At 70.7% G+C, this 230686-nt stretch carries 198 protein-coding genes and 3 pseudogenes (2 of these 201 running past the window's edge); 75 read left to right on the top strand and 126 right to left on the bottom strand.

The window, feature by feature from the left end; genetic code table 11:
* Positions 1–1760: the 3' portion of an acyltransferase family protein gene (locus tag ABT254_RS07320; RefSeq protein WP_351464847.1), read on the top strand. 340 nt of this gene lie to the left of the window's left edge; 1760 of the gene's 2100 nt are visible here — the last part of the coding sequence; the start codon falls outside the window, past its left edge; it ends in the stop codon at positions 1758–1760.
* A gap of 51 nt (positions 1761–1811) precedes the next feature.
* On the opposite strand, the gene ABT254_RS07325 is transcribed toward ABT254_RS07320, so the two are convergent.
* Positions 1812–2987: an alanine--tRNA ligase-related protein gene (locus ABT254_RS07325; RefSeq protein WP_351465581.1), complete on the bottom strand. Its 1176-nt coding sequence runs from the start codon at positions 2985–2987 to the stop codon at positions 1812–1814.
* 354 nt (positions 2988–3341) lie between these two features.
* On the opposite strand from ABT254_RS07325, the gene ABT254_RS07330 reads away from it, so the two are divergent.
* Entirely contained in the window at positions 3342–3869 is a 528-nt protein-coding gene (locus ABT254_RS07330; protein WP_351464850.1) for an STM3941 family protein, read from the top strand.
* A 19-nt stretch (positions 3870–3888) separates the two neighbouring features.
* Here the strand turns inward: ABT254_RS07330 and ABT254_RS07335 are convergent, their stop codons facing one another.
* From ABT254_RS07335 to ABT254_RS07355, 5 genes are all read right to left on the bottom strand, one after another.
* Positions 3889–4698, bottom strand: a complete 810-nt coding sequence (locus ABT254_RS07335) for a lysophospholipid acyltransferase family protein (RefSeq protein WP_351464853.1) — start codon at positions 4696–4698, stop codon at positions 3889–3891.
* On the bottom strand, positions 4698–5471 hold the full coding sequence (locus ABT254_RS07340) for a GNAT family N-acetyltransferase (RefSeq protein WP_351464856.1): 774 nt from the start codon (positions 5469–5471) through the stop codon (positions 4698–4700). Before ABT254_RS07340 ends, ABT254_RS07335 begins: the two co-directional genes overlap by 1 nt.
* Before the next feature lie 326 nt (positions 5472–5797).
* Positions 5798–6544 carry a succinate dehydrogenase/fumarate reductase iron-sulfur subunit gene (locus ABT254_RS07345; protein WP_351464859.1) on the bottom strand — a complete coding sequence of 249 codons (747 nt, stop codon included), beginning with the start codon at positions 6542–6544 and terminating at the stop codon, positions 5798–5800.
* Positions 6541–8493 (bottom strand): fumarate reductase/succinate dehydrogenase flavoprotein subunit, encoded by a 1953-nt coding sequence (locus tag ABT254_RS07350; protein WP_351464862.1) that lies wholly within the window; start codon positions 8491–8493, stop codon positions 6541–6543. Before ABT254_RS07350 ends, ABT254_RS07345 begins: the two co-directional genes overlap by 4 nt.
* Before the next feature lie 2 nt (positions 8494–8495).
* The gene (locus tag ABT254_RS07355) at positions 8496–9167 is read right to left on the bottom strand and encodes a succinate dehydrogenase (RefSeq protein WP_351465584.1); all 672 of its coding nucleotides are present in this window, start codon (positions 9165–9167) and stop codon (positions 8496–8498) included.
* 120 nt (positions 9168–9287) lie between these two features.
* Here ABT254_RS07355 and ABT254_RS07360 point away from each other — a divergent pair, with 120 nt between their 5' ends.
* Positions 9288–10175, top strand: a complete 888-nt coding sequence (locus ABT254_RS07360) for a LysR family transcriptional regulator (protein ID WP_351464865.1) — start codon at positions 9288–9290, stop codon at positions 10173–10175.
* Between the two features lie 580 nt (positions 10176–10755).
* On the opposite strand, the gene ABT254_RS07365 is transcribed toward ABT254_RS07360, so the two are convergent.
* The gene (locus ABT254_RS07365; RefSeq protein WP_351464868.1) at positions 10756–11418 is read right to left on the bottom strand and encodes an O-methyltransferase; all 663 of its coding nucleotides are present in this window, start codon (positions 11416–11418) and stop codon (positions 10756–10758) included.
* Between the two features lie 66 nt (positions 11419–11484).
* Here ABT254_RS07365 and ABT254_RS07370 point away from each other — a divergent pair, with 66 nt between their 5' ends.
* The gene (locus tag ABT254_RS07370; protein ID WP_351464871.1) at positions 11485–12135 is read left to right on the top strand and encodes a TetR/AcrR family transcriptional regulator; all 651 of its coding nucleotides are present in this window, start codon (positions 11485–11487) and stop codon (positions 12133–12135) included.
* A 426-nt stretch (positions 12136–12561) separates the two neighbouring features.
* Here the strand turns inward: ABT254_RS07370 and ABT254_RS07375 are convergent, their stop codons facing one another.
* Complete coding sequence (locus tag ABT254_RS07375) at positions 12562–12954, bottom strand: nuclear transport factor 2 family protein (RefSeq protein ID WP_351464874.1); 393 nt, start codon at positions 12952–12954, stop codon at positions 12562–12564.
* A gap of 182 nt (positions 12955–13136) precedes the next feature.
* Here ABT254_RS07375 and ABT254_RS07380 point away from each other — a divergent pair, with 182 nt between their 5' ends.
* Complete coding sequence (locus tag ABT254_RS07380; RefSeq protein ID WP_351464876.1) at positions 13137–14369, top strand: outer membrane protein assembly factor BamB family protein; 1233 nt, start codon at positions 13137–13139, stop codon at positions 14367–14369.
* Between the two features lie 346 nt (positions 14370–14715).
* Here ABT254_RS07380 and ABT254_RS07385 read toward each other — a convergent pair whose 3' ends face one another.
* From ABT254_RS07385 to ABT254_RS07400, 4 genes are all read right to left on the bottom strand, one after another.
* Complete coding sequence (locus ABT254_RS07385; RefSeq protein WP_351464878.1) at positions 14716–16851, bottom strand: putative bifunctional diguanylate cyclase/phosphodiesterase; 2136 nt, start codon at positions 16849–16851, stop codon at positions 14716–14718.
* The gene (locus ABT254_RS07390; RefSeq protein WP_351464881.1) at positions 16848–17660 is read right to left on the bottom strand and encodes an SAM-dependent methyltransferase; all 813 of its coding nucleotides are present in this window, start codon (positions 17658–17660) and stop codon (positions 16848–16850) included. Before ABT254_RS07390 ends, ABT254_RS07385 begins: the two co-directional genes overlap by 4 nt.
* A 238-nt stretch (positions 17661–17898) precedes the next feature.
* Complete coding sequence (locus ABT254_RS07395; protein ID WP_351464884.1) at positions 17899–18861, bottom strand: SCO0930 family lipoprotein; 963 nt, start codon at positions 18859–18861, stop codon at positions 17899–17901.
* Between the two features lie 405 nt (positions 18862–19266).
* On the bottom strand, positions 19267–19680 hold the full coding sequence (locus ABT254_RS07400; RefSeq protein ID WP_351464887.1) for a hypothetical protein: 414 nt from the start codon (positions 19678–19680) through the stop codon (positions 19267–19269).
* Between the two features lie 13 nt (positions 19681–19693).
* On the opposite strand from ABT254_RS07400, the gene ABT254_RS07405 reads away from it, so the two are divergent.
* The 3 genes from ABT254_RS07405 (at position 19694) to ABT254_RS07415 (ending at position 21370) form a co-directional block, all read left to right on the top strand.
* The gene (locus tag ABT254_RS07405) at positions 19694–19831 is read left to right on the top strand and encodes a hypothetical protein (RefSeq protein ID WP_351464890.1); all 138 of its coding nucleotides are present in this window, start codon (positions 19694–19696) and stop codon (positions 19829–19831) included.
* A 16-nt stretch (positions 19832–19847) separates the two neighbouring features.
* Positions 19848–20612: a bestrophin-like domain gene (locus tag ABT254_RS07410; protein ID WP_351464893.1), complete on the top strand. Its 765-nt coding sequence runs from the start codon at positions 19848–19850 to the stop codon at positions 20610–20612.
* Positions 20613–20815: 203 nt separating this feature from the next.
* Positions 20816–21370, top strand: coding sequence for a hypothetical protein (locus ABT254_RS07415; protein WP_351464896.1), 555 nt, complete (start codon positions 20816–20818; stop codon positions 21368–21370).
* Positions 21371–21503: 133 nt separating this feature from the next.
* Here ABT254_RS07415 and ABT254_RS07420 read toward each other — a convergent pair whose 3' ends face one another.
* Positions 21504–21998, bottom strand: coding sequence for an LPXTG cell wall anchor domain-containing protein (locus ABT254_RS07420; RefSeq protein WP_351464899.1), 495 nt, complete (start codon positions 21996–21998; stop codon positions 21504–21506).
* 331 nt (positions 21999–22329) lie between these two features.
* Here ABT254_RS07420 and ABT254_RS07425 point away from each other — a divergent pair, with 331 nt between their 5' ends.
* Positions 22330–23004, top strand: a complete 675-nt coding sequence (locus ABT254_RS07425; RefSeq protein WP_351464902.1) for a class F sortase — start codon at positions 22330–22332, stop codon at positions 23002–23004.
* Between the two features lie 30 nt (positions 23005–23034).
* Here the strand turns inward: ABT254_RS07425 and ABT254_RS07430 are convergent, their stop codons facing one another.
* Positions 23035–23883 (bottom strand): polysaccharide deacetylase family protein, encoded by an 849-nt coding sequence (locus ABT254_RS07430; protein WP_351464905.1) that lies wholly within the window; start codon positions 23881–23883, stop codon positions 23035–23037.
* Positions 23884–24171: 288 nt separating this feature from the next.
* Between ABT254_RS07430 and ABT254_RS07435 the strand changes: the two genes are divergently transcribed.
* Entirely contained in the window at positions 24172–24954 is a 783-nt protein-coding gene (locus tag ABT254_RS07435; RefSeq protein ID WP_351464908.1) for a hypothetical protein, read from the top strand.
* A 4-nt stretch (positions 24955–24958) separates the two neighbouring features.
* Here the strand turns inward: ABT254_RS07435 and lysX are convergent, their stop codons facing one another.
* On the bottom strand, positions 24959–28237 hold the full coding sequence (lysX, locus tag ABT254_RS07440) for a bifunctional lysylphosphatidylglycerol synthetase/lysine--tRNA ligase LysX (RefSeq protein WP_351464911.1): 3279 nt from the start codon (positions 28235–28237) through the stop codon (positions 24959–24961).
* A 90-nt stretch (positions 28238–28327) separates the two neighbouring features.
* On the opposite strand from lysX, the gene ABT254_RS07445 reads away from it, so the two are divergent.
* Positions 28328–28789, top strand: a complete 462-nt coding sequence (locus ABT254_RS07445) for a universal stress protein (RefSeq protein ID WP_351464914.1) — start codon at positions 28328–28330, stop codon at positions 28787–28789.
* Positions 28790–28792: 3 nt separating this feature from the next.
* On the opposite strand, the gene ABT254_RS07450 is transcribed toward ABT254_RS07445, so the two are convergent.
* From ABT254_RS07450 to ABT254_RS07460, 3 genes are all read right to left on the bottom strand, one after another.
* On the bottom strand, positions 28793–29440 hold the full coding sequence (locus ABT254_RS07450) for a class I SAM-dependent methyltransferase (RefSeq protein WP_351464917.1): 648 nt from the start codon (positions 29438–29440) through the stop codon (positions 28793–28795).
* Positions 29437–29856, bottom strand: a complete 420-nt coding sequence (locus ABT254_RS07455; protein ID WP_351464920.1) for a cytidine/deoxycytidylate deaminase family protein — start codon at positions 29854–29856, stop codon at positions 29437–29439. The genes ABT254_RS07450 and ABT254_RS07455 overlap by 4 nt, the downstream gene beginning before the upstream one ends.
* A 119-nt stretch (positions 29857–29975) precedes the next feature.
* Complete coding sequence (locus ABT254_RS07460) at positions 29976–31043, bottom strand: isopenicillin N synthase family dioxygenase (protein ID WP_351464921.1); 1068 nt, start codon at positions 31041–31043, stop codon at positions 29976–29978.
* 181 nt (positions 31044–31224) lie between these two features.
* On the opposite strand from ABT254_RS07460, the pseudogene ABT254_RS46510 reads away from it, so the two are divergent.
* Positions 31225–31500 (top strand): annotated as a pseudogene (locus ABT254_RS46510) (hypothetical protein); the annotation flags it as partial.
* A 68-nt stretch (positions 31501–31568) separates the two neighbouring features.
* On the opposite strand, the pseudogene ABT254_RS07470 reads toward ABT254_RS46510, so the two are convergent.
* A pseudogene (locus ABT254_RS07470) lies at positions 31569–31832 on the bottom strand (WYL domain-containing protein); the annotation flags it as partial.
* 161 nt (positions 31833–31993) lie between these two features.
* Here ABT254_RS07470 and ABT254_RS07475 point away from each other — a divergent pair.
* The gene (locus ABT254_RS07475; protein ID WP_351464924.1) at positions 31994–32836 is read left to right on the top strand and encodes a hypothetical protein; all 843 of its coding nucleotides are present in this window, start codon (positions 31994–31996) and stop codon (positions 32834–32836) included.
* On the opposite strand, the gene ABT254_RS07480 is transcribed toward ABT254_RS07475, so the two are convergent.
* A complete protein-coding gene (locus ABT254_RS07480) occupies positions 32833–33648 on the bottom strand; it encodes an alpha/beta fold hydrolase (protein ID WP_351464927.1) in 816 nt (271 codons plus the stop codon). The two genes, ABT254_RS07475 and ABT254_RS07480, sit on opposite strands and share 4 nt — an antisense overlap.
* Before the next feature lie 57 nt (positions 33649–33705).
* Between ABT254_RS07480 and ABT254_RS07485 the strand changes: the two genes are divergently transcribed.
* Positions 33706–34179 (top strand): MarR family winged helix-turn-helix transcriptional regulator, encoded by a 474-nt coding sequence (locus ABT254_RS07485; protein ID WP_351464930.1) that lies wholly within the window; start codon positions 33706–33708, stop codon positions 34177–34179.
* A gap of 1 nt (position 34180) precedes the next feature.
* On the opposite strand, the gene ABT254_RS07490 is transcribed toward ABT254_RS07485, so the two are convergent.
* Entirely contained in the window at positions 34181–35341 is a 1161-nt protein-coding gene (locus tag ABT254_RS07490; protein ID WP_351464932.1) for a CapA family protein, read from the bottom strand.
* Positions 35342–35575: 234 nt separating this feature from the next.
* Here ABT254_RS07490 and ABT254_RS07495 point away from each other — a divergent pair, with 234 nt between their 5' ends.
* The 4 genes from ABT254_RS07495 (at position 35576) to ABT254_RS07510 (ending at position 38970) form a co-directional block, all read left to right on the top strand.
* Positions 35576–36121 carry a sigma-70 family RNA polymerase sigma factor gene (locus ABT254_RS07495; RefSeq protein ID WP_123969136.1) on the top strand — a complete coding sequence of 182 codons (546 nt, stop codon included), beginning with the start codon at positions 35576–35578 and terminating at the stop codon, positions 36119–36121.
* Between the two features lie 157 nt (positions 36122–36278).
* Complete coding sequence (locus tag ABT254_RS07500; protein ID WP_351464936.1) at positions 36279–36794, top strand: hypothetical protein; 516 nt, start codon at positions 36279–36281, stop codon at positions 36792–36794.
* Positions 36795–36945: 151 nt separating this feature from the next.
* On the top strand, positions 36946–37602 hold the full coding sequence (locus ABT254_RS07505; RefSeq protein WP_351464939.1) for a zf-HC2 domain-containing protein: 657 nt from the start codon (positions 36946–36948) through the stop codon (positions 37600–37602).
* A 69-nt stretch (positions 37603–37671) separates the two neighbouring features.
* A complete protein-coding gene (locus tag ABT254_RS07510) occupies positions 37672–38970 on the top strand; it encodes a serine/threonine-protein kinase (RefSeq protein ID WP_351464942.1) in 1299 nt (432 codons plus the stop codon).
* A gap of 17 nt (positions 38971–38987) precedes the next feature.
* Here the strand turns inward: ABT254_RS07510 and ABT254_RS07515 are convergent, their stop codons facing one another.
* The 3 genes from ABT254_RS07515 to ABT254_RS07525 form a co-directional block, all read right to left on the bottom strand.
* Positions 38988–39851 (bottom strand): Fpg/Nei family DNA glycosylase, encoded by an 864-nt coding sequence (locus ABT254_RS07515; RefSeq protein WP_351464945.1) that lies wholly within the window; start codon positions 39849–39851, stop codon positions 38988–38990.
* A gap of 71 nt (positions 39852–39922) precedes the next feature.
* Positions 39923–42010 (bottom strand): SpoIIE family protein phosphatase, encoded by a 2088-nt coding sequence (locus ABT254_RS07520; protein WP_351464948.1) that lies wholly within the window; start codon positions 42008–42010, stop codon positions 39923–39925.
* 81 nt (positions 42011–42091) lie between these two features.
* A complete protein-coding gene (locus ABT254_RS07525; protein WP_351464951.1) occupies positions 42092–42265 on the bottom strand; it encodes a hypothetical protein in 174 nt (57 codons plus the stop codon).
* Positions 42266–42399: 134 nt separating this feature from the next.
* Between ABT254_RS07525 and ABT254_RS07530 the strand changes: the two genes are divergently transcribed.
* Positions 42400–43824 (top strand): lipase maturation factor family protein, encoded by a 1425-nt coding sequence (locus tag ABT254_RS07530; protein WP_351464954.1) that lies wholly within the window; start codon positions 42400–42402, stop codon positions 43822–43824.
* Positions 43825–43836: 12 nt separating this feature from the next.
* On the opposite strand, the gene ABT254_RS07535 is transcribed toward ABT254_RS07530, so the two are convergent.
* Genes ABT254_RS07535 through ABT254_RS07570 form a run of 8 tightly spaced genes read right to left on the bottom strand, consistent with a single transcriptional unit; the run spans position 43837 to position 51696 of the window.
* The gene (locus ABT254_RS07535; RefSeq protein ID WP_351464957.1) at positions 43837–44670 is read right to left on the bottom strand and encodes an amidohydrolase family protein; all 834 of its coding nucleotides are present in this window, start codon (positions 44668–44670) and stop codon (positions 43837–43839) included.
* Positions 44667–44981: an L-rhamnose mutarotase gene (locus ABT254_RS07540; protein WP_344400698.1), complete on the bottom strand. Its 315-nt coding sequence runs from the start codon at positions 44979–44981 to the stop codon at positions 44667–44669. The genes ABT254_RS07535 and ABT254_RS07540 overlap by 4 nt, the downstream gene beginning before the upstream one ends.
* Positions 44978–45964 carry an aldo/keto reductase gene (locus ABT254_RS07545; protein ID WP_351464960.1) on the bottom strand — a complete coding sequence of 329 codons (987 nt, stop codon included), beginning with the start codon at positions 45962–45964 and terminating at the stop codon, positions 44978–44980. The genes ABT254_RS07540 and ABT254_RS07545 overlap by 4 nt, the downstream gene beginning before the upstream one ends.
* Complete coding sequence (locus ABT254_RS07550) at positions 45961–46716, bottom strand: SDR family NAD(P)-dependent oxidoreductase (RefSeq protein ID WP_351464963.1); 756 nt, start codon at positions 46714–46716, stop codon at positions 45961–45963. The genes ABT254_RS07545 and ABT254_RS07550 overlap by 4 nt, the downstream gene beginning before the upstream one ends.
* A complete protein-coding gene (locus ABT254_RS07555; protein ID WP_351464966.1) occupies positions 46713–48065 on the bottom strand; it encodes an L-fuconate dehydratase in 1353 nt (450 codons plus the stop codon). Before ABT254_RS07555 ends, ABT254_RS07550 begins: the two co-directional genes overlap by 4 nt.
* 34 nt (positions 48066–48099) lie before the next feature.
* Positions 48100–49125, bottom strand: coding sequence for an ABC transporter permease (locus tag ABT254_RS07560; RefSeq protein WP_351464969.1), 1026 nt, complete (start codon positions 49123–49125; stop codon positions 48100–48102).
* Positions 49118–50626 carry a sugar ABC transporter ATP-binding protein gene (locus ABT254_RS07565; protein ID WP_351464972.1) on the bottom strand — a complete coding sequence of 503 codons (1509 nt, stop codon included), beginning with the start codon at positions 50624–50626 and terminating at the stop codon, positions 49118–49120. Before ABT254_RS07565 ends, ABT254_RS07560 begins: the two co-directional genes overlap by 8 nt.
* Positions 50623–51696: a sugar ABC transporter substrate-binding protein gene (locus tag ABT254_RS07570; protein ID WP_351464975.1), complete on the bottom strand. Its 1074-nt coding sequence runs from the start codon at positions 51694–51696 to the stop codon at positions 50623–50625. Before ABT254_RS07570 ends, ABT254_RS07565 begins: the two co-directional genes overlap by 4 nt.
* A gap of 164 nt (positions 51697–51860) precedes the next feature.
* Here ABT254_RS07570 and ABT254_RS07575 point away from each other — a divergent pair, with 164 nt between their 5' ends.
* The gene (locus ABT254_RS07575; protein WP_351464978.1) at positions 51861–52562 is read left to right on the top strand and encodes a FadR/GntR family transcriptional regulator; all 702 of its coding nucleotides are present in this window, start codon (positions 51861–51863) and stop codon (positions 52560–52562) included.
* Between the two features lie 33 nt (positions 52563–52595).
* Here the strand turns inward: ABT254_RS07575 and ABT254_RS07580 are convergent, their stop codons facing one another.
* The 7 genes from ABT254_RS07580 to ABT254_RS07610 are packed head-to-tail and all read right to left on the bottom strand — an operon-like array spanning position 52596 to position 62591.
* Complete coding sequence (locus tag ABT254_RS07580; protein ID WP_351464981.1) at positions 52596–53075, bottom strand: DUF4231 domain-containing protein; 480 nt, start codon at positions 53073–53075, stop codon at positions 52596–52598.
* A gap of 28 nt (positions 53076–53103) precedes the next feature.
* The gene (locus ABT254_RS07585; RefSeq protein WP_351464984.1) at positions 53104–56124 is read right to left on the bottom strand and encodes an alpha-mannosidase; all 3021 of its coding nucleotides are present in this window, start codon (positions 56122–56124) and stop codon (positions 53104–53106) included.
* Positions 56125–56168: 44 nt separating this feature from the next.
* The gene (locus ABT254_RS07590; protein ID WP_351464987.1) at positions 56169–58199 is read right to left on the bottom strand and encodes an endo-beta-N-acetylglucosaminidase; all 2031 of its coding nucleotides are present in this window, start codon (positions 58197–58199) and stop codon (positions 56169–56171) included.
* Positions 58196–59452: a glycoside hydrolase 5 family protein gene (locus ABT254_RS07595; RefSeq protein ID WP_351464990.1), complete on the bottom strand. Its 1257-nt coding sequence runs from the start codon at positions 59450–59452 to the stop codon at positions 58196–58198. Before ABT254_RS07595 ends, ABT254_RS07590 begins: the two co-directional genes overlap by 4 nt.
* Before the next feature lie 29 nt (positions 59453–59481).
* A complete protein-coding gene (locus ABT254_RS07600; RefSeq protein WP_450753166.1) occupies positions 59482–60393 on the bottom strand; it encodes a carbohydrate ABC transporter permease in 912 nt (303 codons plus the stop codon).
* Entirely contained in the window at positions 60390–61292 is a 903-nt protein-coding gene (locus tag ABT254_RS07605; protein WP_351464993.1) for a carbohydrate ABC transporter permease, read from the bottom strand. The genes ABT254_RS07600 and ABT254_RS07605 overlap by 4 nt, the downstream gene beginning before the upstream one ends.
* 6 nt (positions 61293–61298) lie before the next feature.
* The gene (locus ABT254_RS07610; RefSeq protein WP_351464996.1) at positions 61299–62591 is read right to left on the bottom strand and encodes an ABC transporter substrate-binding protein; all 1293 of its coding nucleotides are present in this window, start codon (positions 62589–62591) and stop codon (positions 61299–61301) included.
* A 221-nt stretch (positions 62592–62812) separates the two neighbouring features.
* Between ABT254_RS07610 and ABT254_RS07615 the strand changes: the two genes are divergently transcribed.
* The 3 genes from ABT254_RS07615 to ABT254_RS07625 all read left to right on the top strand — a co-directional run bounded on the left by ABT254_RS07615 (position 62813) and on the right by ABT254_RS07625 (position 65943).
* Positions 62813–63883, top strand: coding sequence for a LacI family DNA-binding transcriptional regulator (locus ABT254_RS07615; RefSeq protein WP_351464999.1), 1071 nt, complete (start codon positions 62813–62815; stop codon positions 63881–63883).
* A gap of 403 nt (positions 63884–64286) precedes the next feature.
* On the top strand, positions 64287–65396 hold the full coding sequence (locus ABT254_RS07620) for a C1 family peptidase (RefSeq protein ID WP_351465002.1): 1110 nt from the start codon (positions 64287–64289) through the stop codon (positions 65394–65396).
* 31 nt (positions 65397–65427) lie between these two features.
* The gene (locus tag ABT254_RS07625; protein WP_351465005.1) at positions 65428–65943 is read left to right on the top strand and encodes a hypothetical protein; all 516 of its coding nucleotides are present in this window, start codon (positions 65428–65430) and stop codon (positions 65941–65943) included.
* A gap of 52 nt (positions 65944–65995) precedes the next feature.
* On the opposite strand, the gene ABT254_RS07630 is transcribed toward ABT254_RS07625, so the two are convergent.
* Both ABT254_RS07630 and ABT254_RS07635 read right to left on the bottom strand, forming a co-directional pair.
* Entirely contained in the window at positions 65996–66304 is a 309-nt protein-coding gene (locus tag ABT254_RS07630; protein WP_351465008.1) for a protease inhibitor I42 family protein, read from the bottom strand.
* 90 nt (positions 66305–66394) lie between these two features.
* The gene (locus ABT254_RS07635; RefSeq protein ID WP_351465011.1) at positions 66395–66943 is read right to left on the bottom strand and encodes an ATP-binding protein; all 549 of its coding nucleotides are present in this window, start codon (positions 66941–66943) and stop codon (positions 66395–66397) included.
* Positions 66944–67186: 243 nt separating this feature from the next.
* Here ABT254_RS07635 and ABT254_RS07640 point away from each other — a divergent pair, with 243 nt between their 5' ends.
* The 6 genes from ABT254_RS07640 (at position 67187) to ABT254_RS07665 (ending at position 72510) form a co-directional block, all read left to right on the top strand.
* The gene (locus ABT254_RS07640) at positions 67187–67429 is read left to right on the top strand and encodes a DUF397 domain-containing protein (RefSeq protein WP_351465013.1); all 243 of its coding nucleotides are present in this window, start codon (positions 67187–67189) and stop codon (positions 67427–67429) included.
* Positions 67430–67584: 155 nt separating this feature from the next.
* Positions 67585–68490 (top strand): Sco1979 family transcriptional regulator, encoded by a 906-nt coding sequence (locus ABT254_RS07645; RefSeq protein WP_351465016.1) that lies wholly within the window; start codon positions 67585–67587, stop codon positions 68488–68490.
* A gap of 202 nt (positions 68491–68692) precedes the next feature.
* Positions 68693–69301, top strand: a complete 609-nt coding sequence (locus ABT254_RS07650) for a DedA family protein (RefSeq protein ID WP_351465019.1) — start codon at positions 68693–68695, stop codon at positions 69299–69301.
* Between the two features lie 92 nt (positions 69302–69393).
* Positions 69394–70044, top strand: coding sequence for a hypothetical protein (locus tag ABT254_RS07655; protein WP_351465022.1), 651 nt, complete (start codon positions 69394–69396; stop codon positions 70042–70044).
* Positions 70045–70437: 393 nt separating this feature from the next.
* Positions 70438–71784: an amidase gene (locus ABT254_RS07660; RefSeq protein ID WP_351465025.1), complete on the top strand. Its 1347-nt coding sequence runs from the start codon at positions 70438–70440 to the stop codon at positions 71782–71784.
* A gap of 84 nt (positions 71785–71868) precedes the next feature.
* Positions 71869–72510, top strand: a complete 642-nt coding sequence (locus ABT254_RS07665) for a LysE family translocator (RefSeq protein WP_351465028.1) — start codon at positions 71869–71871, stop codon at positions 72508–72510.
* Between the two features lie 24 nt (positions 72511–72534).
* Here the strand turns inward: ABT254_RS07665 and ABT254_RS07670 are convergent, their stop codons facing one another.
* Positions 72535–72933 (bottom strand): VOC family protein, encoded by a 399-nt coding sequence (locus ABT254_RS07670; protein WP_351465031.1) that lies wholly within the window; start codon positions 72931–72933, stop codon positions 72535–72537.
* Positions 72934–73026: 93 nt separating this feature from the next.
* Between ABT254_RS07670 and ABT254_RS07675 the strand changes: the two genes are divergently transcribed.
* Positions 73027–74016 (top strand): helix-turn-helix transcriptional regulator, encoded by a 990-nt coding sequence (locus ABT254_RS07675; protein ID WP_351465034.1) that lies wholly within the window; start codon positions 73027–73029, stop codon positions 74014–74016.
* A gap of 43 nt (positions 74017–74059) precedes the next feature.
* On the opposite strand, the gene ABT254_RS07680 is transcribed toward ABT254_RS07675, so the two are convergent.
* Together ABT254_RS07680 and ABT254_RS07685 are read right to left on the bottom strand one after the other, a co-directional pair.
* Complete coding sequence (locus ABT254_RS07680) at positions 74060–74542, bottom strand: GNAT family N-acetyltransferase (protein WP_351465037.1); 483 nt, start codon at positions 74540–74542, stop codon at positions 74060–74062.
* A gap of 52 nt (positions 74543–74594) precedes the next feature.
* Positions 74595–74768, bottom strand: a complete 174-nt coding sequence (locus ABT254_RS07685) for a hypothetical protein (RefSeq protein WP_180292383.1) — start codon at positions 74766–74768, stop codon at positions 74595–74597.
* A 374-nt stretch (positions 74769–75142) separates the two neighbouring features.
* Between ABT254_RS07685 and ABT254_RS07690 the strand changes: the two genes are divergently transcribed.
* From ABT254_RS07690 to ABT254_RS07700, 3 genes are all read left to right on the top strand, one after another.
* Positions 75143–76258 carry an ABC transporter ATP-binding protein gene (locus ABT254_RS07690; protein WP_351465040.1) on the top strand — a complete coding sequence of 372 codons (1116 nt, stop codon included), beginning with the start codon at positions 75143–75145 and terminating at the stop codon, positions 76256–76258.
* A gap of 126 nt (positions 76259–76384) precedes the next feature.
* Positions 76385–76834, top strand: a complete 450-nt coding sequence (locus ABT254_RS07695) for an HD domain-containing protein (protein WP_351465043.1) — start codon at positions 76385–76387, stop codon at positions 76832–76834.
* A gap of 25 nt (positions 76835–76859) precedes the next feature.
* Positions 76860–77696 carry an SDR family oxidoreductase gene (locus tag ABT254_RS07700; protein ID WP_351465046.1) on the top strand — a complete coding sequence of 279 codons (837 nt, stop codon included), beginning with the start codon at positions 76860–76862 and terminating at the stop codon, positions 77694–77696.
* Between the two features lie 17 nt (positions 77697–77713).
* On the opposite strand, the gene ABT254_RS07705 is transcribed toward ABT254_RS07700, so the two are convergent.
* The 9 genes from ABT254_RS07705 to ABT254_RS07745 form a co-directional block, all read right to left on the bottom strand.
* Positions 77714–77947: a hypothetical protein gene (locus ABT254_RS07705; RefSeq protein ID WP_351465049.1), complete on the bottom strand. Its 234-nt coding sequence runs from the start codon at positions 77945–77947 to the stop codon at positions 77714–77716.
* 75 nt (positions 77948–78022) lie between these two features.
* Complete coding sequence (locus tag ABT254_RS07710; RefSeq protein ID WP_351465052.1) at positions 78023–79516, bottom strand: SDR family NAD(P)-dependent oxidoreductase; 1494 nt, start codon at positions 79514–79516, stop codon at positions 78023–78025.
* Positions 79517–79633: 117 nt separating this feature from the next.
* Positions 79634–80968 carry a wax ester/triacylglycerol synthase family O-acyltransferase gene (locus ABT254_RS07715; RefSeq protein WP_351465589.1) on the bottom strand — a complete coding sequence of 445 codons (1335 nt, stop codon included), beginning with the start codon at positions 80966–80968 and terminating at the stop codon, positions 79634–79636.
* A gap of 400 nt (positions 80969–81368) precedes the next feature.
* Positions 81369–81902: a dihydrofolate reductase family protein gene (locus tag ABT254_RS07720; RefSeq protein WP_351465055.1), complete on the bottom strand. Its 534-nt coding sequence runs from the start codon at positions 81900–81902 to the stop codon at positions 81369–81371.
* On the bottom strand, positions 81865–83457 hold the full coding sequence (locus tag ABT254_RS07725; protein ID WP_351465058.1) for an MFS transporter: 1593 nt from the start codon (positions 83455–83457) through the stop codon (positions 81865–81867). Before ABT254_RS07725 ends, ABT254_RS07720 begins: the two co-directional genes overlap by 38 nt.
* Before the next feature lie 71 nt (positions 83458–83528).
* The gene (locus tag ABT254_RS07730; RefSeq protein ID WP_351465060.1) at positions 83529–84797 is read right to left on the bottom strand and encodes an RNA polymerase sigma factor; all 1269 of its coding nucleotides are present in this window, start codon (positions 84795–84797) and stop codon (positions 83529–83531) included.
* 5 nt (positions 84798–84802) lie between these two features.
* Complete coding sequence (locus tag ABT254_RS07735; protein WP_351465062.1) at positions 84803–85192, bottom strand: YciI family protein; 390 nt, start codon at positions 85190–85192, stop codon at positions 84803–84805.
* A gap of 152 nt (positions 85193–85344) precedes the next feature.
* Positions 85345–87675, bottom strand: a complete 2331-nt coding sequence (locus ABT254_RS07740; RefSeq protein WP_351465064.1) for a GH92 family glycosyl hydrolase — start codon at positions 87673–87675, stop codon at positions 85345–85347.
* 19 nt (positions 87676–87694) lie between these two features.
* Positions 87695–90310, bottom strand: coding sequence for a PA14 domain-containing protein (locus ABT254_RS07745; protein WP_351465066.1), 2616 nt, complete (start codon positions 90308–90310; stop codon positions 87695–87697).
* 161 nt (positions 90311–90471) lie between these two features.
* Between ABT254_RS07745 and ABT254_RS07750 the strand changes: the two genes are divergently transcribed.
* Entirely contained in the window at positions 90472–90858 is a 387-nt protein-coding gene (locus ABT254_RS07750) for a cupin domain-containing protein (RefSeq protein ID WP_351465068.1), read from the top strand.
* A gap of 12 nt (positions 90859–90870) precedes the next feature.
* Here ABT254_RS07750 and glgC read toward each other — a convergent pair whose 3' ends face one another.
* From glgC to ABT254_RS07765, 3 genes are all read right to left on the bottom strand, one after another.
* The gene (gene glgC / locus ABT254_RS07755) at positions 90871–92091 is read right to left on the bottom strand and encodes a glucose-1-phosphate adenylyltransferase (RefSeq protein WP_351465071.1); all 1221 of its coding nucleotides are present in this window, start codon (positions 92089–92091) and stop codon (positions 90871–90873) included.
* Between the two features lie 79 nt (positions 92092–92170).
* The gene (gene glgA / locus ABT254_RS07760; RefSeq protein WP_351465591.1) at positions 92171–93322 is read right to left on the bottom strand and encodes a glycogen synthase; all 1152 of its coding nucleotides are present in this window, start codon (positions 93320–93322) and stop codon (positions 92171–92173) included.
* A gap of 38 nt (positions 93323–93360) precedes the next feature.
* Positions 93361–94098: a (2Fe-2S)-binding protein gene (locus tag ABT254_RS07765; RefSeq protein ID WP_351465074.1), complete on the bottom strand. Its 738-nt coding sequence runs from the start codon at positions 94096–94098 to the stop codon at positions 93361–93363.
* 228 nt (positions 94099–94326) lie between these two features.
* Between ABT254_RS07765 and ABT254_RS07770 the strand changes: the two genes are divergently transcribed.
* Positions 94327–95475: a DMT family transporter gene (locus tag ABT254_RS07770; RefSeq protein ID WP_351465077.1), complete on the top strand. Its 1149-nt coding sequence runs from the start codon at positions 94327–94329 to the stop codon at positions 95473–95475.
* On the opposite strand, the gene ABT254_RS07775 is transcribed toward ABT254_RS07770, so the two are convergent.
* The gene (locus ABT254_RS07775; protein ID WP_351465080.1) at positions 95465–96610 is read right to left on the bottom strand and encodes a transglycosylase family protein; all 1146 of its coding nucleotides are present in this window, start codon (positions 96608–96610) and stop codon (positions 95465–95467) included. The two genes, ABT254_RS07770 and ABT254_RS07775, sit on opposite strands and share 11 nt — an antisense overlap.
* A 278-nt stretch (positions 96611–96888) precedes the next feature.
* On the opposite strand from ABT254_RS07775, the gene gnd reads away from it, so the two are divergent.
* Positions 96889–98328, top strand: a complete 1440-nt coding sequence (gene gnd, locus ABT254_RS07780) for an NADP-dependent phosphogluconate dehydrogenase (RefSeq protein ID WP_351465083.1) — start codon at positions 96889–96891, stop codon at positions 98326–98328.
* A gap of 749 nt (positions 98329–99077) precedes the next feature.
* Here the strand turns inward: gnd and ABT254_RS07785 are convergent.
* The 13 genes from ABT254_RS07785 to ABT254_RS07840 all read right to left on the bottom strand — a co-directional run bounded on the left by ABT254_RS07785 (position 99078) and on the right by ABT254_RS07840 (position 113175).
* Positions 99078–99716, bottom strand: a complete 639-nt coding sequence (locus ABT254_RS07785; protein ID WP_351465084.1) for an aspartate/glutamate racemase family protein — start codon at positions 99714–99716, stop codon at positions 99078–99080.
* A gap of 36 nt (positions 99717–99752) precedes the next feature.
* Positions 99753–100106, bottom strand: coding sequence for a GNAT family N-acetyltransferase (locus ABT254_RS07790; protein WP_351465087.1), 354 nt, complete (start codon positions 100104–100106; stop codon positions 99753–99755).
* Between the two features lie 35 nt (positions 100107–100141).
* The gene (gene panD / locus ABT254_RS07795) at positions 100142–100561 is read right to left on the bottom strand and encodes an aspartate 1-decarboxylase (protein ID WP_351465090.1); all 420 of its coding nucleotides are present in this window, start codon (positions 100559–100561) and stop codon (positions 100142–100144) included.
* A 177-nt stretch (positions 100562–100738) separates the two neighbouring features.
* The gene (locus ABT254_RS07800) at positions 100739–101101 is read right to left on the bottom strand and encodes a hypothetical protein (RefSeq protein WP_351465093.1); all 363 of its coding nucleotides are present in this window, start codon (positions 101099–101101) and stop codon (positions 100739–100741) included.
* Between the two features lie 47 nt (positions 101102–101148).
* The gene (locus tag ABT254_RS07805; protein WP_351465096.1) at positions 101149–101559 is read right to left on the bottom strand and encodes a DUF7919 family protein; all 411 of its coding nucleotides are present in this window, start codon (positions 101557–101559) and stop codon (positions 101149–101151) included.
* 607 nt (positions 101560–102166) lie between these two features.
* Positions 102167–102841: a DUF7919 family protein gene (locus ABT254_RS07810; protein ID WP_351465098.1), complete on the bottom strand. Its 675-nt coding sequence runs from the start codon at positions 102839–102841 to the stop codon at positions 102167–102169.
* Between the two features lie 166 nt (positions 102842–103007).
* The gene (locus tag ABT254_RS07815) at positions 103008–103277 is read right to left on the bottom strand and encodes an ankyrin repeat domain-containing protein (protein ID WP_351465101.1); all 270 of its coding nucleotides are present in this window, start codon (positions 103275–103277) and stop codon (positions 103008–103010) included.
* A 203-nt stretch (positions 103278–103480) separates the two neighbouring features.
* On the bottom strand, positions 103481–103795 hold the full coding sequence (locus ABT254_RS46515) for a DUF7919 family protein (RefSeq protein ID WP_450753199.1): 315 nt from the start codon (positions 103793–103795) through the stop codon (positions 103481–103483).
* Positions 103796–103810: 15 nt separating this feature from the next.
* Positions 103811–104194 carry a hypothetical protein gene (locus ABT254_RS07820; protein WP_351465104.1) on the bottom strand — a complete coding sequence of 128 codons (384 nt, stop codon included), beginning with the start codon at positions 104192–104194 and terminating at the stop codon, positions 103811–103813.
* A 26-nt stretch (positions 104195–104220) separates the two neighbouring features.
* Positions 104221–104679 (bottom strand): DUF7919 family protein, encoded by a 459-nt coding sequence (locus tag ABT254_RS07825; protein ID WP_351465107.1) that lies wholly within the window; start codon positions 104677–104679, stop codon positions 104221–104223.
* Between the two features lie 225 nt (positions 104680–104904).
* Complete coding sequence (locus ABT254_RS07830; RefSeq protein WP_351465110.1) at positions 104905–105276, bottom strand: hypothetical protein; 372 nt, start codon at positions 105274–105276, stop codon at positions 104905–104907.
* Between the two features lie 397 nt (positions 105277–105673).
* A complete protein-coding gene (locus ABT254_RS07835; protein WP_351465113.1) occupies positions 105674–105946 on the bottom strand; it encodes a hypothetical protein in 273 nt (90 codons plus the stop codon).
* Positions 105946–113175 (bottom strand): RHS repeat-associated core domain-containing protein, encoded by a 7230-nt coding sequence (locus tag ABT254_RS07840; RefSeq protein WP_351465116.1) that lies wholly within the window; start codon positions 113173–113175, stop codon positions 105946–105948. The genes ABT254_RS07835 and ABT254_RS07840 overlap by 1 nt, the downstream gene beginning before the upstream one ends.
* Before the next feature lie 354 nt (positions 113176–113529).
* Here ABT254_RS07840 and ABT254_RS07845 point away from each other — a divergent pair, with 354 nt between their 5' ends.
* Both ABT254_RS07845 and ABT254_RS07850 read left to right on the top strand, forming a co-directional pair.
* Positions 113530–117792: a ricin-type beta-trefoil lectin domain protein gene (locus tag ABT254_RS07845; RefSeq protein ID WP_351465119.1), complete on the top strand. Its 4263-nt coding sequence runs from the start codon at positions 113530–113532 to the stop codon at positions 117790–117792.
* 289 nt (positions 117793–118081) lie between these two features.
* On the top strand, positions 118082–118549 hold the full coding sequence (locus ABT254_RS07850; protein WP_351465122.1) for a hypothetical protein: 468 nt from the start codon (positions 118082–118084) through the stop codon (positions 118547–118549).
* Between the two features lie 22 nt (positions 118550–118571).
* Here ABT254_RS07850 and ABT254_RS07855 read toward each other — a convergent pair whose 3' ends face one another.
* The 4 genes from ABT254_RS07855 to ABT254_RS07870 form a co-directional block, all read right to left on the bottom strand.
* Positions 118572–120020 carry an aldehyde dehydrogenase family protein gene (locus ABT254_RS07855; RefSeq protein ID WP_351465125.1) on the bottom strand — a complete coding sequence of 483 codons (1449 nt, stop codon included), beginning with the start codon at positions 120018–120020 and terminating at the stop codon, positions 118572–118574.
* Entirely contained in the window at positions 120017–120895 is an 879-nt protein-coding gene (locus ABT254_RS07860; protein WP_351465128.1) for an SDR family NAD(P)-dependent oxidoreductase, read from the bottom strand. The genes ABT254_RS07855 and ABT254_RS07860 overlap by 4 nt, the downstream gene beginning before the upstream one ends.
* Positions 120892–122238, bottom strand: coding sequence for a flavin-containing monooxygenase (locus ABT254_RS07865; RefSeq protein WP_351465131.1), 1347 nt, complete (start codon positions 122236–122238; stop codon positions 120892–120894). Before ABT254_RS07865 ends, ABT254_RS07860 begins: the two co-directional genes overlap by 4 nt.
* 151 nt (positions 122239–122389) lie before the next feature.
* Positions 122390–123610, bottom strand: coding sequence for an MFS transporter (locus ABT254_RS07870; protein WP_351465134.1), 1221 nt, complete (start codon positions 123608–123610; stop codon positions 122390–122392).
* Positions 123611–123818: 208 nt separating this feature from the next.
* Between ABT254_RS07870 and ABT254_RS07875 the strand changes: the two genes are divergently transcribed.
* From ABT254_RS07875 to ABT254_RS07885, 3 genes are all read left to right on the top strand, one after another.
* On the top strand, positions 123819–124919 hold the full coding sequence (locus tag ABT254_RS07875) for an AraC family transcriptional regulator (RefSeq protein ID WP_351465137.1): 1101 nt from the start codon (positions 123819–123821) through the stop codon (positions 124917–124919).
* 385 nt (positions 124920–125304) lie between these two features.
* Positions 125305–125679: a roadblock/LC7 domain-containing protein gene (locus ABT254_RS07880; protein WP_351465140.1), complete on the top strand. Its 375-nt coding sequence runs from the start codon at positions 125305–125307 to the stop codon at positions 125677–125679.
* 207 nt (positions 125680–125886) lie between these two features.
* Positions 125887–126243, top strand: coding sequence for an ArsR/SmtB family transcription factor (locus tag ABT254_RS07885; RefSeq protein WP_351465143.1), 357 nt, complete (start codon positions 125887–125889; stop codon positions 126241–126243).
* Positions 126244–126264: 21 nt separating this feature from the next.
* On the opposite strand, the gene ABT254_RS07890 is transcribed toward ABT254_RS07885, so the two are convergent.
* Together ABT254_RS07890 and ABT254_RS07895 are read right to left on the bottom strand one after the other, a co-directional pair.
* Positions 126265–127737 carry an APC family permease gene (locus ABT254_RS07890; RefSeq protein WP_351465146.1) on the bottom strand — a complete coding sequence of 491 codons (1473 nt, stop codon included), beginning with the start codon at positions 127735–127737 and terminating at the stop codon, positions 126265–126267.
* 53 nt (positions 127738–127790) lie between these two features.
* Positions 127791–128516, bottom strand: coding sequence for a FadR/GntR family transcriptional regulator (locus tag ABT254_RS07895; RefSeq protein WP_351465149.1), 726 nt, complete (start codon positions 128514–128516; stop codon positions 127791–127793).
* Positions 128517–128695: 179 nt separating this feature from the next.
* Between ABT254_RS07895 and ABT254_RS07900 the strand changes: the two genes are divergently transcribed.
* Entirely contained in the window at positions 128696–130111 is a 1416-nt protein-coding gene (locus tag ABT254_RS07900; protein WP_351465152.1) for an amino acid permease, read from the top strand.
* A gap of 78 nt (positions 130112–130189) precedes the next feature.
* Here the strand turns inward: ABT254_RS07900 and ABT254_RS07905 are convergent, their stop codons facing one another.
* A complete protein-coding gene (locus ABT254_RS07905) occupies positions 130190–132088 on the bottom strand; it encodes an ABC transporter ATP-binding protein (protein ID WP_351465593.1) in 1899 nt (632 codons plus the stop codon).
* 165 nt (positions 132089–132253) lie between these two features.
* Here ABT254_RS07905 and ABT254_RS07910 point away from each other — a divergent pair, with 165 nt between their 5' ends.
* Positions 132254–133240, top strand: coding sequence for a lysylphosphatidylglycerol synthase transmembrane domain-containing protein (locus tag ABT254_RS07910; RefSeq protein ID WP_351465155.1), 987 nt, complete (start codon positions 132254–132256; stop codon positions 133238–133240).
* Between the two features lie 15 nt (positions 133241–133255).
* Here the strand turns inward: ABT254_RS07910 and ABT254_RS07915 are convergent, their stop codons facing one another.
* Complete coding sequence (locus tag ABT254_RS07915) at positions 133256–133972, bottom strand: SDR family oxidoreductase (RefSeq protein WP_351465158.1); 717 nt, start codon at positions 133970–133972, stop codon at positions 133256–133258.
* 103 nt (positions 133973–134075) lie between these two features.
* Here ABT254_RS07915 and ABT254_RS07920 point away from each other — a divergent pair, with 103 nt between their 5' ends.
* Positions 134076–134840, top strand: coding sequence for a crotonase/enoyl-CoA hydratase family protein (locus ABT254_RS07920; protein WP_351465161.1), 765 nt, complete (start codon positions 134076–134078; stop codon positions 134838–134840).
* Positions 134841–134974: 134 nt separating this feature from the next.
* A complete protein-coding gene (locus tag ABT254_RS07925; RefSeq protein WP_351465164.1) occupies positions 134975–136081 on the top strand; it encodes a mechanosensitive ion channel family protein in 1107 nt (368 codons plus the stop codon).
* Between the two features lie 21 nt (positions 136082–136102).
* On the opposite strand, the gene ABT254_RS07930 is transcribed toward ABT254_RS07925, so the two are convergent.
* Positions 136103–137662, bottom strand: a complete 1560-nt coding sequence (locus ABT254_RS07930) for a M1 family metallopeptidase (protein ID WP_351465167.1) — start codon at positions 137660–137662, stop codon at positions 136103–136105.
* Between the two features lie 220 nt (positions 137663–137882).
* Between ABT254_RS07930 and ABT254_RS07935 the strand changes: the two genes are divergently transcribed.
* On the top strand, positions 137883–140102 hold the full coding sequence (locus ABT254_RS07935) for an NADP-dependent isocitrate dehydrogenase (RefSeq protein ID WP_351465170.1): 2220 nt from the start codon (positions 137883–137885) through the stop codon (positions 140100–140102).
* Between the two features lie 156 nt (positions 140103–140258).
* Positions 140259–140558 (top strand): hypothetical protein, encoded by a 300-nt coding sequence (locus tag ABT254_RS07940; RefSeq protein ID WP_351465173.1) that lies wholly within the window; start codon positions 140259–140261, stop codon positions 140556–140558.
* 6 nt (positions 140559–140564) lie between these two features.
* On the opposite strand, the gene ABT254_RS07945 is transcribed toward ABT254_RS07940, so the two are convergent.
* Positions 140565–141668 carry a DNA glycosylase AlkZ-like family protein gene (locus ABT254_RS07945; protein WP_351465176.1) on the bottom strand — a complete coding sequence of 368 codons (1104 nt, stop codon included), beginning with the start codon at positions 141666–141668 and terminating at the stop codon, positions 140565–140567.
* 212 nt (positions 141669–141880) lie between these two features.
* Here ABT254_RS07945 and ABT254_RS07950 point away from each other — a divergent pair, with 212 nt between their 5' ends.
* Together ABT254_RS07950 and ABT254_RS07955 are read left to right on the top strand one after the other, a co-directional pair.
* On the top strand, positions 141881–142678 hold the full coding sequence (locus tag ABT254_RS07950; protein WP_351465179.1) for an N-formylglutamate amidohydrolase: 798 nt from the start codon (positions 141881–141883) through the stop codon (positions 142676–142678).
* 73 nt (positions 142679–142751) lie between these two features.
* Positions 142752–143972, top strand: coding sequence for a cytochrome P450 (locus tag ABT254_RS07955; RefSeq protein WP_351465182.1), 1221 nt, complete (start codon positions 142752–142754; stop codon positions 143970–143972).
* Between the two features lie 15 nt (positions 143973–143987).
* On the opposite strand, the gene ABT254_RS07960 is transcribed toward ABT254_RS07955, so the two are convergent.
* Genes ABT254_RS07960 through ABT254_RS07970 form a run of 3 tightly spaced genes read right to left on the bottom strand, consistent with a single transcriptional unit; the run spans position 143988 to position 146571 of the window.
* Positions 143988–144494: a hypothetical protein gene (locus ABT254_RS07960; protein WP_351465596.1), complete on the bottom strand. Its 507-nt coding sequence runs from the start codon at positions 144492–144494 to the stop codon at positions 143988–143990.
* Between the two features lie 5 nt (positions 144495–144499).
* The gene (locus ABT254_RS07965) at positions 144500–145075 is read right to left on the bottom strand and encodes an RNA polymerase sigma factor (protein ID WP_351465185.1); all 576 of its coding nucleotides are present in this window, start codon (positions 145073–145075) and stop codon (positions 144500–144502) included.
* A gap of 59 nt (positions 145076–145134) precedes the next feature.
* Positions 145135–146571 carry a S8/S53 family peptidase gene (locus ABT254_RS07970; RefSeq protein WP_351465188.1) on the bottom strand — a complete coding sequence of 479 codons (1437 nt, stop codon included), beginning with the start codon at positions 146569–146571 and terminating at the stop codon, positions 145135–145137.
* 150 nt (positions 146572–146721) lie between these two features.
* Between ABT254_RS07970 and ABT254_RS07975 the strand changes: the two genes are divergently transcribed.
* Together ABT254_RS07975 and ABT254_RS07980 are read left to right on the top strand one after the other, a co-directional pair.
* A complete protein-coding gene (locus tag ABT254_RS07975) occupies positions 146722–149286 on the top strand; it encodes a CHAT domain-containing protein (RefSeq protein WP_351465599.1) in 2565 nt (854 codons plus the stop codon).
* 141 nt (positions 149287–149427) lie between these two features.
* Positions 149428–149928: a hypothetical protein gene (locus ABT254_RS07980; RefSeq protein WP_351465191.1), complete on the top strand. Its 501-nt coding sequence runs from the start codon at positions 149428–149430 to the stop codon at positions 149926–149928.
* Between the two features lie 89 nt (positions 149929–150017).
* Here the strand turns inward: ABT254_RS07980 and ABT254_RS07985 are convergent, their stop codons facing one another.
* Positions 150018–151931 carry a LuxR family transcriptional regulator AbsR2 gene (locus tag ABT254_RS07985; RefSeq protein WP_351465194.1) on the bottom strand — a complete coding sequence of 638 codons (1914 nt, stop codon included), beginning with the start codon at positions 151929–151931 and terminating at the stop codon, positions 150018–150020.
* A gap of 95 nt (positions 151932–152026) precedes the next feature.
* Here ABT254_RS07985 and absR1 point away from each other — a divergent pair, with 95 nt between their 5' ends.
* The gene (gene absR1 / locus ABT254_RS07990) at positions 152027–153112 is read left to right on the top strand and encodes a beta-glucuronidase AbsR1 (RefSeq protein ID WP_351465197.1); all 1086 of its coding nucleotides are present in this window, start codon (positions 152027–152029) and stop codon (positions 153110–153112) included.
* 233 nt (positions 153113–153345) lie between these two features.
* Positions 153346–154080, top strand: coding sequence for a hypothetical protein (locus ABT254_RS07995; RefSeq protein ID WP_351465200.1), 735 nt, complete (start codon positions 153346–153348; stop codon positions 154078–154080).
* Here ABT254_RS07995 and ABT254_RS08000 read toward each other — a convergent pair.
* Together ABT254_RS08000 and ABT254_RS08005 are read right to left on the bottom strand one after the other, a co-directional pair.
* Entirely contained in the window at positions 154008–156062 is a 2055-nt protein-coding gene (locus ABT254_RS08000) for an NACHT domain-containing protein (protein ID WP_351465203.1), read from the bottom strand. The two genes, ABT254_RS07995 and ABT254_RS08000, sit on opposite strands and share 73 nt — an antisense overlap.
* Complete coding sequence (locus ABT254_RS08005) at positions 156059–157042, bottom strand: hypothetical protein (RefSeq protein ID WP_351465206.1); 984 nt, start codon at positions 157040–157042, stop codon at positions 156059–156061. The genes ABT254_RS08000 and ABT254_RS08005 overlap by 4 nt, the downstream gene beginning before the upstream one ends.
* 401 nt (positions 157043–157443) lie before the next feature.
* Here ABT254_RS08005 and ABT254_RS08010 point away from each other — a divergent pair, with 401 nt between their 5' ends.
* Positions 157444–157677, top strand: coding sequence for a hypothetical protein (locus ABT254_RS08010; RefSeq protein WP_351465209.1), 234 nt, complete (start codon positions 157444–157446; stop codon positions 157675–157677).
* On the opposite strand, the gene ABT254_RS08015 is transcribed toward ABT254_RS08010, so the two are convergent.
* Positions 157656–158288: a TetR/AcrR family transcriptional regulator gene (locus ABT254_RS08015; RefSeq protein WP_351465212.1), complete on the bottom strand. Its 633-nt coding sequence runs from the start codon at positions 158286–158288 to the stop codon at positions 157656–157658. The two genes, ABT254_RS08010 and ABT254_RS08015, sit on opposite strands and share 22 nt — an antisense overlap.
* Positions 158289–158443: 155 nt before the next feature.
* Between ABT254_RS08015 and ABT254_RS08020 the strand changes: the two genes are divergently transcribed.
* On the top strand, positions 158444–159346 hold the full coding sequence (locus ABT254_RS08020; protein ID WP_351465215.1) for an NAD(P)-dependent oxidoreductase: 903 nt from the start codon (positions 158444–158446) through the stop codon (positions 159344–159346).
* Between the two features lie 238 nt (positions 159347–159584).
* Here ABT254_RS08020 and ABT254_RS08025 read toward each other — a convergent pair whose 3' ends face one another.
* The 4 genes and pseudogenes from ABT254_RS08025 to ABT254_RS08040 all read right to left on the bottom strand — a co-directional run.
* Positions 159585–160319, bottom strand: coding sequence for an NAD(P)-dependent oxidoreductase (locus ABT254_RS08025; protein ID WP_351465218.1), 735 nt, complete (start codon positions 160317–160319; stop codon positions 159585–159587).
* A 114-nt stretch (positions 160320–160433) separates the two neighbouring features.
* Positions 160434–160637, bottom strand: coding sequence for a hypothetical protein (locus ABT254_RS08030; RefSeq protein WP_351465221.1), 204 nt, complete (start codon positions 160635–160637; stop codon positions 160434–160436).
* A gap of 249 nt (positions 160638–160886) precedes the next feature.
* A complete protein-coding gene (locus ABT254_RS08035; protein ID WP_351465224.1) occupies positions 160887–162284 on the bottom strand; it encodes an MFS transporter in 1398 nt (465 codons plus the stop codon).
* 266 nt (positions 162285–162550) lie between these two features.
* Positions 162551–162698 (bottom strand): annotated as a pseudogene (locus ABT254_RS08040) (DUF4291 family protein); the annotation flags it as partial.
* 115 nt (positions 162699–162813) lie between these two features.
* On the opposite strand from ABT254_RS08040, the gene ABT254_RS08045 reads away from it, so the two are divergent.
* The 4 genes from ABT254_RS08045 (at position 162814) to ABT254_RS08060 (ending at position 167690) form a co-directional block, all read left to right on the top strand.
* A complete protein-coding gene (locus tag ABT254_RS08045) occupies positions 162814–163506 on the top strand; it encodes a hypothetical protein (protein ID WP_351465227.1) in 693 nt (230 codons plus the stop codon).
* Positions 163507–163799: 293 nt separating this feature from the next.
* On the top strand, positions 163800–165317 hold the full coding sequence (locus ABT254_RS08050; protein WP_351465230.1) for an APC family permease: 1518 nt from the start codon (positions 163800–163802) through the stop codon (positions 165315–165317).
* Positions 165318–165426: 109 nt separating this feature from the next.
* On the top strand, positions 165427–166956 hold the full coding sequence (locus tag ABT254_RS08055) for an FAD-binding protein (protein ID WP_351465233.1): 1530 nt from the start codon (positions 165427–165429) through the stop codon (positions 166954–166956).
* 227 nt (positions 166957–167183) lie between these two features.
* Complete coding sequence (locus ABT254_RS08060) at positions 167184–167690, top strand: P-loop nucleotide/nucleoside kinase family protein (RefSeq protein ID WP_351465236.1); 507 nt, start codon at positions 167184–167186, stop codon at positions 167688–167690.
* Here ABT254_RS08060 and ABT254_RS08065 read toward each other — a convergent pair.
* Together ABT254_RS08065 and ABT254_RS08070 are read right to left on the bottom strand one after the other, a co-directional pair.
* On the bottom strand, positions 167649–168956 hold the full coding sequence (locus tag ABT254_RS08065; RefSeq protein ID WP_351465239.1) for an MFS transporter: 1308 nt from the start codon (positions 168954–168956) through the stop codon (positions 167649–167651). The two genes, ABT254_RS08060 and ABT254_RS08065, sit on opposite strands and share 42 nt — an antisense overlap.
* Positions 168957–169027: 71 nt before the next feature.
* Complete coding sequence (locus tag ABT254_RS08070) at positions 169028–169996, bottom strand: cytochrome c oxidase assembly protein (RefSeq protein WP_351465242.1); 969 nt, start codon at positions 169994–169996, stop codon at positions 169028–169030.
* 208 nt (positions 169997–170204) lie between these two features.
* Here ABT254_RS08070 and ABT254_RS08075 point away from each other — a divergent pair, with 208 nt between their 5' ends.
* Positions 170205–170759 (top strand): hypothetical protein, encoded by a 555-nt coding sequence (locus ABT254_RS08075; RefSeq protein WP_351465245.1) that lies wholly within the window; start codon positions 170205–170207, stop codon positions 170757–170759.
* Positions 170760–170762: 3 nt separating this feature from the next.
* Here the strand turns inward: ABT254_RS08075 and ABT254_RS08080 are convergent, their stop codons facing one another.
* The 11 genes from ABT254_RS08080 to ABT254_RS08130 form a co-directional block, all read right to left on the bottom strand.
* Entirely contained in the window at positions 170763–171887 is a 1125-nt protein-coding gene (locus ABT254_RS08080) for an LLM class flavin-dependent oxidoreductase (RefSeq protein ID WP_351465248.1), read from the bottom strand.
* The gene (locus tag ABT254_RS08085) at positions 171880–172971 is read right to left on the bottom strand and encodes an LLM class flavin-dependent oxidoreductase (RefSeq protein ID WP_351465251.1); all 1092 of its coding nucleotides are present in this window, start codon (positions 172969–172971) and stop codon (positions 171880–171882) included. Before ABT254_RS08085 ends, ABT254_RS08080 begins: the two co-directional genes overlap by 8 nt.
* A complete protein-coding gene (locus ABT254_RS08090) occupies positions 172968–174341 on the bottom strand; it encodes an NtaA/DmoA family FMN-dependent monooxygenase (RefSeq protein ID WP_351465253.1) in 1374 nt (457 codons plus the stop codon). The genes ABT254_RS08085 and ABT254_RS08090 overlap by 4 nt, the downstream gene beginning before the upstream one ends.
* Positions 174342–174361: 20 nt before the next feature.
* Positions 174362–175576 (bottom strand): LLM class flavin-dependent oxidoreductase, encoded by a 1215-nt coding sequence (locus ABT254_RS08095; RefSeq protein WP_351465256.1) that lies wholly within the window; start codon positions 175574–175576, stop codon positions 174362–174364.
* Between the two features lie 113 nt (positions 175577–175689).
* Entirely contained in the window at positions 175690–175800 is a 111-nt protein-coding gene (locus ABT254_RS08100) for a putative leader peptide (protein ID WP_351465259.1), read from the bottom strand.
* Positions 175801–175859: 59 nt separating this feature from the next.
* Positions 175860–176585 (bottom strand): GNAT family N-acetyltransferase, encoded by a 726-nt coding sequence (locus ABT254_RS08105; RefSeq protein WP_351465262.1) that lies wholly within the window; start codon positions 176583–176585, stop codon positions 175860–175862.
* A 75-nt stretch (positions 176586–176660) separates the two neighbouring features.
* Positions 176661–177683: an ABC transporter substrate-binding protein gene (locus ABT254_RS08110; RefSeq protein ID WP_351465265.1), complete on the bottom strand. Its 1023-nt coding sequence runs from the start codon at positions 177681–177683 to the stop codon at positions 176661–176663.
* Positions 177684–177762: 79 nt separating this feature from the next.
* Positions 177763–178560 carry an amino acid ABC transporter ATP-binding protein gene (locus ABT254_RS08115; RefSeq protein ID WP_351465268.1) on the bottom strand — a complete coding sequence of 266 codons (798 nt, stop codon included), beginning with the start codon at positions 178558–178560 and terminating at the stop codon, positions 177763–177765.
* A complete protein-coding gene (locus tag ABT254_RS08120; protein ID WP_351465271.1) occupies positions 178557–179537 on the bottom strand; it encodes an amino acid ABC transporter permease in 981 nt (326 codons plus the stop codon). Before ABT254_RS08120 ends, ABT254_RS08115 begins: the two co-directional genes overlap by 4 nt.
* Positions 179538–179967: 430 nt before the next feature.
* Complete coding sequence (locus tag ABT254_RS08125) at positions 179968–180831, bottom strand: glutathione S-transferase C-terminal domain-containing protein (RefSeq protein WP_351465274.1); 864 nt, start codon at positions 180829–180831, stop codon at positions 179968–179970.
* A gap of 56 nt (positions 180832–180887) precedes the next feature.
* A complete protein-coding gene (locus ABT254_RS08130; protein WP_351465277.1) occupies positions 180888–180998 on the bottom strand; it encodes a putative leader peptide in 111 nt (36 codons plus the stop codon).
* Between the two features lie 241 nt (positions 180999–181239).
* Between ABT254_RS08130 and ABT254_RS08135 the strand changes: the two genes are divergently transcribed.
* A complete protein-coding gene (locus tag ABT254_RS08135) occupies positions 181240–182526 on the top strand; it encodes a hypothetical protein (protein WP_351465280.1) in 1287 nt (428 codons plus the stop codon).
* Positions 182527–182530: 4 nt separating this feature from the next.
* On the opposite strand, the gene ABT254_RS08140 is transcribed toward ABT254_RS08135, so the two are convergent.
* A complete protein-coding gene (locus ABT254_RS08140; RefSeq protein ID WP_351465283.1) occupies positions 182531–184087 on the bottom strand; it encodes an oxidoreductase in 1557 nt (518 codons plus the stop codon).
* Positions 184088–184158: 71 nt separating this feature from the next.
* Entirely contained in the window at positions 184159–185130 is a 972-nt protein-coding gene (locus tag ABT254_RS08145; protein WP_351465286.1) for a TauD/TfdA dioxygenase family protein, read from the bottom strand.
* A gap of 289 nt (positions 185131–185419) precedes the next feature.
* Between ABT254_RS08145 and ABT254_RS08150 the strand changes: the two genes are divergently transcribed.
* Together ABT254_RS08150 and ABT254_RS08155 are read left to right on the top strand one after the other, a co-directional pair.
* Positions 185420–186652 (top strand): ROK family transcriptional regulator, encoded by a 1233-nt coding sequence (locus tag ABT254_RS08150; RefSeq protein WP_351465289.1) that lies wholly within the window; start codon positions 185420–185422, stop codon positions 186650–186652.
* Positions 186653–186755: 103 nt separating this feature from the next.
* The gene (locus tag ABT254_RS08155; protein ID WP_351465292.1) at positions 186756–186953 is read left to right on the top strand and encodes a hypothetical protein; all 198 of its coding nucleotides are present in this window, start codon (positions 186756–186758) and stop codon (positions 186951–186953) included.
* 8 nt (positions 186954–186961) lie between these two features.
* Here ABT254_RS08155 and ABT254_RS08160 read toward each other — a convergent pair whose 3' ends face one another.
* The 15 genes from ABT254_RS08160 to ABT254_RS08230 all read right to left on the bottom strand — a co-directional run bounded on the left by ABT254_RS08160 (position 186962) and on the right by ABT254_RS08230 (position 211563).
* Positions 186962–188824: an ABC transporter ATP-binding protein gene (locus ABT254_RS08160; protein ID WP_351465295.1), complete on the bottom strand. Its 1863-nt coding sequence runs from the start codon at positions 188822–188824 to the stop codon at positions 186962–186964.
* Positions 188825–189033: 209 nt separating this feature from the next.
* The gene (locus tag ABT254_RS08165; protein WP_351465298.1) at positions 189034–190356 is read right to left on the bottom strand and encodes an RICIN domain-containing protein; all 1323 of its coding nucleotides are present in this window, start codon (positions 190354–190356) and stop codon (positions 189034–189036) included.
* Between the two features lie 45 nt (positions 190357–190401).
* Entirely contained in the window at positions 190402–192384 is a 1983-nt protein-coding gene (locus ABT254_RS08170; protein WP_351465301.1) for an alpha-L-fucosidase, read from the bottom strand.
* Positions 192385–192452: 68 nt separating this feature from the next.
* Positions 192453–194861, bottom strand: a complete 2409-nt coding sequence (locus ABT254_RS08175) for a ricin-type beta-trefoil lectin domain protein (RefSeq protein WP_351465304.1) — start codon at positions 194859–194861, stop codon at positions 192453–192455.
* Positions 194862–194950: 89 nt separating this feature from the next.
* Entirely contained in the window at positions 194951–196369 is a 1419-nt protein-coding gene (locus ABT254_RS08180) for an arabinofuranosidase catalytic domain-containing protein (protein ID WP_502971943.1), read from the bottom strand.
* Between the two features lie 136 nt (positions 196370–196505).
* Positions 196506–198155, bottom strand: a complete 1650-nt coding sequence (locus ABT254_RS08185; RefSeq protein ID WP_351465310.1) for a glycoside hydrolase family 27 protein — start codon at positions 198153–198155, stop codon at positions 196506–196508.
* Between the two features lie 42 nt (positions 198156–198197).
* Positions 198198–199625 (bottom strand): arabinofuranosidase catalytic domain-containing protein, encoded by a 1428-nt coding sequence (locus tag ABT254_RS08190; RefSeq protein WP_351465313.1) that lies wholly within the window; start codon positions 199623–199625, stop codon positions 198198–198200.
* 264 nt (positions 199626–199889) lie between these two features.
* Positions 199890–201365, bottom strand: a complete 1476-nt coding sequence (locus ABT254_RS08195; RefSeq protein ID WP_351465316.1) for a glycoside hydrolase family 10 protein — start codon at positions 201363–201365, stop codon at positions 199890–199892.
* A gap of 80 nt (positions 201366–201445) precedes the next feature.
* Positions 201446–202570, bottom strand: a complete 1125-nt coding sequence (locus ABT254_RS08200; RefSeq protein ID WP_351465319.1) for a ricin-type beta-trefoil lectin domain protein — start codon at positions 202568–202570, stop codon at positions 201446–201448.
* Between the two features lie 66 nt (positions 202571–202636).
* On the bottom strand, positions 202637–205087 hold the full coding sequence (locus ABT254_RS08205) for an RICIN domain-containing protein (RefSeq protein ID WP_351465322.1): 2451 nt from the start codon (positions 205085–205087) through the stop codon (positions 202637–202639).
* Positions 205088–205156: 69 nt separating this feature from the next.
* On the bottom strand, positions 205157–206692 hold the full coding sequence (locus tag ABT254_RS08210) for an arabinofuranosidase catalytic domain-containing protein (protein ID WP_450752752.1): 1536 nt from the start codon (positions 206690–206692) through the stop codon (positions 205157–205159).
* Between the two features lie 805 nt (positions 206693–207497).
* Positions 207498–208826, bottom strand: a complete 1329-nt coding sequence (locus ABT254_RS08215; RefSeq protein ID WP_450752754.1) for an LLM class flavin-dependent oxidoreductase — start codon at positions 208824–208826, stop codon at positions 207498–207500.
* Positions 208823–209878, bottom strand: a complete 1056-nt coding sequence (locus tag ABT254_RS08220) for an aliphatic sulfonate ABC transporter substrate-binding protein (RefSeq protein WP_351465325.1) — start codon at positions 209876–209878, stop codon at positions 208823–208825. The genes ABT254_RS08215 and ABT254_RS08220 overlap by 4 nt, the downstream gene beginning before the upstream one ends.
* Before the next feature lie 57 nt (positions 209879–209935).
* The gene (locus tag ABT254_RS08225; protein WP_351465328.1) at positions 209936–210667 is read right to left on the bottom strand and encodes an ABC transporter ATP-binding protein; all 732 of its coding nucleotides are present in this window, start codon (positions 210665–210667) and stop codon (positions 209936–209938) included.
* On the bottom strand, positions 210664–211563 hold the full coding sequence (locus ABT254_RS08230; protein ID WP_351465331.1) for an ABC transporter permease: 900 nt from the start codon (positions 211561–211563) through the stop codon (positions 210664–210666). Before ABT254_RS08230 ends, ABT254_RS08225 begins: the two co-directional genes overlap by 4 nt.
* A 575-nt stretch (positions 211564–212138) precedes the next feature.
* Here ABT254_RS08230 and ABT254_RS08235 point away from each other — a divergent pair.
* Positions 212139–212540, top strand: coding sequence for a hypothetical protein (locus ABT254_RS08235; protein WP_351465334.1), 402 nt, complete (start codon positions 212139–212141; stop codon positions 212538–212540).
* A 36-nt stretch (positions 212541–212576) separates the two neighbouring features.
* On the opposite strand, the gene ABT254_RS08240 is transcribed toward ABT254_RS08235, so the two are convergent.
* Positions 212577–213818 (bottom strand): vanadium-dependent haloperoxidase, encoded by a 1242-nt coding sequence (locus ABT254_RS08240; protein ID WP_351465337.1) that lies wholly within the window; start codon positions 213816–213818, stop codon positions 212577–212579.
* Between the two features lie 563 nt (positions 213819–214381).
* On the opposite strand from ABT254_RS08240, the gene ABT254_RS08245 reads away from it, so the two are divergent.
* From ABT254_RS08245 to ABT254_RS08275, 7 genes are all read left to right on the top strand, one after another.
* Positions 214382–215482 (top strand): LLM class flavin-dependent oxidoreductase, encoded by a 1101-nt coding sequence (locus ABT254_RS08245; RefSeq protein WP_351465340.1) that lies wholly within the window; start codon positions 214382–214384, stop codon positions 215480–215482.
* On the top strand, positions 215479–216879 hold the full coding sequence (locus ABT254_RS08250) for an NtaA/DmoA family FMN-dependent monooxygenase (RefSeq protein WP_351465343.1): 1401 nt from the start codon (positions 215479–215481) through the stop codon (positions 216877–216879). Before ABT254_RS08245 ends, ABT254_RS08250 begins: the two co-directional genes overlap by 4 nt.
* A 76-nt stretch (positions 216880–216955) precedes the next feature.
* Positions 216956–217879, top strand: coding sequence for an LLM class F420-dependent oxidoreductase (locus ABT254_RS08255; protein WP_351465346.1), 924 nt, complete (start codon positions 216956–216958; stop codon positions 217877–217879).
* Between the two features lie 76 nt (positions 217880–217955).
* Positions 217956–218780: a DUF1684 domain-containing protein gene (locus ABT254_RS08260; protein ID WP_351465349.1), complete on the top strand. Its 825-nt coding sequence runs from the start codon at positions 217956–217958 to the stop codon at positions 218778–218780.
* 462 nt (positions 218781–219242) lie between these two features.
* Complete coding sequence (locus tag ABT254_RS08265; RefSeq protein WP_351465352.1) at positions 219243–220472, top strand: SpoIIE family protein phosphatase; 1230 nt, start codon at positions 219243–219245, stop codon at positions 220470–220472.
* A 150-nt stretch (positions 220473–220622) separates the two neighbouring features.
* Complete coding sequence (locus ABT254_RS08270; protein ID WP_351465355.1) at positions 220623–222614, top strand: ArnT family glycosyltransferase; 1992 nt, start codon at positions 220623–220625, stop codon at positions 222612–222614.
* A gap of 69 nt (positions 222615–222683) precedes the next feature.
* Complete coding sequence (locus tag ABT254_RS08275) at positions 222684–223529, top strand: trypsin-like serine peptidase (RefSeq protein ID WP_351465358.1); 846 nt, start codon at positions 222684–222686, stop codon at positions 223527–223529.
* Positions 223530–223714: 185 nt separating this feature from the next.
* Here ABT254_RS08275 and ABT254_RS08280 read toward each other — a convergent pair whose 3' ends face one another.
* Both ABT254_RS08280 and ABT254_RS08285 read right to left on the bottom strand, forming a co-directional pair.
* A complete protein-coding gene (locus tag ABT254_RS08280) occupies positions 223715–224971 on the bottom strand; it encodes a serine hydrolase domain-containing protein (RefSeq protein ID WP_351465361.1) in 1257 nt (418 codons plus the stop codon).
* 49 nt (positions 224972–225020) lie between these two features.
* Positions 225021–225434 (bottom strand): hypothetical protein, encoded by a 414-nt coding sequence (locus tag ABT254_RS08285; protein ID WP_351465364.1) that lies wholly within the window; start codon positions 225432–225434, stop codon positions 225021–225023.
* 230 nt (positions 225435–225664) lie between these two features.
* Here ABT254_RS08285 and ABT254_RS08290 point away from each other — a divergent pair, with 230 nt between their 5' ends.
* From ABT254_RS08290 to ABT254_RS08305, 4 genes are all read left to right on the top strand, one after another.
* Positions 225665–226648, top strand: a complete 984-nt coding sequence (locus ABT254_RS08290; protein ID WP_351465367.1) for an ArsR/SmtB family transcription factor — start codon at positions 225665–225667, stop codon at positions 226646–226648.
* Positions 226649–226784: 136 nt separating this feature from the next.
* Positions 226785–227273, top strand: a complete 489-nt coding sequence (locus tag ABT254_RS08295; RefSeq protein ID WP_351465370.1) for a hypothetical protein — start codon at positions 226785–226787, stop codon at positions 227271–227273.
* A 43-nt stretch (positions 227274–227316) separates the two neighbouring features.
* Positions 227317–227694, top strand: a complete 378-nt coding sequence (locus tag ABT254_RS08300; protein ID WP_450749307.1) for a hypothetical protein — start codon at positions 227317–227319, stop codon at positions 227692–227694.
* On the top strand, positions 227691–228836 hold the full coding sequence (locus ABT254_RS08305) for an SH3 domain-containing protein (protein ID WP_351465373.1): 1146 nt from the start codon (positions 227691–227693) through the stop codon (positions 228834–228836). The genes ABT254_RS08300 and ABT254_RS08305 overlap by 4 nt, the downstream gene beginning before the upstream one ends.
* A gap of 28 nt (positions 228837–228864) precedes the next feature.
* Here the strand turns inward: ABT254_RS08305 and ABT254_RS08310 are convergent, their stop codons facing one another.
* Both ABT254_RS08310 and ABT254_RS08315 read right to left on the bottom strand, forming a co-directional pair.
* A complete protein-coding gene (locus ABT254_RS08310; RefSeq protein ID WP_351465376.1) occupies positions 228865–230412 on the bottom strand; it encodes a serine/threonine-protein kinase in 1548 nt (515 codons plus the stop codon).
* On the bottom strand, positions 230409–230686 hold the final stretch of the coding sequence (locus tag ABT254_RS08315; RefSeq protein ID WP_351465379.1) for a serine/threonine protein kinase. It continues 517 nt past the right edge of the window; the window shows 278 of its 795 coding nt (coding positions 518–795); the start codon falls outside the window, past its right edge; its stop codon occupies positions 230409–230411. Before ABT254_RS08315 ends, ABT254_RS08310 begins: the two co-directional genes overlap by 4 nt.

Below are 230686 nucleotides of genomic sequence, written 5' to 3' on the forward strand. Positions count from 1 at the left end.
CGCGGCTCGCCGAGTACGCGGGCGACGCCCTCGCCAGCGCGCTGTACACGGTCAACTTCCGGCTGGCAGCTGCCGGTACGGACTATCTCGCCCAGAACAGCCCGCCGTCGCCGTTCCAGCACTTCTGGTCGCTCGCCGTGGAGGAGCAGTTCTACCTGGTGTGGCCGCTGCTCCTGCCGCTCGCCTGGCGGTTCGCCCGCGGTCGGCGCCGGCTGGTCGCGGTGCCGCTCGCAGTGCTGTGCCTGGGGTCGTTCTCGGCGGGCGTCCTGGTGACGAACTCCTCGGCGCCTTGGGCGTACTTCGGCTCCCTCACCCGGGCCTGGGAACTGGGCGTCGGCGCGCTCCTCGCACTGGGCGCCGGCCGGCTGAAGCGGCTGCCCGCCGCCCTCGCCACCCCGCTGACCTGGTTCGGCCTCGCCTGCGTCACGCTGGCCGCGGTCTGGTACGACGACGGGACACCCTTCCCCGGCCACCACGCCCTCCTGCCGGTCGCCGGTACCGCGCTCGTCCTGGCCGGCGGTTGCGCGCCCGCCCCGCGCGGCGCCGGGTGGCTGCTGGGGCGGCGACCGCTGGTGTGGCTCGGCGGACTCTCGTACGGCTGGTATCTGTGGCACTGGCCGCTGCTGGTCATAGCCCCGGTGGCGCTGGGCCGCGCCGACGGCACGGCCGACGTGCCGCTCGCGCTCGGGCTGTCCGCGGCGGCGCTGGGACTGGCGTGGCTGACCCTGCGTCTCGTCGAGAACCCGGTCCGCTTCCACCAGGCCTTCCGCGGGCGTCCCCGTCGTGCGCTGGTTCTCGGGGCCGCGCTGTCGGCCGCCGCCTCGGCGCTGTCTCTCACGGCGACGGCCGTTCCGCCGACGATCGAGGTGGGCGGCCCCGCGCCCGCGCTGGCGCAGGCTCTCTCCGACGCACCGGTGCCACAGGCGCGTCTCACCGAACTCCTGACGTCGTCCCCGACCGCCCTGCCGAGCAATCTCGCCCCGCCCCTGTGGGAGGTGAAGTCCTCCCGCTCCGCGGTCTACCGGGACGGCTGCCACGCCGACTACTCCGCCACCGCCACCCGGCCCTGCGTCTACGGCGACCGGGCATCCTCCCGTACCGTCGTCCTCTTCGGTGACTCCCATGCGGCCCAGTGGTTCCCGGCCCTGCAACGGATCGCGTTCGCCCGTGGCTGGCGGCTCGTCTCACTGACGAAGGCCTCGTGCAAGGTCGCCGACGTGACCATCGTCAGCGACCACAGGCCGTACACCGCCTGCGACACCTGGCGCTCCAACGCCCTGATACGGATCACGACGCTCCGCCCCGACCTGGTCGTCGTCTCCTCCTCGGACGCCGCAGACCCGGCCCGCCCCGCCGCCGACCCCCTCCGCCAGTGGACCACCGGCTTCGAGAGCACCTTCCGCAGCCTGGGCGCCTCCGGCGTCCCGGTCGCCGCACTGCTCGACACCCCGTGGCCCAAGGGCGACCCGATCGACTGCGCCGCCAGGAACTCCCTGCAACTCCATGTCTGCGCACACCACTTGCCGGACGCGATCCGAGACGCGACCCGCGGTACCGCCATCCGCGCCGCCGCATCCACAACGGCCACCACGGTCATCGACCCCACCCCCTGGGTCTGCGACCCCCGCACCGGCATCTGCCCCGTGGTCGTCGGCGACACCGCCGTCTACCGCGACGACAGCCACCTCTCGGAGGCGTACGCCGAGGCGCTCGCCCCGGTTCTGGCGCCGTCGTTGGATCGCCTCGTGGATGTGCCCTGAACACACCGGATGAGCAGCCGGCGCAGCCGACGGTTCAGGGCAGAACGCGCGTCAGCCGGTCGTGAGCAGGCCGGCGACCAGGTCGCGGGGCAGGCCGTGGGTGTCGTGGAGGTAGTGGTAGTCGTCCTCGCTCAGTGGGCCTTTGAACTCCGGGCGGGAGAGCACCCGTTGACCTCGTTCGAGGAGCTTGGTGAAGCGCAGTTCCTCGTCCAGGAGCAGCTCGCGGACCGTGCCGGGGTCGTAGGACTGACGGAAGTGGTCCAGCGTGTGGCCGATGAGTTCCAGGGGGAGGTCGGTCAGGGTGCGGGAGAGGTCGTCGCGCCGGAGTGTGGTGAGGAGGCGGCGGATCAGGCGGCGCAGTACATAGCCGCGGCCGGTGTTGGAGGGGCGTACGCCGTCGCCGATGACGACGATGCTCGAACGCAGGTGGTCGCAGACGAGGCGCATCGGCCGTTCGTCCAGGTCCCACAGCGGCAAAAGGAGTCGCAGCCACGGTTCGAACACGTCGGTGTCGTAGACGGAACGCTGTCCCTGCAGGACGGTCACCAGCCGTTCCAGTCCCATGCCCGTGTCGATGCCGGGCCGCGGCAGGAGTTCGAGGCTGCCGTCCTCGTGGCGGTGGTAGCGCATGTTCACGTGGTTCCAGATCTCCACCCAGCGGGGGTCGGTGGTGGGGGTGCCCTGGGGTGGGGTGCCGGGGTCGCCGGTCCAGAAGAAGATCTCCGAGTCGGGGCCGCAGGGGCCCACGGGCCCGTTGGACCACCAGTTCTCGTCCTCGGTCAGCTCCACGGGCAGCCCCAACTCCTGCCAGGTGCGCAGCGATTCGGTGTCGGGGCCGACCTGGCCGTCGCCGCCGAACACCGTGACGTGCAGCCACTCCGGCGGGATGCCGAATCCGTCGCGCAGCAGCTCGTACCCCCAGCGCAGGCTCTGTGAGTGGCCGTAGTCGCCGAGCGACCACGAGCCGAGCATCTCGAAGACCGTCAGATGGGTGGAGTCGCCGACCTCGTCGAGATCGGTGGTGCGCAGGCAGCGCTGGACGTTGGTCAGGCGCCGCCCCTGGGGATGCGGGCGGCCCAGGAGGTGGGGCGTGAGGGGGTGCATGCCGGAGGTGGTGAACAGCACCGGGTCCGGGGGCGGCGGCAGGAGGGAGCTTCCGGTGATCAGGCGGTGGCCGCGGTCACGGTAGAAGTCGGTGAACGTCCGCACGGTCTCGTCGGTGTTCATCTGGGTGTTCATGTGCCTGCTCATGGCGGTGTTCCTTAGGGTCGTGCGACCGGAACGAACCGCGGGAGCAACACCTGCGAGACCGTAGGCCTGCGAGGGCGGGTGAGCCACATCCCGGCGATCCGTTTCCGGCCGCCGGGGAGAGGTTGGAGAGGTCAGGCGTCGGCAGCCGGGGAGCTGGTCGCTCGCGCGGCTGCGGTGTGGGTACAGCGGGTCCTGACCTTCATGGAACGGACGGTAACAGGAGGCGGCGCGGCCCGTCTTCCGGGTTTCCGGGCCTCGCGGTGGGGTCTCGTGCCGTGCGGCACGAAAAAGCTTCCGCCGACGAGGGCTGCGGTCCTATCGTCTGAGCCCGTGATCAGTAACAACGTTCCGCTGCCCCCGACGGTCTACCCGCTCGCCAAGGGCCGCGTATGGGCCATGCTGGCCGGGTCTGTCGTCTTCGTCGCTGTGGGCATTGTCTTCCTGGTCGCCCACAGCACCCTGAAGATGACCGTGGCGGGGGCCCTGGCCGTGCCCTTCTTCGGGTTGTGCTCGGTGCTCATCCTCCAGCGCCTGCTCCGCGACCGGCCTGAGCTGGTGCTGGACGACGCGGGAGTGGACCATGTGCGGCTGGGCCGGTTCGGGTGGGAGGAGATAGCCGGCGTGCGGATACGCGAGCAGCGGGTGCGCAACACCTCGCAGTCGTTCATCGAACTGGTGCTGCACGACCCGGACGCCTATCTGGCCCGAGCACCCAAGCTGGTCCGCAGCACCGCGTCCATGAACGCACGACTCGGCTTCGGTCCGGCCACCCTGGCCACCAACACCTTGCCGGTGCCGCCAGGGGCGGTCCTGGACGCGATGCGGCGCCACCGCCCCGGACTCGCGGTACAGCACTGAACGCCCGTAGAGACTGGCGCTAGGCCACCAGCGCCGCGTGGATCCAGTCCGCCTGAGCCGTCGCCCCCGGCTGCGCCGCACGGGCCAGTGAGCGGCGGTCCGGGTGGCTGCCGGGCGCGATGGCGTCCCGTACGTCGACCTCGGCCACCAGGCCCCGCGCCGACACCACCCGCCAGACCGACGCGAGCAGCGAGTCGTCGCCGATGAAGGCGGGCGCCGTGCTGGCCGTACCCCCGGCGATCCGGTAGTGCAGGCGTACCGGCTGTACGGGGACGTCCGCGTCGAGGGCGGCCTGGAAGACGGCGCGGCGGAAGGTGCCCTGGGCGCGTCCGCACCAGGTGCTGCCCTCGGGAAAGACGCCGACGGCCTGCCCGTCGCGCAGCGCGTCGGCGATGCGGGCGACGGTTTCCGGCAGGGCGCGCAGCCGGTTGCGGTCGATGAACAGGGCGCCGCTCCGCGCCGTCAGCCGACCGGCCACGGGCCAGCCCCGGATGTCGGACTTGGCGAGCATGCGGGCCGGGCGGACGGCGGCGAGCAGCGGGATGTCCAGCCAGGAGATGTGGTTGGCGACCAGAAGCAGGCCGCCGGTGGGCGCGGCGGCGCCGGTGACACGGACCTGGACCCCTGCGGCCCGCACGATCCACCGGCACCACCGCTTCACCAGCTCGGCGGGGATCCTCCCGCCGAGCGGCGACAGCACGACCCCGGCGAGCACCAGGGCCACCACTGCCGCCATCCGCAGCACGGCACGCGGTACGGCCGTGACGGACCCCGTCGCCTCGATGCACGCCCCGGGGGTGCAGGGCGCGCTGGGCTGCCAGACGCTCATCAGGCGGGCACGAGGGAGAGGAAGTGCCGCAGATAGCGCGGGTTGACCCGGCGCATCGACAGCAGCACATACAGGTCGGCGACCCCGAAGTCCGGGTCGTGGGCGGGCTGAGCGCACACCCAGGCACCGAGGCGGAGATAGCCGCGCAGCAGGGCGGGCAGTTCGGCGGAGGCGGCGGCCGGGGCCGCGGCGTCCGGGACCCAGGGCAGCAGCGGCCGTACCCGGTACTCCTCCGGGGCCAGGTACTTGCCCCGCACCTTCTCCCAGGTGGCGGAGGCGAGCGCGCCACCGTCCGCGAGCGGGACGGAGCAGCAGCCGGCCAGCCACTCGTGGCCGCCGTCGACCATGTAGCGGGCTATGCCGGCCCAGATGAGGCTGATGACGGCGCCGTCGCGGTGGTCGGGGTGGACGCAGGAGCGGCCGACCTCGACCAGGCCGGGGCGGATCGCGTCGAGCGCGGTCAGGTCGAACTCGCCCTCGGAGTAGAGCCGTCCGGCGACCGCTGCGCGCTCCGGCGGCAGCAGCCGGTAGGTGCCGACGACCTGGCCGGTCGTCTCCTCGCGTACCAGCAGGTGGTCGCAGTACGCGTCGAAGGCGTCGATGTCGTGGCCGGGCTGCGGGGTGGACAGCAAAGCCCCCAGCTCGCCGGCGAAGACCTCGTACCGCAGCCGCTGCGCGGCCCGCACGTCGGCCTCGTCGCGGGCGAGGGACACGGTGTAGCGGGCGGGTGCGGCGGGCTGCGGGGGACGGTCCAGAGTGGTGACGCCGGTCATGGCTCTCTCCAGGTCTGCTGGCGGGGACGGTGGAGCGGGAGCAGACCGTTGGCGCGTGATCTGCCGCCCCTGTTCTTCCGACGCCGGCTGACCTTCGCGTGACAGGCGCAGAGAGAGCGGGTGTGGGCTTGTTGAACGGCTCGCCGCACATGAGCGAGACGGGGCCGGGGAGCACCTCCCGACCCCGCCCGTCCGCACAATTTCGGCGAACGTTCACTGCGGCGCCCCGAAAGGGGCGCGGGGCTGCATCGACATGCGGCTCCGCCGCGGGGCGCGACAAGCCACGACGAACCCGCAGCCCTAAAACGACAACTCCCCCAAAGGCGCTACCGCGCCACCTTGCGAGTCGCCCGCAGCCACTCCTTGTTCATGCTCGTGATGGACACCAGCGGAATGCCCTTCGGACAGGCGGTGGCGCACTCCCCGGTCAAGGTGCAGCCGCCGAAGCCCTCTTCGTCCATCTGCGCCACCATGTCCAGCACCCGCGTCTCGCGCTCGGGCGCGCCCTGCGGCAGCACGTTCAGATGGTTGATCTTGGCGGAGGTGAAGAGCATCGCCGCCCCGTTGGGGCAGGCCGCCACGCACGCCCCGCACCCGATGCACTCGGCGTGCTCGAAGGCGAAGTCGGCGTCCGGCTTGGGTACGGGCGTGGCGTGGGCCTCGGGTGCGGAGCCGGTCGGGGCGGTGATGTAGCCGCCGGACTGGATGATCCGGTCGAACGCCGACCGGTCCACCACCAGGTCCTTGATCACCGGGAAGGCGGAGGCCCGCCAGGGCTCGATGTCGATCGTGTCGCCGTCCCGGAAGGACCGCATGTGCAGCTGGCAGGTGGTGGTGCGCTCCGGGCCGTGCGCGTCGCCGTTGATGACGAGCGAACACGCACCGCAGATGCCCTCGCGGCAGTCGTGGTCGAAGGCGACCGGGTCCTCGCCCTTGAGGATGAGCTCCTCGTTGAGGGTGTCGAGCATCTCCAGGAACGACATGTCGGAGGAGATGCCGTCCACCTCGTATGTGGACATGGCGCCTTCGGCGTCGGCGTTCTGCTGCCGCCAGACGCGCAGGGTGAGCTTCATGCGTAGCTCCGCTGAGTGGGGTGGACGTACTCGAAGACCAGGTCTTCCTTGTGCAGGGTCGGGGCCTCGCCGGTGCCGGTGAACTCCCAGGCGGCCGCGTAGGCGAACTCGTCGTCCCTGCGGGCGGCTTCACCGTCGGGGGTCTGGGACTCCTCGCGGAAGTGGCCTCCGCAGGACTCGGCGCGGTGCAGCGCGTCGAGGCACATCAGTTCGGCGAGCTCCAGGTAGTCGACGATCCGGTTGGCCTTCTCCAGCGACTGGTTGAACTCCTCGCCGGTGCCGGGCACCTTGATGCGCCGCCAGAACTCCTCGCGGATCTGCGGGATGCGCTCCAGCGCCTTGCGCAGACCGGAGTCCGTACGGGCCATGCCGCAGAACTCCCACATGAGTTCGCCGACTTCGCGGTGGAAGGAGTCGGGGGTGCGGTCGCCGTCGACCGACAGCAGGAGGTTGAGGCGGTCCTGGGTCTCCGCCAGCACCTCCTGGACGACCGGGTGCCGGCCGGTGACCGGGTCGTGGTGCGGGTTGCGGGCGAGGTAGTCGTTGATGGTCGCAGGCAGCACGAAGTAGCCGTCGGCCAGGCCCTGCATGAGCGCGGAGGCGCCCAGGCGGTTCGCGCCGTGGTCGGAGAAGTTGGCCTCGCCGATCGCGAACAGGCCCGGGACGGTGGTCTGGAGGTCGTAGTCGACCCACAGTCCGCCCATCGTGTAGTGCACGGCGGGGTAGATCCGCATCGGGACGGTGTACGGGTCCTCGGCGGTGATCCGCGCGTACATGTCGAAGAGGTTGCCGTACTTCTCCTCGACGGCCTTGCGCCCCATCCGCTTGATGGCGTCGGCGAAGTCCAGGTAGACGCCCTGCCCGCCGGGACCCACTCCCCTGCCCTCGTCGCAGACGTTCTTGGCGGCACGGGAGGCGATGTCGCGCGGGACCAGGTTGCCGAAGGAGGGGTAGATGCGCTCCAGGTAGTAGTCGCGCTCGTCCTCGGGGATCTTGTTCGGCGGCCGGTCGTCACCCTTGGCCCTGGGCACCCAGATCCGGCCGTCGTTGCGCAGCGACTCGCTCATCAGGGTGAGCTTGGACTGGTGGTCGCCGGTGCGCGGGATGCAGGTCGGATGGATCTGGGTGAAGCAGGGGTTGGCGAAGTAGGCGCCGCGCCGGTGGGCCCGCCAGATGGCGGTGGCGTTGGAGTTCATGGCGTTCGTCGACAGGTAGAAGACGTTGCCGTAGCCGCCGCTCGCCAGGACGACGGCGTCCGCGAAGTAGGTGTCGATGCGGCCCGTGATCAGGTCGCGGGCCACGATGCCGCGCGCCTTCCCGTCGATGACGATCAGGTCGAGCATCTCGGTACGCGGGTGCATCTCGATGTTGCCCGCGGCGATCTGCCGGCTCAGCGCCTGGTATGCGCCGAGCAGCAGCTGCTGGCCCGTCTGTCCGCGGGCGTAGAAGGTCCGCGAGACCTGTACGCCGCCGAAGGAGCGGGTGTCGAGCAGGCCGCCGTACTCACGGGCGAAGGGCACGCCCTGCGCCACACACTGGTCGATGATCTCCACCGAGATCTGCGCGAGCCGGTGCACGTTCGACTCGCGGGCGCGGAAGTCGCCGCCCTTGACGGTGTCGTAGAACAGCCGGTGGATGGAGTCGCCGTCGTTGCGGTAGTTCTTGGCGGCGTTGATGCCGCCCTGCGCGGCGATGGAGTGGGCGCGGCGCGGGGAGTCCTGGTAGCAGAACTGGACGACGTGGTAGCCCTGTTCGGCGAGGGTGGCGCCGGCGGCTCCGCCCGCGAGGCCGGTGCCCACCACGATCACCGTGTGCTTGCGCCGGTTGGCGGGGTTGACCAGCTTGGCCTCGAAACGGCGCTTGTCCCAGCGCTCGTTGATCGGTCCGGCGGGCGCCTTGGTGTCGACGACCGGCTCACCGGTCGTGTACTCCGCGTACTCAGCGGTCATGTTCAGCTCACCACTCCGGTCATGACGCCCACGGGTACGGCGATGAAGCCGGCCGTGAGCAGCAGTGCGAGGACGTTGGCGACGGTCTTGAGCGCGCGGTCGCGGCTGCGGCTGCCGACGCCGAGGGTCTGGGCGGCGCTCCAGAAGCCGTGCCGGATGTGCAGGCCGAGGGCGAGCATCGCGACGATGTAGATGACGTTGCCGTACCAGGTGGAGAAGGTGTCCACGACGTTCTGGTACGGGTGGCCCTCCTGGAAGCCGCCCGGGTGCACGGTGCCGGTGGTCAGGTCCAGGATGTGCCACACGATGAACAGGCCGAGGATGATCCCGCCCCACCGCATGGTCCGCGTCGCGTAGCTGGCCCTGGCCTTCTTGTGCACGTACTTGCTGGGCCGTGCCTTGATGTCGCGGCGGCTGAGCTGGTACGCGGAGACGGCGTGTGCGACGACGGCGACGATCAGTACGACGCGGACCAGCCACAGCGTCCACTCGTAGTGCATGAACGGCTCGCCCACGGTGCGCAGCCAGTGCGCGTAGTGGTTGAACTCTCCGGCGCCGAAGAAGATCTTCAGGTTGCCGATCACATGGGCGACCAGGTACAGCAGCATGATCATGCCGCTGACGGCCATCACCGTCTTCTTGCCGACGGAGCTGTCCCACACCGTGCGCGCCATCGACGGCCGTCGGTCCGTCCGCGTTGCCAGAGCCATGACTCAAGACGCTAGAGCCGAAGGTCCCGATCGGTCCAAGACATGGTCCGGCTTGATTCCATAGGAAGCGGCTATCGTACGAGGATGCAGTTCCAGCAGCTCCAGTACTTCGTGGCGGTCGCCGAGACGCGGCACTTCACCCGGGCCGCAGACCTGGTCCATGTCGCGCAGCCGTCGCTGTCCCAGCAGATCAAGGCGCTGGAGCGGGAGCTCGGGGCGGATCTGTTCCTGCGGGCGCGCGGCAACATCACGCTGACCGACGCGGGCGAGGCGCTGCTGCCGCTGGCCCGCCGCATCCTCGCCGACGCCGACACGGCCCGGCACGAGGTGCAGGAGCTGGTGCAGCTGCGCAGCGGCCGGGTGCGGCTGGGCGCGACCCCGAGCCTGTGCACGGGTCTGCTGCCCGACGTCCTGCGCGCCTTCCACGACCGCTATCCCGGCATCCGGCTGCTGATCGAGGAGGGCGGGTCCCACGATCTCGTACGGGAACTCGCCCGCGGGGCCCTGGACTTGGCGCTGGTCGTGCTGCCGCTGCCGTCCCCCTCCCCCGCGCTGACGACGGTGGAGCTGCTGCGCGAGGACCTGGTCGTGGTGTCGTCCCCCGAGTCGCCCGCGCCCGCCGGCCCGGGGCGGCGCACGGTCCGCATCGCCGACCTGGAGAGCGAGCCCATGGTCATGTTCCGGCACGGCTACGACCTGCGCGAACTGACGGTGGCCGCCTGCCGCGCCGAGGGCTTCGAGCCGGACTTCGCGGTGGAGGGCGGTGAGATGGACGCGGTGCTGGGCTTCGTCCGCGCGGGCCTCGGCGTGGCCGTCGTCCCCCGCATGGTCGCGACACGCTCCGGGCGGGGCCTACGGGTCACCCCCCTGGCCCGCCCCGGCCTCCACCGCACGATCGCCCTGGCCCACCGCAGCGATGTGGCGCCACCGCGGGCGGCTCGGGAGTTGCAGCGGATGCTGTTGGAGCGGTGAACCGGAAGCCGCAGCCGGCTGACGACCGGACAGGACCGTGCGCGACGCGGCCATCGACGCCGGCCCCGCCCCTCCGTCGCCCGCGTGATGGCCGGATTCACCGAGCCCGGTGGCGAGCCCGGCGGGGCCGCCGGAGTCTTCAAGGTCCGGCGGCAGGCCGTCGAGCAAGAAGCCGCGGTCTTCGGCAGGGTTGGTGAACTCCCTCGGCCGTTCCCGGGGAGCGGCTTGGCGACGGAGCACTCGTCAGCCGGGCGGCGGCTCAGCAGGGCGCGATGGAGCCGAGAAGCATCGAGCGCCGGACCGTCCGCGCCGGTCAGGCGGATGTGGTGAGTACGACGCGCCGGCCGGGCTCTGTGGGATCCCGGCGGCGGTGACGGATCCCTGGCCGTTGCCCATGATCCGCAGATTGGCCGCGCGGGGCACGGAGGAGGGCAGGGCGATCTCCAGCCCGGCCATGGATCCCCAGTTACCGGCCGGCGGCCACCGATGTGAGCGGCGGACCGGACGCGGCGTGCCGCTGTCAGCGCGGGCGCGGACGGCGGCCCGTCGGTCCGGCCCGGGGGCGCCTCGCCGCGTCCGCTCAGAGGCGGCAGCTGATCTCCATGCCGTCCTCGACGGGGAAGGTCACGCTCTGATAGCCGTTCGCCGAGTCGCGTACGTAGTCGAGATACGGCCGAAGGCTGCTCAGGCCGATGTCGTCGGCGACGACGAGCGTGCCCGGCCGCAAGCGCGGCTCGAGCAGCCGCAGTACGGGCAGGCACAGGTCCTTCCAGCCGTCCAGAAGGACGAAGTCCACAGGGCCGTCGAGGCTGCGGAGGGTCTCACGCGCGTCCCCCTCCAGCACCGTGATCAGGTCGCCCAGACCGGTCTCGGCGAAGGTGCGGCAGGCTGCCGCGATCTTGTCCTTGCTGAGCTCCGTGGTGACGACCCGTCCGGCGCCGTTGTCCCGTACGGCCGCCGCCAGGTACAGCGTGGAGATCCCGAACGACATGCCGAACTCGACGACCGTGGTCGGCCGGACGGCCCTTGTCAGGTTGTAGAGCAGCTCTCCGCCCGCGGCGGATATCGGCATGTAGATGTCCGCCGCGGCGTCAGCGTGCTCCTGGGGCGACAGCGGGGCGAACCCGCCGGGCAGCCCCGCGCCGACGCGGGCCGCAGTGATGTCGTCCTGAGCGGCTCGCTCGAACATGCGGCTGAGGGCCGCCCGGACTCGAGGGTCGGCGAGTGTGTGGGTGAGTGTCATGGGCGCTAGAGTAGACGCAACGTTGCGTCCTTTCTAGAGGGAATATCCTCAACCAGGGGAGGCGAGATGGCATCTGCGACACACGCCGCCGAGGCAAGCAGCACCGGCGGGTCAGGACGACGTCACCACGGCAACCGGCACGGACGCAGCGAACAGGCCCGGATGGCGGTACTGGAGGCGGCCGACGACCTGCTCGTCGAGAAGGGCTTCGCCGGCGTCACGATGGAGGGCATCGCCGCGCGAGCCGGGGTGGCCAAACAGACCATCTACCGCTGGTGGAACACCAAGACCGGCGTCCTGATGGACGCCTTCCTCCAGGACGCGACAGAGGACCTGACCCCGCCCGATTCCGGCGACATCGCCCCCGATCTGCGTGACTACCTGCGCCGACTGGCGTGGTTCCTCAGCGAGTCCGACCCCGGCGCCGTCTTCAAAGCCCTGATCGCCCAGGCACAGCACGACCCGGCGTTCGCCCAGGACTTCCGCTCCAGATGCCTCGACGCGCAAAACCACCGCGACCGCCTGCCACTGGAACGGGCCGTGGAGAGGGGGCAGCTCCCTGCCGAGCTCGATGTGGCGGCCGAGACGGACCAGCTCGTGGGCCCTGTGTACTACCGCGCGCTGGTGACCGACGAGCCCATCGGCCACGGGTTCACCGACAGACTCGTCGACGCATTCCTCCGGCGGCACGGGCTGCCGACGGGGACCGAGTCTTGAGCGTGCGTGGCCCGATGCGCGGGTGCCGGAGACCGCGGCTCTGGTGATCGCCGCCACAACCGACCGGCGCTTGGGCGGAGCCGGTCGCCGACGGCATGCACTCCGCGATCATCCGCGCCACCAAGCCGGCGGACGCCGGCCCCCGGCCGAGGGGGCCGTCTCGGGCCCCTCGGCCGGGGAGGCCCGAGACGGCCGACGCCTGCTGCGGCGTCAACGCCTGCCGCACCTCCGGTGAAACCGCTGCCGACCCCGCTCTGACCGTCGCCGAGGCCACGTCCGCACCGGGCTGCGGCTGCCGGGACTGAACCTCCTTGGCTGTGCCCCTGCGGGGACCGAGAGGCCACCGCACGATCTCGTTCTCGGACGGCAACCGCAGAGGTCAGAGGTCACCGCAATCGGCTCCATACGCCCTTCCTTCAGGAGCTGTCACTCTCCCCGCGGAGCGTCTGCAGGTACCGGCGTGCCCTGGTGGTAGTACATGCGCCAGCCCGTCTCCTCGTCCCGCTTGCGCCACAGGGAGCTGCGGCGGGCCCGTCGGCCGTCGAAGACGGTTTCGAAGGTGAGGTGCACCAGGCCGGGGGCGAGCAGGACTCCGGTGATGTCCGACGGCTCGTAGCGCGGGCCGTCCGCGGAACTGCCCGGCTTGTCGGGCAGCCCGGCGATCGTCTCCTCGTAGGTGTAGCGCCGGCCCGAGGCGCCGACCTCCACGAACTCGGGATCGATCAGGCGGGCGCCTTCGGCGGAGGAGCGGACGGCGGGGTCCATCAGGCGCAGTTCGCCGGCGATCGCCTGGTTCACCGCTTCGGTTTCATCGTTCATCCATGCATCCTCGCGCCCGAACCCGGCGCGTCCGCAACCGGATTACACGGCATCTCACCGTCGGCGGTCAGGTTGAGCGCGCCCCACCGGGGCACCGTGCGGGCGGCACGGGAGTTGCAGCGGATGCTGCTGGTGCGCTGAGCGGTCGTAGCATGGGGTTCTCTCACACGGGGGTGGGCGGGATGAAGCGGCGGATCGTTGCGGTCGGCGTGGCTCTGCTGGTGCTGGTGGGGTGCGCGGGGAATACCGCGTCCGGCGGACCGAAGAGTCCGACGGTCTCGTCGCCGTCCGGCGGCGTGGGACCGACGGTGGAGACGACCTCGAAGTCCGTCTCGGGACCGTGGCGCGCCTGGGCGGCGGCCCTCTCCAGCCAGGAGGCCCACGGCAGTTGCGGTGCGACGGCGCACCAGGTGGTGTGCGCGACCAACTCCGGCGGACTCGTGGGGCGTTCGCGGGCCGACGGCCGTATCACCTGGACGGTGCCCGCGGGCGACCACGGCAAGAGCGCCGGGCTGGTCGTCGACGCGGCCGACGAACGGGCCGTGACGGGGGTCGCGGGTGTGCTCCGCGCGGCGAACCTACGGACGGGTGCGCAGGCGTGGACCCATCAACTCCCCACCGGCCGAACCTACATCGCTCTCGGCGCTGCGGAGGGAATCGTCTACGCACTCGAAGCATCGGATCCCTTCACCCACGCCCCCGTTCTCGACGCCGTTCGCGCATCCGACGGCACGCCCCTCTGGCACCGGACCGTCGCCTGGATGACGGGCGAACACCTGGCCGCCTTCCAGGGCCGCGTCTACACGGCCGACGGCACCCGGGTCACCGCCCGCGACGCCCGCACCGGCGTCACCGTGGCGACCAGCCCCGCGGGCGTCGAGTGCCCGCACCTCGTCACCGGCGGCCACTACCTGGTCTGCACCGGCAGTCCGCTCTCCGCCGGGGACACGTTCGCACCCATGCGGCGCCTGGATCCGGCGACGCTGAGGCCGCTGCCGACCCCGAGGAACACGGCCGACAAGCCCGTACGCGGGGTGATCTCCGACGACGGGGTCCTGGTGCTGTACGAGGCCGGCGCCGAGGACACGAGCGCGGGCAACTGGAACGCGTACGACCTCGAGAACGACCGCAAACTGTGGAGCACGTACGCCACCGAGGCGGACGCCACCGTGGCCGGCGGCCGGTTCGTGACCTTCACCCCCAGCAACGACCCCACCACGCGGAACCGTGTGATCACCATCGACCTGCACGCCGGTCCGCAGGGGACCGGAGCCACCGCACCCCGCATGTCCGCGGTGTACTCGCAGACCAGAGCCGGCGAATATCCCTTGCTCTTCGCGCCGGGCGGGGCCACGGGCCACGTCGTCGTCATGGCCCGTACCCACGGTTCCCTGCGCTCGCTGCCGCTGCCCTAGGACCCGGGCGGGCCGATGAATTCCCCGGTTGCCTGAAGTCTTCCGTGTGACAAGCCCGCCCTGTCGGCGGATGCGAAACTACACCGCCTTGGGCCACGCCGAACTGGGCAGGGTCGAGGCTGGCAACGGGGCCCGCCTCGTGATCCTCCCACCAGCCTGGAGACGCTGACCGAAGCGGGCCTGAGGCCCGGGCCCGTCCAGTACCCAGGCGCACCTTCCCCGCGGCGCGACCCGGCGCAGCGCAGCGCGGCGCAAGGCGCCGTCCCAGGCAAGGCCGCAGTTCACACAGGCGTTTGCGAGCGGCTCGACGGGCAGGTCGGCGTCGGCCCGTCGTGCTGCATCGGCGTCAGCCCGTCGCGTCCACCAGCGCCAGCTCGTGCAGCCGGTCCGGTGGGCCCGGGCGGGCGTAGTACCAGCCCTGGGCCGTGTCGCAGCCCAGTATCCGCAACTGCTCGGCCTGGGCGCCGGTTTCCACGCCCTCCACCGTGACCGCGAGGTCGAGGCTGTGGGCGAGGGACACGATCCCTTCGACGATCTTGAGGTCGACGGGGTCCGCGGGGAACTGCTGCATGCTCTGGGTGAAGGAGCGGTCCAGCTTGAGGATGCTGACCGGGAGGCGGCGCAGGTTCGCCAGGTTCGAGTAGCCCGTGCCGAAGTCGTCGAGGGCGATGTCGACACCCATCTCGGCGAGTCGGCGCAGCGGCTTGAGGAGGTCGTCGTCCGCGCCGATCAGCGCCGACTCGGTGACCTCCAGGCACAGCGCGTCCGGGTCGACGCCCGTGCGTTCCAGGATGTCGACGGTGTCCTGGACCAGGCCGGGGTGGCTGAGCTGGCAGGGCGAGAGGTTGACGTTGATGCGGAGGGGGCCCGCGTCCTCGTAACGTTCTCGCCATTCGCGGGCCTGGCGGACGGACTGTTCCAGGACCCAGCGGCCGAGCGGCACGATCAGGCCGGTGTGTTCGGCGAGCGGGATGAAACGGTCCGGGCCGAGGATGCCGTGCTGCGGGTGCAGCCAGCGCACCAGGGCCTCGGCGCCGCGCACGCTGCCGTCGCCGAGGTGGACCAGCGGCTGGTACTCGATGAAGAACTCGCCCCGGTCCAGGGCCGCCGGCAGCGCGGTGGTCAGGCCGTGCCGGGTGATGGCGCGGGCGTCGGCCTCCTCGTCGGCGAGCTCGAAGCGGTTTCCGCCCGCCGACTTGGCCCGGTACATGGTGATGTCGGCGCTGCGCAGCACCTCCGCCGGGCTGCGCTCGCCCGCGGGGCCCTCGACGATGCCGATGCTGCCGCGCACGGTCAGCTCCCGGCCGTCGATGCTGATCGGGGCGACGAGGGCGTTCATGATGCGGGCGGCGAGCTCGTCGACCTCGCGCTCGGTGTCGGTGCCGGTGGTCAGCGCCACGAACTCGTCGCCGCCGAGCCGGGCGACCATTTCGCCGGGTGCGGTCGCACACCCTTGCAGCCGGTCGGCGACCTCGACGAGCAGCCGGTCTCCGGCCGCGTGGCCGAGGCTGTCGTTGACGGTCTTGAAGCCGTCCAGGTCGAGGTAGCACAGGCCGTAGCGCTGGCCCTGGCCGGCACCCAGCGCCTTCTCCAGGCGTTCGAAGAAGAAGGTGCGGTTGGGCAGGCCGGTGAGCGCGTCGTGCGTGGCCTCGTAGCGCAGCCGGAGGTTGAGCAGACGCCGCTCGGTGGTGTCCTCCATGAGGGCGAGCTGGTACTGCGGGTTGCCGTCCGCGTCGCGCAGCAGGGAGACCGTCAGATTGGTCCACAGGACCGTGCCGTCAGGGCGGTAGAAGGCCTTTTCGACGTGGTAGTGCTCGCGCTCGCCGCGAACGAGCTCGTCGTAGAGCTTCCAGGTCTGCGGCGCGTCCTCGGGGTGGGTCCACTCCTGGACCCTGCGTCCGTAGGCCATCGCGTCCGTGATGCCGAACATGCGCGTCAGGGCGCCGTTGACCTGGAGGATCCTGCCCTCCAGGTCGGCGATGCCGATTCCTATGGCCGCGCCCTCGAAGACCGCGCGGAAGCGGGCCTCGGTGGCGTGCAGGGCCTGCGCGACGGCGCCCTGCGCCTGGAGGGCGGCCGCGGAGATCGCCTCCTGCTCGGCCAGCGTCCGCTCGCGCAGCGCCTCGGCGAACCCGGCGGCCATGGCGTGCTGCAACCGCGAGGAACGCGCGCGCAGTTCCTCCTGGTCACCGTCCTCGCCGCAGTAGAGCACCAGGTAGGCGTCGACGCAGTCCAGGGTGCGGGCCAGCGCGTCCGGATCGGTGCAGTGCGCGGCGACGAGGGCGGCACCGACCGCCCTGCCCGCCTCCGCGTCGAGGGTGCGGGTGTGCAGCGCACGGCTCAAGCGACGGGCCAGCGGCAGCAGTTGCTCCTCGAACTCCGGCCTGGTCAGCGACGTCGAGGTCACCGGGAACACCGCCCGGCTCCAGATCGTCGCGAACCTGCGCAGTCTGTCCGGCTGCCCGTCCGGCTCCGCGGTCACGCCGTACGCCCCACGCCGGCGAACCCGGAGAAGGCATACGGATCCTCGTCCTCCGGCGCCTCCTGCGGCCGCCACAGCGGCGGCGCCACCAGTCCCGGTTCCACCATGTCGTACCCCTCGAAGAACCGCGCGATCTCGTCGCGCGAGCGCATGATCAGCGGGTTGCGGATGTCCTTGTACACGTCCACCGCGCCCTCGGCCCGCTCGGCCGGCAGCGGGATGCCCTCGTACGAGGCGTGCGTGAGGACGAGCAGGCTGCCCGGCGCGAGCGCGTCGCGCAACTGGGCCACCGCCTCGTAAGGGTCGTCCGCGTCTTCCACGAAGTGCAGTATGGCAACGAGAAGCAGCGCCACTGGCCGGTTCAGGTCGATCAGGCGCTCCACTTCGGTGCTCGCGAGGATCTCCTGGGGCTTGAGGAGGTCGGCCGCGACGACTCCCGTGCCCTCGTTGTCCGCGAGGACCGCCTGGCTGTGCGCGACGGCCACCGGGTCGTGGTCGACGTACACCACGCGCGCGCCGGGGTTCGCCGCCTGGGCCACCTCGTGCACATTGCCGAAGGTGGGGATGCCGGATCCGATGTCCAGGAACTGGTCGATGCCCTCGCCGACCGCGAAGCGCACCGCGCGCCGCATGAACGCCCGGTTCGCCTGCATGATCTTCGGGAGTCCCGGCATGAACTCCATCGCCTTGCGGGCCGCCTCCCGGTCGACCTCGAAGTTGTGGGAACCGCCCAGGTAGTAGTCGTAGATCCGCGAGACACTGGGCACCGAGATATCGATGCTCCGAGGGGCCCAGGCGGGACGCTCCATCTATCTCTCCAAGGCGTAGGCGATCCGGTGTTCGAGCTGAGGCTACTGATCGCCTGCCAACGGGGCGAGCCCAAACGGAAATTGACCGTCCGTTCCCGGTCACTGCCTGCGGCACTTGCCGCATTCGCCCGAAGAAAACCGACAAAACGCCAAAGGGTCCGCCCCCTCCGTGCGGTGCGGAGGGGGCGGACGGGGCCGAGCGCGCTGTCCGGTGCAATCAACCCTGGGGAGGTGATGGCTACTTCTTCGGCGCGCCGACCGGCTTTCCGTCGGGCGACATGGCGTACCAGGTGCCGCCCACGCCCTGGCCGTTGATGTCCCCGGGCTTGGTGTCGCCGGAGAACGTGTAGGCGGGCCAGCAGTCGACGGTCATCTGCTTGACGCCGTCGGGCCGGGTGAAGCCCATCAGGCCCTTCTTCTCGATGCCCTTGGTGTCGTCCTTGGAGACGATCCCGACCGCCGGCCACTTCTCCAGGCAGGAACCGGTGCAGTTGGAGATCGGCTTCGGCCAGGCCACGTCCTTCAGGAAGCGGTAGACCGTCATGCCGTTCTTGTCGACGACGATGTCGCCCAGCTTGGGGTCCTTGCGCACGGACAGGCCGGGCAGGCTCGCCAGGGTGGCCTTCTTGCCGTCGGGGGCCAGCGCGAACCACTTGCCGCCCACGCCCTGACCGGCGACGTCCCCGGCCTTGGTGTCCTTGGCATAGCGGTACGCCGGCCAGCCGCCGATGGTCAGCTGCTTGGTGCCGTCGGCCCGGGTGACCTCGCCGAGCAGCGCCTTGTCGATGCCGGCGCCGGCGGCGGCGTCGTTCGCGGCAACCGGCGGCCAGGCCTTGGCACAGTCGCCGTCGCAGTTGGACTTGGGCGGCTCGGCGGTGTCCTCGTCGAAGCGGTACAGGGTCATCCCGTTGCCGTCCGTCAGCACCTTGCCGAGCTCGGCGTTCTGGGTGACGGCCAGCTTGCCCGCGGCCGAGGACTGGGCCCCGGAGTTCTGGCCGTCGGCGCCGTAGCCATTGCTGGGGCTGGCGCTCGCACCGGCACCGGCCGCCCCGACGCTGCCGTAACCGCCCGCCGGAGCGGTGGCGCCCACGTTCTGGCTGCCCACCGACGAGGTACCGCTTTCCTGACCGCACGCCGTCGTCAGCGCCAGTACAGCCGCAGCGCTTGCCACGAGTGAGGCGCTCCGCCAGGAGGTCTTCATCGTCAACTCCCCATTATCGCAAAGGTGTTGCAGCGCCCTGCTGCGTCGCCGCACGAGCATGGGTACGAATGGGACCCTCGGTTGTGTTCAACCGCCTCACAAATTTCTTTTCGGAACCTGTGACACCGGTGCGGTAGTTCGCACGTGCGTGCGCCTTCTTGGGTGCCGGGGTGCGCAGTGATCAAACCGCCGTGCGGGGCGCTTCCCCCGTTCGAGCCAATACCTGCGCGATACGGCGCGCCCCGGCGCGCGAGGGCTCATGATCTTCGGCGTGTATGGACCCGAACCTACTCAAACTGCCTTCGCTGTACAGGCGTTGGCGCATGGCGCTTCGCGGCATGGGGGGCGATCGGTCGTCTTGTGTCCGCGGCCTCGTCGTGGCTTGTCGCGCAGTTCCCCGCGCCCCTATGGGGCGCGTCTGAGCTGTCTTGTTGCTTTGACCTGGATCCTGGTGGGGGCGCCGGCCGGGGTCGCGACTGCCGACGCCTGTGCGTATGCCTCGGTCGGGCCGGACGGCACCCAGGCCGTGGCGGTCGCCGGCGACCTCGCCTGGCCGACTCCGCCGATCTGTCCCGTGCCCACGCCCACGCCCACGCCCACGCCCACGCCGACACCCAGGCCCGCGCCGCCCGAACCGAAGCCTCCGCCCCCGGCGCCCACACCCACGCCCACGCCCACGCCCACGCCGAAGCCGACGCCGAAGCCGGAACCGCCGTCGCCTCCCCCGCCCGCTCCGAAGCCCGCGGTACCGCGCCCGAGCGTCACTCCCCCGGCGGCGCCGCCCCCGGCCCCCGGGCCGAAGCCTTCGGCCAGGCCCACCCCCCGGCCGTTCGTGACCCCGGTCGCCTATCCGCGCTACCGGGCGCCGGCGCCCAAGCGGTCGCCGCGCGGCGGCCCTTCACCCCTCACCTTTGTCCTGCTCATCACGGTTCCCGCCGTGGTCGCCGTCGCCGCGCTGCGGCCGCGCTGATTCCTGGAGGAATCTCTTGTCGGAATGGCTTGTTCTCACCCTCGCGATGCTGGCCGCCTGCGCCGTGGTGACCATCGTCACCTTCGTACGGCACCGGGCCGCGCCCGAGGACGAGGATCCCAGCGAGACCCCGGACGTCATCGAGTACATGACGATGTGGATCGGCGTGGTGTACGCCATCGTCCTGGGCCTGGCCATCGCCGGGGTGTGGGAGGGGCGCAGCGCCGCCCAGGACCATGTGCAGTCCGAGGCGGTCGCGCTGCACGAGATCTCGGAGCGGGTGCGGGTCTATCCGACCGATGTCCGTGACCGTATTCGGGACGATGTCAACGCCTATGTCGGACACGTCGTACACACCGAGTGGAAGGTGATGAACGACGACGGGCATCTCACCCCGCGCGGCGACGAACTCTTCGACCGTATCCGCCAGGACGTCACCGACTACCAGCCGAAGTCCGACTTCGAGGCCCAGGCCTACCAGCCGCTCCTTGACCAGGTCACCGCCGCGGACCAGGCCCGCAGCGCCCGGGCCGACTCCATGGGGGCGACCATGCCGGGCGTGGTGTGGTTCGGGCTGCTCGCCGGGGCCGTGATCACCATCGGCATGGTCTTCGCGCTGCAGATCCGGCGCACCATGCGCGAACTGGTCCTGGCAGGGCTGTTCTCCGCCCTGATCGCGTTCCTGCTCTTCCTCATCTGGGACTTCGACGCGCCCTACACACGGGGCATCACGGCGTCGGCGACCCCCTTCCTGAATCTCTTCCCGCACATCCGGGCCTGAGCGGCAGTTCCGCACCTCACGGGCCACCCGGGGGCAGCGCGCCACGCCGCTGCCGTCCCCTGGGTGGCCCATGTGTTTGCCCCATTCGCCCTACAGCGATCGCGCGATCGGACACCCGTTCCTAGCGTTTCGGTTATCGAGGTGCATTCAGCCCCACAGCGGAACGGGTCCGCAGTTGCTCCTCGGGGACCGGAGGAACCACCATGCGCGCGATACGCATTGCTTCGGCCGCTCTGCTGGGCATAGGCGCCCTCGCCCTCTCCGCACCCGCCGCCGTCGCACGGGACGACGGCCACCACATCACGCCGTTCGGCTTCAGCGTGCTGCCGTCGACCGTCGCGGCGGGCAGCGAGGTCAGGCTGCATGTGAACCGGGACGGCGACTGCAAGGGGCCTGCGAGGGTCACGTCGGTGGTGTTCGACACGGTCGTCATTCCGGTGGGGCAGTCCTGGGCGACGGCGGTGGTGGACCGGGACGCGAAGCCGGGTGCGGTGTATCAGGTGACGTTCTCCTGCGACGGCGCGAGCGGATCCACGGGCCTGACCATCGTGGGCGGCCGCCCGCACCACCCGAGACCGGTGCCGGTCGACCCCGTTCCGGTACCGGACCGCCCTCACCGGGGTGTGCACGCGGGTGTGGGCGGCAGCATCGCCGGGTTCGACCTCAGGGAGATCGGCATGGGTCTCGCCCTCATCACGGGCTCGGTCGGCGCGGCGTACCACCTCTCACGCCGCCGCGGCGGTGAGGAAGGTGCCTGACAACGGGCCATCGCCCCGGCTCCCTTCGGGGAATCGGGGCGAGGGCCCTTCAATGTGCGGTCTCCTCCGCGGACTTGACCTGCGGTCCGCTGTACGAGGCCGATCTGCGGTCTGCTCTCCGAAGAGGGAAGGCTCAGATCCGCTTCTCGGACCTCCGGCGCAGCCAGAACGCCCCGCCGGCGATGACCGCCGCGGCCACGAGCCCGCCGCCGATGGCCACGTCGGTCTGGGTCGCCCCGGTGGAGCTGCCGCCGCCGAAGCCGCCCTGGACACCGCCGATGACGGTGAAGGCGGCAGGGTTGGTCAGGGACTTGCCGCCACAGGTGACGGTGATGGGGTGCGTACCGTTTCTCGCGTCCCTGTTCACCGTCGCGGTGCCCCTCGCCGTGTTGCTGCCGGCCACCGTCATCAGCTGCGTGCTCGGGAACGCGTCCGAGGTTGCGGTGGCTCCGCCCGGGCAGCCGTCGACGGTGATGGTCAACTGCCCACCGCGGGCGATGACACTGGGCAGCGCGACGATGTTGCTGGGGTTGAAGTTCATGCCGTCCCGCGCGACGGCCGCCGGTGCGGCGAGGCCGAGAACGGCGACCGCGGCGGCAGAGACCGCCAGGGCACGATGACTACTCATGTGATCCTCCGCGGAAGGCGCCCCGGGTCCCGTCCCCGGCAATGTCGGCGAGAAAGCGCCTCCCAGAAAGACAGTCAGATGCGGTGCACGCGCCCGCATTTCGGCGATGGTCCGTCCTGGTGAGAGGACACGCCGAGCAATAAGCAGATAATCAGATATATCCGCAGGTCACGGACCGTCAGAAAATTCCTGTCCGCGGCAACTCGGATGGCGCACCACCCTCGGGCGCGCCACCCGTTCGCATCCGCCCCGTCGCCGGTTTCGCACAGGCCATTTAGCTTTGCGTCATGCGCGATTGACGCGGCGACTGCCTCGTCGAGAGGGGAAACGAATGTCTGCGTCCGAACTGGCCGAACTGGCCGAAGAGGAGGAGCGACGGAAGAAGCGCGCCCCCTGGGGCGTCATAGCGCTGGTGCTGCTGACCGGCATCGCGCTCATCCGCAACGGCTCGGGAGAGTTCGACGTGGGCCCCCCGCAGCCCGCCACCGCGGCGGCGGCGGACAGCCACGCCCCCGCCGCCGTCACCGCCGCCGGCGCGGTCCAGCCGCTGCCGGCCTCCCCGCCCGACCGGGTCAGGATCCCCACGATCCGCGTCGACGCACCGGTGTTGCCGGTCGGCCTGGCCGCGGACGGCTGGGTGGGCGCACCGCCCCCCGAGGACCCGAACCTGGCCGGCTGGTTCACCGGCGCCGTCACCCCCGGCGAGAAGGGCACCGCGGTGGTGGTCGGCCACGTCGACAACAAACAGGGCCCCGCGGTGTTCTACAACCTGGGGGCGCTGAAGAAGGGGAATCGCGTCGAGATCGCCCGCAAGGACGGAAAGACGGCCGTGTTCGAGATCTACGGCATCGAGGTCTTCGAGAAGAACAACTTCCCCGGCGACCGCGTCTACGCCTCCAAGGGCGCCGCGGAATTGCGGGTCATCACCTGCGGCGGCGGTTTCTCCGAGAAGCACGGTTACGAGGGGAACGTCGTCGTCTTCGCCCGCCTGGTCGAGGTCCACTGAGCGTCCCCCGGCCGGGCGGGCGGAATCCGGCTATGCGTGCCGCCGTCTCGGCACGGTGATGTGGTAGCCGGAATCCAGCAGGTCCGGCAGATAGTGGCGCAGGGCCCGGACGCTCTGGGAGCGGTCGCCCCCGGCGTCGTGCGAGAGCACCACGACGCCGGGGGCTGCGCCGTCCTCGACCCGGTCGACGATCGTGCCGGTGCCGGGGGTGGTCCAGTCGAGGGTGTCGACCGTCCAGGCCAGGGGTTCCATGCCCATTTGGGCGCCGAGTTGGAAGGTCGCGCGGTTCCAGGCGCCGTAGGGCGCGCGGAACCACAGGGGCCGCTCGCCGCAGGCGTTCTCGATGACGTCGCTGGTGCGTTCCATCTCGGAGCGGATCTCGGACCGGCTCAGACGGGTCAGCAGGGGGTGGGTCCAGGTGTGGTTGCCGACGATGTGACCGTCGTCGGCCATACGGGCCAGCAGGTCCTGGTTGTCGACGGCCATCTCCCCGCAGACGAAGAACATGGCGCGGACGTCATACTCGGCCAGGGTGTCCAGGATGTCCGGGGTGTAGCGGGGGTCGGGCCCGTCGTCGAAGGTCAGCACCATGGTGCGACCGCGTCCGTACACGCGCAGGAACGGCTGATGCCGCACCCGGGTCCTGCGCGGTGCCGGGCGCACCTGCTGGTATCCGGTCAGCGGCTGGAGGCGGTAGTCGGACGGCTCGAGCGCATAGCTCTCCCGGGGGGCGGGATCGGGGCCGGGCGCGGGAGCGAGGGGCCGAGCCGTCTCGTCGCCCCCGCCCGGAGCGAGCACCCCGGCGGCGCCGGCCGCGCCCAGAGCGGCGGCACCCGCGATCAACACCCGGCGCCTCGTGAGCAACTGATCCTTCTTCATGACTCATCAGTCGCCCGAACCGGGAGTGACGGTCCCCCACGACACCGCAGCGGCGGCAGGAAAACACACGCCCGGCCCAAGCCGCCGTGCGTGTCCTGGACGGGTGCGGTAAGCCAAGCCCGCGCGGCCGAATTCGCTTTCGTCGTACGGGCATGGCGGCTACGGTCGGGTCCGTGCAGTGATCTCCCGCGCGGCGTCCCGGATGCCGCAGAAGCGAACCGGTCCGTCTTCGTGTCCGCGGCCGTCGGCGGTCGGCCGTCCACGTTTCCGCTCGGAGAGATCACCGACATGCCTGCTCTTCCTCCCGCCCCCGGCGACACCCCGGAGGCCACCTTGGCGGCCTTCGTCGCCCGGGCCGCCGCCGACCCCGGAGTCGTCGGTCTCGTCCTCAGCGGCTCCCAGGTGCACGAAGGGATGCCGACCCTCCATTCCGACCACGACCTGCACGTCGTGCTGCGCGAGAGCGACGCCTCGCCGCTCAGCGAGCTCGACCGGTTCCGCTCGGCCCATCTGGACCTGGTGGTCATCACGCTCCCCGAGTTCCGCCGGCGTGGACTGCCCGGAGACCCGGCGGCGTTCACCCGGTACTCGTACGTCCACGCGCGGGTGCTCCTCGACCGGCTCGACGGCGAGATCGCCGCCGTCCTCGACCGCAAGCGGACCCTGGACCCCGACGAGGCGTGCACCGCCGCGGCCGGCTACCTCGACGCATACGTCAACCAGACCTACCGCTCCCTGAAGAGCTTCCGCGACGGCCGCGACGCGATGGGGCACCTGGATGCCGCCGAGAGCCTGCCCCATGCGCTGGAGGTGCTCTTCGCCCTGCACCGGCGGGTACGGCCGTACAACAAGTACCTGCAGTGGGAGCTCGAGCAGCAGCCGCTCGGCGACGACCGGTGGAGCGCCGCGCGGCTCCTGCCGCTGCTGCGCCGCATCCTGGCCGACGGCGATCCGCACAGCCAGCGCGCCCTGTTCGGCGACCTCGCACGGGCCGCTCGGGCCGCCGGGCACGGCGCGGTCCTCGACTCCTGGGGAGACGACCTGCGGCTGCTGCTCCCGCCGCGGCCCTGAGCCCTCAGCGGCGGCGCACCAGCGGGAACGGCAGCGTCTCACGGATCGTCAGGCCGGTGAGGAACATGACCAGACGGTCGACGCCGATGCCCAGCCCGCCGGTGGGCGGCATCGCGTATTCGAGGGCGTCGAGGAAGTCCTCGTCCAGTTCCATCGCCTCGGGGTCTCCGCCGGCGGCCAGCAGGGACTGGGCGGTGAGACGGCGACGCTGTTCGACCGGGTCGGTCAACTCGGAGTAGGCGGTGCCCAGTTCGGTGCCGAAGGCGACAAGGTCCCAGCGCTCGGCCAGCCGCGGGTCGGCGCGGTGCTGGCGGGTGAGCGGGGAGACGTCGGTCGGGAAGTCCTTGTAGAAGGTGGGCAGCCGGGTCTTCTCCTCCACCAGGCGCTCGTACATTTCGAGTACGACGTCGCCGCGGCCGTCGTCCGGCGTGTACGGCACGCCGGCGCGGTCGCACAGCCGGTGCAGCACCGGCAGCTCCGTGTCCGCGTCGACCTCCTCCCCCAAAGCCTCGCCGATCGCGCCGTACACCGTCTTGACCGGCCATGCGCCCGAGATGTCGTACTCCTGGCCGTCCTTGCGGGCGATCGGCGCGCCGAAGGCGGCGGTGGCCGCGCCCTGGATCAGTTCGCGGGTGAGGTCGAGCATCACGTCGTAGTCGGCGAAGGCCTGGTAGGCCTCCAGCATCGTGAACTCGGGGTTGTGCTTGTAGGAGACGCCCTCGTTGCGGAAGGTGCGGCCCATCTCGAAGACCTTCTCCAGGCCGCCGACACACAGCCGCTTCAGGTACAGCTCGGGCGCGATGCGCAGGTAGAGGTCGAGGTCGTAGGCGTTGATGTGGGTGGTGAAGGGACGGGCGTTGGCGCCACCGTGGATCTGTTGCAGCATCGGGGTCTCGACCTCGAGGTAGCCGCGCTCCAACAGGCCCTGGCGCAGGGCCTGTACGGCGGTGGAGCGGGCGCGGACGACGCGGCGGGCGTCGGGGCTGGAGACCAGGTCGAGGTAGCGCATCCGGACCTTGGCCTCGGGGTCGGAAAGGCCGCGGCGTTTGTCGGGCAGCGGGCGCAGGCACTTGCCGATCAGCTGCCAGGAGGTGACGAATACGGTCGGTTCGCCCTTGTCGCTCACGCCGGCCCGGCCGGTGGCGGTGATGTGGTCGCCGATGTCGGTGTCCGCGGTGAAGCGGTCGAGGGCGGGGCCGGAGTCCTCGCGGGTGAGCGCGAGTTGGTTGTCGCCGGACCAGTCGCGCAGGGTGACGAAGACGATGCCGCCGAAGTCGCGCACCAGCATGATGCGGCCGGCGACGGTGACCTGTTCGCCCTCGCGGACGTCGGCGAGGGCGTGGGTGCGCCGCGGGACGGCGACCGGGTAGGGGTCTGTGCCGTCGGCGCGCAGCCGGTCGAGGGTGCGGTGCCGGATGCGGACCTGTTCGGGCAGGCCGGCATGGGGATCGCCGGGCCCGGCCTCGCCCCCTCCGTCGAGGCCGAGCGCCGACAGCGACGGCAGGCCCTCGGTGGTCGCGGGCCTGGACGCGCCCTTCGGGTGCCCCTTTCCCCAGAGTTTGCGCAAGGACGGTACCGAAACGAAACCTTCGGCTATGCCGGAGGCAAGCCCGATACGGGCAAGGGAGCCCGCGTCGCCGTAGCAGATGAAGCGCGGATACCACTCCGGCTGGTACTTGGCGTTGGAGCGGTACAGCGCCTCCAGCTGCCACCACCGGGAGAAGAACAGCAGCAGGCGGCGCCACAGGCGCAGCACCGGTCCGGCGCCGATGCGGGCGCCCTCCTCGAAGGCGGAGCGGAAGACCGCGAAGTTCAGTGAGATTCTGCGGATTCCCAGCTTCGGTGCCGCCTCGCACAGTTCGGCGACCATGAACTCCATGACGCCGTTGGGGGCGCTGCGGTCACGGCGCATCAGGTCGAGGGAGACACCGTCGCGGCCCCAGGGCACGAAGGAGAGCAGGGCGAGGAGGCGGCCGTCCTCGCTGAGGGCTTCCACGAGGAGGCAGTCGCCGTCGGCCGGGTCGCCGAGGCGGTCCAGGGCCATGGAGAAGCCGCGTTCGGTCTCGGTGTCGCGCCAGGCGTCGGCCTTGTCGATCACCTCCTCCATCTCCTCGTCGGTGAGGGTGGCGTGGCGGCGGATGCGGCAGTGGGCGCCGGTGCGGCGCACGCGGTGCACGGCCTGCCGGGTGACCCGCATGTCGCGGCCGTCGAGGTCGAAGTCGGGCACGTGCAGGATCGCCTCGTCGCCGAGTTGGAGCGCGCCGAGGCCGGCGCGGGCGAAGGCCCTGGCGCCGTCCTCGGAGGCGCCCATCGCGGCGGGCGCCCAGCCGTGCCGGCGGGCGACGTCCAGCCAGGCGGCGATGGCGTGCGGCCAGGCCTCCCGGTCGCCGACGGGGTCGCCGCTGGCGAGGCAGACGCCGGCCTCGACACGGTAGGTGACGGCGGCCTTGCCGCTGGGCGAGAAGACCACGGCCTTGTCGCGTCGGGTGGCGAAGTAGCCGAGGGAGTCCTGCTCGCCGTAGGCCTTCAGCAGGGCGCGGATACGGGGCTCCTCATCGCCGTGCAGGGCGCCTTCCAGGCGTTGCGAACGGAACAGGGTGGCGGCGGCGTTGAGCAGGGCGAGCGCGCCGAACAGGCCGAGCAGGAAGAACAGGGCGCGGGGCGGGCGGCCGTCGAAGGAACGGCCGGAGACCAGACCGCCGCAGACCCGGTTGGCGGCCCACAGCAGGTGCTGGCTCTCGGGCAGGGTGCCGGGGAAGAGGGCCACCAGGCCCCAGCCGACGAGGATGCCGACGGCGATCCCGGCCAGCAGCACCACCAGGGCCCGGCGGACGGCGGCGCGGCGGGAGGCGGCGTAGAACTCCTTGCGGGCGACGATCAGCAGGGTCAGAGCGAGGCCGCAGACGACGAGGGACGGGACGGACTCGACATACAGGCCCAGCGCCACGCCGAGGATGTCGTCCAGGACCAGCAGGCCGAGATAGACGACCACCAGCCACCAGGCGATCTTCTTGCGGGCGGCGGTCGCGGCGGCGAGCAGGAAGAGGAAGACGGCGTAGGCGAGATTGGCGCTGACCGGGACGATGATCACATCGAGGAAGCGGACCACCGGGCGCAGCAGGACGCGCAGCGGGGGGATGAGGGCCAGCAGGCCGCACAGCAGGCCGAGGGCGCCGAAGAAGGCCGCGAAGACCTCGGGCACCATGCTCATCGGACCGCTTCCGGGCGGCCGTATCGGACCCGGGGGGTCCCGGGGCGGGGAGGCCTCCGCTGTGGCACTCATGGTTCCGACTGTAGGAAGGGCTCGGCCGCCTCGCCCGTCGAGAGGCCCCGCCCGGCGGCGGGACCTGCGGTTTCCGATAGCCTCACAGCCGTGACGGAACAGCACTCGCACCAGTTCGAGCGGGGCACGGACGGGCCCAAGGTCATCGTGGTCGGGGTGGACGGCTCGGACTCCTCGATGCGCGCCGCGGCATATGCCGGTGGCCTGGCGAGGCGCCAGCACGCGCTGCTCGCCGTGGTCTATGTGCAGCCGGTGATGGCCGCGGGCGCGGCCATGGGCGCGCCGGTCGCCGAGACGACGGACGAGATCGCCGAGGACCTGATGACCCAGATCCGGGACGCCACCGAGCGGCTCAAGGGGATATACGAGGTCCGCTGGGAGTTCCACACCTTCCGCGGCGACCCCTACAGCGGCCTGGTCAAGGCCGCGGACGAGCTGAAGGCGGACGCGGTGGTGGTGGGCGCCTCCGAGCAGGCCGGGCACCGGATCGTCGGTTCGGTGGCCGTACGGCTGGTGAAGGCGGGGCGGTGGCCGGTGACGGTGGTGCCGTGAGGCTCACGGCTTGCGGGTGAGCAGCTGTATCCCCTGCGTGCGGTGGCCGTTCATCGTGAGGACGTCGATCCGGCGCTCGGCCACCGGGTCGAGACCGGCCAGGAGGGCACGCAGGCCGGCGAGGTCGTGGTGCCGGCAGACGGCGCCGTCCTCGGTGGTGAACACCCCGTACGGTGTGCCGAACCCGCGGGCGTGGGCGGTGTAGCGGTCCCGGTTGCGTTCGTCGTCCTGCAGGAGCAGGTCGCTGACGTACAGCAGCCCGCCCGGTGCCAGGACGCGGACCAGCTCGGCGATCAGGGCCCGCTGGGCGGCGTCGTCGGGAACGCAGGTGAGCACCGCGAACAGCAGGACGACGTCGAGACTTGCCGAGGCGTGCGGCAGGACGGACGGGGTGTGCAGGACCTCCAGGCACAGGTCGGGCCTCGCGCTGCGGCCCCGCTCGATCAGACGGGGCGAGGGGTCCACCCCGGACACCCGGCGGAACCCGCGGTCCTGCAACTCGGCCGTCACCCGGCCGTACCCGCAGCCGTGGTCGAGGATGCGGGCGTCCTGGCCGACCCCTGCCAGCCAGGGGTGGTGCACGGGGTGCGTGAACGTCTTGGTGGCGCCGGGGCCGTTCCAGTAGGCGGCCTTTCCGCCGGGTCCGTTCATGCGGGGTCGGTGTCGAGCTGGTGGTCGGCCCAGACGTAGCTCTCCGGCAGAGGCTCGGTGACGGGGACGGCGCGGAGGTGGTCGCCCTGGCCCACGATGACCCTCAGCGCGGGGAAGTAGTCGAGCAGCACCTGCCTGCACCGGCCGCACGGAGGCACGACCCCTCGGTCGCGATCGCCCACCGCGACGATCGTGCCCAGCTCGTAGACTCCCTGCGTGGCCGCCGTACCGATGACGACCAGCTCCGCGCAGGGACCTCCGGTGAAGTGGTAGGCGTTCACCGCGGTGACGATCCGCCCGTCCCGGGCACGGGCGGCCGCGGCCATGGTGTGGTTGTCGCCCCGGCAGCGGGTGCGAGCGACGTCGGCTGCGGCCTGGATCAGTTCGTGATCGAGGTCCTGGGTTCGCATCGGCATGCCGGCACGGTAGCCGGGTGGAACGGCCGGTCGTCGACGGGGCCTTGGACCTGGGGCGCCGGTGTGGCTGCCGCCGCGGACCGTGACGGATCCGAGTTGTGCGGCTGCTCCGTGACCGTTCAGCCGGTGTGCAGCGCTTCCTCGCGGAGGCGGTCGAGGACCTTCAGGCGGCCCTCCGCGTCCATCCTGCGGGTCGTGACGCGGTCGGCGTAGCACCTGCGGAACATCGAGGTGAAGTGGCTGCCGTAGTGGATGTACTCGCCGGGGCCCGCCTCGGCCGGTGGCCGGGCCACCGCGTTGAAGTTCGGTTCGTGGAAATAGGCGAGGGTGTAGCGCTCGCGGGCGGCCAGGCGCACCTTGTGCGGGGTCGACAGCAGGGCGCCGCCGGTCATGAACTGCATGATGTCGCCGGGGAAGACGGTGAAGACGCCCGGGACCGGGGTGACGTAGGTCCAGGGTTCCTCGTGCTCGTAGCGTCCGGCCATGGACTCCTCGGGCAGCCAGTTGCGGCCTCGCCGCTCGCCGGGGACGGGCGGGCGGATGTAGAGGCCGCCGACGTCGTCCTGGGCGGCGATGACGAGGAGGCCGTAGTCGGTGTGGGCGCCGATGCCGCGTTCGGAGGTGGCGTCGGCGGGCGGGAAGCGCAGGACCCGCATGTGGTGCCAGCCGTCCGCGGTGAGGCGGGTGAAGGTGTCGGGGTCGGCCATTCCGAGGCCCAGCGCGGTCAACTGCAGCAGCCGGTGGCCGATCTCGCCGACCGCGGCCATGTACTCCTTCATCGCCCGGGCGTAGTCGGGGGACGGCCAGGGGACGGGACCGTGGCAGGGCCACTGTTCGATGACGCGGGGGTCGTCGGCGGGGATGTCGGGGCAGACGGTGAAGATCTCCGAGCCGTCCCGCTCCCCCGCGGTCTCCTCCTCCCCGGAGGCGACATAGCCGCTGTAGGTGAGGTCGGAGACGTGCGCGGTCTTCTCCCGCAGCGGGCGGGCGCAGAAGGTGCGGGAGGCGGCCAAGGCCCGTTCGGTGGCGGCCTGTTGGGCCGGGGTGGCGTGGATCTGGAAGATGCCGTCCGTCTGCCAGGCCGCGATCATCGCCCGGCCGAGAGTCCGGTCGGCGTCCGTGCCGTCGACGACGGGCGGGGGCCGGAAGGTCTGAAGATGCGTCAGGGGCTGTTTGTCGCTGCTCATTCGAGATACTCCGCGAGCGAGGCGAGTGGTTGCGCGCCAAACTACTGCGGCGACCTCCTTCCTGAACAGCCGTTCAGTTCAGGTGGTACGGGCAGGTATCTGCGCGGCGTCTTCCCCCCGGGTGTCGCTGGGCCGTCATGATCAGCCGTCAGCCGTTGCCGAACGTGAAGCGGTGAGGCGCATGGCCCGGCCTCCGACGGGTGAGGGGATTCTCCACCGCAAACCGATGGAGCACATCGAGGAGACGGAGGTCGGCGAAGGCACCCGCCCGGACCGGTCGTTGGGGCTGTGGCAGCCGACCGCGATCGGCGTAGGCGGCATCATCGGCGCGGGTACCGGGGGTCTGGGAGTCTCCCCCAGACAGCGCAGCACCCTCGCCGGCGCGGTGGCCAACTGTACGGCCCGCCGCTGGGGCAAGAAGGCCAGCGCGGCGGGTGGCGCCGCGTCGGCGGCTGCCGAACCGTGCGGCAGATCGGCCAGGTCGTGGGGGCGCGCCTGCTCACCTGTGGGAGCCGCCGCTGCGATCCGGTCCAGCCTGAAGCCCAGGCCGGCCCGCCGGGTGCGGCACCAGGCGATGAGGTACCAGCGGCTTTCGGCGGTGAGCAGACCGGCCGGTTCCACCACGCGCTCGCTCTCACCTCCGGCCGCGTCGACGTAGGACAGGCGCGGCACCACGGCGTCGGTGAGGGCCTGTCCCACGGCGGCGCGGACCGCGAGGTCGGTCCGCGCCGGCAGCGCGACGATCCGTGTGGCGGGTTCCCGGGCCGCCGCCGAGCCGGGGCCGGTCATCGAGGCCACGATCGAGTCCGCGACAACGTCCTGTCACCCTTTTCCGGTGAGCCGCGTCACGGCGGCTAGAGTTTGACGTCGGCCGGGGCAACACCGGTGCGACACGGGGGGTTTGAGTGCTGATGGGATCAGCTGGAAGACGTGACGGGCGCGGGGCGGCCATGGCCGCCGTGCTCTGTGTGGTGGTGGCGCTGCTCCTCGGCGGGTGCGGGACACAGGTGGCGGGCCGGGAAGCGGCGCCGTCGGCGACCGGGCCGATCCCGTGGACCGTTTTCGAGCCCTCGCAGGTCACCGGGGCCCGCCTCGCCGACGGCGGCCGTACGTTGCTGCTCGACGCGCAGGTGCCCAGCGGTGCGCGCGCGTGTGTGCGGGATTTCAAGGCGGTGCTCACCGACCCGGTGGAGAAGGACCTCGTGCGGGTCCAGCTCACCTTCTCCTCGCCTTCCGGGGACCGGCGTTCCGGATGCAGCAAGGAGCGGTCGGCCACGGCGCGGCTCCGGCTGCCCGTCCCCCTGGGCGGCCGGGAGGTGGTCGTCGACGACTACGTGCAGTTCACCGCCGACGGAGCGAAGGCGCCCGCGTTGCGGCTGTGCGGGAAGCTGGGCTGCACGCCGCCGGCGACCGGCTGTACCGACGCCTCCTACGACCAGGCGCTGATGGCGGTCGGCGCGCCCGCGCACACCTACCGGGACTCGCAGGAGTGCGACGGCAAGTGGCTGGTGATGGACTTCTCCTGGCGGACCGGACCGGCCTGCGACGACGCCTCGGCGCCCGGCTGCTCGTCCCGGCTCGGTGACCGCTGGTTCTTCCGGGCGGAGAAATCCGGCTGGGTGCCGATCGTCGAGGGGGCGGCCGGCGGCTGCCGGGTCGTGCGGCGCAGGGCGCCGGCCTTTCCGGACTCGCTGTGCAGGGGTCTGGCTCCGCTTTCGTCCTCCCTGCACCCGAGTTATCCGCCCGCGTCGGCCTCTCCGAGCCCCTCCCCCTCGACAGGCCACCACTCCTAGAGGGCGCGGAGGAACTCCAGCAGGACCTCGTTGAAGACCTCCGGCTTCTCCATGTTCAGGTAGTGGGCGGTGTCCTCGACGGTCCGCGCACGGCCGTCGGGGACGGTGCGCGCGAGGCGTTCGGCCGCGTCCAGCAGCTCGGGGGGCTCCAGGGTGCCGTTGACGGTGAGCACCGGGACGTCGATCTTCGGCAGGCGGGACCAGGAGTCGGTCACGCGCACATGCCAGTCCTTCTCGCCGGGAGTGTGCTTGGAGATGGTGCGGAAGGCCATCTCCTTCAACCGGCGTGCGATGTCCGGGTCGACGTCGTCGGCGCTGCGGTAGGGGCCGGGCACGACGCGCACGAACGCGTCGAGCCAGCCCTCGACGTCACCGGCGCCCAGCGTGCGGGCGTACTCGGCCTGGATCTCACGGGTCCAGTCGTCCGTGTACTGGAAGTCGCCGGTCGCCGCGCCGCAGGTGACCACCGCGCGCACGAGCTCGGGGTACTCCAGCACGGTGTCGGTGGCGATCACTCCGCCCATCGACAGGCCGACGAGGACGGCGGGGCCCGCGTCGAGGTGGCGGAGCAGGGCGGCGAGGTCGTCGGCCCAGCGGAAGGGCCTGGTGGCGTTGGCGGAGGATCCGTGGCCGCGTACGTCCGGGGCGATCACCCGGTACTCGGCGGCGAGGGCCGGTATCTGGTCGTCCCAGACGTGGTGGTCGACGTACCCGGCGTGGAGGAGGACGACGAGATCGCCGGAGCCGGTGTCGAGGTAGGCGAGGTCACCGTCGGAGGACGGGAAGAGGCGAACGTCCGAAGCACCATTCATGACAACCAAGGTGTCATCTTCGGCGGGATTTGACAACCGAGATGTCATGATGGATGGGTGAACGACATCGACAAGCCCCTCACCCCCGACGAGCTGGGACACCGTCTGACCGAGGTGTTCGACCTGGTCGGCCCGCTGTACCGGCGCGCCCTGCGCAAGGTCGAGCAGGGCGAGGCGATCGAGGGGGTCTCCGTCGGCGTACGCGCCGTACTGGACCTGCTGCGGCAGCACGAACCCATGACGGTGCCTCAGATGGGGCGGATCCTGGCGCTGAGCCGGCAGTTCGTACAGCGCATGGTCAACGACGCGGCGGAGCAGGGGTGGGTCGAGGCCATCCCCAACCCCGCGCACCAACGGTCGTCCCTGATCCGGATCACAGACGAGGGCCGGGCGACCATGACCGCGATCCTGGGCCGGGAGCACCATCTCAACCGGCAGGTCGGCGGCGATCTGACGGATGCCGAACTGCGGGCGACGGTGCGGGTGTTGAGGGAGATCCTGAAGACCTTCGACCACGTGGACGTGGACTGACCTACTGCCCCATGGTCAGCCCGTCCTTGGCCGCACCCCGGCTGAGCACCACGGTGCTGATCGCGTCGCGCACGGCCTTCACCTCGGCGCCCTGGGCGATGGCCTGGTTGAGGTCGACCGCCCGACCGGCGTCGACGTCGAACATCAGCGGGACGAACTCCGCCTTGGTGACCTCCCAGCGGCCGCCCGCCCGGGCGGGACGGGTGAAGGTGAAGCGGCCGAGGGTGGACTCGTTGCCGCGCGGGTCCTGGACGCCCGACGTGTTGGACATCTCCCCCGCGATCTGGTCGCCCAGGCCGTAGACGACCCAGGTGCCGTTGACCTTCTCGTACGCCTGCGGGACATGGGCGCGGGTGCCGAGGACGAGGTCGACGTCGGGGCGGCCGGCGGTGCGGGAGGCCGTGAGCTGCCGGGCCAGGGCGAGCTGCTGCTGGTCGGGCGCGTCCTGCCATTCGGTGCCCCGGTGCACGGAGACGACGACCACGTCGGCACCTGCCCGCCGGGCCGCCCGGGCGTCCTCGATGATCCGGTTCTCGTTCAGCAGGTTGACGGCCCACGGCGCACCCTGGGGCAGCGGGATGCCGTTGGTGTCGAAGGTGTAAGCGAGGTGGGCGACCTTGGCGGGGCCCGCGGGCAGGATCGTGACGGTGTGCGCCTCGGCCTCGGTGCGGGCCGAACCGGCATGCCGTACGCCCGCGCCGTCCAGGGCGTCGAGGGTGCGGCGGACGCCGTCGGCGCCGTCGTCGAGGCTGTGCTCGGAGGCGGTGGAGCAGCCGTCGTAACCGGTGGCGGCCAGACCCTGGGCGATCTCGGGCGGGGACTTGAACAGGGAGTGGCCGGCGTAGTGGCCGTTCGCCCCGTAGACGGTGTCCATGTGACACAGCGCCAGGTCGGCGTGGGAGACGGCGGGTTTGACGCCGGAGAACATCGGCCGGAAGTCGTAGCCGGCGCCACCGCCGTCGAAGCGGGCGCGGTCGATGATCGAGCCGTGCGGGATGATGTCGCCGGACGCGACCAGCGTGAAGGTACGGGCCGCGGACGCCGCCGAGGCCCCCGGGTCTCCGGCACGGGTGGCCGCCTGCCGATGCTGGGCCTGGCAGGCCGCGCCCGCGGTCAGAACGGCCATCAGGGCCAGGGCAACCTGTCGTCTCCGTGCAATCATCAGCTCACCCCACTGTTGTCACATTTACTGATAAATAGGTACGAACCTGAGTGCGCGGCCAAACAACCGCGCCACCCCGATTAACCCGTCCGGTGCCCGCGAACGGGCGCCCCCGGACCGCTCGCGGGGAGCGCGGGACCGTTCGTCGTACCGTTCGTCGACGCGATCGACCGTCCGCCGCAGATCCCGGTGCGGACCCTGTCCCGAAGCGGCACCCTGCGGTGCCATACGGCCATGACGGCCGGAACCACCCTCACGAACGCGACGACCGCCGAGCACGAGCTCGCCGCGCTGCAGCGCGAGCACGGCCGCCCCCTCTTCGCGCTGCTGCTGCGGCTCTGCGACGGCGACCGGCAGCGCGCCGAGGACCTGGTGCAGGAGACCCTCGTGCGCGCCTGGCAGCATCCCGAGGCGCTGCGCGCCGACGACTTCGACTCCGTACGGCCCTGGCTGATGACCGTGGGACGGCGGCTCGCCATCGACGCGCGGCGGGCTCGGCAGGCACGGCCGCCCGAGGTCGGGGACGCGGTCCTGGAGAACGCGCGGGTGATCGGCGACCACGCCGAGCGGGCCGCCGCAGCCCTCGATGTCCGCGAGGCTGTGAAGACACTCACTCCCGAGCACCGTGAAGTCCTGGTGCTCGTGTACTTCCAGGGGGCGAGTGTGGCGGAAGCCGCGGAAACCCTCGGAATTCCTCCCGGTACGGTGAAGTCCCGCGCGTACTACGCGCTGCGCGCCCTGCGCCGGGTGCTTCCCGGATACGCGGCCGACCTGCGGTGAAACCGACGGCTGAGTCAAACCTCCGTAAAGCGCCTTGCTGAGGACCCCGGTTGAGCAATCAGCTGTCCTCATCCGTGTTCCGGACTGGGGGCTCGGGGCCCCGCGACCGGGGCCCGGAGTCGGGCGACGCGCACGCACCGGAGGAAGGCAGGAAGGGATGCTGCACAGAGGTCAAGAGAGCACGGACGGCACCGGCGGCGGTGAGCTGGTCGTCCCGATGGCCTGGCTGTACGCCGAGTACATCGCCGACGAGCTGCTGCGGACGGGCGATCTGATGCCGCCGACGTCCTTCGAGTTCCGCGCGGGGCGCGACGCCCTGGCGCTGACCGTCTTCCTCTCCGACACGGACGGCGAACTCCCGGGGATCCGGGTGGTCTCCCAGCTGGAGACCTGGCTGTCGCTCACGGCCTACGACCAGCCGTGGCAGGAGTGGGTGCGCGAGCGGATGGCCAAGCTGGTCGCCCAGACGGCCGAATCCGGCGGCCCCGCCCCCGACGTGGAACTGGCCCGGGCTGCCTGGCGCTGGCTGGAGGAGACGGAGTTGCTCGCGCCCGACCTGAACGCGGTGCCGGGCGGCGCGGCGGTGGTCGGCGAGGACGAGGGCCCGAAGGTGTGGACGAAGGCGTGGCAACTGGGCCTGCCGCTCGGCCACCTCGCCATCCACCTTTTTTAGACTCGTTTCGATGTGGACCAATCCGCGGGCCGGGCGGCTCCGAATCCCTTGTTTGCGATTCTCCACATGCCCTGAGTGATTCGACTGTCTGGTGCGTACCTGTGGGAGCAAGGAGTAACCCCACCCGCACCCAACGGCACGAGGATTCGGCATGAGGTCCCAGGAGAGGCATCGCGACGTCGCCGCGTACGCGCTCGGCGTGCTGGACGAGGCGGACGCCTTCCGCTTCGAGGACCACCTCATGGAGTGCGCGCGCTGCGCCGCTCACGTGACCGAATTCGGGCCCATCACCCGGCAGATGATGCTGTACCGCCGGGCGACGCCACGGTTCGTGAGCCCCATGACCAGGCCCGGCCCGCAGCTGCTCGACCGGCTGCTCGGCGCGGTGGCCGCCCGGCACCGGGCCGGCCGGCGGCGCTTCCTGTACGCCGTGGCCGCGTCCCTGGCGATCGGGGTGGCCGGGCCGGGCATCGCGATGACGATGGCCGGCGGCGGCACCGCAGACACGGTGCGGATCGCGGCCACCGACGCGAAGTCGGGCGTATGGGCCCAGGTGACCACCCAGGACGAGTATTCGGGCAGCCAGATCAAGCTGGAGGTGAAGGACGGCGCGGGCCCGCGCCCCTGTCGTCTGGTCGCCATCGGCCGCGACGGCTCCGAGCAGATCCTGACCAGCTGGACCGTCCCCAGCCACGACGCCCGTCCGATCACGATGCAGGGCAGCTCCTCCATGCACACCGGCGAGATCGCCCGCTACGAGCTCCGCACCGCGGACGGGGAGCATCTCGTCACACTCCAGTCCCGCTAGCGCCCTCGCGGCAAGGCCGCACCGCCCGGTGTGACACCCCCGTCCGGCGCTGCGCTGTAGCCAGTGGCGATGTCGGAATTCGGGATGGGTGTGCACGTGCTGCTGGCGGACCGCTATCAGCTGGAGGAACTGCTGGGCAGCGGCGCGATGGGCGAGGTGTGGCGCGCGGCGGACCGGGTCCTTGGCCGCCCGGTGGCGATCAAGCTGCTGAAGGCGCAGGACACCGCCGACATCGAGCGGTTCCGCATGGAGGCGCAGACCACGGCCCGCCTCAACCATCCGCATGTGGTGGGCGTGTACGACTTCGGCTCCGATCACGGCCGGCTCCATCTGGTGATGGAACTCGTGGACGGCTGGACCCTGGCCCGGGAGAGGTCCCGGCGCGGGAGCCTGGCACCACGGGAAGCGGCCGCCATCGCCGCACAGGTGGCGCGGGGTTTGTCCGCCGCGCACCGGCAGGGCGTGATCCACCGGGACATCAAGCCCGCCAACATCATGCTGACCACCGACCGCACCGTGAAGATCACGGACTTCGGCATCGCCCGCTTCGCCGACGACGGCACCGCGACCGCCACCGGAAAGATCCTCGGCACCGCCGACTACCTGGCTCCCGAGCGGGCCCTGGGGCGGCCGGCCCGGCCCGCCTCCGACGTCTACTCGCTCGGCTGCGTGCTGTACGAACTGCTCACCGGTGGTCCGCCGTTCAGCGGCACGACCTCGCTCGCCGTGGTGCAGCAGCACGTCGACACCGCCCCGCCGCCGCCCCACCGGTCGAGCGTCGGCATACCCCTGCCGCTGTCCGACTATGTGCTGCGCCTGCTGGACAAGGACCCGGCGCGGCGGCCGAGCGCGGAGGAGGCAGCCGAGTGGCTGGGCACGCAGCAGTGGGAACCGGACCCGACCGCGTCGGCGCAACCGACCGAGCCGCTGGACCCCGTGGCCCCGGACGGCAACGCAGGGCCGGACAGTGGAGCGCCCAGCCCCGCGCCGTCGGCCGTGACGCCCGCATCGCCGCGCCAGGCCGGCGCCCCCGCAGCGCATTCCCGCCCCCGCAACCGCCGCCGGCAGGCGTCCAAGGCCCTGCTGGGCGGCGCCGCCGTCGCCCTGTTCGCCGCGGCCACGGCCCTCGGGACGGCGCTGAACTCCGACGGCGACAGCCCTGCCTCGCCCCTCTCGCCGAGTCCGGCGCCGACCCGGACACCTTCCTCGCACCCGACGTCGATCACCTCCCCGCCCACGGGCGGGACCACCGGGGCCCCCGCCGCGCCGCCGTCCGCCAGGCCGGCTCCGCCGAAGATCCACAAGGACGGGCAGCACGGCGGCAAGGACAAGCACGGCAAGGACAGGACGAAGGGCCACAAGGGATGACCGGCTGAGCCGCCCGGCTACTTCAGCAGCCTCGACATCCTCCGGTCCGCGAGCGGTTTGCCGCCCGTCTGGCAGGTCGGGCAGTACTGGAGCGAGGAGTCGCTGAAGGAGACCTCGCGGATGGTGTCACCGCACACCGGGCAGGGCTCTCCGGTGCGGCCGTGAACGCGCAGGCCGCTCTTCTTCTCCGCCTTCAGACGGCCGGCCGCCACGCCCCGGGAGCGCTCGACCGCCTCGGTGAGCGTCGTGCGCAGGGCCTCGTAGAGGCGGGTGGTCTCCTCGGGGGTGAGGGTCGCGGCCAGTTTGAAGGGGGACATCTTCGCCGCGTGCAGGATCTCGTCGCTGTAGGCGTTGCCCACGCCGGCGATCAGGCTCTGGTCGCGCAGGGCGCCCTTGAGCCGGCGGCGCTCAGGTCTGAGGAGTTCCGCGAGGCGGCTCTCGTCGAAGTCGTCGGCGAGCGGGTCGGGGCCCAGGCGTGCGATGCCCGGGATCTCCTGGGGGTCGTGGACGACGTAGACGGCGAGGCGTTTCTGGGTGCCCGCCTCCGTGAGGTCGAAGCCCTCGCCGGTCTCCAGGGCCACGCGCAGCGCGAGGGGGCCCTTGCCGGGGCGGGGCGGGCCGTCCGGGAGCCGGTCCTTCCAGTGCAGCCAGCCCGCGCGGGCCAGATGGGTGACGAGGTGCGGGCCGCCGTCCGTCTCCAGGTCGAGGAACTTGCCGTGCCGGTGCACGGCGGTGACCTCGCGGCCCTCGACGGCGGTCAGCGGCGGGTCGTACGTCTTGAGGACGCTGATCGCGACGGGCAGCACCCGCACGATCTCGTGACCGACCAGGTGCTCGGTGAGGAAGTCCTTGAGCGCTTCCACCTCGGGGAGTTCCGGCATGGGTCCAGAGTGCCACCCGGCACCGACAGTGGCGGGCGGGAGCGGGCGTGGCGGGTTCGGTCGCCTTCGCCTCAGTCGCCCTCAGGGACCACGAACTCGCACCAGACGCATTTGCCGCCGCCGCGCGCCTCCACGCCCCACACGTCGGTGAGCAGGTCGACCAGGAGCAGACCCCGCCCGGAGACCCCCGACTCCCCCGCCTCGCGGCGGCGCGGCAGGGCGCTGGAGGAGTCCTCGACCTCCACGCGCAGCCGCCGCTCGCTGCCGCCGAGGACCCGGAGGGTGACGATGGCGGATCCCTCGGTGTGCATCAGCGCATTGGTGATCATCTCGTCGGCGGCCAGCTCGATCTCGTCGGCACGCTCCTTGGCGCCCCAGGCGCGGACCGCGGCCCTGATCATGTGCCGGGCCTCCTTGAGGGCCTCGGGGTCGCCGGGGGCCACGTGCTGCTGGAGCCGGCCGCCGGACCGCTGGGGCTCCAGACCCCGGCGGCGCAGCAGGAGCAGGGCCACGTCGTCGTCGCCGCCGCGCTCCTCGGCCACCGAGATGAGACAGTCCGCGAGATCCCGTACGTCGTCCGGGCCACTGGTGATGAGGGCCGTGAGGGTGCGCATGCCGTCGTCGAGGTCGGCGCCGGGCTGTTCGACCAGGCCGTCGGTGCACAGCAGCAGGGTGTGACCGGGGTCGAGTTCGAGGGTGCCGACCGGGTACTCGAGGCGCCCGAACTCGGCGGACAGACCGAGCGGCAGTCCGCCCGGCAGGGAGATGCGGCGGCACTTGCCGTCGGCGTCCCGGATCAGCGGGTCTATGTGGCCGGCCCGGACCACCTGGACCACTCCGGTGGCCAGGTCGGCCTCCGCGTACAGACAGGTCGCGAAGCGGTCGGTGTCGAGTTCGTGGAGGAAGACGGAGGCGCGGGCCATCACGGTGGCGGGCGTGTGGCCCTCGGCGGCGTAGGCGCGCAGCACGATGCGCAGCTGGCCCATGACGGCGGCCGCGTGCGTGTCATGGCCCTGGACGTCGCCGATGACGGCGCCGACCCGGCCGCCGGGCAGCGGGATCAGGTCGTACCAGTCGCCGCCGATGTCCCGGCCCAGGGAGCCCGCGGCGGAACCGGAGCGGTAGCGGACGGCGACGTCGGCGCCGCGGACGCTGGGGATGGTCCGCGGCAGCATCGCCTGCTGGAGGCCGGTGGCGAGGTCCTTCTCCTGCTCGTAGAACATGGCGCGCTGCATGCTCTGCGCGATGCTGCTGCCGAGGGCGAGCAGGACGTTGCGTTCCTCGGGCGAGAAGCCGCGCCGGTCGCTGTAGAGCAGGCCCATCGCACCGATCGGCCGGGCCTGGACGATCAGCGGCAGATAGGCGGCCGCCGTGATGTCCAGACCCGTGAGGTGCGGCCACAGCAGGGGGTAGCGCTCGGCGAACTCCTGCGGCGACTCGATGAAGCGGGGCGTGAGGGTCCGTACCACCTCGCTCATCGGGTACGGCTCGTCGATGCGGGTGACGTCGGTGCCGGGGACGAAGCTGCCCGCGGGGCCCTCGGCCATCAGCCGGATGCGGCCGGCCTCGACCAGGCCCACGACCAGGCTGGTGGCGCCGAGGTGGGTGAGACCGTGGGTGTCCTTGAGGACGTCGATGACGTCCTGGACGGTGCGGGCGTGGGCGAGGGCGGCCGTGGTGAGCTGGACGACGTTGGTCTGCTCGCGCCGCGCCGCGTCCTCGGCGGCCGCCTCGCGGCGCTCCCGGCTCTCGCTCAGCTCCTGGGTCGCGTCCCGGACGATGCCGATGATCCGGCGCGGGCGGCCCGTCTCGTCGCGCCGGATGTAGCCCTGGGTGTGGGTCCAGCGCAGGGTGCCGTCGCGGCAGCGGATGCGGAAGTAGGCGCCGTAGTTCTCGCTGCCGTCCTTCATGGCCTGGGCGACCAGGCCGTCGAGCCGGTAGGCCTCCGCCCTGGGGACCCGGATGGCGAGCGTCTCGGGGTGGTCGTCGTATTCGTCGGGGCGCACGTCGAAGACCTCGTGGGCCTGGGCGTCCATGTGGAACAGACCGGTGTCCAGGTCCCAGTCGAAGCTGCCCATGCGGTTGAGCGCCAGGATCGGATCCGGGTGGGCGGGCCAGTCGTCCGGGAGCGACAGGGCGCTCACGCCCCGATCAACCATGGGCCCACCTTGCCAGGGTTCACCCGAATCTTCGAGCGGGAAGCGAAGAGGAATTCCCGGTTCTCCGGTCGCCATCGGTGCTCAGCCGTCGAAAACACCCGTGGGGCTGTCGAAGATGCTGCGACTCGTGGTGTCGTCGGGTGGGGCGGGCGGAAAGACCTCCTGACTCGACTGCGTGTCCTGGCCGGCGCAGCCGCCGACGAGGAGCACGGCGAGTGCGCAGGCCGTGGCGAAGGTTCTGGTGACTGTGCGCACCGCTTCCTCCTGCCTCACTTCAGCCCGTTCGCCACTATTGTCTGCGTCGATCACATGGGTTACGCAAGCGGAAGATGGACACACGGAGAGTGACATGGGCTTCGGCGCCACAATGGAGTGAGGAGCGCACGGCCGTGGAGTGGTTCATCGCACCCGAGTACTGGTGGAGCCGGCTGGTCTTCCAGCGGGCTCTGGCCGGGCTGTACCTCGTGGCGTTCCTGGCGGCGGCCCTGCAGTTCCGTGCGCTGATCGGCGAGCGGGGCATGCTGCCGGTCCCCCGCTTCGTCGGCCGGGTGCGCTTCAGGCAGGCTCCCAGCCTGTTCCAACTCCACTACTCGGACCGCTTCTTCGCCGCCTGCGCCTGGACGGGCTGCGCCGTCTCGGCGGCGCTGATCGCCGGACTGGACTCCCGGCTTGCGCTCTGGGCAGGCATGCTGCTGTGGCTGGTTCCCTGGGTGCTGTATCTCTCGATCGTCAACGTCGGCCAGACCTGGTACGCCTTCGGCTGGGAGTCGCTGCTGCTGGAGGTGGGCTTCCTGGCGGTCTTCCTCGGCAACGACGAGGTGGCCCCGCCGATCGTGGTCCTCTTCCTGCTGCGCTGGATCCTGTTCCGGGTGGAGTTCGGCGCGGGCCTGATCAAAATGCGCGGCGACGCGTGCTGGCGGAAGCTGACCTGCCTGTACTACCACCATGAGACCCAGCCGATGCCGGGCCCCCTGAGCTGGTTCTTCCACCACCTCCCCCGGCCCCTGCACCGCATCGAGGTGGCCGCCAACCACGTCACCCAACTCGTCGTCCCGGTGCTGCTGTTCACCCCGCAGCCGGTCGCCACGGCCGCCGCCTCGCTGATGATCGTCACCCAGCTGTGGCTGGTCCTGTCTGGCAACTTCGCCTGGCTGAACTGGATCACCATCGTCCTCGCCGTCTCCGCCCTGGAGCTCCCGGCCGATCCGCCGTCCGCCGTGCCCGGCGCCCCGCTCTGGTACGAGGTCGTGGTCCTGGCGGTCGCCGCGCTGCTCCTCGGACTCAGCTACCACCCGGTCACGAACATGATCTCCCGCCGGCAGATCATGAACCGCTCCTTCGACCCCCTCCACCTGGTCAACACCTACGGCGCGTTCGGCAGCGTCAGCCGGATCCGCTACGAGGTGGTCGTCGAGGGCACGGACGATGCCGTACCGCACGAGGACTCGGACTGGAGGGAGTACGAGTTCAAGGGCAAACCGGGCGATCCACGGCGCTGGCCCCGCCAGTTCGCGCCCTACCATCTGCGCCTGGACTGGCTGATGTGGTTCGCCGCGCTCTCGCCCTCGTACGCCGGCGCATGGTTCGGTGCCCTGGTGGAACGCCTCCTGGAGAACGACCGCGACACACTCCGCCTGCTGCGCCGCTCCCCGTTCCCGCCGGACGCCCCGCCCCGCTACATCAGGGCCCGCCTTTTCCGCTACGAGTACACGAGCTGGCGGGAGCTGCGGGAGACGGGGGCATGCTGGGAGCGCACGTATGTGCGGGAGTACCTGCCGCCCACACGGCTGGCGGGGGTGGCTCAGCGGAGCTGACCTCCGGCGCCTTCAAAGGCCGTAGACGCGGGTGGCCGTGCCGTGAAACACCTCCGCACGGGCGGCCGCGTCGAGGTCGGCGGTCAACTCCTGTGTGACAGACAGGACTTCGCCGTACGTCGACTTTTCCGTGCACACCGGCCAGTCCGAGCCGAACATCAGACGGGCGGGGCCGAAGGCGTCCAGGGCGGTGTCGGTGTAGGGGCGGAGGTCGTCGAGGGTCCATGAGTCGGGGCCGGTCTCGGTGACCAGGCCGGAGAGTTTGGCGGTCGTGTTGGGCAGGGCGGCGAGGGCACGCAGGTCGGTCGCCCAGGGTTTCAGGGCGCCGGAGGCGATGGGCGGCTTGCCCAAGTGGTCGAGGACGAAGGAGAGTTGGGGCAGGTCGGCGGCGGCCCTGGTGCAGGCCGGCAGTTGGTGCGGGAGGACGACGAGGTCGTAGACCAGACCCGCTTCGGCCACGGCCGCCAGGCCTCTGCGTACGTCCGGGCGCAGCAGCCACTCGGGGTCGGGTTCGCCCTGGACCTGGTGGCGGATGCCCTTGAGGTAGTGGCCGCCGGGGAGTTCGCGCAGGCGGGCGAGTTCGTCGGTGATGTCCGGGCGGGTGAGGTCGGTCCAGCCGACCACACCCGCGATCAGGTCGTGCGCGGCGGCCAGGGCCAGGAACTCCGGGGTCTCCTCCGGCACCGTGACCGTCTGGACGAGGACCGTGCGGTCGACTCCGGCCGCCCGCGCCTGGGGAGCGAGGTCGTCGAGGGTGAAGTTACGGCGGAGCGGGCTGAGGTCGGGGATCCAGTCCTGGTCCCGGACGGAGAGGTCCCACACGTGGTGGTGGGCATCCACCGTCATGGCAGCTCCCAGACCACGGGCAGGCCCGCGGCCGCGCCCTCGTCGGAGTAGTCGTGCACGACGTCCAGCAGCTGCGCCATGCGGGCCTGCCAGGCGATGTTGACCGGGAGTTTCTCCAGCTCGGCGAGGAGGCGGGCGTAGTCCTCGCACTCCAGGACATGGAAGAGGTCGGTGCTGCTGCGCCAGATCGTCCACGAGGTGGCTCCGGCCGCGCGGATCGCGTCCGTCAGTTCCTTGGGGACCTCGCGGTGGGCGGCCTCGTACTCGGCGATGCGGTCCGCGCGGACCTTGGTGTGCAGGGCCACTCTCATGACGCTTCCTCCGCGGGCACGGGGGCTTCGGGCGGCAGGAGCCCTTCCGCGCGCAGCTGCTGCCAGAAGGCGGCGGGAGGGGGTGCCGCGAACTGTTCGGCGCAGTCGCGGACCTCCGCCGCCGAGCGGGCACCCACGAGGACGCTCGCGACCGCGGGATGGGCGGCGCAGAAGGCGAGGGCGGCGGCGCGCAGCGTGGTGCCGTGCCGGTCGGCGACCGCCTTGAGGTGCAGGGCGCGGTCCAGCAGCTCCGCCGGCGCGGCCGCGTAGTTGTACGTCGCTCCCGGCTTGGGGTCCGCGAGCAGACCGGAGTTGAAGGCGCCGCCGATGACCACCGACGTGCCGCGTTCCCGCGCCGCGGGCAGGAGTTCGGTGAGCGCCGGCTGCTCCAGGAGGGTGTAGCGGCCGGCGCACAGCACGACGTCGACGTCGGTGTCGCGGACGAAACGGGTGAGCATCCCGGTCTGGTTCATGCCCGCGCCGATGGCGCCCACGACGCCTTCCGAGCGCAGCTTCTCCAGCGCCGGGTAGCCCTCGTGGAAGGCCTGTTCGGCGTGGTCGTCCGGATCATGGAGGTAGACGACGTCGACGCGGTCGAGGCCGAGCCGTTCGAGGCTGGCCTCAAGGCCGCGGCGTACGCCGTCGGCGCTGAAGTCCCATACACGGCGGTGGGTGGCGGGCACGGCGAAACCGTTCGCGAGGTCGTCGCCGCCCTCGCCGGAGGGCTCCAGGCGGCGGCCGACCTTGGTGGAGATCGTGTAAGCGGTACGGGGGTGCTCGCGCAGCGCGGCGCCGAGGCGGCGTTCGGACAGGCCGAGGCCGTAGTGCGGGGCGGTGTCGAAGTAACGGATGCCCCGCTGCCAGGCCGCGGTCACCGCCTGGTGGGCCTGTTCCTCGCTGACCTCGGTGTAGAGGTTGCCGATGACGGCACCTCCGAAGGCCAGGGCGCTGACCTCGACCGCGCTGCTGCCCAGCAGGTTCACTGGCCCACCGGCCTCAGGCGCAGGCCCTGCATGCCGCCGTCCACGGCGAGTGAGGTGCCGGTGGTGGCACCGGACAGCGGGCTCGCCAGGTAGGCGATGGCGCCCGCGACTTCGGCCGCGGAGACGAGGCGGCCGGTGGGCTGGCGTGCCTCCAGCGCGGCGCGTTCGGCGACGGGGTCGTCGGCCGCGTCCAGCAGACGGCCGACCCACGGGGTGTCCGCGGTACCGGGGTTGACGCAGTTGACGCGGATGCCCTCGCGGACGTGGTCGGCGGCCATGGCGAGGGTCAGCGAGTACACCGCGCCCTTGCTCGCGCAGTACAGGGCGCGCTGCGGCAGGCCCGCGGTGGCGCCGATGGAGCAGGTGTTGACGATCGCCGCGTGCTGCGAGCGGCGCAGGTGGGGCAGCGCGGCGCGGGAGACCCGGACCATGCCGACCACGTTGATGTCGAGGACGCGGTGCCATTCGGCGTCGTCATTGTCCTCGATGGTGCCCAGTGCGCCCACGCCCGCATTGTTGATCACGATGTCGAGGCCGCCGAGTTCGGTGACCGCGGCGGCCACCCCCTCGCGTACGGACACGTCGTCGCTGACGTCGGCGCGGAAGCCGAGCAGCGGCTTGTCGACCGAGGACGGGTCGAGGTCGAGTACGGCGACCTGGGCCCCGCGCGCGGCGAGGAGCTCGGCGGTCGCCCGCCCGATACCGGAAGCCCCGCCCGTGACCAGGGCCTTCAGACCCTCGAACTCGCTCATGCCGCCCGTCCTTCTTTCTTCTCGTCGAGGTCCGCGGCCCAGAAGGTACCGCCGGGAAAGGTGTACCGCGCGATGGACTCCGGGCGCATGGCGGCCGAGAAACCGGGCGCGGCGGGTGCCGTGTAGTGACCCTCGCGGATCACCACCGGATCGAGGAAGTGGTCGTGGAGATGGTCGACGTACTCGATGACCCGGTCCTCGGTGGTGCCGGAGACCGCCACGTAGTCGAACATCGACAGGTGCTGGACGAGCTCGCACAGGCCGACGCCGCCCGCGTGCGGACAGACCGGCACCCCGAACTTGGCGGCGAGCAGCAGGATCGCGAGGTTCTCGTTGACGCCGCCGACCCGGGCCGCGTCGATCTGCAGCACGTCGAGGGCGCCGGCCTGCAGGAACTGTTTGAAGACGATCCGGTTCTGGACGTGCTCGCCGGTCGCCACCTTGACGGGCGCCACCGCCGTGCGGATGGCCGCGTGGCCGAGGACGTCGTCGGGGCTGGTGGGCTCCTCGATCCAGTACGGGTCGAACTCGGCGAGGGCCCGGGTCCAGCGGATCGCCTCGTCGACGCCCCAGCGCTGGTTGGCGTCGATGGCCATCCGGATGCCGGGGCCGATCACCGAGCGGGCGACCCGGCAACGGCGCACGTCGTCGTCGAGGTCCGCCCCCACCTTGAGCTTGATCTGGGTGAACCCGTCGGCGACCGCCTGCGCGGCGAGCCGGGTGAGTTTCTCGTCGCTGTAGCCCAGCCAGCCCGCGGAGGTGGTGTAGCCGGGGTAGCCGCGCTCCAGCAGCCGGGCCGTGCGCTCTTCGGAACCAGCGCGGCCCCGGCGCAGGATCTCCAGTGCCTCCTCGGGGGTGAGCGCGTCCGTGAGGTACCGGAAGTCGATCTGGGCGACCAGCCATTCGGGATCGGCCTCCGCGAGCAGCCGCCACAGCGGCTTGTCGGCACGCTTGGCCGCGAGGTCCCACACGGCGTTGACGACCGCGCCGATCGCCATGTGCATCACGCCCTTCTCGGGCCCCAGCCAGCGCAGCTGGCTGTCGCCGACCAGGTCGCGGTAGACGGCTCCCGGATCGGCGCACACCTCGTCGACGGACCGTCCCACCACGTGGTGGCGCAGCGCGTGGATCGCGGCGACCTGGACATCGTTGCCACGCCCGATGGTGAAGGTGAAGCCGTGCCCCTCCGGCTCGTCCTCGCCGTCGGTGCGCAGCACCACGTACGCGGCCGAGTAGTCGGGGTCCGGGTTCATCGCGTCGGAGCCGTCGAGCTCACGCGAGGTCGGGAACCGGATGTCGTAGGTGTCGACCGCGGTGATGCGGCGGGAGGGGCCGGGCGTCGGGGACACGGAGGGCCTTTCGGTCGGGGGCAGGTGGCGGGGGTCAGTCCTGGGCGCGTCCCGTGGTGAGGCGGGCGAGGATGAGCGCGAGCAGGATGATTCCGCCGTAGATGGCGTCGATCCAGAACGACGGCACCTGAGCCATGGTCAGCATGGTCTTGACCACGCCCAGCAGGAGTACGCCGGTCAGGGCGCCGAACATGGTTCCCTTGCCGCCGTCGAGACTGATCCCGCCGATCACGGCGGCGGCGAACACGGTGAAGATCATGTTCTGGCCCTGGTTGGCGCCGATGGCGCCCACGTAGCCGGTGTACATCAGACCGCCGACCGAGGCGAGGACACCGGCGACGACATAGACACCGAGCCGGACGCGGTCGACGCGGATGCCGGCGGCGCGGGCCGCCTCCAGGTTGCCGCCGATCGCGTACAACGAACGGCCCACCCGGTGGTACTTGAGCACCAGCCCGGCGATCGCGAAGGCCGCGGCGGCCACCCACACGGAGATCGGGATACGCAGGAACGTGGTGGTGGCCAGCGAGAAGAACGCGTCGGGCATCCCGAAGAGTGTCTTGCCCTTGGTGGCACCGACCAGCAGCCCGCGCAGGATGATCAGCATGGCGAGGGTGACGATGAACGCGTTGAGCCTCACCTTCACGACGAGGATGCCGTTGATGGCACCGATGGCCGCGCCCACCAGAGGGATGGCCAGGAGGGCGAGCCCGGCGGGGAGTTCCGTGCCCCAGCCGGCCTGCGCGGCCGGCAGCACGAGCAGCGCCGCCACCGCCGGCGCGATGCCGACCACCGACTCCAGCGACAGGTCGAACTTGCCGGTGATGAGGACCAGCGACTCGGCCAGCACCACCATCGCCAGCGAGGCCGAGGAGGCCAGGATGGAGATCAGGGTGGCCTCGGTGAAGAAGGAGTCGTTCAGGACGGCACCGAGCAGAAGCAGCAGCAACAGCGCGGGGACCAGGGCGAGTTCGCGGGCTCGGCGCAGCAGGACCGCCCTCGCCGCCCGGGCGTCGGGCATGCTCACCGGCTTCACCGGCGGGGCCTTGGTGTCAGCCATGGTCCACTCCTTCGATGGAGGCGATCAGCTCATGGTCGCGCCAGCCCGCCGGATGCTCGGCGACGACGCGGCCGTGGAAGAGGACGAGGACGCGGTCGCAGCGCCGCAGGTCGTCGAGTTCGTCGGAGACGACCAGCACCGCGGTGCCGTCCTCACGGGCGCTGTCCACGCGGGCCAGCAGCGACTCCTTGGACTTCACGTCCACGCCCGCGGTCGGGTTGATCAGGACGAGCAGCCGGGGGTCGGAGGCGAGGGCGCGGGCCATGACGACCTTCTGTGCGTTGCCGCCGGACAGGTCGGAGACCGGCTGCTCCGGGCCCTCGGTGTGGATGTCGAGACGGTCGATCAGCTCGGCGGCGAAGCCACGCCTGCGGTCGGTGCCGATGAAGCCGAAACGCCCGAGCCGGTCCAGGACGCTCATGGTCGCGTTGTCACCGATGGTCATCCCGGCGACCAGGCCCTGGTCGTGCCGGTCGCGCGGGACACAGCCGACACCGGCCTTCAGGGCGGCCTGCACCGAGCCGAACCGCAGCCGCTCGCCGTCCAGTCGGGCGGTACCGCCGGTGGGTGTGCGCAGGCCCGCGATGGCCTCCGCCAGCTCGATCTTGCCGCTGGCGCTGGATCCGGCGAGCCCGACGACCTCGCCGCGGCGGACGGTCAGGTCGATGTCCTCGTACGACTCCGAGGTGAGCCCGCGGGCGTCGAGGAGCACGGGCGCGCTGTCGTCGACGAGCCTTTCCTGTACGGCCTGTTCGGCGATCGTCTCGAGGGACTCCCCCGCCATGGCCTCGATCAGCGCCGCCCTCGGCAGGTCGGCGACCGGGGCCGTGGTGATCCAGCGGGCGTCGCGCAGGACGGTGACGGTCTGGCAGACCTCGTAGACCTCCTGCAAGTGGTGCGAGATGAACAGGAAGGTGACGCCGGAGTCCTGGAGCGCGCGCATGCGGCTGAAGAGCCGCTCGATCTCGCGCTTGTCGAGCTGGGCGGTGGGCTCGTCCAGGATGATGAAGCGGGCGCCGAAGCTGAGCGCCCGGGCGATCTCCACCATCTGGCGGTCTTCGACCTTGAGGTCGGCGGTGCGCGCCTCGGGGTCGACTTGCACGTCCCAGGTGTCGAGGAGGGCGGCCGCCTCGGCCTTCAGCCTCCGCCAGCTGATGAAGCCGCGGTGCAATGGCTGCCGGTTGATGAAGAGGTTCTCGGCGACCGTCAACTCGGGGACGACCGTGGGGTGTTGGTAGACACAGGCCACCTTGCGGCGCCAGGCGTCGCGGTCGGCGAGCGGGGGCGCGGGCTCGCCGTCGAAGCGGACCGTGCCCTCGTCGGGCGCCTCCAGGCCGGTGAGGATCCGGACCAGGGTCGACTTGCCGGCGCCGTTGCGGCCGACGAGGGCGTGGGACTCGCCGGACAGCACGCTGAGCCGGCCGTCCGCGAGGGCGGTGGTGGGGCCGTACCGCTTGACGATGGCCCGCGCCTCGGCGAGCGGGGTGCTGGGGCTGCTCATTTGACCGTGTTGCCCCACAGCTTGGGGTCGTCGACGTTGTCCTTGGTCACCAGCGGCGCGGGCAGCTGGTCCTCGAGGATGCCGCTGGGCAGCTTGACGATGGTCGAGTCGTGGTCGGTCGGGCCGGGCTTGAAGGTCTTCCCCTCCATCGCCGCCTTGATGTAGTACATGCCGTACTTGGCGTAGGCGTCGGCGGGCTGGGAGACGGTCGCGTCGATCTCGCCCTTGCGGATGGCGTCGAACTCCTGCGGGATGCCGTCGTTGGAGACGATGGTGATGTGGCCTGCGCTGCCGGCCTTCTTCAGCAGTCCCTTCGACTTCAGTGTCTGCAGGGTCGGCGCCAGGTACACGCCGCCCGCCTGCATGTAGATGCCCTTGATGTCGGGGTTGGCGTTGAGGAGGGTGTCGAGTTTGGAGGCCGCGGCGTCGGACTCCCACTTGGCGGGGATCTCAAGGACCTTGAGCTTGGGGTACTTCTGCTTCACGCAGGACCGGAAGGCCTCGGAGCGGTCACGGCCGTTGACCGAGGCGAGGTCGCCCATGATCTGCACGACCTTGCCGCTGGTGATGTGCCGGCCGAGGTAGTCGCAGGCCTTGGTGCCGTAGGCGACGTTGTCGGCGCGGACGACCATGGCGACCTTGCCCTTGTCGGGCGCGACGTCGACCGCGACGACCGGCACGCCCTTGCGGTCGGCCTGGTCGAGGCCTGCCTCGATGGCGGCGCTGTCCAGGGGGGCGACGACCAGGCCCTTCACGCCCTGGTTGAGCTGGTTGTTGATGTCGGTGATCTGCTGCGAGGGGTCGCTGTTGGAGTTGACCGTCTTGAGCGCGTCGACGCCTTCGGACTTCGCCATCTTCGGCACGTAGTCGTTGTACGACTGCCAGAACGGCGAGGTCAGCAGGGGCAGGATCACCCCGACCTTGCCGGTGCCGCCGCCTCCGGCGCTGCCGGAGCCGCCGGTGTCCTTGGTGCTGCCGCACGCGGCGAGCGCGAGCGAGGCGCTCGCGGCCACGGCCAGCACACCGGCCATTCGAAACCTGTTCCGCTTCCCCACTGTCCTGCCGGGCATCTGGCGGCTCCTCGTTGAGCGTGTTCGAGCAGATGCCCGCATATTTATCAGACCACTTCGCCGGAACAACACCCTCCGACGGCAGATTTTCCCCGCTCCTGACAGTATTGGTCGGACCACCCTCGCGATTAGACTGCGGCGCACCGGGTGACAGGAGGAACGGCGTGGACGAGACCGCCCCGCAGAAGGGCACGGTGACGCAGCGCGCCATCGAGCGGATCAAGGCGATGATCGGCGAGGGCCGTCTGGAGCCCGGCCAGCGGCTGCCCACCGAACGCGATCTCGCCGCCCAGCTGGGCATCTCCCGCAGCTCGATGCGCGAGGCGATCCGCGCGCTCACGGTGCTCGGCGTGCTGGAGGCCCGGCACGGCTCCGGCATCTATGTCACCAAGCTGGAGGCCGGCGACCTGCTGGAGACGTTCGGGGTGGTCGCCGACCTGTCCCGGGGCCCGCGTCTGGTGGAGCTTCTGGAGGTGCGCCGCATCCTGGAGTCGACGGCGACCGCGCTGGCGGCCGCCCGCATCACGCCCGACCAGCTGGCCGAGGTCGAGAAACACCTCACGGCGATGAACGCCACCGACGACCCGGAGGTGATCCTCGCCCACGACCTCGCCTTCCACCGCGAGATCGCGGCCGCGGCGGGCAACGACACGATGGCGGCCATCCTGGAGGGCCTGTCCTCCCGCACCTTCCGCGCCCGCGTCTGGCGCGGCTACCAGGAGGAAGGCGCCTTCGCCCGCACCCGCCGCGAGCACGCGGCGATCCACCGCGCCCTGGTGGCCCACGACCCGGAGGCGGCACGGGCGGCGGCGGCCGCACACGTGGGCGAGGTGGAGGAGTGGCTGCGGGCGCAGCTCGGAAGCTGACCACTACGGCGTCGGGCGCCTGACCGCGCCCCCTCAGGCGCTCGGCGGGGCCGCGCCCTGGCCCCGGGCCTGTCCCTGTGTCTGGCCCTGGGTGTCCGACCACTCCCGCAGTTCGTTCGTGCCCACCTCCTCGATGGTCGCCTGCAGCGCGGCCCGTGCGGCCCCGTCGCGTTCCGCGGGCGGCAGCAGCCGGTAGCGGTCGACAGCCCTCCGCAGCGTCTCGTGGGACTGCCCGCACACGACCCAACGCGCGGCGGGGCTGAACAACTGGCGCACACCCGTGAAGAAGACGGCACCGCCCGCGATCAGGGCGGTCAGCCAGGCCGGGGCGTGCAGCCCCGCCGCCACCACCGTCGAGGAGGTGGTGGCGAGGGCGCCCAGTTCCGTGGCGTAGTGCATCCGCCGCGCCCGGTCCCGGGTGCGGGCGTAGAACGTCAAGTCCTGTTGCCCGAGCGCCAGTACGGGATCCGGTGCCGTCGCCCAGTCCCGGTCGGTGACCGTTCTTCTTCTCATCGGCACATCATGCCTGCGCCGGGTTGCTTCAGGCCCGCCGGTACCGCAAGGTCACCAGCTGGAAGGGGCGAAGCCGCACACCGACCCGGTCCGCCTCCCGCCGCTCGATCGCCGTCTCTCGCACCGGGCGTTCCAGCAGATCCGTCTCCGTGACGCCCGCCACCTCGAATCCGGCCGTGAGCGTGGCACGGGCGCGTCCGCCGTGCGCCTCGTGGAAACGGACCACCACGTCGCCGCTGCCGTCGTCGGCCAGCTTGACCGCGGTGACCACGACCGCCTCGTGATCGACGCTCACCAACGGGGCGACCTCGGCCGCCCCGTCGATCCGCCCCTCCCGCACATTGATCCGCCACCCTTCGCGCACCGCGTCCCCGATCCCCGCCCCCGGCACCAGCGCATGCCGGAAACGGTGAACACCCTGGTCCGTCTCCGGGTCCGGGAACCGCGGGGCGCGCAGCAACGACACCCGGACCGTGGTCGTCGTACCGCGGTCGCCGTCGGTGCGGACCGTGCGGGTCACGTCATGGCCGTACGTCGAGTCGTTGACGACGGCGACACCCCAGCCGGGCTCCTCGACGTGGACGAAGCGGTGGTTGCAGGCCTCGAACTTGGCCGCCTCCCAGGAGGTGTTGGTGTGCGTGGGACGGTGGAAGTGCCCGAACTGGGTCTCGGACGCGTACCGTTCGGCGTGCACGTCGAGCGGGAAGGCCAGCTTGAGGAACTTCTCCGTCTCGTGCCAGTCCACCTCGGTGTCCAGCACCAGCCGCCGCTCCCCCGGCGGCAGCGTCAGCACCTGCGTGACACGCGAGGCGCCGAAGGACCGCACGATCCGCACCGACGCGCCGTCCGCGCCGGCGACCACCTCGTCGGCCTCCGTGAGATCGGTGACCGTGTTGCGGTAGAACTCGTCGACGTCCCAGGCGTCCCACATGTTCGGGAAGTCGGGATGGAGCTGGAGGAGGTTCGCGGCGCGGCCCGGGGCGATCGTCTCCCGGTCGGCTGCGATGTCGTAGGCCGATACGACGAGGCCCCGGGCGTCGATCTCGCAGCGCAGCAGTCCGTTGTCGAGGACGTGCCCGCCGGCTGGACGCGGGGTCAGGGTGGTTCTGCCCTCACCGACCGCGGTCCCCGCACCGCCCGCCGGGATCCCGTGCCGGGTGTGCGGTGCCGAGTTGAAGACGAGCGGCGTCGAGCCCTCACCTGCCAGGGCGCGCTGGGCCGCAGCGATGATCGCCTCCAGTTCGGCCGCCACGCGCTCGTACGTCGCCCGCGCCTCCCGGTGCACCCACGCGATCGACGACCCCGGCAGGATGTCGTGGAACTGGTGCAGCAGCACGGTCTTCCAGATGCGGTCCAACTCCTGGTAGGGGTAAGGGAATCCGGTGCGTACGGCTGCCGTGGCGGCCCAGAGTTCGGCCTCGCGCAGGAGGTGTTCGCTGCGCCGGTTGCCCTGCTTGGTCTTCGCCTGGCTGGTGAGGGTGGCGCGGTGGAGTTCGAGGTAGAGCTCGCCGACCCAGACGGGCGGTTCGGGGTACTCGGCCTCGGCCTTCCCGAAGAACTCCTGCGGGGTCTCCCACACGACGCGTGCAGAGCCCTCCAGGTCCCGCAGCCGCGCCGCTTTCGCGACCATCTCGCGGGTGGTGCCGCCGCCTCCGTCGCCCCAGCCGGTCGGGGCGAGGGAGTGCCGGGCGACTCCCTTGTCCTTGAAGTTGGCTGTCGCGTGGGCGATCTCGCTGCCCTTCATGGAGCAGTTGTAGGTGTCCACGGGCGGGAAGTGCGTGAAGATCCGGGTGCCGTCGATGCCCTCCCAGCGGAAGGTGTGGTGCGGGAACCTGTTCGTCTGCGACCAGGAGATCTTCTGCGTGAGCAGCCACTTGGAACCGGCTGCCTTGATGATCTGCGGCAGCCCGGCGGCGAAGCCGAAGGTGTCCGGCAGCCATGCCTCCTCGTTCTCGATGCCGAACTCGTCCAGGAAGAACCGCTTGCCGTGCACGAACTGCCGGGCCATCGCCTCCGAACCCGGCATGTTCGTGTCCGACTCCACCCACATCCCGCCGGCCGGCACGAACCGTCCGTCCGCCACCGCCTTCTTCACCCGCGCCCACACCTCGGGCCGGTGCTCCTTCACCCAGGCCCACTGCTGTGCCTGCGACATGGCGAACACGAAGTCGGGCTCGTCGTCGAGGAGCGCGGTCATGTTGGAGGTCGTACGGGCGACCTTGCGGACCGTCTCGCGCAGCGGCCACAGCCACGCCGAGTCGATGTGCGCGTGGCCGACGGCGCTGATGCGGTGGGCCGAGGTGGTGGCGGGTGCGGACAGAACGTCGGCCAGGCGTGAACGCGCCCGCGCTGCCGTGCCATTGACGTCCTGGAGGTCGATCGCGTCGAGTGACCGCTCCACCGCGCGCAGGATCTCCCAGCGTCGCGCCGACTCCACGGGCAGCTCGGCCATCAGCTCGCCGAGCACCTCCAGGTCGATCACCAGCTGCCACACCGTCTCGTCGAAGACGGCGAGATCCATACGGGTGAGGACGTACTGCGGTTCGCTGCCCGCGGTCTCCTTGTCGCCCAGCCGCGTGGGCAGGAAGGGGTGGTAGTCGAGGATGACGGGGTTGGAGGCCGCCTCGATGTGCAGGCGCACCTCCTCGCCGCCCTCGACCGGGGCGCCGATCCGCACCCACTGGTTGCGCGGGTTGAGGCCCTTCACCGGGGTGCCGTCGGGGCGGTACACCAGGCCCTCGCACTGGAATCCGGGCATGTTCTCGTCGAAGCCGAGGTCGAGGATCGCCTCGACGGTCCTGCCGGCCCACGCCTCGGGGACCGTCCCCGTGACGCGGAACCAGCTGGTGCCCCACGGAGCACCCCACCGGGCGCCGACCGCGATCGGCTCGGGCTCGGCCGCCAGCCCCTCGGCCACCGGCACCGGCTCGCCGGGCGCATGCCACACCGCCACCTCCAGCGGTACGGACTCGGGGTACACGGCGGGGCGGATGCGCTCGTCGAGGACACGCTTGAGACGGGCTTCGACCAGGCTGCGGTCGTCATGCATGCGGGGTGCTCCGTAGGTCTTCCGGGGCTTCCGGTGGCGGATGGTTACCAGGGGTGGGTCACGGTGACGGGGTCCGACGCGGTGTACAGCTCCCCCACGGCGCGCAACTCCAACCGGGCGGCCTGCTCGCCCTGTTCGGGCCGCAGTCCGCCGAGGAAGTAGGCGCGCTGGCCGGTGGCCCCGAGAAAGCGCCGGGTGCCGTCGGGCAGCAGGCGGTGCAGGGTGTAGTGGCGTACCGCGCCCGCGGGCGGGTTCCAGGCCAGGCGCAGGTCGCCGCCGGAGGCCGCGGTGATCCGCAGTCCGGAGGGGGCGGCGGGCGTGTCGACGGTGTCCCGCACCGCCAGCCCGCCGAGCCGCCACTGCACCGGGCTGTCGGTGGCGGTGAGCCGTACGGCGATCGTATGGAGCGTTCCGGAGAGGCCTGTGAGCGGCACGGTCACGGTCTGCCAGCCGTTGAGGGAGTTCACAGCCGCGCCATGCCTTCTGTTGACCGGGTTCACAGGCAGATAGCTGTACGGCGGTGTCGTACCCGGAGCGCCCGGCTCGGCGGTGGCCACGGCGAGCTCGACGTTCACAGCGCCCGCGTCGGTGCGGTGCGTCAGCTCGACAACCGTGTCAACAGTGATCGGAAGCCGTGTCGCGTACAACTCCACGGTCGTGGGCTCGTCCAGTTCACCGTCCACCAGCACACTGCTGCCGCCACGCCACGCGTCCGCGAAGTCGAACGACACCGCAGGCCGCTCCCCCTCCGTGCGCACCACCCACCGCCGCGAGGGCAGCCGGTCCTGCAGCCCGAGGTGATTCCACGGCGTGTCCGAGGTGATCGCGCCCTCCTCGTACCATCGCAGCCCGTGCCCGGTGTTGAACACGCTCGCGAACGGCACGGCGGACACCGTGGACCGGTCGGCGACCGACACCGCCGGCGCCCGCCACGGATCGGAGGCGTCGGGCCGAGACGGGTCGAGCGAACGGCCGGTCCAGAACCGGTCGTCGGCGGCATGGAAGTCGGCCGGGGTCCGGGAGGCGGGCAGGTGGTTGCGGGTCCACTCGGGCCGGTAGAAGCCGATCGAGGTGACGTGGGCCTTGGTCGTCGGCACGATCGCGTCCCAGCTCACGCTCGTGTTCGACCCGTTGGACTCGACGTCGACACCGGCCCACAACTCGTAGCGTTTGCGGCCCAGTTGCTGCGCCTTCTGCCCGGACGACGCCAAGGTGCCCGCACTCCACCGGAAGTCGACGAACATGTCGTCGGCGGCCTGGAAGAACGCCTGGTTCTGGCTGTCGAGCGCCCCCTGCCAGCTCACCGTGCCGTTCACGGTCATCGCGTCGTACCAGGTCACCCGCTGCCCACGGGCCGTGGCGAGCGACTTCAGCTCCTTGACGAAGCCGAGCATGTCGGCACCGAGCGCGGCGTTGCCGCCACCGGTCTCGGCGTTGACGAACCACCCGTCGAACCCGTAGGCAGCCGCGACGGCGACGAGTTGGGCGGCGAGCGGGTAGTGCCCGGCGGAGTCCTTCTGCACCAGATCCCGCGTCCACCGCAACTGCCCGCCGTAAGCGGTGGGCGGCAGGAAGATGTTGCCGAGCACCGGGACACCGTGCCGGTGTGCTGCGTCCACGATCGGCGCGTTCGGCGCGAGGATCAGTCCCTCGCCGGAGGAGCCGCCCCAGAACACCAGCTCGTCGATGTACGCCCAGTGCGTGAGCGCGTAGTAGTCGGCGGTCGCCGAACCCTGCGAGGGGTTGCTGGAGGTCGGCCCGAAGGACACCAGCGACTGGATGCGGGCCTGTCCGGAGCGGGCGGTGCCGTTGGCCGCCGTCGGGGTGAAACGGGGAGCGGGCGGCACGGACGCGGCGTTGAAGGCGAGGTCCGTGTCCTCGGCGGCCCGCCAGGCCTTCAGGCTGCGCCAGGTGATGCCGGTGCCCGGGCTGCCGGAGGGCAGGGAGTCCGGGTACCAGTAGGAGGCGTACGGCGGGGTCGCGGCGGCGGCCTTCGGCGCGGCGAAGGCCGGCAGCGGCGGCAGCAAGGCGGCCGCGGCGCCGGCGAGCAGGACGGTGCGTCTGGTGGGGTTCACGAGCTGGTTCCTCCTTGTGGGGTGTGGAGTACCTGTTCGGGAGTGACGACTTCGGTGATGCCGCGTGCGGCGAGGTGGTCCTTGTCGTCCGCGCGGGTGTCCAGGACGGTGGTGGGGCGGGCGCCGTCGGCGGTCAGCCGGAAGAAGGCGTCGAAGACAGGCCCGCCGGGGGCGCAGAGCGAGCGCTGGACCGGGTCGGCGGGGACCACGAGCGCGGTGCTGCGGGGTGCGGATGGCGAGTGTTCGCGCGCTGCCGCCTGTGCCAGCGCCAGTGCCGTGTCCTTGGGCCGGCGGTCGTTGGTCAACAGGCCGAGCCCGTATTCGAGTTCGGGGAAGTCCGCGAGGTCCCGGGACACGTCGTGCGAGCACCACCAGGTGATGCCCCACAGGTCGGGGCAGTCCAGGGCGCCGGCGACGGTGGCCTCGGTGAAGGCGGCGGCGTGCTCGGGTGGGATGAGAGGTGCGGGTGCGCCGACCTCCTGGAGCCAGACCGGGCGGTGGGGATCGTCGGCCCAGGCCTTGCTCAGTTCGACGAGATAGGCGGCGTGGTGTTCGGTCGGGACGGCGGTGCGGCCGTGGCGCTGGGCGGTGCCGTTGAAGACCCAGGAGTGCACGGCGGTGACGGCGCCGTGGCGGGCGGCCTGGGCCGGGGTGAAGGGCATGTCGTCCTGGTACCAGGTGGCGTCGTACTCGGCGTGCAGGTGCAGTCTGCCGGGGGCGCCCTGCTCGCAGGCGGCGAGCATGCGCTTGAGCCACGCGTCGATCTCGTCGGAGGTGGCACGGTCCGGATCGGGATGGGGGCCCGCCGAGAACTGGTTGACCTCGTTGCCGAGGGTCATGCCGAGGAAGTTGGGGCGTTCGGCGAGGGCGGCGGCGAGCGTGCGCAGGTAGGCGGCCTGGCCGTCGAGCACGTCCGGGTCGGTGAACAGGTTCCGTCGGTGCCAGGTGCGCGTCCAGGCGGGCAGGAAGTCGAAGCTGCTCAGATGCCCTTGCAGACCGTCCACGTTGACGTCGAGCCCGCGCTCGGCCGCCGTGTCCACCAGAGCGACGAGCTGCTCGACGGCGCGGGGGCGGATCAGCGTGCGGTTGGGCTGGAAGTACGGCCACAGCGGGAAGACCCGGATGTGGTCCAGGCCGAGCGCGGCGATGGAGTCGAGGTCGGCCCGTACGGAGTCGAGGTCGAAGTCGAGCCAGTGGTGGAACCACCCTTCGCTGGGGGTGTAGTTGACGCCGAAGCGCACGGCAGCAGGCATGCGGAAGTCCTTGAACTCGATGGCGGCGATCAGCCCTTGACGGCCCCCTCGCCGACCCCGCGGAAGAAGTACCGCTGCAGACAGGCGAAGAGGGCGATCAGCGGTGCGACGGCGATGACCGTGCCCGCGGCGACGAGCCGTTCGTCGCCCGCGAAGGTGCCGTGCAGATAGTTGAGGCCGATGGTCAGCGTGAACTTGGACGGGTCGCTCAGCACGATCAGCGGCCACAGGAAGTCGTCCCAGGCGCCCATGAAGGCGAAGATCGCGACGACGGCGATCGTGCCCTTCACCGCGGGCAGCGCGATGCGCAGGAACCGCTGCCACACGTTGGCGCCGTCGACATAGGCCGCCTCCTCGATCTCGAAGGGCAGGTTGAGGAAGGCGTTGCGCATCAGCAGCACGTTCATGGCGCCGATGCAGCCCGGCAGCACCACGCCGACCAGGGTGTTGTTGAGGCCCAGCTCCCGCATGGTGGTGAACTGGGCGATGATGATGCCCTCCACCGGCACGAGCATCGCGAGGACGAAGGCGAGGGTGGCCACCCGGCGGCCGCGGTAGCGCAGCCGGGCCAGGGCGTAGCCGGCGAGGGCCGATCCGACGCAGTTGGTGACGACGTTGGCGGTGGCCACCTTGAGGGAGTTGAACGCGTAGTCCCAGACGGGGATGGTGTCGGCGACCCGTTGGTAGTTGTGCAGGGTGGGGTGGCCGGCCAGGAAGGTGGGCGGGGAGCTGTAGATGTCCTCGGTGGGCCCCTTGAGCGAGGTGGACAGCTGCCACAGGAACGGGCCGACGGTCAGGGCGAGTACGGCGAGCAACAGCACGTAACGCAGGACGAGTTCCCAGGCCCGGATGCGGCGGCCGTGTTCGTCGGTGACGCGAGCGCGGGGCGCGCGTGCGGGGGCCGGCGTCTGCACGGGCCGTACCTTCTCGATGACGCTCACCTGTCCTCCCTCCGGTCGGCGCGCAGCACGAGCAGCATCAGGGCGACGGTGACGACGAAGACGACGACCGAAATGGCGGAGGCGTAGCCGACGCGGCCGGTGAGGCCGGTGCCGGTGCGCTGGACGAGCATGACGAGGGTGGTGTCCTCGCCGGCCGGCCCGCCGCTCGGGCCCGCCATCAGGTACACCTCGGAGAACACCTTGAAGGCGGCGACCGAGGAGAGCGCGCCGACCAGGACCATGGTGGAGCGGACGGCGGGCACGGTGACGGTCAGGAAGCGGCGGACCGCGCCCGCGCCGTCGACGGCGGCGGCCTCGTGGAGTTCGCGGGGCACATTGGCCAGCGCCGCCAGATAAATGATCATGTAGTAGCCGAGGCCCTTCCAGACCGTGACGGCCATGGCGCTCAGCAGGAGCAGCCACTGGTCGCTGAGGAAACCGACCCGTCCGACCCCGATCGCCTCCAACAGGGAGTTGATCAGGCCGCGTTCGTCGAGCAGCCACACCCAGATCAGCCCGACGACGACGATCGACGCGACGACCGGGGTGTAGAAGACGGAACGGAAGAAGGTGATGCCGGGGATGTTCTTCTCGACCAGAAGCGCGAGCAGCAGGGGCAGGACGACCAGTGCGGGGACGACCCCCAGTACGTACAGCGTGCTGTTGCGCAGGCCGATCCAGAACATGTCGTCGTGGAGCAGTTCGCGGAAGTTGGCGAAGCCCACGAACCGGCCCGGGATCAGGGTGCGGCGGTCGGTGAAGGCGTTGACCAGGGTGGAGACGAACGGGTACAGGATGAACACGCCGGTGATCAGCAGTCCGGGTGCGGCGAACAGCCAGGGACTGGTGGGCAGTTGGCGCCGCACACGGCGCACCCGGGATACGGCGGAAGTGGCCATCGCGCGCTAGCCCTGCTGCTGAAGGAGCGTGTTGCAGGCCTTGACAGCGTTGTCGAGAGCCGTCTTGGGGCTCTCCTTGCCCTGCAGGGCCTTGGCGACCTCGTTGCGCAGCGCCGTCTTCATCTGCTCGCTGAACAGGACGGGCGTGTAGTTGACCGCGTTCTTCAGCGACTTGGCGGCGGCGATGCGCACCCGCGTCTCGTCGGTCCCGTCCTCCTTGGTGAAGTACGGGTCGTCCAGCGAGCCGGCGGTGCTCGGGAAGATGGCGACCTTCTTGGCGAAGGACATCTGGTGCTCGGCGTCGGTGACCCAGTGCGCGAAGGCGACCGAGGCGGCCGTGTGCTTGGTCCTGGAGTTGACCATCACGCCCATCACATACATGTTGACGTGGCCGGTGCTGGTGATCTGGTCGGTGATGCCGATGTTCTTGTACAGGCTGGGCGCCTGCTTCTTGAAGTTGCCGAGGTCGAGGGCGCTGCCGGGGTTCATGGCGACGGCCTCGGTGAGGAACTTCTTGCCGGACGACTCCGGCGTGGCGGTCAGCGCCTGCGGGTCGAGGGCCTTCGCGTCGTACAACTCCTTGTACTTGGCGAGGAGTTGGATGCCCTTGGCGTCGTTGAAGGTGAAGGCGGTGCCCTGCTTGTTCATGAGCTCGACGCCGTAGCGGCCGAAGTCCTCGATGGTGGGCACGTTGGCGAGGGTGGCGACCTTGCCGTCGCTCTTCTTCGCCATCCGGAGGGCGTCGGCGAAGAGGTCGTCGTACGTTTTCGGCGGCTGGTCGGGGTCGAGTCCTGCCCTCTTGAACAGGGACTTGTTGTAGAACAGCGGGCCGGTGTTGAGGTACCAGGGGAAGGCGTACGTGCCGGTCAGGCCCGGTATCCGGTGGCTGGCCCAGGCGCCTGCCAGGTACTCCTTCTTGTACTGCGCCGCGGACTTGTCCAGGTCGAGGGCGAGCCCGGCCTTGGCGAGCGGGGCGACGAGGTCCGGGGAGACGTTGACGACGTCGGGCAGTGTGCCGCCGGCCGCATCGGCGCTGATCTTGTCGGCGTAGCCCTCGGCCGGCTGGTCGACCCACTTCACATGCGTGCCCGGGTGCTTCTTCTCGAAGTCGGCGATCACGCCCTCGAAGTAGTCCTTGAAGTTGGCGCGCAGGTTCCAGGTCTGGAAGGTGATGTCGCCCTCGATCTTGCCCGAGGCGTCGCCCGAGCCCCCGCCGTCGCTCCCGGAGCCGCAGGCGCTCAGCGGCAGGAGGAGGGCGGAGACGGCGAGGGCGGCGAAGGTTCTGCGGGATGTGGGCACGGTGACACGGCTCCCTTGGCGGCGTCGGCGGCTGGGACGCCAGCGACCATGCCCGCGGCTCTCGGGGAAAGTCAATGGACTGATCTCAGCTAAAGAAATTCAGCCGACATTAGTACAGGTCAGAGGCGTGTGGCTGGAAACTTGCCAGGCATGACTAATGCGCTTTAGGGTTTTGGCACTCAAGCGCATTAGCCGCTGACCCGGAAGAAATGGGGAGCAACGTGCCGGCCAAGCGTTCCCCGGCCCGCCGGCCGACGATGAAGGACATCGCGCAGCGCGCCGGTGTCTCCGAGAGCGCGGTCTCCTTCGCGCTCAACGGCCGTCCCGGAGTCTCCGAGGTCACCCGCGACCGGGTGCGCCGGGTCGCCGAGCAGCTGGGCTGGCGGCCCAGCACCGCGGCCCGCCAGCTGTCCGGGGAGGGCGCGGCCACGGTCGGCTTCGTGCTCGCCCGCCCCGCGGACACGCTCGGCGTGGACTCGTTCTTCCTGCAACTGGTCTCGGGGATACAGGAGGTGCTGGCGGAGCGTCATCTCGGCCTGCTCTTCCAGGTGGTGGAGGACGTCGCCGACGAGTGCGCGGTCTACCGGCGCTGGTGGGCCGAGCACCGCGTGGACGGCGTCCTGGTCGTCGACCCGCGCACGGACGACCCCCGCCCCGGTCTCCTGGACGAACTCGGCCTGCCCGCCGTGGTGATCGGCGGCGCCCCCGACGAACGCCACCCGGGCCTGTCCACGGTGTGGGCGGACGACGCGGGCGCGATGGCCTCGGTGGTGGACGAGCTGTACGCGCTGGGCCACCGCCGGATCGTGCACATCGCGGGCCTTCCGGGCCTCGCCCACACCGAGCGCCGCATCCGCACCCTGCGCGCCGAGGCCGAACGCCGGGGCCTGAGGGAGGTGGAGTCCGTCACCACCGACTACTCCGACGCGGAGGGCGCCGCCGTCACCCGCCGGGTCCTCGGACGGTCCGCTCCCCCAACCGCGCTGATCTACGACAACGACGTGATGGCCCTCGCCGGCGTGGCCACCGCGACCGAGCTCGGCTTCGCCGTACCGGCCGACGTGTCGGTGGTGGCCTGGGAGGACTCCGCCCTGTGCCGCATGGTCAAGCCCTGGCTGTCGGCCTTGTCCCGCGACAGCGTGGAGTTCGGGCGTACGGCGGCCAGGGAGCTGACCGCGCTGGTGGACGGCGGACCCGCGCGGACGGTACGGGTGCCGGTGCCCCGGGTGATCGTGCGGGACAGCACCGGGGTGGCGCGCGGGGCCGTCGGGACGGGCGGCGAAGGCCCCTGACGCCACAGCCGCACCCGCGCCGCAAGAGGAGCGCTGTCTCTCCCTTGCGGTACCCGCATTCCGGCGTATTCCCGACCCCCTGGTTCTCTGGTTAGCTGCCTCTCGACAGCCGCGAAGCACCGGGGGTTGCCGCTGTCGCTCAACTACCGGGGGTACGGCTGTGAAAGCCTCTCAGAGAATCTGATCCCGCCCAGGCGGGAGCCGGCCAACAGCGCCGTGCGCACCGCCGTTTCGTAGTCGCCACCATTTCCAGCGTTTCCCGCCGTGCGGCGACGTGTGCCCGCACGGCGTGACGGACGCGCCCCGCCCCGTCCGGGCCCGGTCGCGCTCCGCCCTGCCCTGCCCGCCGTGCGGCGGCCGGCAGGGACACCGACACGTCCCGAGCACGAAGGAGGGTTCCCTCATGCCTGTCAACGACCCGCTGGACCTCGACCACCTCAGGTCGGTACTCGACCAGGCGGGCAATCCGTGGCACATGACCACGACCAGCATGACGGCGCTCACCGAGGAGCAGCGCGTGGTGCGCCTCGGTGTTCCCGTCGAGTCCGGCGACCGCTCCGCGATCGAGAGCGCGAAGCAGAGCAACATCGCCGCCGCCCTGTCCGCCACCGCCGACTCGGTGGGCGCACCCGCCGCGTTCGACCTGCGCAACATCGGCGGCGTCAACTACACGACGCCGGTCAAGAACCAGGGCTCGTGCGGTTCCTGCGTGGCCTTCGGCACCGTGGGCATGATGGAGCACGTCACGCGCTTCAGCTACGGCGCGCCCTATCTGCCGGTCGACCTGTCCGAGGCGCAGGCGTTCTACTACTACGGCCGTCAGGCCGGCCGTACCTGTTCCACCGGCTGGTTCCCGGAGCCGCTGGCCGATCAGGCGCGCGACAACGGCATCACCATTGAGGAGTACTTCCCGTACACGGCGGGCGACCAGGACGCCTCCAAGCTCAACGCGGACTGGCCCAACCGCCTGGTGAAGATCCGCTCCTGGCAGTCCGTCACCAACAACCCGGCGGCGATGAAGGAGAACATCGCCCGCTACGGCTCCATCACCGCCTGTTTCCTGGTCTACCAGGACTTCTTCAGCTACTCCAGCGGCGTCTACCGGCACCGCACCGGTGACCTCGCGGGCGGCCACTGCGTCACGCTCGTCGGCTACGACGACGCGCAGCAGTGCTGGATCGGCAAGAACAGCTGGGGTCCGGGCTGGGGCGAGCAGGGCTTCTTCCGCATCGGCTACGGCGAGTGCGGCATCGAGACCTGGCACAACCTGGCGGCGCTCGGCACGCTCATCCACAACTGGCTGCCCGACCAGCGCATCCTCGCGCTGTGGAGCAACGAGATCGACGCCAATGTGTGGGCCTACGGCGAGCTGCGCGGCTGGCTGAACCTCAACGGCTCCGTCGGCGCGACCGACGCGGCGATGCTCGCCGAACTCGCCGCGTCCAAGGCGAACGGCGCCAAGGTCGGCCTGTACGAGGACAACGGCAGCGTCCAGCAGATCTACGCCTGGTGAGACCGGCGAACCAGGGAGAGGAGAGCACGACATGAGCCCGCAGAACAGCGGCCCCAAGCAGCCGAAGCAGCAGCCGCCCTCGACGCAGGCGGTCCGCTCCGCGGCCGAGCAGGACGAGGCCGGGCGGCCCGTACTGCTGCCGCCGGGCGTGGACATCGGCCTGAACGGCAGCGCGCTCACCGCGCCGGGCAAGCCCGCCAGTGATGTGATGGTCGCGCGGTTCGAGCAGACGGCGTCCGGCGAGGCCCGGCCGACGATCACGCCCGAACTCCGCGGCGACCTCCAGGCGTTCGCGGCGGCGCAGGCCGCCACGGCGATCACGGGCACGTGGACGCAGAACGCGATCGTCGACGCGATGTGGTCGATCAACCAGACCCGCAGCGCCTTCCTGCACGTCAAGGGCGGCGCCTGGAAGAAGATCTTCAACGGCAGCGACTGGGCGTTCACCGCGCTGACGACGCTGGCCTCCCAGGCCCGCCAGACGGGACGGCCGATCTCCTTCCGTGAGGAGGCCGACGGCCTGGTCCACGAGATCTACCTGCTGTAGCCCTGCCCGCCGGGGGACCGCGCCGAGCGTGCCGGGCGCGGTCCCTCGCGCGTCACTCGACGGTGACGCGCAGCGCGTACCGGTCGGCCACGTCGTCGCCCCACGGCTGCCTGAGCACAAGCTCGAGGCGCCCCTCACCGGCCTTGGTCGGCCGCAGCCGCAGCACCCGGATGCCACCGGCGCCGGGGGCGAGCTCTCCCGGCGGCGCATAGTCGCTGGCCGCCACCTCGAGGCCGCCCTCGACGCCCTCGACGTGCCACCGGTAGCCGGTGGTGGCGTTCTCGGGCAGTCGCACCACGAGGTCGTCGCCGAGCCCCACCCGCACCTCGCCGTCCTGCGCCGACACCTGCACCTCACCCACGGGACCGCACCTCCTCGGCTCTGGTCCTATCGGTGTACCCCGCCTTCCAGTGCCTGGCCAGCCGGTGCGAGGGCCGAACCGGCCGCGGGGTCAGAGCCGGAACAGGGCCCAGACGAGCTTTCCGCCGGCGGCCCGCGGGTTCCATCCCCATGCGTCGCTCAGCACCGAGACCACCTGCAGTCCCCGTCCCGACTCCGCGAGTTCGTCGGCCTGCACGGCGACGGGAATCAGGTCGCTCTCGTCGGTGACCGCACACACGGCACAGGACCAGCGGTCCCAGTACGCGAGCCACAGCGCCGGCTGCAACTCCGCCTCGCCGTCCGCTGCCCGGCCGTAACGCAGGGCGTTGCTCAGCAGTTCCGACACGGTGACCGCCACGTCCTCGACGCGTTCCCGCGTGGCCCGGTCGACGAGCGTCGTGCGCGTGAAGTCGCGGGCGATGTGGGCGGACTGGGCGATCGGCGGTACGGCGAGCACCGAGCAGTGGGCGGGGCCCGGGTCGCCCGCGGAGCTGGGCGCGAGGGGGAAGCTCAGTCCGGGCCCGGGCCGGCCGATGTGGTCGACGGCCTGGCACAGCCACTGCCAAGTCGCCTCGATACGCAGGGGGTTGACCGGTTCTGCGACTTGCTCTGCGGACATCGCGACCCCTGGTACCCCTGCGGAGAGAACAACCGAGCGCTACACCTGTGCGAAGTATCGTGCTACGTCCGGCAGTCCGTACGCAAGTGCATCGGCAATTACCGCTGCAATTGCAGATGATCTTGCGAGCAGCGGTCGCCGGACGCTATCGTCCCGCACACCACCCATGGATGCAATTGAGGATGCAATTGCAGCGCCGACCACGAGTCCACCTCAACGCGACTACATCTCAAAGAGGTTCAGATGCAGCACGTGAGCAACGGCATGTCTGCCACCGAGCTGGCGGGGGCGGTCTGGCGCAAGAGCCACCACAGCAACCCGGAGGGCAACTGCGTCGAGCTCGCCGCCCTCCCGGACGGCAGCGTCGCCGTCCGCAACTCCCGCCACCCCCAGGGTCCGGCGCTCGTCTACACCAGCGCCGAGATCTCCGCCTTCGTCCGCGGTGTGAAGGACGGCGACTTCGACGGCCTACTCCCCGCCGGCTGAGGTCGGGCACACCCGCGGACCGCCGGAAGGCGCCGGCCACCGGTCGGCGCCTTCCGGCCACTTCACGCACCGCAGCCGTACGACGCCTCGGTGCTACCCTCCTTGGTTGAGTCCCGAACACATGCAGCAGCCGGTGCGGCGGCGAGGGGATGACCATGACGGCAGTTCAGCGAGACCCCGGTCCCTCCGGTGCCGACGTCCTGAGCCCGGGGCGCGGCGGGCCGACCGTGCAGCGCATCATGCTGGGCACCCGCCTGCGCCGCCTGCGCGAATCCCTCGGCATCAGCCGGGAGAAGGCCGCCGCGGCCATACGCGCCTCGGACGCCAAGCTGTGCCGCATGGAGCTCGGCCGCGTCGGCTTCAAACAGCGCGACATCGCCGACCTGCTCACCCTGTACGGCGTCCATGACACCGCCGTACGCCAGGACTTCCTGGACTCGGTGCGGCGAGCCAACGAACCCGGCTGGTGGCGGGCGTACGGAGACGCCTTCCCGAGCTGGTTCGAGCAGCACCTGGGCCTGGAGGAGGCCGCCTCCCTCATCCGGACCTACGAAGTCCAGTTCATCCCGGGCCTGTTGCAGACCCCCGAGTACGCCGAGGCCGTCATCCGGCTCGGCCACCCCATCACCTCCCCGGACGCGATCGCCCGCCGGGTCGAGCTGCGCATGACCCGGCAGGAGCTGCTCTCCCGCCCCGACGCGCCGAAGCTGTGGGTCGTGGTGGACGAGGCGGCGCTGCGCCGCCCGCTCGGCGGGGCCGAAGTGATGCGCGCCCAGCTCCAGCACCTGATCGAGGCGGCCGCCTGGCCGAACGTGACGCTCCAGGTGCTGCCCTTCCACGTCGGCGGTCACGCGGCGGCCGGCGGGCCGATCACCGTGCTGCGCTTCCCCGTCCCGGACCTGCCGGACGTCGTCTACCTCGAGCAGCTCTCCAGCGCCCTGTACCTGGACAAGCCCGAGGAGGTCGACCACTACCTCGCGGTCATGGACCGCCTCAGCCTGGTGGCCTCGCCGGCCGTGGACTCGGTGCCCTTCCTGGAACAGGTCCTCAAGGAGCTCTGAGGCCGCCGCACCGCGAGATCACCTGAGTGCCCCTGCCAGGTGCCGATCGCCGGGGGGCGGCGCACCTGCGCCGTCATGATGCGGCCGTACGCCGCGCGCCGGTCCTGACCACGACCGCCGTGAACCTTCTGCTGCGCCGGACGGCCGCGGGCCAGGCCGCCGCTGCCGGGTACTCGTACCCGGCAGAGAAAGGGGTCGGCAGATGCACGCTCTGGTCGACTGGCTCGCCGACCTGTCCGGGCCCGTGGTCTACCTCGTGGTCGCGGCCCTGGTGTTCGCCGAGGACGCGCTGTTCTTCGGGTTCGTCCTGCCGGGCGAGACCGCGGTGATCGTCGGCGGTGTGCTCGCGAGGCGGGGCAACGTGGAGCTGGTCTGGCTGACGCTCGTGGTCGTCCTCGCGGCGATCGCCGGGGACAGCGTCGGATACGAGATCGGCCGGCGCGCCGGACCCCCGCTGCTCTCCCGCGGCCCCCTGCGCCGACGGGCCGAGCGGGTGGAGAAGGCGCGCGACCTGATCCGCCGGCGTGGTCCGGCGGCGGTCTTCGTCGGCCGCTTCGTCGCCTTCGCACGGTCCTTCGTTCCGGCGATGGCGGGCGCGTCGCGCATGCCGTACCGCCGCTTCCTTCTCTACAACGCCGTGGGCGGCCTGGTCTGGAGTGTCGGCAACGTCCTCCTCGGCTATGCCGCGGGCGCCGCCTACGAACGCGTCGAGGGCCTGGTGGGCCGAACCGTCGCCCTGGCCTCCGCCGCGATCGTCCTCGTGACCCTTGTGGTCTGGCGAATCCGCAGGCACCGCCACTCGCAGTCCTGAAACGCACCGGCGAATAACAGTCGAGTTGCCGGGCTCCGAGTTGCGTGAAAGCCTGAACAGAGGTATTCGTATGCCCGGATCGGAGGTTTCCGATGCGCCTCGGGCCATTTACCGGCATTGTTGCCGTCATTCTGATTGTGGTCGCTTTCTCCGTAGGCGGGTCGACACCGGACATCGGAGATCCCGGCCCGCAGATCAAGCTCTTCTACCACCAGCACGACACACGGCAGGGTGTCGCCCTGTATCTGTTGATCCTGGCCGCGGTGTTCCTGGTGTTCTTCGCCGGGAACCTGCGCCACCACCTGTCCGAGGCCGACCGGCACGGCTGGCTGCCGCAAGTCGCCTTCGCCGGCGGCATTCTGTCGGCGGTGGGCTTCTGGACCGCGGCGAGCATCACGCTCGCCATGGTCGATGCCAGTGACAAACGGCGCATCGGCGGCCAGGCATTTCAGTCGATGAATGCCATCAGCACCGACTTCTTCATTCCCTTTGTCGCCGGAATCGGCATCATGATGCTCGCGGCCGGTCTTGACACGGCACGCAGCGGCACGCCTTTGCCGCGCTGGCTCGGCTGGGCCGGAATCATTCTCGGCGTGGCCACCTTCATTCCATGGGCGGGATTCTTCGCCTTCCTCGCGGGTGGCCTGTGGATCATCGCTGCGAGTGTGTTCCTCGCCCGCCCACCGAAGGTCACGGCGCCTGCCGAGCCTCCCGTCGCGGCGCCCGCCGGACCGGCAGGGTGACGGCGACGGCCTCGCGCTGCGGGTCGATCCACACCTCCGAGGTGCCGATGCCGACGCTGTGCTCGTCCTTGGTGCCGTCCGGCTTGTAGCGGTAGGGCGGGGTGCCGGTCGAGCCGTCCGCTAGTGGACGGTGGCCCTGCCGGAGGCGTCGCCGTAACTGCGAGCGGTGAAGAAGACGGCCGAAGAGAGCGGCCCTTGGGCAGGTCGATGCGCTGGCCTATTGATCGGATGACCTGCGGCGGAGGTGTCGTCGCTGACCGGCGCCCCGCGAAAAATCCAAGAGCAGCTGCCCGGATGTCCAAGAGCGAGTGCTCTCGACGCGAGGGCCGCGGCGGGGCAGAGTGCTCTGCGTACTCATGAGTAGTTGCCTGCACCGCACCCCGAGGAGCGCCCGTGACCAGCTGGGTCGGCCGGACCGCCGCCGAGATCGCCGCCGCCGTACGCGAGAAGCGGGCCACCCCGCGCGAGGTGGTGGCCGAGCATCTGGAGCGCATCGAGCGCCTGGACGGCCGGGTCGGGGCCTTCCGGGTGGTGCGGGCCGAGGCGGCGCTCGCCGAGGCAGACGAGCTGGCCTCCCGCGACGATCTGGCCGAACTGCCCCTGGCCGGTGTGCCGGTGGCGGTCAAGGACAACCTGGCCGTGCGCGGCGAGTCCAACCGTGTGGGCTCCGCCGCGACGCCGGACACGCCCGCCGCCGAGGATCACATCACGGTGGCCCGGCTGCGCGCGGCGGGCGCGGTGGTCGTCGGGCTGACGAACGTGCCCGAGCTGTGCGTCTTCGGCACCACCGAGGGCGTCCACGGCACCGCCCGCAACCCCTGGGACCTGACCCGCACGGCGGGCGGTTCCTCCGGCGGCAGTGCGGCCGCGGTCGCCGCCGGTCTGGTGCCGATCGCCCTCGGCAACGACGGCATGGGCTCGCTGCGCATCCCGGCCGCCAACTGCGGCCTCGTCACCATCAAGCCGGGCCACGGGGTCGTCCCGGCGGGCATCAGCGACGGCGACTGGTTCGGCATGTCCGAGAACGGTCCGCTCGCCACGACGGTCGAGGACGCCCGCCTGATGCTGGCGGTGCTGGCGGACACCGGGGAGGCGGCGCCGTCCGAGCCCGCCATGCGCAAGATCGCCGTCTCGCTGCGCAGCCCCCTGGCCGGCGTCACCATCAGCGCGCCGTACACGACCGCGGCCCGCGACGCGGCCGGCGTCCTGATCAAGGCCGGCCACCAGGTCCGCCGCGCCGACCCGCCCTACCCCCTCTCCCTGAGCACCATGTCCCTCGCCCACTGGACGGCGGGCACGGCGGTGGACGCCCAGGGCCTGGACCCGCGCCTGCTCAACCGGCGCACCCGGGTGCACGCCACCATCGGCCGCCGCTTCCTGAACAGCGTCCGGGGCGGCGACAGCCGGGAGCGACTGCGCCGCCGGATGGAGCCGTTCTTCGCCGAGTACGACGTCCTGCTCACCCCCGCGCTCGCCCGCCGCTCCCCCAGGTCGGTGGCCTGGCACGAGCGGGGCTGGCTGGCCAACGTGCTCGCCAACACCAACTACTCGCCCCTGACCCCGCCGTGGAACCTGACCGGCTGGCCCGCCATGTCCGTCCCCTTCGGCACCCTGCCCTCCGGCGCCCCCTGCGCCGTCCAACTGGTGGGCCGACCCGGCTCGGAGGCGATGCTGCTGGAGGTGGCACAGCAGCTGGAGAAGCTGCATCCGTGGCAGCGGACGGCCCCGCTGGACCAGTAGTTCTGCGCAGGCGTGGATCCGGGGCGGTGGTCGCCGGGAAAATGGGGGTGAGGAGCGGCCCCTGCCCGTGCTTGCATGGATCGCATGATGTCCACCGACCGTCTGCTCGCCTTCGCGGCGCTGTCCTTCCTGCTGATCGTGATACCCGGACCCAGTGTCCTGTTCGTGATCGGGCGGGCGCTCGCGCAGGGGCGCCGGGCCGCGCTGACCACCGTGGTGGGCAACACGCTCGGCGCCTATCTGCTGGTCGTGGCGGTGGCGTTCGGCATCGGCTCCGTCGTGGAACGCTCGGTCCTCGTCTTCACCGTGCTCAAGCTGGCCGGCGCGCTCTACCTGGTGTACCTCGGGGTGAGGGCGTGGCGTGAACGCGGGTCGCTGCGGGCCGCGTTCACGGGCGGCGAGGTGCCGGCACACAGCGGACTGCGCACCTTCTGGGAGGGGTTCGCGGTCGGTGTCACGAACCCGAAGACCATCGTGTTCTTCGCGGCCGTACTGCCGCAGTTCGTGGACCGCGACAGCGGACACGTCACGGCGCAGATGCTGCTGCTCGGCCTGGTCTTCAACGTGATCGCGCTGGCCTCCGACAGCGTCTGGGGCCTGATCGCGTCCACCGCCCGCGGCTGGTTCGCGCGCTCCCCGCGCCGGCTCTCGATGGTCGGCGGCGTCGGCGGCCTCACCATGATCGGCCTCGGGGTGACGGTGGCCGTGACGGGGCGCAAGGACTAGGCAGTCCCCGGGCTGTGCGTGGCGTCAGCGTGCGAACTTTTCGACGGCCTCCCGGGTGACGGGTGTGAAGAAGTTGACGAGGTTGCCGTCGGGGTCGCGGAACAGCAGCGACCGGTTGCCCCAGGGCATCGTGGTGGGCCCGGCGACGAAGTCGGTGACGAAGCCGGTCAGGTTCTGGTGGACGCGGTCCACGTCCTCGACGAGGAACTCGGTGATCACGCTGTGGTTCTCCGCCGGGCGGGCCGAGCCCGGGGCGAACAGCGGGACGGTGCGGGTGCCGGCGATCGCGAGGGTGGCGCCCGCCGTCCTGAGTTCGGCGAAGTCCTCGGTGGCCCACGTCGCCCGCGCCCCTGTGGCTCGCTCGTAGAACTCGACGAGGCGTGCGACGTCGCCGGTGATGATGCGGATCGAGACGAAGTCCATGGGAATCTCCTTGGCCGTGCTGAAGGCGTGTACGTTGCAGGCTAGGAGAGATAGTGGACAGAATCGGTCCTGTATTCGCGTTAGGCTGCGAACATGCCACGACCCACCGGCCGCGTGCTGACACTCCTGGAGCTGTTGCAGTCGGGCGGCACCCGGACGGTGGCCGAGCTCGCCGACCGGCTCGGCGTCGAAGGGCGCACCGTGCGCCGGTATGTGGACCAGCTGATCGACCTGGACGTGCCCGTGGAGTCGGTGCGCGGCCGCTACGGCGGGTACCGGCTGGCCCCCGGCTACCGCCTGCCTCCGCTCATGCTCAGCGACGACGAGGCGCTGGCCGTGCTGCTCGGCCTGGTCGCCGGCCGCCGAGCGGGCCCGACGACGGCGCAGCTCACGGCGAACGAGACGGCGTCGGCGAAGATCCGGCGGGTGCTGCCCCAGCACATCGCCCGCCGCCTCGACACCCTCCTGGACGCTCTCGCCCTCACGGATCAGCCGGGCGAGATGGACCACCCCGACGCCGGACTCCTGCTCACCCTCGCCGATGCGGTGCGCCACCGCCGGCCGGTCTCGATCCGCTACACCGACCGCGAGGGACGGCGCAGCGAACGCACCCTGCACGCCTACGGGATCGTCGCCCATGCGGGCCGCTGGTACGTCACGGGCCAGGACGCCCAGGTCGGCGAGGACCGCACCTTCCGGCTCGATCGCATCGCGGACGCGCGGACCCTGCCCGGCTCCTTCGAAGTGCCCGCGGGTCCCGATCCGGCACAGCGCGTGCTGTCCGGATTCGCCACGGCCGAGTACCGGCACCAGGTGACCTTGCGGATCCACGGGACGGTCGAGCAGATCCGCGCCCGCCTTCCGGCCGCCGTCGCGAGCCTGGAGGAGCACGAGCCCGCCGCCGGCCAGGACCCGGCGGCCGAGCGATGGCTGCGCGTCGAGCTGCGCGCGGAGCGGCTCGACTGGTTGCCTCCGGTGCTTGCCGCACTCGACCGGCCGTTCGTCATCGAGCGCCCCGACGAACTGCGCGAGCTCGTCCTCGCGCTCGCGGATCGCCTCACGTCCTGCGCCCGCCGAGCCTGACGGCGAGGAACCACCGTCATCGGACGGCACGACCAGGCGGGCCCTACAGCGCCCGGTACATCACATGCAGTCCCACCCGCCCGTAACGCGGATGCTCGTACGCCTCCGGGACCGTGCCCAGGATCTCGAAGCCCAGGGACGTCCACAGCTGCACGGCCGGGTTGGTCTCGACGACGGCGTTGAAGACCATCGCCCGGTAGCCCTCGGACTTGGCGGCGGCCAGGACGTGTTCGGCGAGGGCCCGGCCGATGCCGCGGCCCGCCCGGTCGGGGTCGACCATGAACCCGGCGTTGGCGATGTGGGCAGCGGGGCCGCCGTAGTTGGCGGTGACGAAGGCCGAGCCGACGACGGCGCCGTCCTCGTCCTCGACGACATAGACACGCTTGGCCGGGTTCATCCACAGGGCCCGGGCCGCCTCCTCGGAGGTGTCCGGGTCCCAGGTGTAGGTCTCTCCTGCGGCGACGATCCGGTGCCAGAAAGGCCAGATCCGCGGCCAGTCCTCGGCCGCGGCTTCTCTGATCTGCATGGGCGTGAGTGTCGCACGCCCATGCGGTCGGCGATCGCGAAGCTCCTGCCGGTCAGTCCACGCTGGGCAGGATGTGGGGCTCGGCGAGGTCGTCCTCGTAGCCTGCCAGGCGGATGGGGGCCGCGTGGGCCCAGACTTCCAGGCTGCCGAGTTCGTCCGACCGTCGGCCGGGGCGCTCCGTGCGTTCCTTGGGGCGCTGTTCGCGATTCGTCTTCTCCGGTGTCACCGCGCACTCCTTATGTGTCGGGTCACCCTCGGGGCGGGCCGGCCACTTGCGGTCCGGCTCCTGACGCCCGCTCGGGTGTGAGTCGAAAGCAGTTCGGACGCGGTGGCGCCGGCAACTCTGTGAGAACAGGCCGTTGTCTGTCGGCTTGCCCCGGGACGGACGTGGGTGTGGGTTGGACCCGTTGGTGCTGTCCGTCCACTACAGATTAACCAAATGAGCGGGCGCCCGCTCTATGGGGCTGAAAACTTGGGGTTACTGTCATAAGTCGTCCGGTTTCCAACCCCTCTCCTGTCACTCGTTCGGTAGACAGGCGTACCGAAAGGCAACACCCGTTCCATGCTGGGTGCCAGGGGCCTGTCCGGGAGGGGGATGTCATGGCGTCTGTCACCTTCGAACGGGCCAGCCGGTGCTTCCCGTCGATGGACCGGCCGGCCGTGGACTCGCTCGACCTCGAGATCGGGGACGGTGAGTTCATGGTCCTGCTCGGTCCTTCCGGTTGTGGAAAGTCGACCTGTCTGCGCATGCTCGCCGGACTTGAGGACGTCGACTCGGGTTCGATCCTCATCGGCGTCCGGGACGTGACCCATCTTCCGCCCAGGGACCGCGACATCGCGATGGTGTTCCAGGACTACGCCCTCTACCCGCATTTGTCGGCTGCCGACAACATCGGCTTCGCATTGAGGATCGCGCGCATGTCCCGGGCGCGTGCCCGGCAGCGCGTCGAGTACGCCTCTTTCGTCCTCGACCTCGAGCAGTTCCTGGGCCGTCGGCCCAGGTCGCTGGCGGGCGGCGAGCGGCAGCGTGTGGCGACGGGGCGGCTGCTCGTGCGGGATCCGCGGGTCTATCTGATGGACGAGCCCTTGTCCAATCTCGACGCCCGACTGCGGGCGCAGACCCGGATGCAGATCGTCCGGTTGCAGCACCGTCTCGGCATCACCACGGTGTACGTCACCCACGACCAGGCCGAGGCGATGGCCGTGGGTGATCGCCTCGCCGTACTCAAGGACGGTGCGCTGCAGCAGGTGGGCACGCCGAAGGAGGTCTACGCGCACCCGGCCAACACGTTCGTGGCCGGCTTCCTCGGCTCGCCCGCGATGAACCTCTTCCGGCTTCCGCTGTCCTCGGCCGGGGCCCGGTTCGGCGCTCTCGACGTGCCGCTGCCCCGGGGCACCGTACGCGCGGCCGCGGCCGGGGGCACCGACGAGATCGTGCTCGGTGTCCGGCCCGAGCAGTTCGCGTTCCTCCCGCCCGAGGGCCGGGACACCCCGGGACTGGACCTCGTGGTGGAGAGGGTCGAGGACACCGGTGCCGTCGCCTATCTCCATACGACGGCGTGGTCGGGCGAGGGGCTCGCCCGACTCGTCGTCCGGCTCCCGGGACGCCCCACGTGCGGCGCCGGGGCCACGCTGCGGGTGGCGATCCGCCCCGAGGGCGTGCACTGCTTCTCGGCGCTGACGGGACAGCGGCTTCCCGAGGACACGGGTGCCTGACCGGTGGCCCGAGGTCACGGAGCGCGGCGAACCGGCCACGCAGTTCAAGTCCCGTTGGCCGAATCGCAAGGCGGCCATGATCTGCTGACGGGACGGCAACGGCTTGTCCGGCGGAAGGACTGGCGCATGGAGCTGCGCAGTGTCGAGGAGCTGATGGATCTGCTGTACGCCTGCCGGGGCTCGTGGGACGCCCCGGGCCTGCGAAGTCGCCGGGTCGATCTGCACCAGCACGCGCTGCAGACCGCAGCACTGCTGCGGCGCCGCCGCCCCGCCGACAAGGAGCTCCAGGTCGCGGGCCTGGTCCACGCCATCGGCCCGCTGCTGCGGCCGGGCGACGAGCGCGCCCACCCGGAGTGCGCGGCCGACGCGGTGCGGGGCCTGCTCGGGGAGCGGGTCGCCCGGCTGGTGCGCGAGCACCATCGCGGTGAGCTGCCCGCCGACGACGATCTGCAGCGCCTGCGCCAGGCGGACGAGGAGGGCCGCAGCGCCGGCTTCGACGCGGGGGTACTGGAGGACTGGCGCACGGTGCTGGAGCTGGTCGCCGCACGCAACTCCCGTCTCGGGGCTGTCGACTGACGGCCCGTCATGAGACGGTACGGCGATGACGTCGTCGTACGCACGCAAGGGGCAGGCATTCGACGGGTACGGGCTCGAGGGCAGGGCTGCCGTCGTCACCGGGGCGACCCGCGGGATCGGACGGGCCGTCGCAGGGCAGCTGGCCGCGGCGGGGGCGCTGGTGTGCGTGACCGCGCGGGACGCGGACGAGGTGCGCGCCACGGCCGGGGAGCTGGGCGGCATCGGGGTGAGCGGCAGCGTCGCGGATCCGGATCATCTGCGCGAGGTGACGGAGCTGGCACTGCGCGCGTTCGGCCGGATCGACGTCGTGGTCAACAACGCGGCGACGAACCAGCCGTACGGGCCGCTCATGGAGGCCGATCCCGAGGCCTGGCGGGAGGCGTTCGCCGTGAACGTCGAGGCTCCGCTCAGGCTGGTGCAGTGGGCGTGGCGGGCGTGGATGCGCGAGCACGGCGGCTCGGTGGTCAACGTCTGCACGGAGGGCGCCGGGCATGTCGGGCCGAACGTGGGCGCGTACGGCACCAGCAAGGCGGCCCTGCTGCATCTGACACAGCAGCTCGCCGGGGAACTGGCGCCGAAGGTGCGGGTCAACTCGGTCTCCCCCGGCCTTGTGCGCACCGAGATGGCGCGGTTCGTGTGGGAGCCGGGTGAGAAGGAGCTGGCCGCCGGGCTGCCGCTGGGGCGCATCGGTGAGCCGGAGGACGTCGCACGGGCCGTCGTGTGGCTGGCCTCGGACGCCGCGCAGTGGATCACCGGCGCGGATCTGCTGGTGGACGGGGGCACACGCGTCAGGACGGCGCACTCCGCGCGGGAGTACGCCGTCCACGACCGTCTTCGCTCATACGCACCACCTCGCTCGTGACGGTGGCTGTGGCTCCCTCACGGGAACAGTGCGATCCCCAGGAGGATCAGCAGGATGATGCCGGCGACGAGCGCGACCGTGGCCCACGTGCCGCGGTGCTTCACCGAACTCGTGCCCCCGCCGCCGCGCGGCCGGTCCTCCGGCAGTACGGCGTGGTCGGGGCGGTCGCTGCCGTAGAACTCTTCGTCGGTCGGATAGCGGTTGCGCGGGTCGTGCTGCGCTCGCGGATCAATGCCGTGTGGACTGCCCATGGTCACTCCCTGGCGCGGTATTCACCAGGGTCCGGGTTCCCCACGGGCGCCGGGCCACACGTCACGGCCGGTGGTTCACCACTTGCCGGGCGCGTAGTCCTTCAGGAAGACGCCGTACAGGTCCTCGCCCTGCTCGCCGCGCACAATCGGATCGTAGACCCGTGCGGCCCCGTCGACCAGGTCGAGCGGGGCGTGGAAGCCCTCCTCCGCCAGACGCAGCTTGTCGTAGTGGGGGCGCTCGTCGGTGATCCAGCCGGTGTCGACGGAGGTCATCAGGATGCCGTCGGTCTGGAACATCTCCTGGCCGCTGGTCCGGGTCACCATGTTCATGGCGGCCTTGGCGGCGTTGGTGTTGGGGTGGCCCGCGCCCTTGTAGCCGCGGCCGAAGACGCCCTCCATCGCGGAGACGTTCACGACGTACGCGCGCTTGCTGGCCGCCTTCCTGGCGGCGTCCGCCATGACCGGGCGCAGCTTGCTGATCAGGATGAACGGCGCCGTGTAGTTGCACAGCTGGGTCTCGAGGAGCTCGACCGGGGAGATCTGCTCGATGGTCTGCACCCAGGTGTTGGTGTCGACGACGTCGGGGACCAGGCCGCCGGCGTCGATGGCGGTGCCGTCGAGGTGCCGGGCGACGCTGGCGTTGCCCGCGACCAGGGCGAGGTCGGCGACCTGCTGGGCGTCGAGGCCGCTGGTGCCGAGGGGCAGCGCGGCCAGGCCGTCGACCGCGCCGGAGTTGAAGGCACCGATGACGTGGTGGGCGGGCAGTTCCCCGGCGGGCAGCGGGGCGCTCTCGCCGTCGACCAGGGCCGCGTAGGCGGAGGGCAGGCGGCGCACGGTCTGCGTCGCGTTGTTGACGAGGATGTCGAGCGGGCCCGCCTCGGCGACCTGGTCGGCGAGGGCCACGGCCTGCGCCGGGTCGCGCAGGTCGATACCGACGACCTCCAGGCGGTGCATCCAGTCCGCGGAGTCGTCCATGGCCTTGAAGCGGCGGATGGCGTCCTTGGGGAAGCGCGTGGTGATCGTGGTGTGCGCGCCGTCGCGCAGCAGCCTCAGCGCGATGTACATGCCGATCTTGGCGCGGCCGCCGGTGAGCAGGGCGCGCTTGCCGGTGAGGTCGGCGCGGGCGTCGCGCTTGCCGCGGTTGAGGCGGGCGCAGTCGGGACAGAGCTGGTGGTAGAAGTAGTCGACTTCCACGTACCGGGTCTTGCAGGTGTAGCAGGAGCGGGGGCGCTGGAGTATCCCCGCGATCTTGCCCTCCTCCGTCGCGGACGACGGCAGGATGCCCTCGGTCTCGTCGTCGATGCGCTGGGCGGAGCCGGTCGCCGTGGCCTCCGTGACCGCCTTGTCGTGGGCCGTCTTGGCGGCCCTGCGCTCCTGGCGGCGGCGCTGCTTGACCGTGCGGTAGAGGCCGGCGGTGGCCCGGCGCACGGCGATCGCGTCGGGGTGGTCGACCTCCAGCTTGTCGAGTTCCTCCAGCACGCTGAGGCAGACGGCGAGCCGCTCCGGGTCGATGCCGGGGCCGTACACGACCTCGTCCGTGATCGCCGAGCCTTCGTCTGTCACCGTCATCGCGCTGCCGTTTCCCTGATCACCCGCGCGGCGCTCCGACCGCGTCCGCTTTCGAACGGGGAATTGTACGGAGCGCCGGACCGGTCCTCCAAAATCCGCAAGCGGCGACAAGGAGGGTCAGGAGCCGCAGGCGGCGATGAGCGTCTCGACCTCCTCGCTGAGGGCGGCGGCCAGCCGGTCCAGGTCGGGTACGGCCCGGGCGTCGGCCACGAGGCCGTAGTGGACGTGTCCGCGGTAGGTCGAGACGGCCACCGCCAGGGACTGACCGCGGGCCAGCGGGGCGAACGGGAAGACCTGCGTGACCGGGTTGCCGCCCAGCTTCAGGCCGAGGCTGGGCAGCGGCACGCTGGTGACCAGGATGTCGAACCAGAGCCGGGCGGCCTGGCTGACCAGCGGTCCGCCGAGCCGGTGGCCGAGCGCGGGCACATGGTCGGCGAGCAGGGCGACCGCGCCCGCGCCCCGGTTGGGGCCGGCGTCCTTGTTGCGGTCCATGGCGGAGCGGACCGTGTCCAGGCGGCCGAGCGGGTCGGGGTCGTCGACAGGAAGCCGTATCACGTAGCCGGAGAGCCGGTTGCCCTGTGGGCTGGCGCTGCGCGGGCGGCGCTTGGAGACGGGGATCAGGGCGCGCGGCCGCACGCCCTCGCTGCCGTCGCCCCGCTCGTCGAGCCAGCGGCGCAGGGCGCCCGCCACGAGGGCGATCAGGACGTCGTTGACGGTGCCGCCCTGGGCCTTGCGGACGCGGTGCACGTCGTCGAGGTCGAGGACCACGCCGGCGGTACGGCGGGTGCCGGTGGCCTCGGCGGTGAAGGCCGTCGAGGAGCGCACCCCGAGGCTGGACACGGCCAGTGAGGCGCCGATGTCCAGGGCGCGCCCCACGTCGGACAGGGCACCCCGGACCAGCCCGGGCAGCTTGCGCACGTCGGGCAGCAGGCCTGGCCTGGGCTCCTCGGGGCGGGGCTTGCGCTCCGGCATGTCCATCGGGTCAAGGATGGCGGCGGCCAGGGTCAGCGCGCGCAGACCGTCGGCCAGGGCGTGGTGGAACTTGAACAGCACCGCGAAGGACACACCGTCCTCCCCCGGCAGCACATGCGCCTCCCACGGCGGCCGGCCGCGCTCCAGCGAGCGCTCCATGAGCCGGCCGGCCTCGGCGTGGAAGTCCGCGGTCGGGGCGTGCAGCCGGACATGGTGGAGGGGATCGAAGTCGGGGTCGGGCTCACGGGTGGCGCTGCCGAAGGACAGCGGCCGCAGCGGGGACGGCTGCCATATGTCCCGGATGCGCATCCGCAGTCCGGGTACGGCCGCGGCCCGCGCGGCGAGCAGGTCGGCGGCGTGGGCGCCCGCGGTGGGCGAGTGCGCCGAGAAGATCCCCAGCGCGCCGAGGTGCATGGGGTGTTCGGCGGACTCGATGTTCCAGAACGCCAGGTCGAGAGGAGCGAGCAGGTCAGAAGTCAATGGCTTGCCTCGCATCGACGAAGGGTGAGCCAGCAGTCAACCTCCCCTTGGCGATTACGGTCAAGTACGATCAAGCTACGCACAGTTAACAGCAGATTAAGTCCCACCCCTCCGCGAGAGGCGGGACTCAAGAGACACCTGAGGTCACTTCAGCGCAGACGGCGCCGCCTGCCCCGATGTTCCCCACTCAGACGGGCGCGAGCCGACCGGGAATTCGAGCGCCGATCGACGTCGAGTGCGGACCGGCCCGCGGCCACGGGGCCGCCACCCCTCGCTGCGCGGATCTCGTCGGCACGGTCGGCAGGGGCAGCGGCCTGAGGAAGTCCGACGGCGTCTCGGCCGCGTGGCTCCCCGGCTGGATCTCCCGGACTCTCTCAAGAAGCCGCAGGCAATGCCGAGGTCAGCCGGGCACGTAGGTGAGGATGACCGACCCGTTCTGCAGTCGTTTCTCGTCGGTGAGTCTGAGGTGCAGCCCCGCGGTGTCCACGTGCTCGAAGAGCCGTTGCCCTGAGCCCGCCACGACGGGCATGTACCAGAAGCGGAACTCGTCGATCAGGTGGTGTCGGACGAGGGTGGCGTCGAAACGAGTGGTGCCGTATTTGATGAGGTCCTTGCCGGGCCTGCTCTTCAGCTTCGCGATCGCGCCGGACGGGTCGGGACCCAGCAGGGTGGCATTCCATGTCGTCTCGGTCAGTGAGCGAGACGCGACGTACTTGGGCATGGCGCCGATGCGCTCGATGTACGGGTTGCCGGTGACGTGGCCCCAGTTGGCGTAGAAGGTCTCGTAGGTCGTCCGGCCCATGACGAATGCCTCGTAGTTGCCGAGTTGTTCGAGCGAGTACGCCGAGGACTCGTCGTCGAAAAGGGACCAGCGTTCAGGTGCTTCGACGACGCCGTCAAGCGTGACGAGGGTCGATTCGATGAGTTTGCGCACGGTGGCTCTCCTGACGGGTGATGTCGGTACGCCGGATGAGGAACAAGGCGATGGGAACGGCGGCCAGGGCGATCAGTCCGCAGACCCAGAGGGCGGTGTGGAAACCGCCGGTGAGCGCGTCGGTGAGGGCGTGGCCTCGGGTGTGGAGGTCGCGGGTGCGGGTGGCCGCCAGGGTGGAGGCAATGGCGATCCCGACCGCGCCGCCGAGTTGCTGGGACGAGTCGATGAGGCCGGAGGCGATGCCCGCGTCCCGTTCGGTGACGCCGACCAGGGCTCCGATCGACACCGGGATGAAGATCCAGGTGACGGTTCCGGTGAGGAAGAAGGGGCCGGCCAGGTTCGCCCAGAAGCTGCCGTGAGCGGGCGCCTGGGCCGCCCACAGGATCCCGGCGCCGGTCAGGGTCAGTCCGGCCGCCATCACCAGCCTGATGGAGGTGCGGGTGACGAGGATCTGCGCGGGCCCGGCGAGGACCACTCCGGTCAGGCCGACGGTGAGCCAGGCGAGGCCGGTGTTCATCGCGGAGTAGCCGACCACCTGCTGCATGTAGAGGGTGCCGATGAAGATGTATCCGTAGAAACTGGCGCCGAGCAGAAACCCCACGGCGTTGGACCCGGCGAGGGTGCTCAGCCGGAACAACCGCAGCGGCAGCAGCGGCGCTTCTGCCCGGGCCTCGAGGGCCACGAACGCGGCCAGCAGGACCGCCGACAACGCGAGCAGGGCCAGGGTCCGGGTGGCCGTCCACCCCGCGGTCGGCGCCTGCGAGATCGCGTACACCATGATCACCAGCGCCGCGGTCACCGTGACGGCGCCCAGCACGTCGTAGCGGCGGCGTGCGTCCCGCAGCCTGCTTTCCGGCACTACACGCCGGGTCAGCAGCAGCGCGGCCCCGCCGACGATCACGTTCAGGTAGAAGATGTAGGGCCAGCCGGCATATCGGGTGAGGGCACCGCCGGCCAGCACGCCGACGGTCGCGCCGCTGGCTCCGATGGCACCCCACAGGCCGAGCGCCTTGTTCCGCTCGGCGCCCTCGGTGAACATGTTCATCACGATCGACAGCGCGGCGGGCAGCACCAGGGCGGCGCCCAGGCCCTGGACGCCCCGCATGATGATCAGGAAGATGCCGTTGTCGGCCAGCGCGCAGGCCAGCGAGGCCGCGGTGAACAGCGCCAGCCCGGCGGTGAACACGCGCCTGCGTCCGAGCAGGTCGGCGGCGCGCCCGCCCAGCAGCAGAAACCCGCCGAAGGTGAGGGCGTAGGCGGTCACCACCCATTGCAGGTCCGCCGGCGCGAAGTGCAACTCACGGCCGATGGTCGGCAGCGCGACGTTGACGATCAGCATGTCGACGGCCGTCATGAAGTACGCCACGGCCAGCAGCGAGAACGCCCGCCACCGGTGCACGTGGCCCGACGGCACGGCGTTGCCGCCGCCGAAGTGGTTGCCGGGGTCCGCCGCGGTCGCGGCTGCCGCCCTGCCTTCGAGGCGCTGGCGTCCCGTCGCGGGCGGAGGTCCTTCTTTGCAGGGGTCCTTGATGAGGTCGTTCGACGGCTCTGGCATCGGTCTCTCCTGGTCTGATCGGGCGAGCTCAGGAGGAGGACGAACGGCGGCCACCGAAACCGGACACGCCTCTAGGAGATTTTCAGGCCTTCGATCCGCCGCTCGAAGGCCGCGCGCTCGGCGGGGCTGCGGGCCAGCGCGATCGCGTGCTCGTAGTGCTCCCGGGCCGGGGCATGGCGGCCGGCCCGCCGTTCCAGGTCGGCACGGGCCGCCCAGTAGAAGGGGTACCGGGACAGCTTGGGCTCTTGCGCCAAGGCGATCAGCTCGCGGCGGCCCTCGTCCACGCCGTCCCGTTCGGCCACGGCCAGCGCACGGTTGAGCGCCACGACGGGGCTTGGGGACTGTTCGGCGAGGAGCTGGTAGAAGCCGATGACCCGGTCCCAGTTCGTCTCCTGGACCGACGGCGCGACCGCGTGCTCGCAGGCGATGCCGGCCTCCAGATGCCAACGGGACATGTGGTCCCCGCTGGCGGCGTGGGCGAGATGGATCAGACCGCTCTCGATACGCGCCCGATCCCAGCGGCTCCGGTCCTGGTCCTCCAGGGGAACGAAGACACCTTGCCCGTCCATGCGGGTGGACAGCCGGGCAGCGCCGAAGCAGAACAAGGCGGCCAGAGCGTGCACGTCCGGATGCGCGGTCGTCTTGGTCTGCAGCAGCAACTCGGTGAGACGCAGGGCGTCGTCGCACAGAAAGGGACGTACCGGGTCCTGCGGGTTGCTGCCGTGGTAGCCCTCGTTGAACAGCAGATACAGCGATCGCAGGACCGAGCCCCGTCGGACGTCGAGGTCGGGCAGGTCGTCCACGTCGGGCAGCCGGCCCAGCGTGCGCAGGCGTCCGCGGCCGCGGTGCAGGCGCCGATCGATGGTCCGGGTGTCCACCAGGAACGCCTGACCGATCTCCTTGGGCGACAGACCACACAGCCACCGAAGGACCAGGGTGACTTGCGTCTCGCGGCTCAGGCCGGGATCACAGACAGCGAACATCATCGCCAGCTGGCTGCTTGCCTCGGCAGCCGGAGCCAGGGCCGCCTCGATGGTGTCGGTCAGCGCCGTCGTCGTCGCCAGTTCGGGCAGGAACGAGCGGCGCCGCTGTTCCCGGCGGATGATGTCGATCGCCCGGTTGTGGGCTGCCCGGATGATCCACGCCTTGGGGTCCCGCGGCAGCCCGAAGCGCCACGCCTGCATGGCGCTCACCAGCGCGTCCTGGACGACGTCCTCGGCGAGCGGGATGTTCGACGGGCCCAGGACCCGGACCAGCGCGCTGACCAGGTGCGCGTACTCCCTGCGGAACAGGTCCTCCACCAGCTCCGCAGGGGGGAGCGGATCGGGGTCGTCGGTCACGAGTGTCAGACCCGATGAGCGTGGGCCGGCCGCACCTCGACGGACCCGCCGAACTCGTACGTCGGGCACTCGCGCGCGACCTCGATGGCGTCTTCCAGCGAGGCCGCCTCGAAGATCATGCTGCCGGTCACCAGATCCTTCGACTCGGCGTACGGTCCGTCGGTGACCAGGTCGCGACCGTGAACGGTGGCCCCCGGACCCCCGAGCTCGATTCCGGTGTTGCGCCTGCCCTGTCCAGCCAGCTTCTCCGACCAGCGATACCACTTCTCGACATGAGCCTGAAGCTCGGACGGCGACAGGTCGGGCCGCGCAACAGCACCCCCACGAAAGATCAACACGAACGTGCTCCGGGGGGCCTGGTCCTCGCCCACAGGTTCCGACATCACGGCCTCCATGTATCCGCCGTCAGGCGTGCTCGGACTCGAAAGCAGTACCACACATCAAGACCGGCAGGGGCCACATGCCCGGCTCCGCAGCGTCCGTACCGCATACCAGCGGATTGAGTCCCGCCCCTCCCTGAGAGGCGGGACTCCGGAGACACCTGAGGTCACTTCAGCGCAGGTGGCGCCGCCTGTGCCGATGTTCCCCACTCGGACGGGTGCGAGCCGACCGTGAAGTCGAGCGAGCGCAGGGAGCGCAGCGAACCGGTCGTCAGGTAGGTGCGGTCGTAGGCCACCCCGTCCGTGCGGGCCGACTGGATGTACCGCTCGGCGGCGGACGTCCCGGGTGCGGTGATCGTCAGGGCGCCGCGCGGGAAGTAGCGGCGGTCCAGCGTCAGGTCGACGCGGTCGAACACGGGCGTGGACAGCCCCCAGGTGTCGTAGCCGGGCTGCACCGGGAACATCCCGATCGACGACAGGACGTTCCAGGCGGACATCGTGCCGAGGTCGTCGTTGCCGGTCATACCGGTCGGGCCGTCCGTGAACAGGGTCAGCGCCGCGTGTACGACGTCGGTCGTCTTCCACGGCCGGCCGGTCGAGAGGTAGGTGTACGGGGCGATGAGGTCGGGCTCGTTCTGCGGGTTGTACTTGTCGGCGTTGTAGTAGTCGTACGGCCCGTTGACCCACACCTCGCGGGCCGTCTTCGCCGGGTCTGCCAGCAGCCGGTCGTAGGCGAAGAAGGAGTCGAGCCGGTCGTTCGCGGCCTGCTCGCCGCCGATCAGGCCGACCATGCCGGGCAGGTCCTGCGGCACCAGCCACTGGTACTGCCAGGACGTGCCCTCGTGGAAGCCCTCGCTACGCGCCGGGTCGGACGGGCCGGTGAAGGCGCCGGAGGCGTCGCGGGCGCGGAAGAAGCCGGTCGACGGGTCGAAGATGTGCCGGTAGCTCTGCGCGCGGGCGGCATACCGTTCGGCGTCCGCCGTATGCCCGAGGTCGCGGGCCATCTGGGCGAGCATCGCGTCCGAGAGGGCGTACTCCAGGGTCGCCGAGGCGCCGTGGTCGTAGTCCGAGTCGCCCGGCTTCACATGCGGGCGGCCCTTGATGTACGGCGCGAACCCCTCGGCGACGTACTCCTTGTTCGCCTCGCGTCCCACCGCCGGCGAGTCGGCGGGCGGCACCCCGTCGGCGTTCCGCTTCAGCGCCCGGTACGCCCGCTCTGCGTATCCTTCGGCCCCCTTCAGCAGGCCCTGCTGGTAGGCGTTGGTGAGGAACGGGGTGACCGGGTCGCCGGTCATGATGTTCGTCTCGACGGTGCCGTAGCCCCACTTGGGCAGCCAGCCGCTCTCCTCGGAGATCCTGATCACCGAGATCGCCATGTCCCGGGCCTCGCGCGGCGCGAGCAGGGACAGCAGCTGGGACTGGGTGCGGTAGGTGTCCCACAGGGACCAGTTCTGGTAGTGGATGAAGCCGTCGGTGCGGTGGATCCTCTGGTCCCAGCCGGTGTAGCGGCCGTCGGCGTCGCTGCCGATGTTCGGGGCCAGGAAGGACCGGTACAGCGCCGAGTAGAAGGTGCGGCGCAGGCTGTCCGCGCCGCCCTTCACCCGTACGTCGTCGAGGCGGTCCTCCCACGCCCGCCGCGCCGCATGGCGTACGGCGTCGAAGGAACGCCCGCCCTCCGCCCGCAGGTTGACCACGGCGCCGTGCGCGTCGACGTAGGACAGGGCGGTGGTCGCCTCGACCGTGCGGTCCTCGGTGGTGTCGAAGCGGACGTACGCGCCGTCGCGCCCGCTCTTCGAGCCCGCGGTCACCGTCGAGCCGTCCCAGGTGCCGTACGCGGTGAAGGGGCGGTCGAAGCGGGTGATGGTGTAGACGGTGTACGGCTTGGTGTCCTGGCAGAAGCCGCGGCCGGTGATGGCGGTGCGCACGGTGCGGCTGTCCAGGACCTCGACGTTGGTGGAGACCGTGGTATGCAGCGACTGGCCCGCGTTGAGCAGGACGTTGGCCTGGTCCGTGGCCGGGAAGGTGTAGCGCTGCACTCCGGTGCGCGCGGTGGCGGACAGCTCGGCCTCGATGCCGGACTTCAGGCCGACCCGGTAGTAGCCGGGACTCGCGGCCTCGTCGTCGTGGCTGAACTCGGCGGCGTACTTGGCGTAGTCCGTCTGCGTGACGTCACCCGTGGTCGGCAGCACGGGCAGATCCCCGCCGAGCCCGCAGCCGACGCCGGACAGATGGACCAGGGAGAAGCCGCGGATGTGGTTCTGGGAGTAGTCGTAGCCGGTGTTGTGGCCGGTGTCCGGAGAGAGCTGCACCATGCCGAAGGGCACGGCGGCGCCGGGATAGGTGTTGCCCTCGTTCTCGGTTCCGATGAACGGGTTGACCAGATCGGTGAGTTGACGGTGGTTCGGCTCGGTGGCCCCTGCGGTGGCGGGTGCGGCGAACAGCGCGGAGGCTGCCAGCGCGCCTGCCGTGCACAGGCGCAGGCGCCGGGTCCATCTCATGTCGGAGGTCCTCCGGGGTTCAGGGGGTCGGGCAGCCTGCGGGAGTCGCCTGGGAAGCGTCGCGGATCAGGGCCTGCTGGGCCGTGCGCACACGCTGGACGTCCGGCTTGAGCACCTTGCGGTCGTACGTCAGCAGGCCGTTGAGCTCGCCCTCGACGTCGGAGATCTGGGTGTAGACCGCGCCGTTGCTCCCCTTGCAGACCAGGGCGTGCACTTCGGCGAGTTTGGCCAGGTAGTCGTCGGTGTAGGCGGCCGGGTCGACGTCGACGTACGACTGCTGCACGGACCAGGCATGGCCCGGCACCGCGAGGCCGAGGCCGCCGTACTCGCCGCTGACCAGGGCGCGCCGGCCGTCGGGGTGGGGTGGCAGGGCGGGGCTGGGGTAGCCGTGCTCGTCCATGATGTCGCCGGTGCCGCCATCAGCCCCGAGGTTGAGCCCGGACATGGAGTTGACCAGCCGGGTCGGGTCCCAGGCCTTCGCCTGGTCGGCGATGCGGGCCTCGTCGTACTGGCCCCAGCCCTCGTTGAAGGTGACCCACATGACGAGCGACGGGCTGCTGATGTGCTCGTCGATCATCTGCTGCATCTCGCGCTCGTACTCGGCGCGGGCCTCGGCAGACGGGTTCACCCCGGCGGTCATCGCGGGCATGTCCTGCCACACCAGGAGGCCGAGCCGGTCGGCCCAGTAGAACCAGCGGTCGGGCTCGACCTTGATGTGCCCCCGCACGGCGTTGAAACCGAGCTGCTTGTGGACCTTCAGGTCGTATGCGAGCGCCTCGTCGGTGGGGGCCGTGTACAGGCCGTCGGGCCAGAAGCCCTGGTCGAGGGTGGCCATCATGAAGACGGGTTTGCCGTTGAGGAGGGTGCGCGGGACGCCGTTCACCTTCTCGACGGCGATGGAGCGCATCCCGACGTAGCTGCCGACGCGGTCGGCGCCGACGGTGACCTTCAGGTCGTAGAGGAACGGGTCGTCGGGCGACCACAGGTGCGGGTCGTGGAGGGTGAGGGTGAGCGGGGCTCCGGTGCGGCCGCGGGCCGTGGCGATCTTGCGCCGGCCGTCGTACGCGGTCGCCGTGATCGGGACGCCGGAGCGAACTCCCTTCGCTTCGATGGTGAGTTGGCCCTTGGCCACGTTGGGGGTCAGCTTGAGGGAGTCGACGTGATCGGTCGCCACCGGCTCCATCCACACCGTCTGCCAGATGCCCGAGGTGGGGGTGTACCAGATGCCGCCGGGGTCCAGGCGCTGCTTGCCCAGCGGCGGGTTCTCGCCGGTGGCCGCGTCGGTGGGGTCGTAGACGCCGACGATCAGTTCCTGGGTGCGGCCGGGCTTCAGCGCGTCGGTGATGTCGGCGCTGAACTTGTCGTATCCGCCCTGGTGTTGGGCCACCTTGGTGCCGTTGACATACACCTCGGCCCGCCAGTCGACGGCGCCGAAGTTGAGCCGCAGCCGTTTGCCGGAGCCGATCTTCCAGTCGGCGGGGACGGTGAAGGTGCGGCGGTACCACATGCGGTCCTCGTGCCGTTCGAGGCCGGAGAGCTGGGACTCCACGGGGTACGGGACGAGGATGCGCTCGGCGAGTGTCCTGCCGACGGGCGGCTTCTCCCCGGCCGTGGCGGCGGCGAACTGCCAGCGGCCGTTGAGACTGCGCCAGGCGGGGCGGGTCAGCTGCGGGCGCGGGTATTCGGGCAGGGCGCTGTCCGGGCCCACCTGGTCGGCCCACTGCGTGCGCAGCTCGTACGTGGAGTGGTTGGGGCCGCTGCTCCAGAACTCCTTGACAACGTTGCCGTCGGCCGTGGTGAGGCCGCCGTTTCCGTCGTAGCGGACGTCGGCGGTGCCGCGTGCGGTGCCGGTCTTGTTGCCGACGACGGGTTCCTTGAGGGCGAGGAGCAGCGCCTTCGGGTCGGCGGGGTCGAGCCGGGCGGCTTCCAGGGGCCACTTGGCGCCGCCGATCACCGCTTCGAGGTGGCCGGTCAGGCCGGCCGGGGGTGCGGCGAGGCCCTGGGGGAAGTCCAGCTTGAGGGTGCGTCCTGTGCCGGTGACCGTGGCGGCGACGGCGCCGTCGTAGGCCCATCCGTCGGGGAGGCGGAACGCCGACTGCGGGACGGCCTCCTTGCTGCCGCCGGGCTCGGTCCAGCGCAGGTGGAGGTTGGAGCCGCCGTAGTGCTCGAAGTACTCGACCTTGATGTCATAGGCGGTGCCGGCGGTCAACTCGACGGGTTCACCCGTCTGTTCGCGGTCCCAGTCGTCCACCCAGTGGTCGATGACGAGCTTTCCGTCGATCCACAGCCGGAAGCCGTTGTCGCCGGTGATCGAGAAGGTGTGGGGGCCGGTCCTCTCCGGGACGAGCTTTCCGGTCCAGCGGACGCTGACGTCGTCCGACTGGCCGGTGGTGAAGGCGAGGCGCGGTTCGAGGTCGTCGAAGTCGAGGTCCGGGTCGAATCCGGTGACCTTGAGGCGGTCGAAGTCGAAGGCGCCGGGGGCGGACTGGGTGTAGTACTCGCCCTTCAGTCCGTGGAGCTCCACGGGGTCGTCGCCGGCGGCGTTCGCGGTGGGGGCGGCGGTGGCCAGTCCGGCCGCGCCGAGGGCCGCTGCGAGCAGGAGGGCGAGTCGGTCTCTGAGGCGTCTGATGCGCACGGAACCCCCATAACAACGTTGTCATGGACAGCAGTTGGCATGACAACACGGATTCCGTCTTGCGTCCAGGGACATGACAAGCCGAGGGCGGAGCGACAAGTGGCCCCCTCGTCCGCACCGGCGAAGAATGAGGATGTCACTCGGCAGAAAGGGGTGAGGAGATGTCGAAGGTATCCAGAGAGACGGCCAGCCAGGGCGGCGACTTCGGGATCGTTCTCGATCGCTCCGAGGAGCTGGACGACTACACGGTGGATTTCGTCACCTTCCGCGAGAACATCGATCACACACCGCTGCTCAAGGGACTGCCCGACGACCGGTGCCAGTGCCCCCACTGGGGTTATGTCTTCAAGGGCCAGCTGACCTTCCACTACGCGGACCACGACGAGGTCTACGAGGAGGGCGACGCCTACTACACGCCGCCCGGTCACGTCCCCGTGCGCACCGCGCCCGGCACCGAGGCCGTGCAGTTCAGCCCGACCCGGGAGGTGCGACCCACCAGCGAGGCCATCATGAAGAACCTCAAGGCGATGCGTGAGGCCGCCGGCTGACCCGCCCGGTGCCTACGTGACCAGCTGTCCCTTCCCGAGCGCGATCACTCCGCCCTTGGAGACGGTGTACAGCTCCGCGTCCCGCTCCGGGTTGACGCCGATCGTCGCGCCCGGCGGTACCTCGACGTTCTTGTCCAGCACCGCCCCGCGCACGACCGCGCCCCGCCCGATGTGGACGTTGTCGTGCAGCACCGAGCCCTGGACGACAGCGCCCGGGTCGACCCTGACGCCGGGCGACAGGATGGAGCGGGTGACCTGGCCCCGGATGAGGCAGCCCGCGCTGATGATGGACTCGCTGGCCATGCCGCCCGCGTTGAAACGGGCCGGTGAGAGCTGGTTGGAGTGGGTGTAGATCGGCCACTGCCGGTTGTACAGGTTGAAGGCGGGCCGCTCGGCGATCAGGTCCATGTGGGCGTCGTAGTACGCGTCCAGGGTGCCGACGTCGCGCCAGTATCCGCGGTCCCGGTTGGTCTCGCCGGGGACGTGGTTGGCGCTGAAGTCGTACAGCTGGGCCTCGCCGCGGTCGGTGAGCTGGGGCAGGATCGAGCCGCCCATGTCGTGCACGGAGTTCTCGTCGTCGGCGTCCCGCTGCAGCGCCTCGATCAGCACCTTGGTGGTGAAGATGTAGTTGCCCATGGAGGCGAAGATCGTCTCCGGGTCGTCCGCGAGGCCGGGCGGGTCGGCGGGCTTCTCCAGGAAGCGCTCGACCGTCAGGCCGTCCGAGCCCGGGGTGATCACACCGAACTGCGAGGACTCGGCGCGCGGCACCCGGATGCCCGCGACGGTGACGCCCGCGCCGCTCTCGATGTGCTGGGCCAGCATCTGCCGTGGGTCCATGCGGTAGACGTGGTCGGCGCCGAAGACCACCACGTACTCGGGCCCCTCGTCGTGCACCAGGTTCAGCGACTGCAGCAGCGCGTCGGCGCTGCCCAGGTACCAGCGCGGGCCGAGCCGCTGCTGGGCGGGGACCGGGGTGACGTAGTTGCCGAGCAGGCTCGACATCCGCCAGGTGGTGGTGATGTGCCGGTCCAAAGAGTGCGACTTGTACTGCGTCAGCACGCAGATGCGCAGGATGTCGCCGTTGACGAGGTTGGACAGGACGAAGTCGACGAGGCGGTAGGTGCCGCCGAAGGTGACCGCTGGTTTGGCGCGGTCCGCTGTCAGGGGCATGAGGCGTTTGCCTTCTCCGCCCGCCAGTACGATCCCGAGCACCGAAGGTCCGCCACGACGCATGGCCGCTCCCCTCACCGTGGTTGATCCATGCCTGCCCCTGAGCAGCGCCCAGTAAGCCTGTTCGAGGGACGCTGTCGTTCTATTCCTGTTTGAGGGTCTCCTCGTAAAGACGGACCGTACGGCGGGCGACGGCGTCCCAGCCGAACTCCCCCACCGCGCGCTCCCGCCCGGCCTCGCCCATCCGCCGGGCGGCCTCCGGGTCGCCGATCACCTGGTCCAGCGCCCGCGCGAGGCCCGCCTCGAAGTCCTCGTCCACGTCGACGAGCAGGCCCGTCTTGCCGTCGTCCACCACCTCGGGGATGCCGCCGACCCGGGAGGCCACCACGGGTGTCCCGCAGGCCATCGCCTCCAGGTTGACAATGCCGAGGGGTTCGTACACCGAAGGGCAGACGAAGGCGGCGGCGTGGGTGAGAAGCTGGATCACCTCGGGACGCGGCAGCATCTGCGGGATCCAGTGCACGTGCTCGCGGACGCGGCTGAGCTCCTGGTAGAGGTCGCGGAACTCCCGGTCGATCTCCGGAGTGTCGGGCGCCCCGGCACACAGCACGACCTGCACGCCCGGGTCGATGTCCCGCACCGCGCGCAGCAGATGGGGCACGCCCTTCTGGCGGGTGATGCGGCCGACGAACAGGAGGTAGGGGCGGCCGGTGTCCAGGCCGATGCGGTCGAGCACGTCGGTGTTGTGGTCGGGCCGGTACAGCGTGGTGTCGATGCCGTTGTGCACGACCTGGACCTTGGCCGCGTCCAGCGTCGGATAGCAGGTGAGGATGTCCTCGCGCATGGCCCCGGAGACGGCGATCACGGCGTCGGCGCTTTCGATCGCGGTGCGCTCGGCCCAGCTGGAGAGGGCGTACCCGCCACCGAGTTGCTCGGCCTTCCAGGGGCGCAGTGGCTCCAGCGAGTGCGCGGTCATCACATGCGGTATGCCGTACAGCATCTTGGCGAGGTGGCCGCCGAGGTTGGCGTACCAGGTGTGGGAGTGCACCAGCTCGCGGCCTTCGAGTCCGGCGGCCATCGCGAGGTCCACGGAGAAGGTGCGCAGCGCGTCGTTGGCGGTGTCCAGGGCGGCCCAGGAGCGGTGGCGCACCACGCCCACCCCGCGGCCCTCGCCCCAGCAGTGCACCTCGAGGTCGACCAGGGAGCTCAACTCCCGGGCGAGGAACTCGACATGGACGCCGGCGCCGCCGTACACATCCGGCGGGTACTCCCGGGTCAGCAGTCCGACTCGCACCCGCAACCCCCAGCTCTCGGCGACCGGTTCCCTCATGGTCACCCAGATGCGCCGCGCGCGGAAGAGCGCGGCGGTCGTGTGAAGCAACAGTCACCACACACGCCCCCGCCGGGCACACGGTAGTAGAGGCAGCAGCTGCGCCGCCGGAAGGCGGTGCCGGTGAGGGTGCCGGTGCCCGACAGCAGGGGGTGGGCGAGGAGTTCCGCGGCGAGGGTGCGGGTGCGGGCGGCGGTCTCGGTACGGCCGTGCAGGCGCGCCCACTGGTCCAGTTGCCGGGCGGCTCCCGCCAGCGCTGAGGCCGCGTTGCCCCACAGCAGGCCGGGGGCGATCCGGTGGTGCGCCCGCAGGGCCGTCGCCAGCGGGGCGAGGTGGCCGTGCAGGACGACGTCCGCGACCGTCGCGGGCTCCGCGGGCAGTGGGCGGACCCGCGTCAGCCACAGGTCCTCGGGGGCGGAGGCGTCGGGGTCCCAGTGCAGCAGCCCGGGATCCAGATCGGGCACGCGGCCGTACATCGCCGCACAGCCGAGCGTCACCGACCAGAGCCGGGCCGCCAGCCCCTGCTGGGCCACCGAGGCCGCGATCCGCAACTCGGGGGCACGCAGGACATGGGCGACCTTTTCGACCCGGAAAGTAATAGCATTTCCGTATACAGCGGAAGACCGGTTCTCGTACGCGTGGGCGAGCGTCGGCAGTGGTGTGTGTGGCGCTCCGCCCGTCCGCAGTACGAAAAAGCCGCCGAGCGGTCCGAGGGCGGCAAGATCCTGATCGAGGTCCACGAAGAGCAGTAGTACCAAGGTCCCTAGGGGTTCCCACTGGGGGGTGTCCACCCCGTGTCGCCCACCCTGGGGATGACCGCGCCCGATTCGTACTCCATCGGCAGTAGGACCCATTGCCTGCTCTGGGACGACGACGGGAACAGATCGACAAGGCATCGTGTTCGCTATGAAGGCCGACCGTTCGCCGCGCAGGGCTCAGCGCCCCCGCCACACGCAGAGGAGCAACTCATGAGTGCCCTCGCGTTGTCCGTTCTCCTCTCGCTCGTCTCCGCCGTCGCCTACGCCGGCGGGGCGATCGTGCAGGAGTACGTGGCGGTGTCCGCGCCCGTTCAGGAGTACGCGCCGCTGCGCCGGCCGACCTGGTGGGCCGCGGTGGCGCTCAACGGCCTCGGCGGACTGCTGCACGTGGTGGCGCTGGCCTACGGCCCGCTGAGCCTGGTGCAGCCCCTGGGCGCGCTGACCATCGTCTTCGCGCTGCCGATGGCGGCCCTGTTCGTGGGCCGCAGGGCCGGTGCGACCGCCTGGCGGGGCGCGATCATGGCGACCGTGGGCCTCGCCGGTCTGCTGGCCCTGGTCGGTTCCTCCGACGCGCAGTCCCTGGACACGGCCCAGCGGATCGCCGTCGCCGTGGTCTCCGGCAGCGTCGTCGTGGCCCTGATGATCGCGGGCCGGGCCGCCCACCGGCACCCGGCGGTGCGCAGCATGCTGCTCGCGACCGCCTCCGGCATCGCCTTCGGCATGTCCTCGGTGTTCACGAAGACCGTCGCGGTCGACTGGACCGCCGGCGTCTCCGCGGCCGACATCCCCTCGCTGGCCGTGATCGGCGTCTTCGCCACGGCCGGCATGCTGCTCTCCCAGGCCTCCTACCGGGGCGCCGGACTCGCGGCGCCGCTGGCCACGCTGACCGTCGTGAACCCGGTGGTGGCGGCCGCGGTCGGTATCACGATGTTCGGCGAAACCTTCCGCTACGGCAGCACGGGCACCGCGCTCGCCCTGAGTTGCGGCGTGGTCGCGGCCGGTGGCCTGATCCTGCTGACGACGGAGCGTCTCGCGCGCGCCACCGCCGAGAGCGCGCCGCAGCCGGCCCAGACCGTCACCGAGCCGGTCCCCGTCACGGAATCCCTCGAGGAGTCCGTGTCCATCGAGGAGACCGTCGAGGACCTGCTCGCCGCCATCCCCGAGCAGCCGGTGGCGGCACTGCGCGAGGAGGTCCTCGTCCCCGCCCAGGTCGGCCCCACCGTCCTCGCGGTGGCCTACGACGAGGACGACGAACGGCCCCCGGACCCCGCCCGCTACCGCTTCTACGGCCCCTTCTACGGCGGCTCGTACGTCCCCTCGCCGGACGTAGACCGGCACCGGGTACGCGTCAAATCCTGACGCCACCGGCCCTGAGATACGCGAGAGGGTCGATGTCGGTACCGAATCCGGGCCCCGTCCGCACCTCGAAGTGCAGATGCGGGCCCGTTGCGTTGCCCGTCGACCCGGAACGCCCGATGCGCTGCCCGCCACCCACGCTCTGTCCCGCCCTCACGGAGATCGCCGAGAGATGGCCGTACTGGCTGTAGCGGCCGTCGGCGTGCCGGATCACCACCTGGTAGCCGTAGGAGCCGCCCCAGCCGGCGGAGACGACCCGGCCCGCGGCGACCGCCTTCACGGTCGTGCCGGTGGGCACGGGGAAGTCGACACCGGTGTGGTAGCCCTTCGACCAGGAGGACCCCGCCACGTGGTACGGGGTGCCTATCGGGCCGCTCACCGGAGCGACGAGGGAGTGGTGGGTGGTGGCCTTCTCCTCGGTGGCCTCTTTGGTGGCCGAGGAGGCCTTCTCCGCCGAGGGCTTGGAGCCGGCGTGATGCGTGGCGGGGGCCTTCGCCCGCAGGTTCAGCCGCTGCCCCGGAAGGATCAGGTCGGGGTCGTCACCGATGGTCCTCCGGTTCGCGGAGTACAGCCGCTGCCAGCCGCCCCGGACGTGCTCGGTCTCGGCGATCCGGGAGAGGGAGTCACCACGCACCACGGTGTACATCTCGGCCGTACCGGCCCGGGACTGGGGCGTGGCCTGCGGCTTCACGTCCTCGACGGAGGTCCTCACGCGGGTCTTCTCGGCGGCGGAGGCCGGGTGGACGTCCGGGCTGCCACCGCCCCGGGTCAGCCCCGCCCTCTGCGAACACACCGGCCAGGCACGCGGCCCCTGCCCCTCCAGGACCTTCTCCGCCACGGCTATCTGCTGGTCCTTGGTGGCCAGATCGGCGCGCCGCGCGTACTTCGCGCCGCCGTAGGACTCCCAGGTGGACTGTGTGAACTGCAGCCCGCCGTAGAAGCCGTTGCCGGTGTTGATGCTCCAGTTGTTCGTCGACTCGCAGGCGGCCACCTTGTTCCAGGTGGACACGTCGGCCGCGTGGGCGGTGCCGGTGCCGATCAGCGGGATCGCCATGCCGGCGCCGCCGACCGTGACGGTGAGTGAGGCGCGGTTGATCCTGTTCGGCTGATACCGGCGGTGCCGGCCGCGTACGGCCATGAAGATCCCCCTCGACATATGCCAGAAGGGCCAAAAGTAAGCGCCCCGAACAGGCCATGACAAGACGGCAATCGGCCGCCCTGTCCCTCAAACAACCGGTGATGCACGCCAGTTGCAGAACGGCTGAGGCGGCTGGGGCCCGTCGTGCGTATCTGCCTGCGAAAGTCGTCGACCCCGGACATGCGCTCGGCGTACCGGCAAGTCAGGATGGTCGATGGGGCGATACTGACCTGCACGAGCGGCACCACCGATAACCGGATCCTTTAGGAGCCAACCGAATGAGCAACTCAGCCCAGATCGGCGTCACGGGACTCGCGGTCATGGGCCGCAATCTCGCCCGTAACTTCGCGCGCAACGGCTACACGGTGGCCTTGCACAACCGCACAGTGGCGCGTACGAACGCCCTGGTCGAGGAGTTCGGGCACGAGGGCGACTTCATCGCGGCGGAGACCGCCAAGGAGTTCGTGGCGGCGCTGGAGCGGCCGCGGCGCCTGGTCATCATGGTCAAGGCGGGCGACCCGACCGACGCGGTGATCCAGGAGTTCGCCCCGCTCCTGGAGCCCGGCGACATGATCATCGACGGTGGCAACGCGCACTTCGCGGACACCCGCCGCCGCGAGCGCGAACTGCGCGAGCAGGGCATCCACTTCGTCGGCATGGGCGTCTCCGGCGGCGAGGAGGGCGCGCTCAACGGGCCGAGCATCATGCCGGGCGGCCCGAAGGAGTCGTACGACTCGCTCGGCCCGATGCTGGAGAAGATCTCCGCGAAGGCGAAGGACGGCGCGCCCTGCGTGACCCACGTCGGCCCCGACGGCGCCGGGCACTTCGTGAAGATGGTCCACAACGGCATCGAGTACGCCGACATGCAGCTGATCGGCGAGGCGTACCAGCTGCTGCGCGATGTGGCCGGATACTCCCCCGCGCAGATCGCGGACATCTTCCGCACCTGGAACACGGGCCGTTTGGACTCCTACCTGATCGAGATCACCGCCGAGGTGCTGTCGCACGTGGACGCGGCGACCGGCAAGCCGTTCGTGGACGTGGTGGTGGACCAGGCCGAGCAGAAGGGCACCGGCCGCTGGACCGTCCAGATCGCCCTCGACCTGGGCGTTCCGGTCTCGGGCATCGCGGAGGCGGTCTTCGCCCGCTCCCTGTCGGGTCACGCGGCGCTGCGCGAGGCCTCGCGCGGGCTGGCAGGACCGAAGGCCTCCCCGCTGTCCGAGTCGGAGGCGGGGGCGTTCGCGGACCGCGTGGAGCAGGCCCTCTACGCCTCGAAGATCGTGTCGTACACGCAGGGCTTCCACGAGATCGCGGCCGCCCGCGAGGAGTACGACTGGGACATCGACCTGGGCGCGGTCTCCGCGATCTGGCGCGGCGGCTGCATCATCCGCGCGGCCTTCCTGGACCGCATCCGCTCCGCGTACGACACCCGGGCCGACCTGCCGAGCCTGCTCTCCGACGAGACGTTCGCCCAGGAGATCGCGGACGCCCAGGACGACTGGCGCGAGGTCATCATCGCCGCCACCCGCCAGGGCGTCCCGACCCCCGGCTTCGCCGCGGCGCTCGCCTACTACGACGCCCTGCGCGCGGAGCGGCTGCCGGCCGCGCTGACCCAGGGCCAGCGTGACTTCTTCGGCGCGCACACCTACCGGCGCACGGACCGGGACGGCTCGTTCCACACGCTGTGGGGCGGGGACCGGTCGGAGGTCGACGCGTAACAGGCAGCGGTGCGTGGCGGCGGGCGGCCCGAGCGGCTGCCCGCCGCCTTTGTCTGCCCCGCCTCGCGACCGCTGCGGTCGAGGCCCTGCCGACGGAGGTGTCCGAGGCAGTACTGCCGCTTCAGCCGCCGGACGGCCCGCGCGGCCACTCGCCGTCACTTTCTGCCGCCCGCCGGCCGCCGGGGCCGCGACCCTGCCGACCGAGGTATCCGAGGCAGTACTGCCGCTTCAGCCGCCGGGCGGCCCGCGCGACCGCTCGCGTCACTTTCTGCCGCCCGCCGGCCGCCGGGGCCGCGACCCTGCCGACCGAGATGTCCGAGGCGGTGAGGCCGCTTCAGCCGTCCGTCCGTCGAGCGGCTCAGGTCAGCGGAGGCCCCGGCTCCGGGTTCGGCACCGGTTCCGGTCCCGGCGGGATCGGCGACGGGGATGGCGGTGTCGGGTCCGGGGGTGAGGGCGGTGTGGGTTCCGGGCCCGGAGGTGCGGGCGGGGTGGGTTCCGGGCCGGGTGGTGCCGGTGGTGTCGGCTCAGGGCCGGGCGGTGGCTGCGGGTCGGGGACCGGCGACGGGTACGGGTCCGGGGGCTGGGGGCCCGGGCCGGGCGCGGGGCCCGGTGGTACGGGGTCGGGGTGTGGATCGGTCATGGTGTCCTCCGGCCAGTCGGTCGAGGTCGGCTCTGGACTACTGCCCCGCGTACCCGACGGCCGCCTTCGCACTCACCCGCCCGCAGGACGGCATGCCGCCCAGGTGGGCCTACCAGGCGCGCACAGCCTCCGCGGCCGCCGCGAGGCCCGGACGCGGGCTGGACAGTACCGGGACCGCGGTGGTCGTCAACTGCTGGGCCGGGGCCATCGAGCCCTGGGCGAGGACGATCGCGTCGGCGCCGGTGACCGCGCCGGCCGCGGCCGCGACGAGACGCGCGCAGCCCTCGCCGTCGCCTGCCGCGAAGCGGTCCCAGGCGCCCTCGACGAGCCGTGGCCGCACCTCGACGGGGTGTCCGGCGCGACGCGCCTCGTCCTCGATCAGGGCCACCGTCGGCCCCAAGGTGCTCTCCACGCTGGCGAGCACGACGATCCGCGAACCGGCGGCCACCGCGGCGGCCGCCATCGGACGGTCGCTGCGCAGCACCGGCACGCCGGCCCCGGCGGCGGCCGCTTCCGCGACGCCGCCGATGGTCGAGCAGGTGCACAGTACGGCCCGCGCGCCCTCGCCGACCGCCTTGTCCAGCACGGCCCGCACCTCGTCCGCCACGGCCTCGGGTCCCTCGCGGCGGGCCCGGGCCAGCAGCTCCTCGTCGACGAAGTGCCGCAGTTCCAGGCCCTGGTGGTGCTCGTCGCGCAGGGCCTCGAAGACGGGGATGTGCGCGGGCGAGGTGTGCAGAAGGGCGAGCATGCGGGCGGCGGGCCTTTGTGAGAAAGGGGGCGGGGCTCAGAAGCGACCGGGGTGCGCCACCAGCCACTCCTTCGCCGCCCGCAGCAGCTCCGGGTCGGCGGCGGGTGCCTCGTCAGGGTGGCGTTCGGCCCACTTGGTGACGTACGGGCACAGCGGGGCGACGACGACGCCCTCGCGCCCGGCGATGGCGTACAGCTCGCGCGCAAGAGAACCGGCGATGCCCTTCCCCTCGTGGGCCGGTTCCACGATCGTGTGGACGGGGACCAGGGCACGCGCGGGCGATTCGAGGACGAAGTACTCGATGTGGCCGACGACTTCGCCGTCCGTACCGTCCCCGATGGCCTCCAGGCGGCCCGCCGCCCGGTCGTCGCGGATCTCGATGTCGCTCATGGGCACGCTCCTGGTTCGAGGGGTCCGAGTGTGGCTCAGGCCGGTACGGCCTGCGGGCTGCGCTCCTGGTCCGAGCCCGGTACCGGCTCGGACGGGTCGGCGCCCAGGGCCACGATGCGGTTGTCGCGGTCCACGTGCACGACGCGGGGTTCGAGCGCCCGCGCCTCTGCGTCGGTCACCTGAGCGTAGCTGATGATGATCACCAGGTCGCCGGGATGGACGAGATGGGCGGCGGCCCCGTTGATCCCGATCACACCGGAGCCGCGCTCACCCTCGATGACGTACGTCTCCAGCCGGGCACCGTTGGTGATGTCGACGATGTGCACGAACTCGCCGGGCAGCAAGTCGGCGGCGTCGAGGAGATCGGCGTCGATGGTCACCGATCCCACGTAGTGCAGGTCGGCCTGGGTGACGGTGGCGCGGTGGATCTTGGACTTGAACATGGTGCGCAGCATTCGGAACTCCCTGAACTCGGCTCCCTGCCCGCTTCTCGCAGGTCAAGGGCTGTTCTTCAGCCTACAGCGGCTCTCCCTCGGGTCAGCCGCGACGGCGAGCGTGACCAGCGTAGGGACAGGGGCGTCGGCGTGCAGCGAGATCCCGGTCACGTCGGATAGCGCCTCATCGGGACGCCGTCAGCGTCCTCGGGGGCGGCGGGAGATCACCTGGGGAAGTTTTCCCGCCTCCCAGTAGCCGTCGAGGAGCTTGAGCAGGCGCTCGGGATCGCGGAAGACCTCTCCGATCCGGTCACCGTATTCCGCGAGGAGCGGGTCGCCCTCGACCATCTTGCGGCCGGCGCCCGTGAAGGACGACGAGTAGGCGTGACAGTCGCCGCACCACAGGTAGTTGATCCACGCGGGTTCGGTCCGGCCGTATTTCGTGTGGCGGTAGATGCGCATGGTGACACGGCCGCAGATCGGGCAGGTTCGTTCGGTCACGGGTAGGTGCAGTTGGGCGCCGAGCGCTTCAAGGTGCTGCTGGTCGTAGAAGCGAGGCATGATTTTCCGCACCTCTCTGGGCGGCGGCGGTGTCCTGCTGAAGTCCGTCACTTCTCCTCGGGCCAGCGCCTTCGGACTTCGGACCGGATGGCGTCGATGAATTCGGTGGGCGGTCCGTAGAGATGGTCGACGATGTAGTGGATGATCAGGTTCGGGGCGACGTAGAGCACGCCGTCGTCCGAGACCGCCCTGATCTCCGCATGGCCGAGCCGGTAGGTGATCCCCGCCCGCTCCGAGGTAGCCGTGTGCTCGGTGTACTCCCCGCAGAGCGTGCACGAGTGCCAGCCCCTGCTCCGGTGCTGCCGCAGCGAACCGAGATCGATGATGTTCGCGAGATCCACCTCGGAGACCTCGTCGACGGGATAGCCGTAGTCCTCCTCGAGCCAGCCGATGGTGAGGCCTTCGGGTTTTTCGTATTCGATGAGGTCGTAGAGCGAGAAATCCGCGTAGTAGGTCATGTCGCTTCTCGGGTTGGACCGGACGGTCAGGTCACCTCACTGGAGATCCCTCCCTCTCGGAGCAGTTGAGAGAGTAGTTGCGTCTCCACGTACGTACCCTCGTACCCGCACTGCTTGAGCTTGTGTGCTGACGCCTGCACCTCCCGAATGGAGAGATCAAACGCGCTTCGAAAAGCCTTGAGGATCGCCCCGGGACGGTTTGCGCCGTCGACCAGCCTCAGACAGCGCGGACCGTGCTGCGCCAAAATCGTGCCGCGCACCTCATCGGGAGCTGCACCCCAGGCGCCATGATGCGAAATCCCACAGGCATCACAAGCCCACTCGATCTCCCATCGGAGCCGACCATTCCTGGTCAGCTGCACAGCCCACCCCGTACAGGGATCGCCGCACTCTTGGCATGGACCCGAGAGCTTGGCAGCTTGTTCACTCATTCAACCGGCCTCTGATGGTTAGCGATGATGTTCGCGAGGTCTTGAGACCTCGCCGACGGGATAGTCGTGGACATCCTCCAGCCAACCGATGGTGAGAGCCGTCCCAAAAGCTCAGGCGCGTGGAGGTGCCCGCCATCTCCGCGGGACGGCAGAGGATCACCGAGAACTTCCTCTCATCATTCCGTCAGCCTTTCGCTGTGCCTGGAGAACTCCTCGGCAACGACGTGCCGTGTCGCCGGCGACAGGCGAGAATAGACGACCGTGTCAACCCCTCCGGCCGCAATCCAGAACTGGGACAGGGAAACGCCGAGTTCGTATTCTGCTGTTTCGCGTATTTCTTCGTCGTTCACCGAGTCGGCGACAGTTCTGTAGGCTCGTTCGTCGCTTCCCCATCTAGGCAATTCGAAAAGCGCGTTGACTCGCCAGCCTGCATCCCCTGCCGGATCCGACAGTATGGACACCAGGGTTTCAGCCCGTGAATCCCAGTCCAGAGGTTCGTCGGCGGACGCCAGGGATTTCAGGAAATCCGAGGGCGGCGAATATCCGTGACGCTTCACATAATGAAGGACGAGTAGCGGCGCGGAGAACACTGCCGAATTCACGGTGGAGTACAGGTGAATTTCCCCGTTCCCGCCGCGCCCGCCCTCGCCATCACAGAACTCGCAGTCATGCGTTCCAAGTGTCAGGCTTCGCGGCTTTCTCGATTCCGCCACCAATCGACCGACCAGTCGGCCAGACACGGGAGTACCGTCGACCGGCACCCCGCAGGAGGCTCCGAGCCATCCGACATTGAGGATTTCGAACGGGGAGTAGCCGTCACTATAGACAGACATGTCCTCGTAATCAGCCATTCCCGGCTCCAGGTCGTCGGCACGAGACGGGTTGCGTTGGATCGAGGCTCATTCCTTACCCGCTCTTCGAGTTCAGGGTGGGCTGCTTCATGGGTCTGCCCTGGATATGCCAGTGCCACGGATGATGAACGAGCACCTTATACGGACAAGTCGCACCATTTCAGTTCTATTTGATGTCCTTTCCCGGACCCAGGAAGCGCCGGAGCAGACGCTGCGCCGGTTCATGGCAATAATCTTCCGACATCTGCAAGGGCGTTTCGCCATCCGCTGCCGGCAAACTGGGGTCGGCACCATAAGCAAGCAGAATCGCAGTGGCGGTCGCGTTCAGAGGGTAGCCGGTCTGCACGTGGCCATCACCTTCGAGATCAATGGCATGAGTGAGCAAGGTGTGACCAAAGCACATCTCGTTCGGGTCGACTCCGGAATCCAGCAGCATCGCAAGCGCTTCATAATCGCTACCCTCGACTGCTTTATGTGCAGGCACTCGTCGCCAATCGGACAAGCATCCGCCGGGATTTCGCCGCTCACATCAATTCCCCTTGCGCTCGGATGCGGTGAAGGACCACGAGTACGTGCGGCAGTTGGCGCCACCACATGCAGTTGATCCATGAAGGCAGGTGCAGTTGGGCGCCTAGCGCCTCACGGTGCTGCTGACTGTAGAGGTGGGATATGCAATTCCGGGTCGGCGGGCGGTCCGTAGAGGTGGTCGACGATGTAGTGGATGATCAGGTTCGGGGCGACGTACAGCACACCGTCGTCCGAGACCGCCCTGATCTCCGCATGGCCGAGCCGGTAGGTGATCCCCGCCCGCTCCGAGGTAGCCGTGTGCTCGGTGTACTCCCCGCACAGCGTGCACGAGTGCCAGCCCCTGCTCCGGTGCTGCCGCAGCGAACCGAGATCGACGTTGTTCGCCAGGTCCTGCGGATGGCCAACGGTCTTGAACTTCCGATCCAGCCGACGAGGACGCCATCAGCTTCCGCGGGGGCGGCGGGAGACCACTTGGGGAAGTTTGCCCGCCTTCCAGTATCCGTCGAGGACCTTGAGCAGGCGCTCGGGGTCGGCGAAGAGCTCGCCGACCCGGTCACCGTATTCCGCGAGGAGCGGGTCGCTCTCGACCATCTTGCGGCCGGCACCGTGGAAGGACGACGAGTAGGCGTGGCAGTCGCCGCACCACAGGTAGTTGATCCATGACGGTTCGCTTCGACCGTACATCGTGTAGTGGTAGACGCGCATGGCCATATGGCCGCAGATCGGGCAGGTTCGTTCGGCCAGAGGCAGGTGCAGTTGGGCACCGAGGGCCTCGCGGTGCTGCTGGTCGTAGGGGCGGGTCATGAAGTTCTGGACCTCTCTCAAGGGTGGAGGTGTCCTGCTGAAGTCCGTCACTTCCCCTCGGGCCAGCGCCTTCGGACTTCGGACCGGACGGCGTCGATGAATTCGGTGGGCGGTCCGTAGAGATGGTCGACGATGTAGTGGATGATCAGGTTCGGGGCGACGTACAGCACACCGTCGTCCGAGACCGCCCTGATCTCCGCATGGCCGAGCCGGTAGGTGATCCCCGCCCGCTCCGAGGTAGCCGTGTGCTCGGTGTACTCCCCGCACAGCGTGCACGAGTGCCAGCCCCTGCTCCGGTGCTGCCGCAGCGAACCGAGATCGATGATGTTCGCGAGATCCACCTCGGAGACCTCGTCGACGGGATAGTCATAGCCCTCCTCCAGCCAGCCGATGGTGAGGCCCGCGTGCTTCGCGTGGCAGTCGTAGTCGTAGAGCAAGAAATCCGCGTAGTAGGTCATGTCGATTCTCGGGTTGTGCCGAATGGTCAGGTCAGTGCCGGATTTCACGGCACATCGCCACCTCAGTCCTCGTCTCCGACGATGGAGCACCCCTTGGCCGTCATGCGGCCTCGCAAATCCTAGATCCTTCGCCGGGAAGGCCTGTTGCCGGCGCAGGCATCGGCGGCTTCGTTTCGAGCGACGTACGGATCCAGGCCGAAGGCCGCATGCACGGCCACTCCCAGATTCCTCTCCGAGAGCACATCGGAAAGGATCACCAGAAGTGGGTAGTAGTCAACGTCGTCCACGCCACCGGGAAAGGCCTCGACGAGTTCTCGCACGACATCCGCCAACTCGGGGCTGTTCTCCAATACCGCTTCCCCTTCCAGGATTGCTCGTCGGGATGTCATTTTCCGCGGGTCGGCGGGAGATCACCTGGGGGAGCTTGCCCGCCTTCCAGTAGGCGTCGGGGATCTTGAACAGACGCTCGGGATCGCGGAAGACCTCGGCGATGGGGTCGCCGTCCTGCTCAAAGAGGGGGTCGCTTTCGAGCATCTTGCGGCCGCCCGTGAAGGACGACGAGTAGGCGTGACAGTTGCCGCACCACAGGTAGTTGATCCACGCGGGTTCGGTCCGGCCGTATGTCGTGTGGCGGTAGAAGCGCATGCTCGTGTGGCCACAGAGCGGACAGGTTAGTTCGGTGACGTGCAGGTGCCGTTGGGCACGAGCGTTTCAAGGTGCTGCTGTTCGTACGGGCGAGGCATGAAGTTCCCGGGACCTCTCTGAAGGCTGGCGGTGTCCGGCTGAAGTCCGTGAAATTCTCCTCGGGTACGTGGCAGTCTAGGTCGTAGAGCGAAAGGTCCGCGCAGTACGTCCTTTCGATTCCCGGGTGAGACCGGAGATCAGTCACGTCTTAAATGAGGTGCCCACGCATCGAACCGACTGCAGCGGCAATTTCTGCTGCAGTCGGCTGGTGAACCGGTCCATCAGTGGACGTACGGCCGCTGCGGGATATGCTCCTGCAGCGGCCGCCCCTACGTCGTCGAAACCGGAAGACGCAGCCTCACTCGCAACGCACGAAATCGGGTACGCCCTCAAGTGCGTCAGCGTCGCCGAACCAGCGGATTTCGGCTCCTTCATTCGCCCGGACTCGGGACACCGAAATGCCATGCAGACAGACGCTGCACCACATCAGCAGGTAACCGATGCGGGTCTCACGATCCACGATGTAGCGAGCATGCAGATCAGCGTGACCGCAACGTGGGCAGGACGGTTGCCCCTGCCGTTCGCCGGTCATGGCGGGCAGCAGTGCCAGCCACGCCGCTCGGGCACCCATCAGCCCCGCCTCCCGTTGTAGTAGTTCCAGAACTGATCTTCTATAGCGTACGCGGCTCGTTCCCAGGCATGCTCTTGCTCCAGCGACGTGGCGGGCCCGTAAAGGTCGATCTGCATGACGTGCATTCGTTCGTGCCCAATGGTCTTGACCAGGTTCTCCATCGATGAGAAGGCGTCCGGATAGAGCGTGATGGTCCGATCCGGCGCGGTGTGGCCGTAGAACTGCCGCCCGATGAGGTCCGCATCGCGGTTGATCCTCACCTTCACGCCGTCCAAGCCGACACCGCTGGCGCGGGCGACCTGCCGCACCACTCGCTTCTGCATGGGGACCGGAAGTCCCTCGAACGGCCCGGTGTTCGAGCTCTTCCGAGCTAGGCCAGAGCCGGCACCGCTCCCAGACGCCGGGCTGCCCTTGCTTGGTCCGGCCTTGGCCGAACTCGGCGATCCACTCGGCTCCTTGTCGTTCGCGGCCGCCTTCCCACTGCCCCCCGGTTCCTTGCCGCCCTTGCCGGTGCCCGCCTTCGGCGTCGACGGAGCATCGTCGCCCTTGGGCGTGGTGGGCGCCGGGTCGGCCGGGGTGGTGGTGGGCAGGTCGCCGGAGAGCAGTCTCTTGATTGCTCCGACGAGGTCCTCGCCCTCCGACATCGCGGCCTTGACGGCCTTGACGGCCTTGATTCCGCCGCTGGCCGCCTTGTAGACGCCGTAGCCGTCGGCGGCGAAGGAGCCGACCACGCCGGTCCACTGGCCGGCGACGTACGAGGTCGAGCCGGTGTCGACGCCGAAGAGGTTGCCCAGCGGGTGGTCGTCGACGTAACCGGTGTGGCCGAGCTGGAACGGGGTCTCGTTCGAGTAGCCCGTCCAGCCGTTGAACCACGGGTTGTCGCCGTTGACGACGCTCGCGAACCCGTTCCAGCCGTCCGAGAGTGTGTTGACGCTCCACTGCCACGGGTCGCCGACGACGCTGTCGCCCACGCCGCAGAAGAAGCTGCCGACCGCGCCGCCCCAGTCCGAGTACCAGGCCAAGCCGTTGGGGTCGCTTCCGGAGACAGGGTTGCCGGCCGCGTAGCCGTAGCCGCCCATCTGGTTCGGGTCGCCGCTCTCGAAGACCGGGTCGACCGACAGGAAGCGGCCGGTGACCGGGTCGTAGTTCCGTGCTCCGAGGAGGTTCAGACCGGAGGTGGTGTCGGCCGGCTTGCCCAAGTATCCGTGGTTGTCCGCCCATCCGGTCGGCGCCGGCCCGCGCGGGTTGCCGTACGGGTCGAAGGCACGCCGTGTGATGGCCAGTGAGCTGCCGTCCACCTGGAGTTGGGCCGTGCCCTGCGGAGTGGTCGGCTGGTAGCTGATGCCGCCCTTGCTGGAGCGGACCGTCACCGTGCCGTCGGGGGCGCAGTAGTAGCGCAGTCCGGTGACGGCCTTGGTGGCGGTGTCGAGGGTGAGCTGCTCGTTGCCTCCGAAGAGGTAGAGCGTGTTGTTACCCGGCCCGCGTTGGATCAGCAACTGGCCGTCGGCGTCGTAGAGGTAGCCGGTCTTCTTGCCGTCGGTGGTCGTCGCGGAGGTGAGGCCCTCCTCGTTGTACTCGATCCCCTGAGTGCCCGTCCGGGCTCCGGTGGTGGTCCTGGTCTTCGTGTTGCCCGCGTCGTCGTACTCGGGGGTCAGCACGGACGTGCCAGTGGTGGGGTTGCGGGTGGTGACGGTGGACACCGCGTTGGGCTGCTTGGCGGGGGCCGTGCCGGCGCCCGGGTAGGCGAACGTCTGGGTGGTGTCCTTGGCCGCGTTGCCGGTCACGTCGTGCGTGACCTGCTGGGTGCGGTCACCGAGCTGGTTGAACTGCCAGTCCGTCCAGTACGGTGCCGGTCCGCCGACGGTCGCCGGGCTGGGGCGTGAGGTGGTGCACCGGGCGAGCTGGCCAGCGGTGGCCGTGGTCAGTCCCTTGGTGTCCGTCCAGGCGGTGGTCAGCCGGTCCTGCGCGTCGTAGGCGAAGCACTGGGTGTCGGCCGTACGGTCCGTGCCGCCGGTGGAGCGGACGTCGGAGACCGCGGTGATGTTGCCGGCCTGGTCGTAGCCGTAGCTGGTGTCCGAGATCGGGTTGGCCGTGTTCGTCTGGAGGGTGACCCGGTTGGTGGCCGGCCGGCCCGTCGCCTGGTCGTAGGTCTGCGCGGTGCGCAGCTGCTTGGAGGGAGTTCCGACGGTGGTCTGGAGGACCTCCCCGAGCGGGCTGTAGTTGACCGTGGCGACGTACGGACGGCTGGGCGTGCCCATGCTGACCAGGCCGCCCTGGAGGTTGTAGCCGTAGCCGAGGGTCTCGGCCGGCAGACCACCGTCGGCGCCGTACGTGGTCGCCGCCAGCAGACCGACGTTCTCGGTGTAAGAGGCTTTGGCGGTGTACGTGCCCGCCAGCGCGCCTTCGCTGTCCGGGATGACCGTGGAGGTGCTGGTCGGCCGTCCCACTGAGTTGTACGCGTCGATCTTCTGGACGTAGGCGCTGCCGTTCTTGCCGCCGACGTAGCGGGTGGACGCGACGGGCCGGCCCTTGCCGAGTTCGTCGTAGGTCCACTCCGCCAGAAGTTTGGACGGGTCCGTCGTGCCGTCGCCCGAGTACTCGGCTTTGCGGCGACCCAGCAGGTCGTAGGTGAAGGACAGGGTCTGCTTGCGGGCGTCGGTGGTGCGGTCGACTCTGCCCAGGTCGTCGTAGTGGGAGGTGGAGGTGCCGGAGTCGGGGTCGGTCTGGGAGACCACTCGGCCCTGCAGGTCGTAGTCGTAGGACCAGGTGTTGCCCACCGAGTCCTTGACCGTGTCGACCTGTCCGCCGGGCGTGTAGGTGAAGTGCGTGGTGATGTCGGCCGTCGCCGCCTTGCCGGCGGTCCCGGCGGACCAGAGCACGGCGTTGGACGCGTCGTACACCGCGACGTTGTCGTCGGACTGCACCTTGAGGTAGCCGCCGGTGTGACCGGAGGTACCGCTGGACCACAGAGTGGTCTTCCCGGTGGCGTCCAGGACGACGAAGTTGCCGTCGGCCTGCATGACCGCGTAGGCGCCCGGCTTTCCGGCCGTCTTGGACGACCACAACACCTTGTCGCCCACGAGCGAGGTCAGGACCAGATTGCCGTCGGCCTGCATGGCCAGCCGGACGCCGGCGGAGACCAGCGAGGTACCCGAGGCCAGCGTGGCGCCGCCGGTGAGCTTGCGGTCAGGCGTGGTGTCGCGCACCACCGCGGACGTGGTGCGGCCGAGGGCGTCGGTGTAGGTCGTGGTGACCTTGCCGCCCTTCGGCGGGGTGGTGTCGACCCGGTCGACGCCCTGGTAGTCCGTAGCGGACGTGAACAGAGTGCTGGCGAACGACACCGTCGAGGTGGTGACCGGCCTGCCCTGCCCGTCGTACGACGTCCGCGTCACCGACGGGCCCGTGCGGTTGGTCTCCGCCCACATGGTGCTGCCTGGCACGTGATCCGCGTCGGAGTACGCCGCGATGTTCGAGACAGTCCACCCGTGCGAGTCGTAGTACGTCGAGGAGACCAGCCGGCCGGCCGAGTTGTCCGCGGGGGTCGACTGCGTCTGGCGGGGCTGCAGCGTGCCGTCGTAGATGGTGACGGAGGTGCTGTAGGAGCCGTCCTCACGCAGGCTCTTGGTGGTGACCGACGACGGGGTGGGGTTGTCGCCCGCGCCGTGGACGTCGTAGCTGTAGACCCGGTGCGGGCTCTGGTCGCTCTTGTCGCGCCCTGGGCCCCAGACCTTCTCCCGCCGCCCGAGCGCGTCATAAGTCGCGTCGGTGACCTGCTTGTTGGCGTCCACCGCGTGGGTGACCGAGCCGCGGCCCGGTGAGACCGTGCTGGTGGCCGTCCACTTCAGCGGGTTCGTCGTGGACAGGGTGGTGGGCAGGATGCCCGAACTGGGCTGGTACGACGAGGTCGTGGTGTTGCCCGCCGCGTCCGTGTTCGCGACGACCCGGCCGTACTTGTCGTACGACATGCCGCCGAGCGTCTGGTACTTGGGGTCACCGCTCACGTCGTAGGAGGTGACCGACTGGGTGGCGGTCACCAGGCCGAGCGAGTCGCCGTTCTCGCCGAGCTTGCCCAGGGAGCCGATCTTGTCGACCGAGCCGTCCCCGTCGTAGTAGATGCGCTTGTCGGAGAGTGTGGTGTCCTTGCCGGGGGCGGTGCCGCAGGGGCCGGCGACGCTGACGGTCTCCTTGGGGTAGACCAGCATCATCGGGTTGTCGGTGGGCGCGTCGGCGTAGGTCGTGGTGGTGCAGGTCTCCTGCTTGGGCTTGGAGACGTCGCCCTCGTCGTCGACCTTCCAGGTGCGGCCCTTGTCGTCGAAGGTGGTGCTGGAGCGGGTGGTGCGCCAGGTGCCATCGGAGAGCAGCCCCATCGTGCGGGACGAGGTCCCCGTGATCTGACGTGCCGTCATGTCCGGCAGCGTGGAGAGCTTGTCGGGCTTGGGGTCCTCGGACGTCCACGCCGTGCGGTCCCGGGAGGCGGTGACCTTGGAGGTGGGCGGGTCGGTGAGGGTACGGCCCACGACGGTGCCACCGGCCTTGGTGTAGCTCAGGGCCTGGTAGGGGGTGCCGGCCAGCCAGGGGCTGTCGGTGATCTCCTCGTTCAGGGCGTTCTTGACCTTGACGCTGCGCTTGGAGCCGTCAGCCTTGTAGTCGCCGTCCATGCCCTGGAGGTAGGAGACGGTGTTCTGGGTGACGGGGTCCGGCGCCGCGCCGGTGGTGGTGGTGACGGTGCGGAAGCCCCGGAAGTCGTTCCAGGTGCGGTGCTTGTCGTCGGTCAGGTCGGAGTCGTCGCGGTGCCAGGCCGCGCCGTCGCTGTAGGTGTAATTGGTGACCTTGGCGGGCGAACCGGCCTTGGTGCGGTCGCTGTCGGTGACCTGCGCGACGAGCGTCTTGTGGAACCAGTCCTTGATGGGCTCCACGCCGCCGGGTGTGTTCCACCACACCGGATAACAGGCCATGGTGTTGCTGTCGGCCGAGTCCGGCATGTGATTCTTCTCCCGCGAACACTCCGGCGGGCGGTAGGTGACCGCGACCGACTCACCGGTCTCGGTCTGCACGCTGGAAATCCGCGGGTGGAACAGCGGCGGGGCGGCCGGGGTCAGGCCGTCCACGCGGTTGTCCATCTCGATCCCGGCGAAGGTCACCGGGTCGAGGGTGATCGGCTTGTCGCCGCCGGCCGAGGTGTCCTGGCCGGTGTGGACGATGGAGGACAGCCACATCACCGACTGCAGTGAGCCGGTGCTCCTGGGGTCCTGGGTGTTGCCGGTGACCGGGTCGTAGGTGCCGCCCGCGTCCGAGAAGACTTGCTTGAGTTCGTAGCTGTCGACGTCCTGCCAGCCGGAGGCCGTGCGTACCGAGGTGTCGACGCCCTTGAGCCGGTACGTCGTCCAGAAGGTCGGTCCGCTGGTCAGGCAGACGCCGTCGGTGTCGTCGTCCTTGGGCTTGTTCTTCCAGTCGGACTCGCAGTGCAGGTCGTAGGGGGTGTCCGGCCAGTCCTTCGCGGTCTTGGAGGAGAGGTTGTCCGCCTTGCAGACCGTGTCGGAGGTGGTGCAGCGCTGTGCGGTGCGGAAGACGACCTTGGCGGCAGGCTCGCGTCCCGCCCGCGCGTCGGCCAGCTGGTAGCCGTAGGAGATGCGGGTGAGGTGGCCGCCGCGGACGTACTTGGTGATCTTGCCGCCCTTGTCGTCCTTGGCGACCTGGCCGTAGCCCATGTTGTAGTAGTTGGACTCGGTCGCCCAGTCGTAGCGCTGGACGTTGCCGTGCGGGTCGACGACGAAGTCGAGGTTGAAGCGGTAGCCGACCGGCTTGTCGCACTGGGAGTCGTCGCCCTTGTCCTTGTCGTGGCAGGGGTCGCCCGACTTGGGGTGGTAGACGGGCACGCCCCAGGCGCTGTCGGTGGCGTCGTCGTCGGTGGTGCCGGGGGCGTGGTTCAGGCCGAGGTAGTAGGCGGTGCCGTCGGTCGTGGTGACCTTGAAGTACTCGCCGTCCCACAGGCCGTTGGACGCTCCGGTGAGCCGCTGGATCCTGGTGCCGTCGTCGGCCTGGAGATGGTACTCGCCGTCGGAGTCACGGACCAACTGGCCGTTGTGGGTGCCGAGTTGGATGGTGGCGTTCCAGCCGCCCCAGCACTCGTCGCCGGAGTCCTCGATGCCCTGGTCCTTGCAGCTCTTGTAGGAGCGCTCGATGAACCCGGGGCTGTAGGACCAGCCGTCGCCGACCCAGGAGGACTGGGAGTTGCGGGCCGAGGTCTCGCCGTCGACGGACTGGGAGTCGTAGGACAGGCCGACGTTGGGTGCCTCACCGCCGAGGGACGGGGGCACCGTGATCGGGTAGTTGTAGGTGAAGGCGCCCGAGGCCGAGGAGGACCAGGCGCCCGAGGCGGACAGCGAGGTGGCGCCGAAGTCGCCCTGCGAGCCCTTGCTGCCGGCCACCGCCGCGACCGCCATGCCGGAGGAGGCCAGAGCGGTACGGCCGGAGGGAGCGGCGAGCGCCCCGGTCGGCTTGGCGGCTGCGGCCGGCACGGCGATGGTGCCGGTGACCTTGTGGGCCTGCGGGTCGTTGACCGACTCCAGAGGCGTGCGGTTACGGCAGGCTGCGAGCTGAGGTGTCGTCAGGGCGCAGGCGGGCATGGCCACCAGGTGCAGCCGGGAGGCCCAGCCGCCGCCGTACGCCTGCTCGACGGCGGCGTAGTCCACCGAGACGGAGACGCCGCCTGCGCCGGTGCGGTGGTCGGTGCGCGCGAGGCCGACCAGCAGGCCGTCGACGCCGGCCTGTTTCGCCTGCGAGCGGTCGGCGAGTCGTACCCGTACCGACCGCGCCGGCTCGACCGGCGTGCCGTGGCCGACGAGCGCGCGGGCGCCCGGGCCGATCGCCGACGGTGCGGCGGGCGACAGTGACACGGGCAGCGAGGCGGCCTTCACCTTGCCGGGCGCCGCGGCCGCTGCCCGGCCGCGCACCTGGCGCGCCGTGCCGAGGTCGACGGTCGCGGCGCCGCCCGCGGGCCACTTCGGTGCCTTCACCTGGTGCCCGGCCAGCTTGCGGGCGCCGGGCGGCGGGGTGGGCTCCTTGGCGCCGGGGCCGTCCGCGGGGTGCCCCGGGACCTTCGGCTGCTCGGGCAGCGGATCGGCTGCCCAGACCTCGTCCTTGTACTGGTAGCCGCCGACCACGACGTCGGCGACGGCCGGCTGAACGGCCAGTGAGAAAGCGGCGGTCGTCGCGGCCCAGACGGTCACCCGCCGCAACCACGCCCGTCTCCGGGCACGTTGAATTCCGCGCGGTCTTGCGCGCATGCGTGATCCCCCATGTAAAGAAAAAATCCAGGAGCCGAATTGATCAGTGGTCAGCTGACGGCTCGTCTGGTCAGACCGGAACCGTATTGCCATGTCATGTGCGCAGCAATACCCTTCCTCAGCGGTCACACTGCTCACAGCCTTCACATGGGTCCATCACAAGCCCTTCACAGCAGGGCATGACGCGACCAAGTACCGCAATTCCGACATGCGGCGGCCCTCGGGGGGACGCGCTCTGTGAGAAGGACCACAGCGGCGCGCCGGGGGGCGTCGCCCACGCTCTCGAAAGGGCGATTCATGGGGGAACGCACCCGCGTCCGGAGTCATCCGGCGCGCACTCTGACACGCCGTCTGGCGTTGTCGGCGGCCGTCACCGGCCTGCTGCTCGGCGCCGTCGGCCCGGTCTCGGCGGCAGGCTCGCCCGCGTCGGCGGCGACCGACGGCGCGGACGGCTCACCGCTCGCGACCGCCCGTGCCGAGGCGGCCAGGACCGGACAGCCGGTCACCGTGGATCAGCTGACCACTGAGACCTCGGAGACCGTCGCAAACGCCGACGGCACGTTCACGCTGACCACGCATCTCCAGCCGGCCCGCGTCAGCAAGGAGGGTGAGTGGACGGACGTCGACGCCGGCCTGGCTCGGAACTCCGACGGCACCTTCTCCACCAGGGCCACCCCCTCGGCGCTGACCCTCTCGGGCGGCGGCGACGGGCCGCTGGCCACCCTCGTCGACGAGGCCGGGCACCGGCTGTCGTACACGCTCCCGTTCCGCCTGCCCGCCCCGGAGGTGAGCGGTGACAGCGCCCGGTACAGCGATGTGCTGCCGGGAGTCGACCTCAAGGTGACCACCACCGACCAGGGTGGCTTCCACGAGGTTCTGATCGTCCGCGACGCCAAGGCCGCCGCCGATCCCGCCCTCGCCTCGCTCCGGCTGACCACCGCGACGAGCGATGGCATGACGGTGAACGCCGACGGGGACGGCCAGGTGACGGCCACCGCGGCCGACGGCACCGCCCTGTTCAGTTCGCCCACCCCGATGATGTGGGACTCCTCCGGCGCCCAGGTGACTACCCCGGCGCACAAGTCCGGGGCCCGCCGCACCGCCCGCGCGGCGGACACCCCGGCGGAACCGGGCGCCGGCGGTGACACGGCCTCCACCGCGGAACAGCCGGGCAGCGGCGCGCAGGTGAAGCCCATCGGCGTGAGCAGCCGACCAGGCGCGCTCACCCTCACCCCGGACGCCGATCTGCTCGGCGGCAAGGGCACGGTCTGGCCGCTCTACATCGACCCGTACACCAGCCCGATCACGAGCAAGAAGAGCCACTTCATCACCGTCAAGGAGGGCTGCCCCTCCCAGAGCCCCTACGACGACGCGCAGGACAACGGCGAGGGAGTCGGCTACGAGCACTGGCGCAACTGCTTCGGACTCAACCGCGCGTACTACGAGCTCAACATCGGCAACCTCACCAAGTCGATGGAAATCTCCAAGTCCGTCGTGCACCTGACCTCGACCTACGGTGCCTCCTTCGACTGCGACAACGAGACGGGCGTGCGCCTCGCGACGGTGTCGAGCATCAGCAAGAACACCGACTGGGACCACCAGCCGAAGCTCGCCGGCGACGGCTACATCGGCGGCACGCAGAAGGTGAAGAGCTCCAACCTGAGCCAGCACTGCGGCGACCACGACGTCAACTTCAACGTCACGGGCCAGATCAAGAAGCTGGCCGGCAAGGACGACAGCTGGACCTTCGGCCTGTGGGGCAACGAGTCCAAGTCCTCCACCAACTACGACTTCGTGCGGTTCGCGACCAACCCGTACCTGACCACGGTGTTCGACATCCCGCCCTCCGAGCCGGACCGTCTGGGCACCACACCGGCCACGATCAACCCCGCGAGCAACGGCTGCGACGGCGCGGCCGACGGCTGGATCGGTGCGTCCGGACTCGCCGGCGACACCTCCGACATCACGCTGAACGCGCACCTGAACACCGACATGAGCGGGGTCAACCTGCGTGCCCGGTACGAGGTGTGGGACACCAAGACCGCGGACGACGACGGCGGCTCCACCAGCAAGAGCAAGCCGGTGAGCGGCTGGGTCAGCGACGGCGGCACGACCCGGGTCAACATCGGCTTCAAGGTGGCGGACGGCCACCAGTACGGCTGGCACGTGAGGGCCGACGACGACACGCTGATGAGTGGCTGGTCGCCGAACTGCTACTTCAAGATCGACCTCAGCGCGCCGAGCATCCCGTCCTTCACCGACTCGGCCGGCTTCCCGCCGCTCGGTGCCGACCAGGAGCCCACCGGCCACGCCGGTGACCAGGGCGTCAAGGTCAAGGTGACGGCGAACGACCCGACGCCCACCGGCTGCACCCGCGGCAGCTGCGTCAGCAGCGGCATCGACCGGTTCGAATACTCCCTGGACGCCAACATCCCGGGCAGCGGCGCGGCCAAGGTGGACGCCGTCGCCGGTTCCGGCGGCACCGCCACCGCGGAGGTCCCGATCGTGCTGAGCGCCGCTCAGTGGGGCGCGCACACGCTCTACGTACGGGCGGTCGACAACGCGGGCAACACCCAGGGCACCGTGGGGCAGTACAGCTTCTTCGCCCCCTGGAACCCCAAGACCAAGGTCACCGCCGGTGACCTCGACGGCGACGCCGTCCCCGATCTCGCCGCCCCCACCCGCGACGGCGACCTCGTCCTGGTCCCCGGCAACGCCGATCCGGCGGCTCCGCCCAGCACGATGTCGACCAAGGCGCAGAGCCCGGACGGCACCGGCTGGGACAACTACCTGGTCGCCCACCGCGGCACAGCCACCGGCAGCAATGTCGACGACCTGTTCGCCTTCAACAAGACGACCCACGAGCTGTACCTCTACGCCAACGACGCCGTCACCCCCGGCGGGAAGGCCGGGCACTTCACCCTGACCCAGAACGTCGTTCCGGTCCGCGACTCGGACTCCTGCCCCGCCAAGGGCTCGGACGGCACCTGGGACCACGTCACGCAGATCCTGGCGCCCGGCAAGCTGGCCCAGTACGCGGACGTTCCCGACCTGATCACCGTCGACAAGGGCGAACTCTGGTACTACCCGGGGACGTTCCAGGCCGGCTGCAACCTCGGCCAGGGCGTGAAGATCGGTACCGGTGACTGGTCCGACACCACCCTGCTCGCCCCCGGCACCGTGGGCGGCGTGCCCACCCTGTGGGTCCGCGACAACGCCACCGGCGCGGTCAGCAGCTACCCGCTGACCTTCTCCGCAGGGGTCCCGACCAGCAAGCTGGCCGCCCCGCGGCATGCACCGCTGGTCTCCGGCGTGCTCGACGCCGACAACAAGAACCTCTGCCTGGACATCGCCAAGTCCGCCACCGCCAACGGAACCCCGGCGCAGATGTACACCTGCAACGGCACCGACGCCCAGAACTTCGCCCTGGGTACCGACCACACCGTGCACGTGCTGGGCAAGTGCCTGGACGTCACCAAGGGCGACACCGACAACGGCACGCTGGTGCAGCTCTACCAGTGCAACAACACCGGCTCCCAGGAATGGACCCCCGGCCCCTACCCGGGCACGCTCAAGAACCCGCAGTCCGGCCGCTGCCTCGCCGACCCGGCGGGCAACCGCAACCCCCGCACCCAGGTGGTCATCTGGGACTGCAAGAACATCGCCGACCAGAAGTGGGCCGCCACCAGCGGCGCGCTGCCCGCCGCCCAGCCGGTGCTCCCGGTCGGCGTCGGCGAGCAGGAGTACCCCACCGCCGCCTCCCCGGGCGACGTGCAGGGCACCGGCTTCCCGGCGCTGTACGCCGCCTCCCGCTCCGGCCGGATGATCGAGTATCCGGGCGCCGCGGCCGACGGCGGCCTGGCACAGTTCACAGCCCCGGTGAGCATCGGTCACGTCCACCGGCCGGCCGACTGGTGGAAGCTGGACGGCACCGCGGACCGCATCCGCCCGGCCAACAGCCTCACCCTCAACGGGGGTGCCACCGTGACCGCCGACGCCGCCCGGGGCAGCGCGCTCGCCCTCAACGGCAGCACCGGCTACGCGGCCACCTCCGGTCCCGTGCTCGACACCAGCCGCAGCTACACCGTCTCGGCCTGGGCCAACCTCAGCAGCCTGACCGCGAACTCCACCTTCGTCTCGCAGTCCGGCACCAGCGCCAACGGCCTCCAGCTGTACTACTCCAGCGGCGCGCACGCCTTCGCCTTCGGCCACGCCCACGCGGACGACACCGACGGCAAGTTCACCAGCGCCTACGGACCCACCACGGGAGCGCAGAGCCCCAAGACCAACACCTGGTTCCACCTGGTGGGTGTCTTCGACGCCGACACGCAGCAACTCCGTCTCTACGTCAACGACGACCTGGCCGACACCGCCTCCTACGAGGGCACGGTCTGGAACGCGACGGGGCCGCTGCAGATCGGGCGCCGCATCTTCCAGGGCGCCTACGGGGAGTACACCGCCGGCAAGGTGGCCGACGTCCAGCTCTTCACCGAGGCCCTCACCCCGGGCGGGGTGGCCTCACTCGGCCGGAACCGCCCGGTTCCGACCCAGCTCTCCTGAGCCGGGGTTTTCACACGCAGGGGCCCGCCACTCCCGGAAGGGGGCGGCGGGCCCCTGCGCTCAGGCCGTAGCAGTCTCGGGCTCGAACGCCTAGAAATGAGCTCACCAGGCATCGAACCGGCTGCAACGGCGAGTTCTACCGGAGCCGGCCGTGAACCGGTCCATCGATGGATGTACGGGCGGTGCGGGAGATGCTCCTGCGGTGGCCGAACCTACGTCGTCGAAACCGGAGGACGCCGCCTCACCCGCAACGCGACAAGATGGGCCTTCGATCCGGAGGAGGCCTGGGATGGGTTATGACCTGCACGCAGTGATCGCCGAGGAGGAGGTGCTGCGCAGCGCGGCACAGGGCCTGACTGCCGCCCGGTTGGCGTCGATCGGGCAGGGCCTGTCGCTGATGCCGATGGCAGGTGCCCTGTTCGATTCCCTCGCAGATGGCAGCGGTACAGGCGTGTTGGGGTTCTGGCGGTTGGCAGGCTTCGACAAGGTCCTCGCTGAGTCGTCGGTCCGTGGGCCTGTGGCCTATGTGGAAGCTGAGTACTTCGGCGGAGTGGGTGAGCAGCGGGCTGCCGTATGGGACGACGGGATCATTGTGCTGGGACCGCTCCATGTCGGGGAGGGGCGGCCCTTTCCGCCCGCCGGCAGCCCGATCTCTCAAGCGCTACGGCGGTTGGGCGCAGCGGCCAGTTCCGAAGAAGACGAGTTCTCGGCCGTGGGGTTGCACCGGCATCGACACAGCGAGGCGTGGATTGCCTGACGGGCTTCCCAAGGCAGTTGGGTCAGCGGGTGCGGATCCAGATCGTCTTCTCGCGGGTCCACTGGTCGAAGGCGTTGGTCGATTTCTCCGCGCCGCCGAATCCGGATTGCTTCCAGCCGCCGAAGGGTGTGGTGATGTCGCCCTCGCTGTAGGAGTTGACGGAGACCACGCCGGCCTGGATGCCGCGTGCCAGGCGGAGGGCTGTGTCGAGCTCGCGGGTCCATACCGAGGCGGCGAGGCCGTATTCGGTGGCGTTTGCCAGGTGCAGGGCCTCGTCTTCGGAGGTGAAGGTCTGGACGGTGACGACGGGGCCGAACAGTTCCTTGGTCAGGACGTCGCTGCCTTCGGGGGCGTGGGTGATCACGGTGGGCGGGTAGTAGGCGCCGCGCTGGGGCAGGCCGTGCGGCAGGCCCCTGGTGTGGATACGGGCTCCGTCGGCCCGGGCGGCATCCACCGCCGCCGCGACCCGGTCGAAGGCCGTCCGGTTGATCAGTGGGCCCAGCTGTGTGCGAGGGTCCGCCGGGTCGCCGATGACCAGGCGTCCGGCGGCGGTTGTGAAGCGGTCGAGAACCTCGTCGGCGATGCTGTGGTGGACCAGGACGCGGGAACCGGCCGTGCAGTTCTGTCCCATCGTCAGGAACGCGGCCTCGATCATGTGGTCGATGAGCTCGTCGCCGTAGGAGAGTGCGTCGGGCATCAGTAGTTGGGGGCTCTTGCCGCCCATCTCCAGTGAGACGCGCTTGAAGTTGGTGTCGGCGGCGTCCTTGAGGATGCGGCGTCCGGTGTCCGTGGAGCCGGTGAAGGAGAGGGCGCCTACTACTGGGTTGCGGGCCAGGGCGGTGCCGGTGATCGAGCCGTGGCCGGTCAGGACCGTGAGGACCCCCTCGGGCAGGCCCGCCTCGGCGGCCAGTTCTGCCAGGTGCAGCGCCGAACGCGGGGTCGCCTCCGCGGGCTTGACCAGCAGACTGTTGCCCGCCGCCAGCGCCGGGCCGACCTTCCACGCGGTCATGGCCAGCGGGTAGTTCCAGGGCAGGATCGCCGCGACCACCCCGACCGGTTCCCGGGTCATGAGGCCCAGGCCGTCCGCTCCGCCGGGGGCGATCCTGCCGAACACCTTGTCGGCCGCTTCGGCGAACCAGCGGATCGACTCGACGGCGGAGGGAACGTCACCGGTCAGGCATTCCGTGATCGGCTTTCCCGCGTCCTCGCTGTCCAGCCGGGCCAGGATCCTCGTGTCGCGTTCCATCAGGTCGGCCAGTCGCAGCAGCACCGCACTGCGCTCCCGGACCGGCAGCCCGGACCACACTCCGGATGCGAAGACCTGCTCGGCCCGATCGGCGGCCTTGGTGACGTCCTCGGCACTCGTGGCGGGCACGGTGGTGATCAGTTCGCCGGTGGCCGGGTTGACGACCTTCAGCGTCGCGGGGCTCTCGACTGCGGTCTGTGCGGTGAGTCTGTCCACTGCGGTCATTTCTCCTCCACCAGTTCCCAGCGTCCGCCGGTCTGCCGAGCCAGCCCCCGGCGGCGCAGCTCCTCCAGATAGCGGGCCATGCCGCGCTCCCCTCTGCGCCGGAACAGCGGGAAGACCTTCGGCAGCAGGTTCGGCGCCAGCAACGCGAACCGCACGAGGCGGGACTCGCCGGGCCGGGGGTAGGCCTCCAGGCGAGGCTTGTCGAGCAGGCTCACCACGGCCGCGACGACGTCGGCGGGCTGCTGCGGCGGGTCCTGGAACTGCATGGAGTTCCCGCCGTCCACGGCTTCCTGGCGCAGCATCCTGGTGTCGGTCGCCGACGGCAGCACCGATCCGGCCAGGATTCCCTTGCTCCTCAGGTCGAGCCCGAGTGCGAGCATCGCGCCACGCAGCCCGAACTTCGAAGCCGTGTAGATCGGGGTCTCCCCCAGCGGGAAGATCCCGCCCAGGGACACGGTGGTCACCACACGGGCGTCTTGGGAGGCCCGCAGCAGCGGGATCGCGATCCGGGTGGCGACCAGTGGCGAGGTCAGATTGAGGGTGATCTCCTGCTCGATGCTCTCGACGCTGCGTACGTCGAAGCGCTCGGCGCTGGTCATGCCCACGTTGTTGACGAGGACGTCAAGGCGGCCGTACGCGTCGGCGACCTGGTCGAAGAGGTGCTCCACCTGCGCGCGGTCGATGAGGTCGCAGCCGAGAGCGGTGTGGCCGGTGCCGGGAAGCTCGGCGGCGACGCGCTTGGCGCGGGCCTCGTCGATGTCGACGACCACGCAGCGGGCGCCGCCGCCGGCGAATCGGTGGCACATCGCGCTGCCGATCCCGCCGGCGCCACCGGTCACCAGCATGACCTTGTCCCGGAAGTCGAAGCCGCTCACGACGCCGCCCCCACGCTCCGCAGGGACCGCACGCGCGGCGGCCGGCCCTCGGTGCGCCAGCCCATCTCCGCGGCGACCTTGGCGAGGTGCTTCACGAGGGCCCCGCTGTCGACGTAGCCGGTGTGCCGGGGCGAGTCGACGAACTTGAGGCCGCCCGACAGGTCCGGGCGGTCGGTGCGGATCAGGGCCGCGAAGCGCTCCGCGTTCGGCAGCCCCTGCGCCACGTCGTCGATGTGCCCGGCGATCAGCTGGGCCTGGGTGTCGAAGAGCCTGTACGCGCCGGAGTTGGTCTCGACGAAGCCGACCCCGAACAGGCCCTGGTGTTCGCGGGAGAACGACGACAGGTACAGGTCGGGGTGCTGCTCGTCGCCGAAGTACTTCTGCGCGACCGGCACTTGGTGGACGTAACCGGTGGCCAGCAGGATCAGGTCGAAGTCGTCGCGTGTGCCGTCCGTGAAGTGGACCGTGCTGCCCTCGGTGCGGGCGATCCCCGGCCTGGCGGTGATGTCGCCGTGCTGGAGGTGGTGGATCAGCATCGAGTTGATCGCGGGGTGGGTCTCGAAGAGTTTGTGGTCCGGCTTTTGCAGGCCCAGGCGCGTCGGGTCGCCGTTGATGATCCGCAGGAGGGTGCCGAAGACCCGCTGGGCCAGCCACATCGGCAGGTGGGGCCCGTCGTTCGCGATGGTGTCCACGGGCCGGCCGAAGAGGTGCTTGGGGATGAACCAGTAGCCGCGGCGCATGCTGATCACCGCGTGGTCCGCACTGCGGGCCGCGTCGCACGCGATGTCGCAGCCGGAGTTCCCGGCGCCCACGACCAGGACGCGCTTACCGCGCAGTTCCTCCGCGCTGCGGTAGCCGACCGTGTGGCGGACCTCGCCGGTGAAGTGGCCCGGCAGTTCAGGGACGTTGGGATGCCACTGGGCCCCCGTACACACCACGACCTGGCCGTGCACGGTCTGCAGTCCGTCGGTCCGGGTGACCGTCCAGGTGCCGTCGGCGTTCTTTTCCACGCTTTCGACCTCGACGCCGAACTGGATGCGCTCCGTCAGTCCGTAGGCGTCGGCGAAAGACGTCAGGTACGAGAGGATCTGCCGGTGCGGCGGATAGTCGGCGAATTCGTCGGGCATCGGAAATCCCCCGAAGCCCGAGAGGGTTTTGCTGGAGATGAAATGGGCCGACTCGTACATCGGGCTGCCGGGATTGTCGATGTCCCAGATACCGCCCGGGCCGGTGTGCCGCTCAAGATGCGTGTACGGCAGGTTCCGCTCCGTCAGGGCTCTGGCGACCGCGAGCCCGGCAGGACCCGCTCCGATCACGCAGGTGTCGTACTGGATTTTTCCCATGAGGCGGATCCCTTTTCTATCGGTTCGCAGGCCCGTTCCTGAAGGCGTGGAGGGCTGAAGGGTTGAAGAGCTGAAGGACTGACGGAATGACGGAATGACGGACTGAGGGGAACTTATTCATCTGCGGTTCAGCGGGAAATGGTCCGTGCGGTCACAGAGGGGGCTTGGGCGGCCATGCGAAAGACCGCGCGGTCGCCAGGAGCGCGAGGACGAGTGCGCCCGGTATCGCGTAGGCGAGGCGGAAATGGCCGGTGGACCCGAGGATTCCGCTGGCGGCCCCGCCCGCGAGCACCCCCGCGTAGTTGAAGACGTTCATACGGGCCAGGACCGCTTCGGTCGCCCCCGGTCGCAGGCGTCCGGCGGAGGCGAGGCACAGGGGGACGAGGGCGGAGACCCCGAGCCCGGTGCATGCGGCGGCCAGGGCCGCGTACGGCCAGGCGGGGGCGGCCGCCAGTCCGGCCAGGGCGGCGGCGGTGAGCAAGGTGGCGGTACGAATCACGGCCACCGGGCCGATGGTGCGTACGAGACGGTCGGCGCAGGCCCGCCCGGTGACGGTGCCCACCTGGTAGGCCGCGTAGGCCAGGGGTGCGAGGGACAGGGCGGTGTCCAGGGTCTGGTGGAGGTACAGCGTCGACCACGACGAGACCGTGGAGTCGATGACATAGGCGACCAGGAGGACCAGACCGAACGGGGTGAGTGTCACCCACAGTCCGCGGCCGGGCGCGACGGACTCCCCGGAGGACTCCCCATGGTCGGACACGGTGAGGGGTGAGTCGGTGGGCAGCTCGTGCGTGCGGACGGTCAGGGCGAGGGCCAGGACAAGCCCGGCCTGGGCGGTCAGCGTGTACTCGGCGGGCCAGCCGATGCGCGCGGTGCCCGCGGTCAGCAGCGCGGCCGCGATGCCGGCAGCGCTCCAGGCCGCGTAGAAGGAGGCGAAGATGCTCCGGCCGTAGTGGCGTTCGACGGCCGCGGCCCGGGTGTTCGCCGACACGTCGATGCAGCCCAGCGCCATGCCGAACAACGCGTAGGACACGGCGACGACTGCCTGGCCGGGAGCCCAGCCGATCAGCAGCAGGGCCGCGGCGGTCGCCACGACGGCGGCCCGCATCGCGGCGACCAGCCCCACACGCCGGATCACGGCCAGTCCGGCGAAGCTGCCGACGCCCGCGCTCAGCGCGACGGTCACGACGAGCACGGTCATCGTCAGCAGCGAGAGCGCGAGACGTTCCTTGACGGCGGGCACCGTGGTGGACACCGCGGCCACCGCCGCTCCCTGGGCGGCGAACACCGTCGCCACGGCCCTTCGGGCCGACGCGTGGGGGCTGCCGCGCGCGGATCGTCGCCGGGCCGGGGTCTGAACAGGTGCGGTCATGGTGAGCCTTCGTTCGTTGCACCGGCGCGAGAGCGCGCAACGGGCGGATTCCGCAAAAGGTAGGGACGGCGAGAAGACCCTGTGCAGCGCGCCGGGGGCCGAAAAGGGGGCTCCGGCGGCCACACCCGCGACAGGCGGGGCCCGGCTGCTTACAGTGATGCGAGAAACGCCCTGGTGGGCGAGAAACACCCTGGTGAGAGGGGACGCGATGCCCGAAGCTCCCGCCCCGGTCACATCGCCCGGAACGAGCCGCAGCACCTCGGCCACCATCGCGCCGAACATCCTGCGCTACCTCGTCCGGGTCGCCGGCGAGTCCGGCGTGGACCTGCAACCGCTGCTGACCCGGGCGGGGCTGGACCCGACGGTGATGGGCTCCGCCGCGCTGCGGGTCTCCTACCGGCAGGGCAGCGACGTCATCCGCCAAGCGGTGCGGCTGACCGGCGACGAGCACCTGGGGCTGCGGGTCGGCGCGGCGCAGCACCTCACCGCATGGGGGCTGATCGGCCTGGCCATGATGGCCTCCGACACTCTTCAGGACGCCATCGAGACGGGCGTGCGCTATCAGAACGTCTCCGGGGCGATGACGGTGTGGTCCGCCCGCTGGGAGGACGCGGGCTATGTGCTGCGCGCCGACCTGCCGGACCCCGCGCTGGATCCGACGGTCGCCGTCTTCCTGACCGAGGAGGCGTACTCCAGCGTCGTCACCCTCACCCGGCTGAGTGTCGGCGCCGTGTTCGCCCCGCAGGCGGTCGAGTTCGCCTTTCCCGCCCCGCGCGACACCCGCCCCTTCGACGACCTGTTCCGCTGCCCCCTGCGCTTCGGCGCCGCCGGCAACCGCATGGTCTTCCCGGCCCGGTGGGCCCGTACGGCCATGCCGGGCCGGGACCCCATCACCTACGCCTCGGTGCTGGAGGTGCTGGAGAAGGAGACGGCCTCACGGCGCGACCAGCAGGACCTCCTGGAGGTGCTGGAGATCTCCATCGCGCAGAGCCTTCCTGCCGTCCCCTCCTTCACCGAGCAGGCCCGCAGACACGCCTCCAGCGAACGCACCCTGCGCCGCCGCCTGGCCGACTGCGGCACCACATATGAGGCGATCGTCGACGGAGTCCGTCGTGAGCAGGTCGAACAGCTCCTACGGCGCCCGGAACTGACGCTCCGTGACATCACCCGCCAGGCGGGCTTCGCCGACGTGAGCGCCCTGCGCCGTGCCGTGCGCCGCTGGCACGGACTGACCCCGCTCGAGCTGCGCGCCGGGCTGCTGCGGCGGGAGACGCCGACCGGCCCACCCGAGCGGGGCGCCGGACCCTAGCCGTGTCACTCGGCTGCCCGGGTGGCGTAGCCGGGAGACGTGGGGCGAGCTCCGAGCAGGTGGTGGGTCAGGGCCGGCAGGACGCCCGGGGACCAGCCATGGGGCGGCCACCGCATTGAATCGATTCATAGGATGGTGGCGCTCTCCCGAACCCCCGGCGCACGTAAAGGGATTGGACAGGAGTCGGCCGCCCCGGCACGTCAACTTCTCGGCCGGCCAAGGCACTTCCGGTCCGCCGAACGGTCCGGTCGCGCCGTTGTTCGGTCGCCACCGGGCAGGACCGGACACTTCCTCCCGACGCGCCGGCGGCGTGCATACGGTCCGGACACGCAGGCGGGTCGCCACCACCGGCCCGCGCACTCAACGGCACACACAAGGAGGCGCTGTGGCGAGTGTGGAAGTGTCACTCAAGGAGATGATGGCCGGGATCGAAGGAGCCCTGGGAGCTGCCGTCGTCGACTACACCAGCGGAATGGCGCTGGGCACGCTCGGCGGAAGCAAGGACCTGGACCTGACCGTCGCCGCGGCCGGCAACACGGATGTCATCCGGGCCAAGGTCCGCACCATGGAGCAGCTGGGTCTCAAGGGCAAGATCGAGGACATCCTGATCACACTGGACCGCCAGTACCACGTGATCCGCCTGGTGACCGGTCGTACGGGCAACGGGCTGTTCCTCTACCTCGTCCTCGACAAGGCCCGATCGAACCTGGCGATGGCCCGCCACCAACTCAAGCGGGTGGAGGAGGCGATCGAGATCTAGCAGGCCCGAGGACCCCGGCGGCTTCGCCTGCCCATCATGTGAAGACTTCTTCAAGTCACCACATCAGCATGGTTCCAATCTGCGTTCCTGCCGGGTCCGCGGCGTGAAGGATCGGCATCCGAGGCGGTCTGCGGTGCGGCGGTGTCCTCGGACGCCGTCGCACCGCGGCGGCCGCAGTCCCATCCACCCGAACAGGAGCGAGCATCCATGCAGGCCCCCCTCTACCAAGTGAAGGCGGAGTTCTTCCGCATGCTCGGCCACCCCGTACGCATCAGGGTGCTGGAACTCCTCCAGCACGGGCCGGTGTCCGTAAGGGACCTGCTGGCCGACATCGAGATCGAGCCGTCCAGCCTGTCCCAGCAGCTTGCCGTCCTGAGGCGCTCCGGCATCATCGTGTCGATACGGGAGGGCGCCACCGTCCGCTATGCGCTCGCCGGCGGAGACGTCGCCGAACTGCTGCGCGCCGCCCGGCGGATCCTCACCGAGCTCCTCACCGGCCAGAACCAGCTCCTCACCGAACTCCAGCAGGCCGACGCCCCGGCCACGCTGCACACCACCCGATGACTCGTGATCGGATACGGGTCCTCACTCCGCGTCGGCGACGACCGACCCGACCCGCTCCGCCAGGCCCGGATCGCGGCGGACCAGCAGGGTCGCGTAGCCCAGCGAGAGCAGCAGGGCGACCAGCGCCGCGACGGGGAACCAGTTGTACGGCGCGGGCTGGCCGGGCTTGGCCAGGTAGTACAGCGGGACCAGGATGGCCAGCGCGCCGAGGGCCGGCAGTACCAGGTGGCGGCCGGTGCGGAACTCCTGCGGCCGGTAGCGGCGGTAGTACAGCGGCAGCGCGATGTTGGACGCGAGGTAGACCAGCAGGATCAGGATGGAGCCCAGGCTGGAGGACTCGGTGAAGAAGACGACGGGGTTCATCGGGCCGCCGTCGGCGCCGAGCAGATGGCCCAGCCCCCAGCCGCCGATGATCAGCAGGGAGATGGCGGCGAAGGTGACGATCGCGTTGTTCGGCGTACGGCGCGTGGGGTGGACGTAGCCGAAGAAGGACGGCAGCAGTCCCTCGCGTCCGGCGTTGAACACCAGACGGGCCTGGGAGTTGATGCCCGCGATCAGCACGCCGAGGGTGGAGGTCAGACCGCCGAGGTAGGCGAGGAAGGCCAGCGCGCCCAGGGTGTGATGGGCGACGTCGATGAACGGGATGCGTGCCTCGCCGATCCGGGCGACGTCGTAGTCGAAGCCGGTGACGGTGGCGTAGGAGAAGAGGATGTAGCTCACGGTCATGATCCCGATGGAGGAGAAGACGGCGCGGCCGACGTTGCGCCGGGGGTTCTCCGTCTCCTCGGCCAGGGCCGCGGAGTTCTCCCAGCCGATGAAGAGGTAGACCGCGAGGGGGAAGCCCGCCGCCAGGCCCCTGAGGCCGTGGTGGATGTGGTCGGGCTGGAACGGGGCGGCGGAGAGGTTGCCGTGGTGTTCGACGAGGGCGGCGACCGAGACCACCACGAGCACGAGCATCTCGACGCCGAAGAAGTAGCCGGCCCACTTGGTGGAGACCACCACCCCGCGCAGCATCAGGACCACCGACAGTCCGGTCAGCAGCAGGGTCCAGATGATCCAGGGCAGGTCGACTCCGGTGTAGTGGTGCAGGGTGATCTGCACGAAACCGCCGGAGATCGCGATGACGGAGGCCATCGCGATGATGTAGCCGAGCACGGCCAGCAGGGCCGTGGTCACCGCGCTGACCGGCCCGAAGGTCTTGCCCACGAAGGTGATGAAGCTGCCCGCGGAGGGGTGCGCGCGGGAGAACTGGGCGAGCGTGTTGCCCAGCAGCGCGACCGCGACGCCCGCGGCGAGGATGGTCAGCGGGGACGCGACACCCGCGGTGGTGGACAGGAAGGCGAAGCCGAAGAAGAAGCTCATGGCCGGGCCGACGTTGGCCATGGTGGCGGCGGCGATGTCGGCCATGCCGAGCACGCCCCCGCGCAGCCGCTGGGGCGTGCCGCCGACGGCGCCCGGCGTCGGCGGCGGGCCGACGGCTTTGGGGTCGGGCATGGCGGCGGCTCCTTCTGATCCGGTGCGGTGGTGCGAGCGATACGCGGGGGATGTCAGCCGGGGTGGATGTGCTGGTGTGCCTTCACCGCCTGTACGGCCGGGTCCAGCGCGCCACGGCCGAGTTCGGTGAGCAGGTCGGCGTGGCAGCGGTTGCGTGCCCGTACGGCGGCGAGGTCCGGGGCGGGCTGGACCAGGCACAGTCTGCCCAGGAGGTCGGCGGTCAGTTCGCGGACGCCTGCGCCGCCGAGTGCCTCGGCGAGGTCGAGGTGGAAGCGGGTCTCCAGCCTCAGCAGATGTCCGGGGTCGTCGGTCAGGTCCATCTCGTCGACCAGCGCCTGCAGCCCGTCGAGCCGGCCGTCCGGTACCTCGCCCGCACCGTGTGCCACCAGGCCGCACTCCAGCAGCAGGTGGAAGGCGCTCAGCGAGGCCGCCTCGCCCTCGTCGTACAGCGCCGGGACGATCGTGTCCCAGCCCTGGGCGACGAAGGTGCCGCCGGTCCGGCCGCGCCGGCGGTCGAGCAGGCCGTCCTGGCACATGGCCTCCAGCGCGCGCCGCACGGTGATCTCCCCGATGCCCAGCTCCTCGGCGAGGACACCGGCGTCGGGCAGCCGGTCCCCCGGCGAGACGGAGGTCAGGCGCACCTGCAGGGCGATCCGGGAGCGGACGAGTTCCGCGCCGGTCTGGCCGCGGCCGGGCAGCACTCGGGCGTCGTGCACACCGGCGGCCGACGCCGGTGCCGGCTGGCCGTAGGGCCCGAACTTGCCCGCTGCATTCACCACGACGTCACCTTAACGGCCTGCTGAGCGGGGATTACGGCGGGCGGTGGAGCAGTGGCCCGTGCGCGCTCGGATGCATGCTCGGAAAATAGAGCATGGTGAACAGTTAAACAAGACTGTTCTTTTGGATCGTACTGAACTAATTTCCGGGTCACCGTCCCCGCTCCTCTCTTGGATGTGTGATGACCTCAACGCTCACCCAGAGTCCGCCCTCCGAGCCCGGTCTCAAGGCCGGCCTGAAGAACCGCCATCTGTCGATGATCGCCATCGGCGGTGTCATCGGCGCCGGCCTGTTCGTCGGCTCCGGCTCCGGCATCGCCGCCGCGGGCCCCGGCATCCTCATCTCCTACGCCCTGGTCGGCGTCCTGGTCGTCCTCGTCATGCGGATGCTGGGCGAGATGGCCGCGGCCAACCCCACCTCGGGCTCCTTCTCCGCGTACGCCGACCGGGCGCTCGGCCGCTGGGCCGGGTTCACCATCGGCTGGCTGTACTGGTTCTTCTGGGTCGTGGTGCTCGCCGTCGAGGCGACCGCCGGCGCGAAGATCCTGGCGGGCTGGATACCGGCGGTCCCGCAGTGGGGCTGGGCCCTGATCGTCATGGTCGTGCTGACCGCCTCCAACCTGGCCTCGGTCAGCTCCTACGGCGAGTTCGAGTTCTGGTTCGCCGGCATCAAGGTCGTCGCCATCGCCGCGTTCATCGTGGTGGGCGGTCTCGCGATCTTCGGTCTGCTGCCCGGCTCCGACCACCCGGCGTCCGGCTTCTCCAACCTGACCGGCCACGGCGGCTTCCTGCCGAACGGGCCCGGAGCGATCCTCACCGGTGTGCTGATGGTGGTCTTCTCCTTCATGGGCAGCGAGATCGTCACGCTTGCGGCCGGCGAGTCCGCCGACCCGCAGGGCGCGGTCACCAAGGCCACCAACAGCGTGATCTGGCGTATCGCGGTGTTCTACCTGGGCTCGATCCTGATCGTCGTGTCGCTGCTGCGCTGGGACGACCCGGCCATCCTCAAGGACGGCTCCTACGTCGCCGCGCTGAGCTCCATCGGCATCCCGCACGCGAGCCAGATCATGAACGCCATCGTGCTGACCTCGGTGCTGTCCTGTCTCAACTCCGGCCTGTACACCGCCTCGCGCATGGCCTTCTCGCTGGCCCGGCGCAGTGACGCCCCGGCCTCCTTCGGCCGCACCACGCGGCGCGGTGTGCCGCAGGCGGCCATCCTGGCCTCGGTGGTCTTCGGCTTCGTCGCGGTCGCCTTCAACTACCTGTGGCCGGACACGGTCTTCCAGTTCCTGCTCAACTCCTCCGGTGCGATCGCCCTGTTCGTGTGGCTGGTGATCTGCTTCTCGCAGCTGCGGATGCGCAGGATCATCGAGCGGGAGTCGCCGGAGAAGCTCGTCGTCCGGATGTGGCTCTACCCCTACCTGACCTGGGCCACCATCGCCCTGATCACCTTCGTCCTGGGCTACATGCTCACCGACACGGCCGACGGCGGCGGACGCGACCAGGTGGTCCTGTCCACCCTGGTGGCGCTCGGCGTGGTCGTCTTCGCGCTGGTCCGCGAGCGGATCGGCGGGAAGAAGGACGCGCTGGTCCCGTAGGACAGACCTGCTGGTCCCGTGGACCAGCAAACCCCCGAGGGGCGGCAGCAGGGTGCCCCTCGGGGGTCGCCGTGTCTCCTACGCCACCGCCTCCCCGGCGGTGATCCCCGTCGCGTCCGCCGCCCGCTCCTCGAACTGCGTCCGGTACAGCTCCGCATACCGCCCGCCGGCCACCAGCAGTTCCTCGTGCGTGCCCCGTTCCACGATCAGCCCGCCCTCGACCACCAGGATCACGTCCGCCGCCCGCACCGTGGACAGCCGGTGGGCGATCACGACCGCGGTGCGGCCCTCCAAGGCCTCGGCCAGCGCCTCCTGGACCGCGGACTCCGAGGTGTTGTCGAGGTGGGCGGTGGCCTCGTCGAGGATGACCACGCGCTGGCGGGCCAGCAGCAGCCGGGCGATGGTCATGCGCTGGCGCTCACCGCCGGAGAGACGGTAGCCGCGCTCGCCGACGACCGTGTCGAGACCGTCGGGCAGGGACCGTACGAGATCGTCGAGGCGGGAGCGGCGCAGGGCGTCCCACAGTTCGGCCTCGGTGGCGGTGGGGGCGGCCAGCAGGAGGTTGGCGCGGACCGTGTCGTGGAAGAGGTGGCCGTCCTGGGTGACCATGCCGAGGGTGGCGCGCAGGGAGGCGGCGGTCAGGTCGCGGACGTCGCTGCCGCCGACGCGTACGGCGCCCCCGTCGACGTCGTACAGGCGCGGAAGCAGTGCGGCGATCGTCGACTTGCCAGCGCCGGAGGAGCCGACGAGTGCGACGGTCTGGCCCGGTTCGGCGCGGAAGGAGATGCCGTGCAGGACCTCGGCGCCGCCCCGGGTGTCCAGACTCGCCACCTCCTCGAGGGAGGCCAGGGAGACCTTGTCGGCGGACGGGTAGGCGAAGCGGACGTCGTCGAACTCGACGGAGACCGGGCCGTCGGGCACGGTGTGCGCGTCCGGTTTCTCCTCAATGAGGGGCTTGAGGTCGAGCACCTCGAAGACCCGCTCGAAGCTGACCAGGGCGCTCATCACCTCGACGCGCGCCCCGGCGAGCGCGGTCAGCGGCGCGTACATACGGGTCAGCAGCAGCGCCAGCGACACGACCGCACCCGGCTCCAGGCTGCCGCGCAGCGCGAACCAGCCGCCGAGGCCGTAGACCAGGGCGAGGGCCAGCGAGGAGACCAGGGTCAGGGCGGTGATGAACACCGACTGGGCCGTCGCGGTGCGCACGCCGATCTCCGCGACCCGGCGGGCGCGGGCCGCGAACTCCACCGACTCCTCCTCCGGCCGCCCGAAGAGCTTGACGAGCGTGGCGCCCGGGGCGGAGAACCGCTCCGTCATCCGGGTGCCCATCGCCGCGTTGAGTGTCGCCGCCTCCCGCTGCATACGGGCCATGCGGCTGCCCATGCGCCGGGCGGGGATCACGAAGGCCGGGAGCAGCACCAGCGCGAGCAGGGTGATCTGCCAGGACAGCGTCAGCATCACGGCGAGCGTGAGCAGCAGGGTGACCAGATTGCTGACCACTCCGGACAGGGTGTTGCTGAACGCGCGCTGCGCGCCGATCACGTCGTTGTTGAGACGGGAGACCAGCGCTCCCGTACGTGTGCGTGTGAAGAACGCGACCGGCATGCGCTGCACATGATCGAACACAGCCGTGCGCAGATCGAGGATGAGTCCCTCCCCGAGCGTCGCCGAAAGCCTCCTTCCGAGGATGCCGAGGGCCGCCTCCGCGACCGCGATGAGCGCGATGAGCAGGGCCAGGCGTACGACCTTGCCCTCGTCGCCGCCCGACACGATCGCGTCCACGACACGCCCGGCCAGTACGGGCGTTGCGACGGCGAGCAGCGCGGTCACCACCCCGAGCAGCACGAACTGCGCCATGCGCGCGCGGTGCGGGCGGGCGAAGGCGGCGATGCGACGCAGCGTGTCGCGCGCCAGGGGGCGCCGCTCCTGCTCGGCGTTCATGACACTGTGCAACTGCATCCAGGCGGTGGTCTCCATGCTCATGAGAGAGACCGTAGAACCTCAATCAACATTGAGGTCAATGTTTTCCTGACGTCCCCCGCGAAGGACCCGATGACCGTACGCAAGCCGCTGTCCCCGCTTCAGCCGCTGTCCCCGCTTCCGCAACCCGCCGTTGGCACGGCGTGGAAACCCTCTCCGGATGTGACTGCGGTACACCTTCCCCAAGGGCTCCCCCCGGGACGATTCCCCCGACGCGTCCCGGCCCGCTTGCTCCGGCAGATCCTGTGCCTGCTGCCGCTGCTGCTCGTCTCCGTCGTGGCCGTGCAGCACCGCTCGGTCCTCGTCGAGGGCTTCGCTCATCTGCGGGCCGCCGAGTGGCCCTGGCTGCTGGCGGCGGCCGGCGCCACCTGTCTGACCTGGGTGGCGGCCGCCTTCACCCGGCAGGGCGCGGTCGTCGACCGGCTGCCCAGGCGGCGGCTGCTCGCCACCCAGTTCGCGGCGGGCTCGGCCAACCACCTGCTGCCGACCGGCCTCGGCGCGGGCGCGGTCAACCTGCGGTTCATGACCGTGTGCGGGATTCCGCTCGCCCGCTCCTCTGCCGCGCTCGCCCTGTATCTGCTGGCGGAGACGGTCGCCCGGCTGAGCCTGCTGGCCGGGCTGCTGCTCGCCTTCCCGGGCGCGCTGCGCTTCGGCACGCTGCTGCCCGACGGCGCGGTGGGGCCGCTGCTGCTCGCCGTCGCCGCGGCCGTGATCGTGGCTTCAGCCGTCCTGGTCCTCGTACGGCGGCTGCGCACGGCCGCTGTGTCCTTCCTGCGCACGGCACTGTGCGAGCTGCGCTCGGTGCACGCCCGTCCGTCCCGGGCGCTCGCGCTGTGGGGCGGTTCGCTCGCCTTCCCCGCGCTGCAGGCGGCCGGGCTGGTGCTGGTCGGTCTGTCGCTGGGGCTGCCGGTGCCGCCCGTGCACATGGCGGTCGCGTACCTGGCGGCGACGGTCGCCGTCGCGCTGGTGCCGACGCCGGGCGGGCTCGGCTCGGTGGAGGCCGCGCTGGTGGTGGCGCTGGTGGCCGCGGGCGGCCCGGCGGCCGTCGCGACCGCGGTCGTGCTCGCCTACCGGATCATCACGGTGTGGCTGCCGCTGCTGCCGGGCGCGCTGACGCTGGGCGCGCTGGTCCGCCTCAAGGTGATCTGAACCGGTTCCCGGACCTCACCAGGGAATCGGTTTCCCGTCCCGGAAGAACCCCCCGGTCGGCCCGTTGTCGGGCAGCGTGGCCGCCCACACGATACCGGCGGCTCCTTCGGCGACGGGACGCCCGCCGTGGCCGCCCATGTCGGTGGCGACCCAGCCGGGGCAGATCGCGTTGACGAGGATGCGCTGCCGGCGCAACTCACCGGCCAGCAGGCAGGTCAGGGCGTTGAGCGCGGCCTTGGAGACGCTGTAGGCAGGGGTGCCGCCGCTCATCGACTGCAGCGAACCGCCCTCGCTGCTGACCATGACCACCCGCGGATGCGGGCTGCGCCGCAGCAGCGGAAGCAGCGCCTGAGTGACCCGCCAGGCACCGAACAGGTTGGTGTCCAAGGCCCGTTGGACCTCGCCGAGATCCGCCGACCGGGCCTGCGCCCAGGTGTCGTACAGGATCGCCGCGTTGTTGACGACCACGTCCACGCGCCCCAGGTTCCCGCTCACCCACTCCGCCATGGCGGTCACGCTCTCCGCGTCGGAGACATCGAGCCGCACCGCGCTCACCCGCTCGCCGCCCGGATCGATGCGCGCGGCGGCGGAACGCCCCTTGGCGAGGTCGCGCGAGCCGAGCACCACGTGGTGCCCGCGGCCGGCGAGCTGCCGTACGACCTCGAATCCGATACCGCGGTTGGCGCCGGTCACGACGGCGACCGGCGGCGCGCCCGCATGTTCAGAGCCCATCAGCGACACTCCCTCTGTACGGTGAACCAGCCTCGCACAGCCGTTCAACGATCGCCCCGACGGTCGCCGCCCGCACCGGCACTGTCGGAGAAAGGGGCCCGGCATGCCGGTCCGTACCGAACGCCAGGGACACGTCACCACGGTCGTCCTGTCCCGCCCCGAGGTCCGCAACGCGGTGGACGGGCCGACGGCCGTCGAACTCGTCGCCGCCTTCCGGGAGTTCGAGGCGGACGACGAGGCGCGGGTGGCGGTGCTGTGGGGCGAGGGCGGCACGTTCTGCGCGGGCGCCGACCTCAAGGCGCTCGGCACCGACCGCGGCAACCGGGTCGCGGAGGACGGCGACGGCCCGATGGGGCCGACGCGGCTTCGGCTGTCCAAGCCGGTGATCGCCGCCGTCGCGGGGCACGCCGTGGCCGGCGGCCTCGAGCTGGCCCTCTGGTGCGATCTGCGGGTCGCCGAGGAGGACGCCGTCTTCGGCGTGTTCTGCCGCCGCTGGGGCGTTCCGCTGATCGACGGCGGCACGGTACGGCTGCCCCGGCTGATCGGGCAGAGCCGCGCACTGGACATGATCCTCACCGGGCGGGCGGTACCGGCACGGGAGGCCTACGAGATGGGCCTCGCCAACCGGCTGGTCCCCACCGGAACGGCCCGCACCGAGGCGGAGACACTGGCCGCGGAGATCGCCCGCTTCCCGCAGGCCTGTCTGCGGGGCGACCGGGCTTCGGTGCTGGAGCAGGACGGGCTGGACGAGCCGACGGCCATGCGGGGCGAACTCCGGTACGGGATGGGCGTGCTGGCGGAGGGCTTGGAGGGGGCGGCGCGGTTCGCGGCGGGGGCCGGGCGGGGCGGGTCGTTCACCGACGTGTGACGGAGCCCTTGAGCGCCCCGCCCTTGGTGCAGGGCGGCGTCCGAAACCGCACCGTCCCGTCGGCCGTCAGTGCGAACTCCTGTGCGGAATAGGGCAGGATGAGCGGTTGCACATCCCGAACTTGGAGGTAGCCGGTGAACCGAGCGCTCACCGTGGACGACCTGGTCATCGCCTCAGTCGCGCTGGCGGCGGGCCTGTTGGCCGCGTTCCTGCTGCGCATCCTGCTGCGCTGGCTGGGCAAGCACGCCGACCGCACCCGCTGGAGCGGCGACGACGTCATCGTCGACGCGCTGCGCACGGTGGTGCCCTGGGCGGCGATCGTGGGTGGCGCGGCCTCCGCGGGAGCGGCGCTGCCGCTGACCCGGACGGTCCAGAACCACGTCAACCAGGTGCTGACGGTGGTGCTCATCTTCGTCGTCACGGTGACGGCGGCCCGGGTGATCGCCGGTCTGGTGCGGGCGGTCACCACGTCACGGTCCGGGGTCGCGGGCTCGGCCACGATCTTCGTGAACATCACCCGGGTGCTGGTCCTGGCGATCGGCTTCCTGGTGGTGCTGCAGACGCTGGGCATCTCGATCGCCCCGATGCTGACCGCCCTGGGCGTGGGCGGTCTGGCCGTCGCGCTGGCGTTGCAGGACACCCTCGCCAACCTCTTCGCGGGCATCCACATTCTCGCCTCGAAGACCGTGCAGCCCGGCGACTACATCCGGCTGAGCAGCGGCGAGGAGGGCTACGTCGAGGACATCAACTGGCGTCAGACGACCGTGCGCGCGCTCTCCAACAACCTGGTCGTCATCCCCAACGGGGAGCTGGCGAAGGCGAACATGACCAACTTCATGCGCCCCGAGCAGAAGTTGACGATCCTCGTCCAGGTCGGTGTCGCCTACGACAGCGACCTGGAGCATGTCGAGCGCGTGACCATGGACGTCATCGCCGAGGTGATGACCGGGGTCGACGGAGCGGTCCCGGACCACGAGCCGGCGATCCGCTTCCACACCTTCGGCGACTCCCGGATCGGCTTCACCGTCATCCTGGGCGTGGGCGAGTTCAGCGACCAGTTCCGGATCAAGCACGAGTTCATCAAGGCGCTGCACAAGCGCTACCGCGAGGAGGGCATCCGCATCCCGGCGCCCGCGCGGACGGTGGCGCTGCAGCAGGGTTCGGTCAGCATCCCGCAGCAGCGCGGCCCGCAGGGGACGGTCGTCGAGGCGGGCGACGTGTCCGCCGCCCGCCTCGACTGAGACCCTGAAGGGGCAACAGCGTCAGAGCGTCGCGGAGTTCTCGTGGTAATGCCCGCCCCGGCGGCTGTGCGGGGAGGCGAGCGCCGAGCTCACCGGCTTGACCGTCCAGTCCGGGTGGCCGGGCATCCGCGGCGTCTTCGTACCGTAGAGCCAGTCCCTGAGAAAGCCGGACTGGTCCTGGCCGGAGATCTCCGAGGCGACGGCGATGTAGTCGTCCGTCGTCGCCGAGGAGTTGCGATACCGATCCAGGAAGCACCGCTCGATGGCGTGGAAGACGTCCTCGCCGACGACCTGGCGCAGTGCGTACAGGACGAGGACGCCACCGGTGTAGCGCTGGCTGTCGAAGAGGTTGACCGCGTTCGGGGCCGCGACCGGGCCCGAGTCGTGGCGCCACTGGTCGCCGACGCCGTAGGTGTACTTCATGCGGTCCTCGAACGTGCTGTAGCCGAGCGAGTCGGTCCAGCCGCGCTCGTAGCGGTACAGCAGTCCGTAGTAGTCCGCGTGGCCCTCGTTGAGCCACAGGTCGGCCCAGTTGGCGGGGCTGACGAGGTTGCCGAACCAGGAGTGGACCAGCTCGTGCATCATGTGCGAGCCGATCTTCTTCTCCTCCTGGAGCAGGAAGTTCGGCTTGTACAGGGTGAGGGTCTGGGTCTCCAGACCGGTGAAGTCGAAGGCGTTCGGGTTGTCGGAGTTGCAGGGCAGCAGCCCGTACGTCTCGAAGGGGAACGCCCCGAGCCGCTGTTCCAGCCAGTCGACCAGCCCGGGGGTGAGCGCCAGCGCCGGTTCCAGGGCGGCGGCCCGCGCGGTGGGCACCACGTCCCGCAGCGGCAGCCCGTGCGGGCCCTGCCGGTCCTTGACGACGTAGTCGCCGACCGTGATCTGCACCAGTTCGGTGGCCATCGGCTCGCGGGAGCGGTACGAGTACGCCGTGCGGCCGTCGGCGAGGGTCTCCGTGCCGGTGAGCAGGCCGTTCGCGACGCCTCGCAGCCCGGCCGGGACGGTGACGCGGAAGGTGAAGTCCGCCTTGTCCGACGGGTGGTCGTTGCAGGGGAAGACGGTGTGCGCCGAGTTCGGCTGCGGGCAGATCGCGAAGCCGTCCGGGGTGACGACCCAGGCGGTGTGCGCGAGGGTGCGGCTCGGGTCCGCGCCGTACTCGATGCACACCGTCGTCCGGGCCCCCTCGGGCAGCGGTCGGGCGGGCGTGATCCGGAGCTTCTCGTCCGCCTGCTCGAAGGCGGCGGTGCGGCCGCCGACGCGGACGGAGCGTATGTCCAGGCCGAGGGCGTCCAGGGAGAAGCGGGTGAGCGCCTGGGTGGCGGTGATCCTCAGGGTGGCGGTGGCGTCGACCAGCTTGGTCGCCGGGTCGTAGGAGAGGTCGAGGTGGTAGGTCCGGACGCGGTAGCCGTCGTTGCCGAGGGCCGGGAAGACGGAGTCGCCGAGGGTCTCGGGGCCAGGGGTGCCGTCGTCCTTCGGTCCGGCCCCGGCTCTCGGTGCGGCGGACGCCGTACCCCCCACGGTCAGTGCCGCGGCCGTGCCGATCAGGGCGGCCGCGGGGGCCGTCACTCTGCTGCGATATCTCATGGTCAGCTTTCGCTCTGGCGGCCGGGTGGTCAGCTCCGGCCGTCGAAGAACAGATGCACGATCTCCTTCCAGGACCCAAGATCGGCCGCTTTGGTTGCACGGCGGGAGCACGGATCGGGTTCCGGAGTGTGGGACGTCCGGCCGGACCCCTGTCGAGCCGACCTCGATCAGGAGATATCTTGATGTCGAGCAATGTTGCAGACGTGGAGCGGAGCACCCGGTGACTGACTCGACCATCTTCTATACGCACACTGACGAGGCCCCGGCCCTGGCGACGTATTCCTTCCTGCCGGTGGTCCAGGCGTACGCCTCGCAGGCGGGTGTCGCTGTGGAGACCCGTGACATCTCGCTGGCCGGGCGCATCATCGCCCTGTTCCCGGAGTACCTGACCGAGGACCAGCGGATCCCGGACGCCCTCCACGAGCTGGGCGAGCTGGCCAAGACGCCCGAGGCCAACATCATCAAGCTGCCGAACATCTCGGCGTCGATCCCGCAGCTGAAGGCCGCGATCGCCGAGCTGCAGGGCCAGGGCTACGCGCTGCCGAACTACCCGGACGACCCCAAGACCGACGAGGAGCGGGAGATCCAGGCCCGCTACGACAAGGTCAAGGGCTCCGCCGTGAACCCGGTGCTGCGTGAGGGCAACTCCGACCGCCGCGCCCCCGCCTCGGTCAAGAACTACGCCAAGACCCACCCGCACCGCATGGGCGCCTGGACCCCGGAGTCCAAGACCAACGTCGCGACCATGGGCGAGAACGACTTCCGCTCCACCGAGAAGTCCACGGTGATCTCCGAGGCCGGCTCCCTGAGGATCGAGCTGCTCGGCGAGGACGGCACCACCACGGTGCTGCGCGAGTCCGTACCGGTGCTCGCGGGCGAGGTCGTCGACGCCTCCGTGATGCGCGCCGCCGCGCTCAACGAGTTCCTGGCCGCGCAGGTCGCCCGCGCCAAGGCCGAGGGCGTGCTGTTCTCCGTGCACCTCAAGGCCACGATGATGAAGGTCTCCGACCCGATCGTCTTCGGTCATGTGGTGCGCGCCTTCTTCCCGAAGACCTTCGCGAAGTACGGCGAGACCCTCGCCGCGGCCGGCCTGTCCCCGAACGACGGTCTGGGCGGCATCTACAAGGGCCTGGAGAGCCTCCCGGAGGGCGCCGAGATCAAGGCGTCCTTCGACGCCGAGCTCGCCGAGGGCCCGGCCCTCGCGATGGTCGACTCCGACAAGGGCATCACCAACCTGCACGTGCCGTCCGACGTGATCGTCGACGCCTCGATGCCGGCCATGATCCGCACCTCCGGCCACATGTGGGGCCCGGACGGCCAGGAGGCCGACACCCTCGCGGTGCTGCCGGACTCCTCCTACTCCGGCGTCTACCAGGCCGTCATCGACGACTGCCGGGCCAACGGCGCCTACGACCCCGCCACCATGGGCTCGGTGCCGAACGTCGGCCTGATGGCGCAGAAGGCCGAGGAGTACGGCTCCCACGACAAGACCTTCGAGATCAAGAAGGCCGGCACGGTCCGTCTGGTCGACCAGGCCGGCAATGTCGTCCTGGAGCAGCCGGTCGCGGTCGGCGACATCTTCCGCGCCTGCCAGACCAAGGACGCGCCGATCCGCGACTGGGTGAAGCTGGCCGTCACCCGCGCCCGCGCCACCGGCGACCCGGCGGTGTTCTGGCTGGACGAGACCCGCGCCCACGACGCCGTGATCATCGAGAAGGTCAAGCAGTACCTGCCGGAGCACGACACCGAGGGCCTGGACATCAGGATCCTGTCCCCGGTGGAGGCCACCAAGCTGTCGGTGGAGCGCATCCGCCGCGGCGAGAACACCATCTCGGTGACCGGCAACGTGCTGCGTGACTACCTCACCGACCTCTTCCCCATCCTGGAGCTGGGCACCAGCGCCAAGATGCTGTCGGTCGTCCCGCTGATGGCGGGCGGCGGCCTGTTCGAGACGGGCGCCGGCGGCTCCGCGCCGAAGCACGTCCAGCAGCTGGTCAAGGAGAACTACCTGCGCTGGGACTCGCTGGGCGAGTTCTTCGCGCTGGTCCCGTCCCTGGAGCAGTACGCCACGGCCACCGGCAACACCCGCGCCAAGGTCCTGGCCGACACCCTCGACCGCGCCACGGCGACCTTCCTCAACGAGGACAAGTCCCCGACCCGTCGCGTCGGCGGCATCGACAACCGCGGCAGCCACTTCTACCTGTCCCTGTACTGGGCGCAGGAGCTGGCCGCGCAGACCGAGGACGCGGACCTGGCGAAGGCCTTCGCCCCGCTCGCCGAGACGCTCACCGCCAACGAGCAGAAGATCGTCGACGAGCTGCTCGCCGTCCAGGGCAAGCCGGCCGACATCGGCGGCTACTACCAGCCCGACCCGGCCAAGGCCGCCGCGGTCATGCGCCCCTCGGCCACCTGGAACGCGGCGCTGGCGTCCCTGAGCTGACGCACCCGGCCCTGAGGGCCCGTTCCTGACTCCGCCCCGGTCGGCACACTGCCCGGCCGGGGCGGAGCCGTGTCACGAACGGCGTACCACGGCAGGTGACCGCTGTCCCGGCTCGGTGTACTGAGCAGGGGGAACCGGACAGAGGAGGCAAGTCATATGGCTGTTGTGATGTCCTTGACCTGGCCAGGGGTCTCACCCCAGCAGTACGACACCGTGCGGCAACTGGTCGACTGGGAGCAGGACCAACCGGACGGCGCCGTCCTGCACGTGGCGTGGTTCGAGGGGGACGCCCTGCATGTCACCGACGTGTGGAACGCCCAGTCCGACTTCGAGCGGTTCTTCGCCGGCCGGCTGGCTCCCGCCGTAAAGGAGGCCGGCATCACCGGCGAGCCGGAGTCCACGTTCTCACCGCTGCACCGGCGTTTCGTGGCGTCGGGGGTCACCGGCGGCGGCTGACCTTGTTCAGCCGGGCAGTACGAGCTCCAGCTCCAGCCACCGGGCGAGGTCGTCGATCTCCCGCCCGATCTCCGCCGTCATGGCCGGGGTGAACGGGACGTCCTCGTGGACGGCGCCGACCCGCAGCACTCCGGCCCTGCGGTCCGCGGTGGCGTCCAGCTTCCCGACCAGCCGGTCGCCGTACAGGATCGGCAGCGCGAAGTACCCCCAGCGGCGCTTGGCGGCAGGCTTGTACATCTCCAGCTGGTACTCGTACTCGAACAGCTCGGTGGTGCGTCTGCGGTCGTGGACGAGGCGGTCGAAGGGTGACAGCAGGGCCGCCCGCCCCTCGAAGGGCAGCCCCAACTGCTCGGGGTCCACCCGCCACTTGCCCCGCACCCCCTGCACGACCGCGGGCTCACCCGCCTCGCCCACGTCCGCCGGCTCCACCTGGCACTCCGGACCGCGGGCGCGGGCGATGCCCAGGGCGCGCAGCCGCCGCTCGTCGCGGATACGCAGCGCCTCCTCCACCGGGACGGGTGGGAGGTCGGGGTAGACCCGGTCGGCCAGATCCCACAGCCGCTCCCCGCCGCTGCGTCCGGCGACGGCGACCTCACCGCGCTGCACCATCAGCTCCAGCAGCTTGGTGACATTGCGGTTGTCGGTCCAGCCGCTCGATTTCCACGGCTTGGCGCAGCTGTCCGGGAGGGCGCGGGAGGGCAGTGGCCCTTCGGCGCCGAGCCGGTCGAGGATGTCCCGGCGGCAGGCGTCGTTGGCCGCCACCCACGACCGGTGGTACTCACGCCACGACGAGGGCGTGCCCCGCTCGGGCCATTCGGCCATCTCCGCGCGGTACAGCGCGAGATCCTCGGCGGGCCGGAGCATCGCCTGCAGCTCCAGCAGTGTGCGTTCCTCCCGTGCCGCTCTCAACTGTCCTGGTGCATACGGCGATCCGAGCCGACTCCACGCCACCAGGTCGGCGTTGGGCGCGACGGCGGCGGTCGGGTCGATCTGCAGCAGGGTCAGCCCACGCACCACCTCGAGCAGCCCGTCCGGCCGTACGGCGTCCAGGAGTTGGGCACGTACGGCGATGCGGCGTGCTTCGGTGCGCGAGAGCTCATGGACGGTCATGATCCGACAGTAGGCGACGGCACCGACAACGGCCCGTGGCCGCGTCACCCCGCCGACGGCTCACACCCGGTGGTGCGGTGGAGATCGTCTACTCCTGCCGGGGCCGCCGCAGCCCGCTTCCCGGCACACCCGCGAGTCGGCGCTGGGCCGCCCGCGTCCGGCAGGATGCAGATCATCGACCGACGTCACCGACACACCCCGGGAGCCGCCCCATGCCCGCTGCCGCACCGTCCTTCGCGTTCCTGCCGGGCGCGGCCGACTCCCCGGTGATCCTCCATGTGCCGCACTCGGCGCGGGAGATTCCGGCCGAGGTGCGGGCGGGCATCCTCTTGGACGGGCCCGGGCTGGAGCGGGAGTTGGACCACATCACCGACGCGCACACCGCGGAGCTCGCCGCGGCGGCGGCCGAGCTGGCAGGAGTCGCTCCCTGGCGGTTCGTGAACCGGCTGTCCCGGCTGGTGGTCGATCCGGAGCGGTTCCCCGACGAGCGGGAGGAGATGCTCGCCGTCGGGATGGGCGCCGTGTACACGCGGACCACGCACCGGGAGGCGCTGCGGGCCGCGGACACCGACCCCGCGCCGCTGATCGAGCGGTACTTCCGGCCGTACGCGCAGGCCACGACCGAGGCGGTCGCCGACCGGCTGGCCGCCACCGGGCGGGCCGTGATCGTCGACGTCCACTCCTACCCGACCGCGCCGCTGCCCTACGAGCTGCACGGCGTGGGACCGCGGCCGCCCGTCTGTCTGGGCACCGATTCCTTCCACACGCCGCCGGAGCTGGCCACAGCGGCACGGGAGGCGTTCGCGGCGTGCGGGGAGACGGGGCTGGACAGCCCGTTCAGCGGGGCGTACGTGCCCTTGGAGTTCTATGGGAAGGACCCGCGGGTGAGCGCCCTGATGGTGGAGATCCGCCGGGACACGTACATGAGCGAGCCGGGCGGGCCCGCCGGATCGGGGCTGACCCTGCTGGCGCAGGCGCTGGCCGCGCTCGTGGACGCCGTGACCGGCTGAGGCGCGGGCCCGCGCCCTCCGGCTGGAGCACTCCCGCGCGACAGGCGCCCGGCCCGAGGCGAGGGTGGAGGGCATGACTGAGGAGACCACCACGCTGACCGAGCAGCTCCCGCCCCCGGTGCGGGAGTGGCCCGCGCACGACCTGGCCGGGACGGACTTCGACCCGGTGCTCGCGGACCTCATGCGCGAGGGCCCGCTCACCCGCATCCGGCTGCCGCACGGCGAGGGCTGGGCGTGGCTGGCCACCCGCTACGACGACGTCAAGCTGATCACCAACGATCCGCGGTTCAGCCGCACGGAGGTCACCCACCGTCAGGTGACCCGGCTCGCCCCGAACTTCGCGCCCCGGCCGGGCTCGCTCGCCTGGGCCGACCAGCCCGAGCACAACCGGCTGCGCAAGCCGGTCGCCGGCGCCTTCACCGTGGCCGCGATGAAGCGGCTGCGGCCCCGCGCTCAGCAGATCCTCGACGGGCTGCTCGACGGGGTCGTACGCGACGGGCCGCCGGTCGATCTCGTCGAGCGGGTTCTCGAGCCCTTCCCGATCACCGTGGTCAGCGAGGTGATGGGGGTGCCCGCCGAGGACCGGGAACAGGTGCATACCTGGACCCGGCAGATCATCTCCACCTCCGGCGGGTCCGAGGCCGCCGACCGCGCCAAGAACGGCATGTACGGCTGGATCACCGACACCATCCGGGCCCGGGCCCACAGCACGGACGAGGACGTGTACGCGCTGCTCGGCGCCGCCGTCGGCCGCGGCGAGATCAGCGAGGAGGAGGCCGTGGGCCTCGCCGGGCCGCTGCAGATCGGCGGCGAGGCGGTCACCCACAACTGCGGGCAGATGCTGTTCCTGCTCCTCACCCGGCCGGAGCTGATGCAGCGCATGCGGGAGCCGCAGGCACGCGGGCCTGTGCTGGACGAGCTGCTGCGCTACATCCCGCACCGCACCTCGGTCGGTCTGGCCCGCATCGCCCTGGAGGACGTCGAACTGCACGGCCACCTGATCCGCGCCGGCGACCCGGTGTACGTCTCCTACCTGGCCGCCAACCGAGACCCGGACGTCTTCCCCGACCCGGACCGGATCGACCCCGACCGCGATCCCAACCCTCATGTGGCGTTCGGCAACGGCGCGCACTACTGCACCGGCGCCGTCCTCGCCCGTCTGCAGACCGAACTGCTCGTCGACACGCTGCTGGAACGGCTGCCGGGCCTGCGGCTCGCGGTCCCCGCCGACCAGGTCGTCTGGCGCCGCAAGACGATGATCCGCGGGCCGCAGACCCTGCCCGTCACCTGGTGAGGACAGGGCCCCGCGTCAGGCCGTCACCCAGTCCGTGACGAGCACGCCCTCGCCGGTCCGCAGCCGCAGCGCGAACGGGCCGGCAGGGGGTTCGCCGTAGGTGAAGCGGCCCATGTCGTCGGTGGTCAGCGGCGATCCGGCCTGCGGGCCGCTGAGCACCTCGATGCCGGCCGTCTGCGGCGGCAGCACCTGCCCCATCAGCCCCTGTGCGGTCAGTTCTACGTCGACGGTCACCCCGCCCGCGTGGAAGGTGAGCATCCGCGGCACGTCCGTCGCTCCCCTGACGGGGATGGCGTCCACCACCGAGTCGAAGGTCAGCTCGGCGATGCGGGCGTCGAGGTCGTGCAGCGCGAAGGCCTCGACGGCGATCTGCCGCAGCTGGGCCGGCACCGGGTCCAGGATGGCCGCGGCCCTGCGGAGTTCCTCCTCCACCAGGTCGTACGCCACCTCGTCGATGCCATTGAGGTCGTCCAGGTCGTTGATGTCGTCTTCGTGATCGGCGTTGCCGTTGCCGTTGTTCATGTCGGTCACACCGCTCCCCGTGCTTCCAGTCGTGCCCGCAGGCGCCGCAGACAGCGCTGGCGGAGCGGCCCGATGCTGCCCACGGCGATGCCCAGCGCCGCGGACACCTCCTGGTAGCTGGGCGGCGGCGAGGCCATCAGGACGCGCAGCAACTGCCTGCAGCGATCGCCGAGTTCCTCGAACTCCTGCCACAGGTGCCGGATGCGCTCGGTCTCGGCGGCCGCCTCCTCCAGGTCGAGGAACGACTGCTCGGGCGTACGGTCCTCACTGACCCGGTCGAGCAGCTGCGGATCGTCCGTCGGCGTCAGCCGCCTTAAGCTCTTGAGGACCTTCAGGGACTCGTGGCGCGCGGTACTGGCCAGCCACGACCCGGCCTTGTCGGGTTCGCGGATGCGCCCCAGGTGCTGGGCGAAACGGAACCACACCGTCTGGTACACCTCGTGCGCGTCGGCGTCCGAGAGCCGGTGCGCGCGCACGACGGACCACACCAGTGGGCTCAGCCCCTCCACGAGCGCCTTCCAGGCCGCCGCGTCGCCGTCGACGGCGGACTGGACCAACGCGCCGACATGTGCTCGGTCCACGGCCCCACCCCTCGTGTACGGCAAGTCATCGTACGCCGTGGAGGGGACCGTTCCGGACCTCATGCGGGAGGTGCCAGCTGCGTGACGGGCGTGGGGCGCCACGTCGGCGGGCGCAGCGCCGGCACATGCGCCCCGCGCACCTCCGCGTACGCCCCGGTCTCCGCGAGGAGCTTCTTGCGGGCGGCGCGCGCATCACCCAGCTTGTTGGCACTCATGTAGGCGACCACCATGCCCGCGGCGACCGGGGCGGCGAACGAGGTGCCGCTCCAGTGGGCGTAGCCCTCGAACATCACCTGGTCCGCCTTGCCGGCGGTGGGGGTGCCCGCGGTGCTCAGCACGCCGGTGTGCCGCGGGTACTGGCAGGTGCACGCGTACGTGAAGTGGTACCGGCACTCTTCGTAGGTGGAGTGCTGATAGACGTAGGGCACGGGTGCGTCGAATCCGGTCAGCGGGCTGGTCAGCCGCTCTCCGGGGGCGTAGGCCTTCACCCAGGAGCCGTAGTTGGAGAAACAGGCGCCGAACTCGCCGTCGCTGCGCAGCGCTCCGACCGACAGCACGGCGTCCTCGTAGTCGGGCAGGTCGGCGTAGGCGGCGGGCCAGAACTTCGACGCGCTGGAGTTGTTGCCGGCGGCAGCGACCAGCAGGGTGCGCTGCCCGCGCAGTTCCTGCATGAAGCTCTGCACGCCGAGCAGGCCGTCGTCGCGGCCGTTGGAGGTGCCGGCGGAGAGGCTGATGACGTCCGGCCAGCCGTGCTCGTCGACGGCGTCGAAGAGCCGCTGCCCGAACTGGTCCTCCAGGATCGCCCCGGCGTCGTTGAGGGTGTTGCGCACGGTGATGTCCGTGTTGGGTGCGACGGCCGCGAGGAGGCCCGCGATGAACGTGCCGTGGCCGACGTACTGCAGGAGGTTGCCCTGTGCGTCGGTCTCGGTGCCGTGCAGGTCGCCCTGGACGTGGGCGAGCAGCGGCACCAGGCCGTAGTCGTGGGTGAGGCCGTTGTCGATGACCAGCACGCCGACGGCGGTGTCCGCGTCGTAACCGGCCTCGGCCGCTGCCGGGTTGGTGCCCTGGGTGAGCGGGGCGGGCACGGGCTCGTCGCCGGGACAGGAGTTGACCGCGATCGACACCACGTGGTTGCGGCTGACCAGGCGGCGCTCGGCGCGTGCCTCGTGCTCGCGCATGGCCCGCAGGGCGTGCGCGACCGCGCGGTCGCCGCGCCGGTCGCCGTGGCCGGGGTCGCCGACCTGGATACGGGTGATGCCCGAGCGGTTGGTCTCCGGGCTGACCCGCTGCACATGGTCGGCGGTCAGTCCGGTCGCCTCGGTGAAGTGGCCGCGCACGGTGTCCTCGACGAGCCGCGCCTCCTCACCGTCGCGGGCCAGGACCACGCCCTTCTCGTAGATGAACTCCGCCGCGTCGTCGGGCCCCAGCGCCAGGGCGACGTCGGGCATGGAACGCTGGATCTGGTCGAACTGCTCGTGGAATCGCTGAGGTGCCATGGCGTGTCCTCCCCCTTGAGGCGACAGTCGTCAATCAGAGTCGCCGAGCCGTCTATTGATACAGCGCCAAACCGGTGTGGGGCGCAACCACGGGCCACTACCATCCTTTGAGTGACAGCGGGAAGCGACTCGGTTCTCGAACTGCTGCCGATGGTGTTCGCCGACCCGGGCGAGGCTCTGGCGCGGGCACAGGCCGTGCTGGACGGCGATCCGACGCCGTGGCGCGCCTCCGTCGCGCACCAGGTGATCGGCATCTGGCAGCGGGACTGGGGCGACATGCGGATCGCGCTGCACCATCTGCGCCGCGCCCGCGATCTGGCCGCGCGCGCCCAGGCACCCGACCGGGAGGGCGACATCCTGGCCACCCTCGGCGTGGCGCTGGTGCACTCCGGCCGCACCCGGCAGGGCCTGGAGGCGCTGGAGCGGGGTGTCTCGGTCAGCACCGGTCACACCCGCGCGCGGGTCCTGTACCGGCGGGCCTACGCCTCCTGGGTGCTGGGCCGGCACCGCGAGTCCCTGGAGGACGTACGCCGGGCGATTCCGGTGCTGCGGCAGGCGGACGACGTCATCTGGACGGCGCGGGCGCTGACCCTGCGGGCCACGGTGCATCTGGCGCTCGGCGCGGTGGACCGGGCGGAGGCGGACTTCACCGCCGCGCACGCGCAGTGGGACACCACCGGCCAGGAGCACGACAAGGCGGACGTGGTGGAGAGCCGGGGGCTGGCCGCGTTCCGTTCCGGCGACATCCCCCTCGCGCTGCGGCTGCTGGACGAGGCCGAGGAGCGCTACGCCAAGCTGGGCACACCGTCGTTCATGCTCTACATCCGGCGCTGCGAGGTGCTGATGGCCGCCGGGCTCGCCCGCGAGGCGCTCGCCGAGGCGGACACCGCCATAGGGGCGCTCGACGGCATCGGCGGGCAGTCCACCCGCAAGGCCGAGCTGCTGCTGGTCGCGGCCCGTGCGGCCCGTCTCGCGGGCGATCCGCACACCGCGATCGCGCGCGCGGCGCTGGCAGTACGGCTGTTCGCCGGGCAGCGGCGCAGCTGGTGGGAGACGCATGCCCGGCTGGTGCTGATCGAGGCGCGGGTGGCCGCCGGGCGCCGCTCGGGACGCCTGGTCGCGGATGCGGCGGCGGTGGCCGAACGGCTCGCCTCCTTCGGCGCGCCGGCCGCCCCGGAGGCCTCGCTGCTCGCGGGCCGGATCGCCCTTTCGTTGGGCTGGACGGCGGACGCGGAGCGGCATCTGGCCGTCGCCGCCCGCAGCCGGCACAGCGGGCCGCCGCTGGCGCGGATGACCGGCTGGGCAGCGCAGGCGCTGCGCGCGCGGGCCGCCGGTTCCGGCCGGGGTGTCCTGGAGGCGTGCCGGCGCGGTCTCGACGTGCTCGACGACCACCGGATGACGCTGGGCGCCTCCGAGCTGCGGGCCCGCGCGACCGAACAGGGCGCGGAGCTGGCCGCGTTGGCCCAGCGGGCCAGCCTCGACTCGGGCAGTCCGCGTCGGCTGCTGACGTGGAGCGAACGCTGGCGGGCCACCGTCCTGTCCACCCCGCCCACCCGACCGCCCGCCGACCCGGCCCTGCTCGGCAACCTGACCGCGTTCCGGGAGATCGCCGCCCGCGCGGAGGAGGCCCGCAGCGACGGCCGCCCGATCCCCGCCCTGGAGCGTGAACAGCGGCGGCTGGAGCGGGAGATCCGCTCCCGGACCCTGCACATGCGCGGCGACGCGCCCGGCACCGAGGACCGCTTCGAGCCCGGGCGGCTGCTCGAACGGCTGGGCGAGGTGCGGCTGGTGGAGCTCGCCGTGCTCGACGGACGGGTCCAGGTGCTGCTGTGCGGGCAGGGGCGGGTACGGCGGTTCGAGGCGGCACGGCTCGCCGACGCCGAGGCCGAGGCCGAGCATGTGCAGGCGGGGCTGCGCCGACTGGCCCATCCGGGCGCGGAGGCACGGCTTCCGCTGGTCGAGGCGATGGGCCGCCGCCTGGAGGACCTGCTGCTCGGCCCGGCCGTCGCACATCTGGGCAGCGGTCCGGTCGTGGTCGTACCGCCCAGCCGGCTGCACCGCGTGCCGTGGGCGCTGCTGCCGTCGCTGCGGGAGCGGGTGCTGAGCGTGTCGCCGTCGGCGAGCAGCTGGCTGCGCGCCCACGAGACCGAGCCGCCGCCCGGCGGCCGCCATGTCCTGGTGCGCGGACCGGGGCTCGCCACCGGTGGCGCGGAAGTACCCGAACTCGCCGACCGCTACGGCAGACCGACCCTCCTGGAACACGACGACGCGCGCGTGCCGCGCGTCCTGGAGGAGCTCGACGGCGCCGCGCTGGCCCATATCGCCGCGCACGGCACCTTCCGCGCCGACAGTCCCCTGTTCTCCGCTCTGCGGATGGCCGACGGCCCGCTCATCGTGCACGACTTCGAACGCCTGGACCGCAGCCCGTACCGGATCATCCTGTCCAGCTGCGACACCGCCCGCCTCGCCTCGGTCGGTGCGGACGAACTCCTCGGCCTGGTCACCGCCCTGCTGCCGCTCGGCACGGCGGGCGTGCTGGCCAGCAGCGCACCGGTCAACGACCACGCCGTGGTGCCCCTGATGCTCGCCCTGCACAAGGGCCTGAGCGCGGGCCTGTCCCTGGCCGAGTCCCTGCGCGACGCACGCGCCTCACTGCCGGGGGATGCACTGCACCAGGCGACGGGGTGGGCGTTCACGGCGTTCGGGGCGGCCTGAACCGGCAGCGCGCGAGGGCGAGTTCTGTACTCGGCAGCCCAGGACGACAATCACGGAACGATCACTCTCCTTACACATCCTTCACATGCCGCCTTGTAGGGCACTACGGTCACTCCTCCAGAAACACCCAGGGGGGACGAGATGACCAACCCGTACACGGCACCCATACCGCCGGCTCCACGCCCGCCGGACATCCGTCCGCTGCGCAAGCGCAAGCGCGTCTGGCTCGGCGGCGCGGGCCTCCTCTTCGCGGGCGCGCTCATCGCCTCCCCCGCGAACGACGGCAAGCAGCCCGTCGAGGCCAAGGTCAAGCCCGCGACGACGATCACGGCGACCGTGACGGCCACACCCGAGCCCGGTCCGACGGTCACCGAAACCGTCAAGGCCAAGGCCAAGCCCGGCCCCACGGTCACCGTCACCAGAACCGCCGCCGCCCAAGCCGCCGGCACCGGCAGCAACACCAGCAGCAACAGCGGCAGCAGCGGCGTGGCCACCTGTTCGATCAAATCCAACTCCGGCAACTGCTACTCGGCGGGACAGTTCTGCCGCAACAGCGACCATGGGGCCGTCACCACCACCGCGGGCGGCACGCCGATCAAGTGCACGTACAGCTCGAACGCGTGGCGCTGGAAGTACGCCTGACGGGACACGCCCGGTCTGCACGGCAGCGGTCGGCGGCCTGACCCCTCCCCCGAATACTGGGGGTCAGACCGCCGGTTCATGGGCGCGGCTCAGGCGGGCTGCGCGTTCGGCAGTTCCACGAGGCACGGCAGGGCGCCTCGGTCGCTGGCGCCGAGGCGGGCGTAGGCGCTGTAGAGGTGGTTGCCCACGGTGCGGATGGACAGCGTCAGTTGTTCCGCGATCTGGCGGTTGCTCAGGCCCGCCGCCGCCAGGGTGACGATCTGCCGCTGGCGGGCGGTCAGTTCGCCCAGGACCAGCCCTGAGAGGGCGGGGGTGCGGGCGCCCTGGCAGCGGCGGGCCAGGGCGACGGCACGCGTGCGTGAGGTGCGTGCGGCGCGCGGGTCGCGGTGCGCGCGTACGGCCTGCGCGTGCGCCTCGGCCGCGAACAGCAGGAACCCGCGCTCCTCCAGCGCCTCCGCGGCCCGGTCCAGCGCCGGACCGTCCCCACGGGCCAGCGCCTCGGCATGCTGGGCGAACACGCCGTCGGCCGGGAGGCGTTCGGCGACCTTCTCGGGGGCTCCGAGGCGTACGGCGTCGTAGAGGGCGAACGCCCTGTCGGAGCCGGCGGCCATACGGTCACTGCCGTCGCCGTACCTCTGCACCATGCCGTCGGTGGACTCGCCGATCGCCGCGAGCGCCCCGTCCATGTCCCCGCGGGCCGCGAGCAGCCAGGCGGACGGCTCCTCCAGGTCCGGGCAGCCCGCCATGGCCTCCTGGGCGGTCGCCGCGTCCCCCGACTGTGCGGCGGCCAGGGCGAGTTCGGTGCGGCAGGACGCGTCCCCCGAGGCGTCCCGCAGCCCCTCCCGCGCCCAGGCCGCCGCCTCCCGCAGCTCCCCCCGAAGCCGCGAGAACCTCGCCCGCAAGACCGCGTACCAGGCGGGAACCGGTGCGCCCTCCTGTGCGAGCCACTCCCCCACGGGCGTCGGCAGCGGCCGTACGTCCGCCTGCTCGATCCGGCGGGTCAGCGCGGCGGACTCGGCGGCGAGGGCCGCGGCGCACTGGGCCGGGGTACGGGCCAGCCGCCGCGCCCGGAGCCTGCCGGCCGCGGCGCGCAGCACCGGGCCGTGCAGGGGGTGGGCGAGGCGGACCGTGCCCTGGTCGCCCGGGTCTCCCTGGTCGTCGATGCGGATCAGGCCGTCGGCCTCGAGGTTTTCCAGGATCCGCAGATCGAGGTCGTCCATGTGCAGGGGCAGGGGCTCTGCGAAGGCGAGGCGTTCGAGCGTCTGCCGCTCGTCGGGGCCGGGGCGTTCGAGGAGCTCGGCGGTGCGCCGGCGGACGGTCGCCGTCACCGGTACCGGGCCCCGCCACGCCCATTCCTCCGTGTCCGGGAGCAGGCGGGTCAGCAGACCGTGCTCGCGCACCGCGTCCACCAGTTCGCGCAGCAGCCTCAGATCCCCCTGGCACAGGTGGTGGAGGCGGTTGAGAGTGAGCGGCTCCAGGCTGCCGCCGATGCCCGCCGCGAGGAGCTGTTCGGTCTCCTCGCGGGGCAGCGGCTCCAGAGCGAGGCGCGGCAGCAGCTCGCCGGTCCACAGCCGGGAGATCGCGCCGGGGTACGGGCCGCCGTCGGCGGCGACGACGATCAGGCGGGTGCGGCCGTGCACGGCCAGCTGGTGGACGAGGGCGGCCGAGGCGTCGTCGAGCAGGTGCGCGTCGTCGACCACCAGCAGCCGTACGCCGGAAAGGAGTTGGACCGCCCGGTGCAGGGAGACCGCCTCGGGCAGCAGGTGGGCGAACGCGGCGAAGGGGATGTGCCGGGTCTCGGGTGTGCCGGCGGCCCGGGTGCGGTCGCTGCCCCGCACGGCCTCGGTGACCAGCCGGGTCTTGCCGCAGCCGGCCGGGCCGGTCACCACGATGCCGTGCCGGCCCGCGGTCAGGGAGCGGCGGATCAGCTCGAGCTCGTCCTCACGTCCGGTGAACTGCCAGGGCAGTTCAAGGGCCTTCGCGTCGCGTTCGAAAGTCGTCACGGGAGTATGAGCGCGAGTACTCAACCCTGATACAGGGTGACTTGAGTAGCCCTCGACTCAGGCGCCTGTGACCCCGCCCACGGCAACCTGTGCGCATGACCGGACGCTACTGCTCCCTCGCGCAGCAGTCGGCCCCCGCTTTCACACCGGGGCTGACCGCCGAGCGGCTCAGTGCGCTCATCGGCGGACGGTCGATGTGGGTCAACGGCACCGTGCTGCACTACTGGTTCTTCGACGGCGACACCGACGGGTCGGTCATTCCCGTACCGGGAACCGGGCAGTCCCGCCGGGTGTCGTGGGTCGGCGCCAAGGAGCAGCGGGACGTGGTGCGCGAGTGCTTCCGGGAGTGGCAGGGCCTCGGCATCGGCGTGTCCTTCGTCGAGGTCGGCGACCGCTCGGAGGCCGAGCTGCGCATCGGGTTCCAGCTCGGTGACGGTTCCTGGTCGATGGTGGGCAAGGACTGTCTGCAGGCCGGGCAGAACGAACGGACCATGAACTTCGGCTGGGACCTGACCGCGCCCGGGGAGCGCGCGACGGCCCTGCACGAGATCGGGCACGCGCTCGGCATGCTGCACGAGCACCAGAGCCCGTTCGCCGGCATCCACTGGGACGACGAGGCCGTCTACGCCGAGCTGGCGGGCCCGCCGAACTTCTGGAGCCGGGACAGGACGTACTTCAACATCCTGCGCAAGCTCGACGCGGACGAGGTCAACGGCTCCGTCTGGGACCCGCAGTCGATCATGGAGTATCCGTTCGAGGACGGGCTGATCCTGGAGCCGGAGCAGTTCCGCGGGGGCCTGCACCCGCCCGGCACGCTCTCACCGGCCGACAAGGAGTTCGTGCTGCGCTGGTACCCGCCGGCCGACGTTCCGAGGCCGCCGATGCTGGTGCCCTTCCGCTCCGCGCCGCTGAGCCTCGGCCCCGGCGAGCAGGCCGACTTCACCGTCGACCCGCCCGAGACCCGCGAGTACACCATCGGCACCTTCGGCGCGAGCGACTGCGTCGTCGTGGTCTTCGAGGAGCGGGACGGGGAACCCCGCTACCTCGCCGGCCGGGACGACGGCGGAGCACCGCACAACGCCACCATCAAGGCCCGGCTCGTCAAGGGCCGCCGCTACTTCGTCCGAGTACGCCTGTACTCCGCGTGGGGACCGGGGGAAACAGCGGTCATGTGCTGGTGACAGCACAGATCCGCACCCACGCGGTCAGCCGGCCGACAGTCCGGCGCCGGGGGAGCGGTCGGGGAACGGTACCTTCGGGGGAGGGAACCGTTCCCCGACCCATGTCGTCCCGTCCGTGGCGCACGTCCTGCGGGGTCGCGCATCGGCGCCCTGTCTCGTCCACGCTCCCGTAGTAGCTTCACGGGGTAGGTACCTCACGGGTGGGTGTCGACGGAAGGCGGGCGGGTGCGGCCATGAGCCATGAGCCTGAGCTGCTGGGGCCCGAAGCGGCCATTCCGCTGGCGCCGTTGCGCGGGCCGAAGCGGGCGGTCCGGCGTTACGGCACCGGGCTGAGGGAGCCGGAGTTCGCGGGGGCCCAGCTCGTCGGCGTCGGGTGGGCGGTGGTGCCGCTCGCCATGGCCATGGTGGGGCTGCTGGTGCCGTCCCTCAGAGTGGCCGCCCTGGCGTGCGCGATGGTGTTCGGGACGGCCGTGCTGGCCCGGTCGCTCCTCCTGGTCGTCTTCGAGCGCCTTCAGCATGCGTACGAGCGGCGCTGGCTGACCGAGCAGACCGTCGCCCTGCGCGGGCACGACTTTCCCTTGCTGCGCTGCGCCGTCCACGCCGACGATGTGCCGGGCCCGCCCCGGGTCTACGACTTGACCAGCGGCGACGAGGTCGGCGAGCTGCTCGGCCGAAGGGAGCGGGAGCAGGACAGCGGGACCTTCTCGCAGGCCCTGCTGCAGTTCGTCTGCGCCGCCCACTGTGGCGAGCTGAGAGCGGTCGCCGAGGTACGCAGAGGGCTGTCCGAGCTGGAGCTCCTGCCCGCGGGCCCCGGACTCCCCCACGCCTGGGTCCGCTTCCCTGAGGCGTGCTATCTGCCGCTGCCCGACACCGGCCGGTGGCCTGCCCGGCAGGCCTACTGGGTGCTGTCGGGGCCGGTGCTGGTATCAGCCGCGGAAGCGACGGCCCGTACCGGTCCGGCCAGGTGACGCTGCAACTGGCGATGGCTGAACTCGTAATAGCCGTTCATCTGCCGCAGCACACCTCGTTTACGGGCGTCCTCCACGAAAGCCACCAGCCGCAGCGGCGTACGGCCGTGCAGGGCGAGCCAGCCGCGGGTGGCCACGAACCGCCCCCACGAGCTGGAGCCGATGGCCATCATGCCGAGCCCGGTGGCACTCAGCAGCGCTCCGCCGGCCGCGCCCATCAGCGCCTCGACCGCGATGGGGAGCTTGTCGATCAGTGACACGTCGTCGAGTTGCGGGGTGCGCCGCCCGCTTTTGAGCGACGCACCGAGGTAGGCGCCGGTGAGCGCCCCGGGGATGGCACCGACCAGCCAGGAGTAGAGCACCATGGAACGGTCGGAGCGCAGCAGGGCGACGGGGGTGACGGCCTCCATCGGGTCGCTCGGTTCGCTGAAGTACCGGGCGGCGGCGAAGGTGATGCCGCTGAGCACGCCGCCGATGACGACGTACTGCGGCTTCTCGTACAGGAGCCAGACGATCACGGCGCAGGCGGCGCCGCCCACCGCCCCGAAGCCGAGGACACGCTGGAGGGCGTGTGTGGTGGGCGGCCGTACGGACCTCAGACGCGGCTTGGCACGGCGTGGATCGTCCGGTGGCACCAGCTCCACCACGAACGCGCCGATCAGCGCGGCTCCGAGCCCGATCCACAGACCCCACCAGGGGCGTCGGAAGAGGGAGAACATGACGATCGCCGCTCCCGAGCAGGCGATGGCCGCGTTGACCACGGCGAGCGTCAAGAACACTGCCCGTGGCACCGCGCTGTGCAGCCGCCACCAGGCCAGCCTGCCGGTGGCCGGGTCGACATGCCGGGCGAGGAAGGCCAGATGGCCGCGGGCCTCGTCGACATCGTAGGAAGAGGGCCCGTAGGCACGGGTGATGAAGGCCCCGAGCAGATACCGCTTGATGCGTTCCTCGGCCTCCGGGCCCGTGGCCGTGAGGAGTTCGGCGGGAAGGGAGCCCCCGAGTTTCAGGGCTAGGGAGAGCATGAACGGTGTCTGCAACGCCCGTGCCACCGGCCCGGTCGGCTCGGCGTCGAGGACGGAGATCAGAGGTGCGGCGTGGCTGGGCCTGGCGGAGGTCTGCAGGACACTGCGGGCCTCGTCCGCCCGCAGCGGCTGGAGTTGTACGACCAGCACCTCGTTCAGGGTTCGGCCGCCGTCCAGTTCGGCGAAGGAGTCGGTCCGGCAGGTCAGGACGAACGACCGGCCCTCCAGTTCCTCCTCGATGCGTCTGAGAGCGGCGGCGGGATCGGAGACCTCGTCCAGACCGTCGAGAACGGGCAGGACATGGTGCCGGACGAGTTCCTCGGCGATCCGTCTGCCGTGCGGCTTGCCCGCGACGACCGCATGGGCGGTGGTGAGCTCGTCCGTCATCCAGTCCACGAGCCGACGCGCCGGGTCCCAGGCGGAGAACGGGAAGAGCACGGGCACCGTGGGTACGGCCTGTTCGGCGAGTTCCATCGTCGCCACCATGGCCAGGGCCGTCTTGCCGGCTCCCGGGTCACCGGTCACCACCAGGCGGCACAGCTCGCCCTCACGGGCGTGCCGGGCGACGGCGCCGGTCAACTGGTTCAGTACGCCCTCGTCGGGGAGTTCGGCGGACAGTCGCGAGATCCGCTCTGAGCCGGGCCGGCGCCGCCAGCGCACGGCCATCCGCCGCTCCGCGAGGAGGCCGCGGGAGCTGTTCTCCGACTTGGTCTCCTTGGCCACCTTCCGCGCCAGCGCCGACGCCGCCTCTTCCGCAGTGACGGGCGCACGACGACTGCTCTGGAGATAGCCCGTCACGATGGTGGCGATGGTCAGGACGGCGGGGATGAGGGAGACCCACAGGTCCAGCGGTTTGAGGTCACCTTCGATCAGCCCCCTGACAGCCACCAGGACCGTGGCCACCAGGATGACGCCGAGCAGGGTGAAGACGAATACCTTCAACGCTCGCTCGTCCCTCATGCCGGCGTCTCCGGTCCGGCCGCCGGCAGTGCGTCCTCTCCGCGCGAGAGGAAGGCCAGCACTGCGGACTTGCGGGCGGGCCCACGGACCAGCCGGCCGAGGACGGGTAACCTGCGGCCCACCCACGACTTGAGAAGCAGGAAGTAGAGCATCCCGCAGTACGGCCCGGCGGCCCGCCGGCCGTAACACGACACGAGCCGTGGCCGCATGACGCGCAGTCGTCCCGCTATGTGTGGGAGGGTGACGACGCCGAGGGAGGCGAGGGTCGTCACGCCGTGGTCCCGGTCGAGGTCGATGTCCATGTAGTCGTCGAGGGACTGCAGAGCCTCGCCCAGATCCATGACGAGTTCGCGTTCGACCTGGTTCAGGCCGGGTTTGACGATGCCGCACAGAATCAGGTTGGCCGCACTGCCCTTCCCGCGGGTGATCTTCTCCAGTACGTCGACGGGGACGTTCGGCTCGCGCTGGCGGCGGGAGAGGACCTGATACTCGTGCAGCGAGGTGAGAGCCATGAAGACGGACTCGTCGGGAGTGTGGCCGAGTCTGCCCTCGATCTCGTACACCATCCGCCCCAGGAGCAGTTCGACTTCCGTGCCCGGTACGAAATGCCGGTTGCCCAGGAGGTCCGCGAGGCGGGCGTCGGCCGAGAGGTCGACGTCACCGTCGATGAGATCGTCGTAGAGCCTCGTCACCCCTCCGGCCAGTACGGCGACGTCGAGCTGGGGCGCGCATCCGGTCAAACGGGCGTAACCGAGCATGGCCAGCCCGAACTTCGCGCTCATCGCGCGCAGGGACCGATCGACCCGGTCGCGCCCTCTTGGGTCCGTGAGCGTGTCGGCCAGGACCGGAGCGACGACCTGCTCGTACGCCTCGGCGAGGCCGGGCAAGGAGCGGTACGCGGCAAGGGCGGCCGAGGGTAACCCGGTGGCCATCCTCAGTGAGCGAAGGAGCGCGCCGAGCTCCGCGATCCGCTGCCCCATCCCCCGCTCCCCCCGTCCGAGGAATCCGAGCGTCCCACAAGCCGACGAAGCGGTAAATGCTCTTGTGAGTGAGGACTTTGCACGTTCTGGTGTTCGGGTGTTCAGCTCGCCTTTTCGCCGTCCACGCCCGACGGGCGGGAGTCGGCCTGCCGAGCAACACGCCGACGCGATCGGCCAGTTGGCGGCGCGGCGAGTGTCAGTGGCGGCCGGTAGCTTCGAGGCATGAGTGTCGATCACCCATCACCGGATACGTCATCGGCGAGAGCCTGCGATCCGGAGCGGTCTTCCAGCCGCCCGGGCTACGTCTGCGCAATGTCACCCGGCTCGACGTCTCGGCAAGCGCGAGCCCCGCGCAGCCCGGGTCGTGGACGCTCGCCGAGTGGGAGACCGACAGTGAGGACGTGAGCGGCCTCGCGCAGGCGCTCGCCGAAGCGCTGGAGCCGGAGAACGGTTGGTACGCGGACTTCACCGCGGGGGGACGAGCGCGTGGTCGTCTTCGCCCGGAAGCCCACGCGGCGGCAGCCGCATATCGGATCAGCCGGTATCGGCGCGGGGACGAGGCGGGGCGCGCCGAAGCGATCGCGTACCGGCGGTCGGTGGGGACGCCCGAGCATCAGCTCGACTGGGAGGAGTGAGCCGAGGCGCCGTCCTTGACCACCGCCGCGTCGAGGAGGGGGCCCAGTTCCCGGGCCGCGTTCGTCAGGGCGCGGGTGTGCTGCTCGGCGCGGGCGATGAGGATCGCCCCCTCCAGGGCCGAGATCATGAGCGTGGCGAGCGCCCCGGCCCGGTCTTCGGGTACGCCCATGTCCGTCAGGGCCCGGGCGATCGCACCGGTCCAGGTGCCGAACGCGGCGGCCGCGGCCTCCCGGGTCGACGCGGTCGACTCGGCGCAGTCCACCGTGGCGGCGGCCACCGGGCAGCCGCCCGCGAACCCGGCGGTCTCGTACTCGTCGGTCCACTGGCGGACCATCTCGGCGAACAGCCCGCTGGGGGTCGGCGTGGGCAGCGCGGCGAGGAAGCGGTCGATGCGGTTGCCGGCGTATCTCCCGGCCCAGCCCACCGCCTCGTTGACGAGCTGCTCCTTGCCGCCGGGGAAGTAGTGCTGGAGCGAACCGCGTGGCGCCTGCGCATACGCGGCGACCTCCCGCATCCCCGTGGAGGCGACCCCGTCGCGCCGGATGAGCTGGGCCGCACCGAAGACCATCCGCTCCCGTGGTCCACGCCGCGGTGCCTGTGCCGCCGTCATCCTCGGTCTCCTCCCACCGCTCCGTGCATCGACGACTCCCCGCACTCTATGACCGCCGTCATAGTGCGGGCTACTATGACCGCTGTCATAGTCGGGGCGGCGGCAGCCGGCCTCCGCGTCGACGGGATCGGTATCGGCCAGGACGGTGGGACATCGTGTACGTGGGTTTCGTCGGCCTCGGGGTCATGGGGCAGCCCATGGCGCTCAACCTCGCCCGCGCCGGGACACCTCTGGTCGTCTTCAACCGCACCCCGTCCCGGTGCGAACCACTGCGCGCCGCGGGAGCCCGGATCGCGGCAGGTCCCGCCGAGGTCTTCGACCGGGCGGAGACTGTGATCCTGATGCTGGCCGACGAGAGTGCCGTCGACGCGGTCCTGGGGCGCGGCACCCCGGACTTCGCCGCGCGGGTCGCCGGGCACACCGTCGTCCACATGGGCACGACCTCCGCGGAGCACTCGTCCGGTCTGCGGGAGGCCGTCCACGGTGCGGGCGGGCGTTATGTCGAGGCCCCGGTCTCCGGGTCCCGAGTCCCGGCGGAACAGGGGCAGTTGGTGGCGATGCTGGCGGGCGACGACGACGCCGTGCAGGCCGTACGCCCCCTGCTGGCGCCGATGTGCCGGGAGACGTTCGGCTGCGGTCCCGTGCCGGGTGCGCTGCTGATGAAGTTCTCGGTCAACCTGTTCCTGATCACCCTGGTGACCGGGCTGGCCGAGGCGTTCCACTTCGCCGACCGGCACGGGCTGGACCCGCGGCTGCTGCGGGACGTCCTGGACGCCGGCCCGATGGCCAGCGCCGTCTCCCGGATGAAGGCGCCCAAACTGCTGGACCGTGACTTCGCCGTCCAGGCGGCGGCCGCGGACGTCCTGAAGAACAACCGACTGATCGCCGAAGCCGCCCGCAAGGCCGATGTGGCCTCCCCGCTGCTCGACGTCTGCCACGCCCTGTTCGGCGAAACGGTGGCGCAGGGCCATGGGGGCGAGGACATGGTGGCCGTGGTGCGAGCACTGGAGGCCCGGTCCGGCGGGGCTGTGCTGCCATGTGACCCATGTGACCCGTAGGCCTGGCGCAGGCGGTCTGGAAGAACTCGTCCAGGACTACGGCATCGACGTGGAGTAGACGAGCCAGCGCCCGGATGCCGCCAGTAGAACGGTCGTGGTCTATGAACGCGGCTTCGTGACCCAGGTCAAGCCGCGTTCACAGCCTTTCCCGCGACGGCGTACCTTGACGCAGAACGCGGGCGGCAACGCAATTCGCCCCGGCCGGGCGCCACCCGGCGCCAGCAGGATGAACCGGTCGTCAGCCACGAACGCGCCCCTTCGTGCCCCCGTTCTTCTCGCCCTTGCCGCTGAACGCCTCGTTGCGGATGAGGTCGAGGAAGCTCGGGGTGTCCTGCGTGGTGCGTACGTCGATGAAGGCGCGCACATCCCGGTCGTCGACGGCCTGCCGCAGCAACTCGTGCGCGAGGTCGGCCCGCGCGGTGTACCGGCCCGGGAGGCGTTCCCTCCCGACCTGGTAGTCGCTGACCGCGTTCCTGTCGAACAGGCCGCCGGGGCGAATGATCGTCCAGTCGAGATCGGTCTCGCGGACGATCTCCTCCATGCGCCGCATGTCGTCGTACACGGTGCGCCCCATGAAACGTACGACGGACGGCTCCAATACCTTTCGGAACAGAAAGCCCTCACCGGGCGCCGCCGTCCCGAAGAGCACGGTCGAGGTCACGCCGACGACGCGTCGGATGCCGTGCCTGGTCATGGCCTGCGTGATGTGACTGATGCCAACGGAATACACGGTGACGGGGCCTCGGCCGTAGGGGACGCCGAGCGCCGAGATCACGGCGTCCTGCCCGGCCACCGCTCGTTCGACCGCGGCTGAATCGAGCACGTCCGCCTCAATCACCCGCAGCCGCGGCCCATTTACCGGAAAGGTCTCGGGATGGCGCGTGACGGCAGTGACTGTGTGCCCTTCGGCACTCGCCTGTTCGGCGGCCAGCCGCCCGGTCACTCCGTTCGCCCCGAAGATGACGATGTTCACTGGGTTTCCCCTCTCCAAGTCGGTTCTGCCGACAAGAGGGCCGAGACGGCTCGGAGTGTGACGCCGGAGAGGGCCGGTGAGACATGGACGACACTTTCCGAAGGGAAGTCACACTCACGTCACCGGGCCAACCGTCCGCCACGCTGCCCACTTCGCCCGCCAGAACCAGGAATTCCCCGGGGCATGCGCCATGCCGATCGCGCCGCCGCAGTTTTGGGCCTTCCCGAACCAGGCGGTGGTGACGATGATTCCCTTTGCCGCGGCCTTGTCATGCATGACGCCGGCGAGAGCTGGTGGCAACGGCGTCGATGCCGTCATCGCGGTGCGACTGCGCTCTGAGAGCGCCTCGACGGTGCGCCAAGAAACAGGCGGACAGGTACATGAGGCTATAGGCTGCCGGGCCATGGATGCGGGACTTGCGGCGCTGCTCGGCGCGGCCGTTGGCGCCTTGGGGACCGGCAGTGCCGCTGTGGTAACCGGGTTCTTGGGCCGTGGGGCCCGCTTCGTCAGCCCCTCGGGCGCATGATTGAGATGAAAGTCCACGCGAGCGACGCTACTTGGCGCCGATCAGCGCAGTCCCCCCGCGCAACGGCTCTCTCCGGCTGCTGCTGTACGTGCCCGTTCGGCCCACCGGACCGCATACGGCATCGTCAGTCCCGCCAGCACGAAGACGCCGCCCAGCGCCAGCCAGCCGGGAACACCCCAGGTGATGCAGAACAAGCCCAGAATTGACGGGGCCAGGGAGCTCGCCACGCCGGTTCCGGTGGCGTTCAGCCCGGAGTACTGGCCCTGGGCATGGGCGGGCGCCAGCCCGAAGCTGAGCTCGAATGAGGCCGCCGCGTGCCACAGCTCACCGACCGTGTGCACGACGACGCCGGCGATGATCATTACGGTGGCGAGCCATCCTGGCACCCCCGCGGTGACCGATATTGCCGCCATGCCGAGCAGGAATGCCACCCCGGAACGGACCGCGACTCGCCCCGCCGAGACGTTGTCGACGACCCCTCGGCTTGCCCGCACCTGGAACGCCACCACCATCAGCGTGTTGACCACCGCGCACGGCCCGACCAGCCAATGGGGTGCTGCGCTGTGCCCGACGATCCACAGCGGCAGCGCGAATACCAGAACATGTCCCTGAAGCGACAGAATCGAGTCCAGCACGGTGACCACCAAGTAGGGGCGGTCCTTCAGCACATGCCAACGGCCCGGAGAAGACTCCCCCGAGGCGGAGTCGGAGGCGGAATCCCGCTCACGCACCGGTGGCAGATGCGGCAGCCGGGTCACGACGGCCGCGCAGAGCAGGAAGCTGAGGGCATTGGCCAGCACCAGAATCACGTACGCGCCTCGGGTGTCCATCTGCACCACCACGCCAGCCAAGACCCCGCCACACGCTCCGGCCAGATTGGCCACAGCCCGCAGATACGACCGGTACTTCGTCGGATTCGTACCCGCCAAGCCGCGCGTCAGCGGGCCCCGGGCCGCGGCACCGGCCGAGGACGCGAGCTGGGTGAAGGAAATGATCAACACGAACATGCCGAACGAATGCACCAGCACCAGCGCCGCCATGGCCACGGCTTGCATGCACTGGACGGCCAGGTACGTCTCCCGCGGCCCGCGCAGGTCGGCCACCCGCCCCGCAGGGACACCTGCTGTCAGGCCCACCAGGGCCGCCACCCCCATGCCCAGACCGACCTGCGTCACCGACAGCCCGACCGAGCGGGTGAAGAACAATGCGGCGCCGATCATGAAGAGACCGCTGCCGATCATGTTGATGAACGTCGCCAGCGCCAGTGTCCGCCGCGGTCCGCGCTCGGGCAGTAGCCCACGCGTCACCAGTCCCGACTCCCGAGGTCGCCCCGGTGCTTGCGGCGAGTTGTCGTCCAACGTGTGGTCGGACGTCCTGTCAGTTCTCAAGGTGCCGGATCCCCTTCCTGCGAGCCTCTTGACCGCCCGGGGACTATGCACCGGGTCCCGCCTGCGGCGAAAGGCCCGCTGACCTGGCGAAATGTCACATCTGAAAAGGGAACAAGCAGTCGCTCTCCGGACGTTGTGAAGAGTGTCGGATCACCGGTCCGCCCCGCTCACCCCGCCCCCGCGGGGCAATGGGGCCGAGCGTGCGTCGCTGCCGGAGGGGCGGGGTTTGTGCCTGCCACGTCAGGAAGCGGCCGGCGGCGGCCACCTGTTGACCTCGACGGAACGGGCTCCGGAAGGGGCTGTAAACGCTCCTTGATGACCCAGGTCACCCGGTCCCGCTTCCAGACGGCGGGAAAACGTCCGTCGCGGACAGCCGGGCAGGCCGATTTCTCGGGGGTACGCCTGCTACACGGTGATCGTGGATTCCGAGTGGGCCGCGCGAATCCCGCGTTGCGGCTCTTCCATGGCGTACAGCGTGAGGTCGGACAGCCGCTGTGGCACGCGAGCAGCCGCGCGCCGGCTCTGCGGCTTGCACATACTGTGGAGGAACCACTTCGACATCGGGGTGAACAGGGGGGCCATGGACGGCAACAGGGATGTCGCTGGGTGCGTCTCGCTCGGCGACGTCATCGCGCAACTGCGTAGGCACAGGCCGGTCTTCCACTCCGAAGCAGATCTTCAGCACAGCTTCGCGCGGGCTCTGTGGGAACTGTCACCGGATGTGCACTCCAGGCTTGAGGTGCCGCAGCGGGCGGAGGGCAAGGCCGAGTACCTGGACCTCCTCTGCATCGGCCCCTCGACCCGCACCGCGATCGAGTTCAAGTACTTCACCCGGAGATGGACGGGCACGGTGGGGACTCCGCCCGAGGACTACGCCTTGAAGGGGCATGCCGCCGCGGACCTCGCACGTCTGCACTTCGTGCGGGACATAGCCAGGCTGGAGCGCTTCTGCCAACGGTCCGACCAGAACGGTCTCGCCATCATGCTGACCAACGACGCTTCCCTGTGGGCTCCGCCAGGCGCAGGCCGCGGGCCGACTCGGGATCAGGCGTTCAGAATCCATCAGGGGCGGGAGCTTGCCGGCACGCTGCTGTGGGCCGAGGGCGCCTACGAGGCCAACACCTGCACGCTGAGGGGTGCATACCCCCTCGATTGGCAGTCGTACTCCGAACTGGACGGACCAGGCGGAGAGTTCCGGTACCTCGCCGTGCCCGTCGGCCCGCTGTTCTCGCCCCCCGAAGTCGCCATGTCTGTAATCGAGGCGAGCGGCTGAGGGAGCCATGCGCTCTGTGGACGGTTTGGCCGAAACCCCGCTCCAGGAAGGCTGACGCCCTGCGTAGTCAATCGGTCGGACGGGCCCCTACGGCCGAACGCGTGGGACGCGAAGTGAGTCACTGCTCCGCACGCCCCCATGCCTGCCACGTCAGATGTTTCGGCTGGGTTTCCGGTGCGGTAAGGCGTCCCGGGCGATGGTCAAGACTTGTACAGGAACGCTTGTGCGGTTGTGCGGTGGCGTCGATCATTGGCCGAATCGCACCCGTACCCCGCGCGCACGCAGGAGTTCCCGTGACCGTTGGCCAGATAGCGTCCGAGCCGGCAACGGCCCAGACGGAGCGGCAGAAGCTGCGCAAGCACTTCGGCCGCTTCGACATTCTCTTCTTCCTCCTGTGCACCATCGTCGGCGTGGACACCATCGGCACGGTGGCCTCGTCCGGTGCCGAGGCGTTCACCTGGCTGATCGTGCTGGCTCTCGTGTTCTTCGTGCCGTCCGCGCTGCTGACCGCGGAGCTCGGGGCCGCGTTCCCCGAGGAGGGCGGGCCCTACATCTGGACCAGCCGGGCCTTCGGGCGCCTCGCGGGCGCCGTCAACAACTTCCTCTACTGGATCACCAACCCGGTGTGGCTGGGCGGCACCCTCTCCGTCTCCGCCGTCACGGCCTTCACCACCTTCTTCAACGACGGCAAGGACCTGAGCACCCCGGCCTTCTACGTCTTCACCCTCCTGTTCGTGTGGGTGGGTGTCCTCGCCGCGATCCTCTCCTTCGACGTCGGCAAGTGGATCCCCACCCTCGGCGCCTGGAGCCGTTTCGTCCTCCTCGGCCTGTTCACCGTCACCGTCGTGATCTACGGGATCAAGCACGGCCTGCACGGCTTCGGGGCCGGTGACTTCTCGCCGACGTACGTGGGCTTCGTCGGTCTGGTGCCGGTCCTGATGTTCAACTACGTCGGCTTCGAACTGCCCAACACCGCCGGCGACGAGATGACCGACGCCCAGAAGGACGTGCCCTTCGCCATCTTCCGCAGCGCCGCCCTAGCCGTGGCGCTGTACGCACTGCCGATCCTCGGCATCCTGCTCGTCCTGCCGGTCAAGGCCGTCACCGGCCTCGGCGGGTTCCTCGACGCGATCCGGCAGGTCTTCACCGTCTACGGCGGCCACGTCGCCTCCGACGGCACGGCCACCCTCAGCGGCGCCGGCAGCCTGCTCGGCGACTTCGCCGCGATCATGTTCATCCTCACGGTGCTGTCCTCCGGCGTCACCTGGATCATGGGCTCCGACCGCGCCCTCGCCGTCTCCGGCTACGACGGCGCAGCCCCCCGCTTCCTCGGCGTCATCTCCAGCCGCTTCGGCACCCCGGTGCGGGTCAACATCCTCAGCGGTCTGGTCTCCACCGTCGTCCTGGTGCTGGCCCACGAACTGACCCACGGCAGCGCGGCCAAGCTCTTCGGCGCGGTCCTCGGCCTCGCCGTCTCCACCACGCTCGTCAGCTACCTGGGCATCTTCCCGGCGCTCGCGGTACTGCGCCGCAAGGCCCCGGACGTCCCCCGCCCGTACAAGGCGCCCTTCCCGGGCATCATCAGCGTCGTACTCACCGTGCTCATCCTGTTCGCCAGCGTCCAGCTGGTCGCCCCCGGACTCGGCGACCACTGGTTCGGATCCGACTACGCGCCGGACGGCTGGAGTCACGCCGAGCGCTGGAAGTACCTGCTGACGGAGGCCGTCCCGCTCGCCGGGTTCATGCTCCTGGGCGTGCTGTTCTGGGCCCTGGGCAAGCCGACCCGCGCGGCACTCGCCGCCGGGAAATGACCTGATCCGCTCCCCCGCGGACGGCACGGCACACCACCGCAGCGCGCCCAACTCTCCTAGGATGACAGGGCGTTGATCACCCCCAGTTTCGTGCGAGGTGGTTGTGCCCATGTCCCACACACCGTCACGACGTGCCCTGCTGCGCGGGCTCACCGTCTCCGGTGCGGCGGTGGTCGGCTTCGACCCCGCCGCCCGGAGCTGGGCCGTGACCGGATCGGGCTCCGGCCCGGACCTGGCGGAGATCCCCCCGCTCGACGGGACGCTCGTCATCGACGAGGCGTCACTCGCCGCCGCCTCCGAGGACTTCGGCCACCTCGTGCACCGGCGTCCTCTCGCCGTCCTGCGCCCCGGCGCGGTCCATGACGTCGTCGCCATGGTCCGCTTCTGCCACACGCACCGCCTGCCCCTCGCACCGCGCGGCCAGGGGCATGCCACCGACGGTCAGGCGCAGGTCCAGGGCGGCCTGGTCGTCGAGACCGCCACCCTCGCGGACATCGGCCCGCTCACCCCGGACAGCACAACGGTCACCGTCGGGGCGGGCGCCAGATGGAGCGAGGTCGCCATGGCCACCCTCGCCCACGGCCTCACCCCGCCCGTCTTCACCGACTATCTCGAACTCTCCGTCGGCGGCACCCTGTCCGTGGGTGGCCTGGGCGGCCAGACCCACCGGCACGGCGCCCAGGTCGACAACGTCAGCGAACTCCAAGTCGTCACCGGCACTGGCGAGTCGGTGCACTGCTCCGCCACCCGGCACCCCGACCTCTTCCACGCCGTCCTGGCCGGCCTCGGCCAGTGCGCGGTCATCGTCGGCGCAACCCTGCGCCTGTTGCCCGCGCCGCAGACCGTACGGCACTACTTGCTGCCCTACGACGACCTGCGGACCTTCCTCGACGACCAGCGCGCCCTGGCCGGCGAGGGCCGGTTCGAGTACGTCGAGGGCCAGGTCTCGGCGGACGCCGACGGAGCCTTCCGCGCATACACCCTGGAGGCCGTGGCCTACGGCCCGCCCGTCGGCCCCGCACCCGACGACACGGTCCTGCTGCGCGGCCTGCGCCACGACCCGACCGGCGTCGAGCGGTGCGACCTCCCCTACTACGACTTCCTCGACCGGGTCGCCCCCGGCGTCGAAGAGCTCAAGGAGGCGGGCCTGTGGACGTACGCCCACCCCTGGCTCAACCTCCTGCTCCCCGGCGGGTCCGCGGCCGGCCTCACGGGCGAGGTGCTGGACGCGCTCACCGCGGACGACCTGGGCCCCGGCCTCGTCCTCCTGTACCCGCTCCTGCGCGAGCGCCTCACCACTCCCCTCCTGCGCATCCCCGACGATCCCGTCCCGTACCTCTTCGCGGTCCTGCGCGCCACCCCGCCGCACGACACCGCCACCGTCGACCGTCTCCTCACCGCCAACCGCCAGGTCTACGAGGCCACCGCGGCGGCCGGCGGCACGCAGTACCCGGTCGGCAGCATCCCGTTCACACACGCGGACTGGCGCACCCACTTCGGTCCGGCCTGGGCGCACTTCGAGTCGGCGAAGCACACGTACGACCCACGGGGGATCCTGGCGCCCGGCCAGGGCATCTTCTCAACCCCCGCGTCCGGCCCGAGCAGGCAGCCGACACCGGGGCACGCTGAGGGGACCTAGTGCCGTAGTCGCGGAACGGGCGCAGTGTGTCGGCGGTGCTGTCGTCAACGGTTCGGGGCAGGTCGACGCCCGGGCGGGCACCCGGAAGGCCGCCGGGGCGGACACGGAGGGGGCGGGTCATCACCGTGGACGGCGGTCCGGACAACAGGCCGGGCCGCGGCATTGCGCTCGTATGAACACTCCACCGCCGTCGGCTCCCGCTGTCCGGTCCCCGGCAGGATGGCCGCATGCTCGTTGTGATCGGCGGTCTGCCCGCCACCGGGAAGACCACCCCTGCCCGGCTCCTGGCCGCGCGGACCGGAGCGGTGCATGTGCGGGTGGACACCATCGAGCAGGCGCTGGTCCGCTCGGGACTGGCGCGGCATCCCGTGGGGCCGGCCGGTTATGTCGTCGGGTACGCGCTGGCCGAGGAACATCTGCGGCAGGGCCTGTCCGTGATCGCGGAGTCGGTGAATCCGCTGGCGGTCACACGGGACGCCTGGCGGGACGCGGCGGTGCGGGCGGGTGTCCCGTGGGCCGAGGTGGAGGTGGTCTGCTCGGATGCGGCGGAACACCGGCGGCGCGTGGCATCACGGTCGGTGGACATCCCCGGTCTGCCGCTGCCGGACTGGGCGGAGGTCACCGGCAGGCAGTACGAGCCGTGGGGCCGCGAACGCATCGTCGTGGACACCTCGGGGGCAGCCCCCAAGGAGTCACTGGCGGTGCTGGTGAGCGCCCTCGCCGTCACCTCGTGACAGCGAGGCGGACGTCGGATCGGTCTGCGGAACGTCGCGCATGCGGCGGAGCGGGGAGAAGAACACGAACCAGCCCGCCGCCCATGAGCCGGCGAAGGCCAGCCAGAGTGCGGGCCGCACCCCGATCAGGGTTCCCAGGGCCCCACCCAGGACGCCGCCGAGCGGCAACGTGCCCCACACCACCCAGCGGACGGCCGCATTCATCCGGCCCATCAGCTCCGGCGGTGTCACCGACTGCCGGTAGCTGATCTGGGCGACGTTGTAGACCATCCCGGAGAAGTACGCGATGCCCCAGCCCAGCGGGAACAGCAGCACTCCCCAGCCCTGCCAGGCCGCCGCCGCGACGACCTGCGGCGCGCTGAAGACCAGCATCGACACCCAGATGATGCGCGCCGAGCCGACCTTCCTGGCGAGCCGGCCGGCCAACGCTCCTCCGGCGATCCCGCCGATGGCCGCGCCCGCCATGATCAGCCCGGTGAGCGCGGGGCGCACATGCAGCACCCGGACGAGGAAGACCATCGCCAGCGCCGAACTCATGCCGCCGAACAGGTTGGCGGTGGCCGTGCACGCCACGACCCTGCGCAGAATGGCGTGCCCGAACACGAACTTCAGGCCCTCGGCGATGCGGTGGCGCAGCGTCTCGTCCGCCGGGCGCGGAGGCGGCGGTTCCTCCCGGGTTCTGATCCCGAGGACCGACAGGACCGAGACCGCGTAGGAGACCGCGTCGGCCGTCATCGCCCCCGCGGCCCCGAACAGGCCGACCAGCCCGCCGCCGAGACCCGGCCCTGCGAGCTGGGCGAACGCCTGAGTGGTCCCCAGCTTGCCGTTGGCGCTCATCAGGTGTTCGGCGGGGACGAGCGACGGCACATAACTCTGGTATGAGACATCGAAGAACACCGAGCACACACCCGCCGCCACCGCGACCGCGTACAGCTGCGCCATCGTCAGGACATCGAACGCCGCCGCCACCGGAACCGAGCCGATGACCACCAGGCGGAGAAGGTTGCAGACGATCATGATGGAGCGCTTGGCGGCACCGTCGACCATCGCCCCCGCGGGGAGCGCGATCACCGCGAAGGCCAGGGTGGTGGCCGCGGTCAGCAGTCCGACCTGGAACGTGCTCGCCCGGAGGGCGACGACCGCGAGCAGCGGCAGAGCGACCTCGGTGACCGCCGATCCCATCTCGCTGACGGTCTGGCCGCTCCACAGCAGCATGAAGTCCCGCTGACGCCACAGGCCCCGTAAATCCTTCGCTGCTTCCGTCACCGCACCGACCCCCCGCTTTCCAGATCCACAGCAGGACTCTGCCACGGCCCGGCGACCGGCCGGCACGCAGGTCACTGCTGCCGGATACGCCGGGCGATCTCGCTGTTCTCCGTCTCCCACCACGGGCGTACGAGGTCGGGCGACTCGGTCTGCCCCTCCGTCGGCGCCGCCGCCGGGATCAGTTCCGTCGCCAGGCGGCGGTCCAGTGCGGCGGTCGTCGCGCGTTCGGTGCGGGCCCACTGGGCCAGGATGGCGAGCAGGAAGGGCAGGGCCACCAGCTCGGCGATGCCGACCATCGCGCCGCCGCCGAGCTGCTGGTCGTGGTGCACGTCCGGTGACCAGGGCGGGGCGTGGTGCAGATACCAGGCGCCGGCGATCAGCGTGCCGTGGGTCATGACCACGATGCCGGGGACGGCGTCGACGATGCCGTCGAGGAACACCAGCGCGGCCCGCACCGGGTGGGTGCACCAGGCGGGCAGCGTCTCCTCGCGGGTGAGCACCGGCACCACGAACAGGCAGCCTGCGAGCAGCAGGTGCAGATACATCAGCTGGTGCAGCCAGCCGTGGCGCAGGGCGGTCTCGAAGTACGGGGTGAAGTACACGGTCAGTTCGGTCGCCAGTACCAGGGCCGTGCTGACCAGCGGGAAGGTGAGCAGGCGTACCAGGCGTCCGGTCATCGCCCGCTGGGCGCGCCCGGCGGCCCGTTCGGGAAGGGCGCGGACGGCCAGCCGCAGCGGGTCGCCCAGCGCGAGACCGAGCGGTGCGACGAGGTCGAGCACGATGTTCTGCACCGCGGCCGGCCAGAACAGGACGCGGTCGTAGACGGCGAGAGCCGACATGGTCGCCACGACGAGGGTGCCGAGGCCGAGCACCGCGAAGGCGGCGATGCGGGACACGGGCCAGCGTTCGCCCCGGCGCCGCAGCCGCAGTACGCCCCAGCCGTAGAAGGCGCCCAGCAGCAGGACGAGCAGCAGCGCGGGCAGGTCCGGTTGCCATGAGGACAGCAGCCGGCCCACGGTGAGTTCCGGCGGACTTGCCATCGCGCGCTCCCTCCACGGCGTGTCGGGCCGGCCGACCGGACCCGGCCAGGCACTTTACGCCGCCCGCCATCGGCCGAACCGCGCTGTGCCCGGCGTTCGCCCTCCGTCATACCGAGCTCATGTCGAGCTCTTACCGAGACCTCCGCCGCGATCGTTTTCGGCCAGGGGTCGGATACGCTGGCGGCCGACCTCAGGGGGAGACATGTTCATGACGCGTCGGCTGCTGGCTGCCGGGGTGGCGGCTGTTCTCATGGCCGGGCTCGGCGCATGCGGGAACGGCGACGGCACGCAGGACGGCGTCGCCGGGCAGACCGCGCAGGACAGCACCGCCGGGCAGACCGCGCAGGACAGCGCCGCCGGACAGATCCAGCCGAGCCCGGAGACCGTTTCCGGGCTCCGGGACACCGTCCGCCACCTCTCCCGCAAGACGGTCACGGACACGCGTGCGCACCTGGTCAGGAAGTGCACGTCCGCCACCAGGCGGGTCCGGCACACCTCGCGTTCGGGCTCCGGCACCCACAGGACGACCCGCGTCTGGTACACCACCGAGCACTACCAGAGCTGCCGGAAGGTCCGTCAGGGTACGGAGACGTACCGGCGGCTCGTCCGGCCGGAGCGGTGGTGCGTGAGCCTCGACGACGTGAACGGCGTCAAGGCCCAGGACGACGTCTGGTACCGGGTCACCCGCGAGATCTACGAGCGGGCACAGGCGGCGGACCGGCACACCCGCATGGAGTTCGCCCCGACCGCCTCCGGCTGCTGAGCCTCACCGCCGCTTCCACTCCCGCGCCAGCAGCTCGTACGACCGCACCCGGTCCGCGTGATCATGGGTGATCGTCGTGATGAGCAACTCGTCGGCCTCCGTTGCCTGTTGGAGCTGTTCCAGCTGGTCGGCGACCCGGGCCGGGGAGCCGACGAACTGGGTGTCGAGGCGGTCCTGGACGAGGGCGCGGTCCTCGTCGGTCCAGGGATGGGCGCGTGCCTCCTCGGGCGTCGGGAACTCGATCGCGCCCTCGGCGGTGCGGATGCTGCGCACCCACGGGCCGTAGCCGGTGGCGAGTTCGCGGGCCGTCTCGTCGTCCTCGGCGACGACGACGTCCGCGGACACACTGACGTACGGCTTGTCGAGGACGTCGGAGGGCTGGAAGAAGGACCGGTAGCCGTCCACCGCCTCCAGGACGGTGGCCGGGCTGACGTGGTAGTTGGCGGCGAACCGCAGGCCGCGCGCGCCGGCGACCTCCGCGCTCTGGCCGCCGCTGCTGCCGAGGATCCACACCTCGACCTCGGCGCCCTCGCCCGGCACGACGTGCGCCTCGACGCCCTCCGGGGAGCGGTAGGTGCCGGCCAGCAGGGCGAGGATGTCGTCGATCTGCTCGGCGTAGTCCTGCGATTCGGCGTTCGGGAGCAGGAGCAGTCTGCGTTGCAGGGCGATACGGGGTGAGCCGAGGAGGCGTTCGAAGGAGAAACGCGGCGGGATGAGCAGACCGTTCGGGGCGCGGCCGTCGACGACGGGGGTGGCCGTCGGACCGGTCGCCTTCTCGCCCGGCGGGCGGCCGCCCGAGCGGCCGAGGCCCAGGTCGAAGCGGCCGGGGTGCAGGGCGTCGAGCAGGCCGAACTCCTCCACCGTGGACAGGGCGGTGCGGTGGCCGAGTTGTACGGCTCCGGAGCCGAGGCGGATGGTGGAGGTGGCGGAGGCCGTCAGGGCCAGGACGACCACGGGGGAGGTGCCCGCGACGCCCGGGTTGAGATGGTGTTCGGCGAACCAGTAGCGGGCGTAACCGAGGCGTTCGGCCTGCTGGGCCAGGTCGATGGAGTTGCGCAGGGCGTCGGCGGCCGTCGAACCGGAGGAGATCGGCACCAGGTCGAGGACGCCGAGGGGGATGTCAGACATGTGCCGGCTCCTCACTGGCTGCCGCTCCCGGCAGCACCGGGCCCCAGTCGAAGGGCGGGTCCGGGATGGCCTTGCGCAGGGTCGGAGCCACCGCCGACTGGAACAGCTCCAGCGAGTCGCGGTGCTGGGTGTCGGTGAGTCCGCTCGCGTCCGCGTGCACGTGCACCACCGTGTGTCCGAACTGCTCGTGGTAGCGGTGCACCTTGTCGATGACCTGCTGCGGGCTGCCGATCAGGGCGGAACTGCGCTCGACGAAGTCCTCCAGGGTCTCGAAGACGACCGGCAGGCCGGCCTTCTTGAAGAACGCCAGGTTGGACTCGAAGACCGGCCGGTACGCGGCCAGCGCCTCCTGGGTCGTGGGAGCGACGAGGATGCCCGCCGTGCCCGCCCCGACGGCGATCCGTGCCGGGTCGTGGCCGTAGTGCTCCCAGCGCTCGCGGTAGTGCCGGATCAGCTCGGCGTACGGCTCGATGGGGTTGGTGACGTTGGCCGAGAACAGCGGGTCGCCGTAGCGTGCGGCGAGGTCGACCGACTCCTTGCTGGTCGCGCTGCCATGCCAGACCCGGACGGGCTGCTGGTAGGGGCGCGGCCACACCTCCGCCTCCGCCAGCTCGGGGCGGAAGCGGGTCGCCGCGGTGACCTTGTCCTGCCGCCAGATCTGCCGGAACACCTCGTAGCTCTCGGCGTTGCGGTCCCACTGGTCCTCGGGCGTGACATGGAACAGGTCGCGCTGGGCGGCGCCGTTGCCCTTGCCGATGATCAGGTCGAGCCGACCGTTCGAGAGGTGGTCGAGGGTGGCGTAGTCCTCGTAGGCGCGGACCGGGTCCAGGAGGCTGAGCGTCGTCACCGCGGTGAACAGCCGGATGCGCTTCGTCAGCGCGGCGACGTGGCTGAGCACGACCGGTGGCGAGGAGGAGATGAACGGCCGCTCGTGCCGCTCCCCCACACCGAAGCCGTCGAAGCCCAGCTCCTCGGCGAGCAGGGCGTTGTCGAGCACCTCACGGAACCGGTCGTGGGTGGACTTCCGCACCCCGGTGACCGGGTCCGGGCGGTGCACGATCAGGGTGATCGCGAGGAACTTCACGAGGCCACCCGCTCGTTTGACGCCTCGTCCGGGTGCGCGAGGCCCAGGTGGTGGCGGAGGGTCGGGCCCTCGTACTCCGTGCGGAACACGCCCTGTTCCTGGAGCAGCGGGACGACCTTGTCGGCGAAGACGTCGAGGCCGCTGGGGGTGATGTGCGGGACAAGGATGAAGCCGTCGCTGGCGTCGGCCTGGACGAAGTCGTTGATGGTCCTGGCGACGGTCGCCGGGGAGCCGATGAAGTTCTGGCGGTTGCCGGTCTCGATGACGAGGTCACGGATGGACCAGTTGTTGGCGGCGGCCAGCTCGCGCCACTCGCGGGCGGTGGCCAGCGGGTCGCGGTACATGCGCACCTGGGCGCGGCCCTTGGAGATGTGGTTGTCGCTGATGTCCGGGTCGATGTCGGGCAGCGGGCCCTCCGGGTCGTAGGCGGAAAGGTCCCGGTTCCAGACGAACTCCAGGTGCTTGATGGCGGTGGCACCGCTGACCTGCTGGCGGCGCACCTCCTTGGCCAGCTCCTCGGCCTCCGCGTCGGTGTCGCCGAGGATGAAGCTCGCGGCGGGCAGGATGAGCAACTGGTCTGAGCGGCGGCCGTACTTGGCGAGGCGGTTCTTGACGTCCTTGTAGAAGCTCTGGCCCGCCTCCAGGGTGGCGTAGCGGCTGAAGATGGCGTCGGCGGAGGAGGCGGCGAACTCGCGGCCCTCGTCGGAGTCGCCGGCCTGGAAGATGACCGGGCGGCCCTGCGGGGAGCGCGGCACGTTGAACTGGCCGTGGATGTCGAAGTGCTGGCCGGAGTGGACGAAGGAGCCGGCCTTGGCGTCGCTCAGGAAGACGCCGGTGGCCTGGTCGGCGATGATCTCGTCGCCGTGCCAGGAGTCGAAGAGTTCGTGCGCGGTGGTCAGGAACTCCTTGGCGCGGGAGTAGCGCTCGTCCTGCGGGAGGAAGCCGCCGCGGCGGAAGTTCTCGCCGGTGAAGGCGTCCCAGGAGGTGACGACGTTCCAGGCGGAGCGGCCGCCGGAGAGATGGTCGAGGCTGGCGAACTGGCGGGCCACCTCGTAGGGCTCGTTGAAGGTGGAGTTGATGGTGCCGGTCAGGCCGAGGTGCTCGGTGACGGCGGCGAGGGCGGCGAGGATCGTGAAGGTGTCGGGGCGGCCGACGACGTCCAAGTCGTAGATTTTCCCGCCCTGTTCGCGCAGCCGGAGGCCCTCGGCGAGGAAGAGGAAGTCGAACTTGGCGCGTTCGGCGGTCTGCGCGAAGTGGACGAAGGAGCTGAACTCGATGTGGCTGCCGGCCCTGGGGTCGCTCCACACGGTGGTGTTGTTGACGCCCGGGAAGTGCGCGGCCAGATGGATCTGCTTCAGCGGCTTGCTCATGTCGGTGCGGTCCTTCCGGCTCAGGCGGTTGCGGCGGCGTAGCGGTTGGCGGGGCGGGCGAGGCCCAGCAGGCCGCGCAGGGTGTCGGCCTCGTAGGCGGTGCGGAAGGCGCCGCGGCGCTGGAGTTCGGGGACCAGGCCGCGGCTGATGGCGGGCAGGTCGTGTCCGGTGACGGCGGGCCGCAGCCGGAATCCGGTCAGTCCCGCCTCGGCGAACTCCTGGAGCAGATCGGCGAGTTGGGCGGGCGTACCGGCGAAGATCCGTGCGTCGCTGGTGTACGGCTCTGCCGCGAGGGCGTCGAGACGGGCGCGGCGGTCCTCGGCGGCGGCCTGGTCCTCGTCGAGGAAGACCACGAGGTCGCCGAAGACGTGCAGGAGTTCACCGGCGCGCCCGGCGGCCTCCTGTTCGGCGCGGATCTCGGCGACGATCGCGCGGGCCTGGTCGGTGTCGTGCGGGGTGACGTAGCCGACGTCGGTCTGGCGGGCGATCAACCGGTACGGGACGGTCTGGTGCCCGAGAGAGGTGACCAGCGGCTGGCCCTGCGGCGGACGTGGGGTGATGGAGGGGCCCTTGACGCTGAAGTGCCTGCCCTCGAAGTCGATGTAGTGCAGCTTGTCGCGGTCGATGAAGCGGCCGGTCGCGACGTCCCGGATCTCCGCGTCGTCCTCCCAGCTGTCCCAGAGCCGGCGCACGACCTCGACGTAGTCGGCGGCCTCGTCGAAGAGCTCGGTGAGCCGCTCCTGTCCGGCCGGGCTCTGGAGTTCGGCCAGATTGATGGGCGGGAAGGTGCGGCGGCCGAAGTGGTCGGCCTCGTGCGGGCGGGCGGTGATCTGCACCCGCAGGCCTGCGCGGCCGGTGCTGACGTAGTCGAGGGTGGCGATCGCCTTGGAGATGTGGAACGGCTCCGTGTGGGTGGCGATCACGGTCGGCACCAGGCCGATGTGCCGGGTGAGGGGGGCGATGCGGGATGCGATCAGTACGGCGTCGAGGCGGCCGCGCACCTCGTCGGTACGGCCGTCCAGCTCGCCGTAGCGCGAGGACTGGAGGCCTAGGCCGTCCTCGAAGGTGACGAAGTCGAGCAGTCCGCGCTCGGCCTCGGCGACCTGGTCGGCCCAGTATCCGGCGGTGAACAGGTCCCGGGGGCGGGCGACTTGCTCGCGCCAGGAGGCGGGGTGCCAGCCGGTGCCCTCGAGGGCGACGGCAAGGTGCAGTGGGGAAGCGGGAGTTGAGGACACGAGGGTGCCTTCCTGGAGGTCCGTACGAGATCGCCGGCCCGCGGGATCGGGGCACACGGCGGCAAGGCGACCGAAGGGAGATGGGGGTCCCCCCGGCCGAAGGCTGGGGGAGGTCAGGAGCAACAGAGGGCGCCGGCCACGCGCTGGAGGTCGATGTGGGGCCGGGAGTGCAGGCGGACGCGGCGGCGCGGGTTGAGGGCACGGACGCCGAGTACACGTGTCACGTCCCACACCTCCGCCCGAACGCGCGAACAGTCAGCCTTCGACAAGGACAACGCCACGGCTATGCCGTTTCTTCCAGAGCGGCGGCTCCGGTCGGCCGTACGAGCGCGAAGACCGTGCGGCGGCGCAGGGTGAAGCCGATCGACTCGTAGAGCCGGATGGCATTGGCGTTGGAGGCTCGGGCGTGCAGGAAGGGGCGTTCGCCGCGCTCCTTGATGCCGGCTGCGACCGCGCGGACCAGGCGGGTGGCCAGGCCCCGGCCGCGGTGGGCGGGGTCCGTGCACACGGCGCTGATCTCGGTCCAGCCGGGCGGGTGGAGGCGTTCGCCGGCCAGGGCGATCAGGCGTCCGCGGTGGCGGATGCCGAGGTAGGTGCCCATCTCGACGGTGCGGGGCAGAAAGGGGCCCGGTTCGGTGCGGGAGACCAGGTCGAGGATCTCGGGTACCTCGTCGGGGCCGAGCCGTACGGCTTCGGGGTCGGGCTCGGCGCGCAGACCGGTGTCCACGAGCTGGACACCCTGTCCGGTGCGCAAGATATCCCATCCGGGCGGTGCCTCGGTCACTCCGCGCACCGAGGCGGTGCCGTCGGGGCCGACGAGGGTGGCCAGGTCGGCCCAGGCCCGCGGGTCGCCGGTGTCGGTGAGGGCGTGGAAGGGAGCTACGTCCTGCCGGTAGCGGGCGGCGCGGCCGACACGTTGGGCGAAGTGCGCGTGCGGGCCGGTCAGGGCAGCCCAGGCGGGGTTGTCCAGGAGGTGCGAGGAGGTGGCTTCGAGGCTGGGGGCGGACATGGTGTGTCTCCGGGTGAGGTGCCCAGTGCGGGGACCCCGCCGCGGGCGGCGGCGGAGTCCCCTGTCGGCGGCGGGTCAGGAGTTGTCGAGCGGCAGGCCGGGCGGGTTGACCTCGGACTTGGCGACGGCCTCGTTGGAGAGGTTCCAGGCCTTCAGCCACTTGGCGTACTGGCCGTTCTTGATCAGGTAGTTGATGGCGTCGGCGAGCGGCTTGGCGAGGCCGCTGTCCTTCTTGGCGGTGGCGGCGATCAGGCCCTGCAGCGAGGCGCCGGCGCCGGAGTAGGTGCCCGCGTTGCGCGTCGGGTTGGGCGTGCTCGCGGCCTGGGTGATGTGGTACGCGATGCCGGGGTTGGGCCCGAAGAAGGAGTCGATCTTGCCGCTGTTGAGGGCCAGATAGGTGCCGTTGCGGTCCGGGTAGTACTTGACGGTGAGCTTCTTGCCCTCGCTCTCCAGCTTCTTCTTCCACTCCAGGAGGATCTTCTCCTGGTTGGTGCCGGCGCCGACGGAGACGGTCTTGCCGGCGAGGTTCTCGTAGTTGCCGTCGAAGTTCCACTTGCTGGACTTGAGCACCTCGAAGCCGAGGTTGTCCTTGCGGTAGGAGGCGAACTCGTACTTCTTCTTGCGCTCCTCGGTGTCGGTGACGTTCGAGAAGGCCACGTTCACCTTGCCGCTGTCGATGCCGACGAAGAGGTTCTCCCAGGTGAAGTTCTTCAGCTCGGGCTTCAGGCCGAGCACGGCGGCGACCAGGCGGCCGAAGTCGGGCTCGGCACCGGTGAGGGTCTTCTGGTCGCTGCCGACGTAGGCCAGCGGCGCGAATCCGGCGGGCAGGGCGCCGATGCCGATCTCCAGCTTGCCGCTGCTCTTGACGGACTTGGGCAGTTCCGCGCTGATCGACTTCACCTCGGAGACCTTGAGGCCGGTCTGCTTGGCGGCGCCGTTGGAGAGCTGTCCGACGGTCACGGTCCCGTCGGCGGCGCCGGTCGTGGTGGCCGCGTCGCTGTTCCCACCGCAGGCGGCGAGCCCGGTGGCGAGGGTGGCGACCGCGGTCGCCGCGGTGATGCCGCGTATCAGGCTGCGTCGGGTGAAGTGGACAGACATGGCCGTTCCTTGTCGCTGAGAGGGTGATGAGGTGGTGGCGTGGGGGGAAGTCGTGGGGCGCGGCAGGTGCGTCAGGAGGTCAGAGGACCTTGCTGAGGAAGTCCCTGGTGCGCTCGTGCTGCGGCTTGTCGAGGACCTCGGAGGGCGGACCCTGTTCGACGATCCTTCCGCCGTCGATGAAGACGACCCGGTCGGCGATCTCGCGGGCGAAGCCGATCTCGTGGGTGACGATGACGAGGGTGGTGCCGCTGGTCGCCAGGTCCTTGATGACGGCCAGGACCTCGCCGACGAGTTCGGGGTCGAGGGCGGAGGTGGGCTCGTCGAAGAGGATGACGCCGGGGCGCAGGGCGAGGGCGCGGGCGATGGCGACGCGCTGCTGCTGGCCGCCGGAGAGCTGCCTCGGGTAGGCGCCGGTCTTGTCGGCGAGACCGACCCGGCCGAGCAACTCGCGGGCCAGTTCCTGCGCTTCGGGCTTGCTGAGCCTGCCGGTGGCGACCGGGGCGGCGGCCACGTTGTCCAGGACTGTCAGATGCGGGAAGAGATTGAAGTTCTGGAAGACGAAACCTATCCGGCCGCGCTGGGTGAGGATGGCCCGCTCGCTCAGTTCCTTCAGCCGGTCGCCCTGCCGCTTCACGCCGATCAGTTCGCCGTTGATGCTGACGTGGCCTATCTCCGGCTTCTCCAGGTGGTTGATGACCCGCAGCAGGGTGGACTTGCCGGAGCCGGACGGGCCGAGGATCACGGTCACCTCGCCGGGCCGCACCGTCAGGTCGATGCCGTTCAGGACGCGGTGGGCGCCGTACCACTTGTGCACGTCGTGCACCTCGACGGTGGCGGCCTCGACGTCGGCCAGGGGCTCGAGGGTGTTCGCGCTCATACGGCGGCCTCCCTGCGGATACGGGCTCGCAGGTCGGTGAGACCGGTGCGGAGCTTCTGCAACGGCGTCGGCGGCAGGCTGCGGGTGGCGCCCCGGGCGTAGTACCGCTCGACGTAGAACTGGATGACGGAGACGACGCTGGTCAGGATCAGGTACCAGACCGTGGAGACCAGCAGCAGCGGCACGATGTCGCCGGGGTAGGTGGCGCCCATGGACTGCGCGGTGCCGAACAGGTCGAGCAGCGAGACGTAGAAGACCAGCGAGGTGCTCTTGATCAGGCCGATGAGCTGGTTGACGTAGTTCGGGGTGATGGAGCGCAGCGCCTGCGGGAAGACGATCTTCGTGAACTGGTAGCTCTTCGGCAGGCCCAGGGCCGCAGCCGCCTCGTGCTGGCCCTGGTCGACGGAGAGGATGCCGCCGCGGACGACCTCGGCCGCGTAGGCCGCCTCGTTGAGGCTGAGCCCGATCACGGCGACCACCATGTCGGTGGCCAGCTTGGACTCGTCGAAGGAGAGGAAGGCCGGTCCGAAGGGGACGCCGACGCTCAGCGTCTTGTACAGGGCGCTGAAGTTGTAGAGGAAGAGCAGCACCACGATGAGCGGGATGGAGCGCAGCGCCCAGATGTAGGTCCAGCTGACGGCGCGCAGCACCGGGCTCCTCGAAAGCCGGGCCAGGGCGAGGACGATACCGCCGGCCAGGCCCAACACCGCGCTGTAGGCGGCGACTTCGAGGGTGATGAGCAGGCCGTCGAGGATGTTGGGCCGCAGGAACCAGTAGCCGAAGCGGTCCCACTGGTAGAACGGGTTGGTCGTCAGGCCGTGCACGAACTGGGCCGCGAGGACCAGGACGACGGCGGTGGCGATCCAGCGTCCCGGCCTGCGCAGCGGCAGAACTCGCTGTGCGGCGAGGGGTTTTGACGGCTCGTCGGCGGGCGGCGCGTCGGCGAGGGCGACGGTGGCGCCAGGGGGTTCACTCATGGTGGGCTCCGGCGGAGTGGGACACCCCGGCGGGCCGTGGCAGCCGTGCGCGGGAGCGGCTTGCTCAGCGCACGGGTGTGCAGGGGCACCGGGGGCGGGGAGGACAACGGCACACCGCGCGGGCGGTGCTCGTCAGGGAGTGCGGGGGCTGCGGGGAGGTGTCAGCCCCGACAGCGGGCACGGCCCGGTGCGGTACACAGTGCGCTGCTCACGCGGAGCAGGTCGACGGCACGGTCGGCGGCGAACAGGTTGAGCAGGCTCGCGTACGGCTGTACGCAGCTCTGAGGGCGGCGTGCGGCCGTCCTGGGAGCTGCGTACATGGCGTCACCATCACTGTTCCGGCCCTGGTGGGCCTCGTGCTTACGAAAGGTGGGCAAAGTTAAGACAGTTGCCGGAGGTAATGTCAACGCCGGTCCACCGAGTGGAACGGCTAGCGGGCGGCGTGGGCCGTCCAGTCCAGGATCTGGACAGCGGCTCCGGCGGCCTCCAGGCCCTGGCAGCGGGCGTGGTGGCGGCGGGCGATGCCGTCCAGGTCGAGGTGAGTGCCGAAGGCCGGGTGGGCGGCCAGCCGGCGGGCGTAGGCCCACAGGGTGGGATGGCCGGCGATCCGCTGGACGGCACCGGCGTCCAGGTGATTGCGGTGCACGGTGTCGAGTTGGACGAGCGCGACCCACAACTCGACGTCCGCGGCGGTGATCTCGTCGCGGAGCATGTACGTCCGCCCGGCCAGCCACCGCTCCAGCGCACCGAGCGTTTCGAGCAGCGTCTCGAGCGCCGCCGCGCGCTCCGACTCCTCGCCGCCGGCCGATCCGGCGCGCTGCGCTGCGTCCTGGATGCCCTGCGCGCACATCCGCTCGACGGCCTCGATCTCCGACTCCGCGCCGCACGGGTAGGGCGAGGGCCGGTCGCTGCCGAAGCGGCGGGCGAGGTCGCGCATGATGTCCGGGGCGTGCGTGCTGACGATCCGCCCGGACCAGTCGTCGCTGAGCACGGGCGCGACGGCCGGGCCGGTGTAGTGGTGTGCGCTCGCCTCGTACAGCGGGCGCAGGGCGCAATGGCTGCCTTCGGGGGTGTCGGGGACGGCGGGCAGGAAGGTCGCCGGACAGACGGTGTCCAGGCCGAGCAGGCTGTGGACGACGGCGATGCGCAGGCCGTCGGGACACGCGGTCGACAGATGGAGGCGGTAGCGGCCCGGTACGGCGTAGTGGCCGCTGCGGGCGTCGCTGCCGATGCGGCCGCGGAAGGCGGGCGCGGACTGGGCGGAGATGTGGGCGGCCAGCGGTGTGACGGACATGGGTCTCCCCGGGAGAGGGCGCGGACGTACGCGCGGCGGAAGCGACGTCGGGCAACTCAGCCCTGGAGGCTGATCGCACTGCAGACACGCTGCAGATCGATGTGACGGCGGGAGGTGAGGAGAGGCGGACGGATCACTCGGACGGTGACCGGCTCAAGGCGCCCCATGTGTTTCCCTACCTATTCACTAGGATTCTCCTCTGGAGTGTCGGTCCGGCTCGGAGCCACGTCAAGAGGGCCGTCCCGCAATACGGACAGCGCGGTGGACAACCCCCTTCCTCCGCTGTCACCGCCGCATCGCCGGCCCCGGTGCAACCATTCGCCCCCCGCGTGGGTCTCCTGTGGGTGAACTGGCGTTACCGCGCGGTTCCTTCATCCGTCGCCGATGCTTCACCCAGAGGACCCCCACATGCCGCACAGCTCCCTCCGCCTCCGCCCGCTCCGCCAGACCGCCGGTGCACTCGGCGCCGTCGCGTTGATCACACTGGGTGCCGCGCCGGCCCTCGCGGACGACGGCTCCGGAGCCGTGCTGACGCTGGGAACCATCGCCCCGATCAACGGGGTGAAGCCGGGCAGCACGGTCGAGGTGCCCGCCACGTTCACCAACAGCGGCAGCGCCGCCCTCGACAAGGTCTATCTGTCGTACTCCGTCACCCGTGGCCTCAGCCACACCGAACTGCCCTCCAACTGCCTTCGCTACGAGGTGGTCTCCTTCGACGAGGAGCCGAGCAAGTCCATCGCGGTGTGCGAGTTCGACCAGACGGTCAAGACCGGTGTCGTCTACGCGCCCGAGAAGCCGCTGACGCTCAAGGCCCAGGACCACGCCCTGTACGACAGGCTCCGCGTGACCGTCGACACCGACGACCCCGCCCCCGGCGACGGCGCCTCCGCGCCCGTGCGCGGCACGGCCACCGCGGTGAAGCTGGCCGAGCAGCCCGACACCACCGCGGCCCACCCCGGCTACCGGCCGCACCCGAGCTGGGACGCGCAGGACGTCAAGGTCACCGCCGACAACACCGCCGACTTCCAGGTGACGGGAGCCCGGCTGAAGGGCAAGGTCGGGGACACGGTCGCGCTGACGGTGAAGTTCACCAACGCCGGGCCGGGCTGGGTGCTGCGGGACGGCGACATCCCGGTCACCAAGGTCAGGATCAGGATGCCGGCCGGTACCACGGTGGCCAAGGCCCACGACTACTGCGACAAGGTGGCCACCGGAAGCTACGAGTGCGGCACCAGCGAGTCCTGGGAGGACGAGGGCAAGGGCGAGACCTACACCTTCAAGCTGAAGATCGACAAGGCGGTGCCGCGCTCCAAGGGCTCGGTGGCGCTCGCCGGCGCCTCCCGGCCGTTCGACAAGAACAAGGCGAACGACACGGCCGACATCGCGCTCGACGTCACCGGCAGCGGCGCCTCGACGGGCGGTTCCGGCTCGACGACGTCCACCGGCGGCAGCGGCACCGCCTCCACGGGCGGCTCCGGCTCCGCGGGCGGCTCCACCTCCACCGGCGGCTCCACCTCCACCGGGGGTGGCTCGGCCGCCGGCGGTACCTCCGCCCTCTCCTCCGCCGGCGGCGGCGACCTGGCGAGCACCGGCTCCGGCGCGACCCTGCCCCTCGCGGGCGCGGCCGCGGCGGCCCTCGCCGTCGGCACGGGCGCCGTGGTGGTGGCACGCCGCCGCCGCGCCGCCCGGCGGTAGGCAGCTAGCTCTTCTGCAGGGCGCGGCTCACACCCGCGATGACGGCCGTGGTCAGCACCCAGCCGAAGGCGATCAGCAGATAGGCCAGCCACTGGAGGGTGCCGTTCGTCCAGTACCAGGTGGTGCGCTGACCCAGACCGCCGAACGGGATCAACAGGTCGAGGGTGTAGACGAAGGGCTGGAACCCCGGCCCTTCGCCCGCCTGCACGCGAGTGGGGCTGTGAGCTCCGAACGTCACGGTCCCCAGCAGGGTCAGCAAGAGCAGCCAGACACCCGCCAGCCAGGGCCGGTAGCCGTAGCCCACGGTCACGTCCAGCAACTGCCCCCAGGCGCGGGCCGCGGGCCGCAGCGTGCGGCTCCGGTGCCGCTGCTTGGCCAGCAGCACCCGGCGGGCGTCGTCGTCGTGGCCGACCGTGCGGTACCAGCTCGCCAACTGCTCGTACGGCTGCGGGCTGTAGCCGGGGCTGCGCCGTATCCACCGCAGGCGGTGCGCCACGGAGTCCGGCCACCCCACCGCCTCCCGCCGCTCGCCCGCCACGGCCGTCTTGATGGAGCCGTAGACGAAGCCGTCCAGCTCCACCGTCCCCGGCCAGCTGTGCGCGTGGTCATGGAGGTACGACACCTGCGCGCCCCGCAGGTCCACCGCCTGGGACGGCGGGCGGGCGAGGGTGAGGTCGAAGTCGACGGCCTGCATGAGCATGCACAGCAGGGCCGGGCCGTCACCGTCGGCCGGCCCGTTCAGGACGGCGCCCTCGAAGGTCACCTTGTCCGAGACCCGGGTACCGCGCAGACGCACGGTGCCGTTCGCGGTGAAGCCCCGGGAGAACTCGAGGGTCGAGGCGACGGCGTTGTCCAGGGCGAGGGCGACCCCGCGCGGGCCGGGGCGCTCCAGCTGCGCGCCCTGCATGAACAGCCCGCCCGGCAACTGCGCGCCCAGCAGCCGGACTTCACCGTGCGCGACGAAGCCGCCCCCGCAGAAGAGACCGCCGTCCGTGACCAGGCCACCGCCCGACAGCGCCCACCCCTCGGGCGCGAGCAGTCGGGCCTTGTTGAGGTTCACCCCGCCGGTCACGTGCGCGTGGGTGAGGGACAGGGCGCTGAGCTCCCGGTGGAAGGCGGAGACCGGGCCGGCCTCCACGGTCGACCCCAGCAGGTCGAGACGGCCCTCGATGCGCGCCGACCCGGCTTCGAGGCCGGGCACCCGGCTGCCGGTGATCGCGACGGTGCGGGTCTCGGCCCCGAAGAGGCTGACGTCCTGCTCGAACCAGCAGTCCTCGATCCAGAGGGGGTGATCGATCCGCGCACCGGCCAGGTGGATCCGTCCGGTTATCCGGGCGCCCGCGAGCGCGAGTGCCCCCACCGCGCCGGGCTGCACGGAGTGCGCACCGAGCAGCAGCGCGACGATCACTTCGGCCCGGACGGTCCGCCCGCGCCCCCACTGCCCGCCGCCATCCACACGGTCGTCCTCGGCCGCACCGGACCGCAGATCCACGCGGCGCCCTTCGGGGAACGCGTCCCACAACTGGCGTTCCGGTGGCGTCAGTTCGTCGTATGACAGCACACGGACAGGGTAGTGATCTCTCCTCGCCGCAGGCCTGCTTTCTCCGCACTCCGTGCCGGCCGCCTCGGACGTCATGCGGGCACGTTGACCGCCTCCTCGGCGACCTTGCCGTCCGTGGAGGCGCCGGAGGCGATGCCGTACGTCGGATCCGGCACCGATGCCGGCTCCAGGAGTACCGAGCGGCGGCCGTCGACGCCCACCGGCACGTCACCGTCGATGGTGACGCGGCGCAGGGTGCGCGCGTGCTCGCCGGAGTCGTCGACGCCGTAGTGCTGGGTGGCCCGGTTGTCCCAGACGGCGACGTCGCCGGAGCGCCACTGCCAGCGGACGGTGTTCTCCGGGCGCTCGACGTGCGACTGGAGGACGCCGATGATCGCCCGCGAGTCCGGGCCGCGCAGGCCGACCAGACGCTTGACGAAGCTGCCCAGCACCAGGGCGCGTTCACCGGTCTCCGGGTGCACGCGCACCACCGGGTGGTCGGTGCGGAACTTGGTGGAGGTGAACACCTTGCGGTGCTGCTCCAGTTCGGTGGCGCGGGCCTCGGGGCGCGCCTCCGCGTAGTCGTAGTCGTTGGTGTGCTCGGCCCGCAGGTTGTCCGCCAACAGCTTGAGCGCGGCGGGGAGTTCGGCGTATGCGGCGGCCGTGTTGCCCCACAGGGTGTTGCCGCCGTACGGCGGGACGACCTCGGCGCGCAGGATCGAGAAGGCGGGGTAGGCGGGCACGAACGTCACGTCGGAGTGCCACTGGTTGGCGCGGCCGCCGTGGTCGTTGTCGACGCCGAAGGCGTACTTGCCGTCGACGGAGGGGACCGTGGGGTGGGCGACGGGCTCGCCGAGGAGCCGGCCGAACGCCTCGTGACCGTCGGCGTCGAGGTGGTGCTGGTCGCGGAAGAAGACGACCTTGTGCTCCAGGATCGCGGCACGGATCGCCGCCACGACGGGCTCGGGGAGGTCGCCGCCGAGGCGGACACCGGAGACGACGGCGCCGATGCGGCCGCCGACCTTCTCGACGGCGAGGGTCGCGGCGGGTGCGGTGGAGGTCATGGGAGGGGCCCTTCGCGAGGTGACGGCAGTTAGTTGCTTCCTGAGCGGAAGGAAATCCCGGCAGGTGGGGGCGACCTGGGGAGGATGGGGGTTGGTCTTCCTCAACGAGCTTGGGCGGACCGCCGCACGGCGGTCAACACTCCCCCGGTCCGTTTCACGACCCTGCAACACGCCCGCCATGCCGGCCGTGGTCCCGGCCACTCCCGGTCGCCAAACGTGCCGGGGACACGGCATGTTGGACCCTGTCACCTCCCGCAGAGCGGAACCCGCGAGACCGAGAAGGCCTGCCATGTCGACGACCGTTCCCCCCGCCGCGCGCACCTCGGGCGACGGCCGCCGGGAAGCCAACGCCGCGTCGGTGCTGCGGGCCGTGCTCGACCACGGTCCGGTGGCCCGCAGCGGCATAGCCCGGCTGTCCGGGCTGAGTCCGGCGGCCGTCTCGCGGCAGTGCACCGACCTGACCCGCCTCGGCCTGGTGTGCGAGGTGCCGGAGCTGGTCGCGGCGAGCGGGGTGGGCCGGCCGCAGATCCCGGTGGACCTGCGGACCGGTGGTGCGGGCGGGCCGCTGGTCGCCGGCGTGCACATCGGGGTGCCCGGAGCCGACTTCGGCCTGACGGATCTGCGCGGCACGGTCGTGGCCCGGCAGCAGCTCCAGCACGACGGGACACCGACCGCCGACCTCCCCGACCGCATCGGCCGCGCGCTGGCGCGCTTCATCGCCGAGCGCACCCCGTCCGGCGCCAGGGTCCTGGGGGCGGGAGCGGCGATCGGCGGCTGGGTGGCACCGGACACCGGCACGGTCGTACGGCACGACGCGCTCGGCTGGCACCAGCGCCCGCTGGCGGCCGTGCTGCGCCGGCACACCGGGCTGCCCGTGCGGGTGGACAACCATGCCCGCGCCGTCGCCCAGTCGGAGCTGCTGTTCGGTCGGCCAGAGGCTCGGCGCTCCCTGCTGCACCTGTTCGTGGGCAACGTGGTGGACGCGGCCCTGTCCATCGCCGGCGTGGTGCACAGCGGGCCGCGCTCGGGTGCCGGGGACGTGGCGCATCTGCCGGTGCCGGACAGCCGGGTGGCCTGTCCGTGCGGTCGTGACGGCTGTCTGGAGGCGACCGTCTCCGACACCCGGCTCACCCGGCGCGCGGTGGAGCGGGGCATCATCCCCGAGCCCCACATCGGTCTGCTGGTGGACGCGGCGACGGCCGGCGACCGGCGGGCCGACGCACTGCTGCGGGAGCGCGCGCGGGCGGTGGGCCGGGCGACGGGGCTGCTGCTCGACGTGCTCAACCCGGATCTCGTGGTGATCACCGAGACGTCGAGCACGCTCCAGCCCGAGTACCTGGAGGAGATCCGTACGGCCGCGATCGGCCACGCACACGTCTGCGACGACCCCGACCGGATCCAGATCCCGCACGCCGGGCCGGCGATCCTGGTCGTGGCGGCCGCCACGATCGTCCTGAACCCGCTGTTCAAGAGCCCCCTACAGGCGTTCACGGACACGACCGCAGCGCTGTCGTCGGCGTGACAACCCCGCGTCGGCGCCGGCCCGTACGGACCGCGCCCGCGCTCGCCGTGACCACCGACGGTCACGACGACTTGGCCGTCCCCGCCCTGCGCGCCCTGCCCCGGTGACCGGCACCGCCGAGCCGTGGATGCGCGGAGCGGTGGTCGGCGAGCGGAACCGGACCCAGCAGGAGGTCGCCCGGGCCTGCGGACGACTCGCCGACATGGTGGCCAGGATGGCCACCGGGGACCTCCGCCCCACCCTTCCCCACCGGCAGAACGAGAGGGAGGAGCAGGGCGGACAGGCCCCGGGACGGGTGTGACCCGTCGGTCAGTGCAGGTCGGCGCGGGCGGCACTGTCATCCAGGGCGACACTGCCTGCCACGACACTGTCGTCCACCGCGCTGTCGTCGAGGAACCCGCCCGACTGGTGCTGCCACAGCTTCGCGTAGGCGCCGTCCGCCGCGAGCAGTTCCTGGTGCGTGCCCTGCTCGACGATCCGACCGCGGTCGAGGACGACGAGCCGGTCCATGCCGGCGACCGTGCTCAGCCGGTGCGCCACCACGAGCGCCGTCCGCCCCTCCATGAGCCGCCACAGCGCCTCCTGCACGAGGACCTCGCTCTCGGAGTCCAGGGCGCTGGTCGCCTCGTCGAGCAGCAGGATCGGCGCGTCCCGCAGGATCGCCCGGGCCAGGGCGACCCGCTGGCGCTGTCCGCCGGACAGCTTGACACCGCGCTCGCCGACCATGGTGTCGAAGCCGTCCGGCAGCGTGTCGGCGAACTCGGTGACGTGCGCCGCCTCGGCCGCGCGGCGGATCTCGGCGTCGGTGGCGTCCGGCCGGGCGAAGGCGATGTTCTCCTTCAGCGTGCGGTGGAACATCGCCGGGTCCTGCGGCACATAGGCGATCAGTCCGCGCAGGTCGGCCTGGCGCATCCGGCTGATGTCCTGACCGCCGACCAGGATCCGGCCGCCGTCGATGTCCATCATCCGCAGCAGCAGCCGGGACAGGGTGGTCTTGCCGCCGCCCGAGCGGCCGACGAGACCGATCTTCGTGCCGCTGGACACGGTCAGGTCGAGGCCCTGGAAGAGCGGGTCCCCACCCCCGTGGGCGAAGGTCACCCGCTCGAAGCGGACGTCGGCGGGCCCCGGCAGCAGGGGCTCCGGCGACACCGGGTCGAGCACGGTCGGCGGTACCAGCAGCAGCTCGGTGAACTGTGCGGCCTCCGTCATCGAGCTCTCCAGGCGGCGGTAGATCTGGTTGAACTCGAACATGATCTTCGTGGCGTTGCTGTAGTACGTGAAGGCGACCACGACCGCCTCCACGCCGTGCTCGCCCCCGCCGAGCGCGACCGCGAGCAGCAGACCCAGCACATTGGTCAGTACGGACATCGGCGCGACCAGCGTGTCGATGCGCAGGTTGCCGTAGTCCCACGACCTCAGCGTGAGCCGCCGCGAGTGGGCGACACGTGTGCGGTGCTCGGCGGCCTCGCGGCGCTCCGCGGCGAACGCCCGGACCGTGTCCATGTTCATCAGGCTGTCGGCGACATGCCCCGACACCCGGGCGATCGCCTCCTCCCGCCGGTCGACGAGCCGCTGGCGGCGCCGGATGAGCGGCGCCACGCACAGCGCCGTCACCGCGATCATCGCCAACAGCCCGACGACGAGCAGCGGTTCGTAGCGCCACAGCACCACCGATCCGAACACCAGCGGTACGAGGCTGCCCAGGACGTTGAACGTCAGTGTGTCGGCGAACTCCTCGAAGCGGGAGGCGAAGCTCAGCACCCGCTTGGTGAGCGCCCCGGCGAAGTTGTCGTGGAAGAAGGCGGCGTCCTTGGCGAACAGCTCGTCCATGCCGAGCACGTACAGGTGCTCGATACCGAGCGCGTCGAGGCGGTTCAGGCAGTGCAGACCGATCCGCCACAGCGCCTCCGCCAGCAGCAGGACACCGGCGAAGGCGAGGACGTACGGCAGTGTCGAACCGATGCCGACACCGGCGTTCTGGGCGATCCGGCCGACCAGCTTGGCGACGACCAGTGGCGCGATGTAGTTGATTCCGATGTTGCCGAGTGCCGGCAGCAGCATGCCGGGCACGGCCCACTGCCGTAGCCGGCCCAACTCCCGTCCGTAGTAACGAAGCGCGAGGAGCACGGAGCCCCTGCGCGGAGACACCTTGCTTGCTTGAGGTGATCCCATCCCGATCCCGTGTGGTTGTTCGGCGGGATGGGAGTGTCCCGCGACGGCACCCACGGCGTCCAAGCGTTTTTTGGGCTGATGGGGCCTTCGCCCCATGTGTCACCGGGGATCCGTGGGGCGGGGGCCCGTCGTCTCAATGGTCGTCCCCTCCTCGGAGCATCGAGGTGCCGGGGCCAGGGAGGCACCGTGCCGGCCCTGGCCCCGGGGTTTCAGTTCTCCAGGCGCCAGTGCTGGTTCGCGCCGCCCGCGCAACTCCACAGCTGGATCTTCGTTCCGTTGGCGGTGCCCTGGCCGGCGGCGTCCAGGCAGAGCCCCGACTGCACCGCTGTGATCGTGCCGTCGGAGTTCACGTTCCACTGCTGGTCCGCCTGACCGCTGCAGTCCCAGATAGCCGCCGCGGTGCCGTTGCCCGCTGCCTGGCCGACGCCCAGGCACTTGTTGCCGTAGACGACCAGCTGCTTTTGGGCGGTGTAGGTCCACCGTTGGTTGGAGCCGCCATTGCAGTCCCACAGTTGTGCCTGGGTGCCGTTGGCCGTGGTGAAGTTGTTGATGTCGAGGCAGCGCCCCGACTGCTGGCCGACGATCTTCTGGTTGCCGGAGGGCGGCGGGGGCGGCGGCGTGCTCGAGCCGAACTGGGTGAAGAACTGCCACACCGCCGCCGAGGTCCAGGTGCGCCAGCCGTCGCCGGTGGAACCGTCGATGGGACCGGGGTCGTGGCCCGCCCCGTCGAACGCGGCCCACACGACGGGATACCCGGACCTGCACCCGGAGTAGGTGGTGATGATGTGTGTCAGGCTTCCGTTGGCCGGCTCGGGCGGGTTCTGCGGGGTGCAGCCGTTGGCCCGGACGAAGGTGTCGCGCAGTTCCCGTCCGAGTGAGATGGGCAGCACGTTGTCCCTGAGGCCGTGCAGACCCATGTAGGCGATGGGCTGGTTGCCGCCGTTGCACCCGCTGAGGTTCGCGCCGGAGTAGACGGCCACCGCGCGGAAGACCGTCGCCCGGGAGCAGGCGAGGGCGTACGACATCGCACCGCCGTAGCTGAAGCCGGCGGAGAACAGCTGGGTGGTGTCGACGCACAGGCCCGCTTCGATCTGATTGACCAGCGCGTCGACGAAGGCCACGTCCTGGCCGCCGGGGTTGGCCCAGCCGTTGTCGTTGCCCTGGGGGGCGACGAAGATCGTGCCGTTGTTCGCGTTGTCCGCCAGGCGCCTGAGGCCGTAGTAGGACCAGTTGTATCCGTCGGTCCCGCCCGAGTCGACGTCGTTCGCCGTGCCGCCCCGCCAGTGGAAGCCGAAGATCAGCCGGTAGGGGTGGTTGTTGTCGTAGCCGGCGGGGACCCGCAGGATGTAACTGCGGTTCTGGCCGCCGCTCTGAATCGTGTGGTTGCCACTGGTCAGCGCCGGGGCCTTCCCGCAGCCGGTGCTCGCCGCCGCGGCGGCGGTCCTCGTGGCCGACGCGGCAGTCCTGAGGCCGCTGCCGAACGAGGCGCCCGCGGTTGTCAGGACGAGGAGCAGGGCGGCCGCCAGGGACATTAAGAGCGGTTTGCGTTTCATGCACACCTTCTTCCATGGTCGGATTCAGACGGCGGTGATGGTCCATTCGTTGTTGGTGCTGGAGTTCGGCGTCCACAGCACGGTGGTCGAGCCGTTCGTGGTGCTGCCGCTGCCGTCGAGGGCGGTGCCGGTGCCGCGGTTGACGATCTGGTAGCGGTTGTTGCCGAGGCTGCTGAGCGACCACTGCTGGTTGTTGCCACCGTTCCAGGTCTCCTGCCGAGCGGGAGCGCCGTTGGCGGAGTTGCCCCAGCTGTCGGCGACCATGCCGTTGGTGCGGTTCACGATGCGGTAGTAGCCGTTGCCGAGGTCGATCAGCTGCCACTGCAGATTGGTGCTGCCGTCGTAGTTCCACTGCTTGAGGTTGGATCCCGCGGCGACGTTGCCTCCGCTGTCCAGCACCAGCCCGCTGGTGACGTTGGCGATCTTCACCCAGGTCGTGGAGCCGCCCGGCGCGCCCAGGACGGGGATCTCGCCGGAGAAGGTGAACTTGACCGTGTACGCGAGGGCGTTGAACGGCGGGTTGGCCGAGGGCATGGCGAGGTGCAGGCCGGAGGCGTCCTGGGTCGGTGCGGGCAGGTCGATGTAGGTGCCGGCGGTGTTGTTCAGCAGCTGCGCGCGCGTCAGGCTGCTGAGGTTGATCTGGTTCGAGTTCAGCGTCGCGATGGTCATCGTGCCGCCCTGCCAGCCCAGGGCGGTGGCGTAGAGCACCTTGTTGTCCTTGCTGCGGGTGAACCGGACGTCCTGCGGTTTGCCCGCCACCGGTCCGCTGAACGAGCCGCCGCCCATCTTGGTGGGGCCCTCGCCGTAACTGGCCCAGGAGCGGGTGCCGTAGACGGCCTCTCCGAAGCGGCCGAGCCAGTCGCCCATGGCGAGCAGGATCGACTGCTGCCCGGAGGGGATGGTGCCGTCGGCCATCGGGGCGATGTTCAGCAGCATGTTGCCGCCCTTGCTGACCCGGTCGATCAGCGAGTGCAGCAGGGCCTGCGTCGAGTAGTAGCCGATGCCGACCGTGTAGCACCAGCTGGAGGAGGAGATGCTGTCGTCGGTCAGCCAGTAGGGGGTGAGCAGTCCCGCCGGGCCGCCGCGCTCGAAGTCGAAGACCTCGCCCTTGTTGTCGAGGCCGTCCTTGTAGGTCGCGACCACGTCCTTGTTCCACGCCACGGCCTGGTTGTAGTAGTGCGCGAGGAACTGGAGCCGGAAGGACTCCTGCACCAGGTTCAGGTCGAAGTCCTGCCAGACCAGGTCCGGCTGGTAGCCGTCGATGACCTCGACCAGCTTGTCGTACCAGAGCTTGTTCTCCGCGGCCGAGCCCTGCTGGCCGTAGAGGATGCGCAGCGTCGGGTCGGACTGGGACGGCACATGGTCGTAGAAGCCGTTGAAGTGGTAGGCGTGGTGCAGCGAGGCCATGAACTTCAGCCCCTGCCCGCGGATGGCCTGCGCGTGCAGTGCCACGAGGTCGAGTTTCGGGCCGTGCTGGACCGAGTTCCACGGGTTGGCGCGGCTGTTCCACATGGAGAAGCCGTCGTGGTGCTCGGCGACCGGGCCGGCGAATCTCGCGCCCGCGGCCTTGAACAGCCGCGCCCAGGCGTCCGGATCGAACTTGCCGCCCTGGGAGGCGAGTTTCGGAGCGAACTGCACGTAGTTGCCGGCCTTGTCGCGGGCGCCGTCGATGAAGTTGTGGTACGGCCAGGCCGAGGGGTCGCCGTAGGTGGCGATGTGGTGCTGGTTCTCGGACGAGCCGCCGATGTACATGTTGCGCGGATACCACTCGTTGCCGAAGGCGGGGACGCTGAAGACGCCCCAGTGGTAGTAGATGCCGAACTTGGCGTCCTGGAACCAGGCCGGGGCCGGCGGGTGCTGGTCGACGGAGGACCAGCTCGGGGTGTAGCTCGCGGGGCCGTCGGTCGCGGCGGCCTCGGGGGCGAACCGCAGCAGGCCGAAGGCCGTGGCCGCGCCGGCCGTCGCCAGCAGCCGGCGCCGGCTGAGCGGCAGGGGGGAGGAAGACATGGATGGGTGCCTCTCGGGGGATGACGGAGGTGGTGCGGGAGTCGGTGATCGTCGGCCGGTCACCTGGTTCAGTCACGCGTCCACTTCTGGTTGCTGCTGCCGTTGCAGGTCCACAGCTGCAACGGGGTGCCGTTGGCCGTGCCCGCGCCGGTGGCGTCGAGGCACAGGCCGGACTGGACACCGGTGATCGTGCCGTCGGCGTGCAGCGTCCATTTCTGGTTGCCGCCGCCGTTGCAGTCCCAGATGTCCACCTTGGTGCCGGGGCTGGTGCCCTGGCCGGCGGCGTCCAGGCAGGTGCTGCCGTAGACCCGCAGCTCACCGGACGAGGTGTCCGTCCATTGCTGGTTGCTGCCGCCGTTGCAGTCCCACAGCGCCACCTGGGTGCCGGCGGTGTGCGACTGGTTCGGCACGTCCACGCACCGGCCGGAGGCGGCCCCGACGATCGCGCCGGTCGTACCGCCATCGTTTCCGCCGCTGCCGGGGGTGATGGACAGGTTGTCGAACTGAGCCGTCTCGCCCTGGCTGGTCCCGTAGCCGATCTGCCCGGTCGCCCAGGTGCTGTCGTTCACGGATCCGGCCGTGGCACCGTCGATGACGGCGGTGATGGTGGTGCCGGAGAAGGTGAGGCCCAGGGTGTGCCACCGGTTGGTGCCCAGCGCCGCGGTCGTGCCGCGGGCCAGGGTGGAGACGGTGCCGCCGGTGTTCGTGCTCAGGATCGACCAGGCCCCGGTGTCGCTCACCCGCAGGCGGTAGGCGTTCTGCCCTCCGCCACGGTCGTAGTCGTGAGCGCCCGCACGGCCGATCAGTTCGACGTAGCCCGGCTGTTCGAGCATCACGTCAGACGACACCGTGTAGTTACCCCAGCTGACCTCACCGAGCAGGGCGTGCGGATCGGTCAGCGAGTCCCAGGTGATCGGTTTCTGCGGGCTCATCTGGCGCACGCACTTGCCGCTGCGGCCGCCCCCGCAGCCCACGGCCTCGAAGGCGCCCTGCCAGTCCATGAGGTACTTCGCCTCGGTGCCGGTGGCGTCGGCGTCGAAGGAGTCGCTGTACGGCAGCTTCATCGCGCTCTTGGCGGGGCCGGTGGCGGTGCCCTTGCCCTGTCCGGTCGTGGTGGTCAGGGTGTACAGGTGGCCGGGCTGGACGGTGAGGCTGTAACCGCCGCCGGACGGGGTGATGTCCGTGGTGTGCACGAAGTGGTCGGCCGGGTTGCCGGAGCTGACGTCGGTGGACCAGACATGGACGGTTCCGGTGGACAGCCCCCCGGTGACGTTGATGTTCAGTGTCTGGGCGCTGCCGGCGTCCATCGTCTCGATGACCGTGGAGTAGTCGGAGTTGTCGGTGGACTTCAGCGAGACATAGCTGCCGTTGTTGCGGTTGCCGCCGATGTAGCCGCTGGAGGCATCCAGGTAGTGCCACCCCGGCGCGGCGAACTGACTGGTGTGCGCCATCACCCAGGTGTTCTTGCCGATCGAGTACGCCCCCGACCACGGCTGCGAGGCCAGGGCGAGACCCATCGTGGGGTACGGCAGGTTGGGTGTGAGGGCGGCGACCACCGGCCAGTTGAGGTACGCGGTCATGCGTCCGTCGATGTAGCCGCGGTTGATGCCGCGGGCCATGGCCTGCGCTCCCCCATTGTAGTCGTCCGAGCCGTTCTCGCTCGCCCACAGCTGCTTGCCGGACGAGGTGGCGGCCGACGGCACCGAGCAGTTGGACTGGGAGGACCGGTAGCCGCAGGGATAGTGCGTGCCGATGGCGCTGACCGCGGAGGCGAACGCCGGGTTGGAGTTGATGTCGTTCGCCACGGCCCAGTCCGAGTCCGCCGCGACGATCTTGACATTGCCGTAGCCGTTGCTGTTGAGCGCGGAGCGCAACTGCTGGTACCAGGAGACGTTGTAGCCCCGCTCGTTCCACCCGCCGAGGTAGTCGATGCTCAGCCCGTGCTGCTTGGCGCAACCCAGCCACGAGACCAGGTAGTTGACCATGTCCGTGGACCAGAAGTTCCCGCCGCCTATCCAGCCGGGCGCGCCCCAGGCCAGCCCGTACAGCTTGATGCCGGGGTTGCGTGCCTTGGCCTGCTCCATCAGCCACCACTCGTAGCCACGGTCGCAGTTCAGGTCGGACCGGGTGTGCTGGTGACTGGGCTCCGCCCCCGAGGTGGAGTTGGTGTCACCACCGATCTCCGCCTTGAGGATCTGGAGGGAGGCGCCGTAGCCGGGCTTGAACAGGTAGTCGAGGATCTGGCCGCGCTGGGGCTCGGGATAGTCGATCAGGAGTCTGCTGTTGCCGCCCCCGCCGCTGATCGCGCCGACGCCGTCGAAGGTCCGGCCGCCGGACGCCCCGTTGATCGTGAGGGAGGTGGCGGCCTGGGCCGGCGTGGCGGCCGTGCCCACGAGGCCGGCGGCGGCCAGGAGGAGGCCCGCGAGCACGGCTGTCGGGACACGCAGGCGCCGTAACAGCCGTCTGAATGCTGACACGGTGGATTCCTTTCGCAGGTCGATCGGCGAGGAGCGATGGGGCGCCGCGGCGCGCGTGCCGGCCCGGGCCGGTTCCCGGACTCACCGGGTCAGCCCAGTGACCATTGCTGGTTGGACTGGCCGTTGCAGGTCCACAGTTCTACGGGGGTGCCGTTGGCGGTGGCGGCGCCCGTGACGTCCAGGCACAGGCCCGACTGGACGCTGGTGACGGTGCCGTTGGCGTTCAGCGTCCACTGCTGGTTGCTCTGGCCGTTGCAGGTCCAGGTGATGGCCTTGGTGCCGGGGCTGGTGCCCTGCCCGGATGCGTCCAGGCACAGCCGGCTGCCGCCGGAGTCGACCGTCAGTTCGTGGGCGGCGGTCTGGGACCAGGTCTGGTTCGCGGCGCCGGTGCAGTCCCGGATCTGCGTCTGCGTACCCGGCGTCGTGGACCCGCCCGGCACCTCCAGGCAGCGGCCCGCGCCGACCGCGTGCAGCGCACCGGTGGTGCCACCGCCGCCGCTTCCCACCCCGTAACCGGCGGCGGTGACGGCGGCCTGGACGGCGTTCTCGGTGGCGTCGGAGGGGTAGCCCGCCGTCACCGCGCCTTCGAAGAACTCACCCACGCCATTGGGACTGTTGTCGCCGCCGGTGCCGAGCAGGACCGAGCTGTCGACCTTCATCGGCGAGTAGCCGTTCGGCAGAGGGCCGGAGAAGGTGGTGGTCAGGCCGCCGCTCGTGCCGTTGCCGTACTTGAGAGTGAAGTTGGTGGTGCCGTTGTTCTTCAGCCACGCGCTGACGAACGGGTAGTGCACACCCTGGTTGTTCGGGTCCTTGTTGGAGCCGGTGTTGGTGTGGAACATGCCGTTCTCCAGGTCGGCCTCGACCCATGGGCCGCTTCCGGTGCAGCCGCCGAACCAGCAGGCGTTGCCCCAGTAGATGGCGTTCATGGTGGCGTTGCCGGTGTCGGTGTGGGAGTTCTCGCCGCTGCCGTAGTCGAAGCAGCACCACTGGTTGGTGTAGTTCGACGACGTCACCATGTAGATGCCTTCGGGCTGGGATCCGGTGGGCACGCCGTTCGCGTGGTCGATCCGGTAGCCGACGCCGGGGGTGACCTTGACCCCGAAGACCTGGTGGCCGGCCGCGGTCACCGGCAGGGCCATGGCGTCCGCTCCGACGTCGGACCCGTTCGGGCCTGGGCCCTTCCAGTAGCCGCCCCAGGAGATCGGCATGTCGTTGTGCCTGGCGGTCTGGTCGTAGATCTTCGTGATCGTGCACGACGTGCCCCGGCAGTACGACACCTGGGACGCGGCGTCCGCGTAGCCGCCCGCGCCGAGCACCCCGATGTCGCGGTAGCCGTGGTCGGAGGACCGCTGGATCTGGTACAGCGGCCCGTTGTACGAGGCGAAGAGCGCCCTGGTCGTGGAGTGCGCCGTCACGCAGGGCGTACCGCCCGCGGCGTAGATGTCGCACGGCAGCGACACGTCCGCCGCGGACACGGGCGCCGGTGTGCCGAACACGGCCAGGGCCATCGCCAGGGCGACCAGGAGCAGGACGGGAAACCGCCTTCTCCGGTGGTGGGTTGCTGAGGGGAGCACGGAAACCTCCTCTGTCGCGGTGCCTTCGCGCTGCTGCACTGAAGCTGCCGGTGACCGTGGGTGTGGGGAGTCAGCCCAGCGTCCACCGCTGGCTGCTGCTGCCGTTGCAGGTCTCCAGCTCGGCCAGGGCGCCGTCAGCCGTGGACCCTCCGGTGACGCCCAGGCACAGGGCGGACTGGACGCCCGTGATCGTGCCGTCGGCGTTCAGCGTCCACTGCTGGTTGGTCTGGCCGTTGCAGTTCCAGATCTCCACCTTCGTCCCGGGCGTGGTCTGGTTGTTGTAGGCGTCCAGGCACATCTGGGAGCTGCCGGAGTAGACGGTGAGCTGGTTGGAGGTGGTGTGCGTCCAGGTCTGGTTGGCGCCGCCGTTGCAGCTCCAGATCAGCACCTGGGTGCCTGCTGTGGTGGTGGAGTTCGGTACGTCCAGGCACTTGCCGGCGCCCACCGCGTGCACCGCACCGGTCACACTGGTGCCGCCGCCGCTGGTACCGCCGGCGACCCGGTACATCACGGTGCCGTGGGCCGGCACCCGGGCGCTGATCGTGCCCGAGGTGGTCGAGGACGCCCCCGACCACAGGTCGGTGAGGGTGTAGGTGGACGCCCCGGTCTTGCCGATCGCGGCCGCGGTGGTGGTGATGGTCGCGGTCGAGCCCGTCTCGTTGAACAGCGCCACGGACACGTCCCCGTTGGCCAGCGGCTTCGCCAGCACGTCCAGACCGCCCGAGGACGACACCATGGTGCCCTGTTTGCCGAGGGGGTCCTGGTCGACCGCGATGACCCGGGAGTTGGTCAGCGTGGCGAGGGTGTCCGCACTCGCCTGGGAGATGTTGGTGCCCGCGATGAGCGGCGCGGCCATCTCCGCCCACAGACTGAACTCACTGCGGCTCTCGGTCGTCGTCAGTGAGCCGTTGCCGACCTCCAGCATGTCCGGGTCGTTCCAGTGGCCGGGCCCTGCATAGGAGGCCAGTCCGACGTTGCTGTGGAAGATCGACAGCATGCTGGAGTAGTCGGCGGTGATGTCCCCGGTGGTGCGCCAGCTGTTGCCCACGTCCGCGCCCCAGGTCCACACGTTCTCCTGGCCCCAGTTGCACAGGCTGAACAGGATCGGCCGGCCGGTGGCCGCGAGCGCGTCCCGCATCGCGGTGTACCGGGTCCGTGCCGACACCCCGGTGTTGTTGCAGTTGTCGTACTTCAGGTAGTCGACGCCCCAGGCGGCGAAGGTCTGTGCGTCCGTGGTCTCGTGTCCGAGGCTGCCCGGGTATCCGGCGCAGGTCGCGGTGCCGGCGTCCTCGTAGATTCCCAGCTTCAGCCCCAGCGAGTGCACGTAGTCCGCGGTGCCCTTGATGCCGTCGGGGAACTTGGCCGGGTCCGGCACCAGGCGGCCACTGGAGTCCCGGTTGTGGGTCATCCAGCAGTCGTCGATGTTGACGTACGAATAGCCCGCCGCCTGCATGCCGTTGGTGTGCATCGCCTGAGCGGTGGACTTGATCAGCGACTCGGAGACGTTGCAGCCGTACGCGTTCCAGTCGTTGAAGCCCATCTGCGGGGTGAGGGCGAGTCCGTTGCCCAGCGCGGCGGCGGGCTGCGCCGTGCCGAGGGAGACGAGGGGGGCGGCCACGGCGAGCAGCACGGCCGAGAAGGTGAGCGCGAGGGTTCTGCGCAGGGACAGCAGCGGTGGGAGCAACCGAAGGCGCCTGGCTCGCGCAGTGGTCCTGGGCATAAGTCATCGACTCCTGAGCCGGGTTGGGAAGGTGGGAGGAGTTCAGCGGTAGCCGGCGGCGGTGACGTTGGCCTGCACCGCGTTGTCGGTCGCGTCGGAGGGGTAGCCGGCGACGATCGCTCCTTCGTAGAAGGTGCCGGCGCTCAGGTTGGCGCCGCCGCCGGGCTTGCAGCAGTCGCCGCCGCTGCCCAGGACGATGGCCCCTTGTTTCTTCATGGGGCTGTATCCGCCGGGGAGTGAGCCGTCCCAGAGGGTGGTCAGGCCGCCGGACTGGGCGTTGCCGCCCTTGAGCGCGAACCTCGACGTGCCGTTGTTCTTCAGCATCGCGGTGACGAACTTGCTCGTGAACGCCCGCTGGTTGGGGTTCCAGGACTGGCTGCCGCCGGGGTACAGGCCCCATTCGAGGTCGGCCTGCACCCAGGGACCGCTTCCCTGGCAGCCGCCGAACCAGCACTGGGTGCCGAAGTTGATCGCGTCCATGGCGCCGGCGGCGTCGGCCTTCCGGGTGGTCTCGCTGTTGCCGTAGTCGAAGCAGCAGCCGTTGTTGACGTGCGTACCGCTGGTCACCATGTACGCCCCTTCGGGTGCGGCACCGGTCGGCACGCCCGTGAGGTGGCCGTCCCGCCAATAGCTGTTGCCGGGGTTGATGTACAGCGAGTACGCCTTGGTGCCGCCGGCCGTCAGCGACTCGGAGGTCGCCTTCGCGGGGCTGCTCTGGGTCGATCCCGGGACCTGGGCCGATCCCTGGTACCACAGGTCGTTGCCGTGCCCGGACTGGTCACGGACGACCGTGATCACACACGAGGTGCCGGCGCAGAACGAGTCCTGTGCCGCCGCGTCGGCGAAGCCGCCCGCCGCCAGGACGCCGATGTCCCTGGTGGCGTTGTCCGAGGCCCGCCTGACCTGGTAGAGGGAGCCGTTGTACGAACCGTAGAGCGCCCGCACGGTGCTGTGCGCGGCCACGCACGGGGTGCCGCCCGCGGCGTAGATGTCGCACGGGCCCGACCCGCCGGTCGGAGGCGGTGGTGCCGACGAGGTCCACTTCTGGTTGCTCTGGCCGTTGCAGGTCCACAGGATGACCGCGGTGCCGTTGGCCGTCGCCGCCCCGCTCACGTCCAGGCAGAAACCGGAGGCGACGCCGGTGACGGACCCGTCGGAGTTCTGTCGCCAGACCTGGGTGGCCCGCCCGTCGCACCCCCGGATGACCACCGGGACTCCGGGAGCCGTCCGGGTGTCGTAGGCGTCCACGCACCGGGTTCCGCTCATCGTCCTCAGCTCACCCGCCGCCGTGAGCTCGAACGCCTGGTTGGCCTGGCCGTTGCAGTCCCAGACCTCCAGCTGCGTGCCCTGCGTGTCGACGTTGCCCGTGACGTCCAGGCATCGCCCCGACGCCGAACTCACCAGGGGTGCCGCCGAGGCCGGCGCCGACCATGTCGGCACGGTCGTCAGCGACAGGGCGAGTAGTGCCATGACGCATACGAGCGCGGCCGATAAGCGTGGCCGACGACTCACGGCGTATCCACAGAGAACCCTCAGACATCCCATGTCGCATAGGTGTCCCACAGGGCCATGACCCTGTCAATAGAGTCAACAGGCCGACTCGGTAGCCGATCCATCCCATGTTTTTCGCTGGTCAGACCGCTATGAGGGCATGCCGGAACCCGCGTCCGGCGGCGGCCGCCGTGCCGGGCGCGGGTGTCCGTTCCGGGGTGCCCTGACCGGGCGCCGATCACCTCACCGGAAGTTCCAGTGCTGGTTGGCTCCTCCGTTGGAGTCCCAGATCTGGACGGGGCTCCCGTTGCCGTTCTGTCCGGCCGGAACCTCCAGTGCCCGGCTGGAGGCGACGTTGATCAGGGTGTACGACCCGTCGCCGTTCCGGCTCGCCCGCCAGTGCTGGTTCGCACCGCCGTTGCTGTCCCAGATCGTCAGCCGCGTGCCGTTGCCGGTCTGGCCACCGGGCTCGTCCAGCACCCGCCCACTGGCGAGGTTGGTCAGCGTGTACGAGCCGTCGCTGTTCTGGTTGGCCCGCCACTGCTGGTTCGCGGCGCTCCCGTTGGCGTCCCAGATCTGCACCGGCGTGCCGTTCCCGGTCTGCCCGCTCGGCACGTCCAGCACCCGCCCCGCGGAGGCCACGCTCACCTGGTACACCTGGCCCGAGACGATGCCGCCGCCGGGGTTCCCGGTGCCGCCGCCCAGAGCGGTCAGGGTCGCGTCGTAGGCGGCCTTTTTGTTGCCGTTGTTGTCGAACAGCAGCGGGTTCTCGCCGGTGCGCCAGGAGTCGCTGTCGCGGATGCCCCATACGGTGATGCCGGTGCACCGCGCGACGTTCATGCACGCCTTGACGGTGTTCGCGTAGGCGCTTGCCGGCGCCTCCGCGATGTCCAGCTCGGTGATCTGGACGTCCACGCCGAGCGCGGCGAAGTTCGACAGCGTGGTCTGGAAGCTCGACGGCGGGCCGCCGGTGCCGAAGTGGGACTGGAAGCCGACGCAGTCGATGGGCACACCGCGGGACTTGAAGTCGCGGACCATGTTGTAGACGCCCTGGGTCTTGGCGTCGGACCAGTTCTCGATGTTGTAGTCGTTGTAACAGAGCTTGGCCGCCGGGTCGACGTTCCGGGCGGTGCGGAACGCCTCCTCGATGAAGCCGTTGCCCAGCACGTCGTGGAACACCGAACTGCGCTGCTGGCCGCTGCCGTTGTCGGCGAACGCCTCGTTGACCACGTCCCAGGCGTAGATCTTGCCCTTGTAGTGGGTCATCTCCTGGGTGATGTGGTTGTTCATCACGCTGCGCAGGGTGCTGGCGTCCCTGATGGAGCTGACCCAGCCGGGCAGTTGGGAGTGCCAGACGAGCGTGTGGCCGCGCATCCGCTGTCCGTGCGCGGTGGCATGGCTGACGATCTGGTCGCCGGGCCCGAAGTTGAAGTTGCCGCGGGACGGTTCGGTGGTGTCCCACTTCATCTCGTTCTCCGGGGTGATCACGTTGAACTCCCGGTCGAGAATCGTGGAGTACGTCGAGTCGCCGAGCTTGCCGGCGGGCACGGCCGTGCCGAAGTAGCGGCCGCTGTCGGCCGCGGCCGCGCCCAGAGTGCCGGCGGCCGCGTGGGCGGCGGGGTTCGCCGGGGCGGCCAGGGCCAGTGCCGTGCCGGCTGCCACTACGGCCGCCAGGGCCAGGGCCCTGCGCGGACGGGGCTCTGCGGTGAGCCAGAACATGACGGATCGTTCTCCTTGTGTGCGGGGGAGGGAGAAGGACACCGGCCACGAGCCGGTGCCGAAGGCGCGAGTCGGGCCGGTCACAAGGCCGAGCTGACCGGCAGCGCGGTCCACTGCTGGTTGGCCTGGCCGTTGCAGTCCCACAGGACCAGTTGCGTACCGTCGGTGGCAGATGCGCCGGGGTCGTCGAGGCAGCGCCCGGAGGCAGGGTTGCGGTAACCGCCGTTGTAGGCCTGCCATTGCTGGTTGCTGCCGCCGTTGCAGTCCCAGATCACGATCTTGGTGCCGTTGGCGGTGCTGCCGCCCGTGGCGTCCAGGCACTTCCCGAGCGCCCGCAAGGTGCCGTCCGAGCGTGCGGACCATTGCTGCGCGTCGGCGCCGTTGCAGGACCAGATCTGCGCGGCGGTCCCGTTGGCGCTGTTGCCGCCGTTGACGTCCAGGCACTTCCCCGCGATCCCGGAGCGCACCGGCTGGCCCGTGGAGACCGGCGGCTTGATCCAGCCTGCGGCGTCCGCGGCCTGGACCCCGGCGTTGAAGGCGTCGGCCATCTTGCGGAACCCGTTGTCGTTCGGGTGCAGGGCGTCGGACAGATCCGCGGGCGTCAGCGCGCTCATGTCCACCAGGCGTACGTGCTTCCCGGCGTCCTGCGCGGCTTGGACGATTCCGGGCAACTTGGCGTTGAAGGCAGGCCTGTTGGCCTCCTCGCTGCCGCTGGTGGAGACGATCACCGTGCCGACGAGGACGGTCGCGTCGGGCGCGTCACGGGTGATCTGGTCGATCAGCGAGCGCATGCGGTCAGGGGCGGTCGGTATCTGATAGTTGCCGTTGAGATCGTTCGTGCCGATCTCCAGGGTGATCACGTTGGGGCGGTAACGAGCCAGCACGGAGTCCGCGATGCCCGCGATCTGGTCGATCCGCCAGCCGGAGTGGCCCTCGTTGTCCGGGTCGGACATGGTGCCGTTGCGGCCCGATCCCACGAAGTCCAACGAGTGGCCCTCGGCGGCGAGTTGGTTCCCCAGGAAGCTCCGGTAGCTGTTCCCGGACGGGCTGCCCACACCCCAGGTGATGGAGTCGCCCAGCGGCATCAGCCGCAGGGCGGTGGGTGCGGCGGCGGCCGACCTGGTGGCGGCTGTCGCGGGCAACGCGGTTCCGACGCCGAGGGCGGCGGTCAGCGCTGCGGCCAGGGCGATCGAGTATCTCTTCATCTGCGTTCCTCACTGGTGCGGGACAGTGGGTGGGGATGAACGTGAGTGAGCGGTCGGTGGGGAGTTTCAGTGGGGGGTGAAGTCCTGGTTGCTGCCGGCCGTGTTCTTGCAGGGCCATTGGTCGAGCTGCTGGCCGAGGTTGCTGCCGCCGCCGTAGGCGTCGAGGCACAGGCCGCTGTTCTTGTTCTGGAAGGAGTACGAGCCGTCGGACTGCCGTACCGGCAGCCACAGGCTCGCGGCCGCCCCGTCCGGGGCCTGCTGCACGATGTCGGGCGTGCCGGCGGTCGTGGAGCCGCCCGACACCGCGACGACCTGTCCGGAGTGCTGCGCCCGCAGCTGCCCGTAGCCGCCCGAGGCCGGCACGAACTCGAACTGCTGGTTGCTCTGCCCGTTGCAGGTCCACTGGTCGATCGCGGCGCCCGCGCCGGTGGAGTTGCCGTACACGTCCAGGCACAGGCCGTTGTTCCCGATCACCAACCGGTGGTAGCCGGTGGGGAAGTCGCCACCACCGCCCGACGCCTGCACGCCCGCCTGCTGGATGACCTGCCTGGCGCCCTGCGGCCAGTCGGTGCCGCTGACCTGGACGTTGCCGGTGAGGACGTTGTTGTGCGGAGGTCCGGTGGCCACATAGGTATTGCCGCCGTTGTACCAGTTGCCGGAGAAGGTGCTGTCGTCGGTGTGGTTGTTCGCGTTGGCGTTGGTGAGCGCCCAGTTGCCGGCGTCCTGCACCACGTTGTCGGCCACCTTGAGGTAGCGGGAGCCCTCGTCCAGGTACAGCGCGGTGGTGCGGTTGTTGTCGTACATGTAGTTCTCGGAGATCACCGAGCCGGGGCTCGCCGACAGGCTGTAGATGCTGCCGCCGTCGAACATCGCGTTCTTGGTGTCGAAGACCAGGTTGTGCGAGACGGTGTTGTTCTTCAGCGTCGTGGGAGTGCTGTAGACGGGCTGATAGGTGTACGTGCCCCGGTTGACGTAGTCCTGGCTGCCGCCCGGGTCGTTGATCCCCCAGCCCCAGCCGATGTCGATCCCGTCGTAGGGCAGGTGGTCGCACTGGTTGTGGGTGATCGTCGCGTTGGTGACGTAGGTGGAGAGGATGCCCGCGGTCTCCTTGTAGTCGGTGCCCACCCCGCTGACCTTGTTGTTGCTGATGACGATGTCCCGGTTGGTCATCTGCGGGTTGCCGGGGTGGTGCGCGTCCGGCTGGATGCCGCCGACCTGGATGCCGCTGCCGGCGAGGTCGGTGAAGGTGTTCCCGGTGACGGTGACGTTGCTCGCGCCGAGTCCGGTGCCGGAGGCGGTGGCGGCACCGTCGTTGCCCACGCCCAGTCCGGCCTGGCCGAGTTCGGAGAACGTGTTGCCGGAGAAGGTGATGCCGGCTGCGGCGGAGACCTGTACGGCCGCGGGCATCTGCACCCAGTGGTTACGGGTGGCCTCGAACTGCGTGCACCCCGACTTGCAGGTGCTCAGCCAGTTGGCGGGCATCGGGTAGGCACCGGTGATGTGCGCGCCGCTCTGCTGGTCCGCGTAGCCGTCGGGTCCGCTCGGGCCGAGCCAGGAGGTTCCGGTGAAGCGGATGCCCGTGAACGCGAGGCCCTTCGCCGGTGAGTCGTAGCTGCCGCTGATGCCGAGGAGGCTCTGCAGCCGGGGCAGTTCGATGTCGAGGCTGTTCGGGTTCTGCCCGGGTTGGGCCCGGTAGTAGAGGTCGCCGGTGGACGCGTCGAGGTACCACTGTCCGGCCTGTTTGAGGAACGCGTAGTTGTTCTCGAGGTACATCGTCCCGCCGGCGAACGGCGCGTTGATGGTGTCGTAGCCCCAGGAGTTGTTGTTCCACGCGGGCTGCTGCATGGTGATCGTTCGACCGCTGATCGACTGGACCGGCGCGTAGCGGTCGGTGAAGGAGTTGATGCTCTCGACTTCCAAGTGCTTCTGGTCCGAGAGGCCGGCCAGGTAGTCGAGGGAGGAGTCGGTGATCGTCAGTCCGGTCTGCGTGAAGGTGAAGGCGGAGCGGGGCACCTGGATCGCCGCCCGCGGTGCCTGCTTGCCGTTCACGTACAACTGACGTGTGTTCACTCCGGTGCCGACGTGGACCGACCAGATATTGCTGTCCTGATCATGCACCTGCCAACCGGATAGCTGCTGGGCACCGCTCACGACCGGCTGCTGTCCGGCCATGGCCTGGTAGTTGATGGTGTGGCCGTTCTGCCCGCCGTCGCCGGAGCCGAACGTCAGCGGCTTGGACAGCCGGTAGGTGCCACCGGCCAGGAGCACCACGACGTCCCCGTCGGCCGAGAGCCGGTGCGCGGGCTGTTGCGCCTGCCCGATCGTGGCGAACGGCTGCGCGGCGGTGCCGTTCCCGCCGGGAGCCGCACCCGGCGCCACGTACAGTGCGGCGGCCTGCGCTTGGCGCTCGGCGGGTACGGCGTGGGCGGCCCCGGCCGCGGTCAGACCCTGGGCCAGTAGGGCGAGCAGGGCCAACGGGGCGGCCCAGAGGCCGTGGAGCGCTCTGGCTCCGGACATCGTCATCCTCCAGTGGGGGGCATGGGCCCGTGGCCGGGCGTCGGCCGGCCACGGGAAGGAGCCGTTGGTTCAGTTGAGGCTCCACTGCTGGTTGGACTGACCGTTGCACGTCCAGAGTTCGGCCAGGGCGCCGTTGGCCGTGGAGGCGCCGGTGACGTCGAGGCAGAGTCCGGACTGGGTGCCGGTGACGGTGCCGTCGGAGTTCACCTGCCACTGCTGGTTCGCGCCGCCGTTGCACGGCCAGGTCACCACCTTGGTGCCGGCGGAGGTCTGGTTGTTGTACGCGTCCAGGCACAACTGGCTGCTGCCGCTGTAGACCGTCAGCTGGCCCGAGGACGTACGGGTCCAGGTCTGGTTCGCGGCGCCGCTGCAGTCCCAGATCTGCAGCTGGGTACCGGCCGTGGTGGACGAGTTCGGCACGTCCAGGCACTTGCCCGCGCCCACCGCGTGCAGCGCGCCGGTGCCCGTCCCGCCGGAGGAGGCGTTGCTGTATCCGGCCGCGGTGATGTTGGCCTGGACCGCGTTCTCGGTGGCGTCCGACGGATAGCCGGAGGTCATCACGCCCTCGTAGAAGGTTCCTTGGGCGCCCTTGCTGTTGTCGCCGCCGATGCCCAGGATGATGGCCCCCTGCTTGCGCATCGGGTTGTAGCCCGCCACATTGGGGCGCACTCCGTCGTAGAAGGTGGACAGGCCGCCGGACTGCGCGTTGCCGCCGCGGATCGCCCAGTGGTTCGGGCCGCCCTTGATGATGGCGGTCGTGTAGCGGTAGTTGATGGTGGGGTCGTTGGCGTTGTAGTGCTGGTTCACCCCGGAGAACAGGCCGTTCTCCAGGTCGGCCATGATCCAGGGGCCGTTGCCCGAACCGTAGCCCCAGACCTTGATGTTGCCGAAGTAGATGGCCTCCATGGTGCCGTTGCCGTCGTCGTTGCTGTCCGTCTCGGCATTGCCGTAGTCGAAGCAGCAACCGCCGTTGTAGTGCGTTCCGTCGAGGATCGCGTACATGCCCTCGGGACTGTCCCCGGTCGCGATGCCGTTGGTGTGGTTGTTGCGGTAGCCCGTGCCGGGCGCCACGAAGACGCCGTAGGCCTTGTGACCTCCCACCGTCGTGGGCGCGGCGGTCGCGTTCGCCAGGTTGTCGGGGCCGCCCGCCGCACCGCCGCCGGGCGCCTGGGTGAGGTTGTTGCCGCGGCCGGACTGGTCGTAGATGACGGTGATGAGACAGGTCGTGCCCGAGCAGAACGAGTCCTGGGCGGCGGCGTCGGCGTATCCGCCCGCGCTGAGGACGCCGATGTTTCTCGTGGTGTTGTCCGAGGCGCGGCGGACCTGGTAGAGCGGCCCGTTGTACGAGGCGTACAGCGCTCGTGTCGTGCTGTGCGCCGCCACGCAGGGCGTTCCGCCCGAGGCGTAGATGTCACAGGGCCCGGATGTGGCGGCCCGGGCCGTGCCGGCTGTGGCCGCTGCCAGGGCACCGGCGACGAGCGTGGCCGCGGCCCCCGCCCGGGCCACGGTCTTCCACCGGGCCCGGGCCGAGCGCGTCGGCGCGAGTAACCGCTGGAGACCATCCAGCCCGAACAACGTTCGATATATCGTACGCGTAGTTCCCATCTGATCTCCCTACCGTGCCGGCGCAACCCGGTCGGGTTGTTGGGGGCGCAGGCGAATGCCCACGCGCTTGAACGTGCCGTTGTTGCAGTGGGGTTGCAGAGAGGTTTCGGGGGGAGACGGTGCTCCCGGTTTCACGGGTCTGTCAAGGGCGGGGAGCAACCTGCCGTTAACCTTGTCGCGAATCGATTCGACTGCGGATTCCTGCGGTGCGCAAGCCGTCGGCGGCCTCGAAAAGTTGCGGTGTGAGGGTGCGGGGACGGCCCGCCGCGGGCCACGCGTGCGTGCCCGGCGGCCGGTCCCTGATCGTCCCGATGACAACCGTCATGCCGGTGAACAGGGAAGCAGCACCCAAGTCAGGGCGCTGGAGAGCGGGTTGGGGACAGGCGCCGGCCAGAGCGGCAAGGCTTGGCCCCGCGTGTCGGAGCCGCCTCCGCCTCACGGCACGCCGGTGTCCTCGGCCACCACCGGTCCGACATTCGTCGAAGCGCTTGCGCGGATTCGATTCGCTCAACGCCCGGGGATACGCACCCTTGCAGTCCTCGCTGACCCCGCAGACGGATCCAGGACGTGATCGACGAGTTGGGACATCGCCCCAACGCGACCGCGAGGGCCCTCAAGGAGGACCGGACCCGGACGATCGGTCGTGCGGGGACGATGCCCGCTCGGGTCAGGAACCTCTTGAGGCGCTCCTGCACAGCCATCCGGACCTCACCGCTGGGACTTCCGCCCGCACATCGGCGGACTCCCGCCGCTGCGGGTGGTGGCAGCGGCGGGAGTCGTGAGCGGGGCGCTCGTGGCGGCCCGGTCAGGTGTGGAACTGGTTCGCCGGGACCGGCAGCCCGTAGTGCTCGCGCAGGGTCGTGCCCTCGTACTCCTCGCGGAACAGGCCCTTGCCGCGCAGGATCGGCAGGACGTGCTCGGCGAAGGCCGCGAGGCCCGACGGCAGGGCGGGGGCCATGATGTTGAACCCGTCCGCCGCGCCGCCCTCGAACCAGGCGACGATCGTGTCCGCGATCTGCTCGGGCGTGCCGACGAACTCGAAGTGGCCGCGTCCGCCGCCGAGCCGGGAGATGACCTGCCGGACCGTCAGCTGCTCACGCACCGCGAGGTCGATGATCAGGTCGGAGCGGCTCTGTGAGCCTTCCAGCTTCGGCCTGGCGAGGATGAAGTCCGGCAGCGGCTGGTCGAGTTGGAAGACCGACGGTTCGGTCTCGAACACCGCGGCCAGCTGGCGCAGCCCGTACTCCGGAACGCGCAGCTCGTCGAACTGACGGGCCAGCGCCCGGGCTTCCGCCTCGGTCGACCCGATGTACGGGACGATGCCCGGCAGGACGATCACACCGTCCGGGTCGCGCCCCGCGGCCCGGGTGCGGGCCTTGATGTCGGCGTAGAAGGCGGCCGCGCGCTCGTACGTCGTGTGCGCGGTGAAGATGGCCTCGGCGTGGCGGGCCGCGAAGTCCTTGCCGTCCTCGGAGGAGCCGGCCTGGACGAGCAGTGGATAACCCTGCGGCGGGCGCTCGACGTTGAGCGGGCCGGCCACCTTGAAGTACCTGCCCTCATGGCCGAGCCGGTGCAGGCGCTCGGGGTCGGCATAGCGGCCCGAGCCGCGGTCCGCGACGACGGCCTCGGACTCCCAGCTGTCCCACAGGGCTTTGGCGACCTTCAGGAACTCATCGGCGCGGGCGTAGCGTTCGGCGTGGTCGGGGCGGTCGTCGAGGCCGAAGTTGGCGGCTTCGTCGGCCCCTGCCGAGGTGACGATGTTCCAGCCGGCGCGGCCGCCGCTGACATGGTCGACGGAGGCGAGCCGGCGGGCGAGGTTGTACGGCTCGTTGTACGTCGACGACACGGTCGCGATGAGGCCGATCCTGCTGGTCGCCTGGGAAAGGGCGGTCAGCAGGGTCAGCGGTTCGAGCTGGCCCGGCGGGCGGAACTCACCGGTGCCGATGAGGGCGGGGCCGTCCGCGAGGAACAGCGAGTCGAACTTGGCGCTCTCGGCCAGCTGCGCCAGCTCGATCCAGTGCCGCAGATCGAAGTCCGCCCGCGGGTTGCTGTCGGGCAGCCGCCATGCCGCCTCATGGTGGCCCGCCTCCATGAGGAAGGCGTTCAGGTGAAGGGTGCGTCTGGTGCCGCTCACTGGCCTGCCTCCAGCTTCGAGCTGTCGTAGCCGGCCGGGAGGAGGTTGTCGGTGATGGACGCGACGTCGACCGTCTTGGTGATCTGGCCCGCCTCCAGGAAGGCGTCGGCGAGCTTCTGCTCGGCCGCGATGTCCGACTTCTCCACCGGGGTCACCCGGGTCTCGAAGGCCTTCAGGGACGCCTTGGCGTCGGCGAGGGGGATGCCCTCCTCCTTGGAGATGGCCTCCGCGTACTTGTCCTCGTGCTTGATCGCCCAGGCGAACTCGTGAGCCAGTCGCTTGAGTACGTCCGTGAGGGCGGCCCGCTTGGTCTTGTCGTTCAGCGACTTCTCGCTGGCGACGTAGTAGCTGCTGGTCTGGTCGATGGGCGGCAGGCCCTTCGCCAGGATGCGGGCGCCGTTCTTGACCGCGATCGCCGACTGGGGGTTCCAGATCGACCAGGCGTCCACCTTGCCGGTGTTGAAGGCGGTGGCGCCGGCCGCCGGGTCGAGGAAGACCAGGTGCACGTCCTTGGGGGTGAGGCCGACGCTCTTGAGGGCGTTCAGGGCCAGGCCGTGGGCCGAACTGCCCTGCGGAACAGCCAGCTTCTTGCCCTTGAGGTCCCCCAGCGTCTTCAGCTTGGAGCCCTTGGGCACGATGATGTTCTCGCTGGACTGGGTGGGCGTGAGGGAGCGGTTGACGGCGACGACCTTGAAGCCGTACTCCTTCGCGGCGCCGGTGATCGGCGGGACGTCGCCGACGCTGCCGAGGTCGATGTCGCCGGAGGCGGCCGCCTGGACGAGCGGCGGGCCGTAGGTGAAGCGGGCGAACTTCACCTTGTACGGCGCGTTGTCGAAGACGCCGGTGATCTTGGCGAGTTCCTCGCTGCCGTCACCGCCGTTGTCGCCGACGGTGAAGGTGTAGTTCTTCCATTCGGGGTGGCTTTCGGCGCTCGATCCGCCGGCGTCGGCGAGCGGGGTCGCCGCCTGTGACTCCCCTCCGCAGGCGGCGAGGGTCCCCATGAGGGCGAACACGCTGATGGCGCCGACGAGTCGGGAGGATGTTCCGGGCATGGCTGATCACGCTTTCTGTGCTGTGGCGGAGGAAGTCGGGGGGTGGCGGGGGACGGTTCAGTGCTGGTTGGCCAGGCCGAGGTCGTTCAGGAGTGCGGCGCGCAGCTCCTCGCGGGCGACGCTCGCCTCGCGGTCGGCGGCCGACAGCTCGACGTGGTGCGAGGTGCCGATACGGCCGTTGCTCATGACCAGGATCCGGTCGGCGAGCGCGATCGCCTCGTCGACGTCGTGGGTGACGAGCAGCATGGCGGCGTGGTGCTTGGTGCGCAGGGCCCGTACGAGGTCGTGCATGCGCAGCCGGGTGATGGCGTCGAGGGCCGCGAACGGCTCGTCGAGCAGCACGAGTTCGGGCTCCGAGACCAGGGCCCGCGCGAGGGACACGCGCTGGGCCTCGCCGCCGGAGAGCTCCTTGGGCCAGGCCTTCTCCCGGCCCGCGAGTCCCACCTCGGCGAGCACGTCGCGGGCGCGTTGTTCCGCGTCGGGTCCGCGCAGGCCGAGGGTGACGTTGCGCAGGACGCGCTGCCACGGCAGCAGCCGGTCGGCCTGGAAGACGATCGCTCGCCGGGCCGGGACCTCCACTCGGCCTCCGTCGGGCCGGTCGAGTCCGGCGAGCAGCCGCAGCAGGGTGCTCTTGCCGCAGCCCGAGGGGCCGAGCAGGATCACCAACTCCTCGTCGGCGACGGTGAGATCGAGGTGGTCGAGCACCACCCGGTCACCGAATCGACGGACCACCTGCTCGACGAGGACCCCGGTCTGCCGGAGCGGCTCGGTCGCGACTGTGCTGCTCATGACGCCTCATAACTGGGTCGCCACCGCAGCAGCACCCGCTCGAGAGCCCGGACGAACTGATCGGCGAGCAGACCGAGGAGCGAGTAGATCACCAGCCCCACGAAGACCTGGTTGGTCTGGAGGTACGTCTGGCCTTGGGTGATGAGGAAGCCAAGTCCCTTGTCAGCGTTGACGGTTTCGGCGGCGACGAGACCCAGGACGCTGTACGCGAGGGAGAACCGCAGGCCGACCAGGAACCCCGGCAGCGCTCCTGGCACCAGTACACGCGTCACCAGGCGCCAGCGGCCCGCACCCGTGGTACGTGCCATCTCGATCAGCCGCTGGTCGACGCCCCGGATCGCGGCGAACAGGTTGAGATACATGGGGACACCGGCCCCGAAGGAGATCAGCAGCACTTTCGTGAGCTCGTCGATGCCGAACCACACGATCATCAGCGGCAGCACCGCGAGAAGCGGGATCGTGTTGAGCACCTGCACAACACCGTTGAACAGGAACTCACCGCTGCGCAGCAGTCCGCCGACCACGCCGGTGACGATGCCCACCGTCAGACCGATCGCGAGTCCGATGCCGGCCCGCTGCAGCGAGATGGCCAGGTCCGGCCCGAGGACGCCCTGTTGCCACAGGTCGGCGGCGGCCTTCACGATCGAGGTCGGCGCCGGAGCGTAGGTCTTCGCCAGCACTCCGGCGCGGGCGAGGACCTCCCAGGCGATGAGGATCACGACCGGGGTCGTGTAGATGCCCAGCGGCCAGCGCAGCCGCTCGCGGAGTGTGGTGAGCGGCGTCCGGCGGCGGGCGTCGCTCGGCAGGAACACCTCGCGTTGCCGTGCGCTGGTCGTCGTCCCGGCGTCCGGGGCCGGCTTGACCAGGGCCGCGGCCGGGATGCGGACCTCGGTCATGGCGCCACCGCCGGCATGTCTTTGGTGACCGCGCCGATGCGGTCGGTGAGCTTACGTATGAACACAGGCATGAGGAGGCCCTTCTCGGAGGAAGCGGGCGCACCGCTGGGTGCTGAGGGGTGAAGAGCGGGGATGAACGACCGATTCGAGGCGGATCGGTCGGGGACGTGGCAGTCGGCGCGGTCGCGGCGCAGTGACAGCCGGCGACTGTGCGACGGCACGCTGGGCCGTGGACACTTCTCCCTCAGCCGGGAGGGCGAGACGGTGCGGTGAGGCCGGAGAAGAGTCGCTCAGGACGCGGGTACGAAGATCCCCAAGGACGGCATCACCGGATGCGCCGGGGACCACTTACCGGGTCAGCGACAACAAAACGCGCTGGAGACGTGCGCCAGATCGATGTGGCGCCGCCGGGTCAGGTCCACGCGCGGGTTCATGGAACGCGAGTTCAGCAGAGCTCCACCAGGTTGGTCAATAACTTCCCGGACGGTTCTTGCATTGCGGACACCGAGAACACTTCCGCGCCGCTTCGGGACACATCGCTCCTTGCCTTTGACGCGCACGTCAGGACTTGGCGTGTGCGCGCCCCGCGCCGGCCGGCCGTCACCGCCCGGCCCGCCTCCCCCGACCAGGAGCGCAGCCGCTGCCCCCTGCCCGGCCCCGGACAAGTACTCGTGCACAACCGCTATTTCCTCCTCGGGGTCGGCCGCCTACGGCGCGCTCACCCGGATCGCCGACGTCCGTCCCGGCGACACGGTCTTCGTCACCGGGGGCGGCGGGCGCGGTGGGCCGAGGACCTGCGCGGCCTCGCGGACCGCGTCCAGCTCCTGGTCGACGAGCCGCAACGCCGCTGTACGGACACCCACCCCGCCTCGCCCGGCGCCCACGTGGTCGCCGCCCGGCCGGCGGCCCTCGACACCGAGATCGCCCGTCTCACCGGGCTGCGCCCCGGTCTGACGCGCCGGACGGGACAGGCCTGAGCCCTTCCCTGCGTACGAGGCGGTCCGCGTCGGCGGTCAGCGCGGAGCGAGGAGCCGTCCCGCGTGCTGCACGACGTATCGGGCGACGTTCGTGCCGAGTGTGATCCCTGCCTCGTCGGCCGACCGGGTGTGAATGCCGGAGAAGACCCGGGCATCGACGTTCTCGTCCGAGAGCTGCCTCCAGGCGGTGTACGTCCGCGTGACCCCCGGCGCGGTGGGGCTGGTCAGCTCGAACGGGGCGGTGCGCGGCCCGACCAGCGCCGACAGGACGGTCCCCGCGGCGCCCGCGTAGGTGTTGTGGCCGCTGGGGTAGTCCGGGTGCGCGGGGGTGGTGTGCAGCGGCGTCCAGTGGGGGTCGGGGTCGATGGTGCCGGTGCGGATCGCGGTGACGGGACGCCAGCGTTCGTAGGCGTACTTGCTGTCGGAGGTGGCGATCTGCGTGTCCACCAGGGCCACGTGGAAGAGCGCGACAAGCCGCGCCTGTCCGGCGGCCCCCTCACTCGTCCGGGAGAGCGCCACACGCAGCGGCCGGGTGTAGAGGGTGAGGGAGGAGCCGAGCCAGAAAGTGGCGGTCTCGGTCTGATGGGCGCTGCGCGCTGCGCTGTCCGCGGCGCCGTACGTGCGCACTTCGGCCAGATCGGCGGCGTAGCGCGGGGAGTCGAGGGCGGGTGGCGGGGCGAGCCGGAACTGGCTCTGGGTGCCGAGCACGAACGGTTTGGCGAGGCGGTTGCCGTACTGGGCGGCCGGTGCGTAGTCGGGTGGTGTCGGCTGCCAGATGCCGGGGGCCGCGGGCTTCACGGTGTAGGGCGCGTTGACCGACGCGGGGTCGAGACCGTCGCCCTGCCTCGACTGGAGGACGAGATCGGCCTGGTGTTCTCCTGCCGTGACGCCCCGCTGCTCGGCCGGGCCGTCGGGTATCGCCTCGAGGGTCTCCTTGAATGTCGCGTCGAGCTGCTGCGTACGGCTCGGGGCGAGCGTGACCAGCGCACGGTGGACGGCACCGGCGAGTGCCGCCTCCTGGTAGGCGCCGCGCTCGACGCCCGGGGGAACACTGCGGGTGGCTCGGGCGGCCGCGAGCCAACTGATGGCCCAGGTACGGCTGTTGGTGATCTGGGTCGGCGCCCCGGCCGCCGCGACGGTGTCGGCGGTGGCGTCGTACCAGGCGAGTGCCGTGGACGTACGGCCGGCCGCCGAGGCCTGCGGCACCACGACGGACGCGGTCAGCAGTGCCGCCGCACCCAGGGTGACGAGGGCGGGCCGGGTTCTGGTCGAACTCACGCGTTCTCCTTCGGTTCGGGTGAGGCGAGAGGGGTGAGTGAGATGTGGTCGCGCACAGAAATGCCCCGTGAGCGGTCGCGTCAGGGCAGGGCGAGCGGAGGTGGCGTCAGAGGCGTCGACACGCGGAGGCGTCGACACACGCCAGGTCCGCGGACAGCCTGCGACACAGCGCCGAGGGGGTCACCCCACCATGTCTAGCAGGCAGTTGAGGGAGGCACCGTTGCAGCTGCATGAAATCCCGTCAGAGTTCAAGTGCCCTTGACACTCGCGGGGGCGGACGACGTACGTTGAATCCGCCCTTTTCTGACGGTGGAGGCCTCCATGCGGGTACCTGGCGCGCCTCAGGGTGCGTGCACGGGTGCGCGGCTGATCACCCGGCGGCATGTCGACTACTGCCGCACCGCCTCCGCCGTCTGTCCTTCCGTACAGGTCTGACCCCCGCCCTGGCCGCTGCCGGCGCGTTCCGTCGGCCGTCTCGTCGTGGTCTTGTGCCTTACGCCTTACGCCTTACGCCCGCATGCCTCACGGCCGTGAGTCCGCGTGCATCTCGGAAGGAACACCCCTTGTCCGGCCCTGCCCTGCACCTCGCCGTCGAGATCGACGGTGACGGCGCCCACCCCGCGGCCTGGCGCCGCGCCGCCCACTCGCCCGACCAGTTGCTCGGCCCGCGTCGTGTCGCCCGGGTCGCCGCCGTGGCCGAGAACGCCGGGTTCACCCTGATCACCCTGGACGACGGCGTGCTGCCGCCCGGGGCCTCGCCCGATCCGGTGGGCCGTATCGGCGCGGTCGAGCGGGCGGCCTTCGTCGCGGCGTCCACGAGCACCATAGGGATCGCACCGGTCGTCCCGGTCACCTATGCCGAACCGTTCCATGTCTCCAGCCAGTTGGCCTCGCTGGACCACATCTCGGCCGGTCGCGCCGGGTGGGTGGTCGCGGAGGAGGAGCGCCCTGAGGCAGCCCGCGCCTGGGGGCGGCCGCTGGTCGCCGACGCCGCGGCACGGGCCCGCGAGTCCCGGGACGGTGTGGAGGTGGCCCGGGCCCTGTGGGACTCGTGGGAGGACGACGCCGTCATCCGGTCCGTGGCCACGAGCCGCTACCTCGACCGCGAACGGCTGCACTACATCGACTTCACCGGGGAGACCTACGCCGTCAAGGGCCCGGCGATCGTGCCGCGCCCGCCCCAGGGGCAGCTCGTCGTCCTGGGCAGGCCCGACCGGGTTCCCTCCGCACAGCTCGACATCGCTCTCGTCGGCGGCCGCGAGCTCACGGACGTCGCGTCGGCCGCCGCCGCTACGGACACACCTCGTGTCTTCGCCGAGGTCGAGGTGGCGCTGGACACGCCGGACGCCACGGCTGCCGAACGCGTCGCCGACCTGGAACGGCACGCCCCGTGGACCGACCGGGGAAGGTTGCGGCACATCGGCTCCGCCGACCAACTGGTCGCCTTCCTCGGCGAGTTGAGCGATCACGTCGACGGTGTACGGCTGCATCCGCTGGTCCTGGACGAGGACCTGCCCGTCCTCTCCCGCCTCGTTGTGCCGGCCCTGTCCGAGCGGCGTCTCGTCGCCCGGCCGCTGCCCGGTACGTCCCTGCGCTCGACCCTGGGTCTGGAGCGCCCCGCCAACCGCTTCACCGCCGCGGCCGTCCAGGAGGAAGCCCGATGACCCGCACCGACCCCCTCGACGTCCCCAGGCCGCACGCCCAGCTGCACTTCGGGGTGTTCTTCCAGGGTGTGAACCACTGGACGATCTGGTCGGCGCCCGAGAGCGGTTCCCAGATCGACCCCGCCTCCTTCCGCCGGGTCGCCCAGACCGCCGAACGCGGCCTGTTCGACGCGTTCTTCCTCGGCGAGGGGCTCCGGCTGCGCGAGGTCGACGGCCGGATCCACGACCTCGACGTGGCCGGACGGCCGGACGCCATCACCCAGCTCGCGGCGCTGGCCGCGGTCACCCGTCGGATCGGCCTGGTCTCCACCTCCAACTCCACCTTCAACGAGCCCGCGGATCTCGCCCGCCGTCTCTCCGGCCTCGATCTGCTCTCCGAGGGCCGCGCCGGCTGGAACGTGGTGACCACGGACAACGCCTGGACCGGCGCCAACTTCCGCCGCGGCGGCTATCTCGACCACGCCGACCGATACCGGCGCGCCGAGGAGTTCCTGACCGTGGCGCGCGCGATCTGGGACGGCTGGCAGGACGGAGCCGTCGCCGACTCCGCGGGCGCACGGGAATGGTCGACGCCGGGTGCCGTACGCCAAGTGCGCCACCGTGGGGCGCAGTTCGACGTCGACCTCGCGCCGACCCTGCCGCGCAGCGCCCAGGGCCACCCGGTCATCTTCCAGGCCGGTGACTCCGGCGAGGGACGCGACTTCGCCGCCCGCAACGCCGACGTCATCTTCTCCGCGCACGGCACCGACTTCGACGACGCCCTGGCCTTCGCCGAGGACATCCGCACCCGTCTGCGCGCCGCCGGCCGCCCCGACGACGACCTGCGGATCCTGCCCGGCACCGAGATCATCATCGGTGCCACCGAGGCGGAGGCCCAGGAGAAGAAGCGCTGGATCCGTCTCCAACAGGTCACCCCCGCCACGGCGTTGGGAATCGCCGGGCTGCTGTGGGGCATCGACCTGTCCGACCGCGACGCCGACGGGCCGCTGCCCGAGGAGGACCCGGTCCTCAGCGAGAACGACGGCTCCTTCGGCGCCCGGCGCATCGCCGACCCGCGCACGGTGGTGGCCGAATGGCGGGCGAAGGCGGAAGCCCACGGATGGTCGCTGCGCGAGACCGTCATCGCGCTCGGCCCGCAGCGCGGCCACGTCGGCACCCCGTCGGGACTGGCCGACAAGTTCGCCCGCTTCGTGCGGCACGGCGCGATCGACGGCTTCAACGTCACGCCGTACCTCATCCCCGACGGCCTCGACGACATCGTCGACCTGCTCGTCCCGGAGCTGCAGGAACGCGGGCTCTACCGCACCGACTACACCGGCAGCACGCTCCGCGACCACCTGGGGCTGCGCGAACCCCTCACCCACCGGTTGGCACCGGACCACCGGCAGGCCGGCTGACCACCACACACGACTGACATGAAGCTGTCACACAGGGAGCGGAATGCGGGTTCACCGGGCGTCCGTTCTGACTGACATGACTGTGGGAGTAGCTCTCAACGCATCCGACGCACCGAACCAGGTCGACGCCACCGTGCAGCTGGCCCAGGAGGCCGCGGCCGCCGGGCTGCGGTCGGCCTGGTTCGGTCAGACCTTCGGCGCGGACTCACCCCAGCTCGCGGCGATCGTCGGACGCGAGGTGCCCGGACTGCAGGTGGGAACCTCCGCGATCCCCGTCTTCGGCCGCCACCCGCTGCTGGTCTCCAGCCAGGCCCAGACCGCCCAGGCCGCGACGCACGGCCGCTACCACCTCGGGCTGGCCCTGGGCACGAAACTGCTGACCGAGACCGGCTTCGGCCTGCCCTTCGAACGCCCCATCGCCCGGCTGCGCGAATTCCTCACCGCGCTACGGCAGTTGACCGAAACCGGCACGGCCGACTTCCACGGCGAACTGCTCACCGCCACCACCCCGATCCCAGCGCGCGTCCCGGGCGCCGAGGGCGGCGTCCCCCTGCTGGTCGCCGCGATGGGACCGCAGGCGCTGCGGGTCAGCGGGGAGCTGGCGGACGGGATCCTGCCCTATCTGGCGGGACCGCGCGCCCTGGCGGAACACATCGTTCCCGCCCTGACCGCGGCGGCCGAGGCCGCCGGGCGTCCCGCGCCCCGGATCGTGGCCCTGGTGCCCGGCGTGGTCACGGACGACGTGGACGCGGTGCGGGCGAGGGCCACCGAGAACCTCGCGTTCTACGAACAGATCCCGTCCTACGCCCGCGTCATCGGACTCTCCGGCGGCGGGCGGGCCGCCGACCTGGCCGTGATCGGCGACGAGAAGGCGGTCGAGGCCGAGGTACGGCGCTACCGGGACGCCGGCGCCACCGAGGTCGTGTTCTCGGGCACCGAGATCGCCGGAGAAGCGGACCGCCGACGCACCTGGGACCTCCTCGGCCAACTGGCGAACTGAGCAAGCCCGTCTGCCCACCTGCCCCACTCCCCTGCACCCTGCGCGAGGCCGAGCCTCGCGGGACGAAGGAGACCGTATGACCACCGAGGCCACCGCGACGGACCTCCAGGCCTTCACCGAGAACTGGCTGGACTGGTACCGCGACCACGAGACCCGGCTCGCCGACCCGCACGGGTTCCTGGCGATCACCGGCCAGCACTGGCTCGACGACCGGCCGCAACGCTTTCCCGACGCACCCGGCGCCTGGCACACCGGCCCCGATGGGGTCGTCGTGGTCCTGGACGAAGGCGAGGAACTGGTCGTCGACGGGACCCCGGTGCGCGGTGAACACCGCTTCGGCGTGCTTCCCGAGCGCAGCGACGTCCACGCGGTCTGGGGAGACGCCGTCGTCGAGGTCGCGAGGCGCGGCGGAAACGACATCGTCCGCCCCCGGCACCCGGACGCGCCGCTGCGCACGGCCTTCACCGGAACACCCTCCTACGCGCCCGACCCGCGCTGGGCCGTGACCGGCCGGTACGTCCCCTTCGACGAGCCGCGGCCGACCACCGTGGGCGCCGCGGTCGAGGGCCTTGAGCACGTGTACGACGCTCCGGGCAGGGTCGAGTTCGAACTGGACGGGCAGCAGCTGTCCCTGACCGCGTTCCCGGGGCGGGGCGCGGGCAGTCTGTTCCTGCTGTTCACCGACGCGACCTCCGGGGTCACCACCTACGCCGCCAACCGCTCCCTGGCCCTCGATCCGCCCGCCGCCGACGGCACGGTCGTCCTGGACTTCAACCGCGCAGCGAACCTGCCCTGCGCCTACACGGACATGGCCACCTGCCCGCTGCCCCCGGCCGAGAACCGGCTGCCGGTGGCCATCGAGGCGGGTCACAAGATCCCCGTCGAGCGCGGCGGTTCCTGAGCACCCCTGCCGGCCGCAGCTTCTCGGCCGGTCTGCGGGAGGCGTGGGCGGCCGTCGCCCGTGGTCGGCACGGGCGACGGCCGCCGGGCGCGAGGAATCGCACTCCCCCCGGGGTACGACATCCCCGCGCGGGACCGTCCTCGCGGCCCGGGGGGTGCGGGAGTCCGCCCCGGCTCGAAGCCACCGCAAGGACGAGGGTGGGGTCTGCGCCGCCGGGCGGGTAGCCGGATTTCCGATCCGAAATCCTCAGACATGGCAACAGCAACGCCGACAGGTCGCATTTAGGCCTGCCCGTCCCGGGTGATCCGCGTCGCAGATGTTCACACGCGCAACCACCCCTTCCTCGGTCGCGGGGCTTCGCGCGCCGCGCCCGTGGCCGGTCGTCCTCACCCGAGCGCACGGGCCCGAGGGACCGTAGCGTGAGGGAGAGGGGGCGGCCGGAGGTGGTTTACGTTGCCGGAGATGGACTACGCGGCGCTGTTCGCCGCCACGCCGAGCCCCTATCTGGTGCTGGGCCCCGACCTGGTCATCGTGGAGGTCAACCAGGCATACCTGGACGCGACCGGCCGCACACGCGAGGAACTGCTCGGCAAGCACATCTTCGAGGCGTTCCCCGACAACCCCGCCGATCCCGAGGCGGACGGCGTGAGCAACCTCAACGCCTCCCTGCACCGGGTGCTGGCCCTGCGGAAGCCGGACACCATGGCGCTGCAGAAGTACGACATCCCTGTCATGAAAGAGCCCGGGGGGTTCGAGGAGCGCTGGTGGTCCCCGATCAACACGCCGATCCTCGCCCCGGGCGGGAACGTGCAGTGGATCATTCACCGCGTGGAGGACGTCACCGCCTTCGTCCAGGCCCGCGTGGCCGGCAACCAGCCGCCCGTGCAGCAGCTGACCAAGCGGGACGCGCTGGAGGCCGAGCTGTACGCACGCGCCCGTGAGCTGCAGCGGCTGAACGAGGAACTGCGCCTGGCCCACACCCGGGAACGCCAGGTGGCCGTCACCCTGCAGGAGGCCATGCTCTCGGTACCCGACCTGGCCCGGCACTCGGACGTCGCGGTGCGCTATCTGCCCGCGACCGGGTCGCTGAACGTGTGCGGCGACTGGTACGACATGGTCAACCTGTCCGACGGCCGGTTCGCGGTGGCGGTCGGCGACGTCGTCGGACACGGCCTGGAGGCAGCCGCCGTGATGGGCATGCTGCGCAGTGCACTCAGTGCCGCGATCCGGGCACTGGAGTCACCGGCCCGGGCACTGGAGGTCGTGGGCCTGTACGCACGGTCCGTGGACGGCGCGCTGAACACCACCGCCGTGAAGGCACTCATCGACCCCCGCAGCCAGCTGATCATCTACAGCAACGCGGGACACCCGCCGCCCGTCCTGGTCCACCCGGACGGCACCTGCGACCTGCTGGACAAGGCCACGGACCCGCCGCTGGGAGCCCGGCCCCAGCACGTGCCCCGCCCGCAGGCCGGGCAGGCCTACGAGCCTGGGGCCACCCTCGTGCTGTACACCGACGGGCTGATCGAACGACGCGAGGAGGACATCGAGAAGGGCATCGCACACCTGATCGAAGTCCTGCGACTGCACCGCACCCTCGGCCCGGAACGCCTGGCCGACACCCTCCTGGCCCACCTCGGCGTAGCAGGCGGCGCCCTCGACGACATCGCCCTCGTCGTCGTCCGGCTGTGACCTTCCGACGCCTCGTGGCCGGGCTGGTCGCTCGCACGGCCGCGGTACACCTGATTCTCACCTGAATGGGAACCGACCCCAGGCATCCCGAGCGCTGTCCCCGCCCTCTTGCCCGTCGTACGGCTGGCGCACGTTCGGGAAGGTTCGTCCATGGGGGCCATCACCTCACAGCTCATCAGGCCGGTCCGGCGCTCGGGTGGCCCGCCACCTGCGCGCGGGAAGGGGTTCAACGCCCGAGTGGCCTGGTGGGCGATCATGCTGGCGGCGACGGTGCTGTTCACCTGGGACATCCAGCACAGCACCTACCACCCGTTCTACTCCGAGACCGCGCGCAGCATGACCGAGAGCTGGAAGGGCTTCCTCTTCGGCTCGTTCGACCCGGCCGGCACGATCACCATCGACAAGCTCCCGGGTTTCCTCTGGCCGCAGGCCCTGTCCGCGCGGATCTTCGGCTTCCACCCGTGGGCACTGACACTGCCGCAGGTCATCGAGGGCGTCCTCAGCGTCGCCGTGCTGCACCGAGCCGTGCGCCGGTGGGCCGGAGAGAGCGCGGGACTCCTCGCCGCCGGTGCCTTCACACTGACGCCCGTCGTCGCGGGGATGTTCCGTACGGAGGTCGAGGATCCCGCGTTCACCCTGTGCGTCCTGCTGGCCGCGGACGCCACACTGCGCGCCGCCCGTGAGGCCCGGCTGCGTCCGCTGCTCATGGCAGGGCTGTGGGTGGGCCTCGGCTTCCAGGCAAAGATGCTGGAAGCCTGGGCGGTGCTTCCCGCCCTCGGCCTGCTCTACCTGGTGTCGGCCCCGGCGACGCTGCGCCGCCGGCTGGCCCACCTGGCGACGGCCGCAGCGGTGTGCGTCGCCGCGTCAGCGTCCTGGATGGTCCTGGTGGCCCTGACACCGGCCCAGGACCGCCCGTTCATCGACGGCACGACCGACAACTCGGCGTTCAGCCAGGTCGTCGGATACAACTTCCTCAGCCGTTTCGCCGGCCTCGGCATCACCGCCAAGGCCACCGGAAGCGTCGCCGCCACGACCATGGCCGGCACCGTATCGGCACACCCCGGCGCAGGAGGCCCGGCCGCCCTGTGGGCCAAGATGTTCGGCCCGTCGCTCGCCTCCCAGGTCGGCTGGCTCTACCCGGTGGCCGCGCTGTCCGTGGTGTGCGGCCTGCTCCGGCTGCGCGGCAGGCACCGCACGGATCCGCTGTGGGCGGGCTTCCTGCTGTGGGGCGTGTGGCTGGCCACGTACTTCCTGGTCTTCAGCGCCGGCGCGGTCGGCGCCCACACGTACTACATGGGGGTGGTGGCGGTCCCGCTCGCCGCGCTGTTCGGCGGTGGCATGGTGCAGTTCTGGCGGGCCTGGCGGCGCGGGGACCGTACCCGCTCGTGGGCACTGCCGACGGCGGCGGTCAGCACCGTGGCATGGTCGGCGTTCATCGCGACGAGGTACACGTTCCTGCCCTGGCTGGCGCCCGCCGCGATCGCTGCGGGGACCATCGGGCTGCTGCTGCTCGCGCTGTCGCGCGCTCCCGGCCGACGGGCACCCTCGCGGATCGCGGTACTGGGCATCGGGGCGGTCGTCACGGGCATGCTGCTGCCGTCCGCCGCCTGGGCGTCAACAGTCCTGGACCCGAAGTACGGCCACTCGGGCATGGGCGCCGCCGGACCGGTCGCCGCCTGGCACCACCACCGGCACGACCGGGCTCCGGGCGGCGGCTCCCCGCGTGCCACGAAGCCGCCCAAGAACACGCTCCGATACGGCGACCGGACAGCACTCACCCGCCAACAGCAGCGTTTCCTGGCCTTCATGACGGCCCATCAGGGCCATGCCACCTTCCCCTTCGCCACGACCAGTTGGCGCTCGGCCTCCCCCTACATCCTCTTCGCGGGCGCCAAGGTGCTCCCCATGGGCGGTTTCACCGGCGCCGCACCCACGCCCACCGGCGCCGAGTTCCGCAATCTGATCGCCACCGGCCGGCTGCGCTACGTCGTCCTCGGCGGCGCATCGACCACCCCGGGCCGCGCCGCCGCGCACTGGGTACGCGGCAACTGCGCACTCGTGCCCCACCAGCCGTTCCGTGTGTACGACTGCGCGCCGTCATCCGCCACGCCGCACGGGCACGGGCACGAGCACCGTCGGTAAGGGTTTTACTGGAAAATCTCAGATAAGTCGGGCGCTTTCCCTCACCTTCGTGAGACAGAGTGATCACCGATGGAGCGCACCGCACGCATCTTGGTCACCTCGCGTCACGCATTGCTGGGCGTCGTGATGATGTTCACCCTGGCCTCGTCCGTGTCGGCCGCGGAGGCCGGGCACAGGTCCTCAGGGCCTTCGTCGCACGTCCTTTCGTCCGCCGGGAAAGCGGGCCCCGCGGGGCAGGCACGACTGCCGACACAGGCCTTGGGAGCCACCGTCGCCGTCGTGGCCGGTCGTCAGACGGCGCGGGTCGGCGCGCTGTTCGATGCGGACCGTGCCGACGACCTGGCCGGCGGACACCAGTGCACGGCCTCGGTCGTGCACAGCCCCCGGCGCGATCTCGTCGTCACCGCCGCGCACTGCGTGAGCGACACCGGTACCGACCTGGTGTTCGTGCCGGGCTACCGGGACGGGCACGCGCCGTACGGGGTGTGGAAGTTGGAGCACCGCTATCTGCCCGACGGATGGACGAAGGACCAGGACGAGGACAGCGATCTGGCCTTCGCCACCGTCGACGAGCAGGACGGCAGGTCGATCGAGGACGTCGTCGGGGCCAACCGGTTCACGCCCGGCACGGCCACCGGCGCCACCGTCGTGACCGTCGTCGGCTACCCCGACTCCCGCGAGACGCCCATCGGCTGCACCAACAGGCCGACCGCATACAGCAGCACCCAGCAGCGCATCGACTGCCCCGCCTTCACCCAGGGCACCAGCGGCAGCCCCTGGATCAACGACGCCGGCCAGGTCGTCGGCGTCCTCGGCGGCTACGACCAGGGCGGCGACACCGACGACGTGTCCTACAGCGTGACACTGCGCGGCGAGGCGGCCGACCTGTACAAGGCAGCCATCAGCGATCCGTGATCCGCACGACCCGCCCGACGCCTTCCCGTCCGACGACCAGACCGGCCACCGCCTGAGGCAACCAACGACCCACCACTGTCACGCGCCCAGGGCGAGCGTCCCCGCCCCCTGGCCGGGCATGTCCTCCCAGCCGCGAATCCTGGCCGCGAGCCGCTTCAGGCGCGCGTCCGAGGGGGGTACGGGCCTCAGCGGCGTTCGGGCAGGTCCGACTCGGCCGGCACCGTGGACGGCCCGGGCTGAGCGGACGCCGACGCCGTCGAGGTCGGCTTCTTACCGCAGAACGCGGCCTCGAGCGTGCCGCCGAGCGCCGTGTTGGCGGACCCCTTGTTCGAGGTGTTGGCCATCGCGGAGAGGCTGCGCCGGCCGTCGCGGGTCGCGAAGGCGTAGGTGTAGTACCCCTGCACAGTGCCGGTGTGGCCGTAGATCTGCGTACCGCAGGACAGGTCGTAGCGGCGCAGACCGAGGCCGTAGAAGCGTGTGTTGGTGGTGTCGGTCGGGGTGACAGTGGTCATGGCGTCCAGCATTTTCGAGGACAGCAGCCTGCCCCGCATCAACGCGGTCGTGAAGGTGTTGAGATCGGCCGGGCTGGAGATGACCGCCCCGGCCGACTGCGCCCAGGAGACGGTCTGTTCCGTGGAGTCCACCAGGGGCTCGCCCTCCTCGTCCGGGTGCAGATAGCCGCGTACGTGGAGCCCCGCGATGTGGACGTCGGGGTGCACGTACGAGGTGTTGCGCAGCCCCAGCGGCTTGATGATGCGGCGCTGGTACTCCTGGGCGACCGGCTTCCCGGTGATCTTCTCGATCAGCATGCCGACGACCACGAAGTTGGTGTTGGAGTACTTGTACGCGACCCCCGGTTCGGTGGTGCGGGGCTCGCTCAGTGAGAGGTCGACCAGTTCCTGGTAGCTGAAGACCCGGTTGCGTACGGCCTCGAAGCCGGGCACGGTGTGCTCGAACATCGCGTCGGTGTAGTCGGCGAGTCCACTGCGGTGAGTCAGCAGGTGCCGCACGGTGATCCGGTCGTCGGGCAGCAGCCCGGGAAGGTACCGGTTCACCGGGGCGTCGAGCTCCAGTCCGCCTTCCTGTACGAGTTGGAGCAGGACCACGCTGGAGAAGGTCTTGCTGACGCTTCCGATGCGGAAGCGGGCGCGGATGTCCATGGCGGCGCCCGAGTCCCGGTCGCGTACTCCGACAGTGCGGGCCTGGACCCCCTCGGGGCCGGTGAACCGGGCCATCGCTCCCGGTGCGCCCTGGGCCATGGCGGCGTTCAGCGCGGCGACGACGCCGTCCATGTCAGGGGCGGGGGTGGTCGCGCGCGTGGCGGCAGGAACGGCAGGTGCAGCAGGAGCGGCGTGGGCGTTCGCGCCGGGGACGACACCGACGGCGAGCGCAGCGATCAGGGTGGCGCCGGCGGCCAGACGGCGGCGGTTGTTCAACGTCATGTCAGTTCCTTGAGTCAAGAAGAGCGGAGGGCGGGAGCGGTCCGCCGTATCAAGCGGGGCACTGCCTGATCTGCTGCTTCCACACGTCCGGGCTACCGGTGTTCAGGTACCAGTCGTTGACGAAGCCGCCGTAGCTGTTTCCGACCTCGACCCACATCCAGTAGCGGTAGTTGGGGTTGTCGTAGGCGCCGTCGCCCAGCGTCCAGCAGGTGAGGCCGACCTGGTTGCCGTTGTAGAGGCGGCTGTAGGCCTCGGCGATCGGGCCGTACCCGTAGCCGGGGCCGGTGCGTACCTGGAGCCAGGAACCGGGGTCGATGCCGGTGACCGTGGTGCAGGGGATCGTGGATCCGGAGATCTGGCACGGGTAGGTCGCGGCGTTCGCCGGGGTGGTCGTGCCCAGCAGGGTCAGGGCGGTCGCGGCGACGGTCGCGAGGCCGAGGATCTTTCGGCGGACGGAGTTCATGACGTTCCCCCTCGTCGTTGTCAGGGTCGCGGGGGCACAGCGATGGGCGCGGTCGGTCAGCCGCCACCGTCCCCCGTGGTCGGACACAGTCTGCTCACAGGCAGGGGCCCGGCCCAGCATTTCGAAGGACTTCAAAGCGCGTTCCGGTCGGCGGCTTTGCTCAGGGTCTTCGAAACCTCTGCCGAAACCTGTGCGTCCCAAGAGGTGGCGGTCGTCAACGGGGGGTGTTCATGGCCCGGTTCTCCGAGTTGTGTCTGGGGCCACTGGACACAGTGCCGGTGTCCGTGGTGGCGCAGCCCGGCGTCACCCTGATGTCGCTCGTCGCGGATGCGCTCGGCAGTCGTTCCCAGGGGCTGCACCCCACCTGGCGGCGTGCGCTGCGCTCCGCGGTGCCCGAGGGCGCGGAGACGGTGCTGCGGCCGCTGTTCACCCGGGAGTACTCGATGGTTCCCGACTGCCTCACGCCGACGGCACCGCTGTGGGAGACCGATCTCTCCGTCCAGCTCGAACGTCTGGCTGACGTCCTGCCCGCACAGCTGTTGCGGGAGCTGGAGACGGACTTCGGGGGGACGGTCCCCCGGCAGTGGCAGTCGGTCGTCGACCGGCCGAAGGCCTTCATCCAGGCGTACGCGGCCATTCTCGGCGCCGTGTGGGAAGCCTTCGGGCCGATCTGGGCGCGGGCCGGTTCCCTGCTGGCCCAGGAGACCGAACGGGTGGGGGTGGCGGTCGTCAGCAACGCCCTGCCGCTCGTCCTCGCCGGGCTCGGGCCCAAGATCCGCTTCACCGGGGAGACGTTGTACGTGCCCGATCCGCACCCCGAGACGTTCCAGCGGGGTGCCCGCCGTGTGGCGCTGGTGCCGATCGTGTCGGGATACGGCGCCTCGGTCTTCAGCTTCGACCGTTCCGACGCCGTGTGGTTCGGCTATCCCGTGCCCGGCCTGAACACGCTGTGGACCGCCCAGGAAGCCACCGTCGAAAGAGACAGGCTCAAGCTCGTGGTGGGCGCCGTCAGGGCCGGAATCCTGCGCGAGCTGGCTCGCCCGTGCACCATGGGCTTACTGGCCGCCACACTCAACTGCACGCCGGCGACCGTGACCTACCACTGCGGTCAGCTGGAAGCGGCCGGGCTCATCACCCGGGAGCGGCAGGGACAGCACGTGGTGGCGCGGCACACGGCATCGGGCGGGGCGCTGGTCACCTTGCTGTCGGGGTGAGCTACGGCCGGATCCCTACCGCCACCCTGACATCCGTCAGGACCGCCGGCCCCCTTCCCCTTTCTAAGGTTCGAGTCGTCTTCCAGGCCCGGCGGTATCGCAGGGCACCCTCCACAGACAGGAAGAGACGGCTCCCATGCGCCCGTTCCGCTCCGCTCTCGCCACGGCCGCCGCCTTGACCGTGGTCACCACCGGCGTCCTCGTCGCTCAACCGGCGCAGCCCGCCCACGCCTCCGCCTCCGACTGCGAAGGCGGCGCACATGGCTTCCGCGACCACCCCGACGACGCCGAGGGCGACACCGGCAAGCCCGCCGACTTCAGCCTCGGCAGCGTCCGCATCACGCTGGAGAAGGGCTCCTACGTCGGCCAGCAGATCGCCTTCGGAAAGATCAGCGGCCGGACCCAGCCCGGCGACAACGTCTGGATGGACTGGCGTGCCGACGGCTGGGACCGCGATCGCAACGCCGTGTCCCCCTGGCTGCAGTGCGGGCCCTTCACCGTCCGCTCAGCCGGGCAGAGCCTGACCACACCGTTCCGCCGCACCAGCACCGATCCGCAGTACCAGTTCCGCGTCTGCGGCTCGCTGAAGTCGGACGGCGTGATCCGCTGCTCCAACTGGTGGTAGAGCCCGCCCTCCGTTCCCGCTTCCCGGCATTCACCCGAAAGGCATGACCATGCGCAGAATCCTGCGTGGCGCCGCCGCGCTCGCCCTCACCACCGCCGCCGTTCTCACCGGAGCCGCCCAGGCCCAGGCCGAGGGCGGCACATGGGACGGCTGCCCCTACGGCGCCGTCTGCATCTACCCGCAGAACGTGACCCCGGCGGACAACCCGCACCCGAGCCACATCTTCTACTCCTACGGCTTCCACCCCATCTACAACCAGTACGGCAACCACTGGATCCTAAACAACCAGTACGACGGCGCCCTCGTCGAACTGTGCGAGTCCGTCAACACGGACTGCCACGAGTCCATCCCTCCGCAGGAGGGCTGGTACGTCGACCTCACGCCGATCAACTCCCTCAACCTCAGGGAGCACTACCTGTGAGGCGCCGCCTTCTCGCTGCCGCCGCCGCTCTGCTGCTGATCGGCGGCGCGGCGGGCTCCGCCGCCGCCGACACCCCGGCCGGACAACCGGCCCGTCCCGCCGCCGCGTCCGCCGACGTACCCGCCGGCGTCAGCGCCGGGGTCGCCGTCTTCGACCGGCAGACCGCTACCTTCACCGAGCAGCTCAACACGAGCACCCGCTTCCGGTCCGCCTCGGTCGTCAAGCTGCTGCTGGCGCTGGACTACCTGTGGAACCGGGGCCCCGACTACACCGTGCCGGCCGCCGACCGGGCGTGGCTGGAGCCGATGTTGCGCGCCAGCGACGACGACGCGGCCGGCGCCTACTGGTCGGACCACGGCGGTACGGCGATCATCACCCGCATGGTCAGCCGCCTCGGCCTCAAGGACACGGCACCGCCGCCCGCCGGGTACGAGGGTTACTGGGGCTACACCGCGCTCTCCGCCCGCGACACGGTGACGATCTACCGCTACCTCCTGGACTCGGCGCCCGGCCCCGTGCGCGACTTCATGATGGGCAACCTGCGCCAGTCCACCCGCTGTGCCTCGGACGGCTTCGACCAGCACTTCGGCATCGCCGGGGCGTTCGACAAGCCGTGGGCGGTGAAGCAGGGCTGGTCGGGATCCTCGTACGAGAAAGGCACCTGCGGCCAGACGCGCCCCGCGCCCGCGACCGTCGCGCGTGCGGGGAGTCCGGCCGCGGACGTGGATCTGACACGGCCCGCGCTGCACAGCACGGGCACCGTGGGCGCCGGTGACCGGTCCATCGTGGCCGTGTTCACCCTGCATCCCGCCGGCACCTCGTACGGGAAGGCGTACACGGACATCGGCCGGCTGACCCGCTCTCTGAACGTCCCCGGAGCCGCACGGCCCGCGGGGTGGTGGTACGGCACGTGGAGCGACCATGTGAACGTCCGCCCCGGCCCCGGCACGGGCAACTCACCGATCACCCAACTCCCCGCAGGCGTCGAGGTGTTGGTGGGCTGCCAGGCCAGGGGCGAGGTGGTGAACGTACCGCCCTACACCAACGAATGGTGGGCGTACCTCCCCCAGTACGACGGCTGGATCTCCAACATCTACATCAACTCGCCCGACAACAAGATGCCGGACGTCAAGGACTGCTGAACCTCCTGAGACGGTCGGCTCCGCCACCTCACCGCTCGTAGGAGGCGAGGTACTCGAGCACCTTGTCGACGTGTGGACGCACGCGTTCGGGGACGCCGCCCTCCTCGATGACCGTGCGGTCGCTCGTGCGGTAGCCGGCCGCCATCAGGGCGGGGAGATCCTTGGCCGGCATGTTCGCCTTCTTGAACTGCTGGTCGAGCCAGCACACGTACAGCGACATCGTGGAGATCGCGTCCGGGGGCGACATGTAGTCCTTGTCGCCGTCGCCGTCGCCGTCGACCGCCCAGGCCCGGAAGACCGACGGCGTCCACATGGCGATGCCGTACTCCTCGGTCTCCGGGCGGGAGGCGTTGACGTCGAACCCGCTCTCCGCCTTGAGCATGGCGGCGAGGAACGCGGGGGTGACCTCGGCATCGGTGCAGCGGTGGGCGGCCTTCACGATGAGCGGCCGCAGGTCTTCCGGGACATTGGGGAGCTCCGTGATCTCCCCGGCGGCCGGACTGTGCGCGCCGGTGACGACCGCCGGGGTGTCGCGCCCCTTGCCGTCCTCGTCGTCGGCTCCGCCTCCGCCGCCTCCGAGCAGCGCGGCCCCGCCGATGGCGGCGGCCGAGACAGCGGCCAGCGCCACGGCGGCGACCGGCAGCAGGCGACGCCGGCCACGTGGGCTCGCCAGTTGCTCGATCCGCGCGGACAGACTCTCGGCGCTGTGGCGCAGGCGGCCCGCGTGATCGGGCGCCAGACAGTCCGCGATGAGTCGGCGCCAGTTCTCGTCGAGCCCGGCGTCCAGACGCAGCGGCGCGGTGCCGCGGGCGTAGGCCTGCGCGGCGAGCGAGCGGGCGCGGGCGGTGGCGCCGGGGAACGGGTGGAGGCCACCGGTGAGCACCTGGTGGGCCAGGATGCCGAAGGCCCAGATGTCGGCGGTCGGCCGCACCATCGTCCCGTCCGCCCGGGTGCGCTGGGACCACCACTCGGGCGGCACATGGTCGAGCGTGCCGAGCGGCGGCACATAGGCGTGGGTGCCGTCCAGTTCGGTGGCCAGGCCGAAGTCGGCGAGCCAGACCGCTTTCTCCGCGCCCAGCAGTACGTTGGCGGGTTTGAGGTCGCCGTGCACCCAACCGGCGCCGTGCATATGGGCAAGTCCGGCGGCGACGCCGCGCAGGACCCGCACGGCGTCCGGGATCGGGCGGCCTGTCACGGCAGCGTCCAGCACCTGACGCAGACTGGCCTCGGCCCGGTCCATGACGAGCGCGATGGCCCCGTCCAGCGCGGGCAGGTCCGGCGCGTTCACGGTGCACACCGCGTGGGTCCGTATCAGGTGCGGGTGGTCCGCCTCGGCACTGAAGCGCACCTCGCGCGCGACCAGTTCGCCGAGCGCGGCACGCTGACCGGGTGCCAAGGCGCCGGTCGGCAGCACCTTCACCGCCACGACCGTGCCGTCGGCGACGGCGCGGGCCTCGTACACGGTCCCCCAGCCGCCCGACCCGATGACGGCGTCCAACTGCCAGCCCTCGATGCGGAAACCCGCCGGCAGACGCGGCATTTCGAGAGCGCCCTGCTCGGCGCCTGAGGAGGTCATGCGCCGCTCTCCTGCGGGACGGGCCGTCTGCGGGACGGCAACAGGGCGAGGTGTTCCTCGCGCACCAGGCCGAAGCGCAGGGCGAGGGAGGCCAGTCGAGCGCGCTTGACGCCGGTGCGGCCGCTGCCGTCGGCTCCGGGCTCCTCGCCCAGGTCCAGGCGCAGCTTGGCGAAGGCCAGGTAGTCGATGTGGTAGTTCACCGCGGAGCGGGTCAGACCACGACAGCTTTCCAGTGGGCGAAGTCGCTCCGCGATGTCTCCGGCGCCCGGCAGTA

The sequence above is a fragment of the Streptomyces sp. NPDC001137 genome (assembly GCF_040298885.1).
Taxonomy (GTDB): Bacteria; Actinomycetota; Actinomycetes; order Streptomycetales; family Streptomycetaceae; genus Streptomyces.

Bases quoted from the DNA above. Each gene is read 5' to 3' on its own strand.
- ABT254_RS07550 (WP_351464963.1), bottom strand. From the start codon at position 46,716: ATGAGCGAGTTCGAGGGTCTGAAGGCCCTGGTCACGGGCGGGGCTTCC.
- ABT254_RS07800 (WP_351465093.1), bottom strand. From the start codon at position 101,101: ATGCCTCGCTTCTACGACCAGCAGCACCTTGAAGCGCTCGGCGCCCAA.
- ABT254_RS07350 (WP_351464862.1), bottom strand. From the start codon at position 8,493: ATGACCGCTGAGTACGCGGAGTACACGACCGGTGAGCCGGTCGTCGAC.
- ABT254_RS07995 (WP_351465200.1), top strand. From the start codon at position 153,346: ATGAGCCATGAGCCTGAGCTGCTGGGGCCCGAAGCGGCCATTCCGCTG.
- ABT254_RS07810 (WP_351465098.1), bottom strand. From the start codon at position 102,841: ATGGCTGATTACGAGGACATGTCTGTCTATAGTGACGGCTACTCCCCG.
- ABT254_RS07415 (WP_351464896.1), top strand. From the start codon at position 20,816: ATGCGCGCGATACGCATTGCTTCGGCCGCTCTGCTGGGCATAGGCGCC.
- ABT254_RS07585 (WP_351464984.1), bottom strand. From the start codon at position 56,124: ATGCATGACGACCGCAGCCTGGTCGAAGCCCGTCTCAAGCGTGTCCTC.
- ABT254_RS08300 (WP_450749307.1), top strand. From the start codon at position 227,317: ATGACCATGCGCAGAATCCTGCGTGGCGCCGCCGCGCTCGCCCTCACC.
- ABT254_RS07510 (WP_351464942.1), top strand. From the start codon at position 37,672: ATGTCGGAATTCGGGATGGGTGTGCACGTGCTGCTGGCGGACCGCTAT.
- ABT254_RS08225 (WP_351465328.1), bottom strand. From the start codon at position 210,667: ATGAGCAGCACAGTCGCGACCGAGCCGCTCCGGCAGACCGGGGTCCTC.
- ABT254_RS07690 (WP_351465040.1), top strand. From the start codon at position 75,143: ATGGCGTCTGTCACCTTCGAACGGGCCAGCCGGTGCTTCCCGTCGATG.
- ABT254_RS08200 (WP_351465319.1), bottom strand. From the start codon at position 202,570: ATGAAGAGATACTCGATCGCCCTGGCCGCAGCGCTGACCGCCGCCCTC.
- ABT254_RS07705 (WP_351465049.1), bottom strand. From the start codon at position 77,947: ATGGGCAGTCCACACGGCATTGATCCGCGAGCGCAGCACGACCCGCGC.
- ABT254_RS08005 (WP_351465206.1), bottom strand. From the start codon at position 157,042: ATGGGGCAGCGGATCGCGGAGCTCGGCGCGCTCCTTCGCTCACTGAGG.
- ABT254_RS07365 (WP_351464868.1), bottom strand. From the start codon at position 11,418: ATGACACTCACCCACACACTCGCCGACCCTCGAGTCCGGGCGGCCCTC.
- ABT254_RS08265 (WP_351465352.1), top strand. From the start codon at position 219,243: ATGGACTACGCGGCGCTGTTCGCCGCCACGCCGAGCCCCTATCTGGTG.
- ABT254_RS08090 (WP_351465253.1), bottom strand. From the start codon at position 174,341: ATGAGCAAGCCGCTGAAGCAGATCCATCTGGCCGCGCACTTCCCGGGC.
- ABT254_RS07645 (WP_351465016.1), top strand. From the start codon at position 67,585: ATGACGGCAGTTCAGCGAGACCCCGGTCCCTCCGGTGCCGACGTCCTG.
- ABT254_RS08180 (WP_502971943.1), bottom strand. From the start codon at position 196,369: ATGGCCCTGGCCGTGTTCGGCACACCGGCGCCCGTGTCCGCGGCGGAC.
- ABT254_RS08205 (WP_351465322.1), bottom strand. From the start codon at position 205,087: ATGTCCGGAGCCAGAGCGCTCCACGGCCTCTGGGCCGCCCCGTTGGCC.
- ABT254_RS07425 (WP_351464902.1), top strand. From the start codon at position 22,330: ATGTCTGCGTCCGAACTGGCCGAACTGGCCGAAGAGGAGGAGCGACGG.
- ABT254_RS07605 (WP_351464993.1), bottom strand. From the start codon at position 61,292: ATGGCCACTTCCGCCGTATCCCGGGTGCGCCGTGTGCGGCGCCAACTG.
- ABT254_RS08255 (WP_351465346.1), top strand. From the start codon at position 216,956: ATGACTGTGGGAGTAGCTCTCAACGCATCCGACGCACCGAACCAGGTC.
- ABT254_RS07460 (WP_351464921.1), bottom strand. From the start codon at position 31,043: ATGAGCAGCGACAAACAGCCCCTGACGCATCTTCAGACCTTCCGGCCC.
- ABT254_RS08055 (WP_351465233.1), top strand. From the start codon at position 165,427: ATGTCCCACACACCGTCACGACGTGCCCTGCTGCGCGGGCTCACCGTC.
- ABT254_RS07900 (WP_351465152.1), top strand. From the start codon at position 128,696: ATGACCTCAACGCTCACCCAGAGTCCGCCCTCCGAGCCCGGTCTCAAG.
- ABT254_RS07370 (WP_351464871.1), top strand. From the start codon at position 11,485: ATGGCATCTGCGACACACGCCGCCGAGGCAAGCAGCACCGGCGGGTCA.
- ABT254_RS08310 (WP_351465376.1), bottom strand. From the start codon at position 230,412: ATGACCTCCTCAGGCGCCGAGCAGGGCGCTCTCGAAATGCCGCGTCTG.
- ABT254_RS07560 (WP_351464969.1), bottom strand. From the start codon at position 49,125: ATGGCTGACACCAAGGCCCCGCCGGTGAAGCCGGTGAGCATGCCCGAC.
- ABT254_RS08185 (WP_351465310.1), bottom strand. From the start codon at position 198,155: ATGCCCAGGACCACTGCGCGAGCCAGGCGCCTTCGGTTGCTCCCACCG.
- ABT254_RS08280 (WP_351465361.1), bottom strand. From the start codon at position 224,971: ATGACGTTGAACAACCGCCGCCGTCTGGCCGCCGGCGCCACCCTGATC.
- ABT254_RS07955 (WP_351465182.1), top strand. From the start codon at position 142,752: ATGACTGAGGAGACCACCACGCTGACCGAGCAGCTCCCGCCCCCGGTG.
- ABT254_RS07640 (WP_351465013.1), top strand. From the start codon at position 67,187: ATGCAGCACGTGAGCAACGGCATGTCTGCCACCGAGCTGGCGGGGGCG.
- ABT254_RS07875 (WP_351465137.1), top strand. From the start codon at position 123,819: ATGCCCGAAGCTCCCGCCCCGGTCACATCGCCCGGAACGAGCCGCAGC.
- ABT254_RS08210 (WP_450752752.1), bottom strand. From the start codon at position 206,692: ATGGGAACTACGCGTACGATATATCGAACGTTGTTCGGGCTGGATGGT.
- ABT254_RS07915 (WP_351465158.1), bottom strand. From the start codon at position 133,972: ATGGGCTCTGAACATGCGGGCGCGCCGCCGGTCGCCGTCGTGACCGGC.
- ABT254_RS07830 (WP_351465110.1), bottom strand. From the start codon at position 105,276: ATGCGCTTCTACCGCCACACGACATACGGCCGGACCGAACCCGCGTGG.
- ABT254_RS07870 (WP_351465134.1), bottom strand. From the start codon at position 123,610: ATGACCGCACCTGTTCAGACCCCGGCCCGGCGACGATCCGCGCGCGGC.
- ABT254_RS07950 (WP_351465179.1), top strand. From the start codon at position 141,881: ATGCCCGCTGCCGCACCGTCCTTCGCGTTCCTGCCGGGCGCGGCCGAC.
- ABT254_RS08075 (WP_351465245.1), top strand. From the start codon at position 170,205: ATGACGCGTCGGCTGCTGGCTGCCGGGGTGGCGGCTGTTCTCATGGCC.
- ABT254_RS08030 (WP_351465221.1), bottom strand. From the start codon at position 160,637: ATGACGGCATCGACGCCGTTGCCACCAGCTCTCGCCGGCGTCATGCAT.
- ABT254_RS08045 (WP_351465227.1), top strand. From the start codon at position 162,814: ATGGACGGCAACAGGGATGTCGCTGGGTGCGTCTCGCTCGGCGACGTC.
- ABT254_RS07455 (WP_351464920.1), bottom strand. From the start codon at position 29,856: ATGCCGATGCGAACCCAGGACCTCGATCACGAACTGATCCAGGCCGCA.
- ABT254_RS08110 (WP_351465265.1), bottom strand. From the start codon at position 177,683: ATGTCTGTCCACTTCACCCGACGCAGCCTGATACGCGGCATCACCGCG.
- ABT254_RS08295 (WP_351465370.1), top strand. From the start codon at position 226,785: ATGCGCCCGTTCCGCTCCGCTCTCGCCACGGCCGCCGCCTTGACCGTG.
- ABT254_RS07890 (WP_351465146.1), bottom strand. From the start codon at position 127,737: ATGCCCGACCCCAAAGCCGTCGGCCCGCCGCCGACGCCGGGCGCCGTC.
- ABT254_RS07520 (WP_351464948.1), bottom strand. From the start codon at position 42,010: ATGGTTGATCGGGGCGTGAGCGCCCTGTCGCTCCCGGACGACTGGCCC.
- ABT254_RS07835 (WP_351465113.1), bottom strand. From the start codon at position 105,946: ATGGGTGCCCGAGCGGCGTGGCTGGCACTGCTGCCCGCCATGACCGGC.
- ABT254_RS08270 (WP_351465355.1), top strand. From the start codon at position 220,623: ATGGGGGCCATCACCTCACAGCTCATCAGGCCGGTCCGGCGCTCGGGT.
- ABT254_RS08000 (WP_351465203.1), bottom strand. From the start codon at position 156,062: ATGAGGGACGAGCGAGCGTTGAAGGTATTCGTCTTCACCCTGCTCGGC.
- ABT254_RS08135 (WP_351465280.1), top strand. From the start codon at position 181,240: ATGCCGCACAGCTCCCTCCGCCTCCGCCCGCTCCGCCAGACCGCCGGT.
- ABT254_RS07325 (WP_351465581.1), bottom strand. From the start codon at position 2,987: ATGAACACCGACGAGACCGTGCGGACGTTCACCGACTTCTACCGTGAC.
- ABT254_RS07565 (WP_351464972.1), bottom strand. From the start codon at position 50,626: ATGAGCAGCCCCAGCACCCCGCTCGCCGAGGCGCGGGCCATCGTCAAG.
- ABT254_RS07360 (WP_351464865.1), top strand. From the start codon at position 9,288: ATGCAGTTCCAGCAGCTCCAGTACTTCGTGGCGGTCGCCGAGACGCGG.
- ABT254_RS07570 (WP_351464975.1), bottom strand. From the start codon at position 51,696: ATGCCCGGCAGGACAGTGGGGAAGCGGAACAGGTTTCGAATGGCCGGT.
- ABT254_RS08125 (WP_351465274.1), bottom strand. From the start codon at position 180,831: ATGTCCGTCACACCGCTGGCCGCCCACATCTCCGCCCAGTCCGCGCCC.
- ABT254_RS08260 (WP_351465349.1), top strand. From the start codon at position 217,956: ATGACCACCGAGGCCACCGCGACGGACCTCCAGGCCTTCACCGAGAAC.
- ABT254_RS07395 (WP_351464884.1), bottom strand. From the start codon at position 18,861: ATGAAGACCTCCTGGCGGAGCGCCTCACTCGTGGCAAGCGCTGCGGCT.
- ABT254_RS07505 (WP_351464939.1), top strand. From the start codon at position 36,946: ATGAGGTCCCAGGAGAGGCATCGCGACGTCGCCGCGTACGCGCTCGGC.
- ABT254_RS08165 (WP_351465298.1), bottom strand. From the start codon at position 190,356: ATGTCCCTGGCGGCCGCCCTGCTCCTCGTCCTGACAACCGCGGGCGCC.
- ABT254_RS07450 (WP_351464917.1), bottom strand. From the start codon at position 29,440: ATGAACGGACCCGGCGGAAAGGCCGCCTACTGGAACGGCCCCGGCGCC.
- lysX (WP_351464911.1), bottom strand. From the start codon at position 28,237: ATGAGTGCCACAGCGGAGGCCTCCCCGCCCCGGGACCCCCCGGGTCCG.
- ABT254_RS08250 (WP_351465343.1), top strand. From the start codon at position 215,479: ATGACCCGCACCGACCCCCTCGACGTCCCCAGGCCGCACGCCCAGCTG.
- ABT254_RS08070 (WP_351465242.1), bottom strand. From the start codon at position 169,996: ATGGCAAGTCCGCCGGAACTCACCGTGGGCCGGCTGCTGTCCTCATGG.
- ABT254_RS07355 (WP_351465584.1), bottom strand. From the start codon at position 9,167: ATGGCGCGCACGGTGTGGGACAGCTCCGTCGGCAAGAAGACGGTGATG.
- ABT254_RS08080 (WP_351465248.1), bottom strand. From the start codon at position 171,887: ATGTCTGACATCCCCCTCGGCGTCCTCGACCTGGTGCCGATCTCCTCC.
- ABT254_RS07665 (WP_351465028.1), top strand. From the start codon at position 71,869: ATGATGTCCACCGACCGTCTGCTCGCCTTCGCGGCGCTGTCCTTCCTG.
- ABT254_RS07920 (WP_351465161.1), top strand. From the start codon at position 134,076: ATGCCGGTCCGTACCGAACGCCAGGGACACGTCACCACGGTCGTCCTG.
- ABT254_RS07700 (WP_351465046.1), top strand. From the start codon at position 76,860: ATGACGTCGTCGTACGCACGCAAGGGGCAGGCATTCGACGGGTACGGG.
- ABT254_RS07945 (WP_351465176.1), bottom strand. From the start codon at position 141,668: ATGACCGTCCATGAGCTCTCGCGCACCGAAGCACGCCGCATCGCCGTA.
- ABT254_RS07635 (WP_351465011.1), bottom strand. From the start codon at position 66,943: ATGTCCGCAGAGCAAGTCGCAGAACCGGTCAACCCCCTGCGTATCGAG.
- ABT254_RS08115 (WP_351465268.1), bottom strand. From the start codon at position 178,560: ATGAGCGCGAACACCCTCGAGCCCCTGGCCGACGTCGAGGCCGCCACC.
- ABT254_RS08130 (WP_351465277.1), bottom strand. From the start codon at position 180,998: ATGGGGCGCCTTGAGCCGGTCACCGTCCGAGTGATCCGTCCGCCTCTC.
- gnd (WP_351465083.1), top strand. From the start codon at position 96,889: ATGAGCAACTCAGCCCAGATCGGCGTCACGGGACTCGCGGTCATGGGC.
- ABT254_RS07515 (WP_351464945.1), bottom strand. From the start codon at position 39,851: ATGCCGGAACTCCCCGAGGTGGAAGCGCTCAAGGACTTCCTCACCGAG.
- ABT254_RS07750 (WP_351465068.1), top strand. From the start codon at position 90,472: ATGTCGAAGGTATCCAGAGAGACGGCCAGCCAGGGCGGCGACTTCGGG.
- ABT254_RS08145 (WP_351465286.1), bottom strand. From the start codon at position 185,130: ATGACCTCCACCGCACCCGCCGCGACCCTCGCCGTCGAGAAGGTCGGC.
- ABT254_RS07980 (WP_351465191.1), top strand. From the start codon at position 149,428: ATGACCAACCCGTACACGGCACCCATACCGCCGGCTCCACGCCCGCCG.
- ABT254_RS08290 (WP_351465367.1), top strand. From the start codon at position 225,665: ATGGCCCGGTTCTCCGAGTTGTGTCTGGGGCCACTGGACACAGTGCCG.
- ABT254_RS07435 (WP_351464908.1), top strand. From the start codon at position 24,172: ATGCCTGCTCTTCCTCCCGCCCCCGGCGACACCCCGGAGGCCACCTTG.
- ABT254_RS07495 (WP_123969136.1), top strand. From the start codon at position 35,576: ATGACGGCCGGAACCACCCTCACGAACGCGACGACCGCCGAGCACGAG.
- ABT254_RS07725 (WP_351465058.1), bottom strand. From the start codon at position 83,457: ATGCCAGAGCCGTCGAACGACCTCATCAAGGACCCCTGCAAAGAAGGA.
- ABT254_RS07695 (WP_351465043.1), top strand. From the start codon at position 76,385: ATGGAGCTGCGCAGTGTCGAGGAGCTGATGGATCTGCTGTACGCCTGC.
- ABT254_RS07670 (WP_351465031.1), bottom strand. From the start codon at position 72,933: ATGGACTTCGTCTCGATCCGCATCATCACCGGCGACGTCGCACGCCTC.
- panD (WP_351465090.1), bottom strand. From the start codon at position 100,561: ATGCTGCGCACCATGTTCAAGTCCAAGATCCACCGCGCCACCGTCACC.
- ABT254_RS07420 (WP_351464899.1), bottom strand. From the start codon at position 21,998: ATGAGTAGTCATCGTGCCCTGGCGGTCTCTGCCGCCGCGGTCGCCGTT.
- ABT254_RS07390 (WP_351464881.1), bottom strand. From the start codon at position 17,660: ATGGAGCGTCCCGCCTGGGCCCCTCGGAGCATCGATATCTCGGTGCCC.
- ABT254_RS07680 (WP_351465037.1), bottom strand. From the start codon at position 74,542: ATGCAGATCAGAGAAGCCGCGGCCGAGGACTGGCCGCGGATCTGGCCT.
- ABT254_RS08150 (WP_351465289.1), top strand. From the start codon at position 185,420: ATGTCGACGACCGTTCCCCCCGCCGCGCGCACCTCGGGCGACGGCCGC.
- ABT254_RS07430 (WP_351464905.1), bottom strand. From the start codon at position 23,883: ATGAAGAAGGATCAGTTGCTCACGAGGCGCCGGGTGTTGATCGCGGGT.
- ABT254_RS07960 (WP_351465596.1), bottom strand. From the start codon at position 144,494: ATGAACAACGGCAACGGCAACGCCGATCACGAAGACGACATCAACGAC.
- ABT254_RS07540 (WP_344400698.1), bottom strand. From the start codon at position 44,981: ATGAGAGTGGCCCTGCACACCAAGGTCCGCGCGGACCGCATCGCCGAG.
- ABT254_RS07595 (WP_351464990.1), bottom strand. From the start codon at position 59,452: ATGCCTGCTGCCGTGCGCTTCGGCGTCAACTACACCCCCAGCGAAGGG.
- ABT254_RS07940 (WP_351465173.1), top strand. From the start codon at position 140,259: ATGGCTGTTGTGATGTCCTTGACCTGGCCAGGGGTCTCACCCCAGCAG.
- absR1 (WP_351465197.1), top strand. From the start codon at position 152,027: ATGACCGGACGCTACTGCTCCCTCGCGCAGCAGTCGGCCCCCGCTTTC.
- ABT254_RS08195 (WP_351465316.1), bottom strand. From the start codon at position 201,365: ATGTTCTGGCTCACCGCAGAGCCCCGTCCGCGCAGGGCCCTGGCCCTG.
- ABT254_RS08220 (WP_351465325.1), bottom strand. From the start codon at position 209,878: ATGCCCGGAACATCCTCCCGACTCGTCGGCGCCATCAGCGTGTTCGCC.
- ABT254_RS08120 (WP_351465271.1), bottom strand. From the start codon at position 179,537: ATGAGTGAACCCCCTGGCGCCACCGTCGCCCTCGCCGACGCGCCGCCC.
- ABT254_RS08015 (WP_351465212.1), bottom strand. From the start codon at position 158,288: ATGACGGCGGCACAGGCACCGCGGCGTGGACCACGGGAGCGGATGGTC.
- ABT254_RS07975 (WP_351465599.1), top strand. From the start codon at position 146,722: ATGGTGTTCGCCGACCCGGGCGAGGCTCTGGCGCGGGCACAGGCCGTG.
- ABT254_RS07335 (WP_351464853.1), bottom strand. From the start codon at position 4,698: ATGAGCGTCTGGCAGCCCAGCGCGCCCTGCACCCCCGGGGCGTGCATC.
- ABT254_RS07785 (WP_351465084.1), bottom strand. From the start codon at position 99,716: ATGCTCGCCCTTCTGCACACCTCGCCCGCGCACATCCCCGTCTTCGAG.
- ABT254_RS07380 (WP_351464876.1), top strand. From the start codon at position 13,137: ATGAAGCGGCGGATCGTTGCGGTCGGCGTGGCTCTGCTGGTGCTGGTG.
- glgC (WP_351465071.1), bottom strand. From the start codon at position 92,091: ATGCGTCGTGGCGGACCTTCGGTGCTCGGGATCGTACTGGCGGGCGGA.
- ABT254_RS07735 (WP_351465062.1), bottom strand. From the start codon at position 85,192: ATGGAGGCCGTGATGTCGGAACCTGTGGGCGAGGACCAGGCCCCCCGG.
- ABT254_RS08285 (WP_351465364.1), bottom strand. From the start codon at position 225,434: ATGAACTCCGTCCGCCGAAAGATCCTCGGCCTCGCGACCGTCGCCGCG.
- ABT254_RS07475 (WP_351464924.1), top strand. From the start codon at position 31,994: ATGGCCGCCGTGCTCTGTGTGGTGGTGGCGCTGCTCCTCGGCGGGTGC.
- ABT254_RS07625 (WP_351465005.1), top strand. From the start codon at position 65,428: ATGAGCCCGCAGAACAGCGGCCCCAAGCAGCCGAAGCAGCAGCCGCCC.
- ABT254_RS07930 (WP_351465167.1), bottom strand. From the start codon at position 137,662: ATGAGATATCGCAGCAGAGTGACGGCCCCCGCGGCCGCCCTGATCGGC.
- ABT254_RS07905 (WP_351465593.1), bottom strand. From the start codon at position 132,088: ATGGAGACCACCGCCTGGATGCAGTTGCACAGTGTCATGAACGCCGAG.
- ABT254_RS07775 (WP_351465080.1), bottom strand. From the start codon at position 96,610: ATGGCCGTACGCGGCCGGCACCGCCGGTATCAGCCGAACAGGATCAAC.
- ABT254_RS07815 (WP_351465101.1), bottom strand. From the start codon at position 103,277: ATGCTGCTGGATTCCGGAGTCGACCCGAACGAGATGTGCTTTGGTCAC.
- ABT254_RS08230 (WP_351465331.1), bottom strand. From the start codon at position 211,563: ATGACCGAGGTCCGCATCCCGGCCGCGGCCCTGGTCAAGCCGGCCCCG.
- ABT254_RS07655 (WP_351465022.1), top strand. From the start codon at position 69,394: ATGCGCCTCGGGCCATTTACCGGCATTGTTGCCGTCATTCTGATTGTG.
- ABT254_RS07970 (WP_351465188.1), bottom strand. From the start codon at position 146,571: ATGGCACCTCAGCGATTCCACGAGCAGTTCGACCAGATCCAGCGTTCC.
- ABT254_RS07500 (WP_351464936.1), top strand. From the start codon at position 36,279: ATGCTGCACAGAGGTCAAGAGAGCACGGACGGCACCGGCGGCGGTGAG.
- ABT254_RS07580 (WP_351464981.1), bottom strand. From the start codon at position 53,075: ATGAGAAGAAGAACGGTCACCGACCGGGACTGGGCGACGGCACCGGAT.
- ABT254_RS07885 (WP_351465143.1), top strand. From the start codon at position 125,887: ATGCAGGCCCCCCTCTACCAAGTGAAGGCGGAGTTCTTCCGCATGCTC.
- ABT254_RS08160 (WP_351465295.1), bottom strand. From the start codon at position 188,824: ATGGGATCACCTCAAGCAAGCAAGGTGTCTCCGCGCAGGGGCTCCGTG.
- ABT254_RS07710 (WP_351465052.1), bottom strand. From the start codon at position 79,516: ATGACGGTGACAGACGAAGGCTCGGCGATCACGGACGAGGTCGTGTAC.
- ABT254_RS07855 (WP_351465125.1), bottom strand. From the start codon at position 120,020: ATGACCGCAGTGGACAGACTCACCGCACAGACCGCAGTCGAGAGCCCC.
- ABT254_RS07865 (WP_351465131.1), bottom strand. From the start codon at position 122,238: ATGGGAAAAATCCAGTACGACACCTGCGTGATCGGAGCGGGTCCTGCC.
- ABT254_RS07375 (WP_351464874.1), bottom strand. From the start codon at position 12,954: ATGAACGATGAAACCGAAGCGGTGAACCAGGCGATCGCCGGCGAACTG.
- ABT254_RS07650 (WP_351465019.1), top strand. From the start codon at position 68,693: ATGCACGCTCTGGTCGACTGGCTCGCCGACCTGTCCGGGCCCGTGGTC.
- ABT254_RS07490 (WP_351464932.1), bottom strand. From the start codon at position 35,341: ATGATTGCACGGAGACGACAGGTTGCCCTGGCCCTGATGGCCGTTCTG.
- ABT254_RS07345 (WP_351464859.1), bottom strand. From the start codon at position 6,544: ATGAAGCTCACCCTGCGCGTCTGGCGGCAGCAGAACGCCGACGCCGAA.
- ABT254_RS07480 (WP_351464927.1), bottom strand. From the start codon at position 33,648: ATGAATGGTGCTTCGGACGTTCGCCTCTTCCCGTCCTCCGACGGTGAC.
- ABT254_RS07770 (WP_351465077.1), top strand. From the start codon at position 94,327: ATGAGTGCCCTCGCGTTGTCCGTTCTCCTCTCGCTCGTCTCCGCCGTC.
- ABT254_RS07845 (WP_351465119.1), top strand. From the start codon at position 113,530: ATGGGGGAACGCACCCGCGTCCGGAGTCATCCGGCGCGCACTCTGACA.
- ABT254_RS07790 (WP_351465087.1), bottom strand. From the start codon at position 100,106: ATGAGCGACATCGAGATCCGCGACGACCGGGCGGCGGGCCGCCTGGAG.
- ABT254_RS08190 (WP_351465313.1), bottom strand. From the start codon at position 199,625: ATGGCACTACTCGCCCTGTCGCTGACGACCGTGCCGACATGGTCGGCG.
- ABT254_RS07675 (WP_351465034.1), top strand. From the start codon at position 73,027: ATGCCACGACCCACCGGCCGCGTGCTGACACTCCTGGAGCTGTTGCAG.
- ABT254_RS07850 (WP_351465122.1), top strand. From the start codon at position 118,082: ATGGGTTATGACCTGCACGCAGTGATCGCCGAGGAGGAGGTGCTGCGC.
- ABT254_RS08170 (WP_351465301.1), bottom strand. From the start codon at position 192,384: ATGTCTTCCTCCCCCCTGCCGCTCAGCCGGCGCCGGCTGCTGGCGACG.
- ABT254_RS08275 (WP_351465358.1), top strand. From the start codon at position 222,684: ATGGAGCGCACCGCACGCATCTTGGTCACCTCGCGTCACGCATTGCTG.
- ABT254_RS07740 (WP_351465064.1), bottom strand. From the start codon at position 87,675: ATGAGATGGACCCGGCGCCTGCGCCTGTGCACGGCAGGCGCGCTGGCA.
- ABT254_RS07620 (WP_351465002.1), top strand. From the start codon at position 64,287: ATGCCTGTCAACGACCCGCTGGACCTCGACCACCTCAGGTCGGTACTC.
- ABT254_RS07535 (WP_351464957.1), bottom strand. From the start codon at position 44,670: ATGACGGTGGATGCCCACCACCACGTGTGGGACCTCTCCGTCCGGGAC.
- ABT254_RS07340 (WP_351464856.1), bottom strand. From the start codon at position 5,471: ATGACCGGCGTCACCACTCTGGACCGTCCCCCGCAGCCCGCCGCACCC.
- ABT254_RS08105 (WP_351465262.1), bottom strand. From the start codon at position 176,585: ATGTCCGCCCCCAGCCTCGAAGCCACCTCCTCGCACCTCCTGGACAAC.
- ABT254_RS07805 (WP_351465096.1), bottom strand. From the start codon at position 101,559: ATGACCTACTACGCGGATTTCTCGCTCTACGACCTCATCGAATACGAA.
- ABT254_RS08060 (WP_351465236.1), top strand. From the start codon at position 167,184: ATGCTCGTTGTGATCGGCGGTCTGCCCGCCACCGGGAAGACCACCCCT.